200 protein-coding genes and 2 tRNA genes (1 of these 202 only partly in view) are annotated in these 208,252 nt (G+C 63.7%); 132 read left to right on the top strand and 70 right to left on the bottom strand.

The window, feature by feature from the left end; translation table 11 throughout:
- Positions 1-160: 160 nt before the first annotated feature.
- From M2375_RS15605 to M2375_RS15570, 8 genes are all read left to right on the top strand, one after another.
- Positions 161-556: a MerR family DNA-binding transcriptional regulator gene (locus M2375_RS15605; RefSeq protein WP_259168748.1), complete on the top strand. Its 396-nt coding sequence runs from the start codon at positions 161-163 to the stop codon at positions 554-556.
- Between the two features lie 96 nt (positions 557-652).
- Entirely contained in the window at positions 653-1,834 is a 1,182-nt protein-coding gene (locus M2375_RS15600) for an isovaleryl-CoA dehydrogenase (RefSeq protein ID WP_259168747.1), read from the top strand.
- Positions 1,835-1,882: 48 nt separating this feature from the next.
- A complete protein-coding gene (gene can, locus M2375_RS15595; protein ID WP_259168746.1) occupies positions 1,883-2,545 on the top strand; it encodes a carbonate dehydratase in 663 nt (220 codons plus the stop codon).
- Between the two features lie 101 nt (positions 2,546-2,646).
- On the top strand, positions 2,647-3,828 hold the full coding sequence (locus tag M2375_RS15590; RefSeq protein WP_259168745.1) for an acetyl-CoA C-acyltransferase: 1,182 nt from the start codon (positions 2,647-2,649) through the stop codon (positions 3,826-3,828).
- Between the two features lie 27 nt (positions 3,829-3,855).
- The gene (locus tag M2375_RS15585; protein WP_259168744.1) at positions 3,856-4,941 is read left to right on the top strand and encodes a hypothetical protein; all 1,086 of its coding nucleotides are present in this window, start codon (positions 3,856-3,858) and stop codon (positions 4,939-4,941) included.
- Positions 4,938-5,561, top strand: coding sequence for an MSMEG_1061 family FMN-dependent PPOX-type flavoprotein (locus M2375_RS15580; protein ID WP_259168743.1), 624 nt, complete (start codon positions 4,938-4,940; stop codon positions 5,559-5,561). Before M2375_RS15585 ends, M2375_RS15580 begins: the two co-directional genes overlap by 4 nt.
- A gap of 26 nt (positions 5,562-5,587) precedes the next feature.
- A complete protein-coding gene (locus tag M2375_RS15575; RefSeq protein ID WP_259168742.1) occupies positions 5,588-6,256 on the top strand; it encodes an SDR family oxidoreductase in 669 nt (222 codons plus the stop codon).
- Positions 6,257-6,307: 51 nt separating this feature from the next.
- Positions 6,308-7,438 (top strand): acyl-CoA dehydrogenase family protein, encoded by a 1,131-nt coding sequence (locus tag M2375_RS15570; protein WP_259168741.1) that lies wholly within the window; start codon positions 6,308-6,310, stop codon positions 7,436-7,438.
- Positions 7,439-7,491: 53 nt separating this feature from the next.
- Here M2375_RS15570 and M2375_RS15565 read toward each other — a convergent pair whose 3' ends face one another.
- The 9 genes from M2375_RS15565 to M2375_RS15525 all read right to left on the bottom strand — a co-directional run bounded on the left by M2375_RS15565 (position 7,492) and on the right by M2375_RS15525 (position 16,700).
- On the bottom strand, positions 7,492-8,259 hold the full coding sequence (locus M2375_RS15565; RefSeq protein ID WP_259168740.1) for a class II glutamine amidotransferase: 768 nt from the start codon (positions 8,257-8,259) through the stop codon (positions 7,492-7,494).
- A gap of 56 nt (positions 8,260-8,315) precedes the next feature.
- Complete coding sequence (locus M2375_RS15560) at positions 8,316-9,788, bottom strand: DHA2 family efflux MFS transporter permease subunit (RefSeq protein ID WP_259168739.1); 1,473 nt, start codon at positions 9,786-9,788, stop codon at positions 8,316-8,318.
- An 83-nt stretch (positions 9,789-9,871) separates the two neighbouring features.
- Positions 9,872-10,111, bottom strand: a complete 240-nt coding sequence (locus M2375_RS15555) for a cysteine-rich CWC family protein (protein WP_259168738.1) — start codon at positions 10,109-10,111, stop codon at positions 9,872-9,874.
- Entirely contained in the window at positions 10,111-11,097 is a 987-nt protein-coding gene (locus M2375_RS15550; protein WP_259168737.1) for a DHH family phosphoesterase, read from the bottom strand. The genes M2375_RS15555 and M2375_RS15550 overlap by 1 nt, the downstream gene beginning before the upstream one ends.
- Positions 11,098-11,204: 107 nt before the next feature.
- Positions 11,205-12,653: an aldehyde dehydrogenase family protein gene (locus tag M2375_RS15545; protein WP_259168736.1), complete on the bottom strand. Its 1,449-nt coding sequence runs from the start codon at positions 12,651-12,653 to the stop codon at positions 11,205-11,207.
- Positions 12,654-12,713: 60 nt separating this feature from the next.
- Positions 12,714-13,700, bottom strand: coding sequence for a 2-hydroxyacid dehydrogenase (locus M2375_RS15540; protein WP_259168735.1), 987 nt, complete (start codon positions 13,698-13,700; stop codon positions 12,714-12,716).
- Between the two features lie 85 nt (positions 13,701-13,785).
- Entirely contained in the window at positions 13,786-14,694 is a 909-nt protein-coding gene (gene kdgD / locus M2375_RS15535) for a 5-dehydro-4-deoxyglucarate dehydratase (RefSeq protein WP_259168764.1), read from the bottom strand.
- 61 nt (positions 14,695-14,755) lie between these two features.
- On the bottom strand, positions 14,756-15,733 hold the full coding sequence (locus tag M2375_RS15530; RefSeq protein ID WP_259168734.1) for a tripartite tricarboxylate transporter substrate binding protein: 978 nt from the start codon (positions 15,731-15,733) through the stop codon (positions 14,756-14,758).
- A gap of 187 nt (positions 15,734-15,920) precedes the next feature.
- Complete coding sequence (locus tag M2375_RS15525; protein WP_259168763.1) at positions 15,921-16,700, bottom strand: FadR/GntR family transcriptional regulator; 780 nt, start codon at positions 16,698-16,700, stop codon at positions 15,921-15,923.
- Between the two features lie 236 nt (positions 16,701-16,936).
- On the opposite strand from M2375_RS15525, the gene M2375_RS15520 reads away from it, so the two are divergent.
- The 10 genes from M2375_RS15520 (at position 16,937) to garD (ending at position 27,904) form a co-directional block, all read left to right on the top strand.
- Positions 16,937-17,830: an amino acid ABC transporter substrate-binding protein gene (locus M2375_RS15520; protein ID WP_259168733.1), complete on the top strand. Its 894-nt coding sequence runs from the start codon at positions 16,937-16,939 to the stop codon at positions 17,828-17,830.
- Between the two features lie 24 nt (positions 17,831-17,854).
- A complete protein-coding gene (locus tag M2375_RS15515) occupies positions 17,855-19,066 on the top strand; it encodes a pyridoxal phosphate-dependent aminotransferase (protein WP_259168731.1) in 1,212 nt (403 codons plus the stop codon).
- 52 nt (positions 19,067-19,118) lie between these two features.
- Positions 19,119-19,952, top strand: a complete 834-nt coding sequence (locus M2375_RS15510) for an NAD(P)-dependent oxidoreductase (protein ID WP_259168730.1) — start codon at positions 19,119-19,121, stop codon at positions 19,950-19,952.
- Entirely contained in the window at positions 19,949-20,881 is a 933-nt protein-coding gene (locus M2375_RS15505) for an SMP-30/gluconolactonase/LRE family protein (RefSeq protein ID WP_259168728.1), read from the top strand. Before M2375_RS15510 ends, M2375_RS15505 begins: the two co-directional genes overlap by 4 nt.
- An 81-nt stretch (positions 20,882-20,962) precedes the next feature.
- Positions 20,963-21,928 carry a TRAP transporter substrate-binding protein gene (locus tag M2375_RS15500; RefSeq protein ID WP_259168726.1) on the top strand — a complete coding sequence of 322 codons (966 nt, stop codon included), beginning with the start codon at positions 20,963-20,965 and terminating at the stop codon, positions 21,926-21,928.
- A gap of 98 nt (positions 21,929-22,026) precedes the next feature.
- Positions 22,027-22,509, top strand: a complete 483-nt coding sequence (locus M2375_RS15495) for a TRAP transporter small permease (RefSeq protein ID WP_116926235.1) — start codon at positions 22,027-22,029, stop codon at positions 22,507-22,509.
- Positions 22,510-22,519: 10 nt separating this feature from the next.
- Entirely contained in the window at positions 22,520-23,815 is a 1,296-nt protein-coding gene (locus M2375_RS15490) for a TRAP transporter large permease (RefSeq protein ID WP_259168724.1), read from the top strand.
- Between the two features lie 55 nt (positions 23,816-23,870).
- Entirely contained in the window at positions 23,871-25,166 is a 1,296-nt protein-coding gene (locus M2375_RS15485; RefSeq protein WP_259168723.1) for a glucarate dehydratase family protein, read from the top strand.
- A 57-nt stretch (positions 25,167-25,223) separates the two neighbouring features.
- A complete protein-coding gene (locus M2375_RS15480; protein ID WP_259168722.1) occupies positions 25,224-26,225 on the top strand; it encodes a tripartite tricarboxylate transporter substrate binding protein in 1,002 nt (333 codons plus the stop codon).
- A gap of 107 nt (positions 26,226-26,332) precedes the next feature.
- Entirely contained in the window at positions 26,333-27,904 is a 1,572-nt protein-coding gene (gene garD, locus M2375_RS15475) for a galactarate dehydratase (protein ID WP_259168721.1), read from the top strand.
- Positions 27,905-27,929: 25 nt separating this feature from the next.
- Here the strand turns inward: garD and M2375_RS15470 are convergent, their stop codons facing one another.
- Entirely contained in the window at positions 27,930-28,772 is an 843-nt protein-coding gene (locus tag M2375_RS15470) for a ChaN family lipoprotein (protein ID WP_259168720.1), read from the bottom strand.
- A gap of 307 nt (positions 28,773-29,079) precedes the next feature.
- Complete coding sequence (locus tag M2375_RS15465; RefSeq protein WP_259168719.1) at positions 29,080-30,081, bottom strand: AraC family transcriptional regulator; 1,002 nt, start codon at positions 30,079-30,081, stop codon at positions 29,080-29,082.
- A gap of 326 nt (positions 30,082-30,407) precedes the next feature.
- Here M2375_RS15465 and M2375_RS15460 point away from each other — a divergent pair, with 326 nt between their 5' ends.
- On the top strand, positions 30,408-31,724 hold the full coding sequence (locus tag M2375_RS15460; protein WP_259168718.1) for a DUF11 domain-containing protein: 1,317 nt from the start codon (positions 30,408-30,410) through the stop codon (positions 31,722-31,724).
- 234 nt (positions 31,725-31,958) lie between these two features.
- Here M2375_RS15460 and M2375_RS15455 read toward each other — a convergent pair whose 3' ends face one another.
- Complete coding sequence (locus tag M2375_RS15455; RefSeq protein ID WP_404979331.1) at positions 31,959-32,999, bottom strand: NAD(P)H-quinone oxidoreductase; 1,041 nt, start codon at positions 32,997-32,999, stop codon at positions 31,959-31,961.
- Positions 33,000-33,110: 111 nt separating this feature from the next.
- On the opposite strand from M2375_RS15455, the gene M2375_RS15450 reads away from it, so the two are divergent.
- Positions 33,111-33,980 (top strand): LysR family transcriptional regulator, encoded by an 870-nt coding sequence (locus M2375_RS15450; protein ID WP_259168716.1) that lies wholly within the window; start codon positions 33,111-33,113, stop codon positions 33,978-33,980.
- Between the two features lie 40 nt (positions 33,981-34,020).
- On the opposite strand, the gene M2375_RS15445 is transcribed toward M2375_RS15450, so the two are convergent.
- The 7 genes from M2375_RS15445 to M2375_RS15415 form a co-directional block, all read right to left on the bottom strand.
- On the bottom strand, positions 34,021-34,587 hold the full coding sequence (locus M2375_RS15445) for a pentapeptide repeat-containing protein (protein ID WP_259168715.1): 567 nt from the start codon (positions 34,585-34,587) through the stop codon (positions 34,021-34,023).
- A gap of 19 nt (positions 34,588-34,606) precedes the next feature.
- Complete coding sequence (locus M2375_RS15440) at positions 34,607-35,842, bottom strand: tetratricopeptide repeat protein (RefSeq protein ID WP_259168714.1); 1,236 nt, start codon at positions 35,840-35,842, stop codon at positions 34,607-34,609.
- The gene (locus tag M2375_RS15435) at positions 35,839-37,500 is read right to left on the bottom strand and encodes a DUF4384 domain-containing protein (RefSeq protein ID WP_259168712.1); all 1,662 of its coding nucleotides are present in this window, start codon (positions 37,498-37,500) and stop codon (positions 35,839-35,841) included. Before M2375_RS15435 ends, M2375_RS15440 begins: the two co-directional genes overlap by 4 nt.
- Before the next feature lie 205 nt (positions 37,501-37,705).
- Positions 37,706-38,041: a hypothetical protein gene (locus tag M2375_RS15430; RefSeq protein ID WP_259168711.1), complete on the bottom strand. Its 336-nt coding sequence runs from the start codon at positions 38,039-38,041 to the stop codon at positions 37,706-37,708.
- 166 nt (positions 38,042-38,207) lie between these two features.
- Complete coding sequence (locus M2375_RS15425) at positions 38,208-38,507, bottom strand: hypothetical protein (protein WP_259168710.1); 300 nt, start codon at positions 38,505-38,507, stop codon at positions 38,208-38,210.
- A gap of 118 nt (positions 38,508-38,625) precedes the next feature.
- Positions 38,626-39,039 carry a hypothetical protein gene (locus M2375_RS15420; protein ID WP_259168709.1) on the bottom strand — a complete coding sequence of 138 codons (414 nt, stop codon included), beginning with the start codon at positions 39,037-39,039 and terminating at the stop codon, positions 38,626-38,628.
- Positions 39,040-39,472: 433 nt separating this feature from the next.
- On the bottom strand, positions 39,473-41,665 hold the full coding sequence (locus M2375_RS15415) for a malate synthase G (protein WP_259168708.1): 2,193 nt from the start codon (positions 41,663-41,665) through the stop codon (positions 39,473-39,475).
- Between the two features lie 391 nt (positions 41,666-42,056).
- Between M2375_RS15415 and M2375_RS15410 the strand changes: the two genes are divergently transcribed.
- On the top strand, positions 42,057-42,416 hold the full coding sequence (locus tag M2375_RS15410) for a hypothetical protein (protein ID WP_116926246.1): 360 nt from the start codon (positions 42,057-42,059) through the stop codon (positions 42,414-42,416).
- 330 nt (positions 42,417-42,746) lie between these two features.
- Positions 42,747-43,106: a hypothetical protein gene (locus M2375_RS15405; RefSeq protein ID WP_259168706.1), complete on the top strand. Its 360-nt coding sequence runs from the start codon at positions 42,747-42,749 to the stop codon at positions 43,104-43,106.
- A gap of 94 nt (positions 43,107-43,200) precedes the next feature.
- Here M2375_RS15405 and M2375_RS15400 read toward each other — a convergent pair whose 3' ends face one another.
- Positions 43,201-43,887 carry a response regulator transcription factor gene (locus M2375_RS15400; protein WP_259168705.1) on the bottom strand — a complete coding sequence of 229 codons (687 nt, stop codon included), beginning with the start codon at positions 43,885-43,887 and terminating at the stop codon, positions 43,201-43,203.
- A 142-nt stretch (positions 43,888-44,029) separates the two neighbouring features.
- Entirely contained in the window at positions 44,030-45,280 is a 1,251-nt protein-coding gene (locus M2375_RS15395) for a PAS domain-containing sensor histidine kinase (protein WP_259168703.1), read from the bottom strand.
- 164 nt (positions 45,281-45,444) lie between these two features.
- Here M2375_RS15395 and M2375_RS15390 point away from each other — a divergent pair, with 164 nt between their 5' ends.
- From M2375_RS15390 to rpoN, 8 genes are all read left to right on the top strand, one after another.
- A complete protein-coding gene (locus M2375_RS15390) occupies positions 45,445-46,371 on the top strand; it encodes a LysR family transcriptional regulator (protein WP_259168702.1) in 927 nt (308 codons plus the stop codon).
- Between the two features lie 4 nt (positions 46,372-46,375).
- Positions 46,376-46,822, top strand: coding sequence for a DUF2214 family protein (locus tag M2375_RS15385; RefSeq protein WP_259168701.1), 447 nt, complete (start codon positions 46,376-46,378; stop codon positions 46,820-46,822).
- A gap of 41 nt (positions 46,823-46,863) precedes the next feature.
- Positions 46,864-48,573 (top strand): arginine--tRNA ligase, encoded by a 1,710-nt coding sequence (argS, locus tag M2375_RS15380; RefSeq protein WP_259168700.1) that lies wholly within the window; start codon positions 46,864-46,866, stop codon positions 48,571-48,573.
- 26 nt (positions 48,574-48,599) lie between these two features.
- Positions 48,600-49,304: an SPOR domain-containing protein gene (locus M2375_RS15375; protein WP_259168699.1), complete on the top strand. Its 705-nt coding sequence runs from the start codon at positions 48,600-48,602 to the stop codon at positions 49,302-49,304.
- 56 nt (positions 49,305-49,360) lie between these two features.
- Positions 49,361-50,005, top strand: a complete 645-nt coding sequence (locus M2375_RS15370) for a thiol:disulfide interchange protein DsbA/DsbL (RefSeq protein ID WP_259168698.1) — start codon at positions 49,361-49,363, stop codon at positions 50,003-50,005.
- Between the two features lie 112 nt (positions 50,006-50,117).
- A complete protein-coding gene (lptA, locus tag M2375_RS15365) occupies positions 50,118-50,771 on the top strand; it encodes a lipopolysaccharide transport periplasmic protein LptA (RefSeq protein WP_259168697.1) in 654 nt (217 codons plus the stop codon).
- 23 nt (positions 50,772-50,794) lie between these two features.
- Positions 50,795-51,571, top strand: a complete 777-nt coding sequence (lptB, locus tag M2375_RS15360; RefSeq protein ID WP_404979335.1) for an LPS export ABC transporter ATP-binding protein — start codon at positions 50,795-50,797, stop codon at positions 51,569-51,571.
- A gap of 105 nt (positions 51,572-51,676) precedes the next feature.
- A complete protein-coding gene (rpoN, locus tag M2375_RS15355) occupies positions 51,677-53,308 on the top strand; it encodes an RNA polymerase factor sigma-54 (RefSeq protein WP_259168694.1) in 1,632 nt (543 codons plus the stop codon).
- A 74-nt stretch (positions 53,309-53,382) separates the two neighbouring features.
- Here the strand turns inward: rpoN and M2375_RS15350 are convergent, their stop codons facing one another.
- Both M2375_RS15350 and M2375_RS15345 read right to left on the bottom strand, forming a co-directional pair.
- Positions 53,383-54,306 carry an aspartyl/asparaginyl beta-hydroxylase domain-containing protein gene (locus M2375_RS15350; protein ID WP_259168693.1) on the bottom strand — a complete coding sequence of 308 codons (924 nt, stop codon included), beginning with the start codon at positions 54,304-54,306 and terminating at the stop codon, positions 53,383-53,385.
- Positions 54,307-54,437: 131 nt separating this feature from the next.
- The gene (locus M2375_RS15345) at positions 54,438-55,190 is read right to left on the bottom strand and encodes a hypothetical protein (RefSeq protein ID WP_259168692.1); all 753 of its coding nucleotides are present in this window, start codon (positions 55,188-55,190) and stop codon (positions 54,438-54,440) included.
- A 199-nt stretch (positions 55,191-55,389) separates the two neighbouring features.
- Between M2375_RS15345 and M2375_RS15340 the strand changes: the two genes are divergently transcribed.
- The 4 genes from M2375_RS15340 (at position 55,390) to M2375_RS15325 (ending at position 58,880) form a co-directional block, all read left to right on the top strand.
- Positions 55,390-56,667, top strand: a complete 1,278-nt coding sequence (locus M2375_RS15340) for a class I SAM-dependent RNA methyltransferase (RefSeq protein ID WP_259168691.1) — start codon at positions 55,390-55,392, stop codon at positions 56,665-56,667.
- A complete protein-coding gene (locus M2375_RS15335) occupies positions 56,664-57,158 on the top strand; it encodes a putative toxin-antitoxin system toxin component, PIN family (protein ID WP_259168690.1) in 495 nt (164 codons plus the stop codon). Before M2375_RS15340 ends, M2375_RS15335 begins: the two co-directional genes overlap by 4 nt.
- 217 nt (positions 57,159-57,375) lie before the next feature.
- A complete protein-coding gene (locus tag M2375_RS15330) occupies positions 57,376-57,693 on the top strand; it encodes a multidrug efflux SMR transporter (protein WP_027010449.1) in 318 nt (105 codons plus the stop codon).
- A 56-nt stretch (positions 57,694-57,749) separates the two neighbouring features.
- Positions 57,750-58,880 (top strand): 3-deoxy-7-phosphoheptulonate synthase, encoded by a 1,131-nt coding sequence (locus M2375_RS15325; RefSeq protein ID WP_259168689.1) that lies wholly within the window; start codon positions 57,750-57,752, stop codon positions 58,878-58,880.
- A 23-nt stretch (positions 58,881-58,903) separates the two neighbouring features.
- Here M2375_RS15325 and M2375_RS15320 read toward each other — a convergent pair whose 3' ends face one another.
- Positions 58,904-59,236, bottom strand: coding sequence for a YnfA family protein (locus M2375_RS15320; protein WP_259168688.1), 333 nt, complete (start codon positions 59,234-59,236; stop codon positions 58,904-58,906).
- Entirely contained in the window at positions 59,236-59,634 is a 399-nt protein-coding gene (locus tag M2375_RS15315; protein ID WP_259168687.1) for a hypothetical protein, read from the bottom strand. The genes M2375_RS15320 and M2375_RS15315 overlap by 1 nt, the downstream gene beginning before the upstream one ends.
- 145 nt (positions 59,635-59,779) lie before the next feature.
- Between M2375_RS15315 and M2375_RS15310 the strand changes: the two genes are divergently transcribed.
- From M2375_RS15310 to M2375_RS15300, 3 genes are all read left to right on the top strand, one after another.
- Entirely contained in the window at positions 59,780-60,562 is a 783-nt protein-coding gene (locus M2375_RS15310) for an IclR family transcriptional regulator (RefSeq protein ID WP_259168686.1), read from the top strand.
- Between the two features lie 85 nt (positions 60,563-60,647).
- Positions 60,648-61,763, top strand: a complete 1,116-nt coding sequence (locus M2375_RS15305; RefSeq protein ID WP_259168685.1) for a CaiB/BaiF CoA-transferase family protein — start codon at positions 60,648-60,650, stop codon at positions 61,761-61,763.
- Between the two features lie 71 nt (positions 61,764-61,834).
- The gene (locus tag M2375_RS15300) at positions 61,835-62,164 is read left to right on the top strand and encodes a hypothetical protein (protein WP_259168684.1); all 330 of its coding nucleotides are present in this window, start codon (positions 61,835-61,837) and stop codon (positions 62,162-62,164) included.
- 9 nt (positions 62,165-62,173) lie between these two features.
- On the opposite strand, the gene M2375_RS15295 is transcribed toward M2375_RS15300, so the two are convergent.
- The 7 genes from M2375_RS15295 to M2375_RS15265 all read right to left on the bottom strand — a co-directional run bounded on the left by M2375_RS15295 (position 62,174) and on the right by M2375_RS15265 (position 69,384).
- Positions 62,174-62,971 carry an enoyl-CoA hydratase/isomerase family protein gene (locus tag M2375_RS15295; RefSeq protein ID WP_259168683.1) on the bottom strand — a complete coding sequence of 266 codons (798 nt, stop codon included), beginning with the start codon at positions 62,969-62,971 and terminating at the stop codon, positions 62,174-62,176.
- Positions 62,968-63,771, bottom strand: a complete 804-nt coding sequence (locus tag M2375_RS15290; RefSeq protein ID WP_259168682.1) for an SDR family oxidoreductase — start codon at positions 63,769-63,771, stop codon at positions 62,968-62,970. The genes M2375_RS15295 and M2375_RS15290 overlap by 4 nt, the downstream gene beginning before the upstream one ends.
- On the bottom strand, positions 63,768-65,483 hold the full coding sequence (locus M2375_RS15285; protein WP_259168681.1) for a long-chain-fatty-acid--CoA ligase: 1,716 nt from the start codon (positions 65,481-65,483) through the stop codon (positions 63,768-63,770). Before M2375_RS15285 ends, M2375_RS15290 begins: the two co-directional genes overlap by 4 nt.
- 12 nt (positions 65,484-65,495) lie before the next feature.
- Complete coding sequence (locus M2375_RS15280; protein ID WP_259168680.1) at positions 65,496-66,482, bottom strand: tripartite tricarboxylate transporter substrate binding protein; 987 nt, start codon at positions 66,480-66,482, stop codon at positions 65,496-65,498.
- Positions 66,483-66,568: 86 nt separating this feature from the next.
- Positions 66,569-67,345, bottom strand: coding sequence for a crotonase/enoyl-CoA hydratase family protein (locus M2375_RS15275; RefSeq protein ID WP_259168679.1), 777 nt, complete (start codon positions 67,343-67,345; stop codon positions 66,569-66,571).
- Between the two features lie 36 nt (positions 67,346-67,381).
- Positions 67,382-68,149: an SDR family NAD(P)-dependent oxidoreductase gene (locus M2375_RS15270; protein WP_259168678.1), complete on the bottom strand. Its 768-nt coding sequence runs from the start codon at positions 68,147-68,149 to the stop codon at positions 67,382-67,384.
- Between the two features lie 53 nt (positions 68,150-68,202).
- On the bottom strand, positions 68,203-69,384 hold the full coding sequence (locus tag M2375_RS15265; protein WP_259168762.1) for a thiolase family protein: 1,182 nt from the start codon (positions 69,382-69,384) through the stop codon (positions 68,203-68,205).
- A 210-nt stretch (positions 69,385-69,594) separates the two neighbouring features.
- Here M2375_RS15265 and M2375_RS15260 point away from each other — a divergent pair, with 210 nt between their 5' ends.
- The 4 genes from M2375_RS15260 (at position 69,595) to M2375_RS15245 (ending at position 74,153) form a co-directional block, all read left to right on the top strand.
- A complete protein-coding gene (locus tag M2375_RS15260; protein ID WP_259168677.1) occupies positions 69,595-71,172 on the top strand; it encodes an AMP-binding protein in 1,578 nt (525 codons plus the stop codon).
- A gap of 40 nt (positions 71,173-71,212) precedes the next feature.
- On the top strand, positions 71,213-72,355 hold the full coding sequence (locus tag M2375_RS15255; protein WP_259168676.1) for an acyl-CoA dehydrogenase family protein: 1,143 nt from the start codon (positions 71,213-71,215) through the stop codon (positions 72,353-72,355).
- Positions 72,356-72,422: 67 nt separating this feature from the next.
- Positions 72,423-73,409 (top strand): tripartite tricarboxylate transporter substrate binding protein, encoded by a 987-nt coding sequence (locus M2375_RS15250; protein WP_259168675.1) that lies wholly within the window; start codon positions 72,423-72,425, stop codon positions 73,407-73,409.
- Positions 73,410-73,490: 81 nt separating this feature from the next.
- Positions 73,491-74,153: a response regulator transcription factor gene (locus tag M2375_RS15245; protein WP_259168674.1), complete on the top strand. Its 663-nt coding sequence runs from the start codon at positions 73,491-73,493 to the stop codon at positions 74,151-74,153.
- On the opposite strand, the gene M2375_RS15240 is transcribed toward M2375_RS15245, so the two are convergent.
- Positions 74,139-76,793, bottom strand: a complete 2,655-nt coding sequence (locus M2375_RS15240; protein WP_404979330.1) for a PAS-domain containing protein — start codon at positions 76,791-76,793, stop codon at positions 74,139-74,141. The two genes, M2375_RS15245 and M2375_RS15240, sit on opposite strands and share 15 nt — an antisense overlap.
- 166 nt (positions 76,794-76,959) lie before the next feature.
- On the opposite strand from M2375_RS15240, the gene M2375_RS15235 reads away from it, so the two are divergent.
- The gene (locus tag M2375_RS15235) at positions 76,960-78,318 is read left to right on the top strand and encodes a dicarboxylate/amino acid:cation symporter (RefSeq protein WP_259168673.1); all 1,359 of its coding nucleotides are present in this window, start codon (positions 76,960-76,962) and stop codon (positions 78,316-78,318) included.
- A gap of 64 nt (positions 78,319-78,382) precedes the next feature.
- On the opposite strand, the gene M2375_RS15230 is transcribed toward M2375_RS15235, so the two are convergent.
- A complete protein-coding gene (locus M2375_RS15230; protein ID WP_259168672.1) occupies positions 78,383-79,249 on the bottom strand; it encodes a hypothetical protein in 867 nt (288 codons plus the stop codon).
- A 69-nt stretch (positions 79,250-79,318) separates the two neighbouring features.
- A complete protein-coding gene (locus M2375_RS15225; protein ID WP_259168671.1) occupies positions 79,319-81,040 on the bottom strand; it encodes an FMN-binding glutamate synthase family protein in 1,722 nt (573 codons plus the stop codon).
- Between the two features lie 215 nt (positions 81,041-81,255).
- Here M2375_RS15225 and M2375_RS15220 point away from each other — a divergent pair, with 215 nt between their 5' ends.
- Entirely contained in the window at positions 81,256-82,065 is an 810-nt protein-coding gene (locus tag M2375_RS15220) for a UPF0149 family protein (RefSeq protein ID WP_259168670.1), read from the top strand.
- A 111-nt stretch (positions 82,066-82,176) separates the two neighbouring features.
- On the opposite strand, the gene M2375_RS15215 is transcribed toward M2375_RS15220, so the two are convergent.
- Positions 82,177-82,731 carry a RidA family protein gene (locus M2375_RS15215; RefSeq protein WP_259168669.1) on the bottom strand — a complete coding sequence of 185 codons (555 nt, stop codon included), beginning with the start codon at positions 82,729-82,731 and terminating at the stop codon, positions 82,177-82,179.
- Between the two features lie 328 nt (positions 82,732-83,059).
- On the opposite strand from M2375_RS15215, the gene M2375_RS15210 reads away from it, so the two are divergent.
- Together M2375_RS15210 and M2375_RS15205 are read left to right on the top strand one after the other, a co-directional pair.
- Positions 83,060-84,157, top strand: a complete 1,098-nt coding sequence (locus tag M2375_RS15210; RefSeq protein WP_259168668.1) for an SPFH and helix-turn-helix domain-containing protein — start codon at positions 83,060-83,062, stop codon at positions 84,155-84,157.
- 160 nt (positions 84,158-84,317) lie between these two features.
- Positions 84,318-85,403: a zinc ribbon domain-containing protein gene (locus tag M2375_RS15205; protein WP_404979334.1), complete on the top strand. Its 1,086-nt coding sequence runs from the start codon at positions 84,318-84,320 to the stop codon at positions 85,401-85,403.
- Between the two features lie 43 nt (positions 85,404-85,446).
- On the opposite strand, the gene M2375_RS15200 is transcribed toward M2375_RS15205, so the two are convergent.
- The 6 genes from M2375_RS15200 to apaG all read right to left on the bottom strand — a co-directional run bounded on the left by M2375_RS15200 (position 85,447) and on the right by apaG (position 90,434).
- A complete protein-coding gene (locus tag M2375_RS15200; RefSeq protein ID WP_027010612.1) occupies positions 85,447-85,683 on the bottom strand; it encodes a glycine zipper domain-containing protein in 237 nt (78 codons plus the stop codon).
- Positions 85,684-85,818: 135 nt separating this feature from the next.
- Positions 85,819-86,346 (bottom strand): CinA family protein, encoded by a 528-nt coding sequence (locus M2375_RS15195; RefSeq protein WP_259168665.1) that lies wholly within the window; start codon positions 86,344-86,346, stop codon positions 85,819-85,821.
- A complete protein-coding gene (locus M2375_RS15190; protein WP_404979329.1) occupies positions 86,343-86,888 on the bottom strand; it encodes a phosphatidylglycerophosphatase A in 546 nt (181 codons plus the stop codon). The genes M2375_RS15195 and M2375_RS15190 overlap by 4 nt, the downstream gene beginning before the upstream one ends.
- A 57-nt stretch (positions 86,889-86,945) precedes the next feature.
- Entirely contained in the window at positions 86,946-87,929 is a 984-nt protein-coding gene (gene thiL, locus M2375_RS15185) for a thiamine-phosphate kinase (RefSeq protein WP_259168664.1), read from the bottom strand.
- A 1-nt stretch (position 87,930) separates the two neighbouring features.
- A complete protein-coding gene (locus M2375_RS15180; protein ID WP_259168663.1) occupies positions 87,931-90,024 on the bottom strand; it encodes a site-specific recombinase in 2,094 nt (697 codons plus the stop codon).
- On the bottom strand, positions 90,024-90,434 hold the full coding sequence (apaG, locus tag M2375_RS15175) for a Co2+/Mg2+ efflux protein ApaG (protein ID WP_259168662.1): 411 nt from the start codon (positions 90,432-90,434) through the stop codon (positions 90,024-90,026). Before apaG ends, M2375_RS15180 begins: the two co-directional genes overlap by 1 nt.
- Before the next feature lie 50 nt (positions 90,435-90,484).
- Here apaG and rpe point away from each other — a divergent pair, with 50 nt between their 5' ends.
- Positions 90,485-91,165 carry a ribulose-phosphate 3-epimerase gene (rpe, locus tag M2375_RS15170; RefSeq protein ID WP_259168661.1) on the top strand — a complete coding sequence of 227 codons (681 nt, stop codon included), beginning with the start codon at positions 90,485-90,487 and terminating at the stop codon, positions 91,163-91,165.
- Positions 91,166-91,246: 81 nt separating this feature from the next.
- On the opposite strand, the gene M2375_RS15165 is transcribed toward rpe, so the two are convergent.
- The 6 genes from M2375_RS15165 to M2375_RS15140 all read right to left on the bottom strand — a co-directional run bounded on the left by M2375_RS15165 (position 91,247) and on the right by M2375_RS15140 (position 98,466).
- Positions 91,247-91,675: a type IV pilin protein gene (locus M2375_RS15165; protein ID WP_310473182.1), complete on the bottom strand. Its 429-nt coding sequence runs from the start codon at positions 91,673-91,675 to the stop codon at positions 91,247-91,249.
- A gap of 12 nt (positions 91,676-91,687) precedes the next feature.
- Positions 91,688-95,299, bottom strand: coding sequence for a PilC/PilY family type IV pilus protein (locus M2375_RS15160; RefSeq protein ID WP_310473181.1), 3,612 nt, complete (start codon positions 95,297-95,299; stop codon positions 91,688-91,690).
- A gap of 98 nt (positions 95,300-95,397) precedes the next feature.
- Positions 95,398-96,195, bottom strand: a complete 798-nt coding sequence (locus M2375_RS15155; protein WP_259168660.1) for a pilus assembly protein — start codon at positions 96,193-96,195, stop codon at positions 95,398-95,400.
- A gap of 21 nt (positions 96,196-96,216) precedes the next feature.
- Entirely contained in the window at positions 96,217-97,185 is a 969-nt protein-coding gene (locus tag M2375_RS15150) for a PilW family protein (RefSeq protein ID WP_259168659.1), read from the bottom strand.
- Between the two features lies 1 nt (position 97,186).
- Entirely contained in the window at positions 97,187-97,813 is a 627-nt protein-coding gene (gene pilV / locus M2375_RS15145; protein ID WP_259168658.1) for a type IV pilus modification protein PilV, read from the bottom strand.
- A gap of 68 nt (positions 97,814-97,881) precedes the next feature.
- Positions 97,882-98,466, bottom strand: a complete 585-nt coding sequence (locus tag M2375_RS15140) for a GspH/FimT family pseudopilin (protein WP_259168657.1) — start codon at positions 98,464-98,466, stop codon at positions 97,882-97,884.
- A gap of 158 nt (positions 98,467-98,624) precedes the next feature.
- On the opposite strand from M2375_RS15140, the gene gph reads away from it, so the two are divergent.
- The 7 genes from gph to trpC all read left to right on the top strand — a co-directional run bounded on the left by gph (position 98,625) and on the right by trpC (position 104,404).
- Positions 98,625-99,323: a phosphoglycolate phosphatase gene (gene gph, locus M2375_RS15135; RefSeq protein WP_259168656.1), complete on the top strand. Its 699-nt coding sequence runs from the start codon at positions 98,625-98,627 to the stop codon at positions 99,321-99,323.
- Between the two features lie 37 nt (positions 99,324-99,360).
- A complete protein-coding gene (gene speD, locus M2375_RS15130) occupies positions 99,361-99,771 on the top strand; it encodes an adenosylmethionine decarboxylase (RefSeq protein ID WP_259168655.1) in 411 nt (136 codons plus the stop codon).
- Between the two features lie 273 nt (positions 99,772-100,044).
- A complete protein-coding gene (trpE, locus tag M2375_RS15125) occupies positions 100,045-101,544 on the top strand; it encodes an anthranilate synthase component I (protein WP_259168654.1) in 1,500 nt (499 codons plus the stop codon).
- On the top strand, positions 101,541-101,870 hold the full coding sequence (locus M2375_RS15120; RefSeq protein ID WP_259168653.1) for a chorismate mutase: 330 nt from the start codon (positions 101,541-101,543) through the stop codon (positions 101,868-101,870). Before trpE ends, M2375_RS15120 begins: the two co-directional genes overlap by 4 nt.
- Before the next feature lie 2 nt (positions 101,871-101,872).
- Positions 101,873-102,445 carry an aminodeoxychorismate/anthranilate synthase component II gene (locus tag M2375_RS15115; RefSeq protein WP_259168650.1) on the top strand — a complete coding sequence of 191 codons (573 nt, stop codon included), beginning with the start codon at positions 101,873-101,875 and terminating at the stop codon, positions 102,443-102,445.
- Positions 102,446-102,541: 96 nt separating this feature from the next.
- Complete coding sequence (gene trpD, locus M2375_RS15110) at positions 102,542-103,573, top strand: anthranilate phosphoribosyltransferase (protein ID WP_259168648.1); 1,032 nt, start codon at positions 102,542-102,544, stop codon at positions 103,571-103,573.
- A 30-nt stretch (positions 103,574-103,603) separates the two neighbouring features.
- A complete protein-coding gene (trpC, locus tag M2375_RS15105; RefSeq protein ID WP_259168647.1) occupies positions 103,604-104,404 on the top strand; it encodes an indole-3-glycerol phosphate synthase TrpC in 801 nt (266 codons plus the stop codon).
- A 36-nt stretch (positions 104,405-104,440) separates the two neighbouring features.
- On the opposite strand, the gene M2375_RS15100 is transcribed toward trpC, so the two are convergent.
- On the bottom strand, positions 104,441-104,833 hold the full coding sequence (locus M2375_RS15100; RefSeq protein WP_259168645.1) for a DUF5329 domain-containing protein: 393 nt from the start codon (positions 104,831-104,833) through the stop codon (positions 104,441-104,443).
- Between the two features lie 179 nt (positions 104,834-105,012).
- Here M2375_RS15100 and M2375_RS15095 point away from each other — a divergent pair, with 179 nt between their 5' ends.
- Positions 105,013-106,794, top strand: a complete 1,782-nt coding sequence (locus M2375_RS15095; protein WP_259168642.1) for an enterochelin esterase domain-containing protein — start codon at positions 105,013-105,015, stop codon at positions 106,792-106,794.
- Positions 106,795-106,836: 42 nt separating this feature from the next.
- Positions 106,837-107,529, top strand: a complete 693-nt coding sequence (locus tag M2375_RS15090) for a uracil-DNA glycosylase (protein WP_259168640.1) — start codon at positions 106,837-106,839, stop codon at positions 107,527-107,529.
- A gap of 10 nt (positions 107,530-107,539) precedes the next feature.
- On the opposite strand, the gene M2375_RS15085 is transcribed toward M2375_RS15090, so the two are convergent.
- Positions 107,540-108,469: a LysR family transcriptional regulator gene (locus M2375_RS15085; protein ID WP_259168636.1), complete on the bottom strand. Its 930-nt coding sequence runs from the start codon at positions 108,467-108,469 to the stop codon at positions 107,540-107,542.
- A gap of 321 nt (positions 108,470-108,790) precedes the next feature.
- On the opposite strand from M2375_RS15085, the gene M2375_RS15080 reads away from it, so the two are divergent.
- Together M2375_RS15080 and M2375_RS15075 are read left to right on the top strand one after the other, a co-directional pair.
- Positions 108,791-109,726: a tripartite tricarboxylate transporter substrate binding protein gene (locus tag M2375_RS15080; protein WP_259168757.1), complete on the top strand. Its 936-nt coding sequence runs from the start codon at positions 108,791-108,793 to the stop codon at positions 109,724-109,726.
- Between the two features lie 50 nt (positions 109,727-109,776).
- The gene (locus M2375_RS15075; RefSeq protein ID WP_259168634.1) at positions 109,777-111,378 is read left to right on the top strand and encodes a gamma-glutamyltransferase family protein; all 1,602 of its coding nucleotides are present in this window, start codon (positions 109,777-109,779) and stop codon (positions 111,376-111,378) included.
- Between the two features lie 100 nt (positions 111,379-111,478).
- On the opposite strand, the gene M2375_RS15070 is transcribed toward M2375_RS15075, so the two are convergent.
- Positions 111,479-112,390, bottom strand: coding sequence for a DMT family transporter (locus M2375_RS15070; protein ID WP_259168632.1), 912 nt, complete (start codon positions 112,388-112,390; stop codon positions 111,479-111,481).
- A gap of 510 nt (positions 112,391-112,900) precedes the next feature.
- On the opposite strand from M2375_RS15070, the gene M2375_RS15065 reads away from it, so the two are divergent.
- From M2375_RS15065 to M2375_RS15045, 5 genes are all read left to right on the top strand, one after another.
- A complete protein-coding gene (locus M2375_RS15065) occupies positions 112,901-113,851 on the top strand; it encodes a siderophore ABC transporter substrate-binding protein (protein ID WP_259168627.1) in 951 nt (316 codons plus the stop codon).
- 37 nt (positions 113,852-113,888) lie between these two features.
- Positions 113,889-114,920, top strand: coding sequence for an ABC transporter permease (locus M2375_RS15060; protein WP_259168625.1), 1,032 nt, complete (start codon positions 113,889-113,891; stop codon positions 114,918-114,920).
- Positions 114,921-114,930: 10 nt separating this feature from the next.
- Positions 114,931-115,923, top strand: coding sequence for an iron chelate uptake ABC transporter family permease subunit (locus tag M2375_RS15055; RefSeq protein WP_259168756.1), 993 nt, complete (start codon positions 114,931-114,933; stop codon positions 115,921-115,923).
- Positions 115,924-115,938: 15 nt separating this feature from the next.
- Positions 115,939-116,694, top strand: coding sequence for an ABC transporter ATP-binding protein (locus M2375_RS15050; RefSeq protein ID WP_259168622.1), 756 nt, complete (start codon positions 115,939-115,941; stop codon positions 116,692-116,694).
- Between the two features lie 71 nt (positions 116,695-116,765).
- Entirely contained in the window at positions 116,766-117,113 is a 348-nt protein-coding gene (locus M2375_RS15045) for an FHA domain-containing protein (RefSeq protein WP_259168620.1), read from the top strand.
- Between the two features lie 13 nt (positions 117,114-117,126).
- Here M2375_RS15045 and queA read toward each other — a convergent pair whose 3' ends face one another.
- Positions 117,127-118,272 carry a tRNA preQ1(34) S-adenosylmethionine ribosyltransferase-isomerase QueA gene (gene queA / locus M2375_RS15040; protein WP_259168617.1) on the bottom strand — a complete coding sequence of 382 codons (1,146 nt, stop codon included), beginning with the start codon at positions 118,270-118,272 and terminating at the stop codon, positions 117,127-117,129.
- A gap of 158 nt (positions 118,273-118,430) precedes the next feature.
- Between queA and M2375_RS15035 the strand changes: the two genes are divergently transcribed.
- The 6 genes from M2375_RS15035 to M2375_RS15010 all read left to right on the top strand — a co-directional run bounded on the left by M2375_RS15035 (position 118,431) and on the right by M2375_RS15010 (position 130,904).
- Entirely contained in the window at positions 118,431-119,987 is a 1,557-nt protein-coding gene (locus M2375_RS15035; protein ID WP_259168615.1) for a glycine betaine ABC transporter substrate-binding protein, read from the top strand.
- Between the two features lie 86 nt (positions 119,988-120,073).
- Positions 120,074-122,296 (top strand): ATP-dependent DNA helicase RecG, encoded by a 2,223-nt coding sequence (gene recG, locus M2375_RS15030; protein ID WP_259168613.1) that lies wholly within the window; start codon positions 120,074-120,076, stop codon positions 122,294-122,296.
- Positions 122,297-122,797: 501 nt separating this feature from the next.
- Complete coding sequence (locus M2375_RS15025; protein ID WP_182325707.1) at positions 122,798-123,766, top strand: LysR substrate-binding domain-containing protein; 969 nt, start codon at positions 122,798-122,800, stop codon at positions 123,764-123,766.
- A 64-nt stretch (positions 123,767-123,830) separates the two neighbouring features.
- Positions 123,831-124,817, top strand: coding sequence for a phosphatase PAP2 family protein (locus M2375_RS15020; protein ID WP_259168609.1), 987 nt, complete (start codon positions 123,831-123,833; stop codon positions 124,815-124,817).
- A 17-nt stretch (positions 124,818-124,834) separates the two neighbouring features.
- Complete coding sequence (gene ubiA, locus M2375_RS15015) at positions 124,835-125,719, top strand: 4-hydroxybenzoate octaprenyltransferase (RefSeq protein ID WP_259168608.1); 885 nt, start codon at positions 124,835-124,837, stop codon at positions 125,717-125,719.
- A gap of 1,627 nt (positions 125,720-127,346) precedes the next feature.
- Positions 127,347-130,904 (top strand): ExeM/NucH family extracellular endonuclease, encoded by a 3,558-nt coding sequence (locus M2375_RS15010; RefSeq protein ID WP_404979333.1) that lies wholly within the window; start codon positions 127,347-127,349, stop codon positions 130,902-130,904.
- Between the two features lie 235 nt (positions 130,905-131,139).
- Here M2375_RS15010 and M2375_RS15005 read toward each other — a convergent pair whose 3' ends face one another.
- From M2375_RS15005 to M2375_RS14995, 3 genes are all read right to left on the bottom strand, one after another.
- Entirely contained in the window at positions 131,140-132,420 is a 1,281-nt protein-coding gene (locus M2375_RS15005) for an aspartate carbamoyltransferase (protein ID WP_259168602.1), read from the bottom strand.
- 285 nt (positions 132,421-132,705) lie between these two features.
- On the bottom strand, positions 132,706-133,539 hold the full coding sequence (proC, locus tag M2375_RS15000) for a pyrroline-5-carboxylate reductase (RefSeq protein ID WP_259168599.1): 834 nt from the start codon (positions 133,537-133,539) through the stop codon (positions 132,706-132,708).
- 137 nt (positions 133,540-133,676) lie between these two features.
- The gene (locus M2375_RS14995; protein WP_259168597.1) at positions 133,677-134,924 is read right to left on the bottom strand and encodes an esterase-like activity of phytase family protein; all 1,248 of its coding nucleotides are present in this window, start codon (positions 134,922-134,924) and stop codon (positions 133,677-133,679) included.
- 145 nt (positions 134,925-135,069) lie between these two features.
- On the opposite strand from M2375_RS14995, the gene aqpZ reads away from it, so the two are divergent.
- Entirely contained in the window at positions 135,070-135,771 is a 702-nt protein-coding gene (aqpZ, locus tag M2375_RS14990; RefSeq protein ID WP_259168595.1) for an aquaporin Z, read from the top strand.
- Between the two features lie 69 nt (positions 135,772-135,840).
- Here the strand turns inward: aqpZ and glpK are convergent, their stop codons facing one another.
- Both glpK and M2375_RS14980 read right to left on the bottom strand, forming a co-directional pair.
- Positions 135,841-137,334, bottom strand: coding sequence for a glycerol kinase GlpK (glpK, locus tag M2375_RS14985; protein WP_259168593.1), 1,494 nt, complete (start codon positions 137,332-137,334; stop codon positions 135,841-135,843).
- 101 nt (positions 137,335-137,435) lie between these two features.
- Complete coding sequence (locus tag M2375_RS14980; protein ID WP_259168591.1) at positions 137,436-138,209, bottom strand: DeoR/GlpR family DNA-binding transcription regulator; 774 nt, start codon at positions 138,207-138,209, stop codon at positions 137,436-137,438.
- A gap of 357 nt (positions 138,210-138,566) precedes the next feature.
- On the opposite strand from M2375_RS14980, the gene M2375_RS14975 reads away from it, so the two are divergent.
- The 20 genes from M2375_RS14975 to M2375_RS14880 all read left to right on the top strand — a co-directional run bounded on the left by M2375_RS14975 (position 138,567) and on the right by M2375_RS14880 (position 149,693).
- Positions 138,567-140,165 carry a glycerol-3-phosphate dehydrogenase/oxidase gene (locus M2375_RS14975; protein ID WP_259168590.1) on the top strand — a complete coding sequence of 533 codons (1,599 nt, stop codon included), beginning with the start codon at positions 138,567-138,569 and terminating at the stop codon, positions 140,163-140,165.
- Positions 140,166-140,391: 226 nt separating this feature from the next.
- Positions 140,392-140,760, top strand: coding sequence for a 50S ribosomal protein L14 (rplN, locus tag M2375_RS14970; protein WP_182325695.1), 369 nt, complete (start codon positions 140,392-140,394; stop codon positions 140,758-140,760).
- Between the two features lie 12 nt (positions 140,761-140,772).
- Positions 140,773-141,090 carry a 50S ribosomal protein L24 gene (gene rplX / locus M2375_RS14965; protein ID WP_182325694.1) on the top strand — a complete coding sequence of 106 codons (318 nt, stop codon included), beginning with the start codon at positions 140,773-140,775 and terminating at the stop codon, positions 141,088-141,090.
- A 10-nt stretch (positions 141,091-141,100) separates the two neighbouring features.
- Complete coding sequence (gene rplE, locus M2375_RS14960) at positions 141,101-141,649, top strand: 50S ribosomal protein L5 (protein WP_021028308.1); 549 nt, start codon at positions 141,101-141,103, stop codon at positions 141,647-141,649.
- An 8-nt stretch (positions 141,650-141,657) separates the two neighbouring features.
- The gene (gene rpsN / locus M2375_RS14955) at positions 141,658-141,963 is read left to right on the top strand and encodes a 30S ribosomal protein S14 (RefSeq protein WP_133855837.1); all 306 of its coding nucleotides are present in this window, start codon (positions 141,658-141,660) and stop codon (positions 141,961-141,963) included.
- Between the two features lie 18 nt (positions 141,964-141,981).
- Complete coding sequence (gene rpsH, locus M2375_RS14950) at positions 141,982-142,377, top strand: 30S ribosomal protein S8 (RefSeq protein ID WP_259168583.1); 396 nt, start codon at positions 141,982-141,984, stop codon at positions 142,375-142,377.
- Positions 142,378-142,403: 26 nt separating this feature from the next.
- Positions 142,404-142,937, top strand: coding sequence for a 50S ribosomal protein L6 (gene rplF / locus M2375_RS14945; RefSeq protein WP_259168581.1), 534 nt, complete (start codon positions 142,404-142,406; stop codon positions 142,935-142,937).
- A gap of 11 nt (positions 142,938-142,948) precedes the next feature.
- Positions 142,949-143,314: a 50S ribosomal protein L18 gene (rplR, locus tag M2375_RS14940; RefSeq protein WP_182325689.1), complete on the top strand. Its 366-nt coding sequence runs from the start codon at positions 142,949-142,951 to the stop codon at positions 143,312-143,314.
- A gap of 15 nt (positions 143,315-143,329) precedes the next feature.
- Complete coding sequence (gene rpsE, locus M2375_RS14935) at positions 143,330-143,848, top strand: 30S ribosomal protein S5 (RefSeq protein WP_182325688.1); 519 nt, start codon at positions 143,330-143,332, stop codon at positions 143,846-143,848.
- An 11-nt stretch (positions 143,849-143,859) separates the two neighbouring features.
- Positions 143,860-144,042 carry a 50S ribosomal protein L30 gene (rpmD, locus tag M2375_RS14930; protein ID WP_182325687.1) on the top strand — a complete coding sequence of 61 codons (183 nt, stop codon included), beginning with the start codon at positions 143,860-143,862 and terminating at the stop codon, positions 144,040-144,042.
- 11 nt (positions 144,043-144,053) lie between these two features.
- Entirely contained in the window at positions 144,054-144,485 is a 432-nt protein-coding gene (gene rplO / locus M2375_RS14925; protein ID WP_259168575.1) for a 50S ribosomal protein L15, read from the top strand.
- A 21-nt stretch (positions 144,486-144,506) separates the two neighbouring features.
- On the top strand, positions 144,507-145,826 hold the full coding sequence (secY, locus tag M2375_RS14920) for a preprotein translocase subunit SecY (RefSeq protein WP_182325685.1): 1,320 nt from the start codon (positions 144,507-144,509) through the stop codon (positions 145,824-145,826).
- Positions 145,827-145,919: 93 nt separating this feature from the next.
- A complete protein-coding gene (gene rpmJ, locus M2375_RS14915; protein ID WP_003050535.1) occupies positions 145,920-146,033 on the top strand; it encodes a 50S ribosomal protein L36 in 114 nt (37 codons plus the stop codon).
- 22 nt (positions 146,034-146,055) lie between these two features.
- Entirely contained in the window at positions 146,056-146,421 is a 366-nt protein-coding gene (gene rpsM, locus M2375_RS14910) for a 30S ribosomal protein S13 (RefSeq protein WP_259168517.1), read from the top strand.
- Between the two features lie 18 nt (positions 146,422-146,439).
- Positions 146,440-146,844 carry a 30S ribosomal protein S11 gene (gene rpsK / locus M2375_RS14905; RefSeq protein ID WP_182325683.1) on the top strand — a complete coding sequence of 135 codons (405 nt, stop codon included), beginning with the start codon at positions 146,440-146,442 and terminating at the stop codon, positions 146,842-146,844.
- A gap of 81 nt (positions 146,845-146,925) precedes the next feature.
- Positions 146,926-147,549 carry a 30S ribosomal protein S4 gene (rpsD, locus tag M2375_RS14900; RefSeq protein ID WP_259168512.1) on the top strand — a complete coding sequence of 208 codons (624 nt, stop codon included), beginning with the start codon at positions 146,926-146,928 and terminating at the stop codon, positions 147,547-147,549.
- A 120-nt stretch (positions 147,550-147,669) separates the two neighbouring features.
- The gene (locus M2375_RS14895) at positions 147,670-148,665 is read left to right on the top strand and encodes a DNA-directed RNA polymerase subunit alpha (protein WP_021028320.1); all 996 of its coding nucleotides are present in this window, start codon (positions 147,670-147,672) and stop codon (positions 148,663-148,665) included.
- A 104-nt stretch (positions 148,666-148,769) separates the two neighbouring features.
- Positions 148,770-149,156: a 50S ribosomal protein L17 gene (rplQ, locus tag M2375_RS14890; protein ID WP_259168503.1), complete on the top strand. Its 387-nt coding sequence runs from the start codon at positions 148,770-148,772 to the stop codon at positions 149,154-149,156.
- A gap of 165 nt (positions 149,157-149,321) precedes the next feature.
- Positions 149,322-149,398: transfer RNA gene (locus M2375_RS14885), tRNA-Met, on the top strand.
- Between the two features lie 218 nt (positions 149,399-149,616).
- Positions 149,617-149,693: transfer RNA gene (locus tag M2375_RS14880), tRNA-Met, on the top strand.
- Positions 149,694-149,758: 65 nt separating this feature from the next.
- Here M2375_RS14880 and M2375_RS14875 read toward each other — a convergent pair.
- On the bottom strand, positions 149,759-150,172 hold the full coding sequence (locus tag M2375_RS14875) for a VOC family protein (protein ID WP_259168501.1): 414 nt from the start codon (positions 150,170-150,172) through the stop codon (positions 149,759-149,761).
- Between the two features lie 154 nt (positions 150,173-150,326).
- Between M2375_RS14875 and M2375_RS14870 the strand changes: the two genes are divergently transcribed.
- Both M2375_RS14870 and M2375_RS14865 read left to right on the top strand, forming a co-directional pair.
- Complete coding sequence (locus M2375_RS14870) at positions 150,327-151,271, top strand: PhaM family polyhydroxyalkanoate granule multifunctional regulatory protein (protein WP_259168499.1); 945 nt, start codon at positions 150,327-150,329, stop codon at positions 151,269-151,271.
- Positions 151,272-151,381: 110 nt separating this feature from the next.
- Entirely contained in the window at positions 151,382-152,629 is a 1,248-nt protein-coding gene (locus M2375_RS14865) for an FIST N-terminal domain-containing protein (RefSeq protein WP_259168497.1), read from the top strand.
- Positions 152,630-152,644: 15 nt separating this feature from the next.
- On the opposite strand, the gene M2375_RS14860 is transcribed toward M2375_RS14865, so the two are convergent.
- Positions 152,645-153,397 carry a helix-turn-helix transcriptional regulator gene (locus tag M2375_RS14860; protein ID WP_259168495.1) on the bottom strand — a complete coding sequence of 251 codons (753 nt, stop codon included), beginning with the start codon at positions 153,395-153,397 and terminating at the stop codon, positions 152,645-152,647.
- Positions 153,398-153,488: 91 nt separating this feature from the next.
- Here M2375_RS14860 and M2375_RS14855 point away from each other — a divergent pair, with 91 nt between their 5' ends.
- From M2375_RS14855 to M2375_RS14845, 3 genes are read left to right on the top strand one after another with little or no spacing between them, the layout of a single operon-like run.
- Positions 153,489-154,343, top strand: coding sequence for a hypothetical protein (locus tag M2375_RS14855; RefSeq protein WP_259168492.1), 855 nt, complete (start codon positions 153,489-153,491; stop codon positions 154,341-154,343).
- Positions 154,344-154,398: 55 nt separating this feature from the next.
- On the top strand, positions 154,399-156,375 hold the full coding sequence (locus M2375_RS14850; RefSeq protein WP_259168490.1) for an MFS transporter: 1,977 nt from the start codon (positions 154,399-154,401) through the stop codon (positions 156,373-156,375).
- A gap of 28 nt (positions 156,376-156,403) precedes the next feature.
- Positions 156,404-156,697: a DUF333 domain-containing protein gene (locus M2375_RS14845; protein WP_259168488.1), complete on the top strand. Its 294-nt coding sequence runs from the start codon at positions 156,404-156,406 to the stop codon at positions 156,695-156,697.
- 86 nt (positions 156,698-156,783) lie between these two features.
- Here the strand turns inward: M2375_RS14845 and M2375_RS14840 are convergent, their stop codons facing one another.
- From M2375_RS14840 to mdeB, 3 genes are all read right to left on the bottom strand, one after another.
- Positions 156,784-157,692, bottom strand: coding sequence for a dienelactone hydrolase family protein (locus M2375_RS14840; RefSeq protein WP_259168487.1), 909 nt, complete (start codon positions 157,690-157,692; stop codon positions 156,784-156,786).
- Between the two features lie 164 nt (positions 157,693-157,856).
- Complete coding sequence (locus M2375_RS14835; protein ID WP_404979328.1) at positions 157,857-159,062, bottom strand: ABC transporter substrate-binding protein; 1,206 nt, start codon at positions 159,060-159,062, stop codon at positions 157,857-157,859.
- Positions 159,063-159,318: 256 nt separating this feature from the next.
- Entirely contained in the window at positions 159,319-162,000 is a 2,682-nt protein-coding gene (mdeB, locus tag M2375_RS14830) for an alpha-ketoglutarate dehydrogenase (protein ID WP_404979327.1), read from the bottom strand.
- Between the two features lie 184 nt (positions 162,001-162,184).
- On the opposite strand from mdeB, the gene M2375_RS14825 reads away from it, so the two are divergent.
- Genes M2375_RS14825 through M2375_RS14815 form a run of 3 tightly spaced genes read left to right on the top strand, consistent with a single transcriptional unit; the run spans position 162,185 to position 164,015 of the window.
- Positions 162,185-162,685, top strand: a complete 501-nt coding sequence (locus tag M2375_RS14825; protein ID WP_259168482.1) for a YiaA/YiaB family inner membrane protein — start codon at positions 162,185-162,187, stop codon at positions 162,683-162,685.
- Positions 162,686-162,723: 38 nt separating this feature from the next.
- Entirely contained in the window at positions 162,724-163,212 is a 489-nt protein-coding gene (locus M2375_RS14820) for a hypothetical protein (RefSeq protein WP_259168480.1), read from the top strand.
- Positions 163,213-163,229: 17 nt separating this feature from the next.
- Positions 163,230-164,015, top strand: a complete 786-nt coding sequence (locus M2375_RS14815) for a DUF2145 domain-containing protein (RefSeq protein ID WP_259168479.1) — start codon at positions 163,230-163,232, stop codon at positions 164,013-164,015.
- Here M2375_RS14815 and M2375_RS14810 read toward each other — a convergent pair.
- Complete coding sequence (locus tag M2375_RS14810) at positions 164,012-165,424, bottom strand: sensor domain-containing diguanylate cyclase (protein WP_259168477.1); 1,413 nt, start codon at positions 165,422-165,424, stop codon at positions 164,012-164,014. The genes M2375_RS14815 and M2375_RS14810 overlap by 4 nt on opposite strands.
- 368 nt (positions 165,425-165,792) lie before the next feature.
- Positions 165,793-166,965, bottom strand: coding sequence for a tRNA guanosine(34) transglycosylase Tgt (gene tgt, locus M2375_RS14805; protein WP_259168474.1), 1,173 nt, complete (start codon positions 166,963-166,965; stop codon positions 165,793-165,795).
- Positions 166,966-167,090: 125 nt separating this feature from the next.
- On the opposite strand from tgt, the gene M2375_RS14800 reads away from it, so the two are divergent.
- Entirely contained in the window at positions 167,091-167,576 is a 486-nt protein-coding gene (locus tag M2375_RS14800) for a universal stress protein (protein WP_259168472.1), read from the top strand.
- A 73-nt stretch (positions 167,577-167,649) separates the two neighbouring features.
- On the opposite strand, the gene M2375_RS14795 is transcribed toward M2375_RS14800, so the two are convergent.
- Complete coding sequence (locus M2375_RS14795; protein ID WP_259168470.1) at positions 167,650-168,183, bottom strand: MarR family winged helix-turn-helix transcriptional regulator; 534 nt, start codon at positions 168,181-168,183, stop codon at positions 167,650-167,652.
- 116 nt (positions 168,184-168,299) lie between these two features.
- On the opposite strand from M2375_RS14795, the gene M2375_RS14790 reads away from it, so the two are divergent.
- From M2375_RS14790 to M2375_RS14730, 13 genes are read left to right on the top strand one after another with little or no spacing between them, the layout of a single operon-like run.
- The gene (locus tag M2375_RS14790; RefSeq protein WP_259168468.1) at positions 168,300-170,627 is read left to right on the top strand and encodes a bifunctional salicylyl-CoA 5-hydroxylase/oxidoreductase; all 2,328 of its coding nucleotides are present in this window, start codon (positions 168,300-168,302) and stop codon (positions 170,625-170,627) included.
- Between the two features lie 12 nt (positions 170,628-170,639).
- Positions 170,640-171,413 carry an SDR family NAD(P)-dependent oxidoreductase gene (locus M2375_RS14785; RefSeq protein ID WP_259168466.1) on the top strand — a complete coding sequence of 258 codons (774 nt, stop codon included), beginning with the start codon at positions 170,640-170,642 and terminating at the stop codon, positions 171,411-171,413.
- Between the two features lie 23 nt (positions 171,414-171,436).
- Positions 171,437-172,291, top strand: coding sequence for an enoyl-CoA hydratase family protein (locus M2375_RS14780; protein ID WP_259168465.1), 855 nt, complete (start codon positions 171,437-171,439; stop codon positions 172,289-172,291).
- 1 nt (position 172,292) lies between these two features.
- Positions 172,293-173,480 carry an acyl-CoA dehydrogenase family protein gene (locus M2375_RS14775; protein WP_259168462.1) on the top strand — a complete coding sequence of 396 codons (1,188 nt, stop codon included), beginning with the start codon at positions 172,293-172,295 and terminating at the stop codon, positions 173,478-173,480.
- A gap of 48 nt (positions 173,481-173,528) precedes the next feature.
- On the top strand, positions 173,529-175,160 hold the full coding sequence (locus tag M2375_RS14770; RefSeq protein WP_259168459.1) for a benzoate-CoA ligase family protein: 1,632 nt from the start codon (positions 173,529-173,531) through the stop codon (positions 175,158-175,160).
- A gap of 44 nt (positions 175,161-175,204) precedes the next feature.
- Complete coding sequence (locus M2375_RS14765; RefSeq protein ID WP_259168457.1) at positions 175,205-176,389, top strand: ABC transporter substrate-binding protein; 1,185 nt, start codon at positions 175,205-175,207, stop codon at positions 176,387-176,389.
- A gap of 3 nt (positions 176,390-176,392) precedes the next feature.
- The gene (locus M2375_RS14760; RefSeq protein WP_259168455.1) at positions 176,393-177,313 is read left to right on the top strand and encodes a branched-chain amino acid ABC transporter permease; all 921 of its coding nucleotides are present in this window, start codon (positions 176,393-176,395) and stop codon (positions 177,311-177,313) included.
- A complete protein-coding gene (locus M2375_RS14755) occupies positions 177,306-178,316 on the top strand; it encodes a branched-chain amino acid ABC transporter permease (RefSeq protein ID WP_259168453.1) in 1,011 nt (336 codons plus the stop codon). Before M2375_RS14760 ends, M2375_RS14755 begins: the two co-directional genes overlap by 8 nt.
- Positions 178,313-179,089 carry an ABC transporter ATP-binding protein gene (locus M2375_RS14750; RefSeq protein ID WP_259168451.1) on the top strand — a complete coding sequence of 259 codons (777 nt, stop codon included), beginning with the start codon at positions 178,313-178,315 and terminating at the stop codon, positions 179,087-179,089. The genes M2375_RS14755 and M2375_RS14750 overlap by 4 nt, the downstream gene beginning before the upstream one ends.
- The gene (locus tag M2375_RS14745; RefSeq protein ID WP_259168449.1) at positions 179,089-179,799 is read left to right on the top strand and encodes an ABC transporter ATP-binding protein; all 711 of its coding nucleotides are present in this window, start codon (positions 179,089-179,091) and stop codon (positions 179,797-179,799) included. Before M2375_RS14750 ends, M2375_RS14745 begins: the two co-directional genes overlap by 1 nt.
- Position 179,800: 1 nt before the next feature.
- The gene (locus M2375_RS14740) at positions 179,801-180,256 is read left to right on the top strand and encodes a thioesterase family protein (protein WP_259168447.1); all 456 of its coding nucleotides are present in this window, start codon (positions 179,801-179,803) and stop codon (positions 180,254-180,256) included.
- A 27-nt stretch (positions 180,257-180,283) separates the two neighbouring features.
- Positions 180,284-180,682: a RidA family protein gene (locus M2375_RS14735; protein ID WP_259168446.1), complete on the top strand. Its 399-nt coding sequence runs from the start codon at positions 180,284-180,286 to the stop codon at positions 180,680-180,682.
- Between the two features lie 7 nt (positions 180,683-180,689).
- The gene (locus M2375_RS14730; RefSeq protein ID WP_259168443.1) at positions 180,690-181,568 is read left to right on the top strand and encodes an alpha/beta hydrolase; all 879 of its coding nucleotides are present in this window, start codon (positions 180,690-180,692) and stop codon (positions 181,566-181,568) included.
- 51 nt (positions 181,569-181,619) lie between these two features.
- Here M2375_RS14730 and M2375_RS14725 read toward each other — a convergent pair whose 3' ends face one another.
- Genes M2375_RS14725 through M2375_RS14715 form a run of 3 tightly spaced genes read right to left on the bottom strand, consistent with a single transcriptional unit; the run spans position 181,620 to position 185,387 of the window.
- Complete coding sequence (locus M2375_RS14725) at positions 181,620-182,816, bottom strand: phospholipase A (RefSeq protein ID WP_259168441.1); 1,197 nt, start codon at positions 182,814-182,816, stop codon at positions 181,620-181,622.
- 57 nt (positions 182,817-182,873) lie between these two features.
- Positions 182,874-183,302 (bottom strand): hypothetical protein, encoded by a 429-nt coding sequence (locus tag M2375_RS14720; RefSeq protein WP_259168439.1) that lies wholly within the window; start codon positions 183,300-183,302, stop codon positions 182,874-182,876.
- Between the two features lie 6 nt (positions 183,303-183,308).
- Entirely contained in the window at positions 183,309-185,387 is a 2,079-nt protein-coding gene (locus tag M2375_RS14715; protein WP_259168437.1) for an ATP-dependent helicase, read from the bottom strand.
- Between the two features lie 29 nt (positions 185,388-185,416).
- On the opposite strand from M2375_RS14715, the gene M2375_RS14710 reads away from it, so the two are divergent.
- From M2375_RS14710 to M2375_RS14685, 6 genes are all read left to right on the top strand, one after another.
- Positions 185,417-185,629: a hypothetical protein gene (locus M2375_RS14710; protein WP_259168436.1), complete on the top strand. Its 213-nt coding sequence runs from the start codon at positions 185,417-185,419 to the stop codon at positions 185,627-185,629.
- A gap of 30 nt (positions 185,630-185,659) precedes the next feature.
- Positions 185,660-186,364: a hypothetical protein gene (locus M2375_RS14705; RefSeq protein ID WP_259168432.1), complete on the top strand. Its 705-nt coding sequence runs from the start codon at positions 185,660-185,662 to the stop codon at positions 186,362-186,364.
- Complete coding sequence (locus tag M2375_RS14700) at positions 186,361-186,927, top strand: ATP/GTP-binding protein (protein ID WP_259168430.1); 567 nt, start codon at positions 186,361-186,363, stop codon at positions 186,925-186,927. The genes M2375_RS14705 and M2375_RS14700 overlap by 4 nt, the downstream gene beginning before the upstream one ends.
- Complete coding sequence (locus tag M2375_RS14695; protein WP_259168428.1) at positions 186,924-187,322, top strand: roadblock/LC7 domain-containing protein; 399 nt, start codon at positions 186,924-186,926, stop codon at positions 187,320-187,322. The genes M2375_RS14700 and M2375_RS14695 overlap by 4 nt, the downstream gene beginning before the upstream one ends.
- Positions 187,323-187,436: 114 nt before the next feature.
- Positions 187,437-187,796, top strand: a complete 360-nt coding sequence (locus M2375_RS14690; protein WP_259168427.1) for a hypothetical protein — start codon at positions 187,437-187,439, stop codon at positions 187,794-187,796.
- 161 nt (positions 187,797-187,957) lie between these two features.
- Positions 187,958-188,908 (top strand): AEC family transporter, encoded by a 951-nt coding sequence (locus M2375_RS14685; RefSeq protein ID WP_259168425.1) that lies wholly within the window; start codon positions 187,958-187,960, stop codon positions 188,906-188,908.
- Positions 188,909-188,917: 9 nt separating this feature from the next.
- Here the strand turns inward: M2375_RS14685 and priA are convergent, their stop codons facing one another.
- A complete protein-coding gene (priA, locus tag M2375_RS14680) occupies positions 188,918-191,077 on the bottom strand; it encodes a primosomal protein N' (protein ID WP_259168424.1) in 2,160 nt (719 codons plus the stop codon).
- Between the two features lie 752 nt (positions 191,078-191,829).
- Here priA and M2375_RS14675 point away from each other — a divergent pair.
- The 6 genes from M2375_RS14675 to M2375_RS14650 all read left to right on the top strand — a co-directional run bounded on the left by M2375_RS14675 (position 191,830) and on the right by M2375_RS14650 (position 199,374).
- Positions 191,830-192,642, top strand: a complete 813-nt coding sequence (locus tag M2375_RS14675) for a 1-acyl-sn-glycerol-3-phosphate acyltransferase (protein WP_259168422.1) — start codon at positions 191,830-191,832, stop codon at positions 192,640-192,642.
- Between the two features lie 76 nt (positions 192,643-192,718).
- Positions 192,719-193,723: a SprT family zinc-dependent metalloprotease gene (locus M2375_RS14670; RefSeq protein ID WP_259168753.1), complete on the top strand. Its 1,005-nt coding sequence runs from the start codon at positions 192,719-192,721 to the stop codon at positions 193,721-193,723.
- A gap of 72 nt (positions 193,724-193,795) precedes the next feature.
- Positions 193,796-194,227, top strand: coding sequence for a rhodanese-like domain-containing protein (locus tag M2375_RS14665; RefSeq protein WP_259168420.1), 432 nt, complete (start codon positions 193,796-193,798; stop codon positions 194,225-194,227).
- 101 nt (positions 194,228-194,328) lie between these two features.
- Positions 194,329-195,156 carry an ABC transporter permease gene (locus M2375_RS14660; protein ID WP_259168418.1) on the top strand — a complete coding sequence of 276 codons (828 nt, stop codon included), beginning with the start codon at positions 194,329-194,331 and terminating at the stop codon, positions 195,154-195,156.
- Positions 195,146-196,531, top strand: a complete 1,386-nt coding sequence (locus M2375_RS14655) for an ABC transporter ATP-binding protein (RefSeq protein WP_259168416.1) — start codon at positions 195,146-195,148, stop codon at positions 196,529-196,531. Before M2375_RS14660 ends, M2375_RS14655 begins: the two co-directional genes overlap by 11 nt.
- The gene (locus tag M2375_RS14650; RefSeq protein WP_259168415.1) at positions 196,528-199,374 is read left to right on the top strand and encodes a class I SAM-dependent methyltransferase; all 2,847 of its coding nucleotides are present in this window, start codon (positions 196,528-196,530) and stop codon (positions 199,372-199,374) included. The genes M2375_RS14655 and M2375_RS14650 overlap by 4 nt, the downstream gene beginning before the upstream one ends.
- Positions 199,375-199,449: 75 nt before the next feature.
- Here M2375_RS14650 and lysM read toward each other — a convergent pair whose 3' ends face one another.
- Positions 199,450-199,914, bottom strand: a complete 465-nt coding sequence (gene lysM, locus M2375_RS14645) for a peptidoglycan-binding protein LysM (protein ID WP_259168414.1) — start codon at positions 199,912-199,914, stop codon at positions 199,450-199,452.
- Positions 199,915-200,090: 176 nt separating this feature from the next.
- Between lysM and M2375_RS14640 the strand changes: the two genes are divergently transcribed.
- The 9 genes from M2375_RS14640 to M2375_RS14600 form a co-directional block, all read left to right on the top strand.
- Positions 200,091-200,864: a type III pantothenate kinase gene (locus M2375_RS14640; RefSeq protein WP_259168412.1), complete on the top strand. Its 774-nt coding sequence runs from the start codon at positions 200,091-200,093 to the stop codon at positions 200,862-200,864.
- 117 nt (positions 200,865-200,981) lie between these two features.
- A complete protein-coding gene (gene rfbB / locus M2375_RS14635) occupies positions 200,982-202,037 on the top strand; it encodes a dTDP-glucose 4,6-dehydratase (protein ID WP_259168410.1) in 1,056 nt (351 codons plus the stop codon).
- Between the two features lie 59 nt (positions 202,038-202,096).
- Positions 202,097-202,990, top strand: a complete 894-nt coding sequence (gene rfbD / locus M2375_RS14630) for a dTDP-4-dehydrorhamnose reductase (RefSeq protein ID WP_259168408.1) — start codon at positions 202,097-202,099, stop codon at positions 202,988-202,990.
- A gap of 3 nt (positions 202,991-202,993) precedes the next feature.
- Positions 202,994-203,884: a glucose-1-phosphate thymidylyltransferase RfbA gene (rfbA, locus tag M2375_RS14625; RefSeq protein WP_259168406.1), complete on the top strand. Its 891-nt coding sequence runs from the start codon at positions 202,994-202,996 to the stop codon at positions 203,882-203,884.
- 4 nt (positions 203,885-203,888) lie between these two features.
- Positions 203,889-204,437, top strand: coding sequence for a dTDP-4-dehydrorhamnose 3,5-epimerase (gene rfbC / locus M2375_RS14620; protein ID WP_259168403.1), 549 nt, complete (start codon positions 203,889-203,891; stop codon positions 204,435-204,437).
- Positions 204,438-204,546: 109 nt separating this feature from the next.
- On the top strand, positions 204,547-206,283 hold the full coding sequence (gene gspE, locus M2375_RS14615) for a type II secretion system ATPase GspE (RefSeq protein WP_259168401.1): 1,737 nt from the start codon (positions 204,547-204,549) through the stop codon (positions 206,281-206,283).
- Positions 206,276-207,547: a type II secretion system F family protein gene (locus tag M2375_RS14610; protein ID WP_259168399.1), complete on the top strand. Its 1,272-nt coding sequence runs from the start codon at positions 206,276-206,278 to the stop codon at positions 207,545-207,547. Before gspE ends, M2375_RS14610 begins: the two co-directional genes overlap by 8 nt.
- Positions 207,548-207,574: 27 nt before the next feature.
- Complete coding sequence (gspG, locus tag M2375_RS14605) at positions 207,575-208,006, top strand: type II secretion system major pseudopilin GspG (RefSeq protein ID WP_259168398.1); 432 nt, start codon at positions 207,575-207,577, stop codon at positions 208,004-208,006.
- Positions 208,007-208,048: 42 nt separating this feature from the next.
- Positions 208,049-208,252: the start of a GspH/FimT family pseudopilin gene (locus tag M2375_RS14600; RefSeq protein ID WP_259168395.1), read on the top strand. The gene runs 294 nt beyond the window's last position; 204 of the gene's 498 nt are visible here — the first part of the coding sequence; the start codon lies at positions 208,049-208,051; its stop codon lies off the right edge, out of view.

Raw genomic sequence — 208,252 nt, 5'->3', positions numbered from 1 at the left:
GATGATAGTGCGGATTCCCGTGTGAAAGTAGGTCATCGTCAGGCTTTTATACTGATCAACCCCTCTGCTCTACCGAGTAGAGGGGTTTTTCTTTTGGGCGGCTTCGGCGCTGCCATGCCGCATAATGGCCCATTCAGAACGACAAGGGCATGCGGGGACCATGACACCGACTTATTCCATCGGGCAGTTGGCGGCAGAGTTTGATCTGACGACCCGGGCCATCCGCTTTTATGAGGACATGGGCCTGCTGCACCCCGAGCGCACGGGCGCTGGCGGCAAGCAGCGCGTCTACTCGGCCAAGGAGCGCACGCGCCTGCGCCTGACCCTGCGGGCCAAGCGCCTGGGATTGACCTTGCAGGAAGCCAAGGAGATCATTGATCTGTATGAGTCGCCGCGCGACACGGGTGTGCAGCTGGGCCGCTTCATCGAGGTGTTGACGACGCATCGCCAGCGCCTGCTGACGCAGTTGGCAGATTTGCAAGCCAACTTGGCAGAAATTGATGAACATATGCAGGAGGCCCATGCTTTGCTCGCAAAGCAGCCTTCAAAAAAATAATATATAGTTGACGTGAACGTAAACGTAATGTTGCGGCTGGCACGGTAGTGCACAGGCAGCCGCATCTGCTGCGCCATATAGATAGGAGACAAGACCATGTCCGGATTACCAGGCCTGAATTTCCAGTTGGGTGAGGATATCGACGCCCTGCGCGATGCCGTGCGCGAGTTTGCGCAGGCCGAGATCGCGCCGCGTGCAGCAGAGATCGACCGCGATGACCAGTTCCCCATGGATCTGTGGCGCAAGTTTGGTGATCTGGGCGTGCTGGGCATCACCGTGTCCGAGCAATACGGTGGCGCGGATATGGGCTACCTGGCCCATATGGTGGCGATGGAGGAGATCTCCCGCGCCAGCGCATCTGTTGGTCTGTCCTATGGCGCGCACAGCAACCTGTGCGTGAACCAGATCAACCGCAATGGCAGCGAGGCCCAGAAGGCCAAATACCTGCCCAAGCTGATCAGCGGCGAGCATGTGGGCGCGCTGGCGATGAGCGAGCCCGGTGCGGGCTCCGACGTCATCAGCATGAAGCTCAAGGCGGAGGACAAGGGCGGCTACTACCTGCTCAACGGCAACAAGATGTGGATCACCAATGGGCCGGATGCCGACACCTTGGTGGTGTACGCCAAGACCGAGCCGGAGATGGGTGCACGGGGTGTGACCGCCTTCTTGATCGAGAAGGGCATGCCGGGTTTCTCTGTCGCGCAGAAGCTGGACAAGCTGGGCATGCGTGGCAGCCACACCGGTGAGCTGGTGTTCCAGAACGTGGAAGTGCCGGCCGAGAACGTGCTGGGCCAGCTCAATGGCGGCGCCAAGGTGCTGATGAGCGGCCTGGATTATGAGCGTGCCGTGCTGACCGGCGGCCCCCTGGGCATCATGCAAAGCGTGATGGACAACGTGGTGCCCTACATCCACGACCGCAAGCAATTTGGCCAAAGCATTGGTGAGTTCCAGCTCATCCAGGGCAAGGTCGCGGACATGTACACCGTGCTGCAAGCGGGCCGCTCTTTTGCCTATACGGTCGCTAAAAACCTCGATCTGCTCGGAACCGACCATGTACGCCAGGTGCGCAAGGACTGCGCCAGCGTCATTCTCTGGTGCGCCGAGAAGGCGACCTGGATGGCCGGCGAAGGCGTACAAATCTATGGCGGCAATGGGTATATCAACGAGTACCCACTCGGTCGCCTGTGGAGAGATGCGAAACTCTATGAGATTGGCGCCGGCACCAGCGAGATCCGCCGCATGTTGATTGGGCGTGAGCTGTTCGCAGAAACCTGCTGACCGGCTGCGCTGCGCCATCCTGATACCCACACAACAAAGGATAGCCTTATGAGTACGACCTCCATCAAAGACCTGTTTGACCACAACCGCTTGTGGGCAGAGCAGATGGAGCGTGACCGCCCCGGGTTCTTCACGGGCCTGATGTCGCAGCAGCACCCCAAGTACATGTGGATCGGCTGCTCCGACAGCCGCGTGCCCGCCAACCAGATCACTGGCCTGGAGCCGGGCGAAGTGTTTGTGCACCGCAATGTGGCCAACGTGGTGGTGCCCAGCGATTTGAACTGCCTGTCGACCATCCAGTACTCGGTAGACCAGCTCAAGATCCAGGACCTGATGGTCGTTGGCCACTATGGCTGCGGCGGTGTGCTGGCGGCACTCGAAGGCCTGCGCCTGGGCCTGGTCGACAACTGGACCCGCCACGTACGCGATGTGCGCGACAAGCACCTGGCCTTGCTGCAAAGCCTCTCGCCCCAGCACCGCCATGATGCGCTGTGCGAGCTCAATGCCATCGAACAGGTGGTCAACGTGGCGCAGACCACCATTTTGCAAGACGCCTGGACGCGCGGACAGAAAGTGACCTTGCACGGCTGGTGCTACGGCCTCAAGAATGGCCTGATCACCGACCTGGAGATGACCGTGCCCGGTATTGGCGGACTGGCAGAGATACACAAGCGTGCCGTGGCCTTGGTCGCCGAGCGCAAACGCGATTAAACCAACAAGGCATTCCTGGCCCCAGGGATGCCTTTTTTGCAGCGCGAGCGGGTCCGCAGATGCCTGCCGCGAGAAACCCGAATTCAATCAGGAGACACCAGATGCATGATCCCGTCGTTATCGTTGGCGCAGCCCGCACCCCCATGGGTGCATTCATGGGCGATTTTGCCGAGCTCTCGGCCAATGACCTGGGCGGCGCGGCCATCAAGGCTGCCGTGGAGCGTGCTGGTGTTGCCCCTGAAAAAGTCGAAGAAGTGCTGTTTGGCAACTGCCTGATGGCCGGCCAGGGCCAAGCGCCTGCGCGCCAGGCCTTGTTCAAGGGCGGCTTGCCCAAGAGCACCGGTGCCGTGACTCTGTCGAAAATGTGCGGCGCCGGTATGGAAGCCACCCTCTTGGCCCATGACCAACTCGTGGCGGGTAGCCGTGATGTGATGGTAGCCGGCGGCATGGAGAGCATGACCAATGCCCCCTACCTGCTCAAAAAAGGCCGTGGCGGCTACCGCATGGGCCATGACAAGGTCTTCGACCACATGATGCTCGACGGCCTGGAAGATGCGTATGAGCCCGGCCGCTCCATGGGTACGTTTGGCGAAGACTGTGCCGCCAAGTACCAGTTCAGCCGAGAGCAGCAAGACCAGTTTGCGATTGCCAGCGTGCAGCGCGCGCAGGCTGCGACCCAGTCCGGCGCCTTCAAGGCCGAGATCACGCCAGTGACGGTCTCCACCCGCAAGGGCGATGTCACCGTGACCGAAGACGAAGGCCCAGCCAAGGCCCGCCTGGACAAGATCCCGTCGCTCAAGCCCGCGTTCAAGAAGGACGGCACCATCACCGCCGCCTCCAGCTCCAGCATCAACGATGGCGCCGCAGCCCTGGTGCTGATGCGCGAATCCACCGCCAAGGAGCTGGGTTGCAAGCCCCTGGCCAAGATCGTCTCGCATGCCAGCTTTGCCCAGGAGCCCGAGTGGTTCACCACCGCGCCGATCGGTGCGACCGAGAAGGCGCTGAAGAAAGCCGGCTGGAAGGTCGAGGATGTGGACCTCTGGGAAATCAACGAGGCCTTCGCCGTCGTGCCCATGGCGCTGATGGCGGAGATGAAGGTCTCGCACGACATCGTCAACGTCAACGGCGGCGCCTGCGCGCTGGGCCACCCCATTGGTGCCAGCGGTGCGCGCATCATCGTCACCCTGCTGCACGCGCTGCAGGCCCGTGGCAAGCGCCGTGGCATGGCCACCCTGTGCATCGGCGGAGGTGAGGCCACGGCCATGGCGATTGAAATCATGTAGTCTAGTCATCCTGAAAGAGGAGAAACTATGACGAATGAATCGGTGGGCCCCGGCCCGGGACAACTGCAGGCGCAGGACATCGAATCCTTCTGGCAAGAGCTGGTCTACCAAGAACGCCACCTGGCGCTGTTGCCCAACCAGGCCTTTGTAGCGCAGGCCAATGAGATGCTGGCCCGCGTTGCGCCTGATTTGGCACTGGAGCTGGAGCGCTCCGATGGCAGTTTGTTCTCGCGCCTGGTGTTCAGTGCCCACGGCAATGTCGACCAGTTCGAGAACCTGATGGCCCTGGTGCGGGCCGCCCCCAGCCTGCCGGGCTACAAGGTGCAGGCTTTTCGCAACCGCAGCCCGGTCAATGATTTCAGCATGGCCATGGAGAGTCTGGAGCTCTCCTGCTCCGACGTGCTGGTCGCCCACTACGATGCCGGCGGCATTGTCGGGCTGGAGCTGGGTTTTGAGAAGATCATTGCTGCCGAGCAGCGCGAGCTGGCCCAGCACATGGCCTTCATCATGCTCGACCACGCGCTGGGCGAATGGGATTTTGCCGTGCGCGTAGGCCCCGTCGATGTGGTCGAAGGCTTTGCACCCGAGGTCGCCGGGGTCAGTCCGCTGTCCGCCTTCCCGGCGGTTTTCGATGCCTTCTTGCGAGACAGTCTGGGCCGCAGCTACCGTTTTCCGCCAGCGGATAACGACCGCTGGAAAATGCTCGAAGCGCGCCGCCGCGATGCGCCAGCCGATGCCGTCCCCGATTTGCTGGGCCTGCGCCTGTCGGCCAATGCCGTCGCTACACGCGCCGATCTGCCCTATTGCCTGCAATGGACCGTGGCCTTTGACGACGCCCAGACCCTGGACCGCATCCGCGATGCGCAAGAGGGCCTGCAGGCAGCGCTGGAGCGCATGGAAACCGGCATCCTGGCCTTCACCCGCATCGAAGGCATGCACGAGCGCACCGCCTGCTATTACGTCGACGACGCGGCCGCCGCGCAGCAACTGCTGCAGCAGCAAGCGTTGACGCTGCCGGGCCGTGTGGAGGTGGAGTTTGACCCGTCCTGGGATGCCTATCTGGCCGTGTATGCGGCGGCCGGTGCAGCTGCGGACGACTCGGGGGCCGCATGATCGAATCTGCCGAACAACTGCGTGCGCTCTACGCCCAGCCTGCCGAGCGCGCGCTGGCCAAGCAGCTGAACCACCTCGATGCCCATTGCCAGCGCTTTATTGCGCTGTCGCCGCTGTGCGTGGTGGCTACCGCCGGCCAAGCGGCCGAGATGCTGGATGCCTCGCCCCGGGGCGGGCCGCCGGGCTTTGTCAAATGCCCGGGCGCGCAGCATCTGCTGCTGCCCGATGCCGGTGGCAACAACCGGCTCGATTCGCTCAGCAACCTGCTGAGCGATGCCCGCATTGCGCTGCTGTTCTTGCTACCCGGCGTGGACGAGACCTTGCGCGTCAACGGCACCGCAAAGCTGCGCGACGAGGCCCGCTTTATCGACGTGTTTGACGGTGAGCGCCAACGGCCCAAGCTGGTGATCGAGATCGAGGTGCGCGAAGCCTATCTGCACTGCGCCAAGGCCTTGATGCGCTCGCGCCTGTGGCAGGCCGATGCGCAGATCGAACGCAGTACTTTGCCCACACTCAACCAGATGATCCATGACCAGATGGGATCGAGTGCAGCGCCCGAGCCGCAGGCCGACATGGTCGCGCGCTACCAGCAGCAAATTGTGCAAGAGCAGGGACAGTGACAACAACCGCCAAGGAGGGCGTGGGAATGGCTGTGATATTGGTGATTGGCGCCTCGCGCGGCATCGGCCTGGCGCTGGTGCAAGAGTACGCGCAGGCAGGCTGGCAGGTGCTGGCCACGGTGCGGGATGCAGAGGGCCAGGCGCGCGTGCAGGCGCTGGGCGCGCAGGCTTTCTTGGTCGATGTGCTCCAGCCCGAGAGCGTGACGGCGCTGGCCACCGCTTTGGCAGGCCAGCAGATCGACTTGGCGATGTATGTGGCTGGGGTGATCCGCCGGCCCAATGCCCGCACGGTGCCGACGCAGGCCGATTTTGATGCCGTCATGCACACCAATGTGCTGGGTGCCATGCAGATCCTGCCGCAGCTCGCACCCATCGTGGAAGCCAGTGGCGGCGTGTTTGCCTTTATCTCGTCGTCGATGTCGCAGATCGAAGGGGTGGATGACAGCGAGGCCTGGTTGTACCGCGTCAGCAAGGCGGCCTTGAACATGGCGGTGGCCTCTGCCCAGCATGACTACCCTGGCGCGCGCCTGATCGCGCTGGACCCCGGCTGGGTGCAAACCGACATGGGCGGGCAAGAAGCGCCGCTGACGGTGCAGCAAAGCGTGCGGGACATGCGCCAGACCCTGGCCTCAGTCAGCGATGCCGACAAGGGCCGATTGCTGCACCACGACGGCCGCCGCGCCAAGCATTGGTAATACGGCCAGCCAGCAAGACAGCCACAGAACAAGAAATCCGGAGACAAGCCCATGCTTTTGAATGACGACCAGACCATGATCCGCGATGCGGTGCGTGAATTTGCCCAGGCTGAACTGTGGCCGCACGCCGCGCAGTGGGACCGCGATCACGTGTTTCCCAAGGCGGCCCACCAGGGCCTGGCCCAGCTCGGTGCCTACGGCATCTGCGTGCCCGATGCACTGGGCGGCGCGGGGCTGGACTACATCAGCCTGGCCTTGGTGCTCGAAGAGATTGCGGCCGGCGACGGCGGCACCAGCACCGCCATCAGCGTCACCAACTGCCCCGTCAATGCCATCTTGATGCGCTACGGCAGCGATGCACAAAAGCAGCAATGGCTGGCCCCGTTGGCGCGGGGCGAGATGCTGGGCGCGTTCTGCCTGACCGAGCCGCATGTGGGCTCGGACGCCAGCGCACTGCGCACCACGGCCAGTAAGCAGGGCGATGCCTATGTGATCAACGGCGTCAAGCAGTTCATCACCAGCGGCAAGAACGGGCAGATGGCGATTGTGATTGCCGTGACCGACAAGGGCGCTGGCAAGAAGGGCATGAGCGCCTTTATCGTGCCCACCGACAACCCGGGTTACCAGGTGGCGCGGCTGGAGGACAAGCTCGGCCAGCACAGCAGCGATACCGCGCAGATCAATTTTGAGAACTGCGTGATCCCGGCGGAGAACCTGATCGGCGCCGAAGGCGAGGGCTACAAGATTGCGCTGGGCGCGCTCGAGGGCGGGCGCATCGGCATAGCGGCCCAAAGCGTGGGCATGGCCCGCAGCGCGTTTGAGGTGGCCCTGCAATACGCCAAGGAGCGCGAGAGCTTTGGCACCGCCATCATCAACCACCAGGCCGTGGGTTTTCGGCTGGCCGAATGCGCCACGCAGATCGAAGCCGCCCGCCAGCTGATCTGGCATGCCGCCAGCCTGCGCGATGCCGGCCAGCCTTGCTTGAAGGAAGCGGCCATGGCCAAGCTGTTTGCCAGCGAGATGGCCGAGCGCGTTTGCAGCGCCGCCATCCAGACCTTGGGCGGCTATGGCGTCGTCAACGATTTTCCGGTGGAGCGCATCTACCGCGATGTGCGGGTCTGCCAGATCTATGAAGGCACCAGTGATGTGCAGAAGATTCTGATCACCCGCGCACTGGCTTAAAGGCTTTTCAACAGGATCTTAAAAAACAAACCCGGCACTGCCGGGTTTGTTGTTTACAGGGGCAGGCGCCGGCCGTCGGCAAACACCATCAGCTCGCCGGGCTGGAAGGGCGTCCACTGCTCATTGGTGGTCAGCGGCGCGGTCACCACCACGGCCACCCGGTCCTGCGGCGTGGTGCAGGTGGCGAAGTCGATGCTCAGGTCCTCGTCGCTCAGTTGGGCTTGGGCGAAAGGATGGGCGCGCTCGGTGTAGCACAGAAAGGTGTTGGCATGCGCCCAGAGCGCCTCGCCGTTGGAGAGCAGAAAGTTGAAGGTGCCCTGCGGCGCAATCTGCGCAGCCAGCTCGCGCAGGGTGTGGGTCAGCTCGGCAATGCTGGGCGTGCCGGCATGGGATTTCCACAGCTCCTGCATCAGCCAGCAAAACACATGCTCGCTGTCGGTGTCGCCCACGGGGTGAAAGTGGCTGTGCAGGCGCGGGCGGAAATCCTTGAGGTCGCCGTTATGGGCAAACACCCAGTTCTTGCCCCAGAGCTCGCGCACAAAGGGGTGGCAGTTTTGAAGCAGCACCCGGCCCTGGGTGGCCTTGCGGATATGCGCAATCACATTGCGGCTGTGGATGGGGTAGCGGCGCACCAGCTCAGCCACGGGCGATTGCACGGCTGGCTGGTGGTCCACCAGCAGGCGCAGGCCGCCTTCTTCAAAAAAGGCGATGCCCCAGCCATCGCTGTGGTGGTCGGTATTGCCCGCCCGCTGCGAAAAGCCGCTGAAGCTGAAATTGATGTCGGTGGGGGTGTTGCAGTTCATCCCCAGCAGTTGGCACATGGCAAAAACTCTTTGAAAACCCTTGAATGGCCCAGTGTAGACCATTCGCTCCCGGGTTATGGCGAAGCGGACGTGCCTGCACGGGGCTGCAGCTGGCGTGCGGCAATGCCCGCCAGCACACAGACCACCGCCAGCATCACAAAGGTATCGCGAAATCCCGCCACGCGCTCGGCCAGTGCAATATCGAGCGCTGGCGATTGCTGGGCATAGAAGGCCACGCGCCACTCCAAAAAGATACCGCAGAGGCTGACCCCGGCGGCGCCGCCGAGCATGCGCAGAAAGCTAAAGCTGCTCGAACCCTGCGCGATCAGGCTTCTATCCAGGGTGCGCATACTGCCCAAGGTAAGCGAGGGCAGGATAAAGCCCAGCCCAATGCGGCCCAGCACCGTATAGCCCACCAGCAGCCACAGCGACGAGCCCGGCTGCAGCACGCCAGTCAGCACAAAGGACAGTGCCAGCAGCGACAGCCCGCCAATCACCAGCCAGTGCACGGGGGTGCGGTCAGCCATGCGGCCCGCCAGCGCAATGACGCCGCCCAGCACCAGGCCGGCGGGCAGCATGGTGGTGCCCACGACAGAGGCCGAGTACGACAGTCCCAGCTGCATGAACACCGGCAGCAGGTAGGTGGAGCCAAACAAGGCCACACCGTAGATAAAAGCCACAATGCAGCCGGCTGCAAAAGGCTTGCTGGCAAACAGACGCAGGTCCATCAGTGGCTTGCCGCCCCGGGCCAGCAGGTGGCGTTGCCAGGCGATGAAGACCGGCAGGCAGACCAGCGCAATGCCCAGCAGCACGGCGCTTTGCTGCCAGCCGGTGCCATGCAGCGCCACCAGGCCATTGAGCAGGCAGACGGTGCCGGTGGTGGCAACGGCCAGGCCCAGCCAGTCCAGGCTTTTGCCATGGCGGTCGGCCGCCGCACCGCCCGGCGCATTGACGGGTACAAACTTCAGCCCCAGCCAGACCGAGGCCAGGCACAGCGGCACCACCATGAAGAACACCGAGCGCCAGCCCATCCAATCCACCAGCAAACCGCCCACGCTGGGGCCGATGGCAGGGGCCAGCACAATGCCCATGCCAAACAGGCCATTGGCCCGGCCTTGCTCATGGCTGGCAAAGGCATGCAGGATGATGATGGCCGGAATCGGCTGGATCACGCCGGCCGCCAGGCCTTCGACCACGCGCGCTACCAGCACCAGGTTGTAGTCGCTGCTAAAGCCCCCGCCAATGCCCCCCAGCATCAGCAGCATCACCGCGCCCAGGTAGGTGTTGCGGTAGCCATAGCGCGACAGCAGCCAGGGCGTGGTCAGCATCGCAACGGTGGTGGCCACCATGAAGGACGAGGTCACCCATTGCGCGCGCGACTGGCCCAGCTGGAAATGCAGGCTCATCGCCGGGATGGCGACATTGAAGATGGTGGAAGAGATGATCGAGGCCATCGTGCCCACCATCACGCTGAACAGCAGGTACCAGCGAAAACGCTCCCCGTAGAGGCTGCGCAGATCCTGGGCGGTGTGGTGTCTTAGCTGCATGGCGGTGGCTGGGCGGGTGCGCGAGCGGGAACGGATGGCAGGGGGCGCCTGGTGGTCATCATGCGCCGCTCCGGTGCTGCCTGTCAGTCACCCGGGTTGGGCGTTGCGGGCCCCGCGCGGCCACAGGCCGGGCAGATGCAGCGTTGGCCCCGCTCGGCAGGTGCCAGGCGCTGCAGGGCTTGGGGGTCGATATCGGCGGTCATGCACCAGCACTGGGCAGCGGGCAGGCCCTGGGCCACCGCGCAGCCATTGCTTTGGCCGCACAGGGGGCATTGCTGCGCCCAAGTCTCGTTGCGCGTGCCCGTGCGGGTGCCTGCAGGCATCATGGTGTGCCGGTGGGGGCCGGGGTAGGCGCTGCGGCTGGCGCAGGGCGCGGTGGCGGCAGTGCATCTTCGGGGCGGGCGGTCAGGCTGCCGGCCAGCAGCTCGGGCAGGCGGTCCACCCCCATGCGGAAGCCGCAGGCCTGGGCATGGCCGCCGCCGCCCATGCTTTCGGCCAGCGGGATGCAGTTGAAGTCCGAGCGCGAGCGCAGGCCGCATTTGGCGCCCTTGGGGCTGGCGCTCCACATCAGCGCAAAAGTGCCGCTCTGCTTGGCCAGGATATCGCCCACCTGGCTGTGGAACATGCCCGGGGCGTTGACCATCAGGCCGGCTACGCCGTTGAACACCAGCGGCTGCGCGCCCTCGGCGATATCGCTGCACAGCTTGAGGTATTTCTCATCCATCGCGCCGCCACGGGCCATGAAGGCGCTCAGCTGCTCGGGGCTGAAGGCCGCAATCTCGGCCCAGCGCTCAAAGCTGCGCGGCTCCATGTCCAGCGCCGCCAAAAAGGCCCCGCTCTCGGGGTACTGCCAGCGCCAGATGTCGCGGTCTTCAATGTGCAGCACCAGCGCGGGGATCGGGTTCTTGGGGAAGAAGAACTCCCAAGCCAGGCGTGCGCCGGACTTGTTCATGTCGAAGTGCACTACGCCGCAGGTGCATTGGTAGCCGTTGAGCTTTTCAGCAGCGCTCTTGTGGTGGTCCAGCAGCACCAGCTTGTGGGCCTGGGCTTCAATGGCGCGCAGCAGCTCGGGGCCAAAGGCAAAGTCAAGGATGTAGATCGTGCGGCCGGGCAGCGGCCCCAGGTCGTCCACGGTCTGGATTTCGCCGTGGTCCAGGCCGCGAAACTCTGCGTTGCCGGAGAAGAACAGCCAGGCCGCCAGCGCCGCGCAATAGCCATCGGGGCAGTTGCGTCCGTGGTAGAGGATGAGGGGCTGGGGATCGTTGATGTCGGCAGTTACCGGCAGCGAAAGGTCGGGCAGAAGTTTCATGCCGCCATTTTCCGCCAAGCGTATTACCTGAGAGCGACCAAGTACTGCGCGGGCATCGGGTGGAGGGCCACCGGATGCCCGCAAAGTGCCTGGTACTGGCGCAGCGCTTAAGCCAGCGTATAAGCCGTCTTCACCGTGGTGTAGAACTCCTGGGCATAGCGGCCTTGCTCGCGCGGGCCGTAGCTCGATCCCTTGCGGCCGCCAAACGGCACATGGTAGTCCACACCGGCAGTGGGCAGGTTCACCATCACCATGCCGGCCTGGGCATGGCGTTTGAAGTGGGTGGCGTACTTCAGGCTGGTGGTGGCAATGCCGGCCGACAGGCCAAAGGCGGTGTCATTGGCGACGGCCAGCGCCTCTTCATAGTCCTGCACGCGGATCACGCTGGCGACGGGGCCAAACACCTCTTCGCGGTTGATGCGCATCTGCGGCGTGCTGTCCACCAGCAAGGCGGGTTGCATGAAGAAACCTTCCTTGCCGCTGCCGGTATGGCAGGCAATGCGGCTGCCACCCGTAGCCAGCACGGCGCCTTCGGCTTTGGCGATTTCCACATAGCTCAGGTCCTGCTCCAGCTGGGCCTGGCTCACGACCGGGCCGATGTCGGTGCCGGCGGCGCGCGCATCACCCACCTTGATCTTGGCCATGCGTTCTTGCAGCGCCTGCACAAAGGCGGGGTAGATCTTGTCGGTGACGATCAGGCGGCTCGATGCCGTGCAGCGCTGGCCGGTCGAGTAAAAGCAGCTCTGGGCTGACAGCTCCACCGCCTGGGCCAGGTCGGCATCGTCCAGCACCACCTGCGGGTTCTTGCCACCCATCTCCAGCTGCACCTTCTTGCCCGATTTGACGCAGGCCTCGGCAATGCCCCGGCCCACACCGACCGAGCCGGTAAAACTGATGGCCGCCACATCGGGGTGCTGCACCAGCGCATCACCAATGATGCGGCCCCGGCCCATCACCAGGTTGAAGACGCCCGCGGGGATGCCGCTGCGGTGGATGATGTCGGCCAGCGCCCAGGCACTGCCTGGCACCAGGTCGGCGGGCTTGATCACCACGCAGTTGCCAAAGGCCAGCGCGGGCGCGATCTTCCAGGCCGGAATGGCGATGGGGAAGTTCCAGGGCGTGATCAGGCCGACGACGCCGACGGGCTCGCGGGTGATTTCCACACCAATGCCGGGGCGCACCGAGGGCAGGCTCTCGCCTGCCAGGCGCAGGCATTCACCGGCAAAGAACTTGAAGATCTGGCCGGCGCGGGCCACTTCGCCAATGGCCTCGGGCCGGGTCTTGCCTTCTTCGCGGGCCAGCAGGTCGCCCAGCTCTTCCTTGCGTGCCAGGATCTCATTGCCAATCTTGTCCAGCGCATCGTGGCGCGCCTGTATGCCTGAGACGCTCCAGGCCGGGAAGGCGGCCGTGGCCGCCGCCACTGCGGCATCCACATCGCTGGCATCGCCTTGCGCGTACTGGCCGATCACGTCGGACAGGTCGCTGGGGTTGGTGTTGGGGGAGGTGGTCTTGCCGGGTGTCCAGCTGCCGTTGATCAGGTTGTTGTGTGCGGTCATAAAGTTGCCAGGCGGTTTGGGCCTGGTCTAAAAAAGTCGTGTTGGAAGTGAGGTGTTCGCTTAAGCAGCGCGGGCCTGTGCTGCAGCCTGGGACCAGGGCACTTCCTGCAAAGGCTGGCCGTCGGCGATCAGGCTGCGCAGGTTGGCCAGCACCAGATCGGCCATCGCGCGGCGCGTCTCCTGCGTGCCGCTGGCGATGTGCGGGGCCAGCACCACGTTGTCTTGCTGCAGCAGGCCGGGCAAGGGGCGGGGTTCGTCCTCAAACACATCCAGGCCGGCGCCGGCAATGCGCTGGTGCTGCAGCGCATCCAGCAAGGCCGCTTCATCGACCACGCTGCCGCGCGCCACATTGACCAGAAAGCCTTGGGGGCCCAGCGCATCCAACACCTGGGCGTTGACCAGGTGGCGGGTGTCGTCGCCACCGGCAGCGGTGATGACCAGAAAATCGCACCACTCGGCCAGCGCCTGCAGCGAATCGACGTAACGGTGCGGAGAATCAGTGACCGGACGGCGGTTGTGGTAGGCCACCTCCATGTCAAAACCGCTGGCGCGGCGGGCCACCTGGCGGCCGATGCGGCCCATGCCCAAGATGCCCAGGCGCTTGCCCGATGCACGGGTGTAAACGCCAAAACGCTCGGTGGGCCAGAGGCCGGCGCGCACAAAGCGGTCGGCCGCTGCCAAGCGGCGGGCGCTGTCCAGCAGCAGCGCAAAGGCCAGGTCGGCCACGCAGTCGTCCAGCACGCCGGGGGTGTAGCCCACGCGGGCCGATTTCGCCAGGATCGCGTCCTGGTCCAGCGCATCAAAACCCACGCCAAAACTGCTGATGCCGCGCAGCGCCGGCAAGGCTTGGATCACCGAGGCCGATGCGCCCATGCTGGCTGAGGTGACCAGGTAGGCAAACTCCGAACCGTGGTCCACCAAGAACTGCTGCGGGTCCGCTTGTGCGCTCAGCACGGTGGTATCGAATTCCTGGGCCAAATCGGCATCAAGCGCGGGCAGCGGCATCTTGCCTATTTGCAGCACGCGTGGGCGGTGGGTGGCAGTCATGTGTGGAGGGGGCTTTAAACGGAAGGAGCCCGGCGCCCCAGCGGCGTAGTGCAGCTGTGGAACCGGGCTGGTTAGGCGGGGGAGATCAGGCTTCGACCTTCTTGATCAGCGCTGCCAGCATGTCCACTTCCTCGGGCTTCAAGTCAGCCAGTGGTGCGCGCACCGGACCGGCATCGTGGCCCACCAGCTTGGCGCCGGCCTTGATGATGGACACGGCGTAACCAGCGCTGCGGTTGCGGATCTTCAGGTAAGGCATGAAGAAGTCCTTGAGCAGTTGGTGCTGGGTCGCGTGGTCATCGGTGCGCACGGCTTCGTAGAAGCGGATGGCGGTCTTGGGGATGAAGTTGAACACGGCAGACGAGTACACGGGCGTGCCCAGTGCCTTGTAGGCGGCGGCATAGACTTCGGCGGTTGGCAGGCCACCGAGGTAGGCCAGGCGGTCACCCATGGTCAGGTACATGGCCGACATGGCTTCGATGTCGCCCACGCCGTCCTTGAAACCGACCAGGTTGGGGTTGCGCTCGCAGAGCTTGGCAACGGTCTCGGGGGTGAAGCGGCTCACGCCACGGTTGTAGATGATGACGCCGAACTTCACGCTCTTGCAGACGGCTTCGACGTGGGCGGCCAGGCCTTCCTGGCTGGCTTCGGTCATGTAGTGAGGCATCAGCAAGATGCCGTGGGCGCCAGCGGCCTCAGCGGCTTGGGCGCACTGGATCGCAAAGCGGGTTGGGCCGCCAGCACCCGCGATGATGGGCACCTTGCCTTTGCAGGTATCCACGGCGGTCTGGATGATGGCTGGGTATTCTTCTGCGGTCAGCGAGAAGAACTCACCCGTGCCGCCAGCGGCGAACAGGGCGCTGGCGCCAAACGGGGCCAGCCATTCCAGACGCTCTGCATAGCCCTTGGCATTGAAGTTGCCTTGTGCATCAAAGTCGGTAATGGGGAAGGACAGCAGTCCGGAACTCATCACGCTTTTCACATCCTGGGGGCTCATGGTGCTCATATCAAACTTTCAAAGAAAAGAGAGGGAATCGACAGTGCCAAATCTGGGCGGCTCAATCGAGCTGCAGGTTGGCGGTTTGGACGACCGTGCGCCAGCGCTGGCGTTCGGCCTTGAAAAATTGGTCGGTCTCGACCGGCGTCATCGTGACCACCTCGGCGCCCTGGCCGGTCAGGCGCGAGCGCACCTCGGGCGAGCGGATGGCGGTCAGCAAAGCCTGGTTCACCTTCTGGATCACGGCTTCGGGGGTCTTGGCCGGCAGTACCACGCCTTGCCAGGTGCCCGAGGCAAAACCGGCTGCGCCTTGCTCGGCCAGGGTGGGCACATCGGCAATCAGCGGCATGCGGGTGTTCTTGGAGATGCCCAGCAACTTGAGCTTGCCGCTTTGTACATGGGGGTAGGTGGCCAGCATGCCGTTCATCAGCACCTGGGTCTGGCCTGCCACGGTGTCTTGCACCGACTGCACGCCGCCCTTGTAGGGCACATAGACCCACTTGGCGCCCGTCAGCCGGGCCAGCTCGACACCGGCCAGGTGCGGCGCGCTGCCGGTGGCCGTGACGGCAAAGTTCAGGTCCTGCTTTTTGGACAGCGCCACCAGCTCTTGCAGGTTGCTGGCCTGCACCGATGGGTGCACCACCAGCATGTGCGGCGAGTAGGCCAGCATGGCGGCGCCACGCAGGTCCTTGCTCGGGTCAAAGCTCAGCTTGGTGTAGATCGATGGGGAGATCGCCAGTGCACCCAGATCGCAGAGCAGCCAGGTGTAGCCATCGGGCTGGGCACGGGCCACAAACTCGGCGCCCAAGTTGCCGTTCGCGCCGGGCTTGTTGTCGATCACCACCGTCTGCTTGAGCTCTTGCGAGATCAGCTGGCCGATGGAGCGGGCAATGATGTCCGAGCTGCCGCCCGGTGGGTAGGGAACAATCAGCCGGATCGGCTTGCTGGGCCATGCATCGGCCGCCAACAGCGGAGTCGATAACAAGCTGCCGGCAGCCAGGGCCAGCGCTGAATAGATCAGGTGCGAACGGCGATGCATAAGTCTCTGTCTCCTTTTTAGATATAAGACATCATACAACTCAAAACGTTTGTCGCCAAGCTTTGCTGAACTAGGGGAAACGCGCAGACCGGGTTGGAAGGGGTGCAGCCGCTGCCTGAATGCGGCCCAAGAAGCGCCCGCCAGCCCCCTTGGCGGACGGACGGAGGCGGTGGTGTTGGCGCCGGGTTTAGCGCTCCGTGCCAGGTGCCGCTGCTTGCTGTTCCTGTGCCAGGCGCTGGGCCAGGCGCAGGCGTTCGCGTGAGTTGGTCAGGTGGATGCGCATGGCAGCGCGGGCAGAGTCTGCATCCTGGCGCTCAATGGCCGAGAAGATCTCTTCATGCTCGCGGTTGACGCGCTTGAGGTAGTCCGGATCGCGGGTGGGGATGTGGATCGAGGCAATCCGGTTGCGCGGAATCAGCATCGAGCCAAAGTGCTGCAGGATCTCCTGAAAATAGCGGTTGCCCGTGGCCTTGGCGATGCTCAGGTGGAAGTCCAGGTCATGGCTCACGGTCTCGCGGCCCAGCGCAAAGTTCTGCTCAAAGGCCTGCAGCGCAGTGCGCATCGCGCGCAGATGCGGCTCCTGGCGCCGGGTAGCGGCCAGGCCTGCGGCCTCGGTCTCCAGGCTGATGCGCAGCTCCAGCACCGCCAGCACATCGACCGATTCACTCAGCTCATGGGCGCTGAGCACCAAGCCGGGGGTGCTGCGCGCGGGCAGCACAAAGGTGCCGATGCCATGCTTGGTCTCCACCAAGCCCGAGGCCTGGAGCTTGGACAAGGCCTCGCGCACCACGGTGCGGCTCACGTCATAGCTGCGCACCAATTCGGTCTCGGTGGGTAGCTTGTCGCCCTCTTGCAACAGGCCCTGGCGGATCTTGTTTTCAAACTCTTCCGACAGCAAGTTGGCCAGGCTGCGGCTGCCTTTGGCGGCCCGGCTGCCGCGCAAGTTGGTGGTCGCGTCGGGTCCCATCGAGGGAGAGGCGGGACGTTCCGAAGGGCTTTTAAGCATGGTGGTGATACGCCAGAAGGGGGGCCAGGCAGCTGCCTTGTGGGGCGCGGCAACCGTACAAAGTGGCATCCGGGGCGGATGCCATCGATGGGGATGCGGGTAATTCCGAGGGGCTTTTGGGCATAGCTGTGATCATAATTCACACCTGTCGTCAGACAACACATGACTGATGCCTTGTTGTAACCTACTTTCCAATCATGCTCAAGCTTTTCTCCAAAACCACCGTATGTGCCGTCACCCTGCTGGCTGCTTCCCTGGCGCAAGCGCAGACCTCCACCTTGGAGAAGATCAAGCAAAACGGCGCCATCACCATCGGTGCGCGTGACATGTCGGTGCCCTTCAGCTACAAGGTCAACGGCAATGCAGACCCCATCGGCTTGATCAATGACATCTGCCTGAAGGTGGCTGAGGCGGCGCAAAAAGCGGCAGGCTTGCAGAAGATGGAAATCAAGTACCTGATCACCACGCCCACCAGCCGCATCCCGCTGGTGCAGAACGGCACCGTCGATCTGGACTGCACGCCGGTGACCAACACCATTGCGCGCCAAGAGCAAGTCTCGTTCTCGCCCAGCTACTTCTCGGCCAACGTGACCTTGGCCGTGCGCAAGGATTCGCCAGTCAAGGGCATTGCCGATCTGCAAAACCGCAATGTGGCCACCGTGACCGGCACCACCTCCATCCAGCTGCTGCGCGCCTATAAAAAGGCCCAGAACGTGAAGTTCAACGAGGTCTATGGCAAGGATCCATCGGAAGCCTTTGTGATGTTCGAATCGGGCAAGGCCGACGCCTTTGTGCTCGATGACGTGCAGCTGGCCAGCTTTATCGCCACCTCGCAGCATCGCGACCAGTACGTGATCCTGAACGAGCCACTGCGCACCGAGCCCTATGGCGTGATGCTGCGCAAGGATGACCCGAGCTTCAAGAAGCTGGTCGATGACACCGTCTACGCGATGATCAAGTCCGGCGAGATGGAAGCGCTCTACCAGAAGTGGTTCATGACCACCATCCCTCCGCGCAACGTGAACATCAACTTCCCGCTCAGCGAGTCGACCAAGGCGCTCTACGCCAACCCCAATGACAAGGGCATCTAAGAGAAACTGAGCGATTGCGAATTTATGTTGAAGCTAAGTCAAAAAGTCGAGAACCTGCCATCGTCGCCGAGCATGGCCATCTCCTCGCAGGCCAAGAAAATGAAGTCCCAAGGCATCGATGTCATCGATCTGAGCATTGGTGAGCCGGACTTCAACACACCTGAGCACATCATTGATGCGGCCATGGCCGCTGCCAAGGCCGGTGCCACCAAGTACACCGTGCCGGCCGGCACCGAGAGCCTGCGCAAGGCGATTGCGCAGAAGTTCAAGCAGGACAACGAACTCGACTACGCGGTGGCCGAGATCACCACCGGTGTCGGCGCCAAGCAGCTGATCTTCAATGCCTTCATGGCCACCCTGGAGAACGGTGACGAGGTGGTGGTGCCCACGCCGTGCTGGGTGTCGTATGGCGACATCGTGGCCCTGCATGGCGGTGTGCCGGTGTATGTGCCTTGCGCCGAAGCGGTGGGTTTCAAGCTGACCCCCGATGCGCTGCGCCAGAGCATCACGGCCAAGACCCGCTGGTTGATCATCAACAGCCCCGGCAACCCCACCGGGGCGGTCTACAGCCGCGCGGAGCTGCAGGCGCTGGGCGAGGTGCTCAAGGACTTCCCCGATGTGCTGGTCATGTCGGACGAAATCTACGAGCACATCATCCTGACCGGTGTGCCCTTTGTGTCCTTTGCCCAGGCCTGTCCTTACCTCAAGGACCGCATGCTGATCATCAACGGCGTCTCCAAGTCGTATGCGATGACCGGCTGGCGCATTGGCTATGCGGCAGGCCCCGAGCAGCTGATCGGCGGCATGAACAAGCTCGAATCACAAAGCTGCACCAGCGCCACCTCGGTGGCGCAAGCGGCTGCGCAAGCGGCCTTGCTGGGCGACCAGGACTGTGTGCGCCAGGCGCGCCAGACCTTTGTCGACCGGCTGGAAACCATCCGCCGCGAGCTGGCCATCGTGCCCGAGCTGACCTTGTCGTCGGTCCCCGATGGCGCCTTCTACCTGTTCCTCGGATGCCAGAGCCTGATTGGCCGCCGCACTGCCGAAGGCCAGGTGCTGGACAGCGATGCCGCCGTGTCGGGCTTTTTGCTCAATGCCGCCAAGGTGGCGACTGTGCCGGGTGCCGCCTTTGGCATGTCGCCTTATGCCCGCCTGTCGTTTGCCACTGACCCTGCGCTGGTGGTGAAGGCCCTGAAGAACATCCGTTCTGCCATTGACGGCCTGGCACAAGGCTGAGCACCCAAGGCGCTTTTCATAAGCGCCTTTTTTTATGGAAAAGGAGCAGCCGATGCAGGCACAAACATCCCCGTTGCAGCGCTTGCTGTTGACCGGTGCTGCCGGTGGCTTGGGCCAGGTGCTGCGCCAGCGGCTGCGCGGTCTGGCGCCCGTTTTGCGCGTGTCCGACATCGCCGGCATGGGCGCGCCGCTGGATGCGCAAGAAGAGGTCGTCCCCTGCGACCTGGCCGACAAGCAGGCAGTAGACGCGATGGTGGCCGGCTGCGATGCCATCGTGCACCTGGGCGGTGTGTCGGTGGAGCGGCCCTTTGAGGAGGTGCTGGAGGCCAATATCAAAGGCATCTTCCACCTCTACGAGGCCGCGCGCCGCCATGGCGTGCAGCGCATTGTGTTTGCCAGCTCCAACCATGTGATCGGCTTCTACCAGCAAAGCGAAAAGATCGACGCCAACGCGCGCCGCCGACCCGATGGCTACTACGGCCTGTCCAAATCCTTTGGCGAGGACATGGCCAGCTTTTACTTTGACCGCTACGGCATCGAGACGGTGAGCATCCGCATTGGCTCGTCCTTCCCCGCGCCCAAGGACCGGCGCATGATGCACAGCTGGCTGAGCTATGACGACCTGGTGCAGCTGGTGGAGAAAAGCCTGTTTACCCCCAACGTGGGTCACACCGTGGTCTACGGCGCCTCGGCCAACCGCGACCTGTGGTGGGACAACCATGCGGCTGCCCACCTGGGCTTTGTGCCCAAGGACAGCTCCGAGCCTTGGCGCGCCCAGGTAGAGGCGCAACCCGCCCCCGCCGCCAATGACCCGGTCGCCGTCTACCAGGGCGGCGCTTTCACCGCGCAAGGCCCCTTTGGTGATACGCCGGAGCAGCCTGCATGACAGGCGCTGAGCTGGTCCTCGATGCCCGCAATGCCACCGGCGAAAGCCCCGTATGGCGTGCGCAGCAGGCTGCGCTGTACTGGGCTGACATACCGCGTGGCCTGCTGCAGCGTTGGCAGCCGGGGCAAGGGGCGGCCACGCAGTGGCAGTTGCCGCAGATGCTGGCCTGCATGGCAGGCTGGCAGGGCGATCCGCACCGCTGGATCGCCGGCTTGGAAGACGGCATTTACCAGGTGACGCTGGGCGACGCAGATAGCAAGGGCGATAGCGATGGCGAGGCCCGCACCGAGCGGCTGGCCGCCGTCGCCCATGCGATGCCGGGCATGCGCTTTAACGATGGGCGCTGCGACCACCAGGGCCGTTTTGTGGCCGGCAGCATGCTGATGGACATGGCAGCGGCGCAGCCGGTGGGCAAGCTCTACCGCTTTGGCGCGGAAGACATGGCCGGTGGCAGCGCGCAGGATCTGCAGCTCGGCCCGCTGATAACGCCCAACGGCCTGGCCTTCAGCCCCGACGGCCGGACCATGTACCTGTCGGATTCGCACCCCAGCAGCCAGCAGATCTGGGCCTTTGACTACGACACCGACAGCGGCACGCCGCACAACCGCCGCCTGTTTGTGGATATGAAAAACCTGCCCGGCCGGCCCGATGGCGCGGCCATCGATGTCGAGGGCTGCTACTGGATCTGCGGCAATGACGCCGGCCTGGTACACCGCTTTCGCCCGGATGGCCGGCTGGACCGATCGCTGGCGCTGCCGGTCAAAAAACCGGCGATGTGCGCCTTTGGCGGCACCAGCCTCGATGTGCTCTATGTCACCTCGATACGCCCCGAGGGCATCGATCTGTCGGACCAACCCCTGGCCGGTGGCGTATTTGCGCTGCGCCCGGGCGTTTCAGGAGGGGAGGAGCCCGAATTTCGGCCCCTGTAAACAGGCCAGGTGTGCGTGACCCTGAGACCCGGAAACCATCCGGGCATGTTCCCAAAACCATCGAGACCAAGAGGTAGACAAATGCGACTTTCCACTCTCTGCGCAGCCCTGGCTGCCGGCCTGCTGGCGCTCAGCGCGCAGGCCGCCGAATTTCGTTCATCGGATATCCACCCGGACGACTACCCGACCGTGCAGGCCGTGAAGTTCATGGGCGAGCGGCTCAAGGCGCTGTCCGGCGGCAAGCACAGCATCCGCGTCTACCCCAATGGGGCTTTGGGGGGAGAGAAGGAAACCATCGAGCAGGCCAAGATCGGCGCGCTGGCGATGGTGCGGGTCAATGTGGGCGCCATGAACAATGTCTGCAACGAGACCGTGGTGCCGACCATGCCGTTTCTGTTCCGCTCGGTCGAGCACATGCACAAGGTGCTCGACGGCCCCGTGGGTGAGGAAATCTTGAAAGCCTGTGAGAAGCAGGGCTTCATCGGCCTGGGCTTTTACGACAGCGGCGCGCGCTCCATGTTCACCGCCAAGCGCCCGGTCAAGAGCCTGGCCGACATGAAGGGCATGAAGGTGCGCGTGCAGCAGTCCGACCTGTGGGTGAGCATGCTCGAAGCCATGGGGGCGAACGCCACACCGATGCCGATGGGTGAGGTCTACACGGGGCTGAAGACCGGCCTCATTGACGCAGCCGAAAACAACTACCCCACGTTTGAAAGCTCGCGCTCCTTCGAGGTCGCCAAGTACTTCAGCAAGACCGAGCACTCGATGGCGCCGGAGATATTGCTGTTCTCCAAACGCACGTTTGACAAGCTCTCGCCCGAGGAGCAGGGCTGGCTGCGCCAGGCGGCCAAGGAGTCGGTGCCCTATATGCGCAAGCAGTGGGCCGAGCGCGAGGCCAAGTCGCTGGCGGTGGTGAAGGCGGCGGGCGCCGAGATCATCGAAGTGGACAAGGCGCCGTTCCAGGCGGCAATGCGGCCGGTGTATGACAAGTTCATCACCGATGCCAAGTTGAAGGACCTGGTCAAGCGCGCGCAAGACACCCCTTGAGCGCTGGCTGAGCGAACGCCACCGCCGGCCCTGTGAAGGGGCTGGCTCCTTGCAACCATCGCCCGGGGCTGTGCCTCCCGGGCTGCTCGGGCACCACGATGTTTACCAAGATTTGCAGCGCCTTGTCGCGCTTGTGCATGTGGCTGGGGATTGCCGGCCTGATGCTGCTGATTGCAGCCGTGAGCTGGCAGGTATTTGGCCGCTATGTGCTCAACAACACGCCGACCTGGGCCGAGAGCCTGTCGCTGTTGCTGGTGCTCTACGTGACCATGTTTGGCGTGGCCGTCGGCGTGCGCGACAGCGGCCATATCGGGCTGGAATCGCTACTGGTGCTGGCGCCGGACTGGCTGCGTACCAAGATGGAGTTTCTGATCCATGCGCTGATTCTGGTGTTTGGTGCGGCCATGGCCTACGGCTGCGCGTCGCTGGCCGAATCGGTCTGGGACTACCGCCTGCCGACCTTGGGCGTGTCCGAGGGCTGGAAATATGTGCCCGCCATTCTTGCCGGCAGCCTGATCGTGCTGTTTTCCATCGAACACCTGATCGCACTCGCGCAAGGGCGCGAAGTGCAGCCCAACTAGGAGCGCGGCGATGACCACAGCCTTGCTGATTCTGAGCCTGAGCTTTACCCTGCTGCTGCTGCTGGGCGTGCCGGTGGCCTTTTCCATTGGCCTGTCTGCGCTGGCCACCCTGGCCTATGAGGGGCTGCCGCTGGAGGTGGGCTTTCAGCAGATGACCGCCGGCATGGGCGTGTTCTCTTTCCTGGCGATTCCTTTCTTTATCTTTGCCGGTGAGCTGATGCTGCATGGCGGTATTGCCGACCGCATCGTCAACTTTGCGCGGGCGCTGATCGGCCATGTGCGCGGCGGGCTGGGCATGTCCAACGTGGTGGCCTGCACCTTGTTTGGTGGCGTCTCCGGCTCGCCGGTGGCCGATGTGTCGGCCATGGGCGCGGTGATGATCCCGATGATGAAGAAAGAGGGCTACCACGCCGATTACGCCGTCAACGTGACCACGCATGCGGCCCTGGTGGGCGCGCTGATGCCCACCAGCCACAACATCATCATCTATGCGCTGGCGGCCGGCGGCAAGGTGTCGATTGCGGCGCTGATTCTGGCGGCCATCATTCCGGCGCTGATCCTGACTTTGAGCAACCTGGGTGCGGCCTACTGGGTGGCACGCCGGCGCGGCTACCCGGCCGGCACCTTCCCCGGCTGGCAGGTGGTGGGCCGCAGCCTGGCGGCGGCGCTGCCGGGCCTGTTTGTGGTGGTGCTGATTCTGGGCGGCATTCTGTCGGGCGTGTTTACCGCCACCGAATCGGCCGTGGTGGCCGTGCTGTATGCGCTGGCGCTGACGGTGTTTGTCTACCGCTCGCTGAGCTGGTCGCACTTTGTCAAAGCCGCCTCCAAGGCGGTGCGCAACACCGGCATCATCTTGCTGCTGATCGGCATCTCCAGCACCTTTGGCTATCTCATCAGCCTCTACGGCGTGGCCGAGCTGACCGGCCAGATGCTGTCCCAGGTCACCACCACGCCCTGGATGGTGTTCCTGCTGATCAACATCATCTTGTTCGTGCTCGGCACCTTCCTCGACATGGCCGCCACCATCTTGCTGTGCACCCCCATCTTCTTGCCGATTGCCCAGCACTACGGCATGAGCTCGGTGCAGTTCGGCATTGTGCTGCTGATCAACTGCGCGCTGGGCCTGAACACGCCTCCGGTGGGCACCACCCAGTTTGTCGGCTGCGCCATTGGCGGTGTGTCGGTGGGCACCGTCATGCGCACCATCTGGCCGTTCTATGGCGCGCTGATTTTTGCGCTGGGCCTGGTGACCTTTGTGCCGGCCTTTACCACCTGGCTGCCCCAGATGTTCATGACCGTGCGTTGAGCGATCCCGGCGCCCCTTCCCGTTCACCCTTTCTGCTTGCTTCTGCGCTTTCACAATGAGTACCTCACACGCCATTCGCCAACTCCGCATCACGCCGATTGCCTTCCGCGATCCGCCGCTGCTCAATGCCGCCGGCATCCATGAACCCTGGGCGCTGCGCTCCATCATCGAGATCGAGACCGCCTCGGGCCTGGTGGGGATCAATGAGAGCTATGGCGACCAACCCATGCTCGATGCGCTGGCCAAGGCCGCACCGGCCTTGGTGGGGCTGTCGCCCTGGGCGTTGAACGAGATGGAGCAGCGGGTGGCCGCGCTGGTGGCGCCGCCCGCGCAGACCGCGTCGGAGTTTCTGGGCCAGCAGGTGTCGCTGGCGCCGGGCACCCATGTCTCCAAAACGGTGGCCAAGGTGGTCAGCGCGTTCGAGGTAGCCATGCTGGATCTGCAAGGCCAGATGGCCAACGCCCCCATCGTGGATCTGTTGGGCGGTGCAGCGCGCCCCAGTGTGCCGTTCTCGGCCTACCTGTTCTACAAATACGCTGAGCATGCCGGCCAGCCCTATGCCCCGGATGCCTGGGGCGAGGCGCTGACCCCGCAGCAGCTGGTGGCGCAGGCCCAGCGCATGATCGGCCAGTACGGTTTTCAGAGCATCAAGCTCAAGGCCGGGGCCTTGCCACCCGATGAGGAAGCCGCCGGTATTCTGGCCTTGGCGGAAGCCTTTCCCGGCCTGCCTTTGCGCATCGATCCGAATGCCAACTGGACGGTGGAGACCAGCCTGCGCATTGTCGATAAGCTGCGCGGCGTGCTGGAGTACTACGAAGACCCAGCACCCGGGCTGGATGGCATGGCGGCCGTGGCCCGGGCCTGCGAGGTGCCGTTGGCCACCAATATGGTGGTCACCGATTTTGCCGAGTTCCGGCGCAATGCGGAGATGGGCTGCCCGGTCAAGATCGTGCTGAGCGACCACCACTACTGGGGCGGCCTGCGCGCCACGCAGCGCCTGTCCACCTTGTGCCGCACCTTTGACCTGGGTCTGTCGATGCACAGCAACTCGCACCTGGGCATCAGCCTGGTGGCGATGACGCATCTCTGCGCCAGCGTGCCGCTGCTCACCTATGCCTGCGACACGCACTACCCCTGGCAGGACGACGAAGTTATCGAAGGTGGGCGGCTGCAGTTTGAAGCGGGCAGCCTGCGCGTGCCCACAACCCCGGGCCTGGGCGTGCGCCTGGACCGCAACGCGCTGGCCCGCCTGCATGACAACTACCTGCACTGCGGCATCCGCAACCGGGATGACCTGGGCCAGATGCGCAAGTACGACCCCAGCTTTGACGGCAAGCAGCCGCGCTTTTGAGCGACGCCGAATTCATAGAACCTGACTTTTCAACGATTACAAACCAAGGAGACATCCATGCAACGCAGAACCCTGATCCAAAGCGCACTCGCGGCCAGCGCCCTGATGCTGGGCACCGGCCTGGCCAGCACATCGGTGCTGGCGCAAAGCAGCTGGCCCACCGGCAAGTCCATCACCTACATGGTGCCGTTTCCCCCCGGCGGCAATACCGATACCCTGGCACGCGTGATTGCCCAGCCGCTGGGCAAGGCGCTGGGCACGCCGATGATCATTGAGAACAAGGGCGGGGCCGGGGGCAGCGTGGGCTCGGCACTGGCCGCGCGCGCAGCGCCCGATGGCTACACCATCCTGGGTGGCACCATCAGCTCGCATGCGATCAACGTCAGCCTCTACTCCAAGCTCGACTACGACCCGGTCAAGTCCTTCACGCCCGTGGCCATGCTGGGCTCGGGCCCGCTGGTGCTGGTGGTGCCCGCCTCCAGCCCTTACAAAACCCTGGCCGATGTGATGGCCGGCAGCAAGGCCAAGGCCTCGACCGGCGGGCTGACCTCGGCCTCGCCGGGCAGTGGCACCTCCAACCACATGGCGCTGGAGCTGCTGGCCTACCAGACGGGAGTCAAGTTCACCCATGTGCCTTACAAGGGCAGCGGCCCGGCGGTGCAGGATGTCATGGGCGGCCAGGTCGACATGATGTTCGACACCGCCCTGGTGGTGGGCCCGCACATCCAGGCCGGCAAGCTGCGCCCGATCGCGGTGACCAGCTCCAAGCGGTTGGAGTCGCTGCCCGATGTGCCGACCATTGCCGAAGCCGGTGAAAAGGGCTTTGACATGGGCTCCTGGCAGGCGGTGTTTGCGCCGGCGGGCACGCCCAAGGCGGTGGTGGACCGCCTGCATGCCGAGATCATGAAGATCGTCGCTACGCCCGAGGTGCAGACGCGCCTGAAGGCCTTTGGCATGCAGCCCTCGACGATGACACCTGCCGAGCTGGCCGAGTTCCAGAAGGCCGAGGTGGCCAAATGGGCGCAGGTGATCCAGGCTGCCGGCATCAAGGTGGACTGACCGTTCGCGTTCGGCCCTGTCGCCCCAGGCGACACGTGCCTGGCGGGCCGGCAGCGCCAGCGCCCACGCGCTGTGCTGCCGGAGCACCGCCGTAGAGAGTATTTGCTATGACACAAGCCAGAACGACCCCACTTTCGATATCCATGCATGCGGCGGACAACGTCGCCATCATCGCCAACGACGGCGGCCTGCCCGCCGGCACGGTGCTGCCCTCGGGCCTGCGCCTGGTCGAGCAGGTGCCGCAGGCCCACAAGGTGGCCTTGGTGGACATTGCGCAGGGCGAGGCCGTGCGCCGCTACAACGTGGTCATCGGCTATGCGCGCCAGGCGATTGCGGCGGGCAGCTGGGTGCATGAGCGCCTGCTGCAGATGCCCGAGGCCCGTTCGCTGGTAGGCCTGCCGATTGCCACCGTGCAAGCCCCCGATCTGCCGCCGCTGGAGGGTTATACCTTCGAGGGCTACCGCAATGCCGATGGCACGGTGGGCACCCGCAATATTCTGGCCATTACCACCACGGTGCAGTGCGTGGCGGGGGTGCTGGATTTTGCCGTGCGTCGCATCAAGGCCGAGCTGCTGCCGCGCTACCCGCAGGTGGACGATGTTGTCGGGCTCGAGCACAGCTACGGCTGCGGCGTGGCCATTGATGCGGTGGGTGCCGAGATACCGCAGCGCACCCTGCGCAACATCAGCCACAACCCGAACTTTGGCGGCGAGGTGATGGTGGTGAGCCTGGGCTGCGAAAAGCTGCAGCCCGAGCGCCTGCTGCCACCGGGCTCCTTCCCCATCACCGATGAACGGGCACCGGAGCTGGATGTGGTCTGCCTGCAGGACGAGGCGCATGTGGGCTTTAAGTCGATGGTCGCTTCGATCATGACCCGGGCCGAGACGCACCTGGTGCGGCTGAACCAGCGCCGGCGCGAAACCGTGCCGGCCAGTGCGCTGGTGGTGGGCGTGCAGTGTGGCGGCAGCGATGCCTTCAGCGGCGTCACCGCCAACCCGGCCGTCGGTTTTTGCACCGATTTGCTGGTGCGTGCGGGTGCGACGGTGATGTTCAGCGAAGTGACCGAGGTGCGCGATGGCATCGACCAGCTGACCTCCCGCGCCTCAACCCCCGAGGTGGCGCAGGCCATGATTGACGAGATGGCCTGGTACGACGCCTACCTGGACAAGGGCAAGGTGGACCGCAGCGCCAACACCACGCCGGGCAACAAAAAGGGCGGCCTGTCCAACATCGTGGAAAAGGCCATGGGCTCGATCATCAAGAGCGGCACCGCGCCCATCACCGGCGTGCTGTCGCCAGGCCAACGGCTGGCCGAGCGTGGCATCCAGCGCGGCCTGGTCTATGCGGCCACCCCGGCGAGCGACTTTATCTGCGGTACCTTGCAGCTGGCCGCTGGCATGAACCTGCATGTCTTCACCACCGGGCGCGGCACGCCCTATGGGCTGGCGCAGGTACCGGTGATCAAGGTGGCCACGCGCAGCGATCTGGCCCGCCGCTGGCATGACCTGATGGATGTGAACGCCGGGCGCATTGCCGATGGCGAGGCGAGCATCGAGGATATCGGCTGGGAGATGTTCCACCTGATGCTGGAGGTGGCCAGCGGCCGCAAGAAGACCTGGGCGGAGGAGTGGCAGCTGCACAATGCGCTGGTGCTGTTCAACCCCGCCCCGGTGACCTGAGGCTGGGTCCCGAGAGGTTTGGCGCCTACTTCTTCCACTTCTCGCGCAGCGCGGCGCAGTGGTCCTTGGCGGGCAGGGCGGGTGTGGTGTGTACCCAGTCGCGGTCGGCCGTATCTGCCTGGGCCTGGCTGCCGGCCTGGCCGATGGCGACTACCGAGCGGGTACCTGCGGGCAGCCAGCTGGGGATGCCGATGCTGCGCAGCACATGGCCACGCCCGGCAATCACAACCACGGTCTTGCCCGGCTGCAACTGGGCGATGGCGGTGTGGGCCAGGCGCTCGTCCTTGGCCAGCTGGATGCGTGCCATGGGCGCCAGCTGGCTCGCGGGCAGCAGGCCGCAGTGGCCTTCGGCAATGGCATCGAGCTGGCGCTGCCAGCCGGCTGGGGGCAGGTGGCTGTCCCAGCGGGTTTGCTGCATCACATCGCGCATCTGCGCGCGTGGCAGGTTGCCGCCCAGCACGGGCACCCCTGCCTGTACCGCCGCCATCACAGCCGGGCCGTAGTGCTGCCAAGGCCAGCCTTTGTCATTCCAGGCCAGGGCCTGCTGCACCTGGGTTTCGCTGGCGCTGGGGGCCAGGCCCTGGGTGCTGTGGCCGGCGTCGGCCATCTCCAGCACCAGGGCTGCCAACTGCTGCTGCGCGGCCCAACGGGCCACCGTGGTTTGCTGCCACTGCTGGTGCTCGGCGGCATCATGCTGCTCGCCCAGTAGCAGCACATCGGGCGCTTTGGACCGTGCCATGGCCGCCGGGTTGAATTCGGCATTGACCGGGGCTGCGGCCTGGGGCGCTTGGCTGGCGCAACCGGCCAGCAGGGCCAGGCCCAGCAGGCCAGGCAGCCAGCCGCCATTGCGAATGGATTTTATTTGCATCATGCGCGCATGGTAGTGGCTGGTCTGCGGCCTGTCGAGGCCAAGGCTTGCAGGGAGGCCGTGCTGCAAACTGGCTCCGAGGATGGCACTAAGGAAACAAGTTGCGCTTGATATAGCGCGTCATTGCTGTAAGCCATTCTGATTGGGCGTTTGATGCCGGATATGACTAGGTGGTTGAGACTGCGCTTGATCGACTGTGGCCGTTTGACCCAGCGCCGCTGTTCACGCTTTTGGAGCCCAGGTCTGCTCTCAACTGATACAAGAAATCCACAGTAGCTGTTTCATAAAAAAACTGCGTGGTGGCGGGTCAGTTTCCTCCGCCACGCGTTTGCATCGCGGTTTCTCCGAAGGCCTTGCGATATGCACGGGAGAATTCGCCGAGGTGCGTGAAGCCAAACCGCAGGGCGGTTTCACTGATCGAACGAGCCCCGCCTACCTGCAAGGCATTTCTGATTGCTTGCAGGCGCTGTGCTCGCAGCCATTGCATGGGTGGCAGTCCACACTCATCGCTAAAAAGCGACTGCAGGTGCCGCACGGATAGGCCGCAATGGCTGGCGACCATTCCCACGGGAATGGACTCGCTCATGTGCTCCAGCATGTAGGTTTGTGCACGCCGTATCGACGCAGGAGTGGAGGGCGCAGGGGCAGGCCAAAGTTGTGCAGCCATGTTGTGCGGTTGATGCAATAGCAGCGTAGTGGCCAACAGCATTTCGGTCTCGGCCAGCAGGGCAGCTTGCGTGTCTGGGAGTCCATGACCGGCCCCGACGCAGCGAGCGACCCATTGGAGCATGGGCATCAGTGCCTGCCATCCTGCGGTCTGCGGAAGAACCTCGGGATCAAAGCAGATGAACGGTGCTTCATCGTGCAATGTCAATCGACGCCACGCTTCATCAATCGCCTTGCGCTCAAGGCGCAGCAGGATTTGTTCGTAGTCGGGGCTGGCGGTGAAGCAGAAACGTTTGCCGGGGCTGAGCATCACGGCGGATTTTGGTGACACGTCAAAGCTCTTCTCACCGAACTGAAATACTGCATTTCCCCGCATTGGCAGCACGATCAGGTAGTACCCATCCAGGGTTCCGCTGTGGGGGTCGATGCTGATCTCTGCCCCGTAACCATGTCGCATCCGTATCAGCGAAATGGCCCCACAAGGAAGCAGTTCCAGCCGGCTGTGAATGATTTGGCCACGCACGACCCGCAGTCGGTAGGGGCTGAGAATGTTTCCAATCTGATGCTGAGCCTCTTCCAGGTCTGAGGTGTCGATCAATCGGTGTCTTTCGAACGGGATATTTGCAAACAAGGACTCGAGCATGTGGCTCCTCAGCGCGCAGCGCGCTTCGTGTGATTGCCGATCGGGCTGTTCAGACTTGTCAATCTGCATGCGACCGCGTGTTCCCGATAGGCGCAGCGCAAAACCGATAGACCGCATGGGCACCTAACTAGAAAATCGTAGCTGAGACGAGAGTCTATAGCGACCCCAAGAAATATTCGACTGCGGGCCGTACGAGAGAGGCTCTGCAACACCCTCGCCAAATGGGATGGATGCGGATTGCCTGAGACCGCGTTCAGACCACGGCAGGGAGCTTTGCAGAGGTTCCCTAAAGACCAAGCCACAGCCCCTTGCACCATTTCAATCTTATGCATTCTTTTCCCGAACTCGCGTCGTTCCATCTGTTGATGCGGAAGCTGCTTCAGGCGCTCGCGCTGATGCTAGCGCTTGGCGCGCCCAATCTGCATGCCGCAACAGCCTTGCTGCTGAGTACCGATGAGAGCGGGAATTCCGACACTAATGCCTACGTGAGCGCTGCGCTCGACGCGTTGAACACGGCGCTTGGGCCCTCCAAGGTGATGGACATGCGGGGTGCGCTCAGCAACTCTTTGACGGTCGGTTTGAACGATGCGGATTTCCTGGGGCAGAACCTTGTCTTGCTGGTCACGGGTTATGAGCCGATCGATGCCGCACGCTGGACCGTGGTGAAGAAGCAGCTGTTCACCAACCCTGACGCCATCTTTCTTTTCTTTGTGGATGGCTGCTGCAGCAGCGCAAGCAACATGGAGGAGGTGACCAAGGCTCTCGATGTGGCCACCGGCCTGGGCTTGACTACACGGCGCTATGGCAACTTGTACTACGGTGCGTCGCAGCTCAATCGCAACAGTCCCTACAGTGGCGACTTCGAGAGCCAGCCTTCCATCTCGGGCCTTGACGCAGCGCTGATCTCCAACGTGCCGGCGGAGTTCGCCTTGTATCTGCCACCCGATGCCAGCACGCTTGCCCCCAGCGCAGGCGAGCGCGTGGACACATTGGGCTTCCTGGTGCCAAAGGCACTCAATCACGGTGGTCAGGGCGCTTGCGCCTTCGTTCTGGCTGACTCGAATGCGCTTGGCAATGATGCGACGCTGATGGTGGGTAATTTTGTGCGCGCTGCGCTCAATCCGAATGGAGCCTGCCAGCTCAGTTTTCCCAATGTAGACCTTTCAGTCTCGGTGAAACCGACATGGTTCGCCCCTGTGAATACGACACTGACACTTCCGATTGAAGTCACCAATCTTGGGGGAGAGGAAGCCACGGGAGGAGTAATGCAAATCAGCTTGCCGAGCGGAGTGCGTGTGGCGCAGGATGGTATGCCTTCTAGCTGCAGGCTGTTGTCTGGGACGCAAGATGAAGAACCGCAGGAGCTGCAGTGCAGCGTTTCAATACTCGCCCCACAGGCCTCTCAAACCATTCTCCTGCTGGTGACTGGTAAGGTGGCCGGTACATTTGCGCTGCAACTGAAGGTCGAGGCGCTGGAAGTGGACGCTAATCTGGCAAACAATCGCGCCATCAGCCAGATCGTGATGGGTAGCGCCACCATGGGTTCCCCTTATCCCGTGCCTGTCAATGAGCGGTGGCTTTTGTTGGGATTGATGGGTTTGATATTGCTAGGTTTTGCCTATGGCCGCAGGTTGCACCACTAGTGGTCATGACGGGTTGATGCCTTCAACCCTCTGAGAGTAGCGGCGGAACCCTCTTCGACGGGCGCTGTATGGCCGTTTGGAGGTTTCAGGCCGTCTCTCAAACGAATGCATTGACCTACGGCTTGTGGCGATTGCTGCCATTTAGGCCCTGGATAGTGGATGAGGCGGACCCACCTGTTTCGCACACAAGATGTTGTCCCCCCTTTTGCTGTACGCCATGCGAAGGAAAGCACTTCAACGTCCTGTGCATCTAGGCAGCAACAGAATCTTGCCAATGCTGACCCCGGACTCCATGTGCTGATGCGCCTGCGCAGCGTCTGCCAACGCAAAGGTGCTGTCGATCACGGGTCGGATCGCTCCGGTCTCCAATGCGCTAAGCCATTGTCGCGAGAAGCGTTGGACCATTGCCTGCTTGACTTCGGGAGGGCGTGATTTCATGACCGTTCCGAATATCTGCAGATGGCGGTACAGCACTGCGTCCATTGGCAATGCTGCGCATTCTGAACCGCCCAGCAGGCCCACCATCACCATGCGCCCACCGATGGCAAGTGATCGCACATTGGGCTCCAGGTACGGCGCACCAATGAAATCGATCACCACGTCCACGCCTTTTCCGCCCGTCGCCTGGTGCACCACGGCTTGGAAGTCCTCGCTGCGATAGTCGACGAATACGTCAGCCCCGAAGCCAAGAACCGCTTTGCGCTTGTCGCCGCTGGCCGTCGCAAAAACCCGGGCGCCTGCAGCATGTGCAAGCTGCACAGCGGCCGATCCGACACCACCCGCTGCCGCATGGATCAGCACCGACTCTCCGGGTTGCAGGTCTGCCAGATGAAACAGGGCCTCGTGGGCGGTCACGAACACTTCGGGTACGGCGCCGGCATCCACCAAGTCCAGGCCCTTGGGGACGTGCATGGCCATGCGATGGTCTATGCGCGATAGCTCTGCATAGGCGCCACCACCGACGATACCCATAACCCTGTCGCCCACGGAGAAGCCCTGCACCAGCGGTCCTGCTTCGACCACGGTTCCGGCGATCTCCAAGCCCATGGTGTCTGCATCGCCGAAGAAGGCGCGGCCGTAGGCACCCTTGCGATGAGAAAGGTCGGCGCGGTTGACACCGATAGAGGCGTTGCGCACCAGCAAGTCGTGCGGGCGAACCTCGGGAGAGGCTAGCTCTCGGGCAACCAGTACTTCTGGTCCACCAAAGTCGTCAAAAACGATGGCTTGCATGGTGTGCTTCATGGCCGGGAGGGGGGCTGTCAAAACGGTGGACATGTGCGTCATTCTCGAAATATCTTTAAGTGCTAAAGGTTACGCCGCGAACGCGCTTTTATGATGCAGCGATTTCGCTCTACAGTGATGCAAATTTGCATCACACGGCTGGCTATGAATTGGGACGACACTCGCATCTTTCTCGCATTGACCCGGACGCCCTCATTGCGCGCCGCAGCGCGCAGCCTGGGCGTTGACCAGGCGACGGTTGGGCGGCGCCTGAACGCATTGGAGTCCGAACTGGGGGCCAAGCTGTTCTTGCGCGCCAAGGATGGCTACCTCCTTACCGCCGCTGGTGAGACGGCGCTTGCGGCGGCACGGCGCATGGAGAGTGCGGCTCTGGAGCTGCGCACCAAGATCGAGGGGCAGGATGAGAATCCTGGCGGGCTGGTGCGTGTGACAAGCACCGATTCGATCGCGATCGACTTGTTGCTGCCCGCCATTGAGCGGCTGCAGCAACAGCGACCCAACATCCGCGTGGATCTTGAAGTCTCCACGCAGTTGCTGAGCCTCACTCGCCGACAAGCAGACATCGCATTTCGCAATGTACGGCCCGAGACACCTGATCTGGTGGTCCGCCGTGTGGCCACTTGGCCTGTAGGCCTGTTTGCAAGCGCAAGCTATCTGGCGCGCTTTGGCGAACCCATCCCCGAAGACGAGTTGCGGGGCCACAACCTGGTGGCGTACGGACCCTATCTCGCGCAAGGCCCATTTCTGACGATGGCCGGCGTGCCGGCACGCCAAGCCAGGATTGCCATGGCGCTCCGCTCCAGTCTTCTGGTGCGCAAGGCAGTTGCTGCAGGCATAGGCATTGGGGAAATGCCATTGTGGATGGGAGAGCGCGAAGGTCTCGTTCGTATCTGGCCGCATCGCCGCCGCCCGACCGATTACGAAGTCTGGCAGGTTATGCATCCCGATCTGCAGCGCACAGCCAGGGTCAGAGCGGTGGCAGAATTCCTGTCTGCAGCTTTCGACGTTCAATAAGCAAGATCAATGAGAACCTACAGCTATGCGCAGGCCCGGCTCAGCGCCGCTGGCCGTTGGTCCAGATCGCGCCGGTGGTCAGTGCGCCGTCCATCGACACATTGACCAAGGTGGCGCCAGCGAGGTTGGCCCCGGCGAGGTTGGAGTTGTCCAGGCTGACATTGACCAGCTCGGCACCCTGGAAGTTGGCGCCCTGCAGGTTGGAGTTGGACAGGTCCACGTTGGTGAAAGTGTGGCCGGCAAAGTTGGCCTGCGGCAGGTTGGAGCCCGACATATTGGCATTCACATGGGCCTGGTTGCCGCCGCTGTTGCGCTTTTGGCTGCGCACGGGGGCCTGGGATTTGCCCTGGCCTTCGACCACGACGGCGGCGCCGCCAGCACCACCGTGCACGGTGCTGCTGCGGCCGGGGATATTGGTCTCGGCCACGGCGCCACGGCCGGAGGCGGCGTTGACGACGGCGCCATTGACGGTGACCGAGGCGCCTTGGCTGCCACCGCGCACATCGACGCCGGGCGCGGAGATGACGGCGCCTTGCGCCCAGACGGAGCCGGCTGCCAGGCTGAGGGTCAGCACGGCCATGGCCTGCTTGATGGGGGTGTGTTGCATGGTTTTTTCCTTTCTTGCGCTACGGGGACAGCGGCGCGTTGTGGCTGAGGTTGGAGGGCGGCATGCGCGGGGCATGCGCGGGAACGGGAACCCCCTCGTTGGGCGCCACCTGCTCCTGCGAGAGCGGTGGGCTGTTGGTATCCATCGAGACGTTGGCATCTGCATCTGCATCGCTTGCAGGCGCCTGCGGCCAGGCAAAGGGCTGCTGGCTCAGTTGGGCGAGCGGGTCAGCCACGCGTTGGGGGCGGTCGGGCGGGGCGCTGGGGTGCTTTTCTTCGACCTGCAAGGCAACGGCATTGATGCGCGCGGCCAGCTCTTGCATCCATGCCTCGTCAATCACCGGCTGCTTGTCGTTGCTGCGGCTGAAGATCAGCGCCAGAAACTCGCGGGCCTTGGATGAGCCCGCATCGGCGGCGCGCCGGTAGTACTGGATGGCGGTGGCGAAATTGCGCTGCACGCCGCGCCCCAGGTGGTAGCGGTAGGCCAGCTCCAGCAGTGCATTGGCATTGCCTTCATCGGCGCGGGCGCGCAGCCGGGCGAGTTGCTCGGAGGTGTTGGCGCGCTGGTAGCTGGCGATGCGGCCCAGGTTCTGTGCCGCCGTCTGGCTGCCTTTGGCCTGGGCTTGGGCATACAGCTCCTTGGCGTCGTTCATGCGGCCTTCCAGCTCGCGCTCCACGCCCAGGTCATTGAGCGCCATGGCATCGCCATCGCGCGCGGCCTGCTCCAGCAGCAAACGGGCCTGCTGCATGGCCTTGGGGCCGGTGACCTTGCGTTCAACCAGGGACAGCAGGTAGGTGGCCTTGCCCAGCTGGGCATCGGCGGCGCGCTGCAGCCACTGGCGGCCAAGGGGTACATCGCGCACACCGCCGGTGCCGGTGCCCAGCATATAGCCCAGCGCAGCCATGGCCCGCGCATCGCCTTGCGCCGCGGCCTGGCCCAGCCACTGGCGGGCCTGGGCCCCGGCTTGGGGCAGGCCGGCGTTCTGGTAGTAGTACATGCCCAGCTCGAACTGGGCGCTGCTCTGGCCTTCCTGCGCTTGCTGGCGCAGGGCCTGCAAGCTGGCATCGCTGCGCTGTGCCGGCATGCGTATCGAAGAGCCGGAGGCGGGCGCCGCTGGCGCCTGGCTGCTGCCGGCATCGCCGGGCCCGGCGGAGGGCAGCACAATGGCGGCCCAGCTGGCGCAGGCCTGCAGCAGCAGCCCGCTGGCAAGGGTGGCGATGCCAGCCAGGCGGCTGGTGCGAACAAGGCACTTCATCGTTGCTTTCCGCGCCGCGCCGGTGCGGCGGGCGGGGCGGGGACCACGGCGACGGGGCCTTCCACCTCCCAGCGCAGCTGCGACTGGGCGATGACGCCGGTCTGCGCGGCGATCTGCTGCTGCACGGCCTCGATGGTACTCACCCCTTCGATGGGGGCGAGCTGGGCCTGGGTCAGCGCCACAGGCACGCGGCCGGTCAGCGGCTTGGCGGTTTGGGCGCAGTAGACCTGCTCCACCCCGGGGCGGGCCGTCTCGATCAGGAAGGAGTTGGCCTGCGATACATCGGGCACCATCAGGCCCATGCGGCCCTGGGCCACCACCGCCTGCTGCTGCGGGTTGGGGTAGACCTGGGTGACCACCTGGGCGGCATCTTGGTAGTAGCAGTAGAGAAAGCCGGTGCGCACCGGTGCCACGCGCAGCACCACCGAGCTGCCCACCGGCAGCAATGATTCCTTGTGGCCGAGCAGGGACAGGGTCAGTGCATCGCTGGTGGTTTCGTTGTCAGGCAGGCCGTGGGGGCGCGGCTGCAGCGCATTGCTTTGCGGCGAGTAGCTGGAGGCGATCTTGTCATCGGCCGACATGCCGGCATACAGGCGCAGCAAGCCCATATAGGTCTCGAAATTGACGACACCTACGGGGGTCAGATCCAGCGATGCCTGGTAGAGCGCCAGTGCATTGCGCAGCGCAGTGGAGTCCGTGCCATCGATGGGGCCGTTCCAGGCCCCTTCGGCCTGCAGCACGCGCTGGGCCAGGTTGATGCGGTCGGCAGCGCCTTGCTCGTCAAACCAGGTGCGCATCTGGCGCTTGAACTCGGGGTGGTTCTGCTCGTAGTCAATGCATTCCCAGTACGGCACCTTGGCCCATTTGCCCACCAGCTCGATGGTGGCCAGATCGACCAGCAGGCGCACGGCGGCGCCCGCGCCCTGGTTCACGTCGGCAGCCACTTCGTACTGCACACCCAGGCGGTAGATGTGCTTGGGCAGGCCGGTGGCGCGCCCGCCAATCTCGACCGAGCGGCCGCCGGTGGCGACCACCAGCTCATTGGCCGAATCCAGGCCGGGGTAGAGCGTGCGGGAGTTCATATCGCCCAGGTGCAGATCCAGGCCGACGACCGTGCCCAGCAAGTCCCAGCTGTAGCCGGTGTCGGTGCTGGCGGTGGAGACCCCCAGGCTGCTGCGCTTGGAGACCACCGTCTTGTCGCCAAAGCTGATGGCGCCCGAGACGTAGATCTGCGGCTTGCGCAGCTCGATCTGGCCGTTGTTGAGCAGCAGGCTGGTCATCGTCTGCACGGTGTCCTGCTTGAGGGCATCGATTTCATAGTCCACCACCCGGAACGCCTGGCTGGTGCGCGACATGCGCGACAGCGCGGTGATCACCATCTCCTTGGTGCCGGTGGAGAAGAGCCCCGAGGGATCGGGGATGCTCTTGACCGCGACCAGGGTGGAGGGCACCTGCTCGGCGGCCAGCATGCGGTCCATGCAGGCCAGGCCTTCGCGCATGGCCGATGCGGATTTGGTGGGCGTGACCAGGGGCGACTGTTCGGTGATGCCTTTTTCGATGATGTCCTTGCGGTCGGACAGGGTGGGCTGGATGCTGCAGGCAGACAAGGCCAGCACGCAGGGCGCGAGGGCCAGGCGGCGAATCGATGAAAGGTGCATGGTGGTTATTCGTTATGGCGATGGTGGGGCTGCGCCTGCGGCGGAGTTGCCGCTGTGGCCAGCGTCCTGCCGGGCTCCCTCGTCCCGGGGTGGCGGCGCAGAGTTTTCAGTCTCTGGCACAGAAACCATCGTGTTTATTTGCAGAGGTTGATCAAACGTACGACAAGGCTTGGCAACGAGGTATCAAGGGTTGTGTTCACCACGCTTATTTGCAGATGTTGATCACGGAGCCTCGTACGACGGTCACCTGGTCGGCATTGCCTGCGCCATAGCGGTTGCCGATGCCGGCAGTGCCTTCATTGATCTGCGGCGCCGCACCGACGCTGGTGTTGCAGTTCTTGCCCGAAGGGCCGGTGACCATTTCCCGTTCGATGGTGGAGCGGGAGTCCTGCTCCGTCAGGTAGTTGCGGGCCATGGCGTTGCTGACTTTGTTGCGCGAGGCCGGATCGAGCCCGCTGCGGCCTGCAGGCGGCTTTTGTTGCGCCTGCGCTGCGGCGCTTAGCAGGCAGAGAACCCATACTCCGACATAGCTGGCTTTCATGCGCAGTCTCCTTGAGCAACCCTCTGCACAACGCCCTGCCCGGGTTTGAATGCGGCCGCATCCCTGTCCCGAGGCGAAGGCTTTGCAGAGGATCTTTTTTTGAGTGGCTGACCAGAGAATGCGCTGTGTGCGCATTCTGTGGCCAGCGCTGATGAAGGGTGGGGGATTACTTGCCGTCGTTGGAGGCGAGGTTCTGCTCGGCCTTGGTCATCGCGCCGATGGCCATATTGGCGACAGCACCGTTGGTGACCGAGACTTCTTGCTTGTTATTGCCACCGATATTCACATTGCCTTTGTTGGAGGCCAGGTTTTGCTTGGCCGTGGCACCGGCGCCAATGGCCATATTGGCCACTGCGCCGTTTTTCACGGTGACCTTCTGGTCATTGTTGCCTTTGATCTTGACTTCCGCTTGTGCGGACAGGGCGATAGCGGAAACCGAAACCAGAACTGCGAAAAACTTCTTCATAAAAATCTCCTCTTTACTGAAAGAATATGGTGCATTTACTGTGTATGCACCTCTGCAGTCAGCTCCCCATGTCGGAGAAACCGAACCGTTCATCAACGTGCAGCAGCATGGCGCCCTGCTACCGTCCGCCAATGTTCACTACGCTGCGCATGCCGGCGCCGGTGGCCTGATTGACCACGGGCCCACCGACCGAGACGACCTGGCTGCCGCTGCCGACGCCGCCATTGCGCGAGGCAATATTCAGTTCGCTGTAGGCGCCGAAACTGGCCATGTTCGCGACCACGCCATTGACCGAGGTCACCTGGTTGTTGCCGCGTATGTGCCGTATGTTCTTGTTCGATGAGATATTCATCACCGCATGCGCTGCCGGGCCGGAGATATTGACCACGCCGCCATTGACCACGACTTGCTGGTTGTTCTGTGCGAGTACCGAGGCACTCAGGCACAAGCCCGCCCACAGCAGCAGGTGGCGCGGTGCTGCCAACGCATGCACCAAGGTCGGTGGGTGATGGGGAATGGATTGATGGCCCATGGTCAATATCTCCTTGCCGATAGACGAAAACTTGCTAAGGCGTGTTTTTAACTGCTGACGGGTGCAGAGAGATGACGATATGAAACCGGGTGAATCATGAATATTTCATGACATGGGAAATATTTGGTAGCAAGTAGATTTGGTTTTAATAATTTGCCTATAGAAAAACAATATGTGCGTAACAAGCGGATTACAAAAGAGCTTATAAATTTGATAAATGCGTCGAGCATTCTTTACAAACACCTGCAATTTGGCGATGTGCTTTACCTTTGTGGTTTGTTTTTACGAATAAGTAAAAAAGCCCACCCAAAGTGGGCGGGCGCAGAGCCAGGCTAGCCGAGTTGCCATAAAAAAGAGAGCAGCCCCTGGGGACTGCTCTCGGTGTGTGGCGGGTCGGCCAAGCGCTGGGCCTGGCACCCTTGGGGCGCGATTTTTAGGCGCCGGCCTTGACCTTCAGGCGCCAGGCGTGGAGCAGGGGCTCGGTGTAGCCAGAGGGTTGCGCCTTGCCCTTGAACACCAGGTCCAGTGCCGCCTGGAATGCAGCGCCCTGGGGGTTGGCCACCAGGCTTTTGTAGGCGGCGTCACCGGCGTTCTGCCCATCGACCACCTTGGCCATGCGGGCGAAGCTGTCACGCACCATGGCCTCGGTCACGATGCCGTGCTGCAGCCAGTTGGCAATGTGCTGGCTGGAGATGCGCAAGGTGGCGCGGTCTTCCATCAGGCCCACGTTGTGGATGTCGGGCACCTTGGAGCAGCCCACGCCCTGGTCGATCCAGCGCACCACATAGCCCAGAATGCCCTGCACGTTGTTGTCCACTTCCTGCTGCTTCTCGGCGTCGCTCCAGTTCGGGTTGGTGGCCACGGGCACTTGCAAGATGGCGTTGAGCAGATTGTCGCGCTCAGTGTCGGCGCTGGTCTTTTCCAGCTCCTTTTGCACCTCGGCCACATTCACCTGGTGGTAGTGCAGCGCATGCAGGGTGGCGCCGGTGGGCGAGGGCACCCAGGCGGTATTGGCGCCGGCCTTGGGCTGGGCAATCTTCTGCTCCAGCATGGCCTTCATCAGGTCGGGCATGGCCCACATGCCCTTGCCAATCTGCGCGCGGCCGCGCAGGCCCATGCTCAGGCCCACCAGCACATTGCTCTTTTCATAGGCGGGCAGCCAGGCACAGGTCTTCATGTCGGCCTTGCGCACCATGGGGCCGGCGTACATGGCGGTGTGCATTTCATCGCCGGTGCGGTCCAGAAAGCCGGTGTTGATAAAGGCCACGCGTGCCGGTGCTGCGGCAATGGCGGCTTTCAGGTTCACCGTGGTGCGGCGCTCTTCGTCCATGATGCCCAGCTTGACGGTGTTGGCCGGCAGGCCCAGCATCTGCTCGACACGGCCAAACAGCTCGTTGGCAAAGGCCGCTTCAGCGGGGCCGTGCATCTTGGGCTTGACGATGTAGACACTGCCGGTGCGGCTGTTGCGGATACCCTGGGCGGCCTTGCCCTGCAGGTCGTGCATGGCGATGGCGGTAGTGACCACCGCGTCCATGATGCCTTCAGGGATCTCTTGGCTCTCTGCGCCCCAGAGGATGGCGGGGTTGGTCATCAGGTGGCCGACATTGCGCAAGAACATCAGCGAGCGGCCATGGAGCTTGAGCCGGTCGCCATTGGCTGCCGTGTACTCGCGGTCGGGGTTGAGGCCACGGGTCACCGTCTTGCCGCCCTTGTCGAAGGACTCGGTCAGGCTGCCCTTGAGGATGCCCAGCCAGTTGGCATAGCCGTTGACCTTGTCTTCGGCGTCCACGGCCGCGACCGAGTCTTCCAGGTCGAGAATGGTGGACAGCGCCGCTTCCAGCACCACGTCAGACACACCAGCCGCATCGCTGCTGCCAATGGGGGTGGCCTTGTTGACGATGATGTCGATATGGATGCCATGGTTCTTCAGCAGCACCGACGTGGGCGCGGCGGCATCGCCTTGGTAGCCAACGAACTTGGCGGCATCCTGCAGGCCGGTCTTGCTGCCGTCCTTGAGCGAGACGGCCAGTTGGCCGCCTTCGACGCTGTAGCCGGTGGCATCGGCATGCGAGCCCTGGGCCAGCGGCGCTGCCTGGTCGAGGAACTGGCGGGCAAAGGCGATGACCTTGGCGCCGCGCGCGGGGTTGTAGCCCTTGCCCTTTTCTGCGCCGCCGTCTTCGCTGATCACATCGGTGCCATAGAGCGCGTCATACAGCGAGCCCCAGCGGGCATTGGCCGCATTGAGCGCGTAGCGGGCGTTGAGGATGGGCACCACCAGCTGGGGGCCAGCTTGCACGGCCAGCTCGGAGTCCACGTTTTCGGTGCTGGCCTTCACGTCCTGGGGCTGTTCGACCAGGTAGCCGATCTGGGTCAGAAACGCGCGGTAGGCCGGCATGTCGGTGATCGGGCCGGGGTGGGCCTTGTGCCAGCTGTCCAGCTCGGTTTGCAGGCGGTCGCGCTCGGCCAGCAAGGCGGCGTTCTTGGGGGCCAGGTCGTTGACGACGGCCGCAAAGCCTTGCCAGAACGCAGCGGGCTCGACACCGGTGCCGGGCAGGACATCGGTGTTCACAAAGTCGTACAGGGCATTGGCCACTTGCAGGCCGTGGACGGTGGTGCGTTCAGTCATGGTGTCTACCTTTCAATACTTAACAAGTGCAGGCGCGCGGGCGCACCCATCAGCACACTTTATTCCATACCCCTCATGGCAATCAATCCATTAAAAACACTTTGATATATGACTTTTATGGATGTAATCAAGGGCTGCTAGCGCCTTGTGCGGGAGAGTTGCTTCGACTCTTTGAATGATCTTGTTCGTCATATCTATATATCAGGCCACGCTGGAGGCGCGGCTGATGGATGCGCTGCTACTGCGCGCATAGCACAACCGTTGCCGAAATGCGGCATCCCGTCAGAAAAAGCGCACAAAGCTTGATAAAAATCAGATCTGATCAGATACAATCATTTTCAACGGGGTGCGGTAATTTTCCACGAGCCTCCGTCTTTCTCAGGAGTGTTCCATGGCGAATTTGACCGACAGCTTGAATGATCTGATGTCTCTGGACGGCGCTTTGTGCGCAGCGGTTGTGGATTACAACAGCGGCATGATGCTGGCGAGCGCCGGCACGGGCGTGGACATGGAACTGGCCGCTGCCGGCAACACCGAAGTGGTGCGCGCCAAGATGAAGACCATCAAGGCCCTGGGCCTGAACGAGAACATCGACGACATCCTCATCACCCTGGGCAAGCAGTACCACATCATCCGCCCTTGCTCGCGCCTGGCCGGCATCTTTGTGTACTACGTGCTGGACAACAAACGCGCCAACCTGGCGCTGGCACGCCGCAAGGTCACCGACGTCGAAAGCGCAATGACCATGTAATGCCGGGCTGGCCCCCGGGCCAGCACTGCTGCAGCGCCTGCGCCGCCTCACCACCTGCTTTGGCGGGACGGTGATGCGGCGTTTGCGTCGTAAATAACATACGCTTTGTTACGATTTCCAGGGCATATGGTCGTACCTGCTTTTGGCGATTTATCAAGCCAGTACAAGCAAGTGCGCTATCTAAATCGCAGCTTCCCATGTCTTTTTGTCCGCCGTGGGTGACAGCCGTGTGCAGGGAATGATTGCTTTGATCAGAAGTGACTTATTAGAATCATCTATACCTTTATAAGGTGGTAGTGGTTGATCTAGGTCACATAGATTGGAGTAGATATGGCAAATCTGAACGACAGCTTGAACGAGCTCATGACGATGGACGGTGCCCTGTGCGCTGCCGTGGTGGACTACAGCAGCGGCATGATGCTGGGCAGCGTAGGCAGCGGCGTGGACATGGAACTGGCGGCTGCCGGCAACACCGAAGTGGTGCGCGCCAAGATGAAGACGATGAAGGCCTTGGGCCTGAACGACAACATCGACGACATTCTGATCACGCTGGGCAAGCAGTACCACCTCATTCGCCCATCGCAGAAGCTGGCCGGCATCTTCGTCTACTACGTGCTGGACAAGGCCCGCTCCAACCTGGCGCTGGCGCGCCGCAAGGTGGCCGATGTGGAATCGAACATGAGCATGTGATTGCGCGCTGGCGCCATCGACGAACGGGCCTGCTGGCCCGTTTTTTTGCGCCTGAAACGTGCTGGGGGCAGGCCGCCTGCGCTGCGCCAGCCGCTCAGGCCGACACCAGCGGCGCGCGGAACTGGTAGCCCACTTTTTGCTGGGATTGCAGCGGCACCGCCAGCGGCGTGGCTTTTTCAATGCGCCGGCGCAGGCGGTAGATGGTGGCGTGCAGGCTGTTGTCGGACTCGGTGGCGGTCGGGTAGCCCAGCAGCTCGCGGATCTGGTCGCGGCCTACGACGGCGCCCTGGGCCTTGAGAAAGCACTGCATCAGCATCAGGTCGGTGGGGCTCAGATCGACGCTCTGGCCGTCGGGCGCCATCAGCAGGCTGCGGTGGCTGTCGAGTTTCCAGGCCGTGGCGATCTGGGCGGTGGTCATGATGCGGCGGTGCACAGCGCGCACGGCCAGCTCCACCTGCTCAAAGGTTACGGGCTTGGTCAAATACATGTCGGCGCCGGCGTTGATGACTTCGGCAAACACCTCCGGCCCCAGCCGGCCCGAGACGATGAGCACGCCTGCCTGGCTGCGTTTGCGCAGTATGCGCAGCAGCTCGGTGCCGTTGACGCCGGGCAGCATCAGGTCCAGCACATAGAAATCAAAGCGGTAGGGCTCGATGTCGGCGAGCAGGTCGCTGCTGTCGCTGTAGACCTGAACCTGAACACCCTGGTTGCGCAAGTGTTGGGCCAGAAATTCGCTGTATTCGGGGTCATCGTCGACCAGGGCGAGCGTGGCGGGAAGCATGGTGTATCCGTGGAAGTAAGCGGTCGGTCAAAAGGCCTGAGAAGCGGGCGTGCCGAGCGGGGCGCGCCGAGCGGGGTCGCGCTGAGCGGGCGGGGCGCTTCTGCAGGGGCAGGGTGCGGGCGCCAGGCGCCTCCGTGGGTGTCTAGTCATCGAGTCCTTGGGGCAGCTCTATGCGCATGATGGTGCCGTGTGGCTGGCGCGGCAAGGCCTGCACCGTGCCCTGGTGCAGTTGCACCACCGAACGCACAATGAACAGGCCCAGGCCCGCACCGGCCCGGTGGCGGTGCTCGGTGCCGCGCGTGCCTTTGTCGAACAGGCGCGGTCGCAATGCCTCGGGGATGCCGGGGCCTGCATCGATCACTTCGATGATAAGCGCCAGCGGGTCGTCGCAGTCGGCCAGGCGCAGCAGCACCGGGCTGTCTGCCGGGGCGTAATTGAGCGCGTTGTTGAGCAGGTTGCGAATGGTCAGCCGCATGAGGGCCGGGTGCAGTTGCACCGTGCGGGCCTCGGCATCCCAGACCACCTGGATGCGGGGCCGGGCGTCGGCGGCAATGTCATGCAGTACCAGGTTGACCAGGGTGGGCAGATCGGTATCCGACGATGCGCCCGCGCGCCCGCCCACGGCCAAGATGGTGCCGGCCGCCAAGGTGTTGTCCAGGGTGCCGATGACCTGTTGGAGCACATGCTCGGCGCGCAGCAAGGCCTTGGTGGCCGGGGTGGTCTGGCTCAGCTGCAGGTCGGCTATGGCGGACATGGTCGCCTGCATGGCGGCCGATGCGTTGTTCAGCGGTTGGCGAATCTCATGCGAGAGCAGCTGCAGCATCTCGCTGTGCTCGGCCAGCATGGCCGTGCGCCAGTCCAGCAAGGTGCGCAGTTTGAGCAGCTCGCCTTTTTCTTCGGTGCGCTCCAGGTCGGTGGAGGACAGGGCTGCCAGCTGCGCGCGCAGGGCATCGGCTTGGGCGGCATGGGCGTATTCAGCGCTGCAGTCCTGCATCAGCATCAAGGTGCCCTGGCTGCTTTTGCTGCCGTTGGCGGCGGGCCAGAGGTGGGGCGAGAGGCTGACGCGGCGCCAGGCGATCTGGCCGTGCACATCGGTTTTGCAGGTGTCGAACTGCTGGCGCTGGCCTTGGGCGGCGTTGTGCAGCGCCTGCAGGTGCTGCTGGGCAAAGTCGGGTGGCAAGGCCTCGTCCAGCTGCTGGCCGACGATGCCGGTGGCCGGCACACCAAACCATTCGCACCACTGCGGCGTGGCCAGGCGCAGGCGCTGGTCGCGGCCCCAGTAGGCCATGGCGACGGGGCTGCTGCCGAACAGGCGCAGCAGCTGTGCGGGGGCAAACCAGAGCGCATCGGCGCTGGAGGAGGTGCTGGGAGACGGCGTGGGAGCTGGCGGCATAGGGGAGGGAGCGCGGGAAAATGGCAGCTGTCAAGGATGCCGCAGCGGGATATGCGCTTTCAAGCGCCCGCCCGGCGGGTGCCCCGATGATAATAGGCTGTTGCCCAACGAGCGCGTCGCACAGGCGTTGCAGCGCTGGCTTTGCATCTTTTCTGTGTTCTGGTATGGACCGCCTCAAGCAGCTCGAATCCTTTGTCGCCATTGCCTCGCGCGGCAGCCTTACCGCTGCAGCCAAGGCCGAAGGCGTGGCCCCGGCCATCATGGGCCGCCGGCTCGATGCGCTGGAAGAGCGCTTGGGCGTCAAGCTGCTGGTGCGCACTACCCGAAAGCTGACCTTGACCTATGAAGGCACGGCCTTTTTAGAGGACTGCCAGCGTCTGCTCGCGGAGCTGGCCAGTGTGGAGGCCAGCGTCAGCGCCGGGGGCATCAAGGCGACAGGGCATTTGCGGATCACCGCGCCTGCCGGTTTTGGCCGCCGCCATGTGGCGCCCCTGCTGCCGCTCTACCATGCACGCCACCCCGAGGTGAGCGTCTCGCTGAACCTGAGCGACCGCCTGGTGGACCTGGCCGGCGAGGGCTATGACTGTGCCATCCGTGTTGGCGATCTGCCCGATTCATCGCTGGTGAGTGTGCGGGTGGCCGACAACCGGCGCCTGTGCGTGGCCACGCCGGAGTACCTGCGTCGCCGGGGTATTCCCCGCCACCCCAGTGAGCTGAGCCAGCATGACTGCCTGACCTTGTCGAGCGAGGCCTCCCAAACGCGGGGCTGGGCCTTTCGCATGCCGGCCGCAGCAGGCGCCAGCGAGGTGGTCTACCTCAAGCCCGGAGGGCCGCTGGATTGCTCAGACGGCCAGGTGCTGCATGACTGGTGCCAGCAGGGCTGGGGCATTGCCTGGCGCAGCACCTGGGAAGTAGAGGCCGAGATTGCCGCGGGCCGACTGGTGGAGGTGCTGGAGGATTTTGCTGCACCGCCCAATGGCATTTATGTGATGTTTCAGCAGCGCAAACACCTGCCGCTGCGGGTGCGCTTGTGGATCGATTTCGTCAAGCAGCACTACGAGCGCGCGGATTTCTGGAAAAAAACGGAGTAACACGATGACCTTGGAAGCAGTTCTGTCCTGCCTGCATTTGCTGGCTTTGTTGACGATGGTGGTTTTTCTCTCCAGCCAGGCGGCGCTGTGTCGTTCTGAATGGATGAATGCGGCCGTGGTGCAGCGCCTCGCGCGCCTGGACCTGGTCTATGCCTTTGCGGCGGTGGCGGTGCTGGCCACCGGCCTGCTGCGCCTGTTTCTGGGTGCCAAGGGGGTGACCTGGTATGTCAGCCAGCCGCTGTTTCACCTGAAGATGAGCTTGGTGGTCGTGGGCGTGGTGCTGTCGCTCAAGCCGACAGCCGTGTTCCGCCGCTGGTTACGTCAATTGCGCGACAATGGCGCTTTGCCTGGGGACGCCGAGGTGCGCGCCACGCGCAAATGGGTCATGTGGCAAGCCCATCTGATTCCCGTGATCGCCGCCGTCGCCGTGTTTTATGCCCGGGGCTGGTAAACCGGCCTGGCGCTGGTAACTGCTTCGTCTAAGTTTCAAATATGTTGCAAGTCAAAAAAGATTTGCTCGCAGTGCTTGCTGCCGAGCTCGATACATTGTCCCCTGGCGCCGGTAGCCGCGCGGCCTTTGAAACCCCTAAGGTCGCCGCGCACGGTGACTTTGCCGTCACCGCCGCCATGCAGCTGGCCAAACCGCTCAAGGCCAATCCCCGTGCACTGGGCGAGCAGCTCAAGGCGGCGCTGGAGGCATCGCCCGTCTTTGCGCAGTGGGTGGCTGCGATCGAGATCGCCGGCCCCGGCTTTTTGAACCTGCGCCTCAAGCCCGCTGCCAAGCAGCAGGTGGTGCAGGAAGTGCTGGCTGAGGCTGAGCGCTTTGGCATGCAGCCGCAGCGCGACGAGAAAATCATTGTCGAGTTCGTCTCGGCCAACCCCACCGGCCCGCTGCACGTGGGCCACGGCCGCCAAGCCGCGCTGGGCGATGCCATCTGCAGCCTCTACGCCACCCAGGGCTGGGCCGTGCACCGCGAGTTTTACTACAACGACGCAGGCGTGCAGATCGACACCCTGACCAAGAGCACGCAGCTGCGCGCCAAGGGCTTCAAGCCCGGTGACGACTGCTGGCCCACCGACAGCGACAATCCACTGGCCAAGAACTTCTACAACGGCGACTACATCGGCGACATTGCCCAGGCCTTCCTGGCCAAGCAGACCATCAAGGCCGATGACCGCGCGTTCACCGCCAATGGCGATGTCGAGGACTACGACAACATCCGCAATTTTGCGGTGGCCTACCTGCGCAACGAGCAGGACAAGGACCTGCAGGCCTTCAACCTGAAGTTCGACGAGTACTACCTCGAATCGAGCCTGTACCAGAACGGCCATGTGGACGAGACTGTCCAACGCCTGATCGCCAGCGGCCACACCTACGAGCAAGATGGCGCGCTGTGGCTGCGCACCACCGACTTTGGTGACGACAAGGACCGCGTGATGCGCAAGTCCGATGGCACCTACACCTACTTCCTGCCCGATGTGGCCTACCACACGCAGAAGTTTCTGCGTGGCTACGGCAAGGCCGTCAACATCCAGGGCACGGACCACCACGGCACCATCGCCCGCGTGCGCGCCGGCCTGCAGGCCGTGAACGTCGGCATCCCCAAGGGCTATCCCGACTACGTGCTGCACACCATGGTGCGCGTGGTGCGGGGCGGTGAAGAGGTCAAGATCAGCAAGCGCGCGGGCAGCTATGTGACTTTGCGCGACCTGATCGAGTGGACCAGCAAGGATGCCGTGCGCTTTTTCCTGCTCTCGCGCAAGCCCGATACCGAGTACACCTTCGATGTGGACCTGGCCGTGGCCCAGAACAACGACAACCCGGTGTTCTACGTGCAGTACGCCCATGCGCGCATCTGCTCGGTGCTGCGCGGCTGGCAAGAGCAGGGCGGCGCTGGCCTGCCGGCCTTGTCCGGTGTGGATCTGAGTGCGCTGCAGGGCCCCCAGGCCCAGGCGCTGATGCAGATGCTGGCCCAGTACCCCGAGATGCTGACCAACGCCGCCGACGGCAATGCGCCGCACGATGTTACGTTCTATCTGCGCGATCTGGCTTCCGCTTACCACAGCTACTATGATGCAGAGCGTATCTTGGTGGATGACGAAGCCACCAAACTGGCCCGTCTGGCACTCGTGGCAGCGGTCGCGCAGGTGTTGCGCAATGGCCTGGCTGTGCTGGGTGTGAGCGCCCCAGAGCGCATGTGATTTTGCGAAAAAAGGTAATAACTGCAATGCGACGACATCAACGTGGTGGAACCATCCTGGGGCTGATCCTGGGGCTGCTGGTGGGCGTGGGCGCGGCTTTGGCCGTGGCCGTTTACGTCACCAATGTGCCGGTGCCGTTTGTCAACAAAGGTGGCGTCAAGGGCGAGGCCAAGGACAAGGCCGAGGCGCAGCGCAACCAGAACTGGGACCCGAACTCGCCGCTGTACGGCAAGAACCCAGCGCGTGCGCCGGCTGCAGCCGCACCGGCAGCGCAAGGGGTGGTGGTGCCCGAGCCGCCGCGCACGGTGGCCGACAACGCCAGCCCGCCGGTGGAGAACAAGCCTGCCAAGCCTGAAGTGGTGCTGCCCGATCCGGCCAAGCCCGCTGACAAGCCTGCAGACAAGACCCAGGTCGCCAAGCTGGACCCCAAGGCCGGCCAGGGCGCTGACCCGCTGGGAGACCTGGCCAAGTCGCGCAGTGCCGATGGCACCGACGGCTTCCAGTACTTTGTGCAGGCCGGTGCCTTCCGCACCCAGACCGATGGCGATGCACAGCGCGCCAAGCTGGCGATGATGGGCTGGGAAGCCCGCGTCAGTGAGCGCGAAGTCAACGGCCGCACGGTATACCGGGTGCGCGTAGGCCCATTCAACAAGCGCGATGATGCCGACGGCCTCAAAGGCAAGCTCGATGGCGCCGGCGTGGACGCGCAAATCGTTCGCGTACAGCGTTGAACTTTTGGCGGTACAGGGCACTCCTAACCGCAACTTGTCACTGGAGTTAACAAAACATGAAACGTCGTGAGTTTTCCACTTTGGCGGCTTCCGCTACCGCTGCTTCCGCACTGAGCCTGCCTTTCGCCACCGGCGCCAACGCGCAAGCCAAGTTCAAGGAAGGCAAGGACTACATCAAGCTGGCCAAGCCGGTCACCCCCGATGTGCCCGCTGGCAAGGTCGAGGTCATTGAGTTCTTCTGGTACAGCTGCCCGCACTGCAATGCCTTCGAGCCGCAGTTTGAAGCCTGGGCCAAGACCGCCCCCAAGAACCTGCAGATCCGCCGCGTGCCCGTGGCCTTCAACAACACCTTTGTGCCCCAGCAAAAGATCTACTTTGCGCTGGAGTCCATGGGTCTGATCCCTGACGTGCATGTCAAGGTCTTCCGCGCCATCCATGTGGAGCGCCAGCGCCTGAACAAGGACGACGAGATCTTCGCCTGGATGGACAAGAACGGCGTGAACCTGGCCAAGTTCAAGGAAGCCTACAATTCTTTCAGCGTGGCTGGTCAAGTGCGCAAGGCCACCCAGCTGCAAGAGTCCTATGGCGTCGAAGGTGTGCCATCCTTGGGCGTTGCTGGCAAGTACTACACCGACGGCACCCGTGCCGGCTCGATGGGCAATGTGCTGCAGGTTGTCGAGTTCCTGGCTGCCCAGGGTTGAGCGGACGCGCCCAACGCTTGCGATGAAGCCCGCCAACGCGGGCTTTTTTGTGCTTCAAACGGTTCAACGCCCCAGCATGGCTACAATGGGGCAGAGCAAGATTCATGCCTTTATGAGACACCGTATTTTTACATCCTTGTTGGTAGCAGCGGCGCTGGTAGTGCCGCTGTTGTCGCACGCCGAGCGTGCTGACCGCACCAAGCCCATGAACATTGAGGCGGACGATGGCCGCCACGATGAACTCAAGCAGACCAGCGTCTTCACGGGCAATGTGGTGGTGACCAAGGGCACCATCATCATCCGTGGCGCCCATCTGACCGTGAGCCAGGACCGCGATGGCTTCCAGCACGGCGTGGTGACGGCGGCCCCGGGCAAGCTGGCCTTTTTCCGCCAAAAGCGCGATTCCGCGCCCGGCGCGCCCGACGAATTTGTCGAAGGCGAAGGCGAGGTCATCACCTATAACGGCCGCGATGACACCGTGCATTTTGAGCGCCGTGGCGAGCTGCGGCGCTACCGCGAGACCACCTTGACCGACCAGGTCAGTGGCCCGCTGATCACCTACAACAACCTGACCGACACCTTCACCGTGGTCGGCCAGAAGGGTGCCCAGGCCAGCGATCCCAAGCCAGGTGCTGCGAAAAACGGCCGTGTGCGCGTGATTCTGACGCCCAAGGCCGACGACAAGGCCAGCACCCCGCCCAAGCCTGCCGCCGATGACAAGACGCCATTGCGCCCCGCCACCCAATTGAACGACGGAGCCAAGTAACCGTGGCAGAGAACTCCTCGACCATTTCCGTCAATGCCCGCGTCGCCAACAGCGACCAGCGCAGCCAGCTGGAGGTGTTGCACCTCGAGAAATCCTATGGCAGCCGCAAGGTGGTCAAGGATGTGTCGCTGTCGGTGCGCAAAGGCGAGGTGGTGGGTTTGCTGGGCCCCAATGGTGCCGGCAAGACCACCTCGTTCTACATGATCGTGGGCCTGGTGCGTAGCGATGGCGGCGATATCCGCATCGATGGGCAGTCGGTGGCCAATATGCCGATCCACCAGCGCTCGCAACTGGGCCTGTCTTATCTGCCGCAAGAGGCATCGATCTTTCGCAAGCTCAGCGTGCAGGACAATGTGCGCGCCGTGCTGGAGCTGCAAAAGGACGAACAGGGCAAGTCCCTGCCGCGCGCCGAGGTCGATCGCCAGCTGACGGCGCTACTGCAGGAGCTGCGTGTGGAGCACTTGCGCGAATCGCCTTCGGTGGCCTTGTCCGGTGGCGAGCGCCGCCGCGTCGAGATCGCCCGCGCGCTGGCGACCCAACCCCGTTTCATCTTGCTCGACGAGCCCTTTGCCGGTATCGACCCGATCGCCGTGATCGAGATCCAGCGCATTGTCGCCTTCCTCAAAGAGCGCGGCATCGGCGTGCTGATCACCGACCACAATGTGCGCGAAACCCTGGGCATCTGTGACCACGCCTGCATCATCAGCGACGGCAAGGTGCTGGCTGCAGGCACGCCGCAAGAGATTGTGGAGAACGCCGAGGTGCGGAGGGTCTATCTGGGTGAGCACTTCCGCATGTGACAGCGCACGCCCGCAACGGCGTGCCAGACCCGATGCCGCCCAGCCCCGCTGGGACGTGCTGCCATGCCTGCCTGCGGGCGCCGAGGTGGGCGCCGGAGCCCGGCCATGATGCCCTCGCTGTCACTGCGCGTATCGCAGAGCCTGACCCTCACGCCCCAACTGCAGCAATCCATTCGCCTGCTGCAGCTGTCCACGCAGGAGCTGACGCAGGAAGTCGAGCAGATGCTCGACGAAAACCCCTTCTTGGAGCGGGACGGCGACGAGCCGCCTGAGACCGAGCGCAGCGCCGATGAGCGCCCTGGCGAGGCGGCGGAGACAGCCGACACCGCAGAGCGCACGGAAAAAAGCAGCGAAGCCCCCGCCAGCACCGAGCTGGCCAGCAGCGCCAGTGATTTTGAGGCGGGTCCTGCGGACTCGCCCCTGGATTTTGGCGCGGGCAAGGAGACGGGCGTGGACGCCGAAGCGGCCACCGGCGACTCCGCCTCGGACTGGGAAGAATGGGGCGGTGATCTGCCCGCGCGCTCGAGTGCCGGCGCCAGCGATGACGACGATGAGTCACCGCTTTCCGACCGGCGCTCCGAACACCTCAGCTTGCAAGATGTGCTGCACCGCCAGGCCCTGTCCTTGCGCCTGTGCCCGGAAGACCGGGCGGCGCTGTACTTTCTGATCGAATCGCTGAACGACGAGGGCTACCTCGAAGAGACCCTGGCCGAGCTGGCGCAAAGCTTTGGCGACGCCAGCGATCCGGAGCGCTACGAAGCCCTGCTGCACCACCTGACCGTGGCCTTGCGGCTCCTGCAAAGCCTGGAGCCCATTGGTGTTGGTGCGCGCAACCTGTCCGAATGCATGGTGCTGCAGATCAAGGCCCGGCAGCGCCTATTGGATGAAGAAGGCTCGGACGCGCCTGAGGCCGATGCCCTGGCGCTGGAGACCGCCTTGCTGGTCTGCCAGGAATCGCTCGATCTGCTGGCGCGCCGCGATGTGCGCAAGCTGATGCAATTGACCGGCTGCAGTGATGCAGCGGTGCGCTGTGCGCTGGCCCTGATTGCCAAGCTCGAACCCCGGCCCGGCCGCCCTTACGCTGATGTGGACCGCAATGCCATCATTCCCGATGTCATCGTGCGCCCCAGCAATGAGCGCGGTTTGCCCGTGCCCGGTTTCAGTGTGCAGCTCAATGCCGAGGTGATGCCGCGCCTGCGCGTGCAGGATGTCTATGCCAACGCCTTGCGCAGCCACAAGGGCAGCGAAGGCCATGGCGCGCTGCAGCAGCGGCTGCAGGAGGCGCGCTGGTTCATCAAGAACATCCAGCAGCGTTTTGACACCATCTTGCGGGTCTCACAGGCCATCGTCGAGCGCCAGCGCAATTTCTTTGTCCACGGCGAGCTGGCCATGCGCCCCATGGTGCTGCGCGAGATTGCCGACGAGCTGGGCCTGCACGAATCCACCATCAGCCGCGTGACCACCGCCAAGTACATGGCCACGCCCCAGGGCACGTTTGAGCTCAAGTACTTCTTCGGCTCGGGCCTGGGCACCGAGACCGGCGGCAGTGCGTCGAGCACGGCCGTGAAGGCGCTGATCAAGCAATTGCTGGACGAGGAAAGCGCCAAGAAGCCGCTGTCGGATGCAAAGATTGCCGATCTGCTGCAGGCCCAAGGCATTGAATGCGCGCGCCGCACCGTGGCCAAGTACCGCGAGGCCATGCGCATCCCGCCCGCAAGCTTGCGCAAGGCGCTGTAGCCCAAGCCACAGCCGCCATCAAAAAACCGCAGCTGCCTGGGCACTGCGGTTTTCTGCTGGTGGAGGGTGCCGGTTTACTGCGGCCACAGCCACCAGATGAACAAGGCCAGAGCGGCCAGCATCAGGCCGAACTTGGTGAACTTGTAGGCCGTCTTGTTCCAGGCCTTGAAGCGGCGGCGGTACTGGCCCATGTAGAACGAGATCTTGAAGATGCGGCTGATAAAGCCGCGTGGATCACCTTCGTTGTTGGGGGAGCTGGCAGCGGCCACCACATGCGTGCCCAGCCAGCGGTTGAGCCACCGCGCAAAGCCATTGGTCATCGGGCGCTCCACATCGCAGAACAGCACGATGCGGTTGCCCTCAGACCGGTTCTCGGCCCAGTGCATATAGGTCTCGTCAAAGATCACGCCTTCGCCCTCGCGCCAGCTGTAGGCAGTGCCATCGACCTCGATCATGCAGCGGTCATCATCGGGCGCCAGCACCGCCAGGTGGTAGCGCAGCGAGCCCGCATACGGGTCGCGGTGCAGGTTGAGCTTGGCGCCGGGCGGCAGCTCGGCAAACATGGCGGCCTTGATGCCGGGGATGGACTGCACCAGCGCACTGGTCTTGGGGCACAGCTCCATCGCCGAGGGGTGGGCCTGGCCGTACCACTTGAGGTAAAAGCGCTTCCAGCCGGTCTTGAAGAAAGAGTTAAAGCCCGCATCGTCGTTGTTGGCCGCTGCCTTGATCTGCATGGCTTGCTGCAGGCCGATGGCCTCTTCGCGGATCTCGCGCCAGTGGGCCTGCAAAGGTGCCAGATCGGGGAAGGTGCTGGTCGGCAGATAGGGCGTGCGCGGAACCTTGCTGAACATCAGCATGAACACATTGAACGGCGCCGTGAAGGTGGAGTGGTCAAACAGCTGGCGCAGCAGCTTGTGCCGCACCTTGCCACGCAGGTGCATGTAGAGGCCGCAACCCAAGAAAAGCAGCACCAGGGCCAGAACGATGATTTTTGCCATAGACAGCGATTTTAGCGACTGTGCTGTGCATCGGTTCTGCGCAAGCGCAAACCGGCGTGTGGCAAGGGCTGCGCGGGTGTGGGATGGCCTGCTGGCAGCAGGCCTATTGCAGCCGTCCTAGGACAGCGCGCTTACTTGGGCTGGGCGGCGAAAGCGGTCTTGAGGCGCTGCAGCATCTCACGGTTGAGCTGGCGCTGCTGGCTGCTCCAGTGGGTCATCGCCTTGTTCAGCTCCGCTTGCAGGCCATTGGCCGTCTGCCAGTCACCCTGGCCTGCGGCCCATATCGCGTACTCGGCCATCACATCGAAGCTGCCCGAGTGTTGGCGCGCAAAGTCAAAGCTCTTGCGGGCCATCTCCTGGTCGCCCAGCTGGGCATAGGCTTTGGCCACCAGCAGGCCCACGGCCTCGGCCCGAAATTGCACATCGGCCTGGGCAATCACGCGCAGCTGCTGCAGCGCCTGCTGCGGCTGGCCGGCCTGGTAGGCGGCCTGTGCCGCGCCCCAGCGGATTTCCAGGTCATTGGCAAACGGACCTTTCATGCTGGCCTGGAAGTGATGGAAGGCCTGCTCGGCCTGGCCATTGGCCAGCAAAGCCTGGGCCAGGCGGATCTCGTTTTGTGCGGTGGGACTGTAGTCGTAGGCGGCCTGGGCTTCGCGCACCTCGCGGGTGGGGTCCAGCGCCTTGACGGCGTTGCTCGCCAGGCTGCGGGCATGGCGCTGCAGGCGCGAGTTAGGCAGGTAGATGGCGAAGAAATACACCACGCTGCCCAGAAAGGGAAAGGCCAGCAGCACAAACAGCCAGTAGTTGTTCTGGCCGCTGCGCACCGCATGGACCGCAAAAAACAGCGCAATGACGACGTGTACGCCGGCTCCAAGGAAGGGCATCCGCATTCTCTCTGAGGTATGGAGGGGAAGGGCGGCTGCACCGAGGGCTGCGGCCCGCTCTGGGGCCAGACTATAGCAGCCAGCAACCCGTTACGGCTGCGCTATGGGAGCCGGGCCGCAGAATGCGGACTGGCACAGTCCACATTCCCATGCGCTTGCGCAGACAATGGGGCAAGCGCGTATGCTTGCCCCCCTGCTTATGAACCAACTGCATTTGTTTTTGCCCTGCGCCGCCGGCGTCGAGGGCCTTTTGGCGGACGAAGTCCATGCCATCACCGGCGCCAGCGGCCAAGACCTGCTGGTGGCGCGCGGCGGCGTCATGCTGCGCGGCATGTGGCGCGATGCGCTGCTGCTGAACCTGCACAGCCGGCTGGCCCAGCGCGTGCTGATCGAGCTGTCGCACAGCCTGTACCGCAACGAGAACGACCTCTACCGGGCCGCCAGCGAGGTGGCCTGGGAGATCTGGTTCTCGCCCAAGGAGACCTTCAAGATCGAGGTCACCTCGCAGCACAGCCCGCTGACCAGCCTGAACTTTGCGGCGCTGCGCGTCAAGGATGCCATCGCCGACCGCTTTCGCGAGGGGCGCCATGGCGTGCGCCCCAGTGTCGAGACGCACCACCCCGATGTGCGCGTGCACCTGCACCTGACCACCGATGGCGCCACCATCTATATCGATACCTCGGGCGAGGCGCTGTTCAAGCGTGGCTGGCGCGAGGACAAGGGCGATGCGCCGCTCAAGGAAACCCTGGCCGCAGCGATGATTGCCGCCAGCGGCTGGGATCCGCATGGCGACGACCCGCAGCCGCTCTACGACCCCTGCTGCGGCAGCGGCACGGTGCTGATCGAGGCGGCCCAGATTGCGCGCAAGATTCCGGCCGGCATCCTGCGCCGCTTTGCGTTTGAAAAGCTGGTGCCCTTCCAGCGCCATGTCTGGGAAGCGATGCTGGACGAGGCCGAGCGCCAGATCCTGCCCCAAAGCCCGGTGGGCATCTATGGCTCGGATATTTCCTTCCGCATGGTCGACTTTGCCCAGCGCAATGCCGAGCGCGCTGGTGTGGCCGAGACCATCGAGCTGCGCGGTGGCGATGCGCTGCAGCGCATGCCGCCCAGCGAGCAGCCCGGCATGATGCTGCTCAACCCGCCTTATGGCGAGCGTATTGCCGCGGCCGGCACGGCCGGGCGCAATGCGGCCGAGCGCATGGGCCAGGTCGAGCGCGCAGGGCGCGAGACGGCGCAGACCGAAGATGGGGGCGAGTTCTTCAACCAGCTGGCCAGCCACTGGAAAAAGCACTACAGCGGCTGGAGCGCCTGGCTGCTGACCCCTGATCTGAAGCTGCCCGGCAAGATGCGCCTGAAAGAATCGCGCCGCACCCCCATGTGGAACGGCCCGATCGAATGCCGCTTGTTCCGCTTTGACATGAGCAAGGGCGCGCACAAGCCGCGCCATGGCGAGGCCGGGCCCGGCAGCGCTGCGTGAAGGTCGTTCTCAAGTGGCCTTCCTGCAATGAAGGCTATGCCGGACCGCTGCCCCGGCCGGTGGTGCTGGACACCAATGTGGTGCTCGATATGCTGATCTTTGACGATCCGCATATCCCACCGATCCGCACGCTGGTGGCCCAGGGGGCGCTGCGCTGGATTGCCGATGAGGCCCAGCGCATCGAGTTGGAGCGGGTGCTGCATTACAGCCAGATCGCCCCCCGGGTGAGCTACTACGGCAAGACCGCCGAGGGCGTGATGGCCGCCTTTGATGCCGCCGTGCAGTATGTCGCTACCGCCCCCAAGATCCGCTTTAGCTGCACCGACCCGGATGACCAGCATTTTCTGGATCTGGCCAGCCAGCACCAGGCCTTGCTGGTGAGCAAGGACAAGGCGGTGCTCAAGCAGCGCAAACGTGTGGCGACCTACTACGGCGCCACCGTGGGCAACCTGTTGCAGCTGGAGCCGCAAGACGCCGAAGCGCTGGCCTAGCTGCGCCATACTGCTTTTGCTGCGCTTGCCGACTGTGGCACGCTAACCACCCACGGCAAACCCGGCGATCGCCGGGCGGCTTGGCCTTTGGCAGGGCCCGCCGCTATCATGGGACCCATTGCGCAGGGACGGCCCTGCATGGCGCTGCAGCAGCGGCGCGCACCACCGCCAGGACGGCCTGGCCATTCCAATATTCCGTTTGTTCAAGGAGTTCGATATGGCCTGGGTTTATTTGCTGGTTGCTGGTGTGCTGGAGGTGGTGTGGGCGTTTACGATGAAGCAGTCCCATGGTTTCACCAATATCAAATACAGCGCGATCACCCTCGTGGCGATGATTGCCAGCTTTGGCCTGTTGTCGGTCGCCATGCGCAGCCTGCCGCTTGGCACGGCGTACACCATCTGGACGGGCATTGGCGCCGTGGGCGCGTTCATCGTGGGCATCACCGTGCTGGGAGAGGCGCTGACGCCGATGCGCGTGGTAGCGGCCTTGCTCATCGTCAGCGGCCTGGTGCTGATGAAGCTGTCGTCGTCGTAATCCTGCCGATGCCTTAGGCCTGTGAACGTGTTTGCAGGCCCTGCGACAATAGCGGGATGACCGATTCCTCTACCGCTGCAGGCACCGTGGCCCGCAAGTCCCCGTCCCGGCTTTCCACCTTTGACAAGACCCGCATCGATGACACGCGCATCAAGGTGGTGCGGCCGCTGATCACGCCCGCCTTGCTCGAGGAGTGGCTGCCGATCACCGACGAGGCCTACCAACTGGTGGAATCGAGCCGCGCAGCGATCTCCAAAATCCTGCACGGCCAGGACGACCGCCTGGTGGTGGTGGTGGGCCCATGTTCCATCCACGACCACGACCTGGCGATGGACTATGCCCGCCAGCTCAAGGTGCAGGCCGAGGCCTTTCAAGACGATTTGCTGGTGGTCATGCGCGTCTATTTCGAGAAGCCGCGCACGACAGTGGGCTGGAAGGGCTACATCAACGACCCGCACCTCGATGGCAGTTTTGCCGTCAACGAAGGGCTGGAGCTGGCGCGCCGCCTGCTGCTCGATATTCTGGCGCTGGGCCTGCCGGCCGGCACCGAGTTTCTGGACCTGCTGTCGCCCCAATTCATCAGCGACCTGGTCAGCTGGGGCGCCATTGGTGCGCGCACGACCGAGAGCCAGAGCCACCGCCAGCTGGCCAGTGGCCTGTCCTGCCCGGTGGGCTTCAAGAACGGCACCGATGGCGGCGTCAAGGTGGCGAGCGATGCCATCTTGGCTGCGCAGTCCGAGCATGCCTTCATGGGCATCACCAAGATGGGCCAGAGCGCCATTTTCGAAACCCGGGGCAACCAGGACTGCCACATCATTCTGCGCGGCGGCAAGCAGCCCAACTACAGCGCCGCCGATGTGCAGGCCGCCTGCGAGGTGCTGGCCAAGGGCGGCCTGCGCGAGCAGGTGATGATCGACCTGTCGCATGCCAACAGCAGCAAGCAGCACCGCCGCCAGATCGATGTGGCCGCCGATGTGGCCCAGCAACTGGCCGCTGGCGACCACCGCATCACCGGCGTGATGATCGAGAGCCACATCCACGAAGGCCGCCAGGACATCGTCGAAGGCCAGCCGCTGGCCTATGGCGTATCGCTCACCGATGCCTGCATCAGCATGGCGCAGACCGTGCCGGTGCTGGCGCAATTGGCGCAGGCCGTGCAGGCGCGCCGCGCGGTCAATAAAGCCTAAGTGTTCAATCTGGGTGCGCGCGCTCAGCGCTGCGCCGCGCCCAGCATGATTACCGCCATGCCGGCCAGGCACAGCGCCACGCCGGCCATGTCCCAGCTGCTGGGGCGGATGCCATCGACCAGCCACAGCCAGGCAATCGCCGTCGTCACATAGACGCCACCGTATGCGGCATACACCCGGCCTGTGGCGGTCGGGTGCAGGCTCAGCAGCCAGACAAAGGCCAGCAGCGCCAGCACCGCTGGCAGCAGCACCCAGGCCGGTGCCTTGTCCTTGAGCCAGAGATAAGGCAGGTAGCAGCCAACGATCTCGGCAATCGCCGTCAGCACAAACAAGGCGGTGGTCGTCAACAGGGACATCAGGGCGCTTTCGTAAAGCTGGGCAGGCGCGCGGCCAGGTCAGCGTCGTGCTGCGCCAGCTGCTGCAGCTGGGCAAAGGCCGGCTTGGCGCCGGGCAGGATGTGGTGGCCTGCCACCTGCGCATAGCAATCTAAAAACGAGGCGGCCAGCTCGGCGCTGTTCAGCCAGGTGTCGGCGCAGGCCAGCAGTGCCGTGCATGCCGCTGCATCGCGCCCCATCTGGGCAATGGCCCAGAGGGCGGCCTGTATCTCAACGTCGTCCAGATCGGCATGGTCTTGCACCAGCAAATCTAGCGCTTGTTGGCGCTCGGCGGCGGGCAATTGCTTGTCCGCCAGCAGCTGGCCGATGGCGGCAATCGCGGGAACGCGGGTAGGCAGACCGTGTTGGTTCAGGCTCATGGCAGGCGGGAGTGTTGCAGATTGCCGCCATTGGGCGGCTTAGGGCAGCAAGCTGGTGCGCGTGCTGCAAATATTGGATCAATCCCGATTAGAATTTCATAAATCGAGACATTAGTCTCGTAATAAGTAACTTATATACTGAAATATGAATTCTGAAGCGGATGGAAAACTGGTCAGCGCGCTGGTGCGCGGCGTCAGTATTTTGCAGTGCTTTAACAACAAGCAGCAAGAACTCAGTGGCAAAGAACTGATGGACCTGACGGGTTTGCCCAAGCCCACCTTGTTCCGCCTGACCGAGACCTTGTGCGAGCTGGGCCTGCTGCGCTATTCCGAGCGCCTGTCCAAGTATGTGCTCGGCATAGGGGTACTCAACCTCGCATCGCCCCTGCTCTCGCGCATGACGGTGCGGCAGTTTGCCCGCCCGCAGATGCAGGAACTGGCCAACTACATGGGTGGCCAGATCCAACTGGCCGTGGGTGAAGGCCGGCGTCTGGTGCTGGCCGAGCTGGCCAATGGCATGGACAACAAGGTATTCACGCCCGAGATCGGGGTGGCGGTATCTTTGGTGCGTACCGCCACCGGCCGCGCCTACCTGCTGGGCCAGAGCGAGGCCGCGCGCCAGGCCTACCTGGACGAGCTCGATAGCAGGGCGCCCGAGCGTGCCGCGCTGCTGCGCGAGCGCCTCGACGATGCGCGCCAGGACCTGGCCTTGCACGGCTTTTGCCGCAGCCATGGCGATCTGCACCGCGAGATTCTGTCCATCGCCGTGCCGCTGTCGCAGCCCATTGATGGCGAGCGCTGGGTGTTGGGCGCCTCCGTCCCCACCTACAACCCCAAGAGCCGCGAGCTGGAGACCGACATCGGCCCGCGCCTGGTGACCCTGGTGCGCTCGCTCGAAGGGCTGATTGGCACCTCCAGCCTGTCCTGACCGGGCCTGACCTGACCTGACCTGACCTGACCTGACCCGGTCGGGTCTGACAGCACATCGCAAAAAATAATCACAGGAGACAAACATGAAGGTATTGGACGGCATCAAGGTGCTGGAGATTGGCGGCCTGGGCCCGGGCCCGTTCTGTGCGATGCACCTGGCCGATCTGGGCGCCGATGTGATCTCCATCGTGCGCGAAGAAAAAGACACGGCCCCCACCGGCAACCTGCTCAACCGGGGCAAGCGCTCGGTGTTTGCCGACCTGAAAAGCGCCGAGGGCAAGGCCCTGGTGCTGGCCCTGGTGCGCAGTGCCGATGTGCTGATCGAGGGCATGCGCCCGGGCGTGATGGAGCGCCTGGGCCTGGGCCCGGCGGCGTGCCAGGCCATTAACCCCGCGCTGGTCTATGGCCGCATGACGGGCTGGGGCCAGAGCGGCCCGCTGGCCCCGCGCGCCGGCCATGACAACAACTACGCAGCGGTATCAGGCGCGCTCTGGGGCTGCAGCCCGGCCGATGCGCGGCCGGTGTCGTCGTTTGCGATGGTGGGCGATATCGGCGGCGGTGCGCTCTACCTGATGACGGGCCTGCTCGCCGGCGTGATCCAGGCGCGCAGCAGCGGCAAGGGCTGCGTGGTGGATGCCGCTATTGTCGATGGCGCCGCCCATATGCTGAACCTGGCGCTCAGCGCCCGCCAGCGCGGCATCGTGGCCGATGTGCGCGGCCAGAGCATCCATGACAGCGCACCGTTCTACGACACCTATGTCTGCGCCGATGGCCAGCACATCACCATCGGCAGCATCGAGCCCCAGTTCTATGCGCTGCTGCTGCAGAGCTTGGGCCTGGCGGACGACCCGGACTTTGCTGTGCCCCAGTCGCAATGGGACAAGGCGCTGTGGCCGCGCCGCCGTGCGCGGCTGCAGGCACTGTTCATCACCGAGCCGCGCGCGCACTGGCAGCAGGTGTTCGAGGGCAGCGATGTCTGCTTTGGCGCGGTACTAAGCCCGCTGGAGGCCGCTGCCCACCCACATATGCAGGCCCGTGGTGTGTACCACGAGCAAGGTGGTGTTTTGCAGGCTGCGCCCGCTCCGCGCTTCGACGGCCAGGCCTATGACACCCCCGAGATGTGTGCCGCAGGTGCGCACACCGAGGCCGTGCAGGCGCTGGTGGCTGCAGGCGATGCCAGCGCCGCCTGGCGCCGCTGAGCACGCAGCGGTGCGACAATGCTGCCCTGCCCAGGCAACGCCTGGCTGGGCACCGATAAAGGGAGCTGCCAATGGGCATCGTGGTTTTTTACCTGCGCAACAAGGCCGAGGATGCCGAGGCCGAGCAGCCCGACTGGCAGCCGCAGTGCCTCGCCTATAGCGACCAACAGATGAGCGAAGCGCTGGCGCAATGCCAGCGCCTGCGCGCCGACCCGCGCCATGCGCATGTGGTGATGTCGTCGGAGTTGCGCGACATGGTCGGCCAAGTGGGGGTGGCAGCGGTAGAAGACGGCCGCACACCCGATGGCGAGCTCTATGACTGGAGCAAAGCCGGGCGGGCGGGCCTGAGCCGCCGCAATGCGATGGAGCCGCCCAAAAAGCGCGGCAGCACCAGCGAATAAATCGTTTTCTCAGGTCCTTGCGGGCCACTGGAACGGCGCAGGCTGTTTGTTCAAAAACGCCTGCACGGCGTCGCGGTGCTGGGCGGTGCCCATCGCCAGCGCCTGGGCATTGGCCTCTTGCTCCAACAGCGCCGGCAAGTCATTGGCGGCCATGGCCAGCGAGCGTTTGATCAAGCTCAGCGCCACCGGCGATGCACCAACAAAGCTGTGCGCAATCGCCTGCGCACGCGCCTGCAGGGCTTCAGGCGCGACCAACTCGCTGGCAATGCCCAACGTTAAGGCCTCCTGGGCGGAGACCTCGCGGCCCGAGAGCATCAGCTCCCGCGCGCGCTGCACGCCCACCACCCGCGGCAAGGTGTAGAAGGCCGCGCAGTCGGGCACCACGCCGACGCGGATAAAGGACATCGCAAAACGGGCCCGGTCGGACGCAATGATGAAGTCGGCTGCCAGCGCCAGGCTAAAACCGGCGCCATAGGCGGCGCCGTCCACCGCTGCAATCACCGGCTTGTCCAGCAGCATCAGGTCCTTGAGCCAGTGGTGCAGGCTCGATAAGCGCGCGCGCCAGCCGGCATTGTCCAGACCCGATGCCGCGATATTGCCCAGGTCGCCGCCCGAGCAAAAGTGTTCGCCCACGCCGGTCAGCACCAGTGCGCGCAGGCTGGCGTCAGTCTGCATCAAGCGCACCACCTCGGCCATCTCTTCGCGCATCAGCGGGTCAAAGGCATTGCGCTTGGCGGGGTAGTTAAAGCGCAGGGTGGCCACGCCGTCCTGGCGTTCAAAAACAATGCGTTCGTAGCTGTGTCTCATGCGGCGCTCCGGGGGACGTAGGAGGCGCGCATGTCGCGCCCGCCGCGCAGGGCGGCACCGCCATCGACCGGGATGATGGCGCCCGTCACATAGCTGGCCAGCGCGGACGACAGGAACAGCGCCATGTGCGCCACATCATCGGTGCTGCCCATGCGCAGCAGCGGCACGGTGGATACGGCGCGCTCCAGCGCATCGGCCGTGGGTGCCAGGCGCCGCATGCCCTCGGTATCGCCGATGGGGCCGGGCGAGATGCTGTTGACGCGGATGCCATCTTCACCCCACTCCAGCGCCAGCACCTTGGTCATCATGTCGATGCCGGCCTTGGCCGCGCAGGCATGGACCTGGTACATGGTCGGGTTGACGCCTTGCGGCGCCGAGATGTTGATGACGCTGGCGCCGGGTTTGCGCAGCATCGGGTAGGCCAGGCGCAGCACATGGAAGCTGCCATTGAGGTCGATATCGACGACGGTCTTGAAGCCGTTGGGCGACAGGTCCTTGGCCGGGGCAATGAAGTTGCCTGCAGCGCCCGAGACCAGTACATCGATGGGGCCAAAGCGGGCATGGGCCTGCGCCAGCGCGGCCTGCACGGCATCGGGGTCGCGCACATCGGCGCTCAAGCCCAGGGCCTGCGCGCCCAGCGCCTCCAGCTCGGCGGCGGCCTGGGCCAGCTTGTCGGCCGAGCGGCTCATGACCACGACATGCGCGCCCGCGCGGGCGAAGGCCTTGGCAATGCCCAGGTTGATGCCGCTGCTGCCGCCTGCGACAAACACATGCTGGTGGCGAAAGGAGAAAGTGCTCATGGGTGTTCCGTATGCAAAGAAAGGGAGGGGGCGGCGGCTTGCTGCGCCGCCTCCTGCAGTGCGCGCCACTGGATTTTGCCGGTGGCGGATTTGGGCAGCGCGGCGAGAAAGTCCACCGCGCGGGGCACCTTGTAGGCGGCCATCTGTTCGCGGCTCCAGCCCATGATCTCGTCCGCCGAGGCCTGCGTGCCCGGCCGCAGCACCACCAGGGCCTTGACCGATTCGCCGCGTTTGGCATCGGGCACGGCGATCACGCAGGCTTCGAGCACCGCAGGGTGGCTGTAGAGCATGTTCTCCACCTCGGCGGGCCAGACCTTGTAGCCATTGGCATTGATCATGCGTTTCAAGCGGTCGCGCATGAAGTAGTAGCCGTCCTCGTCCACCGAGGCCAGGTCGCCGGTGCGAAAGTAGCGCCGGCCATGGCGCTCAAAAAAGGCCTCGCGGTTGGCCTCGTCGTTGCGCCAGTAGCCCTGCATCACCTGCGCGCCGCTGGAGACCAGCTCGCCCACTTCGCCAGCGGGCAGCTCTTCGAGGGTTTCGGGGTCGACGACCATTGAATGCACGCCCTGGGTGGGCACGCCCAGGCACTGGCGCTTGGTGTGGCCGGGCGGGTTGGCATGCAAAAAGGCGGCGGTCTCGGTCAGGCCATAGCCCTCGCTGTAGTGCAGGCCATAGCGCTCGGCCAGCATCTGCGACACGGCCTCGGGCATGGCCGCACCGCCGCCGGCCAGCATGGCCAGGCTCGACAGATCCAGCCCATGGGCGGCGGCCTGGCTGAACAGGTCGATCACCATGCTGGGCGGCGCTGTCCAGGCGGTGACCTGGTGGCGCTCGATCAAGGTGGCGGCCAGCAGCGCATCCCAGCGCGGCATCATCACCACGGTGCCGCCGACGGCAATGGGCATGTTCATGCCGTACTGCGTGCCCAGCATGTGGAACATGGGCGCCACCGACAGAAACACCAGGTCGTCATTGAAGCCGCGCCACAGGCGCGATCCTGTCAGCGATGCCAGCACCGAATGGTGGCTGTGCATGCAGCCCTTGGGGTGGCCGGTGGTGCCCGAGGTATAGGGGATGGTGGCCAGCATGTCGGCCTGCGCCACACGCGGGCCGGGCGCCAGCTGCAGCGCCAACGCTGCGGCAAAGCCATGGTAGGGGCCGGCGGGCAGCGGCAGGCGCGGCGCGGTCACCACCTCGGGCAGGGCATCGGGTGGCGATGCGGGCAGCGCGTCGCTGTAGGCGTGGACGATCACTGCATCGAGCAGGCCCTCGTCCACACAGGGCTGGGCGCTGGCCAGCAGCTCCTGGGCGACGATGGCCAGGCGGGCGCCGCTGTTGTCGGCGTAGTAGCGCAGCTCGGTAGCGGTGGTCATCGCGCTCACCGGCACCACCACGCCACCGGCGCGGTAAATGGCATAGCAGGCGATGACGAACTGTGGGCAGTTCTGGCTTTGCAGCAGCACGCGCTGGCCCGGTGCCAGCTGCAGGCGCTGCTGCAAAAAGCCGGCCAGCGCATTCACCTGGGCCAGCAGCTGGGCATAGCTGGTGCTGGCGCCCGCATAGATGATGGCGGCCTTGTCCGGGTAGCGCTGGGCCGAGGCGCTCAGGTTGTCGTCCAAGGTGATGCGGGGCACGCGCAAGTCGCGCGAGACGCCTTTGGGCCAGTAGAAAGGCAGCGGTGAGCGTGGGGATGCGGGAGATGTTTTTGGCATGAACACAGCGCTTCAGTCCAGCTGCAGCTGCTGGCTTTGGATCAGCGCGCCCCAGGTCTGCTGGTCATCGGCCACCAGCTTGGCAAAGCCCGCCTGGGGCATGCCGCCGGGGCGGCCGCCCAGCTCACGGTAGCGGCGCATGATGTCCGGGTCATGCAGGACGGCCTGCAGGTTCTCGGCCAGCTTTTTCTGCACCTCGGGCGGGGTCTTGGCGGGCACAAAAAAGCCCATCCATCCGACCTGGTTGAAGTTGCGCATGCCCAGCTCGGTCATGGTCGGCACCTCGGGCAGATCGGGCTCGCGCTGGTCGCCGGTGACGGCCAGTGGGCGCAGCTTGCCATCCTTGATATGGACCAGCGAGGCGGTCATGTTGTCGAACATGAACTGGGTTTCGCCGGTAACGATGGCCATGGTGCCGGGGGCCGATCCCTTGTAGGGGATATGGACCACATCGGTGCCGCTGCGCTCTTTGAAGAGCTCGCCCATCAGGTGGGTGGTCTGGCCCACACCGGCGGATGAGAACGACAGCTTGCCCGGCTGGGCCTTGGCCGCCGCCACCAGGCCATCGAGGCTCTGGATCGGTGACTTGACCGGCACCACCAGCACATTGGCAAACGAGATCATGTCCGTCAGCGGGGCAAAGTCCGTGGGCTTGTAGCTGAGCTTTTTGTAGGCCGTGTAGTTGATGGCGTTGGAGCCGCTGTTGCCCACCAGAACGGTATAGCCATCGGGCTGGGCGCGCGCCACCAGGCTGGCACCCAGGCTGCCCCCGGCGCCGGGCTTGTTGTCCACAATCACCGACTGGCCCAGGCGCTGGCCGAGCTTTTGCGCCAGCAGGCGGGCCGGGATGTCGGTGGAGCCGCCTGCCGCGCCGGGCACGATCAAGGTGATGGTGCGCGTGGGCCAGGGGGCCTCAGCATGGGCGCTGAGCGCGCTGGCGAGCAGCGCAAGGGCCGCCAAGGCCTGGAGGGGCTGGCGAAGATGGACGGTACGAGGCATGGCTTTGTCTCCTGCTGCGCGCTTCTGTGGCGCGTCATGGGGGCGGATGGGCAGCCCTGGTCTTGGCGCTGCGGGGTGGTTGGGGGCTAGACGCCTTTCCAGACCGGTGGGCGCTTTTGCGCAAACGCTGCCGCGCCTTCACGCGCGTCCTGCGAGTTGAAGACCGGCGTGGTGATCACCGCCTGGCGGTCAAACATCTCCGCCAGTGGCCATTCGCCCGACTGGCTGGCCACCTGCTTGCTCGCGGCCAAAGCCAGCGGGCCATTGGCGGCAATGGTCTGCGCCAGTGCCAGTGCGGCATCGAGTGCGCCGCCCGGCTCGGTCAAGCGGTTGACCAGACCGAGCTCGGCAAAGCGCTCGGCGCCGAACATGTCGCCCGTCAGAATGCATTCCATCGCCACGTGGTAGGGCAGGCGTTTGGGCAGGCGCAGCAGGCCACCGGCCGATGCAGCCAGGCCGCGCTTGACTTCGGGCAGGCCAAATTTCGCATCGCGCGCAGCCACGATCAGGTCGCAGGCCAGCGCCACCTCAAAGCCGCCGGCCAGCGCATAGCCTTCGACCGCCGCGATCAGCGGCTTGGCCGGAGGGCGCATGGTGAGCCCGCAAAAGCCGCGCCCCGGAAGGCTGGGGCGCTTGCCCTGCAAAAAGCCCTTGAGGTCCATGCCCGCGCAAAAGCTGCCGCCCGCGCCGGTGATGATGCCCACCCGCAGCTCGGGCTGGCTGTCGAGCGTATCAAGCGCAAGGGCCATCGCCTCGGCCATCTCTAGGGTGGCGGCATTGCGCGCCTGGGGGCGGTTGAGCTGCATGATGAGCACGGGGCCGCGGGTTTCGACCAGGAGTTCGGCGGTATCAGAGCTAGACATGGGAGCCTTTCAACAGAGGGTGAAGAGGAAGGCGCCTTAACGCGGTTGCATGCGGATGGCGCCATCCAGGCGGATGGTTTCGCCGTTCAGCATGGGGTTCTCCAGAATATGCAGCGCCGTCATCGCGTACTCGGGCGGGCGGCCCAGGCGTGCCGGATTGGGGACCGACGCGGCCAGCGACTGGCGCACGTTCTCGGGCAGCTTGGCGAGGATGGGGGTGTCAAACAGGCCGGGCGCAATGGTGCAGACACGGATCATCTTGGAGGCCAGATCGCGGGCGGCAACGATGGTCATGCCGATGACGGCGGCCTTGGAGGCGGCATAGGGGATCTGGCCGATCTGGCCTTCGTAGCCTGCGACCGATGCCGTCAGCACGCAGGCGCCGCGCTCGCCTTCCAGCGGCTCGTTCTGCGCCATGGCCACGGCCGACAGGCGCAAGGTGTTGAAGGTACCGATCTGGTTGATGCGGATGATGTTCGTGTACTTCTCCAGCGAGCCAGGGCTGCCATCTTTTTCAATCAGGCGCACCGGGCCGCCGATGCCGGCGCAATGCACCAGCGCACGGAATTGGCCCCAGGCCTGGGCGGCCGACACCGCCTTTTGCATCTGCTCGGCATCGGCCACATCGGCCTTGATGAATTGGAGCTGGCCGGCGTACTGCTTTTCCATCGCTGCGCCGCGCTCTTCGTTCAGGTCCACCGCCACCACGTTCAGGCCGCGCTCCAGCAGGGCCACGGCGCTGGCTTCGCCCAGCCCCGATACGCCGCCGGTCACGAGGGCGGTCATTCCTTGGGTCAATTGCATGTCAAAAATCCTTGTCAGTTCAAACGTTCAATCTGATGGAGCCCGGAGGGCTTTTAGCGGAGCACTTCGATGATGGTGGCGTTGGCCATCCCCCCCGCCTCGCACATCGACTGCAGGCCATAGCGCTGGCCGCTGTCCTCCAGCGCATGCAGCATCGTGGTCATCAGCCGCAGGCCCGATGCGCCCAGCGGGTGGCCCAGCGCAATCGCGCCGCCGCGCGGGTTCAGGCGCTCGCCATCGGCGCCCAGCTCCTTTTGCCAAGCCAGGGGCACCGAGGCAAAGGCTTCATTGATCTCGTAGTGCGCAATGTCACCCAGCTGCATGCGCGCCTTGGCCAGCACGCGCTGGGTGGCGGGGATGGGGGCGGTCAGCATGTAGAGCGGGTCGTCGCCCACGACATCAAAGGCCACAAAGCGGGCGCGTGGGCGCAGGCCCAGTTGCAAGGCGCGCTCCTCGCTCATGATCAGCATGGCGCTGGCGCCATCGGTCATCTGCGAGGCATTGCCAGCGGTGGTGCTCCACTGGATCTGGGGGAAGCGGGCAGACAGCTCTTCGCTCTCGAACACGGCCTTGAGGCCGGCGAGCTTCTCGGGCGTGGTGCTGGCGCGGATGGTCTCATCGGCGCTGACGAGGGCCTGGGGGCTACGGATAGACACAATCTCGCGGGCAAAGGCGCCGCTGCTTTGGGCCGCATGGGCGCGCTGGTGCGAGCGGGCGGCATAGGCATCCAGGTCGCTGCGCGACAGGCCCCATTTGGCGGCCACCAGATCGGCCGACACCCCTTGGCCCACCAGGCCGGGCGCATAGCGCTCGTCAAAGCGGGCGCCGGTGGTGTTCTTGCCCATGCGCGAGCTGCCCATGGGCACCCGGCTCATCGATTCGACACCGCAGGCGATGACGATGTCCTGCGTGCCGGACATGATGGCCTGGGCGGCAAAGTGCACCGCCTGCTGGCTGGAGCCGCACTTGCGGTCGATGGTGGTCGAGGGCACATGGGCGGGCAGGCCAGCGGCCAGCCAGGCCAGGCGCCCGGGGGTGCCCGCCTGCTCGCCGGCCTGGCTGACGCAGCCGCAGATCACATCATCGACCGTGCCTGGGTCCAACTGGTTGCGCGCTACCAGCTGCTCCAGTACCTGGGAGAGCAGGTCGACAGGGTGGAGTTCGGCCAGGGCGCCATCGGGTTTGGCCCGGGCCATGGGGCTGCGGATGGCATCGACTATGACTGGTATTTTCATCATTTAATGAGACTTGTGGATCATTAAATTAATGATAGGTTTCAGAAAACCGAATACATACTGGTATTTACCCGCATCAAATTTCGCTTCAAACACCAGATACTGTCCATGAACTCTCGAAATTCGAGACGAGTGATTCAAAATTAGATTAAAGCTGTAACACAGGTGATTGCGTGCTGCGATCAGCTGTGCACCACGGAGACCGAGGAGATGCACAACTTCTTCAGCTGGGCCCAGGCCCAGCCCGAGCGGGTGGTATTGACGCAGGCCGACACCGGCCGGCGCTACACCGCAGGCGAAATTGCCCAAGGCGCCCAGCAGATGGCGCAGTGGCTGGCGCAGCAGGGGCTGCAGGCCGAGCAGACCATCGCGGTGCTGTTGGAGAACCGCTATGAGATCGTGCAGCTGGTGCTGGCCGCCAGGTTGGCAGGCCTGTATGCCGCCGTCATCAGCACGCACCTGACGGCCGCCGAGGTGGCCTATATCGCCCAGGACAGTGGCTCCAAGATGCTGCTGGTCTCCAGCAAGACCTGGCCCACCGCACAGGAGGCGGTGCAAGGCCTGGCGCTGGCCTGCTATTCGGTCGATGGTGATACGCCCGGTGTGGCGCCCCTGGCCGATGCGCTGGCGGCCGTGTCCCAGGGCCCACAGATCGACCTGGCCACGCGCCCGCTGGGCCGCGATCTGCTGTATTCCAGCGGTACCACCGGCCGGCCCAAGGGCATCAAAAAGCCCTTGCTCGCAGCGGCTTACCGCGAGCAGCGCGATCCCGAAGTCGCCGCCTGGATGCGCAGCATGCGGTTTGACGAGGATGCCGTCTACCTCTCGCCCGCACCGCTCTACCATGCCGCGCCCTTGCGCTACAGCCTGCGCACCCTGGATGTGGGTGGCTCGGCCATCATCATGAGCCGCTTCGATCCCGAGCAGGCGCTGGCGCTGATTGAGCGCTACCAGGTCAGCCACAGCCAGTGGGTGCCGACGATGCTGGGGCGCCTGCTCAAGCTGCCCGACGAGGTCAAGCGCCGCTTCCGGCTGGACAGCCACCGCGTGGCCATCCATGCGGCCGCGCCCTGCCCGGTGGCCGTGAAGCAAGGCATGCTGGACTGGTGGGGCGATATTTTGCTGGAGTACTACGCCGGCTCCGAAGGCTGCGGCACCACCTTGATTGACTCAGCCCAGTGGCGTGCGCGGCCGGGCTCGGTCGGCCGGGCCATCAGCGGCCAGCTGCACATCGTCGGCGACGATGGCGAGGAGCTGGGCGTGGGAGAGGTGGGCCGGGTCTATTTCTCGGGTGGCGGCGCTTTCCAGTACCTCAATGACGAGCGCAAGACGCGCGAGGCCATCGATGCGCGCGGCTGGGCCACCTATGGCGACATCGGCCATGTCGATGCCGAGGGTTTTCTGTTTTTGAGCGACCGGCGTGCCGACCTGATCCTGTCGGGCGGCGTCAATATTTACCCGCAAGAAATCGAGAACGCGCTGGCCCAGCATGCGGCCGTCGAAGAAGTCGCCGTGGTCGGCGTTCCGCACGAGGACTTTGGCGAGCAGACCCTGGCCGTCGTGGTACTGCGGCCCGGCTTTGACGCCAGCGAGGCCACGGCGCGTGCGATTGTGGACCAGGCGGCTGCCAGCCTGTCCAAGGTCAAGTGGCCCCAGCGCCTGGTGTTTGAGCCCAGCCTGCCCCGGCTGGAGACCGGCAAGCTGCTGCGCCGCGTGCTCAAGGACCGTTTCAAGCAAGCGCCGCAGGCGGGCTATGGCCTGCGCAGTACCAGCGGCGCCCAGGGCTGATGGCCCTTACTTATTTATCTTTATTTCACCCCTGACCACCATGCAAGACCTGACCCAACGCAGCGTGTTCCGCGAAGACCATGTGCAGTTTCGTGATGCCGTCCGCCATTTCTTTGACAAGGAGATCGTGCCCTTCCATGCACAGTGGGAGCGCGATGGCATTGTGCCCAAGGCGGTCTGGCGCAAGGCCGGCCGCGAGGGCCTGTTGAACACCATGCTGCCCGAGCCCTATGGCAGCGGCGGCGATTTTGGCCATGCGGCGGTGCTGATCGAGGAGATTGCCCGCACGGGCGCCAGCGGCCTGGGTTTTCCGCTGCATTCGGACATCGTCGCGCCCTATATCCATGCCTATGGCAGCACGGCGCAAAAGGACCGCTGGCTGCCCAAGATGGCGGCGGGCGAGATGATTGGCGCGATTGCGATGACCGAGCCCGGCGCGGGCAGCGACCTCAAATCGGTACGCACCACGGCCAAGCGCGACGGCGACCACTATGTGATCAATGGCGCCAAGACCTTTATCACCAACGGCATCAATGCCGAGCTCGTCATCGTGGTCTGCAAGACCGCGCCTGAGCTGGGCGCCAAGGGCGTGTCGCTGATCGTGGTGGAAGACGGCACCCCCGGCTTTGCCAAGGGCCGCAAGCTGGAGAAGATCGGCCTCATGGCGCAGGACACTTCAGAGTTGTTCTTCGACAACGTGCGCGTGCCGGTGGACAACCTGCTGGGCGAAGAGAACCTGGGCTTCAAGTACCTGATGCACGAGCTGGCGCAGGAGCGCCTGGTGGTGGCGGTGCGGGCTGCCATGTCGATCGAGGCCTTTTTGCAAAAGACCGTGGACTACACCCGCGAGCGCAAGGCCTTTGGCCAGACGGTGTTCGATTTCCAGAACACCCGCTTCAAGCTGGCCGAGGCCAAGGCCCAGGCCACCATGCTGCGCGTGTTTGTCGATGACTGCATGCGCCTGCACCTGACGCGGGACCTGGCACCCGACCGGGCCGCCATGGTCAAGCTCAATGCGACGGCGCTGCAAAACAAGCTGCTCGATGAGTTTTTGCAGCTGCACGGCGGCTACGGCTACATGACCGAGTACCAGGTCGGCCGGGCCTGGACCGATGCGCGCATTGGCCGCATCTACGGCGGCAGCGACGAGATCATGAAGGAAATCATTGCCCGAACGCTTTGACCATGACAGCGGCCCAGAGCACGCCATAGAGCGTGCCAGCGGCATCACTACTTAAAGGAGACAAACCATGCAAAACCGCCGCTCGGCCCTGGGCCGTGTGCTCACAACTGCAGCCTGCGCCGCCCTGGTGCTTGCCACGGGCAGCGCCCTGGCTGCCGACCACTACCCCAGCAAGCCCATCCGGCTGGTGGTGCCCTACCCGGCAGGGGGCGGCACCGACATCATTGCCCGCCTGATGGGCACCCAGCTGTCGCAGCGCTGGGGCCAGCCGGTGATTGTGGACAACAAGCCCGGTGCCAGCGGCATGATGGGCAACGACCTGGTGGCCAAGGCACCCGGCGATGGCTACACGGTGCTGCTGGGCATCACCGCGCTGGTGCAGATCCCCGCGCTGTACAAGAAAGTGCCTTACCAGCTGAGTGACCTGGCACCGGTGTCGCAGGCCGCCAAATCGGCTGACCTGGTGTTTGTGCCGCGCAGCTCGGGCATCACCAGCCTGCCGCAGTTCATCGCCAAGGCCAAGGCCCAGCCAGGCAAGCTCAACTTCGGCTCCTACGGCAATGCGACCTCGTCGCACCTGCATGGCGAGCAGCTCAAGCTCAAGGCCGGCATCGACATGGTGCATGTGCCTTACCAGGGCTCGGGCCCGGAGATGGCGGCCATGCTGGGCGGGCAGTTGGAGTCGGCCTTTATCGATGCCGCCGCTGCTTACCCGCATATCAAGTCGGACAAGGTCAGCATCCTGGCGGTGACCGGCGCGCAACGCCACCCCGCGCTGCCCGATGTGCCCACCATGGCCGAGGCCGGCTACAGCGGCTTTGAGGCCAATGGCTGGTTTGGCTACTTTGTGCCGGCCAGCACACCCCAGCCGATTGTGGACAAGCTGGGCAACGAGCTGGCCGCCATCGTCAAGATGCCTGAGATCAGCAAGCGCCTGTTGGACATGGGCCTGATCCCCGTGGGCTCGACCCCGGCCGAGTTCAAACCGCTGCTCGCGCGCGACGCCGCGCACTGGAAATCGATTGTGGATGCGGCCAAGATCTCGATGGATTGAGGTCTAAACACCACCGCACTGCCGGGCTTTGGGAGGGGGCGCGGCGCACAGTAGCAGCCAAGCCATGGCAGACTAGCGCCTATGTCCCCTCCCGCCTTGCTTGTTGCCGATGACCATCCCCTGTTTCGCGCTGCCGTGGTGCAGGTGATCCGGGGGCGCTTTGGCGCCTTCGAGGTGCTCGAAGCCTCCAGTGCCAGCTCGCTCAGCGCGGCGCTGGCGGCGCACCCGGGTATTGAGCTGGTGCTGCTGGATTTGACGATGCCGGGCACGCATGGCTTTTCGGCGCTGCTGCATGTGCGCGGCGCCTACCCGCAGCTGCCGGTGGTGGTGATCTCGTCCAACGACCACCCGCGCATCATCCGCCGCGCCCAGCAGTTTGGCGCCTCGGGCTTTATCTCCAAGGCAGCGGCGGCCGAGGCCATCACCCAGGCCATCGAGGCCGTGCTGGAGGGCGACACCGTCTTCCCCTCGATGGCTGCCGAGCTGTCGCAAGAAGACGCCGAGCTGGCCGCGCGCCTGGCGCAGCTGACGCCCCACCAGTTCAAGACCCTGCTATACCTGGCCGATGGCCTGCTGAACAAACAGATTGCGCAAGAGATGGGCGTGACCGAGCACACGGTCAAGGTGCATGTCACTGCTATTTTGAAAAAGCTCGGCTGCCACAGCCGCACCCAGGTCGCCGTGCTGGTGCGCAACCTGGAGGCCGATGGCGGCCTGGCCACGGGCGACTCAGCGCTGGCGTAGCAGCAGCTGGCCCACCAACGCCCGCAGCGCCGCTGGCCGGGCGGGCTGCGTCAGCACTCCCCAACCCAAAGCACTGGCTTGCTGGCTGGCGGCATCTTGGCTGTCCGCATCCGTGCTGAGCCAGACCACGCCCGGCGTCTTGGGCCCGCAGGCCAGCAAGGCACGGATCGCTGCCGGCGTCGCATGCGCCGCATCCACCACCACAAAAGCCGGCCAAGGGCCCTGGCCGCTTTGGGCCTGCGCCCAGGCCGCCTCGGCATCGGCATGCTGCGCCACCTGGCAGCCCCAGCGCTGCAGCAGCGGGGCCGCGCCGCGAATGGCCGCCTCCCCAATGCACCAGGCGCTGGCCCCTTGCAGCGGTGCAGAGTCGCTGCCAGCGGAAACTGCCTGCGCAGCCGCCATGCGCAGTGACTCGCTCGCCGGCGCGGCCTGGCTGAGCGGCACCTCAACCCAGAAAACGGAGCCCCGGCCCAAGCTGGAGCGCAGGCCAATCGGGTGCTGCAACAGGCGCCCCAGGCGGTCAACAATGGCCAGGCCCAGGCCGGCGCCCCGCTCATGCTGGCGGCCGGTCTCCAGCCGGCGGAACTCTTCAAAAATCTCGCGGTGCAGGCTCTCGGGGATGCCCGGGCCCTGGTCATGCACCTCAATGCGCAGATGACTGCCCACCCGGCGGCAGCCCAACACGATGCGGCCGTGCCGGGTGTAGCGGATGGCGTTGGACAGAAAGTTCTGCACAATGCGGCGCAGCAAGGCCTCGTCGCTGTGCACGGTGGCGCGGCAGGCGATGACTTGCAGGCGCAGGCCATGGCCTTGGGCCAGCACACCCAGGCTGCTGCCCAGCTGCGCCAGCATGGGTTGCAGCGCAAAGTCGCGGCGGTTGACGTCGAGCTGGCCCGATTCCATGCGCGCGATATCGAGCAGGCTGTTCAGGATGTCGTCCTGCGAGGCCAACGCCCCTTCGACATCGCTGGCCAGCTGCAAGGCCTGGTCGCCTTGCACATGCTGGCGCAGCAGCGAGGCAAACACCCGCGCGGCGTTCAAGGGCTGGAGCAGGTCATGCACGGCGGCGGCCACAAACTTGGATTTGTAGCGGTTGGCCTGCTCGGCCTCGCGCTTGGCCTGGGCCAGGTCCTCGGTGCGGTCGGCAATGCGCTTTTCCAGCGCATCGGCCAGGGAGCGCAGCTCGCGCGCAGCGTTTTTGTAGCTGGTGATATCGGCATAGCTGCTGACAAAGCCGCCATCGGGCAACGGGTTGCCCCGGATCTCCAGCACCGTGCCGTCGGCCTTTTCGCTCTCGCGCGCATGGGGCTTGCCGCTGCGCAGAAACTGCATGCGCCGCTCGATGGCCTCGTCGCTGGGCCCTGTGCCCAGCAGGCCCCGGCGGGCGTTGTAGCGGTACAGCTCTTCGACCGGCATGCCCACCTTCAACAGGCCGGCCGGCAGCCGGAACAGCTCCATGTAGCGCGAGTTCCAGGCGACCAGGTTCAAGGCCGCATCGATCACCACCACGCCCTGGGGCAGGTGCTCCAGGCTCTGGCTGTGGCCGGCATCGGCCTGGTGGGCGGCGGCCACGATGCCATCTTGCGCGCTGCGCAGCTCTTGGGCGTGTTGCTTGAGCAGCGCTTCGAGCTCTTCGCGGCTGCGCTGGCGCAGGGCGGACAGGCGCTGGCGCTGGCGCGCATACAGCAGCAGCAGCGACAGGGCCAGCCAGCTGCCGCCAGCGGCAGCGGCGGCCCACCAGGCGGCCGCCTCGCTGTTGCTCACATCGTGCAGCATGTGCAGCTGCCAGCCGGTTTCGGGCAAGGTCACGGTTTGCCAGAGTTTGTGGCCAATGGGCGGGTCTTGCCACTGCACCAGCGCGCCGCCTTCATCCAGGGGCTGCTCCTGCGCATAGCGCAGCGGCTGCAGCGGCTGGCTGCGGTACTGCTGGGTGCGGTCCATCTCTTGCTGCGCGCGGGCATCCACCGGCTTGAGGGTGCGGTAGCGCCAGGGCGCATCGCTGGCCAGAAACACGACGCCATTGGCATCGCTGGCCAGCACGATGTCGGGGCTCTGTATCCATTCGCGCTCCAGCTCCAGCAGCACGATCTTGATCGCGATCAGCCCCAGCACCTGGTGCTCGCTGCCGCTATCGCCGCTGATGGCACGCGAGAGGAAATAGCCGGCCTCGCCGGTGGTCATGCCAATGCCGTAGAAGCTGCCCTTGTCATGGGCCAGCGCCAACTGCACATAGGGGCGAAAGCTGTAGTCCTCGCCGACATTGCTGGAGGCGCTGCGCCAGTTGCTGGCGGCAATGGCAATGCCCTGGGCATTGATCAGGGTCAGCGTGGAGGCCAGGCTGGCGCCATTGGCCTGTTCGAGCTTGTGGTTCAGGCGCTGCACCTGCTCGGGGCTTTGGGGCGTGGTCAGTGCCTCGCGCAGCTCGGCATCGAGCGCCAGCACATCGGGCAGCACCCGGTAGCGGTCCAGGCGCTGGCTGAGCGCCTGGGCGTACAGGCCCAGCTGGCGGTGGGCCTGCAGGTTCTCTTCGGCCAGGCTGTGCTGCAGCATCCAGTGCCAGGCGCCGGCAGCGGCGGCGGCCGTGCTCAGCAGCACGGCGCAAAAGGTCCACAAGGAGCGCAGGGAACGGCGGGCAATCATGGCGGTGGAGGCAGAGAGGGACTAGGTATTTTCCCTGGGTTTGGGTTTTCCGTAGCTCTGGGAAGGCGGGGCCTAATACTAATGTCTAATGGGCAATCTGCATGGGCTGCGATACAAACCGGCCTCAGCGCACCGAGTTGGTGCCGAGCATCTTTGGAGCCCCACCATGCAGATTGATTCATCCGCCAGCCTGGCGCCCGTCCAGGCACCGCCTTTTTACCGGACTTTGTACTTCCAGGTGATTATCGGCATCACCATCGGTGTTTTGTTGGGGCACTTCGAGCCCCAATATGGTGCGGCGATGAAGCCCTTTGGCGACGCCTTCATCAAGCTGATCAAGATGATCATCGCGCCGGTGATTTTCCTGACCATCGTGACCGGCATTGCCAACATGACGCACCTGAGCACGGTGGGCCGCGTGTTTGGCAAGGCCATGCTGTACTTCCTGACCTTCTCGACCCTGGCACTGATCGTGGGCCTGATCGTCGCCAATGTGATGCAGCCGGGCGCTGGCATGCACATCAATGTGGCCGATCTGGACCAGAAGGAAGTCAGCTCTTACGTGGCCAAGTCGCATGACATGACCCTGACCGGTTTTGTCATGGACATCATCCCCAAGACCCTGATCAGCCCTTTCGTGGGCGACAACATTCTGCAAGTGCTGCTGGTGGCGGTGCTGTTTGGCGTGTCGCTGGCCATGGTGGGTGACAGCGGCAAGCCGGTGCTCAATCTGCTCGAATCGCTGACCAAGCCGGTGTTCAAGCTGGTCAACATTGTGATGAAGCTGGCCCCCATCGGTGCCTTTGGTGCCATGGCCTTCACGATCGGCAAGTTCGGTCTGGGCTCGCTGTTGAACCTGGCCGAGCTGGTGGCCACCTTCTACATCACCTCGCTGCTGTTTGTGCTGGTGATTCTGGGTGCCGTGGCCCGCGCCTGCGGTTTCTCGGTGCTCAAGCTGATCCGCTACCTCAAGGATGAGCTGTTGCTGGTGCTGGGCACCTCGTCGTCCGAATCGGCGCTGCCGTCGCTGATGAGCAAGATGGAAAAGGCCGGTTGCAGCAAGTCGGTGGTGGGCCTGGTGGTTCCCACTGGCTACTCCTTCAACCTCGACGGCACCAATATCTACATGACCTTGGCGGCGCTGTTCATCGCCCAGGCGACCGACACCCACCTGACCCTGGGGCACCAGATTGCGCTGCTGCTGGTGGCCATGCTCAGCTCCAAGGGTGCGGCGGGTGTGACCGGTGCGGGCTTTATCACCCTGGCCGCTACCTTGGCGGTGGTGCCTGAGGTGCCGGTGGCCGGCATGGCGCTGATCCTGGGTGTGGACCGCTTTATGTCCGAATGCCGTTCGCTGACCAACTTTATCGGCAATGCCGTCGCCACTGTGGTGGTCTCGCGCTGGGAAAATGCGCTGGACTACAGCAAGCTCAACGCGGCGCTGAACAATGAGCCCGTGTTGGACCTGGCGCCCGTGCAGGCGGCTTCGGTGCCGGTCTCGGTGGGGGATACCGTCAAGGGCTGATCGCTGCGCTTTCCCAATGAAATGGCCTGCATCCGCAGGCCATTTTTACGTCAGCAGGGCTGCCTCAGGGCAGCGGGCGCAGCAGGCCGACCATCGCCCGCAGGCGCAGGGTGTCGCGCCCCAGCTTGCGCTGGTTGGGCAGCTTGCCCACCCAGCGCATCTGCTGCACCGTGCGCTGCAGCGCGTCGCGCACGGCGGGCTCGGTCTGTGCCAGCCAGGCATGCCAGTCCAGGCGCGCGGCCTCCAGGGTGCCGGCGTTTTGCAGGAACAGCGCGGTCGAGTGCGCATAGCACAGCGCATCTTTGACGATGCACAGCGCAGGGGGCAGGGTGGCCAGCGGGTCGTCTTCAAAATCGATATAGCCAATGGCGCCATCGGGGCAGCGCACCATGTTGCGGGCAAAGGCCTGGCTCAGGCAGGTGCCGCTGGCATGCACCCGCTGCAGCGCGGCAAAGCCCTGCTGCCACAGCAGCAAGGTGCTGGCGGGGGCCTGCCGTGCGGCGGCTTCGATTTCGTCGCTGAGGGACGGCGTGTTGCCGCCGGGCAAACCCAGGTGGCGCATCAAAAAGCCATCGGGCGCATCGGCCAGCACCTGCGGCACGCGCAGGCCCCGGGCATGCAGGTCGCGCAGGCGCCGCACTTCGGTGGCAATCGCCGCTTGCCCGCCGGGGTTGACCACGGGTTGCAGCACCGGCACATCCAGCACGCGAGAGAGCAGGCCCAAAGTCCGGTAGCGCCAGGCGGCAATCGCCGGGCCGGCTTTTTTGAGCCAGACCGATTCACCGGGCAGCTCATAGCGCACCACGTTGAAGGCCTGGCTGGCCAGGTGCTGCTGCAAAAACGCGGCATAGTCCGGGCGCTCCGCAGGCAGGGCGCCGGGCGGGGCATCGGAGGGGGCCGGGGGCTGGGATAAGGAAGCGGTATCGGTCATGCGCAAGCGGGGCGCACGCCGCAGCGGCCACTCCAGCAACAGTGAAAACCTTGCATTATCGCTGCGCGCTTAGGGCGTCGCTGACGCCTGGGGCACCATGTCCTGGTGGTCGGCGGGTGCCGAGGGTTTGACATGGGGTTGCGACAGCGGCTGGAAGCTCTCGGCGCTGGCCAGCGGCCAGTAGGTGCGAAAGACATCGTGCTGGTGCGCCAGGTCGTCAAGCAGCGCGCCGGGGCGCACTTGCAGCAGCAGGTTGGACAGCAGGCGCACCTCGGTGTCGCTGATGCGGCGCACGATGTGGTGGGCATTGAGTTCACTGGGGTGCTGGAGGCCGGCGGCCTGCACCAGCTCCTGCAGCGCATGCAGGGTGCTTTTGTGGAACTGGGCCACGCGCGTGGCCTTGTCGGGCACGACCAGGGCCTGCTGGCGCACGCCATCCTGGGTGGTCACGCCGGTGGGGCAGTTGCCGGTGTGGCAGGTCTGGGCCTGGATGCAGCCCAAGGCCATCATGAAGCCCCGGCCGGCATTGCACCAATCGGCGCCCAGCGCCATCATGCGGGTGATGTCAAAGGCGGTGATGACCTTGCCGGCGGCGCCCAGCTTGATGCGGTCGCGCAGGTTCACGCCGATCAAGGTGTTGTGCACCAGCAGCAGGCCTTCTTGCAATGGCACGCCTACGTGGTCGGTGAACTCCACTGGGGCAGCGCCGGTGCCGCCTTCGGCGCCATCGACGACGATGAAGTCCGGCGTGATGCCGGTCTTGAGCATGGCCTTGACGATGGCAAACCATTCCCAGGGGTGGCCCAGGCAGAACTTGAAGCCGGTGGGCTTGCCGCCCGAGAGCGTGCGCAGCCGGGCGATGAAATGCATCATCTCCTCGGGCGTGGAGAAAGCGCTGTGCCGGGCCGGCGAGATGCAGTCAATGCCCACGGGGATGCCGCGTGCGGCCGCGATCTCGGGGGTGACCTTGGCGCCGGGCAGCACGCCGCCATGGCCGGGCTTGGCGCCCTGGCTGAGCTTGAGCTCGATCATCTTGACCTGGGGCTGGGTGGCGTTGGCGATGTAGCGCTCTTCGCTGAAGCTGCCGTCATCGTTGCGGCAGCCAAAGTAACCCGAGGCCACCTCCCAGATCAGGTCGCCGCCGTGCACACGGTGGTGCTGGCTGATCGAGCCTTCGCCGGTGTCATGGGCAAAGCCGCCGATTTGCGCGCCCTTGTTCAGCGCCAGGATGGCATTGGCTGACAGCGCGCCAAAGCTCATCGCCGAGATATTGAAGACGCTGGCATGGTAGGGCTGGGTGCAGGGCGCGACCGACTGCGAGGCTGCATCGGGCGAGCCGCCGATCCAGACGCGGAAATCATGGCCGTCCAGCCGCGTGGGCGCCATCGAGTGGTTGACCCATTCATAGCCGCGTGCGCCCACATCCATCAAGGTGCCAAAAGGGCGGTTGTCCGGGTCGCCCTTGGCGCGCTGGTAGACCAGCGAGCGCTGGGCGCGCGAGAAGGGCAGGGCCTCGGTGTCGCTTTCAATGAAGTACTGGCGCATCTCCGGGCGGATGAACTCCAGGAAAAAGCGCATATGGCCGATGACCGGGTAGTTGCGCAAAATAGCGTGGCGCGTCTGGCGCCGATCGCGCAGGCCCAGCAGGCTGAGTGCGGCGCCGGCCAGCACGGCCAGCCACCACCAGGCGCTGGCTTGCAGCACCAGCGCGACGATGCCGACCAGCAGCAAGAGCATGCATAGCACCATCACGGTGTAGCGGACGGGAAAGAGCTTGTTGAGCTGGTTCATAGGGGGGTGTATGCAGGTCAGTCGAGACGGACAAGCGCGCAAATCCCAGGCTGCAGCACAGGCGCCCGGCTGGCGCTACACTGCAGGCCCTGCGTTGCGCAGCGGCCGTCTGCTATTGCATTTGTTGTTACAAAACCAGAGCCATCATAGGCTGCGCTGGTGGCTTGCAATAGACCAGGGGTTTAGGCTGCGCTGCCCCCATTGAGAGAGCTTCCATGACCCAGCACCAGATTCCCGAAGGATTGAATGACGACCAGTTGACCGAGATCGACCAGATCCTGGAAGACATGCGCAGCCGCGCCGAAGAGATCCCGCAGTGGGAGTTTGCCGATGGGGTGCTGACGGCGCTGGTCTGCACGCGCCGTGCGGTGCCGGTCGAAGAGTATTTGCCGATGCTGGTGGGCGATGGCGAGCTGATCGAGCGCGATGCCGACGGCAACCTGCCGCTGCTGCCGGCTTTCAAGGACCGTGCCCAGCAAGACCGTTTTCTGGAACTGTGGCAAATCCGCTGGAACGAAGTGACCGGCCAGCTCGACGCCGATGTGAAGAGCCTGGAAGACGACGACACCTTCCAGCCCGATGCCATGGACATGCGCGGCGCGATTGCCAGCCTGCCTGAAGCAGAGCGCCAGGAGCTGGACGGCCAGGAGATTCCGTCGTTCGGCCAGGTCTGGGCGCTGGGCTTTATGTTTGCAGTGGAGAACTGGGAAGACGAGTGGACTGCGCCGCGCGACAAGGAAGCCGCCCGCTGGCTGAACGACGCGCTGGAATCGGTGGTGGCCCTGACCGAGGACGACACCGGCACCCCCACCGTGTGCATGTACGACGAAAACGGCCCGGCCAGCACCAGCCAGGAGCGGGTGGAGACCTTTGGCGAAGCCATCTGGGCGGTGTATGACCTGCGCCAGATCTGGAAGAGCATGGGCCCGCGCCAGGCCACCATCATCAAGGGCGAGGTACCCGGCCGCAATGACCCCTGCTCTTGCGGCAGCGGCAAGAAGTTCAAGAAATGCTGCGGCGCGTGATCACTAAGCCCACATTGCTGTAAAAGCAGATCTCAGAAAAAAAGGCATTGCGTTTGCGATGCCTTTTCTTGTCTGCCGGTGGTGATGCGTTTCACAGGCGTTAGCCGACGCTCATTTGGGCATGCGTACCGCAGTCACCTCGATCTCCACATACCAGGCTGGATTGGCCAGTGCGGCAACCTGGAAGGCCGACCGCGATGGCAAGTTCGGCTGCTCGGCAGTGCCAAAGAATTGGGTATAGCCCTGCATGAAGCCAGCAAAATCCATCTTGTTGTCTTTGGCAGGATCCCCCACCAGGTAGACCTGCATCTTGACCACATCCTTCATGGTCAAGCCCATAGCTTTGAGCTGCTTGTCGATGGTGTTTAGCACACCCATCGTCTGCGCGCGCGTGTCGCCTCCATAGGCCGCAGGATCATTGGCCGGCTTGGATGCATCCACTACGGGCGGAACTTGGCCAGAAAGATATACCGTCGTAGCAGTGGGCGGAATTTCCACCGCACTGGAGATCGGAAAGTCGGACCCTGGAATGGGGTGGCGCACCACAGATGGCGAGCGGTTGTCTCCAGAGGCAGATTGGGCACAGCCCGCTAAAGTAACGATGGCTGCTGCAGCGGCGCTCAGGGTCATCCACGTGCTAAATGCGGTTCGAGGGGAGGGTGGCATGGGGGCGGTTCCTTAGATTGGGATTGTTGCGGTGGGGATCAACTTCTTGAGTCATTGAACGATGCGGCGCCTAAGCACGCTGTTTCATCTCTTTTTGGCTTGCTAATTAAATAGCATAAATCACATAATATATATATTCCAATAGTTTATTTGTTTTTTGAGTTTGCCAATCGACCATAGAAGTTAACCAGTGTGTTGGTTTCTAGGTGAGGACTGGTTGTGACGGTGGACATTTCTGGCAATGCGGCGCTTCAATAGCGTCCATAGGAATTGCAAACCCGCTCTAAAATGGACCGGTTATCTCCTTTTCACCGAGCAAGGATCATCCATGAACCTCATGAACATCATCACCAAGCAACTGATCGAGATCATCGAGTGGACCGATGACTCGCGCGACACCTTGTCGTACCGCTGGCCGGATGAAGACAAGGAAATCAAGAACGGCGCCCAGCTGATCGTGCGCGAATCGCAGCAGGTGCAGTTTGTCTCCGAAGGCCAGTTTGCCGACCTGTTCGGCCCCGGCCGCCACCAACTGACGACGCAGAACATTCCGATTCTGTCGACCTTGCGCGGCTGGAAATACGGTTTCAACTCGCCCTTCAAGTGCGATGTCTACTACGTCAACACGCGCCTGTTTACCGGCAACAAATGGGGCACCTCCAACCCGGTGATGATGCGCGACAAGGATTTTGGCGTGGTGCGCCTGCGCGCCTTCGGCACCTACGACTTCCGCATCGTCGAGCCCGCCAAGTTCCTCAAGGAAGTGGCGGGCACGGACCAGAATTTCCGCCTCGACGAGTTTGCCGACACCATGCGCTCGCGCATTGTCAGCATCTTCAGCGAAGCGCTGGCCAAGGCCCAGGTGCCCGTGCTGGATGTGGCCCAGCGCTACACCGAGATGGGCGATGCGCTGCTGCAGCTGATCAACCCCGCCGTCACCGACAAGTACGGCTTGGAGATCACCAGCTTCCTGCTGGAGAACGTGTCGGTGCCGCCCGAGGTGGAGCAGGCCATCGACAAGCGCTCGTCGATGAGCGCCATCGGCAACCTCAACGACTATGTGAAGTACCAGATGGGCCAGGCCATGGCCAATGGCGGCGAAGGCGCGGCTGCGGCCACCATCCCCGCCACCATGGCCATGGGCTTTGGCATGGCGCAGGAGATGATGAAAGGCATGCAGCAGCCATCCGGTGCTGCGGCAGCCGATCCCTTCTCGCCAGCGGCAGCGCAAGCGGCCCAAAACGCGCAGGCCCCGGCTGCGGGCGGCGGTGTGCAGGTGCTGACGCCTGAGCAGGCCGCGCAGGCGCTGGGCGTGACGGTGCAGGACGTCGTGACCGAGCTGGAATCGGGCGCGCTCAAGGGCCGCAAGATTGGCAGCGCCTGGCGTATCTCGCAGGAATCTTTGAACGAATTCCTGCGCGGATAAACACCGCAAGCCCCCGGTTCACCAGCTTCGGCTGGTGAACGCTTTGCGTATCGGCCCTGTATTGATCGCACGTAGCGCAGCTTGCTCTGCGCTCCAGCTGAGTTTGACCGTGAATTCACCCACCCCCACCCCCGATCCCTTTGTGCCGCCACCGACCTCGATGGTGGCCAAGCATGTCTGCCCGGAATGCGGCGGCAACCTGGAGTGGAATGCCAAAGCGCAGTCGCTGAGGTGCCCGTATTGCGGCACGGCGGTGCCCTGGACCGATGCCCAGCAGGCGCAATTGGCAGGCGATATCGTCGAGCAGGACCTGGCGCAGGCGCTGGCCAACCCCCACAGCGGACGCGGCTGGGGCGATGCCCGGCGCGAGTACCAGTGCCAGAACTGCCGGGCGATTTCGGTGTTTGTCGATGGTCGCGTGGCTTCGCGCTGCGATTTCTGCGGCTCACCGGCTATCCAGGCGCATGAGGAACGCAACGACGCGATCACGCCCCAAAGCCTGCTGCCGTTCAAGATCAGCGACGGGCAGGTGCGCGACCTGATCCGCAAGTGGTATGGCAGCCGCTGGTTTGCGCCCAACAAGCTCAAGAACGCGGCGCTGACCGATACCCTCAAAGGCATCTACCTGCCGTACTGGACCTTTGATGCCCACGTGCAAGCCCAGTGGCGGGCAGACGCCGGCTTTTACTACTACACCACCGAGCAATACCGCGATGCCAATGGCAACATCAGCACGCGCCAGGTACGGCAGGTGCGCTGGGAGCCTGCATCGGGCAGCCTGCAGCATTTTTTTGATGACGAGCTGGTGCCGGGCACGGTGGGCGTGCATGCCAGCCTGCTGCGCAAGGTGGAGCCTTTCCCCACACGCAGCGATTTAAAGCCTTACTCACCGGAGTTTGTGCGCGGCTGGACGGTGGAGCGCTACCAGGTGGACTTGGGTAAGGCGGCGGGTATCAACGAAGGCGACATGGACCAGCAGGTGCAGGCGCTGTGCGCGCAGCAAATACCTGGCGACACCTACCGCAACCTGCAGGTGCAGCGCCAGTACCAGGGCCGCAGCTTCAAGCATGTGCTGGTGCCCGTCTGGCTGGTGGGCTACACCTATGGGCGCAAAAGCTACCAGGTGCTGGCCAATGGCTACACCGGCCAGATAGCCGGTGAGCAACCCTATAGCTGGGTAAAAATCATGTTCACCGCGCTGGCGGTGTTGTTGGTGCTGGTGCTGCTGATGGCAGCAAGCCAGTAAGAGGGAAGAACGCGGGGGCCGATATGGCCCCCAGCTTCAGCGCTTAGCGACGGCGGCGGTTGCCATCCATGTTGTCGCCCACCTGGTTACCGAAGTAGGCACCGGCAGCGGCGCCACCAATGGTGCCCAGCGTAGAGCCAAACACGGCGTCGCCCAACACGCCGCCGGCCACGGCACCTACGCCGGTGCCAATCTGGGCATTGGTGGGGTTGCTGGAGCAGGCAGTCAGGCCGCTCAAGGCCAGCACGATGGATGCGGTGGTGATTGCAAGTCTTTTCATCTGAATTCTCCTCGTTGGTCATATCGGCAGTCAGCCAGGAAATACAGCTGCAAACCGGATCGCCATGTATGCAGTGTCGCGCGTCTGGGGCCGGGCCTCCATCGGCGAAGGCTAAATCTCGCTGTCGGACTGGGCTTACTCGGCCTGGGCCGCTTGCACCAACGCCAGCAGGCGGCGCAGCGCATGCTGCACGGTGGCCTGGCGTACTGCATGGCGGTCGCCGTCAAACCGCATCACTTCGCTGTGCAGGCTACCCGCCACTTGCCAGGCAAACCAGACGGTGCCGACGGGCTTGCTGGCGCTGCCACCATCGGGCCCGGCAACGCCGGTCACCGCCACACTGACCTGGGCCTGTGACTGGGCAATGGCGCCCTGGGCCATGGCGCGGGCGACGGGCTCGCTGACGGCGCCATGGGAGGCGATCAGCGCAGCGGGCACATCGAGCATGGCGGACTTGGCGCGGTTGGAGTAGGTGACAAAGCCGCAGTCCAGCCACTGGCTGGAGCCGGGCCGCTCGGTACAGGCCCCGGCAATCAGGCCGCCGGTGCAGCTTTCGGCGGTGGCCATTAGCCAGCCTTTTTGGCTGAGCTGCTGGGCCAGTTGGGCCACATATTCGGAGATGGGCAGCCCATCTCTGGTCAGCAAGGCGGCGGTGGCATTCATAGCAAATGTCTCCCTATGGCGATGACAAGCAAGGTGCAGAAAGCGGCGACCAGATCGTCCCAGATGATGCCCCAGCCGCCGCCCCAGCCAAAGCCTTTGAAGCAGCGGTCCGCCCAGCGCACGGGCTGGGGTTTGACGGCATCGAAAAAGCGAAACAGCACAAAAGCCAGAAGCTGGCCCCAAAACCCGGTGGGCATGACCAGCCACAGGATGAGCCAGAAGGCGATGACCTCATCCCAGACAATGGCGCCGGGATCGGCCACGCCCAGGTGGCGTGCGGTGCTGGTGCAGGCCCACCAACCTATGACGATGGAGCCCGCAATCACCCAGCCAATCGCTGCCGGCGTCAGCCACAGCTGCATGACCAGGTAGGCCACCCAGGCCCACAAGGTGCCCACGGTGCCAGGCGCCACGGGGCTCAAGCCCGAACCAAAGCCCAGCGCCATCCAGTGCAGGGGGTTGCGCAGCATAAAGACCCAATTGGCGCGGCGGGGTGCCGCTGCGGCGGCTGGCGCGGAGGTGGAAAACGGCGTGTCGCTCATGCCCGCCATCATAAGCCTGCAGGCCGCTGCTGTGCAGTGCCGGCTGGCGTTGTGGGCTCAGGATCTGAAGTGGTCAAACGAGGCCCAGCGCTGCGCCATGGCCTGGCCCTGTGCATCGACCACGCGCAGACCCGGAGCAGCCGTGATGCGGCCGATGCAATGCACCGGCGTCTGCGCGGCCAGGCTGGCCTGCTGCACGGCACCACGCTGGTCTGCGGCAGCGGTAAAGCACAGCTCGTAGTCGTCGCCGCCTGCCAGGCAGCATTGCAGTTGCAGATCAAGGGGCAGATGGAGCGCCGCGCCCGCTGCGCCAGCCGTGGCGGCCATGCGCGCGATGACCTGGTCGGCCTGCAGCTCGGCACCGACCGCGCTGGCTTGCAGGATATGGCCCAGGTCGCCGACCAGGCCATCGCTCAGATCGAGCGCACTGCTGGCGATGCCGCGCAGCGCCATGCCCAGGGCGACGCGCGGGCTGGGGCTTTCCAGCCGCTGGCGTGCGGCGGCCAGTGCGTTGGCGGGCAGCTGCACCTGGCCGAGCAGGGCCTCGAGCGCCAGGCGCGCATCGCCCAGGTGGCCGCTGACGTAGATGTCGTCACCCGGTTGGGCGCCGCTGCGCAGCAGCGCCTGGCCGGCCGGCACCTCGCCAAACACGGTGATGCAGATGTTCAACGGGCCCTGGGTGGTGTCGCCGCCGACCAGCTCGCAGCCATGGGCATCGGCCAGCGCAAACATGCCCTCAGAAAAGCCTTGCAGCCAGGCCGCATCGACCGAGGGCAAGGCCAGGGCCAGGGTAAAGGCCAGCGGCTGGGCGCCGGTAGCGGCCAGGTCGCTGAGGTTGACGGCCAGCGCCTTGTGGCCCAGGGTGCGCGGGTCCACATCGGCAAAGAAATGGCGGCCCTGCACCAGCATATCGCTGGAGATGGCCAGCTGCATGCCGGGCCGGGGGGCGAGCAGGGCGCAGTCGTCGCCCACACCGAGCACGGCCCGCTGCACCGGGCGTTGGAAATACTGCGCTATCAGCGCGAACTCGCCCTGGGCCATGTCAGCGGCCTCCCGGGGCGCTAGCGCGGTTCAGCCGCAGCGGCAGCAAAAAGCTCAGCGGCCGGGTCAGCACCCGCTTGAGAAGCGCTTTGTAGATGTGTGAGCGCTCGACATTGCTGACGTTTTGCGCACGCAGCGCCAAGCGGAACGCCAGGTAGAAGCTGACCAGAATATTGAAACCACCCAGCAAGGGCAGTGCGGCCACACAAAGCCAGAAACCGTGGGAGTGCAGCACCTCAAACCCCAAGCTGGTGGCGGCTGCCGCGATCTGGCCTGCGGCCAAGGTGACGTGGCGGATATCGATGGGCAGGCCAAAGAACTGGGCGATCACCGGAATCAGCCCCAGCATGAAGCCCAGCGAGATGTTGGACGCAAAGCCGGAGATATGGCGGCGCATGAAGCCCGCCCAGCGCGCGGCGCGGGCCTTGCCCAGAAAGCGGGTGATGCGCGGGTTGTAGCGGATGGCCGAGTCCATGTGGTGCAGCACGAACCAGTTCTCGGTCCAGCCGGCGATGATGCTGGAGGAAAACAGCAGCACGCCGGTAAAGGCGGCATAGAACACCGAAGGCCCCCAGAGGCTGAGCGACTGCAGGGTCTGCTCGGCCTCATGCTGGTCGATAAAGGGCGCGCCGGTGGCCCGGCTCCAGCCCCAGGTGAGCAGCAGCACCATTGGGAAAACGGTGAACACATTGCCCAGCACGGCAGCCACCTGGGAGCGCACCAGGTAGCTGACCTCGTCGACAAAGGACGCAATTCCGGCTTCGGTGTCGCCCGATTCCTTGAGCTTGGCCGCCATGGCCGGCGCGGTCATCGCTGGTTGCTTGGTGGCGACGGTGAAGTGCAGCAGCTGGATCAGCATAAAGCTGATGGCGTAGTTGAAGCCCGCGATAAAGCCGGCCCAGAACGCGGAGATGGCAATCGCATGCAGCGCGAACTTGATCAAGGTGGTGAAGGCCATCACCAGGCCACCACCTGCGGCCTTGCGCGCCATCTGCGCGTACTCGCGCTTGTCGCGGGTGATGTAGTGCTCGCCCGTCTCGGCACTGCGCTCGGCCACCTTGGAGGCCAGCAAGGAGGAGTTGGAGGAGATCAGCGCGCGGATGCTCTGGCGCTCTAGGCCAACGGCCACCAGGTGGGCCAGCAGCTTGGCGGTGATGACCTTGGGGTTGGCTGACAGCAGGCAGTCGAGCAGCTCGCGCACGCGCAGAATGCGCATGCGCAGCTGGCGCAGCCGGAACACGACCCCGACGGACACGCCGTTGTCTTCAAAATGCTCGTAGATGGAGGCCACGGCCGTGCGGCATTCATCCAGGCTGCGGCGCACACTTTCCTCGGCCTCCAGCACATCGGCCGCCTTGGGGCTGTGGTGCAGCATGGCGCGGCGCAGCTCTTCGACCCCGCTGATCAGGCTGTAGAAGGGCTGGGTGTTTTTGGCGCTGCCGCTCATGCGCAGGCGCAGCTCAGGCGCAAAGCCAGCCGCCAGAATCTGGCCTGCGCAGTAGGTGATGGCATTGAGCACCAGGTGCTGCCAGGGCGAGAGGCGGTTGCCGTAGTGCTCCAGGCCGACAATGCTGCCAGTATCGACATCGCTCTGCGCGATCTGGGTGGGGACGACCATCACCTCCAAGGACACAAAGCCGGGCGAGAGCAGCTGGGCGATGCGTTCGAGCAAGGGCTTGTCCATGGCCTTGAGCCACTGGGCATCGAAGGGCGTGTGCAAGACCATCGAGAACAGCACCGTGGCGTCGATCGTCTCGGGGGTGGAGGGCAGCAGTTTCCAGCGCAGGCGCTCGGCCATCTCGTTGAAGAAGGCGGTGCGGGGCGCAAAGCCAAAATCGGCCAGCAGCGCAGTCAGGTCGATGGTCTGCAGCTGCACGGACCACCAGCGCTGCACTTTTTCCCGGGTAGCGGCATCGCCATCAATGGCATCGAGCAGTTGGCTGACGCGGGCGACGGCCGCCTCGACCGAGTTTTGCTGGCCGCGAATCCAGGCGGCGATATCGATGAGCCAGAGGTTGCGCTCGGCCAGCGGCGCATCGGGATCGAGCGCCGCGAGCAGTTGCGGCAGCGGATCTTGTTTTTTCTTGCGGAACATCAATGCAGCACTCGTCCTTGGGCCAGGTCATCGTCTTGGGCCGGAAACTGGGTGGCATCGAGGCTGAAGCGCGGGATCGGGCAGTCAAAGGTCTCTGCCTCTTCGCTGATGCAAAGATAGCTGCCTTCCATGCTGCCCTGGGCGGTAGCCAGGCGGCACTGGCTTTGGTACTCAAACGATTCACCCGGGGAGAGTAAGGGCTGGTGGCCCACGACGCCCAGGCCCTTGACCTCCTGAACCAGGCCGGTGGAATCTTTGATGATCCAGTGCCTGGCAATCAGCTGCGCAGGCAGCTCACCACTGTTGTGAATGATGATGTTATAGACAAAGTGGAACACGCCGGCCTCGGGCATGGACTGCTCAGGCAGGTACTGCGGTGTCACTGACACCTCGAACTGGAACTTTGGCATGTGAAACTGGATTGAAGTCAGGTAGAAATACTAACTGCGACAATAGCGGGATGAGCTCCCCTTACCAAATTGCCCCCTCGATCCTGTCTGCAGACTTTGCCCGTTTGGGTGAAGAAGTGCGCTCCGTACTTGCCGCTGGTGCGGACTGGATACATTTTGACGTAATGGACAACCACTACGTTCCCAATTTGACCTTCGGCCCCATGGTCTGTGCGGCCTTGAAGCCCCATGCCATCAAGCCCGATGGCACGCCGGCCCCCATCGATGTGCACCTGATGGTGCAGCCGGTGGACGAGATCGCTGCCGCCTTTGCCCAGGCAGGCGCCGACTATATCAGCTTCCACCCCGATGCATCGACCCACGTGCACCGCAGCATCCAGGCCATCAAGGCACAGGGCTGCAAGGCCGGCCTGGTGTTCAATCCGGCCATGCCGCTGGATGTGCTGGACTGGGTGATCGAGGACATCGACCTGATTTTGCTGATGAGCGTCAACCCCGGTTTTGGCGGCCAAAGCTTTATCGACTCGACCCTGCGCAAGATCGAAGCGACGCGTAAGCGCATCGACGCCAGCGGCAAGGACATCCGCCTGGAAGTCGACGGTGGCATCAAGGAAACCAATATCCGCCGCGTGGCCGATGCCGGTGCCGACACCTTTGTGGCCGGCAGCGCGATTTTTGGCAAGCCCGATTACAAGGCGGTGATTGACCAGATGCGGGTGGCGCTGGGGTGATGGTTTTGCCCTGAACAGGGGCGGTAAAAAGGCTCCGGCAATTGCTTGCCGGAGCCTTTTGTGCTTTGGTGGCGGTGCGACTTATTTGTTCCAGCAGCTGCTGTCGTAGCCAGAAGCCCCTTCGGTTTTGCCATTGGCACCTTGCAGGCCGGTATTGGTCAAGGTGTAGTTGCCACACTTGTCATTGGCCTGGGCATTTTGCGCGGTGGCGGTCAGGGTGAAGGTTGCGCCATCGGAGATGAGGCTAATGGCGTAGCGACCGGACGGGATGCTCGTCATGCTACCTGGAAAGTCATCGGTCTTCGGATAGTCTCCATTGGCCGTGGCAGCGCGCTCCATCCACTGGGCGGTTTGCAGCAACACGGTGCGTGCGTCTGCACGGTGACCGCGACGGATGTACTCGTTGTAGCTGGGCAGCGCGATGGCAGTCAGGATGCCGACCACCGCCACCACAATCATCAGTTCGATCAGCGTAAAGCCGCGCTGCGTCATCAGGTTTCTTTGTGTCATGGCTGGTCTTTCTTACTGCAGCTGGCGCCAGGTGGGTCGCAGGGTTTGCTCGGGCATGCGCAGCAGGGCCTCCATATTGTTGATGCAGCGGTCGCCCGTACAGGTGCTGATATCGAGCATCTGGGTCTCCGATGCCGCCACTTGGGAGTGCGATCCCTTGTCGACTTGCGCGCGCGAGGCATTGCCGTTATCCGAGGCACCGAAGGAGGTGTTGCTGCCCAGGTTGATCAGCTGAATGCTGGGCTTTTTGCCATCCATGATGTTGAGCATGGTGCGGTACTGGCGCTCGGTGTCCACCGACGTGGACTCACAGCTCTCCCGGTTGACGTCCACATCCAGGCCCTTGGCAGGAACTTGGGTGTAGGCGACCAGGATATTGGTGTTGTCATAGAGCTCCAGGTTTTTCAGCGCACGCTCGCCTACCGCTGGCAGGTCTATGTACCAGCCGTTGTAGGTGGTGCCCCAGGTGGTTTTGTCCAGCGTATCGACTTCGTCCACCCGGCCGCCTACGCCACCGGCAATGTTCAGCTCGGCGATCTCACGCTTGGCCAAGCTGGCGGCCGTTACACCCGTACCCAAGGCGGCAGGTACAGGCACTACCAGGCATTCAGCCGGTGCGGAAGAGCTGCAGGCCTTGCCAGGGTGCACTTCCAGCCACTGGCTGGAGTCCTCTGTTTTTCGGACGCGGTAGCGCGTGTTGTCCAGCACGGAATAAATGCTTTGCACCAGCACATCGCTAGGGTCGGTTCGGCTCACATTGCGGCCGGTGCCAAAGGCCACCATCATGCCGCCCACCGGCACGGTCTTCTTGGTGCCGTCTGTCTGGGTCACTTCCTTGACGCGGTCGTTGGCGCGTGCGGTGGGGGCCACGGTGATCGGCTGCACATTGGTGCGCGAGGACGAGCTGAGGGCGGAAGGCCCCCGGGCGGTGAACAGCGGTGTGCTGCTGAAGGCCACATTCCACTCGCTGGCGACGTCGCTGGTCAGGTCGAATTTCCAGAGGTTGCCCTGGTTGTCGCCGGCGTAGGCGATGTCTACCCGTCCATCGCCATTGAGGTCGATCAGGCGCGGAGCGGACAGGCCATTGTCAATGGCATAGCCGGTGCCGGCGGCCTGGCTGGTGACTGGCAGGCGTACCAGTTCCTGGCCCTTGTCCAGGTACTGGATCAGCAACACCGGGCGCTGGTTGGTGCTGTTGTAGCCATTGCCCATCACCACGGCCCAGCGGCCGTTGTTCATGCGGGTGATTTGCGTGGTGCGCAGAAAATCGGTTTCGTCCATCACCGGCTTGGCGGTGATGTGGCCAATGTCGTTGTTCTCACTGGCGGTAGCGATACAGGCGGTGCGCTGTGTGCCCGTCAGCGCCGTGCAATCCAGAGCGTCCGCCACGCCGCGCGTGCGGTCCAGGCGCACCAAGGTGCCGGCGTTGGCCGCCGCAAAGCTCGGCGCGCTGGACGTGCTGCCTGCAGCCGGGTTGGTGACATCCAGCACAAAATAGCCCTTGCCGCCTGCCCCCATGGTGCCCACCAGCAAGGTGCGCCAGTCCGCTATATAGGCTTGGTTGCCAGGGGTCGTCTCTTTGACGCCTCCCAGCTCCACATCGCCTGTCATGGGCGATCCATCGACAAAGTACTGGTGGGTATAGCCTGAGTTGGCCAGATTTTTGATCGATGACAAGGCGCCATTTGGTACATACGCCAGCTTCTCTGAGCCATCGGTGGCCGAGAAGCCGTGCAGCATGCCGTCGTTGCCGCCCACATAGACCATGGCCGTGCGATTTTTCTGGGCTTGCACAAAGCTGCTATAGCCCAACAGCGGGTAGGTGCCCGATGGCGCGCCGGTGTACCAGACCCCGGAGTTGATGATGTCGCCCTGTCGGCTCTTGCGTTCACGCAAAGGCCTGGCGGTGGTGTAGCCGGTGGTGTCAGAGCCTTCGAGCGTGCGATCGCCTCGGATGAAGTTCACAATGCTCTCACCGCTGGTCGCAATGGGCGTGGAACTGGCGAGGCCGATCTTGGCTTTTTGTGCGGTGCTCAGGTAAGTCTGGTCACTGGCCCACTTGAACTGAACGCCACCTTTGTCGCCGCTGGTTGAACCGGTTCTGGTCACCCACTCGTCGCTCCAGCCGAGGATCAGGCGATTGTTCACACTGGTTAGTGCATCGAGCAAGTCGGCGGTGGTCTTGTTTTCCCATGCTGGCGTGCTGGTTCCATTCTTGTTCACGGTTCTGGCCGCTACATAGCCCTTCCAGCTTGAATCGGGCAGGTAGCCTGCAGTGAATGTGGCTACGTCGTAGCGCGCCGCGTTAGAGCCGCTGCTCACAGAAGACGTCAGATCGGCATCAGTCTGGGTGTTGATCTGGCCAAAGATCTCGCGGAAGGCCTTTTCCAGATCCTCGCCCTTTTGCACTGCATAAAAGCGCCCCCGGCCATTGATGGCCGAGTGCCACAGATCCAGCGCCCGCACCTCTTCACCCCCGCCGTTCATGTCTGGCCACGTTTTGCTGCCATTGACCAGGGCGGGGAAGCTGCCGTCATAACCAAACGGCACCATGCTGGACGAGGCGCTGATGTTGTATTTTGCTTCGCTGTAGTTTTGCTTCCAGGTATACGACAGGGCGCTGAAGCCAATGGTGTAGGTCACCATGTGGGGCCAGGTCGCCGGGTTGTAACGGGGGTTCCAGTAGCGGTCCAGCGTAGCGGTTGTGGAGCCGCTGGTGAATGTTTCAGTCGCCGGTGCTTTTCGGTAGTCCGCCGTGGGCTGCATGGTGCCCGTCCAACCGGTAGTGTGGGGGGGTACCGCCCAGCTGTAAAAGGCCCAATCTGCCAGCGTGTAGTTGAAGGCATCGCGGTAGAGCGCAGATTTGGCCCGGGCAGCTGCTGTGGTGCCGCCATATACCGTGCCATCCGGCAGGGTCAGGTTGGTGTCGTTATCCGTCTGGCTGGGTTTGGTGGCGGTGCTGTTCCAGCGGCCGTCCGTCATGATGATGTGGTAGCTGCGGCGGCAGCCCAGGTAGGGCGATCCTGTGGTGCCCGGCACGGAGGCCCAGGGGCTGTTAGTGGACAGTGGGCGTCGCATGTAGCTATCGGCCTGCGAGAACATTTTGTGCGAAGGCGTGCCGTTCACGGCGCTCAGGCCGTTGACAAAGCTGATCAGGTTGTTGCGATGGCTGTTATTCAACACCCGCATCGAGTTGGTGTTCATCGATGTGCTGTCAACACTGTCTGCGCCGGAAGCATTGCCGTTGTTCCACATCGCCTGCCAGGAGATGCGCACCTTGCTGTCAGGCAGCAGGGCGGTATCGCGCAGCACGCCGCCGCTGCCGCCGTTACCGATGAGTGCGTACTTGAGCACATTGATACGCCGGGCAGACACCGGCCAGGAACCATCGGCATTCGGCACCTGGGTATTGCTCGCTCCCGACTGGTTTTCGCGGTCCAGGCGGTACTGCATACTGCCCGAGTCATCGATCGAGATGACGATATTGGGCGCCACATAGGGCTCTTTGGTGCCTGGTGGGCCACTGGCCAGATCCAGCGCCCAGCTGCCCTGCGGAAGCATCGCAGCGCATGCCGCCAAGGCCAGCAGGTGTTTGCGGAAATGGGGGGTGTTGTTATGAGCCACAGCGCCTCCTGTCAATAGTGCGAATAGTTGGTTTCAGCCAGCGCGGGCACAAGGCCTGCATCTGGTTGTTAAAGCGTTAAGGATTCAGCGCCAAGAACTCAGTCCTTGAGTCTCTGCCTGGCATAGGTCTGCTGCAAAACGACCTGGGTATTGGGTTTGCGGCCATGCGCAAGACTGGTGATGCGATAGACCACATTCGGAATCATATTGAGCGCCAAAAAGTTGTTGGCCACCATGCTGTTGCCGGCACCGTCTTCGGCCACGATCAGGTTCGAGTTCTTGCTGCTTTCGTCGTAAGGCAGCACCTCGATCCAGTACCAGCCGCCCCGGTTGGCGGCACTGCGGTCTGCCAAGATGGGGTTGGCAGGCTTGCTGGCAGTACCCAGCTTGGCGCCGGTGTATTGGCCATAGCGTGCACCGACGGGCGCACCGCCGGTGGGCGTGCTGGTCATCTGTGCCAAGGTGACGCCGCGATCGGCATCACTGTTGTTCCAAAAATCCTGGTTGCCCTGGCGTTTGGTGCACAGCCCATTGCGGCATTTGTAGGTTTGGCTGTCCAACGTAGCCAGCAGCTTACCGACAGATGGCGCTTCCAGAGGGATCTGGTCTGCCGTGCTTTGGCGGCAGACATCACCGGTGCCGCTGCAGACCGATCCGTCGGCATTTTCGTTGCGGATGTCCAGCTCCGCGTCCTGCTGCAACGCTTGTGCGGCTTCAAAGGCGCGCTGGTAATCGGCATCATTGCTGACCAGCATTTCTCCGAACAGGGAGGTGCGTGCCGACCACAGCGCCAGCAGCATGGACAGCATGACAAAGATGATGACGACAAACAGGGCTACGCCGCGTTGCTGGCGGCGCAGTTGGCGCTGGCCGTGAAGGGAGAATCTGCCTTGCATGGTTAGGGCTCTTTTCTGGGGTTACAGCACATTGCCGATCAGCCCCTGGCTGCGCAATTGGTAGACACTGCGAAACACCATGTGCAGGCGTTGGGCGCGAGCGCCGCCAATGGCGCTGCCGCTCATGTCGGTGGCGTCGGCGCTGGCGTAGTCGACCACGGTGGTGCCGTCGCAGTCGGTGTAGCTGGACGTGGAGGGCAGGTTCATGCGCTCGGTGCCATAGAGAACGAGGCAGACTTCAACCCCGGTGACCTGTCCCCAATTGGTGCCGACTCCAGCTGCATTGACGTACTGGATTTTGGGCGCGCCGCTGGCGATGTCGGTCATGCGCAGATAACGGATTCTGAAGTTGGCGACGTTGCCAATCACCGGCTGGGTTGCACCTGAGGTTCCCGTGCAGACCAGGTTGTTGGTGTTGAGTGCAAACGCGCTGGAAATGCGCATAAAGCTGTTGTTGTCCGTTGTGTCCAAGTCTTGCGGGCCGCCTTGGCAATCCCGAGACAGCGACTGTGTGGCAGGCGACGTGTCGTTGAGCGGGTAAACCGGCTCCTTGTAGCGCCGGTAGCCCACGGTGAGCGTGGTGTTCGTACCAATGATGGTGTCAGTAGCAGGGGAAAAGGTCTGTGCCGGATCTGATGAGGTGGCCTTGGCCTCGAAAGCTACCGGCAACGCATACCGGTCTATGTCGGTGCTCGCATTCTTGGTGGCATTGAGGTTGAGGTAGAGCGAGCCCGACTGCCTCAGTTGTTGTCCAATGACACGAAAGGCATATCCGGCCTGTTGCTGCAACTGGCTTGCATCGCTGACGGTGCCCGAGGTGCTGCGCGAAACCATCAGCGCGCCACCTGCGACCGCGACCACCATCAAACCGATGGCGACGCCGACCATCAGCTCCACCAGGGTGATGCCGCGTTGGTACTTTGGTTGGAAGGCGTGGCCCAGATTCGCTGCAGGCACGCTGTTCAGGCCCTTTGTTATTTTGGTGTGCATCTTAGACCCCTGGGCAGAAGTAACGGGCAGTGCTGGTGCCCTTGTAGGGTGCGCAGCGGGCACTGACGGGGATGTACTGCAGGTGGCAGGTATAGCCTTCGCCGCAGCTCACCGCAGTTCCGCTGTCAGCGGCAGCATTGATGGCCGAGCGGTAGTCGCTGTCGGCCCCTTTTCTCTCGTTTTCCCGCCAGCGGATCATTACGCCGAGTTGGCGGCGGTTGGCGGCGACATCCTCGCCTGCGGCAACAAACAGATTGGCATCACCCTTCAGTCGTTCCCTGAGAAATGCTTTCCACTGCGAGACATCGTAGACGGCCAGTTCGGCACCTGTGCAGACGACATCGCTGCAAATCTTGCTGGGTGTTGATGTGTCATCCCAGCCGCTGATATAGCTGCTCATATTGGCCATGGCATTGGGGTTGACCTTCATGCGTTCGCTCAGGTCTTCAATCATCCGGATCGCCTGCTCTCTGCGCACGCTGGTCTGCGTGTCGCTCAGGGTGCGCAGCTGCACGCCCACAATGCCCAGGATGCCCAGCGCGGCGACCAACAGGGCAATGAGCGACTCCAGCAAGCTGATGCCGCGCTGGCTGCGCTGCGTTGCAGAGATTCTCGTCAATCTGCGCATAGGACTTCTTTCTGTATCTGGGCCCGTCATGGGCGACCGTGGGCCGCGTATCAATGGGAACTGCATGGTCAAGGGCAATCCGCAGCGCCTGAGTTCAGACGCTTGATCAAGCCGCCGGGTTGGACGCAAAGCGCTGAGGCTGCGGAATCGCTGCTGCTCGATCCTTGCGGCCAAGCCCGAAAGACGAAGGTCTGTGCAGCGTTATTGCTGAAATGTCCCCAGCGGTCGACACTGATCATGGCGTTCATGGTGGTGCCCGCACTGCTGATCTCCATTTCGGTGCGCGTCGGTGCGCTGGTCTGCTGGAGCGTGATTTCTGATGTGCCGCTTTGTGAGCCGTCCCGGTTGGTGTCCACAAATACCAGCCAACCGCAGCCCCATTGCGCATCACTGCCGGCGTTGGTGCAGCCATTACCGTCGGCCTTTTTGACAATCACCACATTGCCAGCACGACGAATCGCTTCCGAGCGGGCGTAATACAAGGTGGATTGCAGGTCTTCGATGGCACTGCGTACACGCCAGCGCTCGGTCAAACCCTTGAAGCTGGGGAGCGCCAGCGAAGCGAGGATGGCCACGATGGCGACCACGACCAGAAGTTCGATCGCGGTAAAGCCGGCGGTGCGGCGCTGCAGTGACCATTGCCCATATTTCATGAGAATGGATCATAGGGAAGCGCCCTGTCACCAGGGGCGGCGGGCGACGAGCGGGTAGACCGGCGCGACGAGCGGCATCTGCATGCGATGTGTGGTCGCTGAAGCAACGGAAAGACGATCTGCGGCACAATCGCTGGCTGGGCTGGAAAGAATCTCTTATGACTGACATCAACAAAATCCTGCAGCACTGCGAAGCCGTCATCGTCGACCTCGACGGAACCATGGTCGACACCATGGGGGACTTTGCCGAGGCGCTCAACCGCATGTTGGCGGACCTGCAACTGCCGGCGATTGATGTGCAGACCATCGATCCCATGGTGGGCAAGGGCTCGGAGCATTTGCTGCGGGCGGTGCTGAGCCATGTGCTGGCGCAGGGTGGCAAGCCCGCGCCGGCCACCGAGATCGACAACCGCTATGCGCAGGCCTGGGAGCGCTACCAGTACCACTACCTGGCCATCAACGGCCGTTTTTCGCGCGTGTATGACGGGGTGGAGAAAGGTTTGGCGCAGTGGCGCTCCAAGGGGCTGAAGATGGCCTGCCTGACCAACAAACCGCTGGCCTTTGCCGAGCCACTGTTGCGGGCCAAGGGCCTGCGCGATTATTTTGACCATGTGTTTGGCGGCGACTCCTTTGAGCGCAAGAAGCCCGATCCGCTGCCGCTGCTCAAGACCTGCGAGGCGCTGGGCAGCAACCCCGCCCAGACCTTGATGGTGGGCGACAGCAGCAACGATGCTGAGGCGGCGCATAACGCCGGCTGCCCGGTGGTGCTGGTGAGCTATGGCTACAACCATGGCCAGCCCATCCGCGAGGTGCCCGCTACGGGGTATGTCGATGCGCTCAGCGACCTGCAGGCCTGAGCCCCTAGCCACTTGGCGCGGTATTTGAGAGCAAGACGTGGACGGACTGCACCTGACTGCTGACCTGTATGACTGCCAGTGCCCAGCGGCCTGGCTGGTCGATGCGCAGGCGCTGGCTGCGCTGTGCAACCGGGCGGTGGCCGATGCGGGCCTGACCCGCATGCATGACAGCTGGGTGCCGTTTCCCAGCCACAACGGCCAGCCCGGGGGTGTGACCGGGGTGGTGCTGCTGGCCGAGTCGCATGTGGCGATCCACACCTGGCCGGAGCTGGGCCATGTCACGCTCGATGTCTATGTCTGCAATTTCTCGGGCGATAACTCGGCCAAGGCGCAGCAGGTATTGGATGCGTTGGTGGCGGCGCTGCAGCCGCTGCGCTGCCTGCGCCAGCAGCTGCAGCGGGGCAGCCTGCAGGCCAGCCAGGCGGCAGGGGCGGGTCTGATGGGCTGAATTCCCCGGTTTTCTGGTTTTTCCAGCAAGGTTTGTGGATTCGTTTGCTACACTAGGCGCCATGTTCATCCACCACGCAGTCATTACAGGTCGTTCCGACCGGGGAGCTTGGCCCTGGCGTAAGCCTGTATCTATGTCTGTTTGATTGCCGCTGGGTAACACGCCCCAGCGTGCGCCCGAGGGCTGGTTGCAAGACCAGCCCACCAAAGATGAACTGCAGCGCACGATACGCACACATCCAGCGTGCGCTGCTCAAGCTGGGGATGGTTCTTCGTGATCACCGAACTCGAATTCAAAAGTCTGGCCAACCAAGGCTACAACCGCATTCCTCTCGTTGCAGAAGCGTTTGCGGATCTGGAAACCCCTCTCTCCCTGTACCTCAAGCTCTGCCACACGCATGACGATGGCAAGCACAGCTTTTTGCTCGAATCCGTCGTGGGTGGCGAGCGCTTTGGCCGTTACAGCTTTATCGGCCTGCCCGCCCGCAGCCTGCTGCGCGCCAGCGGCTTTGGCGCCGATGCCCGTACCGAGGTCGTCACCGATGGAGTCGTGGTTGAAACCCATGCGGGCAACCCGCTGGATTTCATTGCCGACTACCAAAAACGCTTCAAGGTCGCGCTGTCGCCCGGCTTGCCCCGCTTTTGCGGCGGTCTGGCGGGTTACTTTGGTTATGACGCGGTGCGCTATATCGAGAAAAAGCTGGAGAACAGCTGCCCGCCCGACAGCCTGGGCACGCCCGATATCCTGCTGCTGCAGTGCGAAGAGGTCGCCGTTATCGACAACCTCTCGGGCAAGCTCTACCTGATCGTCTACGCCAACCCGGGCGAGGCCGAGGCCTATTCCAAGGCCAAAAAGCGGGTGCGCCAGCTCAAGGAGCAGCTGCGCTACTCGGTCAGCGTGCCGCAAATCAAGGCAGGCGAGAGCTACCCCTCCGAGCGCAGCTTTGCCAAGGCCGATTACCTCAAGGCGGTGCTGGAGGCCAAGGAGATGATTGCGGCTGGCGACTTCATGCAGGTGCAGGTGGGCCAGCGCATCCAAAAGCGCTATACCGAAAACCCGCTGTCGCTGTACCGCGCGCTGCGCTCGCTCAACCCCAGCCCCTATATGTATTACTACCACTTTGGAGATTTCCAGGTGGTGGGCGCCAGCCCCGAGATTCTGGTGCGCCAGGAACAGGTGGAAGAAGGGCAGAAGATCACCATCCGCCCGCTGGCCGGCACCCGGCCAAGGGGTGCGACGCCGGAGCTGGACAAGGCCACCGAGCTGGAGCTGATGAACGATCCCAAGGAGCGCGCCGAGCATGTGATGCTGATCGACCTGGCGCGCAACGACATTGGCCGCATTGCCAAGACCGGCTCGGTCAAGGTGACCGAGGCCTTTGCGGTGGAGCGCTACAGCCATGTGATGCACATCGTCAGCAATGTCGAGGGCATTTTGAAAGACGGCATGACCAGCATGGACGTGCTCAAGGCCACCTTCCCGGCTGGCACCCTGTCGGGCGCGCCCAAGGTGCATGCGATGGAGGTGATCGACCAGCTCGAACCGGTCAAGCGCGGCATCTATGGCGGCGCTTGTGGTTACCTGAGCTTTGCCGGCGACATGGACTTGGCCATTGCCATCCGCACCGGCGTGATCAAGGACGGCATGCTTTATGTGCAGGCTGCTGCCGGCGTGGTGGCCGACTCGGTGCCCGAGCTGGAATGGAAAGAGACCGAACACAAGGCGCGCGCGCTGTTGCGTGCGGCAGAACTCGTTGAAGAAGGACTGGAATGACCCGCGCTATCGACAAAGTACAAGACTGCAACACCATGGCCGATGTGCGCCGCAATGTGAACGCGCTCGACGACATTCTGGTGCCCTTGCTGGTGGAGCGCGGCGGTTACATGACCCAGGCCGCCAAGGTCAAGAACAACCCCGAGCTGGTGCGCGATGAAGAGCGCATTGAAACCATCGTCAGCCGCGTGCGCGAACGCGCTGCGCTCGAAGGCGGCCAGCCCGATGTGATCGAGGCCATCTACCGCGCGATGATGGAGGCCTACATCGCCTACGAACACCGCGAGCTGGCCCGCCTGCAGGCGGGCGGCACACCCCGGGAGTGACGATGAAAAAACTGTTGATGGTCGATAACTACGACAGCTTTACCTACAACATCGTGCAGTACTTCGGCGAGTTGGGGGTCGAGGTCGTGGTGGTGCGCAATGACGAAACCTCGCTGGAGGCCATCGCCGCCCACCAGCCCGATTGGCTGGTGATCTCGCCGGGACCCTGCTCGCCGGCCGAAGCTGGTATTTCCATCGAGGCGATCCAGCACTTTGCCGGCAAGCTGCCGATTTTGGGCGTCTGCCTGGGCCACCAGGCCATTGGCGCAGCCTTTGGCGGCAAGGTGGTGCGCGCGGTGCAGCAAATGCATGGCAAGACCAGCGTGATCACGACCACGCAAGCGGGGGTGTTTGCCGCATTGCCCGCGCAGTTCACCGTCAACCGCTACCACTCGCTGGTGATCGAGCGCAGCAGCTGCCCCGATTGCCTGGAGGTGACCGCCACCAGTGAAGATGGCGAAATCCAGGGCGTGCGCCACAAGAGCCTGCCCATCCAGGGTGTGCAGTTCCACCCCGAGAGCATCCTCACCGAGCATGGCCACGCCATGCTGAAGAACTTTCTGGAGCAGCGCTGATGAGGGCGCTGCAGCCGTTGCCGATGGTCATCGCAGCTGGCTGCTTGCTCCCTCTCAGCCCCGACACCTGACCCCCCAGATACAGCGAGAACCTCCATGTCGATTACTCCCCAAGAAGCGCTGCAGCGCACCATCGAGCACCGCGAGATCTTCCACGACGAGATGCTGCACCTGATGCGCATGATCATGCAAGGCGAGCTGTCCCCGGTGATGACGGCCTCCATCCTGACGGGCCTGCGCGTCAAGAAAGAAACGATTGGCGAGATCAGCGCCGCCGCCCAGGTGATGCGCGAGTTCTCCAACAAGGTCCATGTGGCCGAGCGCCAGCACCTGGTCGACATCGTCGGCACTGGCGGTGATGGCGCCAACACCTTCAATATCTCCACCTGCTCGGTGTTTGTGATTGCTGCCGCAGGTGGCAAGGTCAGCAAGCATGGTGGACGCAGTGTCTCCAGCAAGTCGGGCAGTGCCGATGTGATGGAAGCGCTGGGCGTCAATATCCAGCTGAACCCCGAGCAGATTGCCCAGAGCATTGCCCAGGTGGGTATCGGCTTTATGTTTGCGCCCAACCACCATCCGGCGATGAAGAACGTGGCTCCGGTCCGCAAGGAGCTGGGTGTGCGCACCATCTTCAATATCCTGGGCCCGCTCACCAATCCGGCCGGTGCCCCCAATATTTTGATGGGCGTGTTCCACGAAGATCTGGTCGGTATCCAGGTGCGGGCCCTGCAGCGCCTGGGCGCTGAGCATGCGCTGGTGGTCTATGGCCGCGATGGCCTGGACGAAATCAGCCTGGGTGCCAGCACCCTGGTGGGCGAGCTCAAGGACGGCGTGGTTCGCGAATACGAGATCCATCCGGAAGACTTTGGTATACAGATGGTTGGCACCCGCGCGTTCCGCGTGGACAATGCCGAGCAGTCCAAGGCCATGCTGATGGGCATTCTGCAAGGCGAGCAAGGCCCTGCGCGCGATATCGTCTGCCTCAACGCCGGTGCGGCACTGTATGCGGCCAATGTGGCCAGCTCGATTGAAGACGGCCTGCAGCGCGCCCGCGCCGCGATTGACAGCGGTGCAGCTCTGCAAAAGCTGCAGGACCTGGTCGTGCTGACGCGCCAGCTGGCCGCCTGAGCGGGCGGCCCCCCAAACAAGGAAAAAAATATGTCCGATATTCTCAAAACCATTTGCGAAGCCAAAGCCATTGAAGTGGCCGACGCCAAAAAGCGCTACCCCTTCGAGGCCATGCGCCGCGATGCCGAAAGCCGTGTGCTGACCCGTGACTTTGTGGGCGCGCTGCGCAGCAAGATCGACCAAGGCCAGGCGGCGGTGATTGCCGAGGTGAAAAAGGCCAGCCCCAGCCAAGGGGTGATCCGTGCCGACTTTGACCCGGCCGACATCGCCCAGAGCTATATGGTCGGCAATGGCAAGGTCAGCGCCGCCTGCCTGTCGGTGCTGACGGACCGCCAGTTTTTCCAGGGCGAGCCTGATTTTCTGAAGCAAGCCCGGGCCAGCACCTTGCTGCCCGTGCTGCGCAAGGATTTCATGATCGATCCCTACCAGATCTATGAATCGCGTGCGATGGGCGCCGACTGCGTGCTGCTGATTGCCGCCTGCCTGGACGATGCCCAGATGGCCGAGATGGAGCAGATTGCCCGCAGCCTCGACATGGCGGTGCTGGTGGAAGTGCATGACGGCGCTGAGCTGGAGCGCGGCTTGAAGCTCAAGACGCCGCTGATTGGCATCAACAACCGCAACCTGCGCACGTTTGAAGTCAGCATCCAGACCACCTTGGATCTGCAAAAGCAGGTGCCCGCCGACCGCCTGCTGGTGACCGAGTCGGGCATTGCCAGCCCTGAAGATGTCAAGACCCTGCGCGATGCCGGTATCCACGCCTTCCTGGTGGGCGAGGCCTTTATGCGCGCCGATGAGCCGGGTGACGCGCTGGCCAAGCTGTTCGCCTAAGCGCCTAAGCCCCAACCCGGTAGCGGTGCAAGGCCGCTACTGCGCTGCGCGTGTTTTGGCCAGCGCTGCCTCAAACCATTGCTGGCTGCGCAGCTCGGGCTGGCCGGGGCAGCGCACTAGGTAGGGCTTGCTGGAGACGCTGCTTTGGCTGGCAGCGCGCGCGATAAAGTCCTCGGTCGTAGGCACCAAGGCCTTTTTTTGCAGATAGCTGTACTTGCGCTGCAAATGCTCAGTCGCCTGGCTGGCGTTGTACCACTGGCCATTGCGAGAGAACTCACAGCCCGATTGCTGCAAGGCCTTGAACAGCGATTGAATCTCCCGCTCCGTGGTGGTGGTCGCGTTGCTGCTGGTTTGTGCACTTGCTGCCAGGCTGAACAGCAAACAGGCCGTGGCCAGGGCCTGGGTCCATGGGTTTCGTTGGTAGGGCATAGCGCATCCTGTGGTGTGGTGGGTCGGCCAGCGGTTGCGGCGCTGTGCTAGTATCAATTGCGAATAATTCCCATTCCTTAAGTTGTGGTGGTGGGAATTTTTTCCGCTTCTTCCGATTGATCTTGGGCTAGCGTTCCCTGCCAAGCAGGGGCCGCCGGCCTGTTTGCCGTTGTCTTTCCATGAGTATCCATGATCGCATTGCAGCTCGGGCGCCCAGCGCCTTTGTTTTACCCTTGTCGCCTCGTCTGCTGGGGCTCGCTGCCAGTGCAGCGCTGGGGCTGATGGTGTTGGGCGGATGCGCTAGCGCGCCTGATCGGGCACAGCCTGTCCAGTCCCTGGGTGTGGGGCAAACGGTGCAAGGCCTGCTCGCCGCTGGGGCGCAGCAGCGCTGGCAACTCGATGCCCAGCAAGTGCCCGCCGGCAGCGTGGTGCGCGGTGAGGTCGATGGCAGCGGTGTGCAGCTGGATGTGCAAGATGCCGCAGGCCGCCATGTGCGGCGCCTGCTGCGCAGCGATGGGGTGGGGGAAGGCTTTAGCTGGCAGGCCCAGGCGGGCCAGCAATTGGTGCTGCATTGGAATGCCCAGCCGGCCATCGCCTACAGCCGCAGTGGCGCAGAGGCAGCCCCGCTCCCGGCACAGGCCAGGCCCGGCCATTACCGCATCGAGATTCAACGGGCCTGGGCGCCCCGCGCCGACCAGACGGTGGCCTTGCCCAACAAGCCGGTGCAAAGCCCGCGCCTGCAAGCCTTGGTACGCCAGCTGGCAGGCGGTGGCGATACCGCCGCCTTCTGGCACGAGATGGCCGCCAGCGGCACACCCCTGGTGGAGCCCTGGAGCGACAAAGAGCGGCTGGTGACTTTTTTGTGGCGTGGCGCGCAGCACAGCGTGCGCCTGTTTGGCAGCCCCTCGGGCAACCATGAATCGCTGCAGCGACTGGGTGAGACGGACGTCTGGTGGAGCAGCTTTGTGATGCCCAGCGATGCCCGGCTCAGCTACGGGCTGGCACCCGATGTGCCCAATACCGAAGGCACCGCGATGGAGCAGCGCCGCAGCATTTTGGCCACCTTGCAGCGCGACCCTTTGAACCCGCGCAGCTGGGCGGCTTCTGACGATGGGGGTGTTGCAGCAGATAAGTACCAGGGTCGCTCGGTGCTGCAACTGCCCGATGCGCCGGCGCAGCCCTGGTCGCAGCCGGCCAACGCGCCCTTGCCGGGTGACCTGCAGCGCCACTGGCTGCCATCGCCCGCGTTGGGCAATGGCCGCGATATCTGGATCTACCGCCCGGCCGGCTGGGCCCAGGCCGCCCAGGACCAACGCGCTTTGCTGGTGCTGTTCGATGCCCATGCCTATTTGCGCCAGGTGCCCACGCCGCAGATCGTCGAGCGCCTGCAGGCGCAGGGCCTGATTCCGAACACGGCGGTGGTGCTGGTGGCCAATGCCAGCAGCGAGCTGCGCAATACCGAGCTGCCGCCCAACCCGGTATTTGCCGATTTCATGGGCCTGCAGCTGATGCCCTGGCTGGCCGCGCAAGGGCTGGACGTGCCTGCTGCGCGCACGGTGATTGCCGGCTCCAGCTACGGCGGGCTGGCATCGAGCTATATGGCCCTGCGCCACCCGGAGCGTTTTGGCAATGTGCTGAGCCTGTCGGGATCGTACTGGTGGGCCCCTGCCGATGAGGCACCCAATGCCATGGCGCGCTGGTGGGCAGAGTCCCCTCGCAAATCCGTGAATTTCTACCTGGATGCTGGTCTGTATGAGAGCGCAAGGGGCGGGCAGGCGGGCATTCTGGAGACCAGCCGCGCGCTGGGCGATGTGCTGCGGGCAAAAGGCTACCGGGTGACCCAGCTGGAGCACAGCACGGGCCACGACTATGTGCATTGGCAAGGCTCGATCGCCTGCGGCCTGGTGGCACTGCTCAATCCGGCAGCACTGCCCACGCAAGCAGCATGCAAAGGGCGATAGCCGATGACCGGCGGGCGCCCGCGCAGCGTGCACAATGCGGGCATGCAACTGACATCTGAAGCGCTTCATGACCACCAGGTGGCTGCCGGCTGGCAAGCCACCGTCGACCAATTCTTCGAAAGCCCCAAGGGCCAGCAGCTGTCGCAGTACCTGCAGCAGCGCCTGGATGCCGGGGCGGTGGTCTTCCCACCCGAGCCCCTGCGCGCCTTGCGCCTGACCCCGCCTGAGAGCGTGCGCGTGGTCATCCTTGGGCAAGACCCCTACCATGGGCGCGGCCAGGCTGAGGGCCTGGCTTTTTCCGTCGCCTCGGGCGTGCGCTTGCCGCCGTCGCTGCAAAACATCTTTAAGGAGATGCAGCGTGATTTGGGCGTGCCGTTCCCGCCTTTCCCCGATCCGGGTGGCAGCCTCGTCAAATGGGCCACCCATGGCGTGCTGCTGCTCAACACCTGTTTGACGGTGGAAGAGGGCCAGGCCGCCAGCCACAGTGGCAAGGGCTGGGAGCTGCTCACCGATGCCCTCATCCGCCAGGTGGCCCAGAGTGACAAACCGGTGGTCTTCATGCTTTGGGGCAACCATGCGCAAAGCAAGCGCGCGCTGATTCCGCAGGACCGGGGCCACCTGGTGCTGACCAGCAACCACCCATCGCCCTTGTCGGCCTTGCGCCCGCCGGTGCCCTTTATCGGCAATGGGCATTTCAGCCAGGCGCAGGCGTTTCGCAAGCAGTTGGGCCTGTAGCCAGCGCTTTTTAGCGCGGGCTTGGCACCGCCTGCAGCTGCTGCACCAGCAGCCCCAAAAAGGCCTGGGCAGCGGCGGGCAGCTGCCGTCCCGCCAGGGTTTGCACCTCGATGTCACGCAGGTCCAGCCCGGCATCGCTCAAAGGGCGGGCGACCAGGCTGCCCGCTGCCAGCATATGGCGCACCCCCACTTCGCTGGAGACGGTGACCCCGCCGCCGTGCAGCGCAAAATTGAGCAAGGTCTTGGCGTGGTTGGTGGTCAGCACCGGATCCAGCTGCAGGCCCTGGCGGCTGCAGGCCAGGTCGATCATCTGGCGGATCGCCGTCTCGGCCGGTGGCAAGGCCAGCGGGTGGCGGGCCAAATCGGCCAAGGTGAGCGATGCCTGGCCGGCCAGCACATGGCCGGGCGGCAGCACCGCCAGCACCGGCGCGCTTTGGCGGTGCACCACGGCAATGTTCTTGAGCGGCGAGATGCTGAAACGCAGGCCAATATCGGCCTCACCGGCCAGCAGCTTGGCGGAGACCTGCAAGGTCGGCACCATGCTCACCTCAAACCGCAGGCCCGGGTGCAGGCGCGCAAAGGCCACGCAGGCCTGGGGCAGCAGTTCATTGGCAAAGGCATCCGAGGTGGCGATACGCACCAGGCCGGCGCGCAGGCTGTCGAGCGCATGGATGGCATCGATCGCCTGCTCGGCATCCAGGCTGATGCGGCGCGCCAGCTCGGCCAGAATCTGCCCGGCTGCTGTGGGCTGCATGCCCCGCGCATGGCGCTCAAACAGCGCCGTGCCCAGCTGGGCCTCCAGCCCGCTGATCTGGCGGCTGACGGCCGAGCTGGCCACATGCAGGCGCAAGGATGCAGCGCTGACCGAGCCGCACTGCACCACCTCATGGAAGTAGCGCAGGGCGGTGTCCTGCAGATGCGCGGGCTGGCGGTTGGGCATGGAAGTATTGCTGAAATGGATAGGCCAAGCATAAACCCATTGCCGGATCGGCAAAGCTACCTTGCCAAATCGGTGGTGGTGCCTGCTGTCACAGGCTTTTAATATGCAAAGCTTCACGCAGGCGCCTTTGCCCCCGCGCGCATGGCATACCCGCTGTGGGCGCATAAGAACCGGTTGTTCTGGCCCGCGCCACAAGCGCAGAGTGCTTCGCAGATGTTTTGCAACTCGCTCACCACCATGCCAACTAACGCTTCTCTTCTTTCTTGCCTGCCTGCCCGCCGGCCGCTGCTCGCCGGCCTGGCCGCTGGCGTGGCCCTGGCCATGCTGCCCCAGTTTGCCGCTGCGCAAAGCAGCTCATGGCCTGATCGCGCGATCCGCGTCATCGTGCCGTTTCCGCCCAGTGGTGCCACCGATCTGGTCGCCCGCGTGGTGGCGCAAAAGGTGTCGCAGGAGCTGGGCCAGGCGCTGGTGATTGACAACCGCCCCGGCGCGGGCGGCACCATTGGCACGGCCGAGGCGGCCAAGGCCAGCGCCGATGGCTACACCCTGCTGTTCACCACCAGCAGCACCCATGCGATCTCGCCGCACCTGATGCCCAAGCTGGCCTACCGCGCGGACAAGGACTTCACGCCGATTGCCCATGTGGCCGATGCCGCCAGCGTGCTGCTGGTCACCAACTCGCTGCCCGTCAAGACCGTGCAGGAGCTGATCAGCTATGCCAAGGCCAACCCCGGCAAGCTGAACTACGCCACCAGCGGCAATGGCACCATCGTGCACCTGAACACGGCGGCCTTTGCAGCCCAGGCCGGCATCACCTTGACCCATGTGCCCTACAAGGGCACGGCCCAGTCCATCAGCGATCTGGCCACCGGCCAGGTGCATATGCTGTTTGACTCCATCCCCACCGGCATGCCCCATGTGGCCAGCGGCCGCCTGCGTGCGCTGGCCGTCACCAGCGCCGAGCGCACCCAGCTCGCGCCCCAGCTGCCCACGGTGGCCGAATCGGGTCTGCCCGGCTACGCGTCGGTGACCTGGTTTGGTGTGTATGCACCCGCGGGCTTGAAGCCGGAGCTGACCGCCAAGGTCAATGCCGCCTTCAACAAGGCCATGCAAAACCCAGACGTCATCGCCAGCCTGGCCAAGCTGGGCGCTGAAGTGGCCAAGCCCGGCACGCCAGCGCAGTTTGCTGATCTGGTGAAGGCCGACAGCGCACGCTGGGCCAAGGTCATCAAAGACAACCACATCACCTTGGACTAAGTTCCGCACCGCCATCCCTGACACCCCGATTGCATTCAGAAAGACAAGACATGACCACCGTGAAAGACTGGGCCCAGCCCTATGCCTCGCAGCGCTCGCCCATCCTGGGCCGCAATGTGGTGAGCACCTCGCAACCGCTGGCCGCGCAGGCAGGCCTGCGCATGCTGCAAGCGGGCGGCAATGCGGTGGATGCGGCACTGGCCGCCGCGATGACCTTGACAGTGGTGGAGCCCACGGGTTGCGGCATTGGCAGTGATGCTTTCGCGATTGTCTGGGACGGGCAGGAGCTCCATGGCTTGAACGCCTCGGGCCGTGCACCTGCAGGCTGGACGCCGGAATACTTTGAGAAGCTGGGCGGCATCCCCGAAAAGGGCTGGAATGCGGTCACCGTGCCCGGCGTGGTCTCCGGCTGGGTGGAGTTGTCCAAGCGCTTTGGCAAGCTGCCCTTTGCGCAGGTGGCGCAACCGGCAATCGACTATGCGCGCCACGGTTTTGCGGTGTCGCCGACGATTGCCAAGCTCTGGGCGCTGGGCCTCGCCAAGCTGGGCGACCAGCCCGGCTTCAAGGAATGCTTTGCGCCGGACGGCCAGGCACCGCAGGCGGGCAGCTGGTTCACAAGCGAGGCGCATGCCTGCACCCTGGAAGAGATTGCCGAGACCCTGGGTGAATCGTATTACCGGGGCGCGCTGGCGCAAAAAATGGCAGCGCACAGCCAGGCCAACGGCGGCGTGATGACGGTCGAGGACCTGGCCGCCCACCGCTGCGACTGGGTGGGTACGGTGGCCCAGCCCTTTGGCGACTCGGTGGTGCATGAGATTCCGCCCAATGGCCAGGGCATTGCCGCGCTGATCGCGCTGGGCCTGCTCGATGCCATCGGTATTGGCGACCAGCCGCTGGACAGCACCGAGACCGTGCACCTGCAGATCGAGGCGATGAAGCTGGCGCTGGCCGACCTGGCCCAGTACAACGCCGATATCGACCATATGCGCGTCAAGCCCCAGCAGGATCTGCTGAACCCCGCCTACCTGGCCGAACGCGCCAAGCTGATTGACCGCAGCAAGGCCAGCGTTGCCAGCTATGGCGCGCCCAAGCCGGGTGGCACGGTCTACCTGACGGCCTGCGATGAGAGCGGCATGATGGTGTCCTTCATCCAGTCCAACTACATGGGTTTTGGCTCAGGCGTGGTGGTGCCGGGCACCGGCATCAGCCTGCAAAACCGGGGGGCTGGCTTCACCACCGAGGCGGGCCATGCCAACCAGGTGGCACCGGGCAAGCGCCCCTCGCACACCATCATCCCCGCCTTTGCGATGCATGCCGATGGCACGCCGCAGATGGCCTTTGGCGTGATGGGCGGCCCGATGCAAAGCCAGGGCCATGTGCAGATGGCCGTGCGCGTGCTGCGCTATGGCCAAAACCCGCAGGCCGCCGCAGACGCGCCGCGCTGGCGCGTGACCGGTGGCAACCAGGTCTCCGTCGAACTGGGCTTTGATCCGCAGGTGATTGCCGCACTGCGTGCGCTGGGCCATGAAGTGAGCATCGAAGAAGGCCATGGCGTGTTTGCCTTTGGCGGTGCGCAGCTGATTCTGCGCGAGGGCGGGCACTATGTGGCTGGCTCCGATCCGCGCAAGGATGGCCAGGCGGTCGCCTACTGACGCACCGATAAAGCAAACACACCCAGGGCGCCACCGGACTGGTTTCGGTGGCGCTTTTTTTATCGATGCAGGCTATGCAGGCAGCCTTCAGGCGTCGGGATCAGCGCGATTCGCGCACCGACAGCCAGGCGCTGAGCGCACCGCCCAGCGCAATGGCCACCATGCCCAGCACCGCCCAGTGGTCGGGGATATGGCCGTAGAGCAGCCAGCCGGCGAACACGGCAAAGGGGATCTGGCTGTAGAGAAACGGCGATATGGTGGCCGGTTTGGCATGCTCATAGGCCTTGAGCAGCATCAGGTGGCCAATGGTGCTGCCCACGCCCATGGCCAGCGCCGCCAGCCACAGCGCGGCGCTGCTGGGCAGCTGCCAGAACCAGGGCAGGCTGGCGGTGGTCAGCACCAGGGCCAGCAGGCTGGTGTAGATCTGGGTGGTGACGGGCCGCTCTCTGCCCGCCATCTGGCTGCTGACGATCTGGTAGGCCGTGTTGGCTGCCAGCTGCAGCAGTGGCCAGATGAGCGCGCCGCCGCTGAAATTGGCACTGCCCGGACGGATGATGACCACGGTGCCCAAAAAGCCCATGGCCACCAGCACCCAGCGCAGGGGGCTGACGGGTTGCTTGAGCCAGAGGGCGGCCACCAGGGTCATGGCCAGCGGCGTCATCGCCACCACCGCCGTGAACTCGGCCAGTGGCAGGTAGCGCAGGCTCATCATCGCGCAGGCATTGCTGCTGCAAAAAAGGGCGGCACGCGCCACCTGAAAGCGCGGGTGGCGGGTGTGGAACACCGCACTGCCGTACTGGTACACGCCCCAGCCTACGGTGAACACCGATTGCAGCATGTAGCGCAGCCACAGCGCCATCAACAACGGCAGCAGCGCGCCGGCGTATTTGGAGCCGGTATCGAGCAGGCAAAAGCAGGCACAGGCCAGCACTGTCAGCACGATGCCGGTGAGGGCCGAGCCTTGGCCGGGGCGGCGGGGTGGGGGTGTGCTGGTGCCAGTGGTTTCGGGCACGCTGGCAGCGCTGTCCGCTGCAAAAGCGGGAGGGGAGGTCAGGCCTCTGGCAGGCAGCGCGGAGGCTTGGGAGGGTGCTGTCGGGGAAGTCACGCGGGCAAGGGCACCATGCGGCGGCCGGTCTCCTGCGGAGTCGATGGGCTGGCGGGGTGTGGCTCCATTGTAGAAAGCTGCCCACCGCTGGGGCGCCTTGCGTGGCGTGGTAGCTGCAGTTCTGGCCCGGCACTGTCCGTTCAGCGACAGTGCTGCGATGGTTTGCGCCTGCTCAGGGTTTGTACCCGCCGACAACCGAGGGGGACATAACAGCGTGTTACCATTCAAATGAGAACGATTCGCAAGTGTGTCAAGTAATGTAAAGCCTCCGGGCGCTGCAGGCTGGGCATCCGCCAAGCGATGTTTCCATTCCACCAACCGCTGGGGCCAAGGCTGCGGGCGCAAGATGAACGTAGCCATACGCTCTTGGGCCAGGCGCATGCAGGGGCTGCCGGCATTCTGACCCAAGGATGTTCCATGTCGCGCTTTGCTACCTCCACCGTCAACCGCCGCCAGTCGCTGCTGCAGCTGGGTGCTTTGGTGACCCTGCCCTGGGCGGCAGGCGCCGCATCGGCGCAGCAGACCTTGGCGGTGCAGCAAGCGGGCGGCACGGTGCAGGTGCCGGTCAAGCCCAAGACCATTCTGGTGTTTGACCTGGCCGCGCTCGACTGCCTGCGCGCGCTGGGCGCCGAGGTCAAGGGCGTGCCCGAGGTGGTGAAGTTCCCGCCGGTGCTGGAGCAGTACGCCAGCAAGGACTATGTCCGCATCGGCAGCCTGTTCGAGCCCAACTACGAGGTGGTCAAGGGCCTCAAGCCCGATGTGATCGTCGCCGGTGGCCGCTCGGCCGCCAAGGTGGCCGAGCTGTCCAAGATTGCACCGACCCTGGACCTGACGGTGGACAACACCCAGCCGGTGGCCAGCGCCTTTAAGCATTTGAAGATTCTGGGCGAGATGGTGGGCAACCAGGCCCAGGCCCAAACGCTGATGGCTGCGATGCAGGCCGATATCGACAAGCTCAAGGGCCTGACGGCCAACAAGGGCACCGGCCTGATGGTGATGACCAATGGCGGCAAGTTGAGCGCCTATGGCCCGGGCTCGCGTTTTGGCATGCTGCACGATGTGTACGGCATTCCCGCCGCCAACAAGGACATCAAGGTGGCCGGCCACGGCCAGGCGATCTCCTTCGAGTTCATCCTCAAGACCAACCCGGACTGGCTGTTTGTGCTGGACCGCGATGCCGCCATTGGCCGCGAAGGCGCATCGGCCGCCAAGCTGCTGGACAACCCGCTGGTCAATGCCACCAAGGCGGCCAAGAAAAAGCAGATCGTGTATCTGAACTCGGCCAACTGGTACCTGCTGGGCAATGCCAGCCCCGGCTCGCTGCATGACGATGTGACGCAGCTGATCAACGCTTTCTCCAAGGCCTGATTGGCGTGCTGAGCCAGCCCCTGTTGCGAGCCACAGCATGATGTCCACGATCGAAAAAGCGCCAGGCGGCGGGCGCGGCCTTGCGCTGCGGCCGCTGGCTTTTGCGCTGCCGGCCATTGCCTTGCTGGCGCTGCTGGCTTTTATCAGCCTGCTGGTGGGGGTGAGCGATGTGTCGGTCAGCACCTTGCTGCGCCTGTTCTCCCACAACGACGATGACATGGCCACCCAGGTGCTGGTGGCCAGCCGCGTACCGCGCACCTTGGCGCTGCTGCTGGCGGGCAGCGCCATGGCGGTGGCCGGCCTGCTGATGCAGATGCTGGCGCGCAACCACTATGTGGAGCCCACGACCATGGGCACGGCCGAATCGGCGGGCATGGGCATGCTGATCGGCATTCTGTGGTGGCCCGATATGCCGGTTTTTGCCAAGATGGGCCTGGCGGCAGTGTTTGCACTGGCGGGCACGGCCTTGTTTTTGGCCGTGCTCACCCGCATACGGCTGCGCTCGGCGCTGATCGTGCCCCTGGTCGGCCTGGTGCTGTCGGGCGTGATCGAATCGGCCACCACCTTTATCGCCTACCGTTTTGACCTGATGCAGGCGGCGCGCTCCTGGATGACGGCCGATTTCTCGGCCATCGTGCAAGGCCGCTATGAAATGCTCTGGCTGTCGCTGGGCATCACGGTGCTGGCCATGCTGGCCGCCGATCGCTTTACCGTCGCCGGCATGGGGCAGGAATTTGCCACCAACCTGGGCCTGAACTACAAGCGCCTGGTGGCCCAGGGCGTGGTGGTGGTGGCCGTTGTCACCGCTTCGGTGATCGTGACGGTGGGCATCATTCCCTTTGTTGGCCTGATCGTTCCCAATCTGGTGCGCCTGGTGGTGGGGGACAACGTGCGCAAGTCTGTGCTCTGGGTCGCCTGGGCAGGGGCCTTGATGGCCTTGTGCTGCGACCTGATCGGCCGCCTGGTGATTGCGCCCTATGAGGTGCCGATTGGCACGGTGATGGGTGTGCTGGGCAGTGCCATGTTCCTGGCCCTGCTGCTGTCGCGCCGCAAGCGCATGGGAGGCTGAGATGAACACGATGTCTCCTGCGCCTGCCGTGGCAGAGCCCGTACCCGCGTCTTGGCTGGGAACGCCTGCGCGCCGGCTGTGGCTGCTCGTGGCCCTGGCGCTGCTGGCCAGCCTCTACTTTATGACCAGCCAGGTGCAGGCCGAATGGAGCTTTGTGCTGCCGCTGCGGGGCAAAAAGCTGGCAACCATGTGGACGGTGGCCTTTGCCATCGGCGTCTCCACGGTGCTGTTCCAGACGGTGACCAACAACCGCATCCTCACCCCTGCGGTGATGGGCTTTGACGCGCTGTTCCAACTGATCCAGTCGGTGCTGGCCTTTAGCTTGGGCGCGGCGGCGATGCAGATTCCCGAGTTGTCGCGCTTTGGCATGAATGTGGGGCTGATGGTGCTGCTGTCCACCAGCCTGTTTGTCTGGCTGTTCCGGGGCCAGGCCAGCAACCTGCATCTGCTGCTGCTGGTGGGCATTGTGGCGGGCATCTTTTTTCGCAGCCTCAACAACTTTGTCTGGCGCGTGATGGACCCCAATGAGTTCACCGTGCTGCAAGACCGCTTGTTTGCGAACTTCAACACCGTCTCGCTGCCCTTGCTGCTGCTGTCCCTGCCGGTGATCGCTTTGGTAGGCCTCTGGGTCTGGCGCCAGCGCCATATGCTCGATGTGCTGGCGCTGGGGCGCGATGTGGCCGTGAACCTGGGGGTCAACTACCAGCGCGCGGTGATGGGCGTGCTGGTGGTGGTGGCGATTCTGGTGTCGGTGTCGACCGCGCTGGTCGGGCCGGTGACCTTTTTTGGGCTGCTGGTGAGCAATATGGCCTACCAGCTGATGCACAGCCACCAGCACCGCTACACCCTGGCCGGCTCGGTGCTGCTGGGCGGCCTGCTGTTGGTGGGCGGGCAGATGGTGCTGGAGCGGCTGTTTGGCTTCAACACCTCGCTGTCCATCGTGGTGGAGTTTCTGGGCGGACTGACCTTCATCTATCTCTTAGTGCGCAAGGCCAAGGGCTGAGCGCGGTGACATGCCATGATTGAAACCGAAAAACTGCGCAAAACCCATGGCACCACGACGGTGCTGCACGATGTGAGTTTGCGCATTCCCCAGGGCCAGCTGACGGCCATCATCGGGCCCAATGGCGCGGGCAAATCCACAGCGCTGTCCTTGATCAGCCGGCTGATGCCCATGACCTCGGGCACGGTGCGCATCGAGGGCCAGGACATCACCACCACCGCCAGCGATGCGCTGGCCCGCGTGATGGCCATCTTGCGCCAGGACAACCAAAGTGCGCTGCGCCTGACGGTGCGCGACCTGGTGGCCTTTGGCCGCTTTCCGCATTCCAAGGGCCGGCTGACGGAGGAGGACCGGGTGCAGGTCGATGCCGCGCTGAGCTACCTCAAGCTGCAACCGCTGGGCGAGCGCTTTCTCGATGAGCTATCGGGTGGCCAGCGCCAGCGCGCCTATATCGCCATGGTGCTGTGCCAGAACACGCGCTATATCTTGTTTGATGAGCCGCTCAACAACCTGGACATGGCCCATGCCGTGGGCATGATGAAGCTGCTGCGCCAGGCAGTGCAAGAGGCCGGCAAGACCGTGGTGGTGGTGCTGCACGACATCAACTTTGCCGCCAGCTATGCCGACCACATCATCGCGATGAAGGCCGGTGCGCTGTACTGCGAAGGGCCGCCCGAAGTGGTGGTGCGCGATGAGGTGCTGAGCGACCTGTATGAAATCCCCGTGCAGGTGCATGAGATAGGCGGCAGGCGCTTCTGTGACTATTTCTGATTTCGCCTTTGTTTGGTAGATGGGCGGCGGGCGCAAGCCCCACCGCACAGGCAACCCTAGGAGCCACCGCCATGGCGAAAGATATTCTGGTCAAGGATAAAAAGCGACTGAGCCTGCAGACCTGGGCTTTGGAAGAGGGCTTTTCGACCTTTGGCCGTGACCCGGCCAGCCGCTTGGTGCTGGACGACCCCAGCGTGAGCCGCAGCCATGGCGCCTTTTTCTTGCGCGAGCGTGCAGGCGTGCTGACTTTAGAAGACCACGGCAGCACGAATGGCACGCTGGTCAATGGCGTGCCGATCAAGCGCAAGATTCTGTACGCTGGCGATGTCGTGCAGATCGGCGATTTTCAGCTCTATATCTTGCAGGGATCGGCCGCGCAGGGGCGGCCGGGGCCCGAGGCCGGCAGGGGCAGGGCCTGAGCCGGCCTAGCCTTTAGCAAGCCGAAGGCGACTGCTCGGTGCTGGTATCGGCAGCGGCGGGCTCTGTCTTGCGCTGCAGCAGCATCGAGTCGCCATAGCTGAAGAAGCGGTACTGCTGCGCAATCGCGTGTTGGTACAGGCCCATGATGTGCTCGTAACCGGCAAAGGCGCTGACCAGCATCATCAGGCTGCTCTTGGGCAGGTGGAAGTTGGTGACCAGCATGTCCACCACGCGGTACGGAAAGCCCGGCGTGATAAAGATCGTGGTGTCGTCCGAGAGCTGGCCGGTGCGGGCCCAGGATTCGAGCGTACGCACGGTGGTGGTACCCACGGCCACCACGCGGCCACCGCGCAGGCGGCAACGCTCCAGCGCTGCCAGGGTGGGCAGCGGGATGTTGTACCACTCGCTGTGCATCTGGTGGTCTTTGAGGTTCTCGGTCTTGACCGGCTGGAAGGTGCCCGCGCCCACATGCAAGGTCACGCTGGCGCGCTCCACGCCCTTGGCCTCCAGGGCCGCCAGCACCTTGTCGTCAAAGTGCAAGGCAGCGGTCGGGGCCGCTACGGCGCCCGGGTTCTTGGCAAACACGGTCTGGTAGCGTTGCTCGTCCTCGGCCTGGTTGGGGTCCTGGCCGGACTGCTGCTCGCGCTCTATATAAGGGGGCAGGGGGATGTGGCCGTGCTGCTGCATCAGCTCCCAGGGTGATTCGCCGTTGGGGCCGCTCAGGCGCAGGCGGAACAGCGCGCCCATCTCGTTGGGCCAGCGACCCAGCAAGGTGGCGTCAAAACCACCGGCCTTCTTGCCGCCCATCATGTGCAGCACGCCGCCCACGGCCGGCTTCTTGCTGACCTTCATGTGCGCGACGACTTCGTTGTCCTGCAGCACGCGCTCGATCAGCAGCTCGATCTTGCCGCCGCTGGACTTTTCGCCAAAGATGCGCGCCTTGATCACCTGGGTGTCGTTGAAGACGAGCAGGTCGCCGGCTTGCAGCAGATCGGGCAGCTCGTGGAAGCGGCGGTCCACCAGGGTGGATTCACGCGCATCCAGCAAGCGGGAGCCACTGCGCTCGGCAGCCGGGTGTTGGGCAATCAGGGCTTCGGGCAGTTCGAAATCGAAATCGCTCAGTTGAAAAGTGCGGCGGGCACCGGAGAAGGCAGTCATTCTTGGCTCATGCAGGCGGAACACACCTGCAGCTCACAGGGATCAAAACAAGGGGGCGATTGTGCCACTGCGGCAGAGGCGCAGCAGGCCACGCGGGCTTGGGCCCGATGGTGGCGGTCTCCTACTTGCTTGGACAGTGAGGTTGCTATAGTGGCCCGATGCAACGACTTCGCAATTGCTTGAGCGTATGGCTGGTCTGGGTTCTGGGCGTTCTGGTGGCGCCCGCTGCCGGGGCGGCGCAGGAAGAAACCTTGCGCGTGGGCTCCAAGCGCTTTACCGAATCCTATGTGCTGGCCGAGATCATGGCCCAGCAGGCCCAGGCCGCCGGCGTGAAGACGCAGCTGCGCCAGGGCCTGGGCAATACCGCCATCGTCTACGAGGCGCTGCGCTCCGGCCAGATCGATGTCTATGCCGAATACAGCGGCACCATTGCGCTGGAAATTGCCAAGCATGCCCAAGGCAGCGATGTGGCCGCGCTGAACCAGGCGCTGGCACCGCAGGGCCTGGCGGTGGGCGTGCCGCTGGGTTTTAACGATGGCTATGCGCTGGCCATGCGCCGCGCGCAGGCCCAGGAGCTGGGCATCCGCAGCTTGAGCGACCTGGCGCGCCACCCCACATTGCGCTTTGGCCTGTCCAACGAATTCATTGGCCGGGGTGATGGCTGGCCCGGCCTGGCGAAGCGCTACGCCTTGCAGGCCAGGCCGCAGGGGCTGGACCATGGCTTGGCCTATGAAGCCATCACGCAAAAGCACATCGATGTGATGGACATCTACACCACCGATGCCAAGATCGACCATCTCGGCCTGCTGGTGCTGGAAGACGACCAGGCTTACTTCCCGCGCTATGACGCGCTGCTGCTCTACCGCCAGGACCTGCCCACGCAAAAGCCCGCTGCCTGGGCGGCCCTGCAAAAGCTGCAAGGGCGGATCAGCGAAGCGGCGATGATTGGCATGAATGCGCAGGCCGAGCTGCAAGGCCAGGGCTTTGCCGAGATTGCCCAGCAGTTTCTGGCAGGCCAAACACCCCAGGCTGCCAGCGGGACGGCTGCAGGCCCGCAAGCCGCTGACCAGACCCGTTTTGCCGCACGGCTGTGGTCACGTCTGGTGGCGCCTGATCTGTGGCGGCTGACGGCGCAGCACCTGGGCCTGGTGCTGGTGTCGGTGGGCGTGGCGGCCCTGATCGCGCTGCCTGCCGGCATCCTGCTCTTCCCCCATCCACGTTCACGGGCGCTGGCGCTGGGCGCGGCGGGGGTGCTGCAGACCATTCCATCGCTGGCCTTGCTGGCGGTGCTGATTGCCTGGTTCGGCGTGATCGGGCGGCTGCCCGCCCTGGTGGCGCTGACGGCTTATTCCATCTTGCCGATTCTGAGCAATACCTGTGCGGGTCTGGCCGAGGTATCGCCGGGCTTGCGCAGTGCGGGATCGGCCCTGGGCATGACGCGGCCGCAGCGCATGCGCTGGGTGGAGCTGCCCATTGCGATGCCCACGGTGATTGCCGGCATCCGCACGGCCTGCGCGATTGGGATCGGCACGGCCACGATTGCGGCCTTTATTGGTGCCGGTGGCCTGGGCGAGCGCATTGTGACGGGCCTGGCGCTCAATGACAGCGCGCTGATGCTGGCCGGGGCCTTGCCCGCAGCGGTGCTGGCCCTGCTGTCGGAGCTGGTGTTTGAGCTCTGGGAGCGTTACCTGCGCCGCCGGCGCGTACGGCGCTGACAGGGTGGTGGCCTGTACAGGTACTGTCTTTTTAACCAGTCACGCGGTAAAGCGTGCCAGAATGCTGCATTGCTGAAACTGCTTCCATGTCCGCTGCCACGCCTGCTTCTTCCGCTGATGACGCCGCGCCCCCCAAGGGGCGCAAGCCTGGCCGGCCGCGCAAAGTAGCCGGGCCAGCAGCTGCCACGGCGCCTGCGGCCAGTCCCGCCAAGGCAGCGGCCAAGAACCCCGCCCAGCAAGCGCTGGTCAAACTGGGGCTGACGCGCGACATCGACCTGGCCCTGCACCTGCCGCTGCGCTACGAGGATGAGACCCGCATCATTGCGCTGCGCAATGCCCGCGATGGCGAGACGGCGCAGATCGAGGCCACGGTCGTGTCATCGGATGTGCAACTGCGGCCGCGCCGGCAGCTGGTGGTGCGGGTGGAAGATGCCAACGGCGACCCCTGTGAGCTGCGGTTTTTCAGCTTTTACCCCTCGCACCAAAAGACCTTGTCGGTGGGCAATACCTTGCGCATACGCGGTGAGGTCAAAGGCGGCTTTTGGGGGCGCCAAATGCTGCATCCGGCGTTTCGCCTGGCCGGCGGCGAGCTGCCGCAGTCGCTCACCCCCGTCTACCCCACCACCGCAGGCCTGCCCCAGCCTTATTTGCGCCGTGCGGTGATCAGCGGCGTGCAGCGCGCTGACTTGGGTGAGACATTGCCGCCCGGTGTGGACCTGCCCTACGCCCGCTACCAGGGCGAGGGCGGCCTGGGCCGGGCCTATACGCTGCGCGAGGCCTTGCAGTTTTTGCACCACCCCACGCCCGATGTGGCGATGGCGACCTTGGAAGACCACAGCCACCCGGCCTGGCAGCGCCTCAAAGCCGAGGAGCTGCTGGCCCAGCAGCTGTCACAGCTGACGGCCAAGCGCGCGCGCGACAGCCTGCGCGCACCGGCCCTGGTGGCGCAGCGCATGCCCGATGGGGGTCTGAATCTGCATGAGCAGTTTCTGGCAGCCCTGCCTTTTGCGCTGACCGGGGCACAGCGCCGGGTCTGCGAGGAAATTGCGCGAGACTTGGCGCGCCACGTTCCCATGCACCGCTTGCTGCAAGGCGATGTGGGCTCGGGCAAGACCATTGTGGCGGCACTGTCGGCGGTGATTGCCATCGATGCGGGCTGGCAATGCGCGCTGATGGCACCCACCGAAATCCTGGCTGAGCAGCATTTTGCCAAGTTGGTGGGCTGGCTGGAGCCGCTGCTGGCGCCCCGTGGCCTCAAGGTGGCCTGGCTGGCCGGTGCGCAAAAGAAGAAACAGCGCACGGAGATGCTGGCGCTGGTCGAGAGCGGCGAGGCCGCGCTGGTCGTCGGCACCCATGCCGTCATTCAGGACCAGGTGCAGTTCAAGAAGCTGGGGCTGGCCGTCATCGATGAGCAGCACCGCTTTGGCGTGGCCCAGCGCCTGGCACTGCGGCAAAAGCTGCTGTCCACCGGCATGGAGCCGCATATGCTGATGATGAGCGCCACGCCCATCCCGCGCACCTTGGCGATGAGCTATTACGCCGACCTGGATGTCTCCACCATCGACGAGCTGCCCCCGGGCCGCACGCCCGTCGTCACCAAGCTGATCAGCGACAGCCGGCGCGATGAAGTGGTCTCGCGCATCGCCGACCAGCTTGCCCAGGGCCGCCAGGTTTACTGGGTCTGCCCCTTGATTGAGGAGAGCGAGGCGCTGGACTTGTCCAACGCTACCGCCACCCATACCGATCTGAGCGAGGCGCTGCCCGGCGTCATGGTCGGCCTGCTGCATTCGCGCATGCCGACGGCCGAGAAAAAAGCGGTGATGGCCTTGTTCACCGAGGGCTTGATGGGCGTGTTGGTGTCCACCACGGTGATCGAAGTGGGTGTGGATGTACCCAATGCCAGCCTGATGGTGATTGAGCATGCCGAGCGCTTTGGCCTGAGCCAGCTGCACCAGCTGCGCGGCCGGGTGGGGCGCGGTGCGGCCGCATCCGCCTGCGTGCTGCTGTATGCGGTGGGCGACAACGGCAAGCTGGGCGAGACGGCCAAGGAGCGCTTGCGGGCGATGGCGGAAACCTCGGATGGTTTCGAGATTGCCCGGCGTGATCTGGAAATCCGGGGGCCGGGCGAGTTTCTGGGCGCCCGCCAGTCCGGCGCGCCCTTGCTGCGCTTTGCCGATTTGGAAGCCGACAAACATCTGCTGGAGTGGGCGCGTGCGCTGGCACCGCAGATGCTGGACCACTGGCCGGAACTGGCCGCCAGCCATGTTTTGCGTTGGCTGGGCGGCAAGGCGGAATACCTCAAGGCTTGAAAACTCGTACATAGCTACCCGTTGGCTGGCGTGGCAGCATTGCAAACAAGATTTAAAAGTTGCAAAAAGACGACGAAATCCTGGAAAATGTCGATTGATTCGTGCTATGGATGCTGTACAAAATGATGAACCTGTTGTTCAAATAGAGGATATAAAACGCATTTTGTAACTAGATTTAGGCGCTGTTGGGGCCGAGAGGCGTAAAAATATGTCTTATTTAACAGGGAGGTAGCGACGGGGTGGACCACAGGGTAGTGTGGCATTGTGTAAATGGACGCATCCATATTTACCTAGGTGGCCGGTGAGCAAGTGCTTGCATTTGGCGGATAATAGATTAATGCTATTTTTGTAGTCGATCTTTGGCACCCATGGTGCTTCGGAATAGAGTACAACTCATAGCTTGCGGTTCTGATGAAACACAGTGTGGCACTTTGGTTCCTGGCGCTATAGCCAGGTGACGTACAGGCCATGCACAATACGCGATTCGCACTTAAAACTGACATGACACTTACAGAGCTCAAATATATTGTTGCTGTCGCCCGTGAAAGGCATTTCGGCCGCGCCGCTGATGCCTGCTACGTGTCGCAACCTACCTTGTCTGTCGCTATCAAAAAGCTGGAGGAAGAACTCGAGGTCAAGCTGTTTGAACGCAGTGCCTCGGAAGTGTCGGTGACCAGCTTGGGTGACCAGATCGTGCGCCAGGCGCAAATCGTGTTGGACCAGGCCGCAGCGATCAAGGAAATTGCCAAGCGCGGCAAGGATCCCTTGGCTGGTGTGCTGACCCTGGGTGTGATCTATACCATCGGGCCCTATCTGCTGCCTGAGCTGGTGCGCCAGTCCATCGAGCGCACGCCGCAGATGCCGCTGATGATCAACGAGAACATGACCGCCAAGCTGCTGGAGATGCTGCGCACCGGTGAGATCGACTGCGCCATCGTCGCTGAGCCCTTCCCCGACACGGGTCTGGCCATGGCCCCGCTGTACGACGAGCCTTTCTTTGCCGCCGTGCCCAGCGTGCACCCGCTGGCTACCCGCGACAGCATCTCGGCCAGCGAGCTGAAGAACGAAACCATGCTGCTGCTGGGCGCAGGCCACTGCTTCCGTGACCATGTGCTCGAAGTCTGCCCCGAGTTCGCCCGTTACTCCAGCAACACCGAAGGTATCCGCCGCACGTTTGAAGGCTCGTCGCTCGAGACCATCAAGCACATGGTGGCTGCCGGCATGGGCGTGACCTTGGTGCCACGCCTGTCCGTGCCCAAGGATGCGCTGGAAAAAGGGGTGCGCCGCCGCAAGTCGGACGAAACCCATATCCGCTACATCCCGCTGACCGATGAGGTCAACGACGAAGCCCCCAAGCGCCGTGTGGTGCTGGTGTGGCGCCGCAGCTTTACCCGCTACGAAGCCATTGCCGCCTTGCGCAATGCCATCTTCGCCTGCAATCTGCCAGGCGTGACCATGCTGCAAGCCTAAGCCCTAGCGCTTTGTTCAACCCCATGCCGGGCCTGCCCGCATGGGGTTTTGTATTTGTACTTTGATGAAGTTGAACGTGTTGTTGTTGATGCTGTTGTTGTCTGCCTGTTGGGCGGCTTGGTGGGTGGAGGCGGGTCGCCGCTCCGCCCGGGTGCCAGGCCGGCGCCTGCATCGCCATGGCTTGTGGGCAGCGCTGCTGTGGTGGCTCAGTGCGGGGGATGGGATGGCGCAGACGGCGGAGCTTGCCGGGGGCTCGAGCATCGTCTTTCAGGCCTTGGCCTTGCTGGATGCCTGGATGCCGGCCTTGGTGGTTGCCTGGTTGGTGCTGGGGGCGCTGGCATGGCGTTGGCTGCCGCGTGGGTCGTCAGCGGGTCTGTACGCCAGCAGGCGGCCTTCAGCCCGGCCTTGGGCAGTGGTGGCTGGCTGTCTGCTGGCGTTTGCGGTGCTGGCCTGGGTGGTGGTCTACCCGGAGCATGCCGGGCATGCGGGCTTGATGGCGGCGGATGCCTGGGCACAACAGTGGGCGCAAGACCATGTCTCGGCGCCCATGCGAGACCTGCTGCATGTGTTAACGGCTGCCGGCGATGTGCGCTGGCTGGCCGCTTTGGTGCTGCTGGTGGCGGGATGCTTGGTGCTGGTCAGGCAGTGGCAGGCCTTGTGGGTCTGGGTGTTCTTCATCGGCCTCAATGGCTTGGCAGTGCGGTTGCTGAAGAATCTGCTGGATCGCGCGCGGCCCGAGGTGCTGCATGCGCTGACAACCTCGGGTGCCAGTTTTCCCAGTGGCCATACCGCAGGCGCGGTGGTGGTCTACGGCCTGCTGTGGCTGGTGCTGCGCGCTCGCCTCTCGCCTGCTGGGGGCCGGATGTTGGCCTGGCTTTGCGGCGGCCTGGTGCTTGTCATCGCGATGAGCCGCATCCTGCTGCAGGCGCATTTTGCCAGCGATGTGCTGGCCGGGGCGCTGCTGGGCCTGGCCTTGTGTGCGCTGGCCCTTCGAATGCATCCCGATGGCACTCCAACGCGGCTGCGCAGAGACCATAGGCACGTTCTTTAGCGCTATGCTTGGCACCCATGTCTGCTGCTGCCCACCCTCCCCTCTCTCTGTCTGAGCGCCTGGCGCTGTACCTGGACTTGATCCGTTTCAAACGACCGGCCGGCTGGCTGGTCTTGGTCTGGCCGACCTTGGTGGCGCTGTGGGCCGCGTCTGGGGGCTTTCCCGGCTGGCACCTGGTGCTGGTGTTTGTGCTGGGCACCTTTTTGATGCGCAGCGCGGGCTGCTGCATCAATGACATTGCCGACCGCAAGTTTGATCGGCATGTCAAACGCACAGCGCAGCGCCCCATCACCACCGGCAAGATTTCGGTGTTTGAAGCGGCGATGGTCGGTGTGGTCTTGACCTTGCTGTCGCTGGGCCTGGTGCTGACCACGCGCTGGGAGGCGGTGGCCTGGTCGGTGCCTGCGGTGCTGTTCACCATCCTCTACCCCTTTACCAAGCGTTTTTTTGCGATGCCCCAGGCCTTTTTGGGCATTGCCTTCAACTTTGGTGTGCTGATTGCGTTTGCCGCCGTGCAAGGCCAGGTGCCGCTGATGGCCTGGCTGCTGTGGCTGGCCAATATGTGCATGGTGCTGGCCTACGACACCGAGTACGCGATGGTGGACCGCGATGACGACCTAAAGATCGGCATGAAGACCTCGGCCATCACCTTGGGCCGTTTTGATGTGGCCGCCATCATGGCCTTCTTTGTGGTGTGCTTGGGGCTGACGGTGCTGGCGCTGGCGCCCCTGCAGCTGGCCTGGCCCTGGTGGCTAGGCGTAGCAGTGGCTGCCTTGCAGATGGCCTGGCACTACCGCCTGATCCGCCAGCGCACGCGCGAAGGCTGTTTTACGGCCTTCAGCAAAAGCCATTGGATTGGCGTGAGCCTGTTTGCCGGCGTGCTGCTTGCCTTGGCGCTGTGACGCTGCGATGACAGGCCATCGGGTGTCCGTTTTTGGGGACACTGAAAGATCCTGACACGGAGCTTTCATCGCCAGCGGCGACAAAGAGGGGTTGTTTGCTACACCCCCCACTGCTGCCATGTTTGCTCTTCGCTCCATCTCTTCTGCATGCCGCGCCAGCGTGCGTGCGTCCCAAGGTCTATCGCTCGCTGCCGCTTTGCTGCTGGCTGCCAGCGTCTTGCCCGCTTCTGCCCAGACCACGCTGGCCGCCGGTGAGGTCGCTGTCGTCGGCTTTGCCTCGGATGCGCCGGACTCCGTCAGCCTGGTCTTGCTGCGCGATGTAGAGGCGGGCACCGAGATCCGCATCACCGACAACGGCTGGACCAGCGCCGGTGCCTTCCGCGCGGGTGAGGGCGTGCTCGTCTGGAAGGCCTCTGCGGCCCTGCTTGCGGGCACCGTCGTGATGATCACCGATGCGGACAGCGATAAGCGCGCCGCCAACTACGGCACCGTCAGCACCGCAGGCACGGGCACTTTCAACCTGGCTGCCGGTGGTGACAGCTTGCTGGTCTACCAGGGCAGCGAGGCGAGCCCCCAGTTCTTGTATGCACTGAACAATGTGACGGCTGGCGCCTGGGATAGCAATGCCAGCAATTCCAACACCTCGGCCTTGCCGGCGGGTCTGGTCAATGGCAGCACCGCCATTGCGCTGGTCAAGCAAAACAACTTTGCCTATGACGGCAGCAAGGCTGCGACCGAAGGCACCGCGCAGGAGCTGCTGTCGGCCATCAGCACGGCCGCCAACTGGAAGGGCGGAGGCACAGCACCCACGAAGATGACCGTGCTGGATCCGGAAGCCGGCGAGACGGCGATGTTCACGCCCATGCCTGCCACCAAGGCCGGCAGCTCGGACGCATCGGCCGCCATCGCACTCGATGCAAGCTATATGGTGGTGGGTGATGACGAAGGCAATGTGCTGCGCGTCTACCCACGCGGTGGCGGCGTGGCGATCAAGGAATGGGATTTTGGCAGCCTGCTGGGCATCTCCAAGGAGCTGGACCTGGAAGCTGGCACCCGCATTGGCAGCACCTGGTACTTCAGCGGTTCGCACAGCAACAAGTCCGATGGCAGCGAGGCGGACAACCGCGAGCACCTGTTTGCAGTCGATGTGACGGGCACCGGTGCCAACACCGAGTTCGCCTTCAAGGGCTTCTACAGCGGGCTGGAGGCGCAACTCAACAGCTGGGACAGCGGCAATCGCCATGGCAAGGGCGCCAACTACTACGGCTTTACCGCATCGTCGGCCGACAAGGTGGCGCCGGAGTCGGCTGCGGGTTTCTCCATCGAAGGCATGGCCGCGACCGCTGACGGCCAACTGCTGCTGGGCTTTCGCGCGCCGCTGGCCAGTGCCCAGCTGCGCAACCGTGCGCTGGTCATCCCGATCACCAACCCTGCGGCGATGGTGGCCGGCACGGCCCCGGTGCTGGGCGCAGCGATCGAGCTGAACCTGGGCGGTCGCGGTATCCGCGACATGCAGCGCACCGACGACGGCAAGTTCCTGATCCTGGCTGGCCCTCCGGGCAAGGCCGATCCCGCTGTCAACACCAACTTTGCATTCTTTGTCTGGAATGGCCCCGGCACCACCGAGGTGCAGCAACTGGACAACGTACTGGACAACCTGCTGCGCAGCACCGGCGGCAGCTTCGAGACCCTGGTCAGTCCCACCAGCACCGCGCAAGGCACGACCGTGCAGCTGCTGCAGGACAATGGCGACACCATCTGGCCGGGCAAGGGCTCGGTCTCCAAGGACCTGCCTTTTGCAGACCAGCAGTTCCAGGGCAATACCGTCAAGCTCGGCGGCCCCGTCGCTGCCGACACCACCGCCCCCGTGCTGCAAAGCACCAGCCCGCTGCAAAACGCCGTGGAAGTGGGCAAGACGGCCGTGGTGCGCCTGCAGTTCAGCGAAACGGTGCAGCGCGGCAGCGGCAGCCTCTCGCTGCTGGAAGACGGTGCCGTGATCGCTACCGTGCCGATGACCGATGCGCAAGTGGTCATCAATGGCAGCGCGCTTAGCTTTACGCGCAGCGGCGGCTACCAGCCGGGCAAGCGCTACAGCCTGGTGCTGCCCGCCGGGGCGGTGCAGGACACGGCCGGCAACGCGCTGGCCGCGGAGCAGACGCTGAGCTTTACCGTCAGCAGCGCGGTGGCAGCCACGGCCAAGGTGCTGATCTCCGAGGTCAACTCCAATGCCGATGGTGGCGATTTCTTTGAGCTGTTCAACTACGGCACCAGCCCCGTGGACCTGAGCGGCTGGGGCTGGACTGACAGCAGCGGCGCGGTGCCCAGCGCTTTCCCCGCCGGTACCAGCTTGGCAGCGGGCGCACGTCTGGTGGTGCTCAACGAGACCACACCCGATGCCTTCCGTACCGCCTGGGGCTTGCAGGCCAGCACACCCGTCATCCTGGTCGCAGGACAAGGCCTGGGCAAGGGCGATGCCGTCTTGGTGTACGACGCCAATGGCTACGTGGCGGCCGCCATGAACTACGGCAGCAAGGCGCTGACGGCGACCGATGGCTCGACCGTGGCTCCTGCGAAGAACCCCAGCGGCACAGCCGTTTCCACCAGCGACCATGCCGGTGCGGCGGTGCGCAATGCAGGCACCACGGTCGGCAATGGTGTGTCGGCGGTTTGGGATGGCAAGTCCACGTCCGAGCCGCGCTATACCGCTGCTGCGGTCGGCGTGCTCGACGGCTTTGCCCAGCCCTCGACGCCTGCCAATATCGGCTCGCCCGGCTTTGCGCAGAACCTGGCCCCCGTGGTCACGACCCCGATCTCTGCGGTGCAAGGTGCTGGCGACGCCTCGCCCCTGGTGGGCCAAAACGTGACGGTGCGCGGCATCGTGACCGCCTACCTGCCTGAGCTCAGCGGCTTCTACATCCAGTCGCTGCCCGAGGATGATGACCAGAACGTCGAGACGTCCGAGGCGGTGTTTGTTTTCTACGGCAGCGCGCCGATAGCCGGCATGGGTGCAGAGAGCATTGGCCAGGCGGTGCAACTGACTGCCACGGTCAGCGAGTACAACGGCTTGACCCAGCTGGGCGGCAGCATTTTGAACTTCAGCGTGCTCAATGGCGGCGCCAAGCAGGCACTGCCCGCGCTGGTGCAGCTGAGCCTGCCCATGCCCAGCTATGCCAATTGGGAGCGCTACGAAGGCATGCGCGTGCGTATCACTGGCAGCACCGGTCCGCTGGTGGTGACCGACAACTACTACCTGGGTCGCTATGGCACGGTCACGCTGAGCGACAGCGAAAAGCTGGTGCAGTACACCGAGCTGAATGCACCGAGCGTGGCGGGCAATGCGGCCTATCTGGAGACGGTCAAGCGCAGCCAGATCGTGCTCGATGATGGCAGCAGCAAGCAAAACCCGGCCACAGCGCTGGGCCGCAATGGCCAGGAGCTGAGCGCCAGCAACAGCCTGCGTGCGGGCGACAGCACGCCAGCGATTGAGGGCATCCTGGACCACTTTATCGACAAGGCCGCTGGCGCCCACCAAACCAGCTACCGCGTGCAGCCGCTGCAAAAGCCGGTTTTCAGCGGTGCAGCCCGCCCGACGGTGGCCGATTTGCAGCAGGCCGTGGGCAGCCCGACGGTCAAGCTGGCCTCAGCCAATGTGCTGAATTTCTTCAGCACGTTCGGCACGGCCAAGTTCCCCAACCCCTATGGCGACCAGCTGGAAGGCCGTGGCGCTGACAATGCGGTGGAGCTGACCCGCCAGACGGACAAGATCGTCAGCAACCTGCTGGGGCTGGATGCCGATGTCTACGGCCTGATGGAAATCCAGAACAACGGCTTTGACAGTGCGAGTGCCTTGGCCGCCTTGACGCGTGCCATGAATGCCAAGCATGGCAGCGATGTTTACGACTATGTGAAGGGCCCCTTCCATGCGGGTGGCAGCAAGACGGCGGTGGCCGCTGGGCGCGATGCGATCACGGTGGCCGTCGTCTACCGCAAGGACCGGGTCACCCCTGTGGGCGTGGCGGCCGTGCCCGATGAGGCGCAGTACGATGCCTTCAACGCCACCTATGGCAACCGCGTGCCGCTGGCCCAGACCTTCGAGAAGGTGCTGGCCGGTGGCGGCAAGGACCAGTTCACCGTGGTGGTCAACCACTTGAAGTCCAAGGGCAGTGTCAACGACCCGGATATCGGTGACGGCCAGGGTGCCAACAACCAGTCGCGCAAGCGTGCCGTCACGCAGCTGCAGACTTGGCTGCAAGGCAATCCCACGCAAGCGGGCAATGGCAAGAATGTGCTGATGGGTGACTTCAACGCCTATGCCAAGGAAGACCCCATCGCTTTGCTGGAAAGCCATGGCTATAAGAAGCTGGGCGCAGGCCAGTACTCGTACAGCTTCCAGACCCTGTGGGGTTCGCTGGATCATGTGCTCGTCAGCTCGGCGCTCTCCAGCCAGGTGGGCAACGTGGTCAAGTGGCAGATCAATGCCGAAGAGCCACCGGTGCTGGACTACAACACCAACTTCAAGAGTGCCGCGCAAATCACCTCGTTCTACGCGGCCGATGCCTACCGATCCAGCGACCACAACCCGATTGTGCTGGGCCTGAACCTGGAAGGCACGCCGGTTGATCCCGAGCCGGAGCAGAACTTTGAGGTGGAGCTGCCCGCCGCTGGCGGTGGCGGCAGCGCCGCGGTGCAGTGGACCAGCGCGGACGCCTGCCGCCTGGCGCAGGCCCCGGTGGCGGTGTCTGCCGCCTCGCTGGGCGCCTTGCCCCAGGGCCTAAGCGTGCCTTACGGCGCCCTGCAATGGACGGCCACGGGCTGCGCCATCGGTGGCAATGGCACGATGCGCATCGCCTACCCTGCGGCTCTGCCGGCCAATGCCAAGTACTGGAAGTACGGCCCCACCAAGGCCAACACCACGCCGCATTGGTACGCGCTGCCATCGACCGTGAACGGCAAGGAGCTGAGCGTGCAGATCGTCGACGGTGGTGACGGGGATGACGACATGGTCGCCAACGGCCAGATCGCCGACCCAGGTGGCGCTGGCTGGTTGGCCGATGTGCCGGTGGATCCGGGCACGCCAGGCCTGGGCCAAGCAAGGCCGGTGCCGACCCTGGGTCTGTGGAGCCTGCTGAGCCTGAGCGGCTTGCTGGGTCTGTTCGCGGCAACGCGCCGCCGTCTGGGCCGCTAAGCCAAGGATGCGGTGCGGCGCTCAGCCGCACCGGTGCTGAGATCCACCCTCCAAAAGGACTTGCTTGCAAGTCCTTTTTTCATGCCTGTGTGGCAGGCCTTTGCAGACAAAAAAGCGGCCATCGATTGATGGCCGCTAACACTGGAGTCGCAGGAAAAAAACGTTAATTCTTTCGAAGCGGGTAGTGGATGCTTCGAAAAAATGTCTCAAATCATGGTGTTGTGTAAGACGGAGTTTAATCCAAAGTGTCAAACACTGCATCATCCGGGCCTACAAAAGCCGGAGAACGCCAGGTGACATCCCGCAAATTGCGGGCAATCTGGCTTTCCACACCCATCAAAACGGCAAACAAAGCCATGCGCACAGGAATGCCATTGTCGGTCTGGCGGAAGATGGCCAGGCGCGGATCGAGGTTCAGGTCGGTGGACAGGTCGTTGGCACCGGCGCGGGCATCACGGGGCAGCGGATGCATGATGATGGTGTCGGGTTTGCACAGCGCATCGACCAGCGATTTCTGCACTTGGAACTCGGGCGTATAGCCCTCGATGTTCTCACCGGCGAAGCGCTCTTTCTGGATGCGCGTGGCATAGACCACATCGGCGCCCTTGAGGTCTTGCAGCGAGGTGGAGACCTCCACGACGTGGCCATTGGTCGAGGCCATCTCGATCAGGTACGCAGGCATCTCCAGCGAACTGGGCGAGATCAGGGTGAACTTCATGCCCTTGTACAGCGACAGCAGGCGGATGAGCGAATGCACGGTGCGGCCGTACTTCAGATCGCCGACCATGGCGATGTGGGCGCCATCCATCAGCTTGCCCAGGCGCGAGAACTCGCGCTGGATGGTGTACATGTCCAAAATCGCCTGGCTGGGGTGCTCGCCCGGGCCATCGCCGGCATTGATGACGGGGATGTTGGTGGCGCGCGCAAACTCAGCGACCGAGCCCTGCTCGGGGTGGCGGATGACCAGCGCATCGACATAGCCGGCCATCACGCGGCTGGTGTCATAGATGGATTCGCCCTTGGCCATCGAGGAGAAGGTAAAGCCGGTGGTGTCGCAGACCGAGCCGCCCAGGCGGCTGAAGGCGGCGCCAAAGCTCACCCGGGTGCGGGTGCTGGCTTCAAAGAACAGGCTGCCCATGACAGCGCCTTCGAGCACGCGGCACACTTTGTGGCGGCGGGCAATGGGCTGCATCACATCGGCGATGCGGAACAGCTCTTCGAGGCTTTCGCGCTCAAACTGCGCCACCGACAGCAACTGCGGCCGGCCATCGGCGGACATGCGCTCGGCCAGCGGGCGGTGGTGCTTTTGGGCGTCGTGGCCCTCGGCCTCGCGGAACAGGATCTCGGAGACAAACTTCTGCGCCATGTCGGGCATGGCGCGGGCCTCGCCCGAGGCCTCGGGCAGCAGCCAGGTGTCCAAGGTGCGGCGGCGCACGCCCAGGCGCTCGGCAAAGGCGTCGCGCGTCAAGTTCAAACGGCGCATTGCGTCGCGAAGAAAATCCTGTTGGCTGTCCATGACCTGGCTCCGTGCAAAGGTGTGAATGCGGCCGAATTATACGCTTTGCGTTTGACTTCTGTGTGAAATATACGCAATGCGTTGCTGCATTTCTGCAAAGTTGCTGGCGCAGGTGGGGCGCACCTGTATTTAGCTGGAGACTGCCGCTGCAGGAGTTTGAGAATCTGTTCTCCTCGGACCGCGACAGTGTCTTTGCGGGATGGGATGCTAGGCGCAGTGCGCAGCCAATAGCCAGCTATTGGCAAGCGCTGCAACAACGCAGACCGCCCGCAAAGGCGCTGGCTCTTAGCCGCCGAACTCGTCGCCTAGGGCCTTGGCACGGCGCTCGGCAGCATGCATGGCGCCGACGAAGTGGGCGGCGATATCCGCAGCCCGCATATGCTCCAGCGCGGCAAAGGTGGTGCCGCCCTTGCTGGTGACGCGCTCGCGCAGTACCGCAGGCGCTTCGCCCGACTGTGCGGCCAGTTGCGATGCGCCGCTGAAGGTGCCAATGGCCAGCTGCAAGGCCTGTTCGGCGGGCAGGCCCATCTCCACGCCGGCTTGCTGCATGGCTTCGAGGAAATAAAAGACGTAAGCCGGGCCCGAGCCCGAGAGCGCGGTGACGGCGTCGAGCTGCGACTCCTGCTGCACCCAGACCAGCTGGCCGGTGGTGGTGATGATCTGCTCGGCCAGCAGCCGCTGCGCCGCGCTCACCTGCGGGCGGGCGAACAGCCCCGTCATGCCCTGACCGACCAGCGCCGGGGTGTTGGGCATGGCGCGCACGATCTGGTCATTGCCCAGCCACTGGGCAATGCTGTCGCTGCGGATGCCGGCGGCCACGCTCAGGTGCAGCGCGTGGGTGCTGAAACCGGCCACCGAGATCGCCGCATCCTTGAAGGTTTGCGGCTTGACGGCCCAGACCACAAGCTGGGCCTGCGCCAAGCTGCTGTCAGCCGCGGGCAGGGCTGTGATGCCAAATTGCTGCTGCAAGGCATTGCGCTGGGGCTCGTAGGGCTCGACCACCTGGATGCGGTCTGTGGGCAGGCCCTGGCGGATCAGGCCGCCGATGATGGCGCTGGCCATGTTGCCGCCGCCAATGAAGGCAATGGCGGGGAATTGGGACAGATCGGTAGTGGACATGGCGGCAAGAAAAAACGAAGAGGAAGGGGGCAAATCCAGCGCAGGCTGGTGTGGCTGCCACTATAGCGGCGGCCTGCACAAAGCTCAAACAGCGCGTGCGGCAAGCCATGCGGGGCGCACAGGTTTTGCTATCAATTTCAATTGCGATGCGATTGGCCTGCGCTGCCTGCTGCTGGGGCGCATGGCGGGGTTTCGACCAGGGCCAGGAACTGCGTGACCTGGGCGGGGTTGAAGTTGTTGTCGCTGACCAGCAGCAGCACACGCTCGCCGCTGGCCAGGCGTGGGCCCCAGGTCATGCCCTCCAGGTTGTCCACGGTGCGCAGCCCCAGCTGGGCAAAATCCAGCAGCAGCTCTTTGCGGGCTGGGGTGTATGCGGCGTCCTGCAGTGCATCGATCGCCAAGGTGTCGCTGGCCTGCTGGGTGTTGATGCGGTACAGCCGCACCGAAAAGCCGCTGCCCAGCACATAGGCGCGCTCCAGCACCAGCAGGTGGTCGGGGCCATCGGCCAGGATTTCGCTGACACCGTTAAGTGCAAACAGCGGCAGCAGCAGGTTGTCCTGGGGCAGAGCATCGGGGATATAGGCGATCTGGCGCACTGGCTGCTGGCTGGCCAGGTCGTACTGGGTGATGCGCAGCGGCCCGCCCACCTGGCCACGGCGCGGCAGCGGGCCATCCTGGCGCAAGGCCCCCTCCATTGACAACCACAGGCTGCGCTGGTCGTCGCTGATGGCGATGCCCTCCAAGGTCATGTTGTTGCGCGGCCCTCGGCCTGTTCCGGGGTGCAGGGGGCCTTGGAGCTGGGGCGGTAGCGGCCAGGTCTTTTGCCAGCGGCCGTCCAGCCCCGCCTGCTGCAAGGAGGGGCCAAAGCCCCGGGCAAAGTCGCCTTCGCTGCTCCAGACCAGGCTGCGCCCGCCAGGCAGCAGCCGCAGCGCTTCGGGGTCGGGCACGGGGGTATCGGCTGCGGCGCTGCGGCTGCTGGGGTAGGCCTGGCCCTCGGGCGTGCGCAGAACCTGGTGGTCGATGATGCTGACCTGCTGCAGGCCGCTGGCGTCATAGCGGATGCGGGCCTGGTACCAGCGCGCGCTGTCGTGTACCGAGCGGTCGTCGCTGACGAGGTAATAGCGGCCATCGGCCGGGTTGTAATCGATGGACGAGAGCCCGCCAATGGGCGTGCCGGCCCAGGACTGGTCTACCGGCCAGCGCTGCTCACCCCCTAGTTGGAACGCGGAGCTGCCGGGGGCATGGCATGCCACGGCACGGTCGGCACTGTCCTGCGCTAGAGGGGGCGCAGGCGCCGTGTGGCAGCCGGCCAGAAGCAGCAGCAGCGGTGCCAACAGGCAGGCACCTATGCTTGGGGTGTAGTGTCTTTTATGCTTGATTTGCATGGATTTTTTGAGAAGTGTAGCGCGCTTGTCGCACCGTCAATTGTTCACATTCAGGAACCGTCGGCCTTGCTTATCATTTCGCAGCTGAGGCCTGCATGTGTGTGCGTTGCATGCCGCGGGTTTGAGTGACGAAGGGGTGAGAAAAATGACATCAAACATACAAAAATGGTCGGCGGAATGCCTGGGAACTTTTTGGTTGACCTTCGGTGGTTGCGGCAGTGCCGTGCTGGCCGCCGCCTTTCCTGAAGTCGGTATCGGCCTGCTGGGTGTGTCCCTGGCATTTGGCTTGACGGTGCTGACGGGCGCCTATGCCTTTGGTCCCATCTCCGGTGGCCATTTCAACCCGGCCGTGTCGGTGGGGTTGACGGTGGCGGGGCGCTTCAAGGCCTCTGAGCTGCCGGGCTACATCATCGCCCAGGTGCTGGGTGCCATTGTGGCGGCCGGCCTGCTGTACCTGATTGCCAGCGGCAAGGCAGGCGCCCAGGTGACCGATCTGGCCACCAATGGCTTTGGCGAACACTCGCCAGGCAAGTTCTCGATGCTCGCTGCGCTGCTGACCGAGGTGGTGCTGACGGCGGTGTTCCTGCTGGTAATTTTGGGCTCGACCACGAAGAAGGCCGCCGTGGGCTTTGCGGGTATGAGCATTGGCCTGTGCCTGACCTTGATCCACCTGATCTCGATCCCCGTGACCAATACCTCGGTCAACCCGGCACGCAGCACCGGCCCGGCCCTGTTTGGCCCGGCCATTGCGCTGGAGCAGCTGTGGTTGTTCTGGCTGGCGCCGATCGTGGGTGCCATCATCGGTGCGCTGATTCACCGCGCCTTGCTGCGTGGCGACGAGGACTGAACCGGTACGCGTTGAATGGGCATACAGAAACAGGGGCTGCGGCCCCTGTTGTCGTTTTAGAAAAGCGGCCTAGCGCGCCATCGTTTGGCGCACCGCCTGCTCCCAGCGCGCCATCAGCGCGTCGGCGCGCGCCTTGTCCTGCGTGGGTGTAAAGCGGCGCTCGGCCTTCCACAGCGCGGACAACTCTTCGCTGCTGTGGTAGATGCCGGTGGTCAGCCCAGCCAGGTAGGCGGCGCCCAGGGCCGTGGTTTCCACACAGGCGGGTCGCACCACCGGAATGCCCAGCAAATCGGCCTGGAACTGCATCAGCAGGTTGTTGACGCTGGCGCCGCCATCCACCCGCAACTCCGTCACCGGCTGGCCGCCATTGGCCACGGCATCCAGGCTCATGGCCTGCAGCAAGGCCGCGCTTTGGTAGGCAATGGATTCCAGCGCGGCCCGCGCGATGTGTGCCACCGTGGTGCCCCGGGTCAGGCCGGTGATGGTGCCTCGGGCATCGGCATCCCAGTAGGGCGCGCCCAGGCCGGTGAAGGCGGGCACCATCATTACGCCACCGCTGTCGGGCACGCTCTCGGCCAGCTGCTGCACCTGGCCGCTGTGCTCGATGGCGCGCAGGCCATCGCGCAGCCACTGCACCACGGCGCCGCCGACAAAGACGCTGCCTTCCAAGGCAAACTGCGGCGTGCTGTCGGTCTGCGCTGCGCTGGTGGTGAGCAGGCCGTTGCGCGAGGGGTGGAACTGCGTGCCGGTGTGCATCAGCATGAAGCAGCCGGTGCCGTAGGTGTTTTTGGCCATGCCGGGCGCAAAGCAGGCCTGGCCAAACAGCGCGCTTTGCTGGTCGCCGGCCATGCCGCCAATGTGGATGGCCGCACCCAGCACCGGGGCGGAGGTATCGCCAAAATGGCTGGCCGAGGGCTGCACTTCTGGCATCAGCGAGCGCGGAATGTGCAGCAGGTCCAGCAGGTCTTGGTCCCAGGTATTGCTGTGCACATTGAACAGCATGGTGCGGCTGGCGTTGCTCACATCGGTGACGTGGCGCTGCCCCTGGGTGAGCTGCCAGACCAGCCAGGTGTCGACGGTGCCAAAGGCCAGCTCGCCGCGCTCGGCAGCGGCGCGCGCACCGGGCACATGGTCCAGCAGCCACTGCAGCTTGGTGGCGGAGAAGTAGGCATCGACCAGCAGGCCGGTTTTTTGCTGGATCAGCGCGGCATGGCCATCGGCGCGCAGCTGGGCGCAAACAGGCTCGGCCCGGCGGTCTTGCCAGACCAGGGCGTTGTGGATGGGCTGACCGGTCTTGCGGTTCCAGACGATGGTGGTCTCGCGCTGGTTGGTGATGCCCAGGCTGGTGATCTGGCTGGCGCTGATGCCGGCGGTCTTCAGGGCCTCCTGCGCCGTGGCCAGCTGCGTGCCCCAGATTTGCATCGGGTCGTGCTCCACATGGCCGGGGCGCGGGTAGATTTGCGGCAGCTCGCGCTGGGCCTGGGCCACGATGGCGCCTTGGCGGTCAAACACAATGGTGCGGGAGCTGGAGGTGCCCTGGTCCAGAGCGAGCAGATAGGTCATGTCTCAAAGCCGGTCTGAGCCGGTAGGTCAATCAGTTCAACAAAGATGCGGGGCGGGTGCGGCAGGTCTTGAGAGCGTGAATACGTTCTTAGAACCGGTTCTTAGGCCACGGTGCAGTGCACATGGGCTTCTTGCAGCAGCCGGGGAAACGGGTCGGGGGGCGGCGCATCGGTAAACAGCCGGTCGATGCGCGAGAGCGGGCCCACTTCCACCATCGCGGGCCGGCCGAATTTGCTGAGGTCGGCCGCCATCCAGACTTCGCGCGCCTGGTCCATGATGGTCTGGGCGACCTTCACCTCGCGGAAGTCGTAGTCGCGCAGGCTGCCATCCGATTCAATGCCGGAGATACCGATGAGCGCGATGTCCACGCGGAACTGGCGGATGAAGTCCACTGCCGCCTCGCCGATGATGCCCCGGTCTCGGCCGCGCACGACACCGCCGGCGACGATCACCTCGCAGTCCGGGTTGCTGCTGAGGGTGGCGGCCACGTTGAGGTTGTTGGTGATGATGCGCAGGCCCCGGTGCTGCATCAGCGCGCGCGCAATGGCTTCGGTGGTGGTGCCGATGTTCAGGATCAGCGAGCAGTTGTGCGGCACTTGTGCGGCCACGGCCTGGGCAATGCGGGTCTTGCCATCGGCATTGAGGGCTTCGCGCTGCTGGTGCGCCAGGTTCTCGGTGGTGGAGTTGGGCACGCGCACGCCGCCGTGAAAGCGGGTGAGCACCCCGGCCTCGGACAGCCGCTGCACATCGCGGCGCACGGTCTGCAGGGTCACGCCCAGAAAGGCGGCCAGCTCCTCGACCGTGGCCGAGCTGCGGCGCTGCACTTCCTGCAAAAGCTTGAGTTGGCGGGGGTTGCTGTTGTAGAGCTCCGTCATGGCGTGGCTGTGAAACGAATAAAAACGAAAAACTCCCGCCAATATAGTCCAAAACGCAACAGCGCCATCGGCCGCGCGCATGGCAGGGCCGCAGCGCGGTGGACGATGCTGCGCCATCTTGGCCGTGTGGTTGTCATCAGATTGGCATGCTGCGCTGGCATGCTGTGGCGTTTTACCCGCGATGGATGCGCTACAAATTGACCTATAACGAACAAAAAAGATCAAAAACGAATAAAATTTGTCTGGAAAAGCGCAAAAGCGAATCCTACTGCCTGGCTTAGGCGTTTTATTTTTTTGCAGCGCGTCCGGCACCGTCTGCCGCGCGCTGCAGTCTTCTGACCTTACTTCTTACTTCGCATGTCCACTGCTGCCACACCGCTGTCTGTTCACCGTACCGATTTGCTGGCCCGGCTCGGAGCCGCGCCGGTGTTTGACCTGGTGGTGGTGGGGGGCGGTGCCACCGGTCTGGGGGTGGCGCTGGATGCGGCCGCCCGTGGCTTCAAGGTGGCGCTGCTGGAGGCCATGGACTTTGCCAAGGGCACCTCGTCGCGGGCGACCAAGCTGGTGCATGGCGGCGTGCGTTATCTGGCGCAGGGCAATATCGCGCTGGTGCGCGAGGCCTTGCACGAGCGCACGACCTTGCTGCACAACGCGCCGCACATCGCCCAGCCGCTGGCCTTTGTGATGCCTTCCTACAAGATGCTGGATACGCCGTTCTATGGCATCGGGCTCAAGATGTATGACGCGCTGGCGGGCAAGGCCGGTCTCGGTGCCACGCAATTTCTCTCGGCAAGTGCCACGCGCCGCCTGCTGCCTACGGTGCAGGACAAGGGGCTCAAGGGCGGCGTCAAGTACTGGGATGGCCAGTTTGACGATGCGCGGCTGGCCATGGCGCTGGCCCGCACGGCAGCGGCCAAGGGGGCTTTGCTGGTCAATTACTGCCCGGTGACGGAGCTGATCCAGGAAGAGGGTCGGGTGGCCGGCGTGGTTTGCAAGGATGCCGAGTCTGGCCAGCGCTACACCGTGCGTGCGCGCTGCGTGGTCAATGCCACCGGCCCCTGGGTGGACCATCTGCGCCAGCAGGATGCCGAACTGATGGGCAAACCCGTCAAGCCCATGGTGGCGCCCAGCCAGGGTGTGCACCTGGTGGTGGACCGGGATTTTCTGCCCTCGGACCATGCGCTGCTAGTGCCCAAGACGGCCGATGGCCGCGTGCTGTTTGCCGTGCCTTGGCTGGGCAAAGTGATCCTGGGCACCACGGACACGCCTCGCCACGATCTGGCACGCGAGCCCCGGCCCTTTGACGAAGAGCTGAGCTTCATCCTGAGTGAGGCGGGCAAGTACCTCAGCCGCGCGCCGACCATGGCCGATGTGCGCAGCATGTGGGCCGGTCTGCGCCCCCTGGTCAAGCCACAGGACGACGATGGCGAAAACACCAAGGGCATCAGCCGCGAGCACACGGTGCTGACCAGCAAATCCGGCATGGTGACGGTGACGGGCGGCAAGTGGACCACCTACCGCGCCATGGCCGAAGACGTGCTGGACGCCTGTTTTGATGCCGGGCGCCTGCCGCGCAAGCCCGGTGGCGTAACCGTCAATCTGCCCTTGGTGGGTTCGCCCGCATCGGGCCGGGCCCAGCACAGCATGCACATGGCCCAAGGCATGCACTCCTACGGCAGCGAGGCGGAGTTCATCGCTGGCCTGCCTGGTGCCGATGTCTGGCTGGCCAATGGTCTGAGCGAAGCGATGGTGCGCTTTGCTGCCCGCTTCGAGTACGCGCGCACGGTGGAAGATGTGCTTGCGCGCCGCAGCCGACTGCTGTTTTTGGATGCGCGCCTGGCCGCCAAACTGGCGCCGCGCGTGGCTGAAATTTTGCAGGAAGAATTGGGGTCGGATACGGCTCTGACTGCCTTCCTGGTGCTGGCGCAGCAGTACGCCGGCGAAAAAGTGGCGTAAAAATACAAATTTACCGCTGGTTTGGGCTCGCGCACTTGACGCAGTGTGCTAGCTCTGACAGAATGGAGGGCTTCGCGTTTAATGCGCGAGGTTTCTGCCCAGGAGAAGCATCGTAAATGGTTGCGGTGTGGACGACGGGCCCAAGACTGACTGGCTGCTTGGCTGTCCATGAGGATTAATTCTTATTGGGCTGTCTGGTCTGCTGGTGCAAGTTGGGAATATTGAAATGATCCAGACAGAATCTCGACTCGAGGTTGCCGACAATACCGGCGCGAAGTCTGTCCAGTGCATCAAAGTGCTGGGTGGTTCGCACCGTCGCTATGCGAGCGTTGGTGACATTATCAAGGTGAGCGTGAAAGAAGCTGCTCCACGTGGACGCGTCAAAAAAGGCGAGATCTACAGTGCAGTAGTGGTGCGTACCGCAAAGGGTATTCGCCGTCCTGACGGTTCGCTCGTCAAATTTGATGGCAATGCTGCTGTGTTGCTCAACGCCAAGCTGGAGCCTATCGGCACCCGCATCTTCGGCCCCGTGACCCGTGAACTGCGTACCGAAAAGTTCATGAAGATCGTGTCGTTGGCACCTGAAGTTCTCTAAAGGAATAGCACTATGAACAAGATTCGCAAGGGCGACGAAGTTATCGTGCTGACCGGCCGAGACAAGGGCAAGCGCGGCGTTGTGACGTTGCGCGCTGATGACTCTCATCTGTTGATCGAAGGCATCAACATGGTGAAGAAGCACGTCAAGCCAAACCCCATGAAGGGCACCAACGGCGGTATCGTGGACAAGGCTATGCCTATCCACCAATCCAATGTGGCAATCTTCAATGCGGCAACCGGCAAGGCTGATCGCGTGGGCATCAAGGTGAACGCCGACGGCGCACGTGTTCGCGTGTTTAAGTCCAATGGCGCTGAAATCGCAGCCTAAGGAGTAAGACATGGCAAACGTTGCACGACTGCAAAAACAATTCCGTGAGCAAATTGCTCCCGAACTGATGAAGAAGTTCGGCTACACCTCCTCCATGGAAGTGCCTCGCCTGACGAAGATCACCCTGAACATGGGTGTGAGCGAAGCCGTCTCCGACAAGAAGGTGATGGACAACGCCGTGGCTGACCTGACCAAGATTGCTGGTCAGAAGCCTGTGGTGACCAAGGCCAAGAAGGCTATCGCTGGTTTCAAGATCCGCGAAGGCCAAGCTATCGGCTGCATGGTGACCCTGCGTGGCGTTCAGATGTATGAATTCCTGGACCGTTTCGTCACCGTGGCTCTGCCCCGCGTGCGTGACTTCCGTGGTATTTCTGGCCGCGCCTTTGATGGCCGTGGCAACTACAACATCGGCGTCAAAGAACAAATCATCTTCCCTGAAATTGAGTACGACAAAGTCGATGCACTGCGTGGTCTCAACATCAGCATTACGACGACTGCGAAGAATGACGACGAGTGCAAGGCACTGTTGCAGGCTTTCCGCTTCCCGTTCAAGAACTGAGGTGATGCATGGCTAAACAAGCACTGATCCAACGCGAACTGAAGCGTGAAAAGCTGGCTGCCAAGTACGCAGCCAAGTATGCAGAACTGAAGGCAATCGCCGGCGACGCTAAGCGTTCCGACGAAGAACGCGATGCAGCCCGTCAAGGCCTGCAAAAGCTGCCTCGTAATGCCAACCCTACTCGTCAACGTGCGCGTTGCGAAATCACGGGTCGTCCTCGTGGCACATTCCGTCAATTCGGTCTGGGCCGCGCCAAGATTCGTGAACTGGCTTTCGTCGGCGCCATCCCTGGCGTGACCAAGGCCAGCTGGTAAGCAGTCAGGAGATTAAACATGAGCATGAGTGATCCAATCGCTGACTTGCTGACCCGTATCCGTAACGCACAAATGGTGTCCAAAGCCATCGTTCTGGTTCCTTCTTCCAAAGTGAAGGTTGCCATTGCACAGGTGTTGAAGGACGAGGGTTACATCGATGGCTTCGAAGTGAAGACCGAAGATGGCAAGTCTGAACTCGCAATTACCTTGAAGTACTACGCTGGTCGCCCAGTGATCGAGCGTATCGAGCGCGTGAGCCGTCCTGGCCTGCGTGTGTACAAGGGCTGCACAGCAATTCCACAGGTCCAAAATGGCCTGGGCGTTGCCATCGTCACCACGCCCAAGGGTGTGATGACCGATCGTAAAGCGCGCGCTGCCGGTGTCGGCGGTGAAGTGCTTTGCTATGTGGCTTAACGAGACATTGAAGGAGAAATACTGACATGTCCCGCGTAGCAAAAATGCCCGTGAGCATCCCACAAGGTGTGGATGTCTCCATCAAGGAAGACCAAATCAGCGTCAAGGGCGCAGGCGGCACACTGCTGCTGACCCCTAACGTGCTGGTCAAGGTTTCCAACAACGACGGTAAGCTGGCTTTCGAGCCGGTGAATGACTCCCGTGAAGCCAATGCCATGAGCGGCACCATGCGTCAGCTGGTGAACAACATGGTGGTTGGTGTGAGCAAAGGCTTCGAAAAGAAGCTGTCTCTCGTCGGCGTGGGTTACAAAGCCGCTGCTTCTGGCAGCAAGCTGAACCTGAGCGTTGGTTATTCCCACCCAGTTAACTTTGAAATGCCTGCTGGCATCACCGTGACCACCCCTACCCCTACGGAAGTGGTGATCAAGGGTGCTGACCGCCAACGCGTTGGTCAGCTGGCAGCTGAGATTCGTGCCGTTCGCCCTCCTGAGCCCTACAAGGGTAAGGGCATCCGTTATTCGGATGAGAAGGTCACGATCAAAGAGACTAAGAAGAAATAAGGAGCTGCATCATGTTGAACAAGAAACAGCAGCGTCTTCGTCGTTCCCTGCAAACCCGTATCCGCATTGCCAACCAAGGCGTTGCGCGTTTGACGGTGAACCGTACGAACCTCCATATCTATGCCACGATCATTTCTGGCGACGGCACCAAGGTAATTGCTACCGCATCTACGGCAGAAGCCGAAGTGCGCGGCAACCTGGGCGCTGCCGGCAAGGGTGGCAACACCGCCGCAGCTACTTTCATCGGCAAGCGCATCGCTGAAAAAGCGAAGGCCGCTGGCGTTGAAAAGGTTGCATTCGACCGTGCAGGTTTTGCCTACCACGGCCGCGTCAAGGCTCTGGCTGATGCAGCCCGCGAAGCCGGCCTGCAGTTCTAAGCGGAGTGGATAGAAATGGCTAAATTTTCCCCCAAAGTGCAAGACCAGGCGAATGACGACGGTTTGCGCGAAAAAATGATCGCGGTCAACCGCGTCACCAAGGTTGTGAAGGGTGGTCGTATTCTCGGCTTCGCTGCACTGACCGTGGTTGGCGATGGTGACGGCCGCGTTGGCATGGGCAAGGGCAAGTCCAAGGAAGTGCCTGCTGCCGTGCAGAAGGCTATGGAAGAAGCCCGTCGCAACATGATCAAGGTTTCGTTGAAAAACGGCACCCTGCATCACAAAGTGATGGGTCACCATGGCGCTGCTAACGTAATGTTGGCTCCTGCTCCCAAGGGTACCGGTATCATCGCCGGCGGCCCAATGCGCGCCGTCTTCGAAGTTCTGGGTATCACCGATATCGTGGCCAAGAGCCATGGTTCGTCGAATCCTTACAACATGGTTCGCGCCACTTTCGACGCTTTGAACAACTCCACGACCCCTTCGGAAGTGGCTGCAAAGCGTGGCAAGTCGGTTGAAGACCTGTTCGTCTGATCGGAGTCACTATGACAACGCAACAAACTGTGAAGGTCCAACTGGTGCGTAGCCCGATTGGTACCAAAGAAGACCACCGCGCCACTGTGCGTGGTCTGGGTCTGCGCAAGCTGAACAGCATCAGCGAACTGAAGGACACCCCTGAAGTGCGCGGTATGATTAACAAGATCGCCTACCTGGTGAAGGTTATCTGAAAGGATTGATGATGGAACTCAATAGCATCAAGCCTGCAGCAGGTGCCAAGCACGCCAAGCGTCGCGTGGGTCGCGGTATCGGTTCGGGTCTGGGTAAGACCGCCGGCCGTGGTCACAAGGGTCAGAAATCGCGTTCGGGCGGCTACCACAAGGTAGGCTTCGAAGGCGGTCAAATGCCTTTGCAGCGTCGCCTGCCTAAGCGCGGTTTCAAGTCCACCACGTTGAAGTTCAACGCCGAAGTCTCCCTGGCTGCTCTCGAGCTGCTGGGCGCTACGGATGTGGATCTGGCAGTGCTCAAGCAAGCCGGTCTGGTTGGCCAACGCGCCAAGGTCGTCAAGGTTATCAACACTGGCGAACTGTCCAAGGCTGTCAAGCTGAACGGCATCGGCGCCACCGCTGGTGCCAAGGCTGCGATCGAAGCTGCTGGCGGTAGCCTCGCCTAACCTTTTCTGAAAGATTCATCAGTGGCTACGAACACCGCAACTATTGCAAAGACCGGTAAATACGGCGATCTGCGTCGTCGTTTGGTTTTTCTGTTGCTGGCGCTGATCGTCTACCGCATCGGAGCTCATATTCCGGTGCCTGGTATCGATCCCAACCAGTTGCAGCAGCTGTTCAATGGCCAACAGGGTGGCATTCTTAACCTGTTCAACATGTTCTCGGGCGGAGCGCTCTCGCGCTTCACCGTGTTTGCACTGGGGATCATGCCGTACATCTCGGCATCGATCATCATGCAATTGATGACTTACGTCGTCCCGACATTCGAGCAGATGAAGAAAGAGGGCGAAGCCGGCCGTCGCAAGATCACGCAGTACACCCGTTACGGTGCACTGGCGCTTGCGCTCTTCCAATCGCTGGGCATTGCCGTGGCGTTGGAAGGTACTGCTGGTTTGGTTCTCAGCCCTGGTTTCGGGTTCCGTCTTACCGCCGTGGTCAGCTTGACCGCCGGTACGATGTTCCTGATGTGGTTGGGCGAACAGATCACCGAACGTGGTTTGGGCAACGGGATCTCGATCCTGATTTTCGCTGGTATTGCTGCGGGTCTCCCCAGCTCCATCGGTGGCTTGCTCGAATTGGTGCGTACTGGTGCGATGAGCATCATTGCCGCGATCTTCATTGTTCTCGTAGTGGCAGCCGTGACGTACTTCGTCGTGTTTGTCGAGCGTGGACAGCGCAAGATCCTGGTGAACTATGCGCGCCGTCAGGTTGGAAACAAGGTGTATGGTGGCCAGTCTTCGCACTTGCCACTGAAGCTGAACATGGCAGGTGTCATTCCTCCCATCTTCGCTTCGTCGATCATCTTGCTACCTGCCACTGTTGTGAACTGGTTCAGCGCTGGCGAATCGATGCGTTGGCTCAGAGACATTGCTAGTACGTTGACTCCTGGTCAGCCCATCTATGTGATGTTCTATGCCGCAGCGATCATCTTTTTCTGCTTCTTCTATACGGCCTTGGTTTTCAACAGCCGCGAAACGGCCGATAACCTGAAGAAGAGTGGTGCCTTTATTCCCGGGATTCGACCCGGGGATCAGACAGCACGTTATATTGATAAGATTTTGGTGCGTTTGACGCTCGCAGGTGCTGTGTACATCACCTTCGTGTGTCTGTTGCCAGAATTCTTGATCCTGAAGTACAACGTTCCGTTCTATTTCGGTGGCACTTCCTTGTTGATCATCGTGGTGGTGACCATGGACTTCATGTCCCAGGTCCAAAACTACATGATGTCTCAACAGTACGAGTCGCTTCTGAAGAAGGCGAACTTCAAGGCCTCAGCCAAAAACTGAGATCGACAGGAAAGTGTGCCCTCCAGTCTGTTCGGGCTAAATATTTGAAATGCCGTCACGGACTGGAGCGGATGGAAGTTTTAGGAGAATGAAATGAGAGTTTCAGCTTCGGTAAAGAAGATTTGCCGTAACTGCAAGATCATCCGTCGCAAGGGTGTCGTACGCGTGATCTGCACCGACCAGCGCCATAAGCAGCGCCAAGGTTAATCTAAAGTATTAGAGGACACAAATGGCACGTATTGCTGGTATTAACATCCCTCCGCACAAGCATGCGGAGATCGGCCTGACCGCTATCTATGGCATTGGTCGCACCACCGCTCGCAAGATTTGCGAAGCTTCTGGTATCGACTACGCCAAGAAAGTCAAGGACTTCACGGACGCTGATCTGGAAAAGATCCGCGACGCAATCGCTCACCTGACTCTGGAAGGTGACCTGCGCCGTGAAACCACGATGAACATCAAGCGTTTGATGGACATCGGCTGCTACCGCGGTTTCCGTCATCGTCGTGGTCTGCCCATGCGTGGTCAGCGTACCCGCACCAATGCCCGTACCCGTAAGGGTCCGCGCAAGGGCGCAGCGGCTTTGAAGAAATAAAGAGATTGAAGGTACACAATGGCTAAGTCTCCTGCAAATAACGCAGCTGCTCGTGTACGTAAGAAAGTTCGCAAGAACATTTCTGACGGTATTGCACACGTTCACGCTTCGTTCAACAACACCATCATCACGATCACCGACCGCCAAGGCAATTCCCTGTCTTGGGCTTCGTCGGGTGGCCAGGGTTTCAAGGGCTCGCGCAAGTCGACGCCTTTTGCAGCCCAGGTTGCTTCCGAAGTGGCCGGCCGTGCTGCCATGGAACAAGGCATCAAGAACCTGGACGTCGAGATCAAGGGCCCCGGCCCAGGTCGCGAGTCTTCGGTGCGTGCCTTGGGTGCACTGGGCATCCGCATCACGTCGATCTCCGATGTGACGCCTGTCCCGCACAACGGCTGCCGCCCTCAAAAGCGTCGTCGTATCTAACTCACCATAAGCCCACCGCCGCCAGTGCATGGTGCTCTGGCGGCTCCCGCATTTATGCGGTAGCTGAAAAAAGGAAATCAAGTGGCACGTTTTATTGGCCCTAAGGGCAAACTTTCCCGCCGCGAAGGCGTAGATCTGTTCCTGAAGAGCGCACGTCGCTCGATCGCGGACAAGGTCAAGCTGGACACCAAGCCAGGTCAACACGGCCGTACTTCCGGCACGCGTACCTCGGACTACGGTCTGCAACTGCGTGAAAAGCAAAAGGTCAAGCGCACCTACGGTGTGCTCGAGAAGCAATTCCGCCGTTACTTCGCTGAAGCAGATCGTCGCCGTGGCAACACTGGCGCCAACCTGCTGAGCCTGCTGGAAAGCCGTCTGGACAACGTGGTGTACCGCATGGGCTTTGGCTCGACCCGCTCCGAAGCGCGTCAGCTGGTGTCCCACAAGGCCATCACCGTGAACGGCCAATCCGTCAACATTCCTTCCTACTCTGTGAAGGAAGGCGACGTGGTTGCTGTGCGCGAAAAGTCCAAGAAGCAAGCCCGTATCATTGAGTCGCTGCAACTGGCCGGTCAAGTGGGCTTCCCCGCTTGGGTGGACGTGACGGCCGACAAGGCTGAAGGCGTCTTCAAGAAGGCTCCTGACCGCGATGAATTCGGTGCTGACATCAACGAATCGCTGATCGTCGAATTGTATTCTCGTTAATTTCACAGTCGTTTTTCGACTGCGAAAGTGTATCCGTCCCAGAACCGCGAGGCATCGCGGTTCTGGTGCTTCACCAGCCTTACCGGTGTAACGAGCCGGGGGTATTGAGAGGAAGTTTGCATGCAGACCAATTTGCTGAAACCCAAGACAATTAACGTAGAACAGCTGGGCCACAATCGCGCCAAGGTAGAGCTGGAGCCGTTTGAACGCGGCTACGGGCACACGCTGGGCAATGCGCTGCGTCGTGTTCTGCTGTCCTCGATGGTGGGTTATGCAGCGACGGAAGTGACCATTGCAGGTGTGCTGCACGAGTACTCGTCTATCGACGGCGTCCAGGAAGATGTGGTCAACATCTTGCTGAACCTCAAGGGCGTGGTGTTCAAGCTCCACAACCGTGACGAAGTGACGCTGAGCCTGCGCAAGGATGGCGAAGGCGTAGTGACGGCTGCTGACATTCAGACGCCTCACGATGTAGAAATCATCAACCCTGATCATGTCATCGCCAACCTGTCGCAAGGCGGCAAGCTGGACATGCAGATCAAGGTGGAAAAAGGCCGTGGCTATGTGCCCGGTAACGTGCGCCGCTACGGTGACGAGTCGACCAAGTCGATCGGCCGCATTGTGCTGGATGCATCGTTCTCGCCGATCAAGCGCGTCAGCTACACGGTCGAATCCGCCCGTGTGGAGCAGCGTACCGATCTGGACAAGCTGGTTCTCGAGATCGAAACCAACGGCGCCATCGCTGCAGAAGATGCAGTGCGCTCGTCGGCCAAGATTTTGGTGGAACAACTTGCCGTGTTTGCGCAGCTCGAAGGCGGCGCATTGGATGTGTTCGACCAGCCTGGTGGCCAGGCGCGTAACAACGCCACGTTCGATCCGATCCTGCTGCGTCCTGTGGACGAGCTGGAGCTGACCGTGCGTTCTGCCAACTGCTTGAAGGCCGAAAACATCTACTACATCGGTGACCTGATCCAGCGCACCGAAAATGAGTTGCTCAAGACCCCGAATCTGGGTCGTAAGTCGCTCAACGAGATCAAGGAAGTGTTGGCTTCCCGTGGTCTGACCCTGGGTATGAAGCTTGAAAACTGGCCACCAGCCGGTTTGGAAAAGCGTTAAGTTATAATGGAGAGCTCTCCCAATGGTGGGGGAGCTCAATCGTAGTGCGTCGGACAGTACCTGATACGGCTGTTTGATTGAATCAATCTAAAAGGAAAAGCACCATGCGTCACGGACACGGCCTCCGCAAACTGAACCGCACCTCGTCTCACCGTAAGGCGATGCTGCAAAACATGATGAATTCGCTCATCGAGCACGAAGCCATCAAGACCACCGTTCCTAAAGCCAAGGAACTGCGCAAGGTGATCGAGCCCATGATCACCCTGGCAAAGGTCGACACCCTCGCCAACCGCCGTCTGGTTTTTGACCGTCTGCGCAGCCGCGACAGCGTGACCAAGCTGTTCAACGTGCTGGGTCCTCGCTCGGCCAGCCGTCCTGGCGGCTACACCCGTATCTTGAAGATGGGTTTCCGCGTGGGCGACAACGCGCCTATGGCCTATGTTGAACTGGTGGACCGCGCTGAAGAAGCCGGTGATGCCGCAGCAGAATAAAAACTGCAGGTTCATGCCAGAAAAGCCCACTTCGGTGGGCTTTTTCTATGGTGGCGCGGCCTTGCCATCGCTCTGGCGGCACTGCTGCTTGGCAGATTGCATAAATAGTTTTCCAAATGATGACAAAGCGCTTCATATTGAGGAAAACCCGCGCTATAATGCAAGTGCGCGATGGAGCAGTCTGGTAGCTCGTTGGGCTCATAACCCAAAGGTCGGAGGTTCAAATCCTCCTCGCGCAACCAGTACACCAAAAGCCAGCTTTCGAGCTGGCTTTTTTGTTGCTGCGCTCGCACCAAGGCGATGGTGCAAGGGCGGGCAGAGCCGGCAAGCGCGGAAATGCCAGCAGGCGTGGCTGCAGTTTCGATGGCGGCAAGGCTGCTATAAAAGTCGAAGCGAGAAAAATATACAGTAAAAGCGCATCCGGCCAAAAAGCACCGTCAAAGTCGCGCTATAATTGCGGTGCGCGATGGAGCAGTCTGGTAGCTCGTTGGGCTCATAACCCAAAGGTCGGAGGTTCAAATCCTTCTCGCGCAACCAGAACACAAAAAAGCCAGCTTTCGAGCTGGCTTTTTTCATGCCCGCTCGGGGCAGGTGTCCACTGCTCAGTGGGCGTACAGCTGCTCCAGCGAGCGAAAGCCTTTGACCTCGATCGGGTTGCCGCTGGGGTCGTAGAAGAACATGGTCCATTGCTCGCCAGGCTCGCCTTCGAAGCGCACCTGGGGTTCGAGCACAAAGCGGGTGTCGGCGGCGCGCAGTCGTTCGGCAAGCTGTTTCCAGTCTTCCAGTTTCAGCACCAGGCCAAAATGCGGCATCGGCACCTTGTGGTTGCCCACCAAGCCGGTATTGCTGGTCTCGAAGGGCTTGCCCAGGTGGCAGGATATCTGGTGGCCAAAGAAATCAAAATCCACCCAGCTGTCGGTACTGCGGCCTTCGGCGCAGCCGAGCGTGTCGCGGTAGAAGTGGCGTGCGGCATCCAGGTCGTGGACATGGAAGGCGAGATGGAAAAGGCTTTGCATGTGGGCAGGCTCAAAGGGGCATGGTGGTACAGGTGGAAGTGCGCTGCCCCTCCGATTTATCGCATAGGCACAGGCTGCACAATCCGCTAAGCTGTGCAGCATACACGCTGGCATGCCATACGCGGCGATCGGCCCAACCCCTGGAGACATCACCATGCAGGACTCCGCCCAGTCTTTCAACCCCTTTGCCCCCGGCTTCGACTTTTTGCAAAAGCTCGCTGCGGGCGGCACCTCCAAACCGGCCTCTGCCCTGGGGCAGTGGCAAGAGTGGGTGGCCCCCACGATGAACGTGGAGGATCTGGAAAAGCGCATCAACGAGCTTAAGACCGTCTTGTTCTGGCTGGAGCAGAACCAGCGGGCCTTGTCGGCCACCATCCAGGCGATGGAAGTGCAGAAAATGACCTTGTCGGCGCTGCAGACCATGAATGTGCCGGTGGAGAACTGGGCCAGCACCATGGTTCAAAGCTGGCAGCAATTTGCCCAGACGACGGCTGCGCAGGTGCAAGAGGCGGGCGCAGCCAGCACGCCGGCCGCTCCCGGTGCAGGCGCCTGGGCAGCACCCCAGGCCGCAGCCAGCCCGGCACCAGCGACGGCGGCACCAGCTGCGCAGCCGTCCGAGCCGACCGAAAAAAAGGCTGAGCAGGCCGAGCAGGCCAGCGCCGCTGCATCACCCGTCACGGACCCCATGCAATGGTGGGGCGCGCTGACGCAGCAGTTCCAGCATATCGCCCAGCAGGCCGTGCAGGATGTCACCGATCAGGCCATGGCCCATGCGGCCAGCACGCAGCAGGCGGCGGCCTCGGCCGCAGAGGCGGTGCGCACTACGGCGGAGGGCATGGCCGAGGCGGGCAAGGCCGCCGCACAAGCGGCCGGCATGGCCGGCCAGGGCTCGGCGAAAGCTGCCAGGCCATCGGCGGCGAAAGCGGGTGTTGGACGCGGTGGAAAAGCGCCCAGTGCGGCGGCCCACAAAGCGGCTGCGGCAAAGCCTGTGGCTGGAAGAGCCGCCCCCAACAAGGCAGCTCCACGGAAGGCCGCCCCCCGGAAGGCCGTCCCCCGCAAAGCCACCCCTCCCAAGCCCAACGCCTCCCGTCCGCGTTAAGGCCAAGTTTGGCAGGCACGAGGCGATGACTGGGCTGCGGCACCACCGTGGCCAGGCCTGGGCCTGCCGGGCGAGAATCTGCAGCGAAGCAGGCTTTTAGAATGGCAGCCATGAAGCTTTTTCCCTATGGCCATGTGACCCATCCTGACTGGCGCATGGCCGTGGCGCTGGTGGTTGCGCAGCTGCGTGGGCACATGGCCCAAACGGCTTACGCCACGGCGCCCAGCTTGGGGCTGGTGTATTTCAGCGACCCGTTTGCGCGCCATGCGCCGCAGCTGCTGGAGGCCTTGCAAGACGAGTTTCCGCACATCAGCGACTGGAGTGGTTCGGTGGGCGTTGGCGTGATGGCCTCGCATGCCGAGTACCTCAACGAGCCTGCGCTGTCGGTCATGCTGCTGGAGTTGCCTGCCCATTCCTACCGGCTGTTTTCGGGCATAGCGCCTCTACCGGTCGGGCGTGCGTCGCCCTGGGAGCGTGCCCTGGTGCATGCCGATGCCGGCTTGCCCGACCTGGGCGAGCTGCTCCAAGAGCTGGCCGAGCGCACCCGCGCCGGCAGCGTGCTGGGGGGGCTCAGCTCCGAAGCCGTCGCACCGCTGCAGCTGGCCTGGAGCAAGGATCTGGGTCCTAGCCACAGCGGGGTTCTGCGTGGCGGTCTCTCCGGCGTAGCTTTTTCGCCCGAGGCGGGCGTGGTGCAGGCGCTGACCCAGGGTTGCCAGGTCATGGGTGCGCGCATGTGCATCACCGCGATGCAAGGCCATGTGGTGCTGGCGCTCGATGGCCGGCCTGCCTTGGACGTGCTCGAAGAGTTGATGCTGGTGCGTCTGGATGCGGACCCGGAACGGGCGACGCGGGCGATGCGCCACATCCATGCGGCGCTGGAGCCACATGCGCCCGAGTCGGCCTTGCATGCAGGCCAACTGGGGCCAGAGGCGCGGGTCGTGCCGCTGGTGGGCGTGGACATCGCCAGCCGTGGCATTGTGCTGGCCGAGCAGGCCCAGCCCCAGCAGCAGCTGTGTTTTTGCCAGCGCAACCTCTCCGCTGCACGGGCAGATTTGCTGCGCATGTGTGCGGAGCTGCGAGAGTCGCTCTCCCCGGTGGAGGCGGAAACCGGAGAGCCGCTGGCAGGCCAGGGCTTGCTGGCCGATGCGGCCGCAGGCCGGGGCATTGCCGCTGCGGTCTACATCAGTTGTGCGGCGCGGGGAGGCTCGTATTTTGGCGCCCCCGGGGCCGAGCTGGAACTGATCCACCATGTGCTGGGCGATATCCCGCTGGTGGGTTTTTTCAGCCAGGCAGAGATTGCCGGCCAGCAGCTGCACCGCTATGCTGGCGCGCTGATGCTGTTTACCCAGCCGGTCTGATGGTCGCAGCCCGCTTCAGCGGTTGCCGCTGTTCTGCGGGCGCCGCATTTCGGTAAACACCGACAGCTCCCAGCTGCGCATGGCCAGCAGCAGCGTATAGCCCTCGCGCTCTTTCTCGGGCAGGCGCTGGTCGGTCAGGTGCTGCTGGGCAAAGTCCTGGGCCACGCGCTGCAGGCGTTCCAAAAAGGCCGGTGCCAAGGTGCGGCTGATGGCGCCATGCACCAGCATCAAGCCCTCACCGGATTTGTCGAAAGTGCCTGAGAAGTAGTCGTGCACGGCATTTTCGCGGAAGTACTCCATCACCGGGCCATGGGGGCGCCAGCGGAAGGTCTTGGCCAGCTTGAGCCGGTAGCGGTTCATCGGCCGCAGCTCGATGATGCCAATCCGGTCCAACTGCGCCAGGTATTTGATGCCCTCGGCTTCGTTCAAACGGTAGGTGGCCAGGACCTGCTCCAAGGTCCATTGGCTCAGCACGCAGATGGCCATCAGCAGCAGTTTTTTGTCTGCCACCACCGCCTGCTCCTGCTGCTGGGTCAGCTCCTTGATCAGCGGCTGGTTATCGGCTACGCGGCGTGCCAGGTCGGCAAAATCGAGGCGCAGCACATGGCAGATGGCATCGATGCGCGACAGCGGCATATCCCCCTTGGCCAGCATGCGCTTGACGCTGGATTCCGCCATGCCCAGCGCCTCGGCCAGATCGGCATAGGTCATCTGTGCGGCTTTCAGCTCTTTTTTCAAGGCCAGTACCAGATCGGCGGTGGTGCTCATGGGTATCGTCCAGTCATACTTTGGGTGCCATCATAGGGGATCACGCCAGGATTCCGAGACGCAGGGGTCCGCCCCCGGCACAGTCCCGGCCATGACTGATACCTCTATGCCAACCACCCGCCACAGCCGCATCGCTGAATGGGCGCTCTACCTCTTCTACGCCGCCATGCTGGCCCTTGCCTGCCTGGGGCCCTATGTGCCGCAGGCCACCCACTACCACGACTTTGCCGACCAGCGCCCGCTGCTGGGCCTGGTCAATGCGGCTGATGTGCTGAGCAATCTGCCGTTTCTCATGGTCGGCGTCTGGGGTCTGCTGGCGACGTTCAAAACACCCTCTGACACCCTGCGAAACCAAGGGGCGACACCCTGGCTGCTGCTGGTCTTTGGCGGCCTGGTAGTCACTTCTGCCGGCTCCTCTTATTACCACCTGCTGCCCGGCGATCTGCGTGTGTTTTGGGACCGCATGGGCATGGTGCCGGTGTTTGCCGGTGTGCTGGGCCTGGCGCTGCAGTCACTGCTCCATGCCCGCGCTGCCAGGCTGACGGCGCTGTGCGTGCTGCTGGGCGGGCCGCTGGCCCTGTGGGTCTGGTTGCAGACGGGGCAGCTGCTGGCCTGGGCGGTACTGCAAGGCGCGGGCATGGTGTTACTCGTAGTTCTGGCGGTGTGGCAACAACGCAGCCCACTTGCAGCGCCCCACATTCGCTGGCCCCTGGCGGCCGTTGTGGCCTGGTATGCGCTGGCCAAGCTGTTCGAGCTGGGCGATACCGCCATCTGGGCGGGTAGCGGGCATCTGGTGGCCGGCCATGCGCTCAAGCACCTGGCCGCTGCGCTGGCGCTGGTGCCCCTGTTGCGAACGGTGCTGCAAGCGCGCCAACTGGCGTGCCCAAATAGCGCGTGCGCAGGCACAATCGGGGGCGGCGAGTTGGGCGCAGGGCGTTTGCGCTGAATGCCCTGCACCGACCACCCCAACCGCCCTTGATCCGCCAGGAGATGCTTGTTCCATGAACCGTCCACATGCCCCGTCTGTGCCCGCCTCCGAGGCGCCAGACCACCCCAACCAGTTCGCCCTGCTGGGCCAGCGCCGCTTTGCGCCCTTTTTCTGGACCCAGTTTGCCGGGGCCGCCAACGACAACCTGTTCAAGTTCGCCTTCACGGTCATGGTGACCTACCAGCTGCAGGTGGCCTGGATGCCGCCTGCGATGGCGGGGCTGGTGATTGGTGCGCTGTTTATCCTGCCGTTTTTGCTGTTTTCGGCGACCTCGGGGCAACTGACCGACAAGTACGAAAAGCACCGCATGATCCGCTTCGTCAAGGACCTGGAGATTGGCGTGATGCTGATCGCCGGTGTGGGCTTCTGGGTGGAGAGCCCGGTCATCTTGCTGGGCTGTGTCTTCCTGATGGGCCTGCATTCCACCTTGTTCGGCCCCGTCAAATTTGCCTACCTGCCCCAGGTGCTGCGCGACGATGAGCTGACCGGTGGCAATGGCATGGTGGAGATGGGCACCTTTGTCGCCATCTTGCTGGGCAATGTGGTGGGGGGCCTTTTGGTGGCATTGCCGGATATAGGCCATGCCTCGGTCGGCGTGGCCTGCCTGGGCCTGGCGGTGGTGGGGCGGTTGACGGCCCAGGGCGTGCCGGTGGTGCCGGCCACCGATCCGGGCCTCAAGATCAACTGGAACCCGGTGACCGAGACCTGGCGCAACCTGAAGCTCGCCCATGGCAATGTGGTGGTGTTCCGCTCGCTGCTGGGCATCAGCTGGATGTGGTTCTTTGGGGCGGTGTTTTTGAGCCAGTTCCCCAGCTTTGCCAAAGAGGTGCTGCATGGCAATGAGCATGTGGCCTCGCTCTTGCTGGTGGTGTTCTCCATTGGCATCGGTCTGGGTTCGCTGCTGTGCGAGGTGCTCTCGCGCCGCCAGGTAGAAATCGGCCTGGTGCCCATTGGCACCATTGGCATGAGCGTGTTTGCGATTGACCTGTACTTTGCCTCACGCGGCCTGGCGCAGCCGGCGCAGGCCTGGACGGCGCTGGGCTTTATCAGCCAGCCGGCGCACTGGCGGGTGATGGCCGATCTGGCGCTGTTGTCGCTGTTTGCGGGCCTGTACAGCGTGCCCATGTATGCGCTGATCCAGCTGCGCAGCCAGCCCACGCACCGCGCGCGCATCATCGCGGCCAACAATATCCTGAACGCGTTGTTCATGATCGCCAGCTCGGTGATCGCTGGCGCCTTGCTGGGGGCGGGTTTTACCGTGCCGCAGATCTTTTTGTTCACCGGCATTGCCAACGCCATCGTCGCCACCTACATCTTTTTGCTGGTGCCCGAATACCTGCTGCGCTGCATTGCCTGGCTGGTCACCCACGTGGTCTACCGCTTTCGGGTGCAAGGGGCGCAGCACATTCCCACCAGCGGACCCGCGCTGCTGACCTGCAACCATGTGAGCTTTGTCGACCCGATCCTGATGATGGCGGCCAGCCCGCGCCCGATTTATTTTGTGATGGACTACCGCATCTTCCGCACGCCTTTGCTGGGCTGGTTGTTCCGCCTGTGCAAGGCCATTCCGGTGGCGCCGCGCAGCGAAGACCCTGCCGTCTATGAGGCCGCCTTTGCGCGGGCGGCGCAGGTGCTGCGTGACGGGGATCTGCTGGCCATCTTCCCTGAAGGCGGCATCACCCGCGATGGCGAGTTGCAGGTGTTCAAAGGCGGTGTGATGAAGATCCTGGAGCAGGCCCGTGCCGATGGGCTGGAGGTGCCTGTGGTGCCTATGGCGCTGACCAACCTCTGGGGCTCGTTCTTCAGCCGCATCGAGCCCCAAGGCGCGATGACCCGCCCGTTCCGCCGAGGCTTTTTCAACCGCGTGACTTTGCGCATCGGCGCGGCGACACCGGGGGCGGAATGCACAGCAGAGCAACTGCGCGAGCGCGTGGGCGATCTGCTGAGCCAAGAAGCCAGCCCTGGCAGCCGTTCGCCCGCTTTGGGATAATGCAGGCTGGACAACGAATGGCTTTGTGATGACCTCTCTAACGATTCTGTACAAAAGCGTGGCAGCCCTGGTGGCCGTGTCCGCCCTGGCCGCCTGCACCAGTACTTCGGGCCTCAAGCCGCTGCATGACCCTGAAGAGAAGGAGGCTTTCACACGCGCCACCGTCTACGCCGGCCCGCGCAGCCCCGCATCGGCCTACTGCGTGCAGATGGGCGGCGCCATCCTCAACACCCCCAAGGGCAAGAACACCCTGTGCAGGTTCCCCGACGGCAAGGAAATGGACCCCTGGGACCTGTTCTGGCGCGACAACCCGTTGAACTGAGAACCGCAAGGCGACCACAAAAAACCCTGCCAGCGCGTGTTGCGCTGGCAGGGTTTTGTCTTGCGGAGCCGCTGAAGGGCTAGGCCTTAGATGACGCCATGCGCCTTGAACCAGTCCTGCAGGCGCTTCCAGCCGTCGTCAGCAGCATCTTGGCGGTAGCTGGGGCGGTAGTCGGCATGGAAGGCGTGGCCGGCTTCCGGGTAGACATGGAAGCTCGACCCTGCAGCGGCGGCATTGCCTGCGGCACCGGCTTTTTGCAGGCTTTGCTTCATGGCCTCCACCGAATCGAGCGGGATGCCCTGGTCCTTGCCGCCATACAGGCCGAGCACGGGAGCTTTCAGCGCGCCACTGAGGTCGATGGGGTGCTTGGGCTGCAGGCTGCTGGCCGTGCCTTGCAGGCGGCCATACCAGGCCACACCGGCCTTGACCTTGCCGGTGGCGGCATACAGCCAGGTAATGCGGCCACCCCAGCAAAAGCCGGTGATGCCGGCGCGGCTGGTGTCGCCGCCGTTGTCCTTGGCCCAGGCCAGCGCGGCATCCAGGTCCTTGATGACCTGGGCATCGGGCACCTTGCTGACCAGCTCGCTTTGCAGCTGGCTGATTTCGGTGTATTTGCGCGGGTCGCCCTGGCGGGCAAACAGCTCAGGGGCAATGGCCAGATAGCCCAGCTGGGCCAGGCGTCGGCAGGTGTCGGCGATGTAGTCGTGCACGCCAAAGATTTCCTGGATCACCAGGACTACCGGCAGATTGGTTTTGCCAGCAGGCGCTGCGCGGTAGGCGCTGACCTGGAAGCCATCGACCGTGTACTGGATGGTGCCGGCCGTCAGCCCGGCATCCGGGGTCTTGATGACCGTCTGGGCCATCACCGGCACCGCCGCTGCGGCGTAGCCTACGCCCAGCGCCATTTGCAGGGCGCTGCGGCGGGTGCTGCCGGCCAGGGTGGCGCGGCCCGGGAGAAGGGAGTCGAAATCGGCATGGTTGGGAGTCTGGGACATAGGATTTCCTTTTCTGCGGATGGCAGGCCCATTATGGGGGACGATAAAAACGGCCTGTGACCAGGCTTTGGCGCCTGGGTTGGGTCAGTGAATGTGCAAGAGGTTCCGCCATAGAAAATGCCTGGCATGGCCAGGCATGGTGGGTTGGAGCAAGTGGGTTCAGATCACTTCCACAGCGCGCACTTGGTTTCTTCCTTGGTGGTGAAGACCTCGTCGCCGGGCAGCTTCTTGACGATCTTGTAGTAGTCCCAGGTGCCCTTGGATTCCTGCGGGGTCTTGACCTGGACCAGGTACATGTCGTGGATGTAGCTGCCGTCGGTGCGCAAGGTCCCGGTGGCGAAGAAGTCGTCCATCTTCATGCCGCGCCAGGTCTCCATCACCTTGTCGGCATCGGTGGTACCGGCGGCCTGCACGGCCTTGAGGTAGTTCATCGTGGCCGAATAGTCGGCGGCCTGGATTTCGGTGGGGCGGCGCTGGGTTTTTTTCATGTAGGCGTCGGCGAACTTGCGCGTGGCGTCATTCATGTCCCAGTACCAGCTGGTGACGAACTGCATACCCGCCGTGTTCTTCAGCCCCAGGCTGTGGATGTCGCTGTAGAAGACGAGCAGCGGGGCGATCTTCATCGACTTGTCGATGCCGAATTCCTTGGCCGCCTTGATGGCGTTGATGGTGTCGCCGCCCGCATTGGCCAGCGCCAGTACCTGGGCCTTGGAGCTTTGCGCCTGCAGCAGGAAGGACGAGAAGTCCGAGGCATTCAAGGGATGGCGCACCGCAGCGGCCACGGCACCGCCCTTGGCCTTGACGACCTTGGAGGCGTCGGCTTCCATCGCGTGGCCGAAGGCATAGTCGGCCGTCAGAAAGAACCAGTTCTTGCCGCCGTTGTCGACGATGGCGCCGGCCGCACCCTTGGACAGCGCCACGGTGTCATAGGCATAGTGCACCGTGTAGGGCGTGCAGGCCTCGTTGGTCAGCGCGGAGGTGCCGGCGCCGTTGTTGATCATCACGCGCTTTTTCTCGTCGGCCACCTTGGCCAGCGCCAACGCGGTGCCGGAGTTGGTGCCGCTGAAGATCATCGTCAGGTTCTGGGTATCGATCCATTCGCGCGCTTTGCTGGCCGCGATGTCGGCCTTGTTCTGGTGGTCCACGACCAGCATTTCAATCGGCTTGCCCAGCACCTTGCCGCCAAAATCGTCGATGGCCATCTGGATGGCGGTGGCGCCGCCCTTGCCTTCGAGGTCGGCATACAGGCTGGACAGGTCGGAGATGTAGCCGATCTTGACCTTGTCTTGCGCATGGGCCGTGCCCATGGCGGCCGTCAAGCCCAGCAGTCCCAAGGTGGCCAAGGCTTGCGCCAGGCGAGTGCGTTGCATAGTTGCTCCTGATGTTTATGGTGTTGTCTCAATGCGGCAGCCGCATGGCCCCGATACTGGCACGCACAGCGCCGGGCGGTATTGGGGCAACCACTGCGCTGCCCGCAAGGCCTCAGGCCGTGGAGAAGGCATAAAAATAGCTACCAGTGCTTGATGAATAAGCAGTGGTAGCTATCAAATCAGGAGTTGCCTACAGGCCTGGGCGAATGCGCACAGTGGCTTGGCTTTTTTGCGCACCCCCCCGTTGACCCGCTTCTTAGGCCTGCTGGCTGCGCAGATAAGTCTGCACGATGGCGGCGGCATCGACCGCAAAATGCTGGCGCAGCGCAGCGCGGGAATCGCTGCGGCCAAAGCCGTCCGTGCCCAAGGTGTAGTAATGCTGGCGCGGCAGGCCGTTGGCATCGGTGGGCAGGTAGGCACGCACCAGCTCGGGCAGGGCGCGCACATAGTCGCTGGCGGCAATGATGGGGCCTTGTGAGGCCTCTAGCTGCTGCGCAAACCAGCTGGGCGCGCTGGCTTCACCGGCGCGCCAGCGCTCCAGCTGGGCCTCGCCATCGCGGGCCAGCTCGGCATAGCTGGTGACGCTCCAGACATCGGCAGCGACGCCGTGATCGCGCTCCAAAATGGCCGCAGCCTTGAGCACCTCGCCCATGATGGCCCCGCTGCCCAGCAGCTGCACCCGGCGCGCGCTTGGCAGCTTGCCGGCCTGCAGCAAGTACATGCCCCGGATGACACCGGCGTGGGCCTCGGCCGGCAAGCTGGGGTTGGCCACGTTTTCGTTGGTGACGGTGATGTAGAAGAACTCGTCCCGCTGCTCCTGCAGCATGCGCTGCATGCCATGGTCGATGATGACCGCCAGCTCGCCGGCAAAGGCGGGGTCGTAGCTTTTGCAGTTGGGCACGGTGGAGGCGCTCAGCAGGCTGCTGCCGTCTTGGTGCTGCAGGCCTTCGCCGCCCAGGGTGGTGCGCCCGGACGTGGCGCCGATCAAAAAGCCGCGTGCCCGCTGGTCGGCAGCGGCCCAGATGAGGTCGCCCACGCGCTGGAAACCGAACATGCTGTAGAAGATGAAAAACGGCAGCATGGCCGTGCCATGGGTGCTGTAGCTGGTGGCGGCCGCCGTCCAGGACGACAGCGCGCCGGCCTCGCTGATGCCTTCTTCCAGAATCTGGCCGCTGCTGTGTTCGCGGTACAGCAGTGCCGAGGCATTGTCCTCGGGCTGGTAGAGCTGGCCAAAGGGGGCATAGATGCCCACCTGGCGGAACAGGCCGGCCATGCCGAAGGTGCGCGCCTCATCGGCCACGATGGGCACGATGCGCGGGCCCAGGGCCGCGTCCTTGAGCAGGTTGCCGAGCTGGCGCACAAAGGCCATGGTGGTGCTCATGGGTTTGCCGTCGGCCTGCAGCGCAAAGCCCGCCGTGGCCTGCAGGTCGGGCACGGCAATGGGCGCGGCCTGGGTTTTGCGCGCCGGCAAAAAGCCGCCCAGTGCCTGGCGGCGCGCATGCAGGTAGCGCATCTCGGCGCTGCCATCGGCCGGTTTGAGGAAGGCGGCCGAGGTGGCCTGCTCGTCGCTCAGCGGCAGCTGGAAGCGGTCGCGGAAGGCCAGCAGGTCTTCGGCGCCGAGCTTTTTTTGCTGGTGCGAGGTCATGCGCCCCTGGCCAAGGCTGCCCATGCCATAGCCCTTCATGGTTTTGGCCAGCACCACGGTGGGCTGGCCGCTGTGCGCAGCGGCGCTGGCAAAGGCGGCGTGGATCTTGACCGGGTCGTGCCCGCCTCGGCGCAGGCGGTCGATGTCACTGTCCGACAGATGGGCGACCAGCGCGGCAAGCTCTGGGCTTTTATTGAAAAAGTGCTCGCGGTTGAAGGCGCCATCGTTGGCCGACAGGGTCTGGAACTCGCCATCGACCGTGTGCGCAAAGGTGCGGGCCAGCACATGGCTGTGGTCGCGCGCCAGCAGCGCATCCCATTCCGATCCCCAGAGGCATTTGACGACGTTCCAGCCCGCGCCGCTGAACAGCGCCTCCAGCTCATCGACGATGCGGCCATTGCCGCGCACCGGGCCGTCGAGCCGCTGCAGGTTGCAGTTGATGACGAAGATGCAGTTGTCCAGCCCTTCGCGCGCGGCCAGGGTCAGCGCGGCGATGGATTCGGGCTCGTCCATCTCGCCGTCGCCAAAAAAGCCCCAGACCTTGCGGCCTTCGGTATCGACCAGGCCCCGGTGCGCCAGGTAGCGCATAAAACGCGCCTGGTAGATGGCATTGATCGGGCCGATGCCCATCGAGCCAGTGGGAAACTGCCAGAACTCCGGCATCAGATAAGGGTGCGGGTAAGAGCTGAGGCCCTGGATACCCTTGCTGGCCGCCACCAGCTCTTGCCGGTAGTGGCTCAGGTTGTCCTCGCCCAGGCGCCCTTCCAGAAATGCCCGGGCATAAACGCCAGGCGATGAATGCGGCTGGAAGTACACCAGGTCGCCGCCGTGGTGGCCATCGTCGGCACGGAAGAAATGGTTGAAGCCGGTCTCGAACAGATCGGCCGCCGAGGCATAGCTGGCGATGTGGCCACCCAGCTCGCCATGCGCGGCATTGGCGCGCACCACCATGGCCAGCGCGTTCCAGCGCAGGATGGCCGAGAGCTTTTTCTCCAGCTCGATATCGCCGGGGTAGGGCGGCTGCTCATCGACGGAGATGGTATTGCTGTAGGGCGTGTTGCCTGAGGGCTTCCAGGGCACATGGCGCTTGCGGGCATGCGCCAGTAGCGCATCGAGCAGCGCGCCGGCCTGCTCCTTGCCTTGGGCCGCGCCATAGGCGGTCAGCAGGCCATCAAAGGCATCGCACCATTCGGCCAGTTCGGCGGGATCCCCTTGGGGTGCTTTGGGCAAATGGGTAGGCGGCTGGCGCACGGCGGTCTCCTGTCTGGCTTTGGGTTTAATGGGCCCGATCATGCCATGGAAGCCCGCGCCGGGCCGATGGCCCCGCGACATGCGGCTGCCGCCAAAAAGTATCACTTAGCTATACCTGTTTATTTGAAAGCTGCTACCGGCATTAAATGGGGATGCTGGTTGCGCGGCTTGCCCGCATGATGGCGACGTGTTCAACCAATGCGGGGCCCGGATGCCCCGACCAGCGATGTCTCAATCCTTCAACCCTGTTCAACGTGACACCCGTGCATGGCAATACCAAGTATGGATTTCCTTTGGTATTGCGATCTCGATGTGCGCCATCGGTCTGGCCTGGTTGCCAGGGCAACACCTGGAACAGGCGTTCATGGTGATGGGCTATATGTTCTGCCTCTCGGCTGCCTTTGTGCTGGCCAAGTTTGTGCGCGACAAGCAGTCGGACAGCCGCCAATCCGCTGGCGACACCCCCATGTGGCGCTTTGTGGTCTGGGGCGGTTTTGCCATCGCCATGGCGCTGACCGGCTGGGGTTTGCTGAGCATGGATATCAACCCTACCTACAAGGCCTTTTTGGGCGTGAGCTGGATGTACATGATCACGACGGCCTTCACCCTGGCCAAGATGCTGCGCGACAAGCATGAGTCGGACCTGGCCGCTGCCATATACAGTGCCCGCGCTGTGCGCAGCGAGCCCCGCAACCAGGATGTGAGCAACGCCCAGGAACGCGTGTAAACGCAGGCCTGCTGTACCAACCCCTACGGGAGCACACCATGTGGAGTCTTACTTTTAGCCACTTGCAGCGCCGCGCCACGGTAGCCCTGGCCGGCACGGCCCTGGTACTGGGCCTGGGCCTGGGCCTGGCGGCAGCACCCGCCGCCCGCGCCCAAAGCGATGCATCCCTGATGCTCTCTGCGCTGCCGATTGCCTCGGTCGTCGTGGGTACGGCCGCTTCGGTGGGGGCGTCTGCCACCGTGGTTGCGCTGCCGGTGGCCTTGTCGGTAGACGGTGCCAGGCTCATCGTCAAAGGCGTGCAGGCCTCCGCCAAGGGCACGGTGTGGCTGCTGGAGAGCGCATCGGACGGCGCGGCGGCCAGCATTGAGCTGTCGGCCGGCGCCCTGGGCGCCAGCGCTGCCAGCGTGGGCACCGCCCTCTTGGTCAGCGTGGTGGGCACGGGCGTGCTGCTGTCAGCCGCCGGCGAGGTGATTGCCTTTATTCCCAATGAGATCGGTAAAGCGCTGCTCTACAACGAGCGCTTGTGAAGAGGAAGGAGATGCGCATGTTGAAATCTCTACGTCTGAGCCTGATGGCCGCAGCACTGCTGGCCGCCGCTGGCGCCCAGGCCGGGCGCAGCTGCGAGGCACAAAAGCCCACGCTTGAGAGCGTGCGCCAAAGCCTGAACCTGGCGCAGAACGTGGCCCAGGCGCTGGATGCCAGCGGCGCGCAGGTGGTGCTGCTGGGCCGCCAGGGCCAGGATCTGAGCAAGTACCAGCTGCAGTTTTCGCACATGGGCTGGGCCTACAAATCAGCCACCGGCGCCTGGCGTGTGGTGCACAAGCTCAACGACTGCGGCACGGCGGCATCGCATGTGTACCGCCAGGGGCTGGGCGAGTTCTTTCTGGACGATTTGTGGCGCTACCAGGCCGTGCTGGTGGTGCCGGCCACGGCAGTGCAGCAAAAACTGCTGCTGGCACTGTCGGCCAATGCCCAGCCGCTGCAGATGCACGAGCCGCGCTACAGCATGCTGGCCTACCCCTGGAGCCAGCGTTACCAGCAAAGCAACCAGTGGGCCTTGGAGACCCTGGCCCAAGCCATGGCGCCGCAAACCGTGCATGACCGAGGCCAGGCGCAGGCCTGGTTGCAGCTGCAGGGCTACCAGCCCAGCGACTTGCGCATCGGTGCCATGACGCGCCTGGGCGGGCGCATGACGCGTGCCAATATCGCCTTTGACGACCACCCGCCAGAAAAGCGCTTTGCCGGGCATATCGAAACGGCCACGGTGGACTCTGCCTTGCAGTTCATGCAGCGCAGCGGGCTGGCGTCCGCGCCGGTGCTGCTGCGTTAGCGCGGCGCCGTCCAGACCGCGCAGTCGCGGCCACGGGCCTTGGCCTGGTACAGGGCCAGGTCGGCTTCGCGCAGCAGGTCATCAAGGCTGTCCCCGGCCTTGAGCGCCTGGCTGTAGGCCAGGCCGATGCTGAGCGTGGCCCGCAAGGGTTTGTTGTGCGCCGTGTAGAACTGGCCGCTGCGCACCGTCTGGCACAGGCGCTCGGCAATGGTGGTGGCATCCAGAAAGCTGATATTGGGCAGCACCACCGCAAATTCCTCGCCACCGATGCGGCCCAGCAGGTCCTGGGGCCGCAGGGACTCGGCCAGCGCGCTGCTGACATCGCGCAGCAGGCGGTCGCCGCTGGCGTGGCCATGGCTGTCATTGACGCGTTTGAAATGATCCAGGTCCAGCATCAGCACGGCCGCTGAGCTGCCCTCATGGGTCAGGCGCTTGAGCAAGGAATGGCTGGCCTGCACAAAGCCATTGCGGCTGAGCAGATCGGTCAGGCTGTCATGGTGGGCCTGGTAGCGCATGCGGTGCAGCAGCTCGGTGCGCGCCGCATGGGCGCCGGCCACCGACAGCGGGCCCAGAATCAGCATGGTGATGCCCAGGCGAAAGGTGGCAGCATCGAGAAAATTGGAAGGGACAAAGCCCATGGTGCTGGAGATCACGATGACCTTGGTCACGAACACCGCCATGGTGATGACGGCCGTGGGCAGAATGCGGTAGGACAGCGCGCACCACAGCAGCGCCGGGAGCGAAAACACCAGCGAGCCGACCTTGTTGCCGACCATGTAGCTGGTCATCTCCAGACCGACCACCGCCAGCACGGGCAGCAATTTCAGCGCCCAGGGCATGCGCTCCTGCCTCGTGACGGCTTTGCGTGCGGAGGGCAGGGCCAGCAAAAACGGCAGCAGGATCATGGCATTCATCCACTCTCCCGTCCACCACATCATCAGGCCCTGGACCAGGGACAGTTCAAAGGCCCAGGCGCTGACCGGGCCCCCAATGCAGGCCGAGGCCAAGGCCGCCACGCCGCTGGCAAAGAAGACCTGCAATGCCGAGTACTGGCCTTCCATCTGCAGATCGCGCTCGGACTGCCGGCGCAAAATCAACCAGCCGCAAACGGCGCCAAAGAGGTTGGCGGTGCTGAAGCCAGCCGATAGCCACAGCGAGGTGCCGGTCAGCAAATCGGCCGCGACGAAACTGGCAAACAGGGCCAACAGCCCCAGAGGCCGCAGCAGGCGCGGGTAGCGCACCAGCAGCACCAGCGCGATCTGGTTGGCCGGCCAGAACACCGAGAGGTAGCCGATGGGCCGCAGCAAAATGCCCACCATGGCCGCAGCAAACACGGCCAGGCTGGCGCAGATCAGCAAGCGGCCGTAGTGGGGCGGATCCAGGAGGGGGGCGGACGATGCAGACTGCATGGCGGTGTCGGAGGATGTGCGAAATATACCCGCTCGCCTCTGTCTGGCGGGGCCTGACCCTGCAAGGCGCTCACGCATTGGCAGGCGAGAATGCCGCTGTGCAGCGAGCAGACCTGCCTTGTGTGTTGCCAGGGATATAGGCTCAGTCAGTCACTATTGCTTCAAAAATAAGAGCGAAGAAAGTTTGCTGGCAGGCGCATGCACTGCGAGAAAGCAGTCTCTGCGCCACGCAGCGGCCTGGGGCATGCGCCGCCTGCAGCCACCGTGCGGGCAGGGCTGGCAGCGCCTCGTGCTTTAGCAAGGCGCTGTCAAGCACTGTGTCTTGGCCCCCACGCCTGCCATTGCAACGGGGCCTGTTGGGGGTCGTCTTAGATGCCGCGCGCCCGCTCGGTCTTGAACCGCGCCCGGAACTGGCTGAAGCTGCCGGCCTCCAGCGACTGGCGCACTTCCTGCATCAGGTTCAGGTAGTAGTGCAGGTTGTGGATGGTGGTCAGCATGGGGCCGAGCATCTCACCGCAGCGGTCCAGGTGGTGCAAGTAGGCGCGGCTGAAGCCTTCGCGGCCGCCGTCATCCCAGCTCACGCCGCTCTTGCCAGCGCAGGCATGGCAGGTGCAGGTGGTGTCGATGGGCTGGTGGTCGGTCTTGTGGCGGGCGTTGCGGATCTTCAGATCGCCATAGCGGGTGAAGATGGTGCCGTTGCGCGCATTGCGCGTGGGCATCACGCAGTCGAACATGTCCACACCATCGGCCACGCCTTGCACCAGGTCCTCGGGCGTTCCCACGCCCATCAGGTAGCGCGGCTTGTGCGCCGGCAGCAGGTGGGGCGTGTGCTGCATGATGTCCAGCATCTCGTCCTTGGGCTCGCCCACCGAGACGCCGCCCACCGCATAACCGGGGAAATCCAGCTCCAGCAGGCCTTGCAGCGATTCCTCGCGCAGGTGCTTGAACATGCCGCCTTGCACAATGCCAAACAAGGCATTGGGGTTGCCCAGGCGCTCGAACTCTTGCTTGGAGCGCTTGGCCCAGCGGCGGCTCATCTCCATCGATTTGCGCGCTTCGGCTTCGGTGGTCTTCTTGCCGTTGGTCTCGTAAGGCGTGCATTCGTCGAGCTGCATGACGATGTCCGAGTTCAGAATCGTCTGGATCTGCATGCTGACCTCGGGCGACATAAAGAGCTTGTCGCCATTGACCGGGCTTTGGAAATGCACCCCTTCTTCGGTGATCTTGCGCATCGCGCCCAGCGACCAGACCTGGAAGCCACCCGAGTCGGTCAGGATGGGCTTGTCCCATTTCTCGAAACCATGCAGGCCGCCAAAGCTCTTCATCACGTCCAGGCCCGGGCGCATCCACAGGTGGAAGGTGTTGCCCAGAATGATCTGGGCGCCCATCTCCTCCAGGCTGCGCGGCATCACGCCCTTGACGGTGCCATAGGTGCCAACGGGCATGAAGATGGGGGTCTGCACCACGCCATGGTTGAGCGTGAGCGTGCCACGGCGTGCGTGGCTGGATGGGTCGGTTTTGAGAAGGTCGAACTGCAGCATAACCGGGCATTTTCGCAGATGTGCGGTAGTTGACGGCGCGGCGGGTTTCGCAGGCCCGTCTCTGACACCGCTGGCGCCACCAGGTCGCTACACTGGGCTGATCGTTCATTGCCAAGGAGAAGCCCATGTTCAACATCATGACCGCTGTCGACGGTTCGCCCAACTCGCTCCAGGCGGTGCAGCACGTCGTGCAACTGGTGCAACAGGGTTTGCGCGCCCATGTGGTAGTCGCCCATGTGCAAAAGGAGGCCAGTTTTCTGGAGCTGGCCACGCAGGATTCGGAGCTGATCGCCAATGCCAGCGTCGAGGCCGGTATGGACCTGGTGGCCCCCGCGCTGGCGTTGCTGCAAGCGGCGGGTATTTCGCACGAGGTGGAGATCCGCCTGGGTGACATTTACGCCAGCTTGCTGGACATTGCCGAAGAGAAGGCTTGCGGACTGATCGTGCTGGGCGCCACCGGTGAGAGCATGCTGGGCAGCATCCTGATTGGCTCGGTCTCGCGCGAGGTGGCGCGCCACAGCCGGGTGCCCACCACCATCGTCAAGATGCCCGAGGTGCTGGAAGCCGATGAGATCGATGGCGATATCAGCCAGGGCGATACCGCGATGTAAAACCCGCTAAAAGTCTGATGAGGGCCTGTTCGACCAGGGCGGTCGGCAGGCCACTTTCTTTTTAAGGCTGGATTTAGCCCACAGCCGGCTCCACCCGCTGGCCCACAATCTGCCGCAGCACGCCCAGCTGGTCATACAGCTCACGCGCGGCATCCGCGCCCAGGGGCGCCAGCAGTTGTTCCAACCATTGTTCATGCGCCTTGGCCATGGTGCTGAACTGTTTTTTGCCACTGCGCGTCAGCCGCACCGTCATCGATCGCCGGTCCTCGTCATCGGCCACCCGCTCCACCCAGCCTTCTGCCACCAACTGGTCTGTCAGCCCGGTGATATTGCCGCCGGTGACCATCAGGTACTCGGACAGCGTCTTCATGCGCAAGCCCTTGGGGAAGCGGCTGAGCTGGGCCAGGTAGTCAAAGCGCGGCAAGGTGGTGGCGAACTGGGTGCGCAGTTTGCTGCGAATCACCTGCTCGATCTGGGTGCTGCAGGTCATCAGCCGCAGCCACAGGCGCACGGCCTGGTGCTCATCGTGCGCCAGTCCAGCCTCGCGGCCAGCGATGCCTGCACCAGTATCGGGGAGGGGATTGCAGAGGGGTTGCATGTCAGCCATGGGGGCCATGGTGCAGCAGCACGGCAGGCTCCGGTGATAGGGTATGTGCGTATTTTAGTGAATTATTTATGCATCAATAATTTAGGTATAAAGTATTTTTCAGGACGACCCTGGCCATGAAAATTGTCTGCATCGGCGGTGGCCCCGCTGGCTTGTATTTCGCGCTGCTGATGAAGCAGATGGACCCCGCGCATGACGTGACCGTGGTGGAGCGCAACAAGCCCTATGACACCTTTGGCTGGGGCGTGGTGTTCTCCGATGCCACGATGGACAACATGCGCGACTGGGACCCGGCGACGGCCGCGCAGATCGAAGAGGCTTTCAACCACTGGGACGATATCGAGCTGCTGTTCAAGGGTCGCAAGATCCGCTCGGGCGGCCATGGCTTTGTCGGCATCGGCCGCAAGCACCTGCTCAACATCCTGCAGGCGCGTTGCGAGCAGCTGGGCGTGCAGCTGGTGTTCGAGACCGATGTGCAGTCCGACGAGGACTATGCCGATGCCGATCTCGTCATTGCCTGCGATGGCGTGAACTCGCGCATCCGCAGCAAGTACGCCGAGGTCTTCAAGCCCGATATCGTCACCCGCCCCAACCGCTTTATCTGGCTGGGTGCCAACAAGGTCTACGAGGCCTTCACCTTTGATTTTGTGCGCACCGAGCACGGCTGGTTCCAGGCCCATATCTACCAGTTCGACGACAAGACCTCGACCTTCATCGTCGAGACCACCGAAGAAACCTGGAAGGCCTGCGGGCTGGACACGGCCGACCAAGCGCAATCGATTGCCTTTTGCGAGAAGCTGTTTGCCGACAACCTGCAAGGCGCGCGGCTGATGACCAATGCCCGCCATTTGCGCGGCTCGGCCTGGATCAATTTCCAGCGCGTGGTTTGCGACCAGTGGTGGCTGCAAAACGCCAAGGGCAGCCATGTGGTGCTGATGGGTGACGCCGTGCACACGGCGCATTTTGCGATTGGCTCGGGCACTAAGCTGGCCATTGAGGATGCCATCGAGCTGGCGCGCCAGTTCCAGCAGCTGGGCGATGACAAGGCGCAGATCCCCGCTGTGCTGGAGGCTTACCAAGCCCTGCGCCGGGTGGAAACCTTGCGCATCCAGAATGCCGCCTGGAACGCGATGGAGTGGTTCGAGGTCTGCGGCAAGCGCTACTGCGACCAGCTCGAACCCGAGCAGTTCATGTACTCGATGCTGACGCGCAGCCAGCGCATCAGCCACGAGAACCTGCGCCTGCGCGATGCCACCTGGCTGGGTGGCTACGAGGCCTGGCTGGCTGCGCAAAACGGGGTCGAGGTGCAGGGCAAGGCGCCGCCACCGATGTTCCTGCCCTATACCCTGCGCGGCCTGACTTTGAAGAACCGCATTGTCGTCTCGCCGATGGCACAGTACTCGGCCGTCGATGGTGTGCCGGGCGACTACCACCTGGTGCACCTGGGTGCGCGTGCGATGGGTGGTGCCGGTCTGGTGTTTGCCGAGATGGCCTGCGTCAGTCCGGAAGGCCGCATCACCCCCGGCTGCCCCGGCACCTATACCGAGGCGCAAAAGCAGGCTTGGCAGCGCATCAGCGACTGGATCCACCACCACAGCGATGCCAAGTTTGCGATGCAGATCGGCCATGCCGGAGCGAAAGCCTCCACCCGCCTGGCCTGGGAGGGCACGGACCTGCCGCTGACCGAGGGCAACTGGCCCATCATCTCGGCATCTCCCCAGCAGTACCTGGAAGGCGTGAGCCAGATCTCGCAGGCGATGAGCCTGGCCCAGATGGACGAGGTCAAGCAGCAGTTTGTGCAGGCTGCCCAAATGGCCGCTGAGGTGGGCGCCGATTGGCTGGAGCTGCACTGCGCCCATGGCTATTTGCTGTCCAGCTTTATCTCGCCCTTGACCAACCAGCGGGGCGATGCCTATGGCGGCAGCCTGGAGAACCGCCTGCGCTACCCGCTGGAGGTGTTCCGGGCCGTGCGCGCCGTCTGGCCGCAGGACCGGCCCATGTCGGTACGCATCTCCGCCCATGACTGGGTGCCGGGCGGCATCACCCCCGATGACGCGGTCGCTATTGCCAAGGCTTTCAAGGCGGCGGGGGCGGATCTGATCGACTGCTCGTCGGGCCAAGTCAGCAAGCAGGAAAAGCCGGTTTATGGCCGCATGTTCCAGACCCCGTTTGCCGACCGCATCCGCCAAGAGGCGGGCATTGCGACGATGGCGGTGGGTGCGATCAGCGAGGCCGACCATGCCAACTCCATCATCGCCGCAGGCCGCGCCGACCTGTGCGCTGTTGCCCGGCCCCACCTGGCCAACCCGGCCTGGACCCTGACCGAGGCCGCCAAGATTGGCTACACCGCCATCGCCTGGCCCCAGCCCTACTTTGCCGGCAAGCGCCAGATGGAGAGCCTGTTCGAGCGCGAAAAGGCCCAGCAAGCGGCCGCCGGTCATTGAGGAGCAGCGCAGATGGCTACAAATAGCTTGCAAGGACAACATGCGCTGGTAACCGGCGCCGGCCAGGGCATTGGCGAGGCGATAGCCGGCCAGCTGCTGGCGCAGGGCGCGCGGGTGACGGTGCTGGGCCGCCGGCCTGAGCCTTTGCAAAAACTGGTGGATGCGTTCCCGGGCCAGTGTCAGCAGGTGCTGGCCGATGTGGCGCTGGAGGCCGAGGTGGTGGCCGCCTTTGCGCAGGCCGTGGCCGGCTTTGGCGATATTCAGATCCTGGTCAACAACGCTGGCCAGGCGCAGAGCGCGCCCTTTATGAAGACCGATGCCCAGCTGTGGGCGCAGATGCTGGCCGTGAACCTGACCGGCACCATGCTGTGCATGCAGCAGGTGCTGCCGGCCATGCAGGCGGCGGGCTATGGCCGCATTGTCAACGTGGCCAGCACGGCAGGCCTGGTGGGCTATGCCTATGTGTCGGCCTATGTGGCGGCCAAGCATGGCGTGCTGGGCTTGACCCGGGCGCTGGCGCTGGAGGTGGCGAGCCGGGGTATTACCGTGAATGCCGTGTGCCCGGGCTATACCGAAACCGACCTGGTCAAGACCAGCATCGAGCGGGTGGTGGCCAAGACGGGCCGCAGCCCCGAGCAGGCCATGGCCGAATTTGTCAGGGGCAACCCCCAGGGCCGCCTGGTGCAGCCCCAAGAGGTGGCCGATGCGGTCGTCTGGCTGTGCGGCAAAGGCGCTGGCGCGATGACCGGCCAGGCCATTGCCGTGGCTGGCGGCGAAGTGATGTGAACCCCGAATCTCAGGAGACAGGCATGAGCGAATACCGAATCGACCCCGCCCTGGTGGCGGGCAACCACCAGCAACTGGCGGGCTACCAGGCCCAGCATTTTCTGTGGCAGGTCAGCGCCGGGGTGGCCACCATCACCTTGAACCGGCCCGAGCGCAAGAACCCGCTGACCTTTGCCTCCTATGCCGAACTGCGCGACCTGTTCCACCGCCTGAAATGGGCGCAGGATGTCAAGGCCGTGGTGCTGGTGGGCGCGGGCGGCAACTTCTGCTCTGGCGGCGATGTGCATGAAATCATCGGCCCGCTGGTGGCCCTGAAGGCGCCTGAGTTGCTGATGTTCACCCGCATGACGGGCGAGCTGATCAAGGCCATGCGCGCCTGCCCGCAGCCCATCATTGCCGCAGTCGATGGCATCTGCGCGGGCGCGGGCGCCATCATGGCCATGGCCTCGGACATGCGCCTGGGCACCGCCCGCAGCAAGACGGCGTTCCTGTTCAACCGCGTGGGCCTGGCCGGCTGCGATATGGGCGCCTGCGCCTTTTTGCCGCGCATCATCGGCCAGGGGCGGGCCAGCGAGCTGCTCTACACCGGCCGCAGCCTGGGCGGTGACGAGGGCGAGCGCTGGGGCTTTTTCAACCGCCTGGCCGAGCCCGAAGCGCTGCTGGCGCAGGCGCAGAAAATGGCCGCCGACCTGGCCGCCGGCCCCAGCTTTGCCAATGGCATCACCAAGACCATGCTGCACCAAGAATGGGCGATGACCATCGACCAGGCCATTGAGGCCGAGGCGCAGGCGCAGGCCATCTGCATGCTGACCGAAGACTTCAAGCGCGCTTACGAGGCCTTTGTGGCCAAGCAAAAGCCGCAATTCCAAGGAAACTGACATGGCCGACACCCGTTACCTGCAATGGCCGTTTTTTGAGCCGCGCCATGCCGAGCTGGCGCAGACCTTGGATGCCTGGGCCGCCGCGCATGTGGCCCATGTGCACAGCGGTGATACCGACGCCGATTGCCGCAGGTTGGTCAAGGCGCTGGGCGACGGGGGCTGGCTGCGCCATGCAGTGGCTGGTGAGGGCTATGGCGGCGTGGGCGCACAGATCGACACCCGCGCCATCTGTCTGATCCGCGAAACCCTGGCGCGCCACAACGGCCTGGCCGATTTTGCGTTTGCGATGCAAGGGCTGGGCTCGGGCGCGATCAGCCTGGCGGGGACCGAGGCGCAAAAGGCGCGCTACCTGGCCAAGGTCGCAAGGGGCGAGGCCATTGCGGCCTTTGCCTTGTCTGAGCCCGATGCTGGATCGGACGTGGCGGCCATGGCCTGCGCGGCCCGACTGGATGGCGACCACTATGTCATCGACGGCGAAAAAACCTGGATCTCGAACGGCGGCATTGCTGATTTTTATGTGGTGTTTGTGCGCACCGGCGAGGCGCCGGGCGCACGCGGCATCTCGGCGCTGATCGTGGATGCGGACACGCCGGGCCTGGAGATTGCCGAGCGCATCGATGTGATCGCGCCCCACCCCTTGGCGCGGCTGCGCTTTAGCGGCTGCCGCGTGCCGGCCAGCCAGCGGCTGGGGGCGGGGGACGAAGGCTTTAAGCTGGCGATGCGTACCCTGGATGTGTTCCGCACCTCGGTCGCGGCGGCCGCGCTGGGCTTTGCGCGCAGGGCGATGGACGAGGCCTTGCAGCGCGCCACCAGCCGTCGCATGTTTCAGGGCGTGCTGGCCGATTTTCAGCTCACCCAGGCCAAGCTGGCACAGATGGCGACACAGATCGACAGCGCCGCGCTGCTGACCTACCGCGCCGCCTGGCAGCGCGACCAGGGCCAGAGCGTGACCAGCGAGGCGGCGATGGCCAAGATGACCGCCACCGAGAACGCCCAGCAGGTGATTGATGCAGCGCTGCAGATGTGGGGCGGCCTGGGTGTTGTTAGCGACCAGCCGGTCGAGCGCTTGTATCGCGAGATCCGCGCCTTGCGCATTTACGAAGGGGCGACCGAGGTGCAGCAGCTCATCATCGCCCGCGAACTGCTCAAACAGGTGGCGCCGGCGATGCCCTCGCGCCCTGTCTAGTTCCTGGCCCCCGGTTCCGGTTTCTGCTTTCAGTCTGGAGTTTGCGAGATGTCTGCCACGCCCTATACCGCGCATATCGACCGCTTTGCCGCTACGCATCTGCCGCCGCCCGAGTTGCAGCCAGAGTACCTGTTCGAGCTGCCCGAGCTGCAGTTCCCCGAGCGCCTCAACTGCGCCGCCGAGCTGCTGGACCGCCATGTGGTCGAGGGCCGGGGCGAGCGCCTGTGCCTGCAAGCCCAGGGCGTACGCTGGACCTATGCCGACTTGCAGGCCCAGGCCAACCGCATCGCCAACGTATTGACAGCGCAGATGGGCCTGGTGCCCGGCAACCGCGTGCTGCTCTGCGCCCCCAACAACCCGATGATGGTGGCGAGTTGGTTTGCCGTCGTCAAGGCGGGCGGCATTGCGGTGGCTGCCATGCCGCTGCTGCGCGCCAAGGAGCTGGGCACCATCATCGAGATTGCCCAGATCAGCCATGCGCTGTGCGATGCGGCCTTGCTGGCCGAGGTGCAGGCGGCACAGGCTGCCAACCCGCGCTTGCAAGCGGTGCGCTACTTCAATGGCACGGGCCTGCCGGCTGCGCAAGCGCTGGAGCCGCTGATGGCCCAGGCCTCGCCGCATTTCGACACCGTGCAGACCGCTGCCACCGACACCTGCCTGCTGGGCTTTACCTCGGGCACCACGGGGGTGCCCAAGGCCACGATGCATTTCCACCGCGATGTCATGGCGGTTTGCGCCTGCTGGCCCCGCCATGTGCTGCGGGCTGCGCCCGATGATGTGTTTATCGGCAGCCCGCCGCTGGCCTTTACCTTTGGCCTGGGCGGCCAGGTGCTGTTCCCGATGGCGATTGGCGCATCGATGGCGCTGCTGGAAAAAGCCGGCCCGGCGCAACTGGTTGATGGCATAGAACAGTTTGGCGCCACCGTGGTGTTCACGGCGCCCACCTCGTACCGCGTGATGGCCCAGCAGGGCGAGCGGCTGCGCCAGACACCGCTGCGCAAATGCGTGTCGGCCGGCGAGGCCTTGAACGCCTCGACCCGCGCGCTGTGGAAAGACGCCACCGGCATCGAGATCATCGACGGCATCGGCTCGACCGAGATGCTGCACATCTTTATCTCGCACCGCGAGGACGAAGCCCGGCCGGGCGCCACCGGCCGCGCGGTGCCGGGCTACCGCGCCAAGGTGGTGGATGCGCAGGGCCAGGAAGTGCCCGCGGGCACGGTGGGCAAGCTGGCCGTGCAAGGCCCCACGGGCTGCCGCTATTTGAACGACAGCCGCCAGACCCAGTATGTGCATGCGGGCTGGAACCTGACCGGTGACGCCTATGTGATGGATGCGGACGGCTACTTCATCTACCAGGCCCGCACCGATGACATGATCATCTCCTCGGGCTACAACATTGCCGCGCCCGAGGTGGAAGACGCCTTGCTGGCCCATGCGGCGGTGGCTGAATGCGCGGTGATCGGGCTGCCCGACAGCGAGCGCGGCCAGATCGTCAAGGCCTTTGTGGTGCTGCGCCCAGGCTTTGCCGCCGACGCAGCCATGGTCAAGACCTTGCAGGATTTCGTCAAAAGCACGGTGGCGCCCTACAAGTACCCGCGCGCCGTGGACTTTGTCGCGCAGCTGCCGCGCACGGCTACGGGAAAACTACAACGGTTTCGGCTGCACAGCCCGGCATAGTAGCGGCTCGGCAAATTTTTACGTACTTCAACCAGGGAACCAGCATGAAGCCTCATCCTTTGCAACGCAGTCTTGTGAGTCTGTCCATCGCGCTGCTCTGCGCCAGCAGCGCCAGTGCCGCCGACCAGGTCAAGGTGGGGCTGCTCAGCACCTTGTCCGGCCCCGGCGCCGGTCTGGGTACCGATATCCGTGACGGTTTTCAGCTGGCCGTCAAACACATGAACGGCAAGATCGGCAACCTGCCCGCCGAGGTGGTGGTGGTCGATGACCAGCAAAACCCCGAGGTGGCCAAGCAGACCGCCGAGCGCCTGCTCAAGCGCGACAAGGTAGATTTCATGACTGGCACCGTGTTCTCCAACGTGATGCTGGCCGTGGGCCCGGCGGCGTTCCAGAACAAGACCTTCTTCATCAGCCCCAATGCCGGCCCCTCGCAGTACGCCGGGGCCCAGTGCAACCCGTATTTCTTCAATGTCTCGCAGCAAAACGATGCGCTGCATGAGGCGGCCGGCCAGACCATGCAGGACAAGGGCTTCAAGCGCGTGGCGCTGATTGCGCCCAACTACCCGGCAGGCAAGGACTCGATCGCCGGCTTCAAGCGCTTCTACAAGGGCGAAGTGGGCATGGAGACCTATACCTCGCTGAGCCAGCTGGACTATGGCGCCGAGATCTCCAAGATGCGCGCGGCCCAGGTCGATGGCGTCTACATCTTCCTGCCCGGCGGCCTGGGCGTGAACTTCATCAAGCAGTTTGTCGGTGCGGGCCTGTCCAAGGACATCACCTTGTACGCCCCGGGCTTCTCGGCCGATGAGGATGTGATCCGCGCGGTGGGGGACTCGATGCTGGGCACCTTCAATACCTCGCAGTGGGCGCATGACCTGGACAATGCCGCGAACAAGAAGTTTGTCGCCGACTTTCAGAAAGAGTTTGGCCGCAATCCTTCGCTCTACGCCTCCCACGGCTATGACGCCGCCCGCCTGATGGACGCGGCGGTGCGCGAGGTCAAAGGCAAGCTCGATGACAAAGCCGCCTTGCGCAAGGCCATCGAGGCGGCCAAGTTCGAGTCGGTGCGCGGCAGCTTTAAGTTCAACAGCAACCATTTCCCGGTGCAGGACTACTACCTGCGCGTGGTGAGCAAGGATGCGCAGGGCAAGCTGACCAACCGCACGGTGGGCACGGTGTTCAAGAACCACCAGGATGCCTACGCCAAAGACTGCAAGATGCCCTCCTGATCGATGAATACCATCCTGATTCTTGAGCAGACGCTCAACGGCCTGCAGTTCGGCCTGATGCTGTTCCTGCTGGCCGCCGGTTTGACCCTGGTGTTCGGCATCATGGACATGATCAACCTGGCCCATGGCTCGCTCTACATGATCGGCGCCTACCTGGTGGCGACTTTCAGCCAGGCGAGCGGCTCGTTTTGGCTGGGCCTGGGCTTGGGGGTGCTGGCCACCGTGGTGGTGGGCGTGCTGCTGGAGTACACCATCCTGCGCCGCCTCTACCACCGCGACCACCTCTCGCAGGTGATGGGCACCTTTGCCATCTTGCTGATGAGCAATGAGATCGTGCGCATCATCTGGGGCGCGCAGCCGCTGATGCTGAACCCGCCCGAGGCGCTGGCCGGGCCGGTCCTGTTGATGGATGGTTTTTCCTACCCGGCCTACCGGCTCTTGATCATCGGCGTGGGCCTGGCCGTGGCCTTGTTGCTGTGGCTGTTGGTGACCCGCACGCGCTTTGGCATGCAGGTGCGCGCTGGCGCGGCCAACCGCGAGATGGCGACTGCGATGGGTGCCAATGTGCGCCGGCTGTTTACCCTGGTGTTTGCGCTGGGCGCTGCGCTGTGTGCCGTGGCTGGCGGCATGCTGGGGCCGCTGCTGGCCGTGCAGGTGGGCATGGGCGAGAGCATTCTGATCCTTGCCTTTGTGGTGATCGTGATTGGCGGCATTGGCTCCATCCGGGGTGCGCTGCTGGGCGCTTTGCTGGTGGGCCTGGTCGATACCGCCGGCCGCACCTTGGTGCCCTTGGTGTTTGACAAGGCCCTGGGCCCCGAGGTGGCGGCCAACGCCGGCCCGGCCGTGGCCTCGATTCTGATCTATGTGCTGATGGCTGCCGTGCTGTTCTATAAACCCCAAGGCTTGTTCCCCGCCCATGACTGACACCACCGCCCCCCAGCCCGCTGCGGCCCAGGCCATGCCAGCCATGCAGCCCAGCGTCTTCGACCACCGCTTGCAGCCGCGCTTCATATTGCCGTTGTTGGCGCTGCTGATCGCCTTTCCGCTGTTCGCCCAGGCAACCGGCGAGGACTTCTACATCGGCGTGGCCAGCCGCGTGCTGGTGTTTGGCCTGGCTGCTGCCAGCCTCAACTTCATCCTCGGTTTTGGCGGCATGGTGAGCTTTGGCCATGCGGCCTTTGTCGGCCTGGGTGCTTACACCGTGGGCCTGCTGATGCAGCAGGGCATCAGCTCGGCCTGGCTGGCCTGGCCGCTGGCCATGCTGATGGGCGCGGCTTTTTCGCTGCTGGTGGGCGCCATCAGCCTGCGCACCCAGGGCGTGTACTTCATCATGATCACCTTGGCGTTCGCGCAGATGCTGTACTACCTGATCATGTCGTTCAAGGCACTGGGCGGTGATGACGGCCTGTCTTTGCCCGGCCGCTCGGACATCGGGCTGGGTCTGGATCTGGCGCAGGATGCCACGTTCTACTACGTGGTGCTGGCGCTGGTCACGGTCAGCCTGCTGCTGATGGCGCGGGTGCTCAATGCCCGCTTTGGCCATGTGCTGCAAGCCATCAAGGAAAACGAGACGCGCATGCAGGCCATCGGCTTTCCGGTGTACCGCTACAAGCTGGTGGCCTTTACGCTGGCCGGTGCTTTTGCAGGCCTGGCGGGCGCGCTGCTGGCCAACCAGAGCAGCTTTGTCGGCCCGGGCATGCTGCAGTGGACCCAGTCCGGCATCTTGCTGATCATGGTCATCCTCGGCGGGGTTGGCCATCTGTATGGCGGTCTCTTGGGCGCGGCGGTGTTTTTGCTGCTGGAAGAAGTGCTGGCCGCTTACACCGTGCACTGGCAGCTGGGCCTGGGCACCGTGCTGCTGATTGTGGTGCTGGTAGCACCCAATGGTTTGCTGAGCCTGCGGCGCGGCATGTGGAGCAAGCGATGAGCACCGCCCACACCGCTGCCCCGTTGCTGCATGTACAGAACCTGGTCAAGCGCTTTGGCGGGCTCACCGCCACCGACCATGCCAGCTTTGCCGTGCAAGCCGGCCAGATCCATGCCTTGATAGGGCCGAACGGCGCGGGCAAGACGACCTTGATCCACCAGCTGTCGGGGGCGCTGGCGTCCGATGCGGGCCAGATTCTGTTTGCGGGCGAGGCGGTGGAGCGCATGGCCATGCCGGCGCGGGTGCAGGCGGGCCTGGTGCGCTCCTACCAGATCACCAGCATCTTCAAACGCTTGACGGTGCTGGAGAACATTGCCCTGGGCGTGCAGGCGCGCGATGGATCGAGCTGGCGCTTTTGGCGCCCGGCGCGCAACGAAGCCGCACGCTATGCGCAGGCGGCCGAGGTGGCCGAGCGCGTAGGCCTGGCCGCCCAGCTGCAGCAGACGGCCGGCCTGCTGGCCCATGGCGAGCAGCGCCAACTGGAGGTGGCGCTGGCGCTGGCCACCCGGCCGCGCATGCTGCTGCTCGATGAGCCGATGGCGGGCATGGGACCTGACGAATCCGAGCGCATGGTGCAACTGCTGCTGCAGCTGCGCCAGGACACGACGATCTTGCTGGTCGAGCACGATATGGATGCGGTCTTCCGCCTGGCAGACCGCATCTCGACCCTGGTGTTTGGCAAGGTGATTGCCACGGGCACGCCCGATGAGATACGGCACAACCCGGATGTGCGGCGCGCCTACCTGGGCGATGAGACAGAGGAGGCAGCCTGATGAGTGCATTGCTGGAAGTCGAGGCATTGGAGACCTGCTACGGCAGCAGCCAGGTGCTGTTTGGCATGCATCTGCGCATGGCCGCCGGCGAAGTGGCCACCTTGCTGGGCCGCAATGGCATGGGCAAGACCACGACGGTGCGCAGCCTCTTGGGCATGACGCCTGCGTCGGCCGGCAGTGTGCGGTTTCGGGGCGAGCGCATTGAGCACCTGGCCGCCGACCGCATCGCCCGCATGGGCATGGCCGTGGTGCCCGAGGGCCGGCAGATCTTTGCCAACCTGACGGTGCAGGAAAACCTGCAGGCCTTTGCGGCCAACCGCAATGCCTCGGAAAACCCCTGGTCGCTGGAGCGCGTCTACCACTTGTTCCCGCGCTTGGCCGAGCGGGCCCGCAACCCCGGCAATCGCTTGTCGGGCGGTGAGCAGCAGATGCTGGCCATTGGCCGGGCGCTGATGACCAACCCGCATCTGCTGATTTTGGACGAGGCCACCGAAGGCCTGGCGCCGCTGATCCGCGAGGAGATCTGGCAGTGCCTGGCCGCCTTGCGCGCGCAGGGCCAGGCGATCTTGGTGATCGACAAATACGTCAAGCGGCTGATGGCGCTGGCCGACCAGCACACCTTGATCGAGCGCGGCCAGGTGGTGTGGCAGGGCAGCTCGGCGCAGCTGGAGGCGCAGCCCGCGCTGTGGCAGCGCTATATCGGGGTCTGACATGGCAGCGCTTAGCTGGCCGCAGACCGGCCCTGTTTTCCGCAGTAGCACGGCCATCCGTTTTGCGCAGTGCGACCCGGCCGGCATTGTGTTTTATCCGCAGTACCTGCTGCTGTTCCAGTCGCTGGTGGAGGACTGGTTCAACCAGGCGCTGCACTACCCCTATGCCCAGATGCTGGGGCCCGAACGCACGGGCCTGCCCATCGTGCACCTGGCCTGCGATTTTCGGGCCATTGCCCGCATGGGCGACGCGGTGCAGCTGGAGCTGGCCGTGCAGCGGTTGGGCAGCCGTTCGCTGAACCTGGCGCTGCGCTGTGTGGGCGACGATGGTGACGTTCGGGTTGTGGCCCAGCAGGTGCTGGTGTTCACCAGCCTGGACAGCCATGAGGCCATCTGCATACCGGCGGCCATCCAGACCCGCATTGCGCGCTGGATGGCGGGTGAGTGCTTTCCATAAGGCTTGTTTTTTTGAAGGAATCGTGAGATGCAAGTACTACTTCCCCAAGGTTGGCCCCGGCCCAAGGGCTATGCCAATGGCGTCATGGTCAGCGGCCGACAGATTTTTGTGGCCGGCATGATCGGCTGGGATGCGCATGGGGTGTTCCACACCGATGAGCTGGCCGGCCAGGTGCGCCAGGCCCTGCAGAACATTGTGGCGGTGCTGGAAGAAGGGGGCGCCAAGCCCGAGCACATCGTGCGCATGACCTGGTACATCACCGACAAGCAGGCCTATATGGCCCAGCAGGCAGAGATCGGTAAGGCCTACCGCGAGCTGATTGGCAGCTTCAACGCGGCGATGACGGCGGTGCAGGTGGTCGCCCTGATCGAGGACCGCGCCAAGGTGGAGATCGAGGTGACGGCCGTGGTGCCGGATGCCGGCTGAGCAGGCCATGGCCGCGCCCCTGCCATTCAAGCTGTACCGCGATTTTGAATCGCAGGCGCAGATTGATGCGGCCTACGACCCGCTGCGGCCGGTGGCCGATCCGGCAGCGGCGCGCCAGCATTTTGCCCAGCGCAGCGCCCAGGCGCGCGCGCAGCTTGCTGGTGTGCTCGATGTGCCATTTGGCCCGACCCGGGCCGAGACGCTGGATATCTTCCCCGCAGCGGGTGGCGCTGCCGCGCCGGTATGGGTCTTTTTGCATGGCGGCTACTGGCGGGCCAATACCTCCAAGGAGTTCAGCTGCCTCGCCTTCGGTCCGCAAGCCTTGGGCTTTTGCACGGTGGTCGTGAACTATGCCTTGTGCCCGCAGGTCAGCATCGACGAAATCGTGCGCCAGTGCCGTGCCAGCCTGGCCTGGGTGCTGCGCCATATCGGTGCCTATGGCGGTGACCCGGCACGGGTGGTGGTGGGCGGGCATTCTGCCGGTGGCCAGTTGGGCGCGATGTGCCTGCAAACGGCCTGGGAGCGCGACTATGGCTTGCCCGATGACCCGCTGCGCGGCGCGCTGCTGATCAGCGGCCTCTACGATATCGCGCCGCTGCGCTACAGCTACCTGCAGCCGATGATCCAGCTCGACGACGGGCTGATTGCGCGCAACTCCCCGGCATTTGCGGCCAGGCGCTGCGCCACCCCCATGCACCTGGTCTGGGGCGGGCGGGAGCAAAGCGAGTTTGAACGCCAGTCGCTGCTGATGCACAGCGCCTGGCAGGCGGCGGGCAATGTGGCCGAACAGGCGGCACTGCCTGGCTGCGACCATTTCTCGGTGCTGCACGGGCTGGAGGATCCGCAATCGGATCTGTGCCAGCGGCTGCTGCGGCTGTCTGCCTAGAAGCTTTGGAGAACGTCTGCTGGGCAGACGTTCTTGACTTTCAACAGGTTTTTAGAAGTCCAGCAGGCTAAAGCCCAGCGAGAACACAGTCCGCTTGTAGTTGTAGTCGATCAGGCTGTCGCCATAGCCGTGGAAGACCTGGGCATGCAGGCGCAGATTGCTCTTGCCGCCCATCCAGCCATCACCCAAGGTGTGCATCCATTCGACGCGGCCGGAGCCCTTGCCGTGGCCGTTGAGCGAGCCGCGTGCGGTCACCCCCATCCAGTTGCGCTGGTTCACGTTCCAGCCCAGTTTCAGCTCGCTGCGGCCGATGTAGTTCTGGATATTGGGGTTGTTGTCGTCTTCGGCGCTCTCGTTGATGCGGTGCCAGATCTTGGCCTGCAGCTGCCAGCGGTTGTCCAGCTCAAAACCGGTCATCAGGTAAGTGCGGTTCCAGCTGCGCGAGAGCGGGTCGCTCTGGCCGTTGGACTGGTGCTCCAGGCCAATGCCGCTGTAGCGCCAGCGCCAGCCAAAGGGCAGCTGGGCGGTGGTCGGGTAGACGTAGAAGATTTCGGGCTGGTGGTCGGTGGTGCGGAAGGGGCGTGACAGATCCGAGTTGAACACCTGCCAGTAGGACAGGCCGGTGTAGCCGATCCACAGCGAGTCGCGCAGCTTGCCGTTGGGGTCGGTGAGCAGGTTTTGCGCCAGCTTGGTGCGCACTGACAGCTGGATGCGCATTTCCTGCCGTTGGTAATCGGTCTCGGTCGTGGCCGAGTTGACGGGGTTGAGCGAGGTCGGCTGGCGGTTGACCTTGTCGCCGACGGCCACCGATACCGACAGCGGGCGGTAGCCTCGGAAGCTGAAGGTGCCGCAGTCGGTGCCCGCTTCTAGCTCCCAGAATCGGGACATTTCCGTGTAGCCATCATTGCGGCAGCCGCCGATGGGCGCCGGAATGTCGGCAGCCGCCAGCGCGCCGGCCGGTGGCGTCAGGCCCTGCATGGCGTTCGCCGAGGCGGGGGGGGTGGTGGCTGCAGGCGCTGCCTGTTGGCTCAGCAGGGGCTGGCGCGACTGCTGCTGCGCCCATTGGTCAAAACAGGCCAGGCGGGCGGGGCCGTCGCTCAGCGCTGTGCATTGCTGCCACACGGTGGTGGGAGCCGTTGAGCCCCCGGCCGCAGCTGGCACTTGCGCAAAGCCGCTCAGCGGCAGGCCGGCCATCAGCAGGCTCGCCGCCAAAGGTGCTGGCGAGCGCAGAAATTTCGTTGTTGTCATGGTCGAGGAGGGTAGGAGGCGTGGCTGTGAGGGCGGCACGGATGCCCATTATTGCGGTTATTGCGCTGTTTTCGGTGGCTTGCGCATGACGAATGCATGGCTGTTGTCGTTGGCATCCAACCATTCGCCACGGATCTCGCGGCCGCAGCTGCCGTCCACCACGTCGCCCAGCCAGGTGCCGGATACTTTTTTGCCGTCGGCCGACTCTTCCATGGTCAGCTTGCCCTTGTCCACATCACCGACCACGATGGCCGTGCCCCCCGGGCGCTGGATCTGGCCTTTGACCGTGCCGTTCCATTCGGGGTGCTTGTCCAGTTGCAGGATCACGGGGCCGGGCAGTCCGGGCAGCTCGGCCTGCCAGCGGCCCAGCAGCTCGGGTTGCTCCATTTGCAGGGCGGTGGGGCAGGCCGGGCGTGCCGGCGGCGGGGTGGTGCAGGCGCTGGTCAGTGCAGCGCAGAGGGCGGTCAGGATCAGGGTCTTGGTCATGGATATTCAGGGGGATTCGGGGCTGGCGGCGGCAGCATTTTGGGCTTTGCGCGCAAATTCCTCGCGCAGCTGGCGCAGCTTCTCGCGCGGGTCTTCGCGGGCGGTGCTGGTGTCCAGCCCCATTTCGGCAATAAAGCGGCTGGGCAGGGCCGCGACCAGCTCCCGCCCTTTTTTGCGCCGCTTGGTCCAGCTCACGGCCAAGGAGCGCTGCGCGCGCGTGATGCCGACATACATCAGGCGGCGCTCTTCCTGCAGGCGCAACGCGGTGTCTTCGCTCACTTTTTGTTGGCGGCCGTCATCGTCGTCGAGCTTGAAGGGCAGCAAGCCCTCGTTGACACCGATCAGCGTCACATGCGGCCATTCCAGGCCCTTGCTGGCGTGCAAGGTGGACAGGATCACCATGTCCTGCTCCTTTTCACGCTCGCTGATGGTCGAGAGCAGGGCGATGGTTTGCGAGACTTCGAGCAGGCTCTTGGCCTCACTCACCGTGGTGGTGTCAGCGGCGGTGCTGGCTTTGCCGCCGGCGCGCTGGGCCATCCAGTCGCAAAACTCCAGCACATTGGTCCAGCGGGCGGCGGCGACTTTTTCGCTGTCTTCGGCGTCATACAGGTGCTGCTCGTAGCCGATCTCCTTGAGCCAGTCGAGCAAGAAGGCCAGCGAATCCTCAGCGCCCCGTGTCTGCCGGGCGCGGTATTCCAGGTCGTTGATATAGCGGCCAAACTCCAGCAGGCTCTCGCGCCCTTTGGCGGGCATGGCGTCTTCCAGCATGGCGTTGAACAGCGCACCAAACATGCTGCAGCGGTGGGACTTGGAGAACTCGCCCAGGCGGCCTAGCGTGGTGTGGCCGATGCCGCGCTTGGGGTTGGTGATGGCGCGCAAAAAGGCCGGGTCGTCGTCGTTGTTGATCCACAGCCGGAACCAGGCGCAGAGGTCGCGGATTTCGGCGCGGTCAAAAAAGCTGGTGCCGCCCGAGACCTTGTAGGGCACATTGGCCTTGCGCAAAGCTTTCTCGAACGGCTTGGCCTGGTGGTTGGCGCGGTAGAGGATGGCGAAGTTCTTCCAGTCCGGCGGCGGGTTGGCGGCCGCGCGCAGGCCCAGGATGCGTGCAACCGCGCGCTCGGCCTCGTGCTCTTCCGAGTCGCAATCGACGATGCGCACTGGCTCGCCTTCGCCCAGCTCAGAAAACAGGGTTTTCGGAAACAGCTTGGGGTTGGGCTGGATCACATTGTTGGCCGCGCGCAGGATGGCACTGGTGGAGCGGTAGTTTTGCTCCAGCTTGATGACCTTGAGCTGGGGGTAGTCGACCGGCAGCTTCTTGAGGTTGTCCAAGGTGGCGCCGCGCCAGCCGTAAATGCTCTGGTCGTCATCGCCCACGGCGGTGAGGTGGCCGCGCTCGCCCACCAGCAGCTTGAGCAGCTCGTACTGGGTGGCATTGGTGTCCTGGTATTCATCGACCAGCACATGGCCCAGATGGGCCTGCCATTTGGCGCGCACCTCGGGGTGGTCGCGCAGCAGGCGCAGCGGCATGCCGATGAGGTCGTCAAAGTCCACGCTCTGGTAGGCGGTCAGCCGCTCTTCATAGCGCTGCATGATGACGGCAATGGCGCGCTCGTTGTCATCGGCGGCCTGGGCCAGGGCTTCCTTGTAATCGAGGCCCATGTTTTTCCACTTGCTGATGGTCCACTGCCACTGGCGGGCGGTGGCCACATCGGCGGTGCCACCAGCGGCATCCTTGATGATGCCGACCACGTCATCGCTGTCGAGGATGCTGAACTGCGGCTTGAGCCCCAGCACATGGCCGTCTTCGCGCACCATCTTCACGCCCAGCGCGTGGAAGGTGCAGACCAGCACATCCTTGGCTTGGCGGCCGATGAGGCTCTTGGCGCGCTCGCGCATCTCGGCCGCCGCCTTGTTGGTGAAGGTGATGGCGGCAATCTTGCGCGGCGCCATGCCGGTCTCGATCAGGCGGGCAATCTTGTGGGTGATGACCCGGGTCTTGCCCGATCCGGCGCCGGCCAGTACCAGGCAAGGGCCCTGGGTGTAGTGCACGGCTTGTAATTGGGCGAGATTGAGACCAGCGGCCATGGTGGCGGAAGTACCTTTGCAGAGCGACGATGAAAGCGCTGAAGAATAGCCGCAACGGCAGCCAACTGCCGATCCAAGGCTTTCGCTTTTACATATTTGCTTACATAAAAAACAACATTTCCTTTGGAATTGTGAATCAATGTAGAGCAGTTGGTAAAACCTTCGCGGAAATACTTGCGTCTGGCGAGCAAGCTTTTAGAATGCCGATAGCATTGCTGCTGCCCGGTGGTAGATGCTATTAATTTAGTTAATAAAAGTCTGAAATTATCGCCATGCAGACCGCCGGAATCTCCGCAGAGTTGCTGACGCCCAGCAGCCGCCACCGCTTTGTGCAGCTGTATGGCGTGGCATCCCGAAAATCGGTGCTTCCTTGGAAGGAAGTGCCGCGCGACCGTGCCCAGCTGATCGTGCTGGACCAGGGCATGGCGGACGCCATCTCCTCGCTGGGCAAGGCGCCCTGCGTGGTCTGCATTGGCCAGGTCAAGACCGCCATGCTCGACGGCGCATCCTGGGTGGGGCGCCTGGATGTGAACTACACCTTGAGCGATCTGATCGACATGTTTGACCGTGCTGCGGTTTTCTTGCTCGATTGGGACGCGCGCAACAAGGTTATGCGCCAGGAATCGGTGCAGGCGGCTGCCCAGCCTGCGTCCTCGGCCCGCCAGGAGTTCCGCTACCAGCTCAAGTCCTGGGTGTCGGTGGGCGCACCTTTCAATACCGGCGCCTGCATCCGCGCGCTGGCCCTGCTCTCGCGCGAGCCTGTCTCCATTGCCCAGCTGTGCCTGCACAGTGGGCTTGATGCCGTGATGGCGCGCGGCCTGCTGGTCGAGCTGGGCCGCCGCGGCGTGCTGCGCGGCGTCGCCCAGCAAGCAATTCCTGCCGCTTCTTCCTCCTCGCATCCTCGTGAACCGCTACACTCCAAAGGTTTGCTTGGCCGTCTAGGCCGATGGATACGAGGGGGAGGTAAGCTGGCATGAATCTAGAATCTGACGGGAGCGGGCCGCACAAGCTGCCACGCATTGCATTGTGCGGGCCCATGGGCATCGGCAAAACCACGGCCGTGCGTTCGCTGTGCGGCAGCCTGATGTCCAGCTCCGATGTGCGCAATCTGGACCTGGCCGCGCACAGCAAGGAGCTCACCACGGTCGGCACCGAATTCGGTGAGATCGATCTGGGTGGCGGTGAGGTGGTGCAGATTTGCGGCTGCCCAGGCCAGGAGCGTTTCAGCTTTGTGCGCCAATGGGTGCTGTCGGTGTCGCTCGGTGTTTTCATCATGGTCGACATGAATGCGCCTACCAGCCTGGGCGAAACCCTCCATATCCTCGAAGAAATCCGGCAGTTGCCGACCGCGCCCGTCGCCTTGGTGCTGAGCGCACGCCCCGCCACGACGGAACAAATTGAAACATTCGCGCAAGGCGTGTATTCTGCCGGCTATGGCGTTGTTCCTGTTCTGGAAGCTGATCCGCGTGAGCGCGCGCAGCTGCTGGATGCGATGGGCGTACTTGTTTCCATGCTGTCTCTGCAAAGCGAGAATTCATGACTGCATCACAACCTCTGATCCCTGCCCAGGTCGTCAAGGCAGGCCAGCAGGCGCTTGAGAAGCTTATTGGTCCCGTTGATGGGGTGCGCGTTGCCCTGCTCAGTACACCGGATGGGTTTGAAATTGCCTCGCTGCGCACGAACAGCGAGCTGCAGCTCAACCGCTTGTCGGCGATGGCCGGCTCCTTGATGGCCATGGCACGTGCGGTGGGCCGCGAGATCAACCACACCGGCTGCAAGCGGCTGACCTTCGAGACAGAGAGCGGCGTGGTGGTGTTCCAGTCGGTGACCTCCGAATTCCCCTGCATCTTGTGCATGGTGCTCGATACCAATGCGATCCTGGGCCGTGTGCTGTGGGCGGCTGCCGAGGTGGGCGCCGAGATGAACAAAGTCTGACAGCATGCCGGGCCGCCCTGGGCAGGCCCCCGTGCTGTGGGTAAGCCGCGTATGCGCTGCACTGGCCGCATGCGGCGGTCACGATAAACCGCCAGTGTGTGAAGGGGGAGTCTGATGGCATCGGTTCAAGAAGCGTTGACGCAACTTTTGACAGTCGAGGGCGCTATGTGCGCCGCCCTGGTGGACAGCGGCAGTGGCATGCTGCTGGGCAGTGCCGGCTCGGGTCTGGATCTGGAGCTGGCCGCCGCGGGCAACACCGAGGTGGTGCGGGCCAAGCTCAAGACCATGAAGTCGCTGGGTTTGCAAGACTCCATTGACGACATTCTGATCACCCTGGGCTCGCAGTACCACATCATCCGCCCGGTGGCACAAAAGGAAGGCCTGTTCCTGTACCTGGTGCTGGACAAGCAGCGCAGCAACCTGGCGCTGGCCCGGCGCAAGTGCGCTGAAGTCGAAAAATTGGTGACGATCTAAGTGATTTAGATTGCTTTAGGCTCTGATCTGACGCGAAGGTGCCGACAGGGCCTTGCAAGACCGACCATCACTTGGCCGGTCTTTTCTTTTGTGGGCCGGGCGCGTCGCTGCCGGTCCCTCGCGCTACATGCGCGCCAGCGCATTCTGGGCACAATCGAGCCGTGCTGTCCGTCTTCCAAGTCACCTTTCCGTTTTTTGCGCTGGTTCTGTGCGGCTTTGTGGCCACGCGGCGCGGCATTTTTCCGCTGCCTGCGATTGCGGGCGTGAATGCCTTTGTGCTGTATTTCGCACTGCCTTGCATGCTGTACAAGGCCGGCTCCTCGCTGCCTTTTGCGCAGCTGATGAACCTGCCGATTCTGCTGCTCTATGTGCTGTGCCAGTGCTTGCTGGTGGCAGGCTGCGTCACGGCGGCGCGGCTGCGGGGCATGGACTGGAACAACAGCGCCTTTGGCGCGCTGGTGACCGCTTTTCCCAATACCGGTTTCATGGGCTTGCCGCTCTTGGTGGCGCTGCTGGGCGAGGCGGCCGCCGGCCCGGCGATTGTGACCATGCTGGTGGACATGGTGGCCACCACCTCGCTGTGCCTGGCCATTTCGCGCATGGATGGTGCGGCCGGCAATGCCCGTGCGGCGCTACTCAAGGCGCTCAAAGGGGTGCTCACCAATCCCATGCCCTGGGCCATCTTGCTGGGTGCGTTGGCCTCGTTCCTGGAATGGAAGCTGCCGCAGGCGCTGGACCAGACCGCAGGTTTGCTGGCCAGTGCCGCGACGCCCGTGGCGCTGTTTGCCGTGGGGGCCGTACTGGCCCGCTCCAAGATGGTGGAGGAGGAATACGCCGCGCCTGCCAGCTATGTGCCGCTGGCGTTGGTCAAGCTGTTTGTGCACCCGCTGCTGGTGCTGGGCCTGGGCCATGCCGCCATTGCCGCCGGCCTGCCGGTGGACCGCTTTGCGCTTTTGGTGGTGGCGCTGGTCGCGGCCCTGCCGAGTGCCAGCAATGTCACCTTGCTGGCGGGGCGCTATGGCGCCCACAACGGCCGCATTGCCCACATCATCCTGGTCAGCACGGCGCTGGCCTTTGTCAGCTTTTCAGCAGCGGTCACCTGGCTGGTTTAAGCGGCCCGCTCAGATGGCTTGCGGGTCCACATCGACGAGCCAGCGCACCAGGCCTTTGTGCTCTGCATGGGCGCGCAGCCAGTGCAGGCAGGGCTGCCAGGCGCGCAGAAACTGCTGCAAGTCCTTGCGTGACGGGCTTTCGATCAGCATCTGGGCGCGCTCCACATTGGCCACCCGCTGCATGGACAGCGGGATGGGCGGGTAGACAAAGACCTCGCTGCCCTGCAGCAGCTGCTGGCTGTGCGCGAGCTCGGATGCGGCGCGCAAAAAGGCCTGGGCTTCTTGCTGAGAGCGGGCATCGGCGCGGATGATGGCCTGGTGGGCAAAGGGCGGCATGGCGGCGTCGCGCCGCTCCTTGAGCTGCTGGGCGGCAAAGCCGCTGTAGTCCCACTGGCGCAGCGCCTGGTAAACGGCATGCTCGGGCTGCTGGGTCTGCAGCCACATCTCGACCACGCTGCCCTGGGCGGCCACATAGGCCGCGTCACGCCCGGCGCGGCCCGCTGCCTGCAGCAGCAGAGAGAACAGCCGCTCGGGCGCACGAAAATCACTGGACATCAGCGCGTCATCGGGCTGCACCGCCGCCACCAGGGTCACGCGCCGAAAATCATGGCCCTTGGCCACCATTTGCGTGCCCACCAGCACATCGATGTCACCGGCATGCACATCCGCCATTTTCTCTTCCAGCGTGCCCTTGGCCTTGGTGGTATCGGCATCAATGCGGGCGATGCGGGCAGGCTGGCCATCGGGGCGCTGCACATTGCGCAGCAGGCGCTCAAGCGCCTCTTCGAGCTGTTCGGTCCCCTTGCCCAGTGGCAAGATATCGGGGTTGCCGCAGCTGGGACAGGCCAGCGGCACCCGCTGGCTGAAACCGCAGTGGTGGCAGCGCAGGCTGCGGTCTATCTTGTGGAAGACCTGGTGTGCGCTGCAATGCGGGCAGTCGCTTTTCCAGCCGCAGTCGCCGCAGAAAAGCACGGGTGCAAAGCCGCGCCGGTTGAGCAGCACCAGCGCCTGCTCGCCCCGTTCCACCCGTTCGGTGATGGCCTGCAGCAGCGCCGGGGCAAACACCGCCTGGCGCGGCTGCTGGCGCATGTCCACCAGGCGCAGCCGGGGCATCTGGCCAGCGCCAATGCGGCTGGGCATGGCCAGCCGCAGGTAGCGGCCACCGGCGTCCTCGCCATGGGCCGGGCGGCTGGCCCACCAGCTCTCCAGCGAGGGGGTGGCCGAGCCCAGAATCACCTGGGCCTGCAGGTCATGGCCGCGCCAGATGGCCAGGTCGCGCGCCGAGTAGCGCGCGCCCTCTTGCTGCTTGTAGCTGGCGTCATGCTCCTCATCCACAATCAGCAGCCGCAAATGCGGCAGTGAGGCAAACACCGCCATGCGGGTGCCCAGCACAATGCGGGCTTGGCCGGTGTGCGCGGCCAGCCAGCTTTTGAGGCGCTGGGGCGGTGTCATGCCGCTGTGCATGCTGACGACCGCGCCTTCGCCCAGGCGGGCGGCAAAACGGGCCTGAAAGCGGGCTTCGAGCTGGGGGGTGAGGTTGATCTCGGGCACCATGACCAGTACCTGGGCATCGGGGTCGCGCTGGAAAAGCGCCTCGGCCTGGTGCAGATAGACCTCGGTTTTTCCGCTGCCGGTGCTGCCAAAAAGCAGGAACGGTCCGGTATTCTTGTCTATTTGTTCGCAAACCTCCATCTGCTCTTGGCTCAGTGCCAGCGCTTGGTCGGCCGCAATTGCCGGGGCTGCGGCGGCTTTTTTGCGCTTGAGGCGCCGGGCCAGCTGCTCCACCGTGAGATCGCGCAGCGCAGGGGGTAGCGCGGTAATGGCCATCTCCCCCAAGCTGCGCTGGTAATAACGGGCGGCAAAATGCACTAAACGTAGCCAACTCTCCGGCAATGGGGCAATGCCCTCCAGCACCGCGCTCAGCGGTTTGATCTTGGCGGTATCGCCCGCAAACGAGAGATCCGGCCCCCAGACCACCCCGAGCACTTCGCGCTTGCCCAAAGGCACCCGCACCAGGCTGCCGGCAGGCAGATTGTGGGGGGCGTGGTAGGTCAGCAGTTCACTGGCCGCGCTGATGGCACTGTAGGCGGGGGTGTGGACGGCGATGGACAGCAGAATCAAGGGGGCAGCCGGAATAAAGACAGGAGCTCCGAGTGTAGCGACTGGCATGCCGGCGCGGCGGCGGGGCAAAGGGCGGTTCAGGCCCCGGGTCGGATCCCTCAAGCGTCCCGGTTCGGTGTTTCTCCTGATTGCGGATGGGGCATGCCACAGTCTTGTGACAAAGCAAAGAACTTATACACAAGGCAAATCACAAGAGAAATCAATATGTAGCCAGTATTTCTGTGGATAACTTTGTTGAAATATAGCGCCCTTGGCCTGGCGCAGAATTACCACACATTGTCGTCCGACGGGGCTGATTGCCTGACAAAATTTTTTTATTTATATGTTTCATTGAGTTATGTGGATCGATTTGTCTATGTGACCGATAGCTGCTGCGTATTGTGCTAAGGAGTCTGCTTTCCACATTGTGTGCATAAGTGCTTGCTACGATGCCGTGTGCGTGGCAGAGCCGGGCCAGGCGGCAGCGCGGTTTATCCACAATTTCTCGTCAAACGGCTTAGTTATCCACTGCAATTCTTTGATGGTATTGAGAAAATTACCAATTTAGGGCTGCTGGTGGTGCTCAGGTTCGGGTGGCGTGGGGATGTGCGGGGGACGAGCGCTTCGGCTTCCGATATCATTTAGAGCCGTTCAGCTGGGCCCGGATACATTCCTGCCTTGCTTCAGGCCCCTGCAGCCCGTCCCTTGGCAGCCCTCACCGCGGCGCGTTGAGGGCCTTTGTGGGCGGATTTTTGCTTAGCGCGCTGGCCCGATCGACGGGGTCGACCCTTTGCGTTCCCCCTGCCTTTTCCATTGCTTCCATGTCACTGATCCGATCGATATTGCACACGCTCTTCATGGGCCTGACCGTGATTCCGTACACCCTGACTATTTTGTTGCTGCGTGTCTTTGGGGCCAGCAGCCGGGCGCGTTATACCGTGGCGCGGCTCTGGCTCAAGCTGTCGGCCGACAGCGCCGGCTGGTTTTGCGGCATCCGTGTGCGGATGCAGGGCATGGAGAACCTGCCGGTCGCCGGTCAGCCCGGCAGCGACAAAGGGGTGGTGCTGCTGTGCAAGCACCAGTCGACGTTCGAAACCTTTCTAATGCCGGCGATCATGCCCAGGCCTCTGGCCTATGTTTTCAAAAAAGAGTTGCTGAAGATTCCGTTCTTTGGCTGGTCCATCGGCAGCCTGGACATGATCCATATTGACCGCAAGGATGGCAGCCGTGCCTTCCACAAGGTGGTGGAGCAGGGCAAGCGCCTGCTGGGCCAGGGTACCTGGGTGATTATGTTTCCCGAAGGCACGCGCATTCCACGCGGCGAAAGCGGCGAATACAAAACGGGCGCCACGCGCCTGGCGATCATGACCGGCGCCCAGGTGGTTCCGATTGCGGTGACATCGGCCAAATGCTGGCCGCGCAAGGCCTTTGTCAAGACGCCTGGCATTGTCGATGTGTCGGTGGGCAAGCCGATCAACAGCCAGGGCCGCAAACACGACGAGCTGATGGCTGAGGTGGAATTCTGGATCGAATCCGAAATGCGCCGCCTTGACCCCGAGGCCTATGTGGGCAAGCCTGCGCTGCAGGCGCCAGGCCAGGCAGCAACCGCTTCGGGTGGCGATGCAGGCAAGTGATGCTGAAAGGCGGATGTGTTTGCCTCTGAGCGTGCAGCGCTGCACAGAAAGGGTAGCGGGTTGAGCCATGGTTGATGTGCGTCGCCTGGTGCAGATGGCCCTGGACCTGTGGGAGCGCAGCGAGCCCCCCGCTGCCCAGGCGAAGCCGCCGGCCGCCGCGCCGGGGCCTGCACCCGCACCTGCTCCCGTTTCGCTACCTGCCGCTGCACCGCTGCCGGTACTGGTTCCGGTGCCGCTGCCGGTACCGCCGCCTGTCCCTGTGGCCAGGCCTGCGGCGCCTGTGGTGGTGCCGCCGTCCAGTCCCGACTCCTTGCAGTCGCACCCTGGCGCCAACCGCAGCATCTTGCTGCAAGGCCAGAAGGTGGCGTATTTGCTGCAGCGGGCCAAGCGCCGCAGCATTGGCTTTGTGGTCAGCGAAGACGGCTTGGTGGTGCGGGCGCCGCGCTGGGTAACCCAGCCGGGCATTGAGGAGGCCCTGCACGAGAAGGCGGACTGGATCGTGCGCAAGATTGCCGAGATGCAGCGCCGCCGTGCCAACAGCCTGAGTGCCAGCATCCGCTGGGAAGATGGGGCGAGCCTGCCGTTTCTGGGGCAGCCGCTTCAGATCGTGGTGGACAGCGAGCAGCGCGTAGCGCGCTCCGGTGCGGTGTGGCGTGTGGAGGAAACGGCGGATATCGCTACTTCGCGGCTGTACCTGGCGCTGCCGCCCCATGCCGGGTCGGCGCAAATCCGTGATCTGGTGCAGGCCTGGTTCATCCAGAGCGCGCGCCAGCACTTTTTGACGCGACTGGCCCATTTCGCGCCGCTGCTGGGGGTGCACTACACCAGCTTGCGGCTGTCGAGTGCTGAAACCCGCTGGGGCAGTGCCAAGTCCGATGGCTCCATCCGCCTCAACTGGCGGCTGATGCACTATGCGCCGGCCGTCATCGACTATGTGGTGGCCCATGAGCTGGCCCATTTGCGGGTGATGGACCACAGCCCCCGTTTTTGGGATACGGTGGCGGAGGTGGTGCCTGACCACCGGGCGCTGCGCCAGCAGTTGAAAGACATACCCGCCCCGCCCTGGGACCGGGCGGCGTAGCGGGGCGGCAAGCCTCCCGGGCTGGGGCGGGTGTTTTGTGAGGTGTATTCGCTATTTTTTGATGAGGTGTCTATGAGCTTGACCACGGAACAGCAAACCATTGCGGCGGCCAACGGCTATGCCGGTGATATTGGTGCAGCGCTGGCCTGGCACTGGGTGCAGACCCAGCAGGCCGTGCTGGTGGATGTGCGTACCGATGCCGAACGCGCCTGGGTGGGGCAGGTGCCAGGCGCGGTAGCGATTGCCTGGAAGCAATGGCCGGCCATGGCGATGAACCCGGATTTTGATGCCCAGCTGCAGGCACTGGCCCAGAAGGCCGCTGGCAAGAAAATCGTGCTGCTGTGCCGCAGCGGCGTGCGCTCAGTCGCCGCTGCCCAGCGTGCCAGCCAGCTGGGGCTGGAGGCCTACAACATCCTGCAGGGCTTTGAGGGCGATGCCAATGCCCAGGGGCAGCGCGGCCAGCTCGGCGGTTGGCGGCTTCAGGGTTTGCCTTGGTCGCAGTGACATTTGTAATCGTCGCGGCTTGTAACCGTGCCGCATCCGAGGCTGCCGTGAGGCGCTTGTCCCTGTAAACTTGGCCGCCTCATGATAGATGGAGTTACATATTGACTGTCGGAACTGGCAGCGCTGCCTCTGCACGCGCGTTGGTGGCTAGCGTGCGCGCGCACTGGCCGCTGGTGGTCAAGATGACGCGCCGCGAAGTGAGTGAGCGCTTCAAGGGATCGCTGGGTGGCTGGCTGTGGGCGGTGCTGATTCCGCTGTGCATGCTGGTGATCTACACCTTTGTGTTCTCCGTGGTGTTCAAGGCGCGCTGGGGCGAGGGGCCCGAGTCCAAGACCCAGTTTGCGCTGGTGCTGTTTGCCGGCTTGATCGTCTACGGCCTGTTCTCGGACGTGCTCAACCGCGCCCCGCACCTGGTGCTGGCCAATGTGAACTACGTCAAGCGCGTGGTGTTTCCGCTGGAGATTCTGGTGGTGGTGGCCGTGTGCTCGGCCTTGTTCCAGGCGCTGGCCAGCTTGGCGGTGCTCTTGGTGGCGCTGCTGGTGCTGAACGGCAAGATTCCCCTGACGGCCTTGCTGCTGCCACTGGTCTGGGCGCCTTTGGTGCTGCTCAGTGTCGGTGTGGGCTGGTTTTTTGCGTCGCTGGGCGTGTTTGCCCGCGATCTCAAGCAGATCACCGGCGTGATGACGACCATGCTGATGTTCATTTCGCCGATTTTCTTTCCCGTGCATGCACTGCCAGCGAGCTTTCAGACCGCCATGTGGCTCAATCCGCTGACTTTTTTCATCGAACAGACGCGTGCCGTGCTGATCTGGGGACGCATGCCGGACTGGAGCGGCTGGGCCATCAGCATGCTGGCCTGCAGTTTGGTGGCCTGGATGGGCTTTGCCTGGTTCCAGAAAACGCGCAAGGGATTTGCCGATGTCCTCTGAATCTGTGGCACTGGAGGTGCAAGGCCTGGGCAAGTGCTTTCATATTTATGACGCGCCCGGCGACCGCTTGAAGCAGTTTGTGATGCCCCGCATCTCGCGCCTGCTGGGGCGCGAGCCCAAGCCCTACCACCGCGAATTCTGGGCCCTGCGCGGTCTGGATTTGCAGGTGGCCAAGGGCGAGACGATTGGCATCATCGGCCGCAACGGCTCGGGCAAATCCACCTTTCTGCAGATGGTCTGCGGCACCTTGGCGCCCAGCTGCGGTGAGGTGAAGACCCATGGCCGCATTGCCGCGCTGCTGGAGCTGGGGGCGGGCTTCAACCCCGAGTTCTCGGGCCGCGACAATGTCGCGATGAATGCGGCACTGCTGGGGCTGAGCGACGCGCAGATTGCCGAGCGCTTTGACTCGATTGCCGCCTTTGCCGATATTGGCGAGTTCATCGACCAGCCGGTCAAGACCTATTCCAGCGGCATGTATGTGCGGCTGGCCTTTGCGGTGATTGCCCATGTGGACGCCGATATCTTGGTGGTCGATGAAGCGCTGGCCGTGGGTGATGCGGTGTTCACCCAGAAATGCATGCGCTTTTTGCGCAGCTTCATGGAGCGCGGCACCTTGCTCTTTGTCAGCCACGATACTGCGGCCATCAAGAGCCTGTGCGACCGCGTGGTCTGGATCGACAAGGGCCAGGTGATGCAGATCGGCCCGACCAAGGAGGTCTGCGACCGCTATATGCAGGCCTGCTATGAGGCCGAGCAGGGCAGTGGCCCGGCCGCTGCGGCGCCGCCCGCTGCACCTGTGTTTGATGCCAGCTTGCCCTGGCATGACCAGCGCCGCGATTTCTTCCGCGCCGAGCCGCTGCGCAACGATATCGAGGTGTTTCGCTTCAACCCCGATGCGCCATCGTTTGGCCTGGGCGGCGCCCGCATCACCGGTGCCTGGCTGATGGATACGCAGCAGCGCCCCCTGCACTGGGTGGTGGGCGGTGAGCCCGTGGTCTTGCGCATCCAGGCGCAGTGCCACCAGGCGCTCCAATCACCGATTGTGGGCTTTGTGGTTAAGGACCGCACCGGCCAGGCCGTGTTTGGTGACAACAGCTATTTGAGCTATCTGGGCCAGCCCGTGGCCTGTGCCGGCGGCCAGGTTTTGCAGGCCGAGTTCAGTTTTGACATGCCCCGCATGCCGGTGGGCAATTACGCGATCGACGTCGCACTGGCCGATGGCTCGCAGCACGACCATGTGCAGCAGCACTGGATACAGGATGCGCTGCACTTCAAGTCTGAGTCCACCAACATGGCCACCGGGCTGCTGGGCATTCCGATGCGGTCCATCGTGCTGCAGGCCGGTCAGGCGCAACAGGAAACCTCTCTCCCATGAACCGTATGACAGACCTCTCAGGCCAAGCGCGGGCCGACTTTGGCTGGCTGCTCCCCGCCGCCTTGATGGAGCCCTACCATCTGACCCACCCCGCACCCTGGGCGGGGCATATCCCGTTTGCCGCCTGGCTGATGGCGGTGGCGCAGCCGCGCAGCCTGGTGGAGCTGGGGGCCTACTCTGGCATCTCCTACCTGGCTTTTTGCCAGGCGATTGCCGAGCAGGGCCTGATGACGCGCACCTATGCGGTCGACACCTGGGAGGGCGATGCCCATGCGGGTGCCTATGGCGAGGGGATTTTGGCCAGCCTGCGCCAAGCCCACGATCCGCACTACACCCAGTTCTCGACCTTGCTGCGCATGCGCTTTGACGAGGCTTTGCCCAGCTTTGCCGATGGCAGTGTGGATGTGCTGCATATCGATGGCCTGCACACCTACGAGGCCGTGCGCCATGATTTTGAGACCTGGCTGCCCAAGCTGAGCGAGCGCGGCGTGGTGCTCTTCCACGACAGCAATGTGCACCGCGATGATTTTGGCGTGCACCAGCTCTGGGCAGAGCTGCAGGGGCGCTACCCCAGCATTCACTTTCCGCACAGCAATGGCCTGGGTGTATTGCTGGTGGGCGCGCAGCAGCCGGCGTTGCTGCGCAGCCTGTGCAACCGCAGCGATGCCGCGTTTCAGCGTGAGGCCTGCCGGGTGTTTGCTGCGCTGGGCGCGCGGCTGGAGGCCAAGGCCGAGCTGATGGCATTGCAGCATGCATTGGGCGACGAGCAGCAGCGCGTGCAGGCGCTGGAGGCTGCCGGCCAGCAGCGCCACAGCTGGATCGAAAAGCTCGATGCGGATATCCGCACGCTGGAGTTGGAACGCCAGCAGCTGCGCGGCCATCTGGAGGCGAGCCAAACCCAGGCCCAGCAAAGCCAAAACGCGCTGGCGCAAGCCCAGACACAGGCCCAATGGCTGACTGCCCGCCAGCAGCAACAGGACATCAAGCTTTTGGCGCTGCAGCAGGACCTTGCCCAAAAGCAGTGGCAGATTGAGCAGCAGGCCCAGCAGATGCAGGCGCTGGCGCGCCAGCTCTCGCCGCTGTGGCGCATCACCGATTTGCTGCGCAAATGCAAAAGTGCCGTCTTCCGCCTCAAGCAAAAGTTGGCGCCCTATGAACCGGCAGGCCTGCGCCGCGTGCGCCATGCGCTGCGCCGCAAGATGCGCCAGGCCCGGGGAGCACCATTGCCTGCCATGGCGCTGCTGCCCGGTAGCAACCGGCACTACGGCATTTTGGCGACGGCACACACGCAGTTTGTGGCCCATGCACTGGCCCAGGTGCTGCGCAAGGCGGGCTTTGAGGTGAGCCTGCTGCAAGATGTGCCGGCCCCAGGCTTTGTGCTGGACATGTACATCGTGGTCTGCCCGCAGATGTTCAAGCAACTGCCTCCGGGCGAGAAGCGCATCGTCTTCCAGATGGAGCAAAGCGTGAGCCCGCGCTGGTTCACGGACGAGTACCTGGCCATTTTGGAAAACTCGCTGTCCGCCTGGGACTATGCGCCGGCCAACCTGGCCTTTTTGGAGACCAAGGGCATCCGCTATCCGCACACCTACCTGGTGCCCATTGGCGGGGTGGCTGCGTATTCGCAGCTGTTGCAGGATTGCGGCGAGCCCGCTTTGCCGGATGTGGAGCCGAGCTGCGATGTGCTGTTCTACGGCGATGTGAATGCCCCCCGCCGCCAGGAGATGCTGCAGGTCTTGCAGCGCCACTTCTCGGTGCGCATCGAGGGCAATCTGTTTGGCGATGCATTGCGCCAGGCCGTGCGCCAGGCGCGGGTCGTTGTCAATATCCACTACTACGAAGGCGCCTTGCTGGAGACCACGCGGGTGTATGAATGCCTGAGCCTGGGCACGCCCGTGGTGACCGAGAGCAGTGCCGATATCCACCAACACGCTGCCTTGCTGGACAACCCCGCGCTGCGCGTGACGCCGGTGGGCGATGCCCAGGCCATGGTGCAGGCGGTGCAGGAGATGCTGCAGCAGCAAGCGCAGCAGCCAGCCTTGGTGCAGCAGGGGCTGGCGCAAGAGATGGCGCGCAGCGGCCAGCAGTTTGAATTCATGGTGCTGCGCGCCTTATATGCGCTGGGCCGCATCGACGCGGCCCAGTGGGAGGCCTTGACCTTGCCGCAGCCGCTGCCGGGCCCCTGCATGGTGCTGAGCATGCCCGAGACCGTGCGCCGCCGCGCCCATTTCATCGAGCAGACCTTGCCGGGTCTGCAGTCCGAGGTGGCGGTGTTCGATGGCGTGCGCTACAGCCCCGGCTGGCTGGGCTGCGCGATGAGCTACCAGTACCTGGCGCGCAAAGCCTTGCAGACCGGGGCAACGCAGCTGGAGATCATGGAAGACGATGTCGAGATGCCGCCCGACTACGCCTTGCGCCGCGCCCGGGTGGATGGCTGGCTGGCCGCGCATGCCGGCCAGTGGGACATCTTTGCGGGCCTGATTGCCAAGATCCACCCTGGCACCCAGGTGCTGGAGGTGCAGGAGCGGGATGGCGAGACCTTTGTGGTGCTGGACCGCATGACCAGCATGGTGCACAACATCTACGCGCAGCCCGCGCTGGAGGCGCTGGCGCAATGGGATTCTTCGATCCGCGACCCGCACACCAACACCATCGACAGCTACCTGCAGGGCCGCGCCCAAATGCGGGTGGTCACCACCTTGCCGTTTTTGGTGGCGCACACCACCGATATGGACTCTTCGCTCTGGGGCATCAACAACCACGAGTACCTGGCCGTTATCTACAAGGCCGAGCAAGACCTGCGCCAACTGGTGGAGCGCTTCAAGCAGTCACAGGCAGCCTGACGCGCGACGCGCCAAGAAAAAAATCCCGCACCGGCCAGGCCGGATGCGGGATTTTTACGTTGAGGCGGGGCTAGATTACAGCGCTGGAATACGCAGCTTCTGGCCCGGGTAGATCTTGTTAGGGTCGCTCAGCATGGGCTTGTTGGCTTCGAAGATCGTCATGTACTTGTTGGCATCGCCATACATCTTCTTGGAGATGCCCGACAGCGTGTCACCCGAGACCACGTCGTAGTACTTGGCTTCCGGCTCAGGGTTGGTCACGGTCATCTCATTGGTCACATCGCTGACGCTGGAGACATTGCCGCAGCACAGCGTGACTTTTTCCTTGGCCGCCTGCGTAGGGGCCACGCCGGTCACGGTCACTTTGCCGGCATCGAAGGCCACTTTCACGTCGGACACGCCCAGGTTCTGGGTGCCGATGTATTTCTCGATGGCCGCACCTGCAGCCGCGTTCAGGTCTTGCGGTGCCGTTGCGGCAGCAGCGTCTTTGCCGCCAAACAATTTTTCGCCGGCTTCCTTGATAAAACTGAACAGTCCCATGGTGACTCCTAGAGGGTTGGTTACAGGAACTGTCCAATATATAGGGGTTTGGGAACGCCTTGACGTCAGACGGAGCCGCTTGAAAAAAATTCACAGTGCGGGCCGGCAGGCCCATGCATGGGCAGATGTTGCACGTGCAACAAGGTCGGGCGCCAAAAAGGCCGATAATGCCGCCCATGCATTTTCTGGCCATCGACGTAGGGAACACACGCCTCAAGTGGGCGATGTACGACGCACCGCAACCGGGCGCCGCTGTGCTGGCGCATGGTGTGGAGTTTTTGGACAACATCGAGCGCCTGGCCGAGGGCAGCTGGGCCGAGTTGCCTGAGCCGCAATACATGCTGGGCTGTGTGGTGGCCGGCGATGTGGTGCGCCGGCGCGTGCAGACGCAGATGGACATCTGGGACCTGGCGCCCAACTGGGTGGTGTCCTCCAATGCGGAGGCGGGCCTGACCAATGGCTATGACCACCCCAGCCGCCTGGGCACCGACCGCTGGGTGGCGATGGTGGGCGCCTGGCACCATGTGCTGGCCCAGGGGCGCCAGCGCCCAGTGGTGGTGGTCATGGTGGGCACGGCAGTCACCGTCGAAGCCATTGATGCCGATGGCAAATTTTTGGGCGGCTTGATCCTGCCGGGCCACGGCATCATGCTCAAGGCACTGGAGTCGGGCACCGCAGGCCTGCATGTGCCGACCGGCGATGTGCAGCCTTTCCCCACCAATACCAGCGATGCACTGACCAGTGGCGGCACCTATGCGATTGCCGGCGCCGTCGAGCGCATGGTGCAGCATGTGATTGCCCACTGCGGCCAGGAGCCCGCCTGTGTGATGACGGGCGGCGCTGGCTGGAAGATGATGCCCAGCATGACGCGCCCCTTCGAGCTGGTCGAAAACCTGATTTTTGACGGCTTGCTGCATATTGCCCACAGCCGCTTTGCTGCCAAGGGCTGACGCAGACCGGCGCCACATGCGGTTACAGAGATAGCCCTGCATTGCCAGCGGGCGGCTGCTGCGCCAGAAGGGCAATGCGATAATGGACGGTTATTTGTTGAACTACCTGTACTGACCATGATTCTCGTCACCGGAGGCGCCGGCTTTATCGGCTCGAATTTTGTGTTGGACTGGCTGGCGGGTTCCGATGAACCGGTGGTCAATCTCGACAAGCTGACCTACGCAGGCAATCTACACAATCTGGAAAGCCTGCAGGGCGACAGCCGCCACCATTTTGTGCAGGGCGACATCGGTGACCGTGCGCTGCTTGACCAGCTGCTGGCCGCGCACCAGCCGCGCGCCATCGTGCACTTTGCGGCCGAAAGCCATGTAGACCGCTCCATCCATGGCCCCGAGGACTTTATCCAGACCAATGTGGTGGGTACCTTGCGTCTGCTGGAAGCCGCCCGCGCCTACTGGAGCGGCCTGAAAGGCGAGCGCAAGGATGGCTTCCGCTTCCTGCACGTGTCCACCGACGAGGTCTATGGCAGCCTGGAAAAGGACGACCCGGCTTTCACCGAGACCCACAATTTCGAGCCCAACAGCCCCTACAGCGCGAGCAAGGCGGCCAGCGACCACCTGGTGCGCGCCTGGTTCCACACCTATGGCCTGCCGGTGGTGACGACCAATTGCTCGAACAACTACGGGCCCTACCACTTCCCCGAGAAGCTGATCCCGCTGATGATTGTCAACGCGCTGGCGGGCAAGAACCTGCCGGTGTATGGCGACGGCATGCAGATCCGCGATTGGCTCTACGTCAAGGACCACTGCAGCGCCATCCGCCGCGTGCTGGAGGCCGGCCAGCTGGGCGAGACCTACAACGTGGGCGGCTGGAACGAGATGCCCAATATCGACATCGTCAAGCATGTCTGCAGCCTGCTGGACGCCCAGCGCCCGCGCGCCGATGGCCAGTCCTACGCCGAGCAGATCAGCTATGTGAAGGACCGCCCCGGCCATGACCGCCGCTACGCCATCGATGCGCGCAAGCTGGAAAAGGAGCTGGGCTGGAAGCCGGCTGAAACCTTTGACAGCGGCATCCGCAAGACGGTGCAGTGGTACCTGGAGCACCAGGATTGGGTGGCCCAGGTGCAGTCGGGTGACTACAAGGACTGGGTCAACAAGCAGTACGCCTGAGGGCGGTATTTTTGCGGGCCTGGCACAGCATGTAGCCGCCCGCCTTCCAGGACGATGCAATGAAAATACTGTTGTTGGGCAAGAACGGCCAGGTCGGGTGGGAGCTGCAACGCAGCTTGCTGCCGCTGGGCGAGGTGATTGCGCTGGACCGTGCCAGCGAGCCGCTGTGCGGCGACTTGCTGCGCCCCCAGGCATTGGCCGAGACGGTACGCGCCCTGGCGCCGGATGTGATCGTCAACGCCGCAGCCTACACTGCGGTGGACAAGGCCGAGAGCGAGCCCGATGCCGCCCGCACCATCAATGCCGAGGCGGTGGGCGTGCTGGCCCGCGAGGCCAAAGCGCTGGGCGCCTGGCTGCTGCACTACAGCACCGACTATGTGTTCGACGGCAGTGGCAACCAGCCCTGGCAAGAGGACCAGGCCACCGGCCCGCTGTCGGTCTATGGCCAGACCAAGCTCGACGGCGAGCAGCAGATTGCAGCCAGCGGTGCCAAGCATTTGATTTTTCGCACCAGCTGGGTGTATGCCGCGCGCGGCGGCAACTTTGCCAAGACCATGCTGCGCCTGGCGCAGGAGCGCGACAAGCTGGCCGTCATCGATGACCAATGGGGGGCACCTACCGGCGCCGACCTGATCGCTGATGTGACGGCCCATGCACTGCGCACGGCCATGGCATCGGCAGAGGACTTGAGCGGTATCTACCACCTGGTAGCGGGCGGTGAGACCACCTGGAACCGCTATGCCTGCTTTGTGCTCGATACGGCCCGCGCCATCAACCCTGCACTGCATCTGACGGCGCAGGAGGTGCAGGCGGTCGACACCACCGCGTTCCCGACACCGGCTCGCCGCCCCCACAATTCCCGTTTAAACACCCACAAATTGCAGCAGCGCTTTGCGCTGGATTTGCCCGATTGGCAGACCGGCGTGCAGCGCATGTTGCGGGAGATTTTGTAAACCATGACAGTGCAAGCACGCAAAGGCATCATCTTGGCGGGCGGCTCCGGCACCCGCCTGCACCCGGCCACCCTGGCAGTCAGCAAGCAGTTGCTGCCGGTGTATGACAAGCCGATGATCTACTACCCGCTCACCACCTTGATGCTGGCGGGGATCAAAGAGATCCTGATCATCAGCACCCCCCAGGACACACCGCGCTTTGAGCAGCTGCTGGGCGATGGCAGCCAGTGGGGTATCCAACTGCAGTACGCGGTGCAGCCCAGCCCGGATGGCTTGGCGCAGGCCTTTTTGATTGGCGAGTCCTTCCTGGACGGTGCGCCCAGCGCCTTGGTGCTGGGTGACAACATCTTCTACGGCCATGACTTCCACAAGCTGCTGGCCAGCGCCATGCAGCGCGATGCGGGCGCCAGTGTCTTTGCCTACCATGTGACCGATCCCGAACGCTATGGTGTGGCCGACTTTGACAAACATGGCAAGGTGCTGTCGCTGGAAGAAAAGCCGGCCAAGCCCAAGAGCAACTATGCGGTGACGGGCCTGTATTTCTACGACAGCCAGGTGGTGGAGCTGGCGCGCGGCCTCAAGCCATCGCCGCGCGGCGAGCTGGAGATCACCGATTTGAATCGGCTGTACCTGGAGCAGGGCCAGTTGAGCGTCGAGATCATGGGCCGGGGCTATGCCTGGCTGGATACCGGCACGCACGACAGCCTCTTGGATGCGGGCCAGTTCATTGCCACCTTGGAAAGCCGCCAGGGCCTGAAGATTGCCTGCCCCGAAGAAATTGCCTGGCGCAGCGGCTATATCGGCGACGAGCAGCTGGCTGCACTGGCCAAGCCCTTGGCCAAGAATGGCTACGGCCAGTACCTGCAGCGCTTGCTGCAGGAGCCCAAGGAGTAAAGCCATGCAAGCCATCGACACGGCCTTGCCCGAGGTCAAGATCATCGAGCCCAAGGTGTTTGGCGACACGCGCGGCTTTTTCTACGAGAGCTTCAACCAAAAAGCCTTTGATGCGGCGGTGGGCCAGCACTATGACTTTGTGCAGGACAACCACAGCAAGAGCAGCCGCGGCGTGCTGCGCGGTCTGCACTACCAGCTGGAGCAAGCCCAGGGCAAGCTGGTGCGGGTGGTGCAGGGCCGCGTGCTGGATGTCGCGGTCGACATCCGCAAAAGCTCGGCCACCTTCGGCCAATGGGTGGCGGTGGAGCTGAGCGAGGACAACCAGCGCCAGCTGTGGGTGCCGCCAGGCTTTGCCCATGGTTTTGTGGTGTTCAGCGAAACGGCGGAGTTCCTCTACAAAACAACGGATTACTACGCGCCGGCCCACGAGCGCTGCATTGTCTGGAATGATGCGCAATTGTCGATTGACTGGCAGTTGGGCGATATGGAGCCGCAACTCTCGGCCAAGGACCAGCAGGGCAAGGCTTTTGCCGAGGCCGATGTTTTTGCCTGAGTTTGCTTTTCCTACCAAATGTCTCCCATGCCTGGCCCCTACACTGGGTGCCCTATAGGCTAAGGGGATGAGTACCACGCCTGCCATAGGCTTTTGAGACCATAGACGCATGAGCAACAGCACCACCGACGATTTCAGCGATGCCGCCCTGACCCTGGAGTCCGGGCGTCGTCCCTTGCTGGGCGAGATGCTGGTGCAGGCGGGCAAGCTGTCGCCACGCGATCTGGAGCGTGCTTTGCAGGCGCAGCAGGAGATGGGCAGCCTTATCGGCCAGGTGCTGGTGCAGCTGGGCCTGGTTTCCGAGCCGGACCTGATGCAGGCCCTGGCGACCCAGCTGAACATCCCTTTCACCTTGGGCACGGATTTCCCGGCCGAGGCGATCAGTGTGCCGGGCCTGATGCCCGAGTTTCAGCACTCGCAGCATGTGTTCCCCTTGCAACTGCAAGATGGGGTGCTGCAGGTCGCCATGGCTTCGCCGCAGGATCCCTTTGTCATCAAGGCGCTGCAGATGTCGACCGGGCTGCAGATTCGCCCGCACCTGGCACTGCAGGCCGATATTGAAAAAGCGCTGCAGGAGCCCGAGCCCGAAGCCGAAGAAGACGACGGCGATGACATGTTTGGCGATGGCTCGGATGTGGGCGATTTTGTCGAGCATCTGAAGGACCTGGCCAGCGAAGCACCAGTGATTCGCCTGGTCAACAGCATCATCGGCAAGGTGACCGATCTGCGCGCCTCCGACATCCATCTGGAGCCGTTTGATGATGGCCTGCATGTGCGCTACCGGGTCGACGGTGTGATCCACCCCGGCGAGCTGGTGCCGCCGCGCCTGTCGGCGGCTGTGGGTTCGCGGGTCAAGCTGATGGCGCATCTGGACATTGCCGAGCGCCGCCTGCCGCAGGATGGCCGTATCAAGACGCGCGTCAAGGGCCGTGAGCTCGATCTGCGGGTCTCGACCGTGCCCACCGTGCATGGCGAGAGCATTGTGATGCGGGTGCTGGACCGCGCCAGCGTGCGGCTGCAGCTGGAAACCATGGGTTTTGCCAAGGACACGCTGTCCAAATTCAACGACCTGCTGGGCCGCCCGCACGGGATTTTGCTGGTCACCGGGCCGACTGGTTCGGGCAAGACCACCACCTTGTATGCGGCGCTGTCCAAGATCGATGCGCTGGAGAACAAGATCATTACCGTGGAAGACCCGGTCGAGTACCAGCTCGAAGGGATCAACCAGATCCAGGTCCATGCCCAGATCAACCTGACCTTTGCCAACGCGCTGCGCTCCATCCTGCGCCAGGATCCGGACATCATCATGATCGGTGAAATGCGGGACGGCGAAACCGCGCAGATTGCGGTGCAATCGGCGCTGACGGGCCACTTGGTGCTGTCCACCCTGCACACCAACACCGCCGCCGGTGCCATTACCCGTATGCAGGACATGGGGGTGGAGAGCTACCTGATCACCTCCTCGGTCAACGGGGTGCTGGCCCAGCGCCTGGTGCGTACCTTGTGCGGTAATTGCAAGGAAGCCTACGAGCCCGGCGAGGAAGTGCGCCAGCGCTCTGGCCTGGCGCGCTTTAGCAGCGTGGGCCAACCGATTTACCGCGGTGTCGGCTGCAATGCCTGCCGCCACACCGGCTACAAGGGCCGTACCGGCATCCATGAGCTGTTTGTGCTCGATGAGCCGATGCGCAACGCCATCAACGCGGGCAAGGACTCGAACGAGCTGTTCAACCTGGCGGCCAAATCCGGCATGCTGAGCCTGCATGAGGACGGCCTGCGCAAGGTGGCTGCCGGCGTGACCACCTTGGACGAAGTCGCCCGCGTCACCCAGGACCAGATCGATGGCTGATTTTGCCTGGCACGCGATCAATGCTGCGGGCGAGCAGGTTCGCGGCACCTTCCAAGCGCCCAATGCAGCGGCGGTGCAAAAGCATTTGCGTGCGCAAAAGCTCACGCCGGTGCGCATTGTCGATGCCGTTGATGCCGCCGCGCTGATGCCGGCGGCCGCCAAGTCGGGTGCCAAGCCCGCTGCGGTCGGCGCCCTCGTCAAGCCCAAGGCCCGGAAATCGCAAAAAGGCCCAGCCAAGGCCGCCGATGTGCTGGCGATGACCTCGGAGCTGTCGATCATGCTCAAGGCCGGCCTGGCGCTGGACAACGCGCTGCGCGTGCTGATCGACATGGCCTTCAAGGACAGCATGCGTGAGCTGCTCACCGGCGTGCTTGAGGCGGTCAAGGGCGGTGTGCCGCTGTCCAAGGCCTTGATGGCGCACCAGGAGCTGTTTGGGGATTTCTACATCAACATGGTGCGCTCGGGCGAGGCCAGCGGCCAGATGTCGGCCGTGCTGCAGCGTTTGGTGGAGCACCTGGAGCGCCAGCGCGCGCTCAAGGAAAGCGTGGTCTCGGCCACCATCTACCCAATGATTCTGGTGGCAGTGGCCATCCTGTCGCTGATCGCCATGCTGGGCTTTGTGGTGCCGCAGTTTGAAAAACTGTTCACCGACATGGGCGATGCACTGCCCACGCCCACCAAGATTGTGATGACCATCGGCCAGGTGTTCCGCAAGAACGGCTGGGTGCTGTTGCTGGGCGGCGCTGCGGTGGTCTATCTGCTGCGCGGCTGGCTGCGCTCGCCCAAAGGGCGGCTGTGGTGGCAAGGGGTGTTGCTGCGCATGCCGATTTTGGGGCGCCTGGCGCTCAAGTACCAGCTGACTTTGTATTCGCGCTCGCTGGGCACCTTGCTGGGCAATGGCGTGCCCTTGCTCACGGCGCTGCATATCGCGACCGATACGGTCAGCAACCGCTTGATCCAGCAGGAGCTGGCCAAGATTCCGCCCATCGTCAAAGAGGGCGGCAAGATGGTGCAGGCCATGAACACCACGACGGTGTTCGAGCCGCTGGCCGTGAACCTGGTGCGTGTCGGTGAAGAAACCGGCCGCCTGGGATCGATGATGCTGGAGCTGTCGAATATATTGAACCGCGAGGTGGAAACGGGCATCAAACGCGCCCTGACCATGATCGAGCCGGTGCTGATTTTGGTGCTCGGTCTGCTGATTGCCTCCATCATTGTGTCTATCTTGATGGGTATTCTGTCCGTCAACGATTTGGCTGCTTAATTTTTAATACTGCAAGGAGAGCCCGCCATGAAGGCCTGTTTCACCCAAAAATCGCCACGCAAGAGCCGTGGTTTCACCTTGATCGAATTGCTGGTGGTGCTGGCCATCCTGACCTTGCTGGCCGGCCTGGTCGGCCCCAAGGTGCTGAGCCAGCTGGGCGGCGCCAAGTCCAAGACCGCAGGCGTGCAGATTGCCGACTTGCAAAAGGCCTTGGATATTTTCAAGCTCGATACCGGCCGCTACCCGACCAGCGAAGAAGGTCTGGACGCACTGGCCAAGCAGCCGGGCAATGTGCGCGGCTGGAACGGCCCCTACCTGTCGGGTGGCGTGCCCAATGACCCTTGGAACAACCCTTACCGCTACAGCTACAGCGGCGGCCGGGTGGACATCCTGTCCCTGGGCTCTGACGGCCAGCCTGGCGGCGAGGGCGAAGCCGCCGACGTGCGCAACGCGCAATAAGCTGGCTGCTGTTGTTATCTTCCGGTCTGACCAGGAACCTCTGTGCCCACTGCCTTGCCATGGCTGAGCCCACGCCCCCGCGCTGCAAAGCGCCCATCCGCTTATCGAGGCTTCACCTTGATCGAGCTGATGGTGGTGTTCGCCATCATGGCCTTGGTGGTGGCCATGGCGCCGGTCGCCTATGACCGGCTCAAAGATGGGGTGCAGTACCGGGATACCGTGCGTACGATGATCAGCCAGCTGCGC

The organism is Comamonas sp. BIGb0152 (assembly GCF_024809975.1).
Lineage (GTDB): Bacteria > Pseudomonadota > Gammaproteobacteria > Burkholderiales > Burkholderiaceae_C > Comamonas.
The sequence above is the reverse complement of the archived record's forward strand: the minus strand, read 5'-3'. Positions and strand labels throughout refer to the sequence as shown.

Coding starts and splice junctions, on each gene's coding strand:
- M2375_RS15605 (WP_259168748.1), top strand. CDS start 161: ATGACACCGACTTATTCCATCGGGCAGTTGGCGGCAGAGTTTGATCTG.
- M2375_RS15600 (WP_259168747.1), top strand. CDS start 653: ATGTCCGGATTACCAGGCCTGAATTTCCAGTTGGGTGAGGATATCGAC.
- can (WP_259168746.1), top strand. CDS start 1,883: ATGAGTACGACCTCCATCAAAGACCTGTTTGACCACAACCGCTTGTGG.
- M2375_RS15590 (WP_259168745.1), top strand. CDS start 2,647: ATGCATGATCCCGTCGTTATCGTTGGCGCAGCCCGCACCCCCATGGGT.
- M2375_RS15585 (WP_259168744.1), top strand. CDS start 3,856: ATGACGAATGAATCGGTGGGCCCCGGCCCGGGACAACTGCAGGCGCAG.
- M2375_RS15580 (WP_259168743.1), top strand. CDS start 4,938: ATGATCGAATCTGCCGAACAACTGCGTGCGCTCTACGCCCAGCCTGCC.
- M2375_RS15575 (WP_259168742.1), top strand. CDS start 5,588: ATGGCTGTGATATTGGTGATTGGCGCCTCGCGCGGCATCGGCCTGGCG.
- M2375_RS15570 (WP_259168741.1), top strand. CDS start 6,308: ATGCTTTTGAATGACGACCAGACCATGATCCGCGATGCGGTGCGTGAA.
- M2375_RS15565 (WP_259168740.1), bottom strand. CDS start 8,259: ATGTGCCAACTGCTGGGGATGAACTGCAACACCCCCACCGACATCAAT.
- M2375_RS15560 (WP_259168739.1), bottom strand. CDS start 9,788: ATGCAGCTAAGACACCACACCGCCCAGGATCTGCGCAGCCTCTACGGG.
- M2375_RS15555 (WP_259168738.1), bottom strand. CDS start 10,111: ATGCCTGCAGGCACCCGCACGGGCACGCGCAACGAGACTTGGGCGCAG.
- M2375_RS15550 (WP_259168737.1), bottom strand. CDS start 11,097: ATGAAACTTCTGCCCGACCTTTCGCTGCCGGTAACTGCCGACATCAAC.
- M2375_RS15545 (WP_259168736.1), bottom strand. CDS start 12,653: ATGACCGCACACAACAACCTGATCAACGGCAGCTGGACACCCGGCAAG.
- M2375_RS15540 (WP_259168735.1), bottom strand. CDS start 13,700: ATGACTGCCACCCACCGCCCACGCGTGCTGCAAATAGGCAAGATGCCG.
- kdgD (WP_259168764.1), bottom strand. CDS start 14,694: ATGAGCCCCCAGGATGTGAAAAGCGTGATGAGTTCCGGACTGCTGTCC.
- M2375_RS15530 (WP_259168734.1), bottom strand. CDS start 15,733: ATGCATCGCCGTTCGCACCTGATCTATTCAGCGCTGGCCCTGGCTGCC.
- M2375_RS15525 (WP_259168763.1), bottom strand. CDS start 16,700: ATGGGACCCGACGCGACCACCAACTTGCGCGGCAGCCGGGCCGCCAAA.
- M2375_RS15520 (WP_259168733.1), top strand. CDS start 16,937: ATGCTCAAGCTTTTCTCCAAAACCACCGTATGTGCCGTCACCCTGCTG.
- M2375_RS15515 (WP_259168731.1), top strand. CDS start 17,855: ATGTTGAAGCTAAGTCAAAAAGTCGAGAACCTGCCATCGTCGCCGAGC.
- M2375_RS15510 (WP_259168730.1), top strand. CDS start 19,119: ATGCAGGCACAAACATCCCCGTTGCAGCGCTTGCTGTTGACCGGTGCT.
- M2375_RS15505 (WP_259168728.1), top strand. CDS start 19,949: ATGACAGGCGCTGAGCTGGTCCTCGATGCCCGCAATGCCACCGGCGAA.
- M2375_RS15500 (WP_259168726.1), top strand. CDS start 20,963: ATGCGACTTTCCACTCTCTGCGCAGCCCTGGCTGCCGGCCTGCTGGCG.
- M2375_RS15495 (WP_116926235.1), top strand. CDS start 22,027: ATGTTTACCAAGATTTGCAGCGCCTTGTCGCGCTTGTGCATGTGGCTG.
- M2375_RS15490 (WP_259168724.1), top strand. CDS start 22,520: ATGACCACAGCCTTGCTGATTCTGAGCCTGAGCTTTACCCTGCTGCTG.
- M2375_RS15485 (WP_259168723.1), top strand. CDS start 23,871: ATGAGTACCTCACACGCCATTCGCCAACTCCGCATCACGCCGATTGCC.
- M2375_RS15480 (WP_259168722.1), top strand. CDS start 25,224: ATGCAACGCAGAACCCTGATCCAAAGCGCACTCGCGGCCAGCGCCCTG.
- garD (WP_259168721.1), top strand. CDS start 26,333: ATGACACAAGCCAGAACGACCCCACTTTCGATATCCATGCATGCGGCG.
- M2375_RS15470 (WP_259168720.1), bottom strand. CDS start 28,772: ATGCAAATAAAATCCATTCGCAATGGCGGCTGGCTGCCTGGCCTGCTG.
- M2375_RS15465 (WP_259168719.1), bottom strand. CDS start 30,081: ATGCTCGAGTCCTTGTTTGCAAATATCCCGTTCGAAAGACACCGATTG.
- M2375_RS15460 (WP_259168718.1), top strand. CDS start 30,408: ATGCATTCTTTTCCCGAACTCGCGTCGTTCCATCTGTTGATGCGGAAG.
- M2375_RS15455 (WP_404979331.1), bottom strand. CDS start 32,999: ATGTCCACCGTTTTGACAGCCCCCCTCCCGGCCATGAAGCACACCATG.
- M2375_RS15450 (WP_259168716.1), top strand. CDS start 33,111: ATGAATTGGGACGACACTCGCATCTTTCTCGCATTGACCCGGACGCCC.
- M2375_RS15445 (WP_259168715.1), bottom strand. CDS start 34,587: ATGCAACACACCCCCATCAAGCAGGCCATGGCCGTGCTGACCCTCAGC.
- M2375_RS15440 (WP_259168714.1), bottom strand. CDS start 35,842: ATGAAGTGCCTTGTTCGCACCAGCCGCCTGGCTGGCATCGCCACCCTT.
- M2375_RS15435 (WP_259168712.1), bottom strand. CDS start 37,500: ATGCACCTTTCATCGATTCGCCGCCTGGCCCTCGCGCCCTGCGTGCTG.
- M2375_RS15430 (WP_259168711.1), bottom strand. CDS start 38,041: ATGAAAGCCAGCTATGTCGGAGTATGGGTTCTCTGCCTGCTAAGCGCC.
- M2375_RS15425 (WP_259168710.1), bottom strand. CDS start 38,507: ATGAAGAAGTTTTTCGCAGTTCTGGTTTCGGTTTCCGCTATCGCCCTG.
- M2375_RS15420 (WP_259168709.1), bottom strand. CDS start 39,039: ATGGGCCATCAATCCATTCCCCATCACCCACCGACCTTGGTGCATGCG.
- M2375_RS15415 (WP_259168708.1), bottom strand. CDS start 41,665: ATGACTGAACGCACCACCGTCCACGGCCTGCAAGTGGCCAATGCCCTG.
- M2375_RS15410 (WP_116926246.1), top strand. CDS start 42,057: ATGGCGAATTTGACCGACAGCTTGAATGATCTGATGTCTCTGGACGGC.
- M2375_RS15405 (WP_259168706.1), top strand. CDS start 42,747: ATGGCAAATCTGAACGACAGCTTGAACGAGCTCATGACGATGGACGGT.
- M2375_RS15400 (WP_259168705.1), bottom strand. CDS start 43,887: ATGCTTCCCGCCACGCTCGCCCTGGTCGACGATGACCCCGAATACAGC.
- M2375_RS15395 (WP_259168703.1), bottom strand. CDS start 45,280: ATGCCGCCAGCTCCCACGCCGTCTCCCAGCACCTCCTCCAGCGCCGAT.
- M2375_RS15390 (WP_259168702.1), top strand. CDS start 45,445: ATGGACCGCCTCAAGCAGCTCGAATCCTTTGTCGCCATTGCCTCGCGC.
- M2375_RS15385 (WP_259168701.1), top strand. CDS start 46,376: ATGACCTTGGAAGCAGTTCTGTCCTGCCTGCATTTGCTGGCTTTGTTG.
- argS (WP_259168700.1), top strand. CDS start 46,864: ATGTTGCAAGTCAAAAAAGATTTGCTCGCAGTGCTTGCTGCCGAGCTC.
- M2375_RS15375 (WP_259168699.1), top strand. CDS start 48,600: ATGCGACGACATCAACGTGGTGGAACCATCCTGGGGCTGATCCTGGGG.
- M2375_RS15370 (WP_259168698.1), top strand. CDS start 49,361: ATGAAACGTCGTGAGTTTTCCACTTTGGCGGCTTCCGCTACCGCTGCT.
- lptA (WP_259168697.1), top strand. CDS start 50,118: ATGAGACACCGTATTTTTACATCCTTGTTGGTAGCAGCGGCGCTGGTA.
- rpoN (WP_259168694.1), top strand. CDS start 51,677: ATGATGCCCTCGCTGTCACTGCGCGTATCGCAGAGCCTGACCCTCACG.
- M2375_RS15350 (WP_259168693.1), bottom strand. CDS start 54,306: ATGGCAAAAATCATCGTTCTGGCCCTGGTGCTGCTTTTCTTGGGTTGC.
- M2375_RS15345 (WP_259168692.1), bottom strand. CDS start 55,190: ATGCCCTTCCTTGGAGCCGGCGTACACGTCGTCATTGCGCTGTTTTTT.
- M2375_RS15340 (WP_259168691.1), top strand. CDS start 55,390: ATGAACCAACTGCATTTGTTTTTGCCCTGCGCCGCCGGCGTCGAGGGC.
- M2375_RS15330 (WP_027010449.1), top strand. CDS start 57,376: ATGGCCTGGGTTTATTTGCTGGTTGCTGGTGTGCTGGAGGTGGTGTGG.
- M2375_RS15325 (WP_259168689.1), top strand. CDS start 57,750: ATGACCGATTCCTCTACCGCTGCAGGCACCGTGGCCCGCAAGTCCCCG.
- M2375_RS15320 (WP_259168688.1), bottom strand. CDS start 59,236: ATGTCCCTGTTGACGACCACCGCCTTGTTTGTGCTGACGGCGATTGCC.
- M2375_RS15315 (WP_259168687.1), bottom strand. CDS start 59,634: ATGAGCCTGAACCAACACGGTCTGCCTACCCGCGTTCCCGCGATTGCC.
- M2375_RS15310 (WP_259168686.1), top strand. CDS start 59,780: ATGAATTCTGAAGCGGATGGAAAACTGGTCAGCGCGCTGGTGCGCGGC.
- M2375_RS15305 (WP_259168685.1), top strand. CDS start 60,648: ATGAAGGTATTGGACGGCATCAAGGTGCTGGAGATTGGCGGCCTGGGC.
- M2375_RS15300 (WP_259168684.1), top strand. CDS start 61,835: ATGGGCATCGTGGTTTTTTACCTGCGCAACAAGGCCGAGGATGCCGAG.
- M2375_RS15295 (WP_259168683.1), bottom strand. CDS start 62,971: ATGAGACACAGCTACGAACGCATTGTTTTTGAACGCCAGGACGGCGTG.
- M2375_RS15290 (WP_259168682.1), bottom strand. CDS start 63,771: ATGAGCACTTTCTCCTTTCGCCACCAGCATGTGTTTGTCGCAGGCGGC.
- M2375_RS15285 (WP_259168681.1), bottom strand. CDS start 65,483: ATGCCAAAAACATCTCCCGCATCCCCACGCTCACCGCTGCCTTTCTAC.
- M2375_RS15280 (WP_259168680.1), bottom strand. CDS start 66,482: ATGCCTCGTACCGTCCATCTTCGCCAGCCCCTCCAGGCCTTGGCGGCC.
- M2375_RS15275 (WP_259168679.1), bottom strand. CDS start 67,345: ATGTCTAGCTCTGATACCGCCGAACTCCTGGTCGAAACCCGCGGCCCC.
- M2375_RS15270 (WP_259168678.1), bottom strand. CDS start 68,149: ATGCAATTGACCCAAGGAATGACCGCCCTCGTGACCGGCGGCGTATCG.
- M2375_RS15265 (WP_259168762.1), bottom strand. CDS start 69,384: ATGAAAATACCAGTCATAGTCGATGCCATCCGCAGCCCCATGGCCCGG.
- M2375_RS15260 (WP_259168677.1), top strand. CDS start 69,595: ATGCACAACTTCTTCAGCTGGGCCCAGGCCCAGCCCGAGCGGGTGGTA.
- M2375_RS15255 (WP_259168676.1), top strand. CDS start 71,213: ATGCAAGACCTGACCCAACGCAGCGTGTTCCGCGAAGACCATGTGCAG.
- M2375_RS15250 (WP_259168675.1), top strand. CDS start 72,423: ATGCAAAACCGCCGCTCGGCCCTGGGCCGTGTGCTCACAACTGCAGCC.
- M2375_RS15245 (WP_259168674.1), top strand. CDS start 73,491: ATGTCCCCTCCCGCCTTGCTTGTTGCCGATGACCATCCCCTGTTTCGC.
- M2375_RS15240 (WP_404979330.1), bottom strand. CDS start 76,793: ATGATTGCCCGCCGTTCCCTGCGCTCCTTGTGGACCTTTTGCGCCGTG.
- M2375_RS15235 (WP_259168673.1), top strand. CDS start 76,960: ATGCAGATTGATTCATCCGCCAGCCTGGCGCCCGTCCAGGCACCGCCT.
- M2375_RS15230 (WP_259168672.1), bottom strand. CDS start 79,249: ATGACCGATACCGCTTCCTTATCCCAGCCCCCGGCCCCCTCCGATGCC.
- M2375_RS15225 (WP_259168671.1), bottom strand. CDS start 81,040: ATGAACCAGCTCAACAAGCTCTTTCCCGTCCGCTACACCGTGATGGTG.
- M2375_RS15220 (WP_259168670.1), top strand. CDS start 81,256: ATGACCCAGCACCAGATTCCCGAAGGATTGAATGACGACCAGTTGACC.
- M2375_RS15215 (WP_259168669.1), bottom strand. CDS start 82,731: ATGCCACCCTCCCCTCGAACCGCATTTAGCACGTGGATGACCCTGAGC.
- M2375_RS15210 (WP_259168668.1), top strand. CDS start 83,060: ATGAACCTCATGAACATCATCACCAAGCAACTGATCGAGATCATCGAG.
- M2375_RS15205 (WP_404979334.1), top strand. CDS start 84,318: ATGGTGGCCAAGCATGTCTGCCCGGAATGCGGCGGCAACCTGGAGTGG.
- M2375_RS15200 (WP_027010612.1), bottom strand. CDS start 85,683: ATGAAAAGACTTGCAATCACCACCGCATCCATCGTGCTGGCCTTGAGC.
- M2375_RS15195 (WP_259168665.1), bottom strand. CDS start 86,346: ATGAATGCCACCGCCGCCTTGCTGACCAGAGATGGGCTGCCCATCTCC.
- M2375_RS15190 (WP_404979329.1), bottom strand. CDS start 86,888: ATGAGCGACACGCCGTTTTCCACCTCCGCGCCAGCCGCCGCAGCGGCA.
- thiL (WP_259168664.1), bottom strand. CDS start 87,929: ATGGCCCAGGGCGAGTTCGCGCTGATAGCGCAGTATTTCCAACGCCCG.
- M2375_RS15180 (WP_259168663.1), bottom strand. CDS start 90,024: ATGTTCCGCAAGAAAAAACAAGATCCGCTGCCGCAACTGCTCGCGGCG.
- apaG (WP_259168662.1), bottom strand. CDS start 90,434: ATGCCAAAGTTCCAGTTCGAGGTGTCAGTGACACCGCAGTACCTGCCT.
- rpe (WP_259168661.1), top strand. CDS start 90,485: ATGAGCTCCCCTTACCAAATTGCCCCCTCGATCCTGTCTGCAGACTTT.
- M2375_RS15165 (WP_310473182.1), bottom strand. CDS start 91,675: ATGACACAAAGAAACCTGATGACGCAGCGCGGCTTTACGCTGATCGAA.
- M2375_RS15155 (WP_259168660.1), bottom strand. CDS start 96,195: ATGCAAGGCAGATTCTCCCTTCACGGCCAGCGCCAACTGCGCCGCCAG.
- M2375_RS15150 (WP_259168659.1), bottom strand. CDS start 97,185: ATGCACACCAAAATAACAAAGGGCCTGAACAGCGTGCCTGCAGCGAAT.
- pilV (WP_259168658.1), bottom strand. CDS start 97,813: ATGCGCAGATTGACGAGAATCTCTGCAACGCAGCGCAGCCAGCGCGGC.
- M2375_RS15140 (WP_259168657.1), bottom strand. CDS start 98,466: ATGAAATATGGGCAATGGTCACTGCAGCGCCGCACCGCCGGCTTTACC.
- gph (WP_259168656.1), top strand. CDS start 98,625: ATGACTGACATCAACAAAATCCTGCAGCACTGCGAAGCCGTCATCGTC.
- M2375_RS15120 (WP_259168653.1), top strand. CDS start 101,541: ATGACCCGCGCTATCGACAAAGTACAAGACTGCAACACCATGGCCGAT.
- M2375_RS15115 (WP_259168650.1), top strand. CDS start 101,873: ATGAAAAAACTGTTGATGGTCGATAACTACGACAGCTTTACCTACAAC.
- trpD (WP_259168648.1), top strand. CDS start 102,542: ATGTCGATTACTCCCCAAGAAGCGCTGCAGCGCACCATCGAGCACCGC.
- trpC (WP_259168647.1), top strand. CDS start 103,604: ATGTCCGATATTCTCAAAACCATTTGCGAAGCCAAAGCCATTGAAGTG.
- M2375_RS15100 (WP_259168645.1), bottom strand. CDS start 104,833: ATGCCCTACCAACGAAACCCATGGACCCAGGCCCTGGCCACGGCCTGT.
- M2375_RS15095 (WP_259168642.1), top strand. CDS start 105,013: ATGAGTATCCATGATCGCATTGCAGCTCGGGCGCCCAGCGCCTTTGTT.
- M2375_RS15090 (WP_259168640.1), top strand. CDS start 106,837: ATGCAACTGACATCTGAAGCGCTTCATGACCACCAGGTGGCTGCCGGC.
- M2375_RS15085 (WP_259168636.1), bottom strand. CDS start 108,469: ATGCCCAACCGCCAGCCCGCGCATCTGCAGGACACCGCCCTGCGCTAC.
- M2375_RS15080 (WP_259168757.1), top strand. CDS start 108,791: ATGCTGCCCCAGTTTGCCGCTGCGCAAAGCAGCTCATGGCCTGATCGC.
- M2375_RS15075 (WP_259168634.1), top strand. CDS start 109,777: ATGACCACCGTGAAAGACTGGGCCCAGCCCTATGCCTCGCAGCGCTCG.
- M2375_RS15065 (WP_259168627.1), top strand. CDS start 112,901: ATGTCGCGCTTTGCTACCTCCACCGTCAACCGCCGCCAGTCGCTGCTG.
- M2375_RS15060 (WP_259168625.1), top strand. CDS start 113,889: ATGATGTCCACGATCGAAAAAGCGCCAGGCGGCGGGCGCGGCCTTGCG.
- M2375_RS15055 (WP_259168756.1), top strand. CDS start 114,931: ATGTCTCCTGCGCCTGCCGTGGCAGAGCCCGTACCCGCGTCTTGGCTG.
- M2375_RS15050 (WP_259168622.1), top strand. CDS start 115,939: ATGATTGAAACCGAAAAACTGCGCAAAACCCATGGCACCACGACGGTG.
- M2375_RS15045 (WP_259168620.1), top strand. CDS start 116,766: ATGGCGAAAGATATTCTGGTCAAGGATAAAAAGCGACTGAGCCTGCAG.
- queA (WP_259168617.1), bottom strand. CDS start 118,272: ATGACTGCCTTCTCCGGTGCCCGCCGCACTTTTCAACTGAGCGATTTC.
- M2375_RS15035 (WP_259168615.1), top strand. CDS start 118,431: ATGCAACGACTTCGCAATTGCTTGAGCGTATGGCTGGTCTGGGTTCTG.
- recG (WP_259168613.1), top strand. CDS start 120,074: ATGTCCGCTGCCACGCCTGCTTCTTCCGCTGATGACGCCGCGCCCCCC.
- M2375_RS15025 (WP_182325707.1), top strand. CDS start 122,798: ATGACACTTACAGAGCTCAAATATATTGTTGCTGTCGCCCGTGAAAGG.
- M2375_RS15020 (WP_259168609.1), top strand. CDS start 123,831: ATGAAGTTGAACGTGTTGTTGTTGATGCTGTTGTTGTCTGCCTGTTGG.
- ubiA (WP_259168608.1), top strand. CDS start 124,835: ATGTCTGCTGCTGCCCACCCTCCCCTCTCTCTGTCTGAGCGCCTGGCG.
- M2375_RS15005 (WP_259168602.1), bottom strand. CDS start 132,420: ATGGACAGCCAACAGGATTTTCTTCGCGACGCAATGCGCCGTTTGAAC.
- proC (WP_259168599.1), bottom strand. CDS start 133,539: ATGTCCACTACCGATCTGTCCCAATTCCCCGCCATTGCCTTCATTGGC.
- M2375_RS14995 (WP_259168597.1), bottom strand. CDS start 134,924: ATGCAAATCAAGCATAAAAGACACTACACCCCAAGCATAGGTGCCTGC.
- aqpZ (WP_259168595.1), top strand. CDS start 135,070: ATGACATCAAACATACAAAAATGGTCGGCGGAATGCCTGGGAACTTTT.
- glpK (WP_259168593.1), bottom strand. CDS start 137,334: ATGACCTATCTGCTCGCTCTGGACCAGGGCACCTCCAGCTCCCGCACC.
- M2375_RS14980 (WP_259168591.1), bottom strand. CDS start 138,209: ATGACGGAGCTCTACAACAGCAACCCCCGCCAACTCAAGCTTTTGCAG.
- M2375_RS14975 (WP_259168590.1), top strand. CDS start 138,567: ATGTCCACTGCTGCCACACCGCTGTCTGTTCACCGTACCGATTTGCTG.
- rplN (WP_182325695.1), top strand. CDS start 140,392: ATGATCCAGACAGAATCTCGACTCGAGGTTGCCGACAATACCGGCGCG.
- rplX (WP_182325694.1), top strand. CDS start 140,773: ATGAACAAGATTCGCAAGGGCGACGAAGTTATCGTGCTGACCGGCCGA.
- rplE (WP_021028308.1), top strand. CDS start 141,101: ATGGCAAACGTTGCACGACTGCAAAAACAATTCCGTGAGCAAATTGCT.
- rpsN (WP_133855837.1), top strand. CDS start 141,658: ATGGCTAAACAAGCACTGATCCAACGCGAACTGAAGCGTGAAAAGCTG.
- rpsH (WP_259168583.1), top strand. CDS start 141,982: ATGAGCATGAGTGATCCAATCGCTGACTTGCTGACCCGTATCCGTAAC.
- rplF (WP_259168581.1), top strand. CDS start 142,404: ATGTCCCGCGTAGCAAAAATGCCCGTGAGCATCCCACAAGGTGTGGAT.
- rplR (WP_182325689.1), top strand. CDS start 142,949: ATGTTGAACAAGAAACAGCAGCGTCTTCGTCGTTCCCTGCAAACCCGT.
- rpsE (WP_182325688.1), top strand. CDS start 143,330: ATGGCTAAATTTTCCCCCAAAGTGCAAGACCAGGCGAATGACGACGGT.
- rpmD (WP_182325687.1), top strand. CDS start 143,860: ATGACAACGCAACAAACTGTGAAGGTCCAACTGGTGCGTAGCCCGATT.
- rplO (WP_259168575.1), top strand. CDS start 144,054: ATGGAACTCAATAGCATCAAGCCTGCAGCAGGTGCCAAGCACGCCAAG.
- rpmJ (WP_003050535.1), top strand. CDS start 145,920: ATGAGAGTTTCAGCTTCGGTAAAGAAGATTTGCCGTAACTGCAAGATC.
- rpsM (WP_259168517.1), top strand. CDS start 146,056: ATGGCACGTATTGCTGGTATTAACATCCCTCCGCACAAGCATGCGGAG.
- rpsK (WP_182325683.1), top strand. CDS start 146,440: ATGGCTAAGTCTCCTGCAAATAACGCAGCTGCTCGTGTACGTAAGAAA.
- M2375_RS14895 (WP_021028320.1), top strand. CDS start 147,670: ATGCAGACCAATTTGCTGAAACCCAAGACAATTAACGTAGAACAGCTG.
- rplQ (WP_259168503.1), top strand. CDS start 148,770: ATGCGTCACGGACACGGCCTCCGCAAACTGAACCGCACCTCGTCTCAC.
- M2375_RS14875 (WP_259168501.1), bottom strand. CDS start 150,172: ATGCAAAGCCTTTTCCATCTCGCCTTCCATGTCCACGACCTGGATGCC.
- M2375_RS14870 (WP_259168499.1), top strand. CDS start 150,327: ATGCAGGACTCCGCCCAGTCTTTCAACCCCTTTGCCCCCGGCTTCGAC.
- M2375_RS14865 (WP_259168497.1), top strand. CDS start 151,382: ATGAAGCTTTTTCCCTATGGCCATGTGACCCATCCTGACTGGCGCATG.
- M2375_RS14860 (WP_259168495.1), bottom strand. CDS start 153,397: ATGAGCACCACCGCCGATCTGGTACTGGCCTTGAAAAAAGAGCTGAAA.
- M2375_RS14855 (WP_259168492.1), top strand. CDS start 153,489: ATGACTGATACCTCTATGCCAACCACCCGCCACAGCCGCATCGCTGAA.
- M2375_RS14850 (WP_259168490.1), top strand. CDS start 154,399: ATGAACCGTCCACATGCCCCGTCTGTGCCCGCCTCCGAGGCGCCAGAC.
- M2375_RS14845 (WP_259168488.1), top strand. CDS start 156,404: ATGACCTCTCTAACGATTCTGTACAAAAGCGTGGCAGCCCTGGTGGCC.
- M2375_RS14840 (WP_259168487.1), bottom strand. CDS start 157,692: ATGTCCCAGACTCCCAACCATGCCGATTTCGACTCCCTTCTCCCGGGC.
- M2375_RS14835 (WP_404979328.1), bottom strand. CDS start 159,062: ATGCAACGCACTCGCCTGGCGCAAGCCTTGGCCACCTTGGGACTGCTG.
- mdeB (WP_404979327.1), bottom strand. CDS start 162,000: ATGATCGGGCCCATTAAACCCAAAGCCAGACAGGAGACCGCCGTGCGC.
- M2375_RS14825 (WP_259168482.1), top strand. CDS start 162,185: ATGTCTCAATCCTTCAACCCTGTTCAACGTGACACCCGTGCATGGCAA.
- M2375_RS14820 (WP_259168480.1), top strand. CDS start 162,724: ATGTGGAGTCTTACTTTTAGCCACTTGCAGCGCCGCGCCACGGTAGCC.
- M2375_RS14815 (WP_259168479.1), top strand. CDS start 163,230: ATGTTGAAATCTCTACGTCTGAGCCTGATGGCCGCAGCACTGCTGGCC.
- M2375_RS14810 (WP_259168477.1), bottom strand. CDS start 165,424: ATGCAGTCTGCATCGTCCGCCCCCCTCCTGGATCCGCCCCACTACGGC.
- tgt (WP_259168474.1), bottom strand. CDS start 166,965: ATGCTGCAGTTCGACCTTCTCAAAACCGACCCATCCAGCCACGCACGC.
- M2375_RS14800 (WP_259168472.1), top strand. CDS start 167,091: ATGTTCAACATCATGACCGCTGTCGACGGTTCGCCCAACTCGCTCCAG.
- M2375_RS14795 (WP_259168470.1), bottom strand. CDS start 168,183: ATGGCTGACATGCAACCCCTCTGCAATCCCCTCCCCGATACTGGTGCA.
- M2375_RS14790 (WP_259168468.1), top strand. CDS start 168,300: ATGAAAATTGTCTGCATCGGCGGTGGCCCCGCTGGCTTGTATTTCGCG.
- M2375_RS14785 (WP_259168466.1), top strand. CDS start 170,640: ATGGCTACAAATAGCTTGCAAGGACAACATGCGCTGGTAACCGGCGCC.
- M2375_RS14780 (WP_259168465.1), top strand. CDS start 171,437: ATGAGCGAATACCGAATCGACCCCGCCCTGGTGGCGGGCAACCACCAG.
- M2375_RS14775 (WP_259168462.1), top strand. CDS start 172,293: ATGGCCGACACCCGTTACCTGCAATGGCCGTTTTTTGAGCCGCGCCAT.
- M2375_RS14770 (WP_259168459.1), top strand. CDS start 173,529: ATGTCTGCCACGCCCTATACCGCGCATATCGACCGCTTTGCCGCTACG.
- M2375_RS14765 (WP_259168457.1), top strand. CDS start 175,205: ATGAAGCCTCATCCTTTGCAACGCAGTCTTGTGAGTCTGTCCATCGCG.
- M2375_RS14760 (WP_259168455.1), top strand. CDS start 176,393: ATGAATACCATCCTGATTCTTGAGCAGACGCTCAACGGCCTGCAGTTC.
- M2375_RS14755 (WP_259168453.1), top strand. CDS start 177,306: ATGACTGACACCACCGCCCCCCAGCCCGCTGCGGCCCAGGCCATGCCA.
- M2375_RS14750 (WP_259168451.1), top strand. CDS start 178,313: ATGAGCACCGCCCACACCGCTGCCCCGTTGCTGCATGTACAGAACCTG.
- M2375_RS14745 (WP_259168449.1), top strand. CDS start 179,089: ATGAGTGCATTGCTGGAAGTCGAGGCATTGGAGACCTGCTACGGCAGC.
- M2375_RS14740 (WP_259168447.1), top strand. CDS start 179,801: ATGGCAGCGCTTAGCTGGCCGCAGACCGGCCCTGTTTTCCGCAGTAGC.
- M2375_RS14735 (WP_259168446.1), top strand. CDS start 180,284: ATGCAAGTACTACTTCCCCAAGGTTGGCCCCGGCCCAAGGGCTATGCC.
- M2375_RS14730 (WP_259168443.1), top strand. CDS start 180,690: ATGGCCGCGCCCCTGCCATTCAAGCTGTACCGCGATTTTGAATCGCAG.
- M2375_RS14725 (WP_259168441.1), bottom strand. CDS start 182,816: ATGACAACAACGAAATTTCTGCGCTCGCCAGCACCTTTGGCGGCGAGC.
- M2375_RS14720 (WP_259168439.1), bottom strand. CDS start 183,302: ATGACCAAGACCCTGATCCTGACCGCCCTCTGCGCTGCACTGACCAGC.
- M2375_RS14715 (WP_259168437.1), bottom strand. CDS start 185,387: ATGGCCGCTGGTCTCAATCTCGCCCAATTACAAGCCGTGCACTACACC.
- M2375_RS14710 (WP_259168436.1), top strand. CDS start 185,417: ATGAAAGCGCTGAAGAATAGCCGCAACGGCAGCCAACTGCCGATCCAA.
- M2375_RS14705 (WP_259168432.1), top strand. CDS start 185,660: ATGCAGACCGCCGGAATCTCCGCAGAGTTGCTGACGCCCAGCAGCCGC.
- M2375_RS14700 (WP_259168430.1), top strand. CDS start 186,361: ATGAATCTAGAATCTGACGGGAGCGGGCCGCACAAGCTGCCACGCATT.
- M2375_RS14695 (WP_259168428.1), top strand. CDS start 186,924: ATGACTGCATCACAACCTCTGATCCCTGCCCAGGTCGTCAAGGCAGGC.
- M2375_RS14690 (WP_259168427.1), top strand. CDS start 187,437: ATGGCATCGGTTCAAGAAGCGTTGACGCAACTTTTGACAGTCGAGGGC.
- priA (WP_259168424.1), bottom strand. CDS start 191,077: ATGCCAGTCGCTACACTCGGAGCTCCTGTCTTTATTCCGGCTGCCCCC.
- M2375_RS14675 (WP_259168422.1), top strand. CDS start 191,830: ATGTCACTGATCCGATCGATATTGCACACGCTCTTCATGGGCCTGACC.
- M2375_RS14665 (WP_259168420.1), top strand. CDS start 193,796: ATGAGCTTGACCACGGAACAGCAAACCATTGCGGCGGCCAACGGCTAT.
- M2375_RS14655 (WP_259168416.1), top strand. CDS start 195,146: ATGTCCTCTGAATCTGTGGCACTGGAGGTGCAAGGCCTGGGCAAGTGC.
- M2375_RS14650 (WP_259168415.1), top strand. CDS start 196,528: ATGAACCGTATGACAGACCTCTCAGGCCAAGCGCGGGCCGACTTTGGC.
- lysM (WP_259168414.1), bottom strand. CDS start 199,914: ATGGGACTGTTCAGTTTTATCAAGGAAGCCGGCGAAAAATTGTTTGGC.
- M2375_RS14640 (WP_259168412.1), top strand. CDS start 200,091: ATGCATTTTCTGGCCATCGACGTAGGGAACACACGCCTCAAGTGGGCG.
- rfbB (WP_259168410.1), top strand. CDS start 200,982: ATGATTCTCGTCACCGGAGGCGCCGGCTTTATCGGCTCGAATTTTGTG.
- rfbD (WP_259168408.1), top strand. CDS start 202,097: ATGAAAATACTGTTGTTGGGCAAGAACGGCCAGGTCGGGTGGGAGCTG.
- rfbA (WP_259168406.1), top strand. CDS start 202,994: ATGACAGTGCAAGCACGCAAAGGCATCATCTTGGCGGGCGGCTCCGGC.
- rfbC (WP_259168403.1), top strand. CDS start 203,889: ATGCAAGCCATCGACACGGCCTTGCCCGAGGTCAAGATCATCGAGCCC.
- gspE (WP_259168401.1), top strand. CDS start 204,547: ATGAGCAACAGCACCACCGACGATTTCAGCGATGCCGCCCTGACCCTG.
- M2375_RS14610 (WP_259168399.1), top strand. CDS start 206,276: ATGGCTGATTTTGCCTGGCACGCGATCAATGCTGCGGGCGAGCAGGTT.
- gspG (WP_259168398.1), top strand. CDS start 207,575: ATGAAGGCCTGTTTCACCCAAAAATCGCCACGCAAGAGCCGTGGTTTC.